Annotated in this window: 197 protein-coding genes, 1 tRNA gene, 7 pseudogenes and 2 riboswitches (2 of these 207 only partly in view); of the genes and pseudogenes, 101 read left to right on the top strand and 104 right to left on the bottom strand. The window is 69.5% G+C overall.

From position 1 onward, the window contains the following. Window positions 1-94, top strand: partial view of an HAD family hydrolase gene (locus IE075_RS09160; protein WP_189455658.1) — the end only. It extends 500 nt beyond the left edge of the window; the window shows 94 of its 594 coding nt (coding positions 501-594); the start codon falls outside the window, past its left edge; the stop codon is at window positions 92-94. A gap of 50 nt (window positions 95-144) precedes the next feature. Here the strand turns inward: IE075_RS09160 and IE075_RS09155 are convergent, their stop codons facing one another. From IE075_RS09155 to IE075_RS09135, 5 genes are all read right to left on the bottom strand, one after another. Then, the gene (locus tag IE075_RS09155) at window positions 145-681 is read right to left on the bottom strand and encodes a GNAT family N-acetyltransferase (protein WP_189455657.1); all 537 of its coding nucleotides are present in this window, start codon (window positions 679-681) and stop codon (window positions 145-147) included. 1 nt (window position 682) lies between these two features. After that, on the bottom strand, window positions 683-2,458 hold the full coding sequence (aspS, locus tag IE075_RS09150) for an aspartate--tRNA ligase (RefSeq protein WP_189455655.1): 1,776 nt from the start codon (window positions 2,456-2,458) through the stop codon (window positions 683-685). Between the two features lie 172 nt (window positions 2,459-2,630). After that, entirely contained in the window at window positions 2,631-2,951 is a 321-nt protein-coding gene (locus tag IE075_RS09145) for an FmdB family zinc ribbon protein (protein ID WP_189455653.1), read from the bottom strand. A 52-nt stretch (window positions 2,952-3,003) separates the two neighbouring features. Beyond that, on the bottom strand, window positions 3,004-4,260 hold the full coding sequence (locus IE075_RS09140) for a cation:proton antiporter (protein ID WP_189455651.1): 1,257 nt from the start codon (window positions 4,258-4,260) through the stop codon (window positions 3,004-3,006). A gap of 126 nt (window positions 4,261-4,386) precedes the next feature. Further along, complete coding sequence (locus tag IE075_RS09135; protein WP_189455649.1) at window positions 4,387-6,255, bottom strand: ABC-F family ATP-binding cassette domain-containing protein; 1,869 nt, start codon at window positions 6,253-6,255, stop codon at window positions 4,387-4,389. Window positions 6,256-6,601: 346 nt separating this feature from the next. On the opposite strand from IE075_RS09135, the gene IE075_RS09130 reads away from it, so the two are divergent. Together IE075_RS09130 and IE075_RS09125 are read left to right on the top strand one after the other, a co-directional pair. After that, on the top strand, window positions 6,602-8,290 hold the full coding sequence (locus IE075_RS09130) for a monovalent cation:proton antiporter-2 (CPA2) family protein (protein WP_189455647.1): 1,689 nt from the start codon (window positions 6,602-6,604) through the stop codon (window positions 8,288-8,290). A gap of 93 nt (window positions 8,291-8,383) precedes the next feature. Beyond that, window positions 8,384-9,076: a YceH family protein gene (locus tag IE075_RS09125; protein WP_189455645.1), complete on the top strand. Its 693-nt coding sequence runs from the start codon at window positions 8,384-8,386 to the stop codon at window positions 9,074-9,076. Between the two features lie 185 nt (window positions 9,077-9,261). Here the strand turns inward: IE075_RS09125 and arsS are convergent, their stop codons facing one another. The 5 genes from arsS to IE075_RS09100 are packed head-to-tail and all read right to left on the bottom strand — an operon-like array spanning window position 9,262 to window position 14,644. Continuing rightward, entirely contained in the window at window positions 9,262-10,236 is a 975-nt protein-coding gene (arsS, locus tag IE075_RS09120) for an arsenosugar biosynthesis radical SAM (seleno)protein ArsS (protein ID WP_189455642.1), read from the bottom strand. Next, a complete protein-coding gene (locus IE075_RS09115; RefSeq protein WP_229792428.1) occupies window positions 10,229-11,113 on the bottom strand; it encodes a sterol desaturase family protein in 885 nt (294 codons plus the stop codon). The genes arsS and IE075_RS09115 overlap by 8 nt, the downstream gene beginning before the upstream one ends. Further along, a complete protein-coding gene (locus IE075_RS09110; protein WP_189455640.1) occupies window positions 11,110-11,793 on the bottom strand; it encodes a TIGR04282 family arsenosugar biosynthesis glycosyltransferase in 684 nt (227 codons plus the stop codon). Before IE075_RS09110 ends, IE075_RS09115 begins: the two co-directional genes overlap by 4 nt. Further along, window positions 11,790-12,497, bottom strand: a complete 708-nt coding sequence (locus IE075_RS09105; protein WP_189455638.1) for a glycosyltransferase — start codon at window positions 12,495-12,497, stop codon at window positions 11,790-11,792. The genes IE075_RS09110 and IE075_RS09105 overlap by 4 nt, the downstream gene beginning before the upstream one ends. Further along, window positions 12,494-14,644: an FAD-dependent oxidoreductase gene (locus IE075_RS09100; protein WP_189455635.1), complete on the bottom strand. Its 2,151-nt coding sequence runs from the start codon at window positions 14,642-14,644 to the stop codon at window positions 12,494-12,496. Before IE075_RS09100 ends, IE075_RS09105 begins: the two co-directional genes overlap by 4 nt. Window positions 14,645-14,930: 286 nt before the next feature. On the opposite strand from IE075_RS09100, the gene msrB reads away from it, so the two are divergent. Next, on the top strand, window positions 14,931-15,461 hold the full coding sequence (gene msrB / locus IE075_RS09095; RefSeq protein ID WP_189455632.1) for a peptide-methionine (R)-S-oxide reductase MsrB: 531 nt from the start codon (window positions 14,931-14,933) through the stop codon (window positions 15,459-15,461). 2 nt (window positions 15,462-15,463) lie between these two features. After that, complete coding sequence (msrA, locus tag IE075_RS09090) at window positions 15,464-16,147, top strand: peptide-methionine (S)-S-oxide reductase MsrA (RefSeq protein WP_229792427.1); 684 nt, start codon at window positions 15,464-15,466, stop codon at window positions 16,145-16,147. A 420-nt stretch (window positions 16,148-16,567) separates the two neighbouring features. Here the strand turns inward: msrA and IE075_RS09085 are convergent, their stop codons facing one another. From IE075_RS09085 to btuB, 11 genes and pseudogenes are all read right to left on the bottom strand, one after another. Next, a complete protein-coding gene (locus tag IE075_RS09085; protein ID WP_229792426.1) occupies window positions 16,568-17,170 on the bottom strand; it encodes a histidine phosphatase family protein in 603 nt (200 codons plus the stop codon). Beyond that, window positions 17,167-18,252: a nicotinate-nucleotide--dimethylbenzimidazole phosphoribosyltransferase gene (cobT, locus tag IE075_RS09080; RefSeq protein WP_189455630.1), complete on the bottom strand. Its 1,086-nt coding sequence runs from the start codon at window positions 18,250-18,252 to the stop codon at window positions 17,167-17,169. The genes IE075_RS09085 and cobT overlap by 4 nt, the downstream gene beginning before the upstream one ends. Continuing rightward, window positions 18,249-18,767, bottom strand: a complete 519-nt coding sequence (gene cobU, locus IE075_RS09075; RefSeq protein ID WP_189455627.1) for a bifunctional adenosylcobinamide kinase/adenosylcobinamide-phosphate guanylyltransferase — start codon at window positions 18,765-18,767, stop codon at window positions 18,249-18,251. Before cobU ends, cobT begins: the two co-directional genes overlap by 4 nt. Continuing rightward, on the bottom strand, window positions 18,755-20,290 hold the full coding sequence (locus IE075_RS15655; RefSeq protein ID WP_343224902.1) for a cobyric acid synthase: 1,536 nt from the start codon (window positions 20,288-20,290) through the stop codon (window positions 18,755-18,757). Before IE075_RS15655 ends, cobU begins: the two co-directional genes overlap by 13 nt. Window positions 20,291-20,518: 228 nt before the next feature. Beyond that, window positions 20,519-21,496: pseudogene (gene cobD, locus IE075_RS15650) on the bottom strand (threonine-phosphate decarboxylase CobD); the annotation flags it as partial. Continuing rightward, window positions 21,496-22,413, bottom strand: a complete 918-nt coding sequence (gene cbiB, locus IE075_RS09065; protein ID WP_189455623.1) for an adenosylcobinamide-phosphate synthase CbiB — start codon at window positions 22,411-22,413, stop codon at window positions 21,496-21,498. The pseudogene cobD and the gene cbiB, both read right to left, overlap by 1 nt. Next, the gene (locus IE075_RS09060) at window positions 22,413-23,708 is read right to left on the bottom strand and encodes a cobyrinic acid a,c-diamide synthase CobB (RefSeq protein ID WP_189455621.1); all 1,296 of its coding nucleotides are present in this window, start codon (window positions 23,706-23,708) and stop codon (window positions 22,413-22,415) included. Before IE075_RS09060 ends, cbiB begins: the two co-directional genes overlap by 1 nt. Window positions 23,709-23,710: 2 nt before the next feature. Beyond that, window positions 23,711-24,337, bottom strand: a complete 627-nt coding sequence (gene cobO, locus IE075_RS09055) for a cob(I)yrinic acid a,c-diamide adenosyltransferase (RefSeq protein ID WP_189455619.1) — start codon at window positions 24,335-24,337, stop codon at window positions 23,711-23,713. After that, entirely contained in the window at window positions 24,334-24,945 is a 612-nt protein-coding gene (locus IE075_RS09050; RefSeq protein ID WP_189455617.1) for a hypothetical protein, read from the bottom strand. The genes cobO and IE075_RS09050 overlap by 4 nt, the downstream gene beginning before the upstream one ends. Window positions 24,946-24,993: 48 nt before the next feature. Beyond that, a pseudogene (locus tag IE075_RS09045) lies at window positions 24,994-25,492 on the bottom strand (hypothetical protein); the annotation flags it as partial. A 96-nt stretch (window positions 25,493-25,588) separates the two neighbouring features. Then, window positions 25,589-27,448, bottom strand: coding sequence for a TonB-dependent vitamin B12 receptor (gene btuB, locus IE075_RS09040; protein ID WP_189455613.1), 1,860 nt, complete (start codon window positions 27,446-27,448; stop codon window positions 25,589-25,591). 115 nt (window positions 27,449-27,563) lie between these two features. Then, window positions 27,564-27,789, bottom strand: a riboswitch (cobalamin riboswitch). A gap of 172 nt (window positions 27,790-27,961) precedes the next feature. Between btuB and IE075_RS09035 the strand changes: the two genes are divergently transcribed. Continuing rightward, the gene (locus IE075_RS09035; protein WP_189455611.1) at window positions 27,962-28,687 is read left to right on the top strand and encodes an SIR2 family NAD-dependent protein deacylase; all 726 of its coding nucleotides are present in this window, start codon (window positions 27,962-27,964) and stop codon (window positions 28,685-28,687) included. A 199-nt stretch (window positions 28,688-28,886) separates the two neighbouring features. On the opposite strand, the gene clpB is transcribed toward IE075_RS09035, so the two are convergent. Continuing rightward, entirely contained in the window at window positions 28,887-31,472 is a 2,586-nt protein-coding gene (gene clpB, locus IE075_RS09030; protein WP_189455609.1) for an ATP-dependent chaperone ClpB, read from the bottom strand. Between the two features lie 185 nt (window positions 31,473-31,657). On the opposite strand from clpB, the gene otsB reads away from it, so the two are divergent. The 3 genes and pseudogenes from otsB to otsA all read left to right on the top strand — a co-directional run. Continuing rightward, window positions 31,658-32,449 carry a trehalose-phosphatase gene (gene otsB, locus IE075_RS09025; RefSeq protein ID WP_189455608.1) on the top strand — a complete coding sequence of 264 codons (792 nt, stop codon included), beginning with the start codon at window positions 31,658-31,660 and terminating at the stop codon, window positions 32,447-32,449. Continuing rightward, window positions 32,446-34,227, top strand: coding sequence for a glycoside hydrolase family 15 protein (locus IE075_RS09020; RefSeq protein ID WP_189455600.1), 1,782 nt, complete (start codon window positions 32,446-32,448; stop codon window positions 34,225-34,227). The genes otsB and IE075_RS09020 overlap by 4 nt, the downstream gene beginning before the upstream one ends. Before the next feature lie 132 nt (window positions 34,228-34,359). After that, window positions 34,360-35,721, top strand: a pseudogene (otsA, locus tag IE075_RS09015) (alpha,alpha-trehalose-phosphate synthase (UDP-forming)); the annotation flags it as partial. Window positions 35,722-35,859: 138 nt separating this feature from the next. Here otsA and pgeF read toward each other — a convergent pair. Together pgeF and rluD are read right to left on the bottom strand one after the other, a co-directional pair. Continuing rightward, window positions 35,860-36,639, bottom strand: a complete 780-nt coding sequence (gene pgeF, locus IE075_RS09010) for a peptidoglycan editing factor PgeF (RefSeq protein WP_189455596.1) — start codon at window positions 36,637-36,639, stop codon at window positions 35,860-35,862. Next, complete coding sequence (rluD, locus tag IE075_RS09005; protein WP_189455594.1) at window positions 36,636-37,607, bottom strand: 23S rRNA pseudouridine(1911/1915/1917) synthase RluD; 972 nt, start codon at window positions 37,605-37,607, stop codon at window positions 36,636-36,638. Before rluD ends, pgeF begins: the two co-directional genes overlap by 4 nt. Window positions 37,608-37,684: 77 nt before the next feature. On the opposite strand from rluD, the gene IE075_RS09000 reads away from it, so the two are divergent. Further along, window positions 37,685-38,563, top strand: coding sequence for an outer membrane protein assembly factor BamD (locus tag IE075_RS09000; RefSeq protein ID WP_189455592.1), 879 nt, complete (start codon window positions 37,685-37,687; stop codon window positions 38,561-38,563). A gap of 196 nt (window positions 38,564-38,759) precedes the next feature. Then, the gene (locus IE075_RS08995; RefSeq protein WP_189455590.1) at window positions 38,760-39,599 is read left to right on the top strand and encodes a PhzF family phenazine biosynthesis protein; all 840 of its coding nucleotides are present in this window, start codon (window positions 38,760-38,762) and stop codon (window positions 39,597-39,599) included. Window positions 39,600-39,639: 40 nt separating this feature from the next. On the opposite strand, the gene IE075_RS08990 is transcribed toward IE075_RS08995, so the two are convergent. From IE075_RS08990 to sucC, 3 genes are all read right to left on the bottom strand, one after another. Next, the gene (locus IE075_RS08990) at window positions 39,640-41,274 is read right to left on the bottom strand and encodes an NAD+ synthase (RefSeq protein ID WP_189455588.1); all 1,635 of its coding nucleotides are present in this window, start codon (window positions 41,272-41,274) and stop codon (window positions 39,640-39,642) included. A 202-nt stretch (window positions 41,275-41,476) separates the two neighbouring features. Continuing rightward, on the bottom strand, window positions 41,477-42,352 hold the full coding sequence (sucD, locus tag IE075_RS08985) for a succinate--CoA ligase subunit alpha (protein ID WP_189455586.1): 876 nt from the start codon (window positions 42,350-42,352) through the stop codon (window positions 41,477-41,479). Between the two features lie 12 nt (window positions 42,353-42,364). After that, entirely contained in the window at window positions 42,365-43,531 is a 1,167-nt protein-coding gene (gene sucC, locus IE075_RS08980) for an ADP-forming succinate--CoA ligase subunit beta (RefSeq protein WP_189455584.1), read from the bottom strand. 157 nt (window positions 43,532-43,688) lie between these two features. On the opposite strand from sucC, the gene IE075_RS08975 reads away from it, so the two are divergent. From IE075_RS08975 to IE075_RS08940, 8 genes are all read left to right on the top strand, one after another. Next, entirely contained in the window at window positions 43,689-45,317 is a 1,629-nt protein-coding gene (locus IE075_RS08975; protein ID WP_229792424.1) for a sensor histidine kinase, read from the top strand. 105 nt (window positions 45,318-45,422) lie between these two features. Further along, complete coding sequence (locus tag IE075_RS08970; protein WP_189455579.1) at window positions 45,423-46,829, top strand: sigma-54-dependent transcriptional regulator; 1,407 nt, start codon at window positions 45,423-45,425, stop codon at window positions 46,827-46,829. A gap of 169 nt (window positions 46,830-46,998) precedes the next feature. Continuing rightward, window positions 46,999-47,916 (top strand): 50S ribosomal protein L11 methyltransferase, encoded by a 918-nt coding sequence (gene prmA, locus IE075_RS08965; RefSeq protein ID WP_189455577.1) that lies wholly within the window; start codon window positions 46,999-47,001, stop codon window positions 47,914-47,916. A gap of 18 nt (window positions 47,917-47,934) precedes the next feature. Further along, window positions 47,935-48,870 (top strand): DUF3426 domain-containing protein, encoded by a 936-nt coding sequence (locus tag IE075_RS08960; protein ID WP_189455575.1) that lies wholly within the window; start codon window positions 47,935-47,937, stop codon window positions 48,868-48,870. 138 nt (window positions 48,871-49,008) lie between these two features. Next, the gene (fis, locus tag IE075_RS08955) at window positions 49,009-49,278 is read left to right on the top strand and encodes a DNA-binding transcriptional regulator Fis (RefSeq protein ID WP_189455573.1); all 270 of its coding nucleotides are present in this window, start codon (window positions 49,009-49,011) and stop codon (window positions 49,276-49,278) included. Window positions 49,279-49,461: 183 nt separating this feature from the next. Next, window positions 49,462-51,063 (top strand): bifunctional phosphoribosylaminoimidazolecarboxamide formyltransferase/IMP cyclohydrolase, encoded by a 1,602-nt coding sequence (gene purH / locus IE075_RS08950; protein ID WP_189455571.1) that lies wholly within the window; start codon window positions 49,462-49,464, stop codon window positions 51,061-51,063. 1 nt (window position 51,064) lies between these two features. Next, window positions 51,065-52,150 (top strand): calcium/sodium antiporter, encoded by a 1,086-nt coding sequence (locus tag IE075_RS08945; RefSeq protein ID WP_189455570.1) that lies wholly within the window; start codon window positions 51,065-51,067, stop codon window positions 52,148-52,150. Window positions 52,151-52,447: 297 nt separating this feature from the next. Continuing rightward, window positions 52,448-54,214 carry an SLC13 family permease gene (locus tag IE075_RS08940; protein ID WP_189455561.1) on the top strand — a complete coding sequence of 589 codons (1,767 nt, stop codon included), beginning with the start codon at window positions 52,448-52,450 and terminating at the stop codon, window positions 54,212-54,214. 24 nt (window positions 54,215-54,238) lie between these two features. Here the strand turns inward: IE075_RS08940 and IE075_RS08935 are convergent, their stop codons facing one another. Continuing rightward, the gene (locus tag IE075_RS08935; RefSeq protein WP_189455559.1) at window positions 54,239-55,690 is read right to left on the bottom strand and encodes an alanine/glycine:cation symporter family protein; all 1,452 of its coding nucleotides are present in this window, start codon (window positions 55,688-55,690) and stop codon (window positions 54,239-54,241) included. A gap of 99 nt (window positions 55,691-55,789) precedes the next feature. On the opposite strand from IE075_RS08935, the gene purD reads away from it, so the two are divergent. Together purD and IE075_RS08925 are read left to right on the top strand one after the other, a co-directional pair. Then, a complete protein-coding gene (purD, locus tag IE075_RS08930) occupies window positions 55,790-57,091 on the top strand; it encodes a phosphoribosylamine--glycine ligase (protein ID WP_189455557.1) in 1,302 nt (433 codons plus the stop codon). 216 nt (window positions 57,092-57,307) lie between these two features. Beyond that, window positions 57,308-57,601, top strand: coding sequence for a hypothetical protein (locus IE075_RS08925; protein ID WP_189455555.1), 294 nt, complete (start codon window positions 57,308-57,310; stop codon window positions 57,599-57,601). Window positions 57,602-57,798: 197 nt separating this feature from the next. Here IE075_RS08925 and IE075_RS08920 read toward each other — a convergent pair whose 3' ends face one another. The 5 genes from IE075_RS08920 to IE075_RS08900 all read right to left on the bottom strand — a co-directional run bounded on the left by IE075_RS08920 (window position 57,799) and on the right by IE075_RS08900 (window position 60,724). Beyond that, window positions 57,799-58,806 carry an HDOD domain-containing protein gene (locus IE075_RS08920; RefSeq protein WP_189455553.1) on the bottom strand — a complete coding sequence of 336 codons (1,008 nt, stop codon included), beginning with the start codon at window positions 58,804-58,806 and terminating at the stop codon, window positions 57,799-57,801. A gap of 273 nt (window positions 58,807-59,079) precedes the next feature. Then, on the bottom strand, window positions 59,080-59,553 hold the full coding sequence (locus IE075_RS08915; protein WP_189455551.1) for a GNAT family N-acetyltransferase: 474 nt from the start codon (window positions 59,551-59,553) through the stop codon (window positions 59,080-59,082). A gap of 8 nt (window positions 59,554-59,561) precedes the next feature. Further along, window positions 59,562-59,945 carry a YkvA family protein gene (locus tag IE075_RS08910; RefSeq protein ID WP_189455549.1) on the bottom strand — a complete coding sequence of 128 codons (384 nt, stop codon included), beginning with the start codon at window positions 59,943-59,945 and terminating at the stop codon, window positions 59,562-59,564. 51 nt (window positions 59,946-59,996) lie between these two features. Next, window positions 59,997-60,230: a hypothetical protein gene (locus IE075_RS08905; protein ID WP_189455546.1), complete on the bottom strand. Its 234-nt coding sequence runs from the start codon at window positions 60,228-60,230 to the stop codon at window positions 59,997-59,999. 74 nt (window positions 60,231-60,304) lie between these two features. Further along, a complete protein-coding gene (locus tag IE075_RS08900) occupies window positions 60,305-60,724 on the bottom strand; it encodes an Lrp/AsnC family transcriptional regulator (RefSeq protein ID WP_189455544.1) in 420 nt (139 codons plus the stop codon). Window positions 60,725-60,771: 47 nt separating this feature from the next. On the opposite strand from IE075_RS08900, the gene IE075_RS08895 reads away from it, so the two are divergent. Beyond that, window positions 60,772-61,899, top strand: a complete 1,128-nt coding sequence (locus tag IE075_RS08895; RefSeq protein ID WP_229792423.1) for an ornithine cyclodeaminase — start codon at window positions 60,772-60,774, stop codon at window positions 61,897-61,899. 63 nt (window positions 61,900-61,962) lie between these two features. On the opposite strand, the gene IE075_RS08890 is transcribed toward IE075_RS08895, so the two are convergent. From IE075_RS08890 to IE075_RS08880, 3 genes are read right to left on the bottom strand one after another with little or no spacing between them, the layout of a single operon-like run. After that, on the bottom strand, window positions 61,963-62,322 hold the full coding sequence (locus IE075_RS08890; protein ID WP_189455542.1) for a four-helix bundle copper-binding protein: 360 nt from the start codon (window positions 62,320-62,322) through the stop codon (window positions 61,963-61,965). Window positions 62,323-62,381: 59 nt separating this feature from the next. Then, the gene (locus IE075_RS15645; protein ID WP_229792422.1) at window positions 62,382-63,092 is read right to left on the bottom strand and encodes a DUF411 domain-containing protein; all 711 of its coding nucleotides are present in this window, start codon (window positions 63,090-63,092) and stop codon (window positions 62,382-62,384) included. 21 nt (window positions 63,093-63,113) lie between these two features. Continuing rightward, a complete protein-coding gene (locus tag IE075_RS08880) occupies window positions 63,114-63,491 on the bottom strand; it encodes a PH domain-containing protein (protein WP_189455540.1) in 378 nt (125 codons plus the stop codon). A 201-nt stretch (window positions 63,492-63,692) separates the two neighbouring features. Here IE075_RS08880 and IE075_RS08875 point away from each other — a divergent pair, with 201 nt between their 5' ends. The 3 genes from IE075_RS08875 to IE075_RS08865 all read left to right on the top strand — a co-directional run bounded on the left by IE075_RS08875 (window position 63,693) and on the right by IE075_RS08865 (window position 68,196). After that, window positions 63,693-64,037, top strand: a complete 345-nt coding sequence (locus IE075_RS08875) for a hypothetical protein (protein ID WP_189455539.1) — start codon at window positions 63,693-63,695, stop codon at window positions 64,035-64,037. 666 nt (window positions 64,038-64,703) lie between these two features. Continuing rightward, window positions 64,704-67,316, top strand: coding sequence for a choice-of-anchor Q domain-containing protein (locus tag IE075_RS08870; protein WP_189455537.1), 2,613 nt, complete (start codon window positions 64,704-64,706; stop codon window positions 67,314-67,316). A 262-nt stretch (window positions 67,317-67,578) separates the two neighbouring features. Further along, complete coding sequence (locus IE075_RS08865; protein ID WP_189455535.1) at window positions 67,579-68,196, top strand: DsbA family oxidoreductase; 618 nt, start codon at window positions 67,579-67,581, stop codon at window positions 68,194-68,196. 51 nt (window positions 68,197-68,247) lie between these two features. Here IE075_RS08865 and IE075_RS08860 read toward each other — a convergent pair whose 3' ends face one another. Further along, window positions 68,248-68,649 carry a hypothetical protein gene (locus IE075_RS08860; protein ID WP_189455533.1) on the bottom strand — a complete coding sequence of 134 codons (402 nt, stop codon included), beginning with the start codon at window positions 68,647-68,649 and terminating at the stop codon, window positions 68,248-68,250. Window positions 68,650-68,923: 274 nt separating this feature from the next. Next, a complete protein-coding gene (locus IE075_RS08855) occupies window positions 68,924-69,328 on the bottom strand; it encodes an HU family DNA-binding protein (RefSeq protein WP_189455531.1) in 405 nt (134 codons plus the stop codon). 424 nt (window positions 69,329-69,752) lie between these two features. Between IE075_RS08855 and IE075_RS08850 the strand changes: the two genes are divergently transcribed. Together IE075_RS08850 and IE075_RS08845 are read left to right on the top strand one after the other, a co-directional pair. Beyond that, window positions 69,753-69,986, top strand: a complete 234-nt coding sequence (locus tag IE075_RS08850; RefSeq protein ID WP_189455529.1) for a WGxxGxxG family protein — start codon at window positions 69,753-69,755, stop codon at window positions 69,984-69,986. A gap of 240 nt (window positions 69,987-70,226) precedes the next feature. Further along, complete coding sequence (locus IE075_RS08845) at window positions 70,227-70,751, top strand: thermonuclease family protein (protein WP_189455527.1); 525 nt, start codon at window positions 70,227-70,229, stop codon at window positions 70,749-70,751. A gap of 58 nt (window positions 70,752-70,809) precedes the next feature. On the opposite strand, the gene IE075_RS08840 is transcribed toward IE075_RS08845, so the two are convergent. After that, window positions 70,810-71,667 (bottom strand): NYN domain-containing protein, encoded by an 858-nt coding sequence (locus IE075_RS08840; protein ID WP_189455525.1) that lies wholly within the window; start codon window positions 71,665-71,667, stop codon window positions 70,810-70,812. 215 nt (window positions 71,668-71,882) lie between these two features. Here IE075_RS08840 and IE075_RS08835 point away from each other — a divergent pair, with 215 nt between their 5' ends. The 3 genes from IE075_RS08835 (at window position 71,883) to IE075_RS08825 (ending at window position 76,954) form a co-directional block, all read left to right on the top strand. Further along, window positions 71,883-72,647, top strand: coding sequence for a histidine phosphatase family protein (locus tag IE075_RS08835; protein WP_189455523.1), 765 nt, complete (start codon window positions 71,883-71,885; stop codon window positions 72,645-72,647). Beyond that, window positions 72,644-73,573 (top strand): NAD(P)H-hydrate dehydratase, encoded by a 930-nt coding sequence (locus tag IE075_RS08830; RefSeq protein ID WP_189455521.1) that lies wholly within the window; start codon window positions 72,644-72,646, stop codon window positions 73,571-73,573. Before IE075_RS08835 ends, IE075_RS08830 begins: the two co-directional genes overlap by 4 nt. A gap of 198 nt (window positions 73,574-73,771) precedes the next feature. Next, a complete protein-coding gene (locus IE075_RS08825) occupies window positions 73,772-76,954 on the top strand; it encodes a PAS domain S-box protein (RefSeq protein WP_189455519.1) in 3,183 nt (1,060 codons plus the stop codon). A gap of 65 nt (window positions 76,955-77,019) precedes the next feature. On the opposite strand, the gene IE075_RS08820 is transcribed toward IE075_RS08825, so the two are convergent. Beyond that, complete coding sequence (locus IE075_RS08820) at window positions 77,020-78,465, bottom strand: Hsp70 family protein (protein ID WP_189455517.1); 1,446 nt, start codon at window positions 78,463-78,465, stop codon at window positions 77,020-77,022. Between the two features lie 497 nt (window positions 78,466-78,962). On the opposite strand from IE075_RS08820, the gene IE075_RS08815 reads away from it, so the two are divergent. Both IE075_RS08815 and IE075_RS08810 read left to right on the top strand, forming a co-directional pair. Continuing rightward, window positions 78,963-79,154 (top strand): hypothetical protein, encoded by a 192-nt coding sequence (locus tag IE075_RS08815; RefSeq protein ID WP_189455515.1) that lies wholly within the window; start codon window positions 78,963-78,965, stop codon window positions 79,152-79,154. Between the two features lie 60 nt (window positions 79,155-79,214). Further along, window positions 79,215-80,057, top strand: coding sequence for an alpha/beta fold hydrolase (locus tag IE075_RS08810; protein WP_189455513.1), 843 nt, complete (start codon window positions 79,215-79,217; stop codon window positions 80,055-80,057). 201 nt (window positions 80,058-80,258) lie between these two features. Here IE075_RS08810 and IE075_RS08805 read toward each other — a convergent pair whose 3' ends face one another. Continuing rightward, entirely contained in the window at window positions 80,259-81,554 is a 1,296-nt protein-coding gene (locus IE075_RS08805) for a diguanylate cyclase domain-containing protein (protein ID WP_189455511.1), read from the bottom strand. A gap of 295 nt (window positions 81,555-81,849) precedes the next feature. Here IE075_RS08805 and IE075_RS08800 point away from each other — a divergent pair, with 295 nt between their 5' ends. Both IE075_RS08800 and IE075_RS08795 read left to right on the top strand, forming a co-directional pair. Next, window positions 81,850-83,964: a protein-disulfide reductase DsbD family protein gene (locus tag IE075_RS08800; protein WP_189455504.1), complete on the top strand. Its 2,115-nt coding sequence runs from the start codon at window positions 81,850-81,852 to the stop codon at window positions 83,962-83,964. Window positions 83,965-83,990: 26 nt separating this feature from the next. Further along, entirely contained in the window at window positions 83,991-84,638 is a 648-nt protein-coding gene (locus IE075_RS08795) for a thioredoxin family protein (protein ID WP_189455501.1), read from the top strand. A gap of 273 nt (window positions 84,639-84,911) precedes the next feature. Here IE075_RS08795 and IE075_RS08790 read toward each other — a convergent pair whose 3' ends face one another. Next, on the bottom strand, window positions 84,912-85,658 hold the full coding sequence (locus IE075_RS08790; RefSeq protein WP_229792421.1) for an EF-hand domain-containing protein: 747 nt from the start codon (window positions 85,656-85,658) through the stop codon (window positions 84,912-84,914). 253 nt (window positions 85,659-85,911) lie between these two features. Here IE075_RS08790 and IE075_RS08785 point away from each other — a divergent pair, with 253 nt between their 5' ends. The 8 genes and pseudogenes from IE075_RS08785 to IE075_RS15980 form a co-directional block, all read left to right on the top strand. After that, window positions 85,912-86,142 carry a hypothetical protein gene (locus IE075_RS08785; RefSeq protein WP_189455498.1) on the top strand — a complete coding sequence of 77 codons (231 nt, stop codon included), beginning with the start codon at window positions 85,912-85,914 and terminating at the stop codon, window positions 86,140-86,142. Between the two features lie 95 nt (window positions 86,143-86,237). After that, a complete protein-coding gene (locus IE075_RS08780) occupies window positions 86,238-86,702 on the top strand; it encodes an EF-hand domain-containing protein (protein WP_189455496.1) in 465 nt (154 codons plus the stop codon). A 609-nt stretch (window positions 86,703-87,311) separates the two neighbouring features. Continuing rightward, on the top strand, window positions 87,312-89,387 hold the full coding sequence (locus IE075_RS08775; RefSeq protein WP_189455493.1) for a TonB-dependent siderophore receptor: 2,076 nt from the start codon (window positions 87,312-87,314) through the stop codon (window positions 89,385-89,387). Between the two features lie 16 nt (window positions 89,388-89,403). After that, a complete protein-coding gene (locus tag IE075_RS08770) occupies window positions 89,404-89,715 on the top strand; it encodes a DUF3649 domain-containing protein (RefSeq protein WP_189455492.1) in 312 nt (103 codons plus the stop codon). Between the two features lie 10 nt (window positions 89,716-89,725). Further along, on the top strand, window positions 89,726-91,267 hold the full coding sequence (locus IE075_RS08765) for a PepSY-associated TM helix domain-containing protein (RefSeq protein WP_189455490.1): 1,542 nt from the start codon (window positions 89,726-89,728) through the stop codon (window positions 91,265-91,267). Between the two features lies 1 nt (window position 91,268). Beyond that, on the top strand, window positions 91,269-91,547 hold the full coding sequence (locus tag IE075_RS08760) for a DUF3325 family protein (RefSeq protein ID WP_189455488.1): 279 nt from the start codon (window positions 91,269-91,271) through the stop codon (window positions 91,545-91,547). Between the two features lie 396 nt (window positions 91,548-91,943). Beyond that, window positions 91,944-92,150 (top strand): annotated as a pseudogene (locus IE075_RS15985) (KGG domain-containing protein); the annotation flags it as partial. 48 nt (window positions 92,151-92,198) lie between these two features. Next, a pseudogene (locus IE075_RS15980) lies at window positions 92,199-92,282 on the top strand (KGG domain-containing protein); the annotation flags it as partial. Window positions 92,283-92,375: 93 nt separating this feature from the next. Here IE075_RS15980 and arsJ read toward each other — a convergent pair. The 3 genes from arsJ to IE075_RS08740 are packed head-to-tail and all read right to left on the bottom strand — an operon-like array spanning window position 92,376 to window position 94,997. Then, window positions 92,376-93,605: an organoarsenical effux MFS transporter ArsJ gene (gene arsJ / locus IE075_RS08750; protein WP_189455484.1), complete on the bottom strand. Its 1,230-nt coding sequence runs from the start codon at window positions 93,603-93,605 to the stop codon at window positions 92,376-92,378. Window positions 93,606-93,607: 2 nt separating this feature from the next. Next, on the bottom strand, window positions 93,608-94,615 hold the full coding sequence (locus IE075_RS08745) for an ArsJ-associated glyceraldehyde-3-phosphate dehydrogenase (RefSeq protein WP_189455482.1): 1,008 nt from the start codon (window positions 94,613-94,615) through the stop codon (window positions 93,608-93,610). Between the two features lie 37 nt (window positions 94,616-94,652). Then, entirely contained in the window at window positions 94,653-94,997 is a 345-nt protein-coding gene (locus tag IE075_RS08740) for an ArsR/SmtB family transcription factor (protein WP_189455480.1), read from the bottom strand. A gap of 299 nt (window positions 94,998-95,296) precedes the next feature. Between IE075_RS08740 and IE075_RS08735 the strand changes: the two genes are divergently transcribed. Continuing rightward, entirely contained in the window at window positions 95,297-96,082 is a 786-nt protein-coding gene (locus IE075_RS08735) for a hypothetical protein (protein ID WP_189455478.1), read from the top strand. A gap of 87 nt (window positions 96,083-96,169) precedes the next feature. Here the strand turns inward: IE075_RS08735 and IE075_RS08730 are convergent, their stop codons facing one another. The 6 genes from IE075_RS08730 to IE075_RS08705 are packed head-to-tail and all read right to left on the bottom strand — an operon-like array spanning window position 96,170 to window position 101,572. Continuing rightward, a complete protein-coding gene (locus IE075_RS08730) occupies window positions 96,170-98,071 on the bottom strand; it encodes a hybrid sensor histidine kinase/response regulator (RefSeq protein ID WP_229792420.1) in 1,902 nt (633 codons plus the stop codon). Continuing rightward, window positions 98,068-98,949: a sensor histidine kinase gene (locus tag IE075_RS08725; RefSeq protein ID WP_189455476.1), complete on the bottom strand. Its 882-nt coding sequence runs from the start codon at window positions 98,947-98,949 to the stop codon at window positions 98,068-98,070. The genes IE075_RS08730 and IE075_RS08725 overlap by 4 nt, the downstream gene beginning before the upstream one ends. Window positions 98,950-98,957: 8 nt before the next feature. Continuing rightward, window positions 98,958-99,938, bottom strand: coding sequence for an ATP-binding protein (locus IE075_RS08720; RefSeq protein ID WP_229792419.1), 981 nt, complete (start codon window positions 99,936-99,938; stop codon window positions 98,958-98,960). Continuing rightward, window positions 99,938-100,342, bottom strand: a complete 405-nt coding sequence (locus IE075_RS08715; protein ID WP_189455471.1) for an anti-sigma regulatory factor — start codon at window positions 100,340-100,342, stop codon at window positions 99,938-99,940. The genes IE075_RS08720 and IE075_RS08715 overlap by 1 nt, the downstream gene beginning before the upstream one ends. Further along, window positions 100,339-100,710: an STAS domain-containing protein gene (locus IE075_RS08710; RefSeq protein ID WP_229792418.1), complete on the bottom strand. Its 372-nt coding sequence runs from the start codon at window positions 100,708-100,710 to the stop codon at window positions 100,339-100,341. The genes IE075_RS08715 and IE075_RS08710 overlap by 4 nt, the downstream gene beginning before the upstream one ends. 1 nt (window position 100,711) lies before the next feature. Beyond that, window positions 100,712-101,572 (bottom strand): STAS domain-containing protein, encoded by an 861-nt coding sequence (locus tag IE075_RS08705; RefSeq protein ID WP_189455468.1) that lies wholly within the window; start codon window positions 101,570-101,572, stop codon window positions 100,712-100,714. 108 nt (window positions 101,573-101,680) lie between these two features. Here IE075_RS08705 and creB point away from each other — a divergent pair, with 108 nt between their 5' ends. The 12 genes from creB to IE075_RS08645 all read left to right on the top strand — a co-directional run bounded on the left by creB (window position 101,681) and on the right by IE075_RS08645 (window position 124,379). Next, window positions 101,681-102,346, top strand: coding sequence for a two-component system response regulator CreB (gene creB / locus IE075_RS08700; protein WP_189455466.1), 666 nt, complete (start codon window positions 101,681-101,683; stop codon window positions 102,344-102,346). Window positions 102,347-102,349: 3 nt separating this feature from the next. Continuing rightward, window positions 102,350-103,783, top strand: coding sequence for a two-component system sensor histidine kinase CreC (gene creC, locus IE075_RS08695; RefSeq protein WP_189455464.1), 1,434 nt, complete (start codon window positions 102,350-102,352; stop codon window positions 103,781-103,783). Window positions 103,784-103,868: 85 nt separating this feature from the next. Continuing rightward, the gene (creD, locus tag IE075_RS08690) at window positions 103,869-105,203 is read left to right on the top strand and encodes a cell envelope integrity protein CreD (protein WP_189455462.1); all 1,335 of its coding nucleotides are present in this window, start codon (window positions 103,869-103,871) and stop codon (window positions 105,201-105,203) included. A 434-nt stretch (window positions 105,204-105,637) separates the two neighbouring features. Next, window positions 105,638-106,360, top strand: a complete 723-nt coding sequence (locus tag IE075_RS08685) for a hypothetical protein (RefSeq protein WP_189455460.1) — start codon at window positions 105,638-105,640, stop codon at window positions 106,358-106,360. Then, a complete protein-coding gene (locus IE075_RS08680) occupies window positions 106,335-106,853 on the top strand; it encodes an RNA polymerase sigma factor (protein ID WP_189455458.1) in 519 nt (172 codons plus the stop codon). Before IE075_RS08685 ends, IE075_RS08680 begins: the two co-directional genes overlap by 26 nt. After that, complete coding sequence (locus IE075_RS08675; protein ID WP_189455456.1) at window positions 106,850-107,443, top strand: hypothetical protein; 594 nt, start codon at window positions 106,850-106,852, stop codon at window positions 107,441-107,443. Before IE075_RS08680 ends, IE075_RS08675 begins: the two co-directional genes overlap by 4 nt. 326 nt (window positions 107,444-107,769) lie before the next feature. Beyond that, on the top strand, window positions 107,770-110,316 hold the full coding sequence (locus tag IE075_RS08670; RefSeq protein ID WP_229792417.1) for a PAS domain-containing protein: 2,547 nt from the start codon (window positions 107,770-107,772) through the stop codon (window positions 110,314-110,316). A 4-nt stretch (window positions 110,317-110,320) separates the two neighbouring features. Continuing rightward, window positions 110,321-113,437: a poly-gamma-glutamate biosynthesis protein PgsC/CapC gene (locus IE075_RS08665; RefSeq protein WP_189455451.1), complete on the top strand. Its 3,117-nt coding sequence runs from the start codon at window positions 110,321-110,323 to the stop codon at window positions 113,435-113,437. Continuing rightward, complete coding sequence (locus IE075_RS08660) at window positions 113,434-115,062, top strand: hypothetical protein (RefSeq protein WP_189455450.1); 1,629 nt, start codon at window positions 113,434-113,436, stop codon at window positions 115,060-115,062. The genes IE075_RS08665 and IE075_RS08660 overlap by 4 nt, the downstream gene beginning before the upstream one ends. Next, entirely contained in the window at window positions 115,052-115,882 is an 831-nt protein-coding gene (locus IE075_RS08655) for a hypothetical protein (protein ID WP_189455448.1), read from the top strand. The genes IE075_RS08660 and IE075_RS08655 overlap by 11 nt, the downstream gene beginning before the upstream one ends. Beyond that, window positions 115,873-120,309 (top strand): hypothetical protein, encoded by a 4,437-nt coding sequence (locus tag IE075_RS08650; protein ID WP_189455446.1) that lies wholly within the window; start codon window positions 115,873-115,875, stop codon window positions 120,307-120,309. Before IE075_RS08655 ends, IE075_RS08650 begins: the two co-directional genes overlap by 10 nt. Then, entirely contained in the window at window positions 120,306-124,379 is a 4,074-nt protein-coding gene (locus IE075_RS08645; RefSeq protein WP_189455444.1) for a hypothetical protein, read from the top strand. The genes IE075_RS08650 and IE075_RS08645 overlap by 4 nt, the downstream gene beginning before the upstream one ends. A 10-nt stretch (window positions 124,380-124,389) precedes the next feature. Here the strand turns inward: IE075_RS08645 and IE075_RS08640 are convergent, their stop codons facing one another. The 4 genes from IE075_RS08640 to IE075_RS08625 all read right to left on the bottom strand — a co-directional run bounded on the left by IE075_RS08640 (window position 124,390) and on the right by IE075_RS08625 (window position 128,403). Beyond that, on the bottom strand, window positions 124,390-124,941 hold the full coding sequence (locus tag IE075_RS08640) for a GAF domain-containing protein (RefSeq protein WP_189455442.1): 552 nt from the start codon (window positions 124,939-124,941) through the stop codon (window positions 124,390-124,392). A gap of 57 nt (window positions 124,942-124,998) precedes the next feature. Next, entirely contained in the window at window positions 124,999-126,027 is a 1,029-nt protein-coding gene (locus IE075_RS08635) for a copper resistance protein B (RefSeq protein WP_189455440.1), read from the bottom strand. Next, the gene (locus tag IE075_RS08630) at window positions 126,024-127,865 is read right to left on the bottom strand and encodes a copper resistance system multicopper oxidase (RefSeq protein ID WP_189455438.1); all 1,842 of its coding nucleotides are present in this window, start codon (window positions 127,863-127,865) and stop codon (window positions 126,024-126,026) included. Before IE075_RS08630 ends, IE075_RS08635 begins: the two co-directional genes overlap by 4 nt. Before the next feature lie 112 nt (window positions 127,866-127,977). Then, complete coding sequence (locus tag IE075_RS08625) at window positions 127,978-128,403, bottom strand: CopL family metal-binding regulatory protein (protein ID WP_189455435.1); 426 nt, start codon at window positions 128,401-128,403, stop codon at window positions 127,978-127,980. Between the two features lie 116 nt (window positions 128,404-128,519). On the opposite strand from IE075_RS08625, the gene IE075_RS08620 reads away from it, so the two are divergent. Beyond that, a complete protein-coding gene (locus IE075_RS08620; protein ID WP_189455433.1) occupies window positions 128,520-130,466 on the top strand; it encodes an MFS transporter in 1,947 nt (648 codons plus the stop codon). A gap of 335 nt (window positions 130,467-130,801) precedes the next feature. Here the strand turns inward: IE075_RS08620 and ampE are convergent, their stop codons facing one another. The 4 genes from ampE to IE075_RS08600 form a co-directional block, all read right to left on the bottom strand. Continuing rightward, on the bottom strand, window positions 130,802-131,713 hold the full coding sequence (ampE, locus tag IE075_RS08615) for a regulatory signaling modulator protein AmpE (RefSeq protein WP_189455431.1): 912 nt from the start codon (window positions 131,711-131,713) through the stop codon (window positions 130,802-130,804). Window positions 131,714-131,764: 51 nt separating this feature from the next. Beyond that, complete coding sequence (gene nudC, locus IE075_RS08610) at window positions 131,765-132,757, bottom strand: NAD(+) diphosphatase (protein WP_189455429.1); 993 nt, start codon at window positions 132,755-132,757, stop codon at window positions 131,765-131,767. Then, the gene (gene erpA, locus IE075_RS08605; protein WP_189455427.1) at window positions 132,757-133,131 is read right to left on the bottom strand and encodes an iron-sulfur cluster insertion protein ErpA; all 375 of its coding nucleotides are present in this window, start codon (window positions 133,129-133,131) and stop codon (window positions 132,757-132,759) included. The genes nudC and erpA overlap by 1 nt, the downstream gene beginning before the upstream one ends. A 74-nt stretch (window positions 133,132-133,205) precedes the next feature. Continuing rightward, the gene (locus IE075_RS08600; protein WP_229792416.1) at window positions 133,206-133,931 is read right to left on the bottom strand and encodes a DUF6776 family protein; all 726 of its coding nucleotides are present in this window, start codon (window positions 133,929-133,931) and stop codon (window positions 133,206-133,208) included. A 144-nt stretch (window positions 133,932-134,075) separates the two neighbouring features. On the opposite strand from IE075_RS08600, the gene IE075_RS08595 reads away from it, so the two are divergent. After that, on the top strand, window positions 134,076-134,657 hold the full coding sequence (locus IE075_RS08595; RefSeq protein WP_189455425.1) for a DUF4126 domain-containing protein: 582 nt from the start codon (window positions 134,076-134,078) through the stop codon (window positions 134,655-134,657). Here IE075_RS08595 and bfr read toward each other — a convergent pair whose 3' ends face one another. The 3 genes and pseudogenes from bfr to IE075_RS08580 all read right to left on the bottom strand — a co-directional run. Further along, on the bottom strand, window positions 134,658-135,128 hold the full coding sequence (gene bfr, locus IE075_RS08590) for a bacterioferritin (protein ID WP_189455423.1): 471 nt from the start codon (window positions 135,126-135,128) through the stop codon (window positions 134,658-134,660). A 134-nt stretch (window positions 135,129-135,262) separates the two neighbouring features. After that, the gene (locus tag IE075_RS08585) at window positions 135,263-135,460 is read right to left on the bottom strand and encodes a (2Fe-2S)-binding protein (protein ID WP_189455421.1); all 198 of its coding nucleotides are present in this window, start codon (window positions 135,458-135,460) and stop codon (window positions 135,263-135,265) included. Between the two features lie 207 nt (window positions 135,461-135,667). Next, window positions 135,668-136,136 (bottom strand): annotated as a pseudogene (locus IE075_RS08580) (RNA pyrophosphohydrolase); the annotation flags it as partial. 131 nt (window positions 136,137-136,267) lie between these two features. Here IE075_RS08580 and IE075_RS08575 point away from each other — a divergent pair. Beyond that, window positions 136,268-136,344 (top strand) — tRNA-Met (locus IE075_RS08575). A 171-nt stretch (window positions 136,345-136,515) separates the two neighbouring features. Here the strand turns inward: IE075_RS08575 and IE075_RS08570 are convergent. Continuing rightward, window positions 136,516-136,899 carry a hypothetical protein gene (locus IE075_RS08570; protein ID WP_189455418.1) on the bottom strand — a complete coding sequence of 128 codons (384 nt, stop codon included), beginning with the start codon at window positions 136,897-136,899 and terminating at the stop codon, window positions 136,516-136,518. 1,351 nt (window positions 136,900-138,250) lie between these two features. Between IE075_RS08570 and IE075_RS08565 the strand changes: the two genes are divergently transcribed. The 5 genes from IE075_RS08565 to IE075_RS08545 all read left to right on the top strand — a co-directional run bounded on the left by IE075_RS08565 (window position 138,251) and on the right by IE075_RS08545 (window position 144,151). Next, window positions 138,251-138,619: a hypothetical protein gene (locus IE075_RS08565; protein ID WP_189455415.1), complete on the top strand. Its 369-nt coding sequence runs from the start codon at window positions 138,251-138,253 to the stop codon at window positions 138,617-138,619. A gap of 746 nt (window positions 138,620-139,365) precedes the next feature. Further along, a complete protein-coding gene (gene acnD / locus IE075_RS08560) occupies window positions 139,366-141,984 on the top strand; it encodes a Fe/S-dependent 2-methylisocitrate dehydratase AcnD (protein WP_189455413.1) in 2,619 nt (872 codons plus the stop codon). Further along, window positions 141,981-143,177 carry a 2-methylaconitate cis-trans isomerase PrpF gene (gene prpF / locus IE075_RS08555; protein WP_189455411.1) on the top strand — a complete coding sequence of 399 codons (1,197 nt, stop codon included), beginning with the start codon at window positions 141,981-141,983 and terminating at the stop codon, window positions 143,175-143,177. The genes acnD and prpF overlap by 4 nt, the downstream gene beginning before the upstream one ends. Window position 143,178: 1 nt before the next feature. After that, on the top strand, window positions 143,179-143,550 hold the full coding sequence (queD, locus tag IE075_RS08550; RefSeq protein WP_189455409.1) for a 6-carboxytetrahydropterin synthase QueD: 372 nt from the start codon (window positions 143,179-143,181) through the stop codon (window positions 143,548-143,550). Between the two features lie 163 nt (window positions 143,551-143,713). Continuing rightward, the gene (locus tag IE075_RS08545) at window positions 143,714-144,151 is read left to right on the top strand and encodes a phasin family protein (RefSeq protein ID WP_189455407.1); all 438 of its coding nucleotides are present in this window, start codon (window positions 143,714-143,716) and stop codon (window positions 144,149-144,151) included. Window positions 144,152-144,267: 116 nt separating this feature from the next. On the opposite strand, the gene IE075_RS08540 is transcribed toward IE075_RS08545, so the two are convergent. The 3 genes from IE075_RS08540 to bioD all read right to left on the bottom strand — a co-directional run bounded on the left by IE075_RS08540 (window position 144,268) and on the right by bioD (window position 149,392). Beyond that, a complete protein-coding gene (locus IE075_RS08540) occupies window positions 144,268-147,318 on the bottom strand; it encodes an efflux RND transporter permease subunit (protein ID WP_189455405.1) in 3,051 nt (1,016 codons plus the stop codon). Window positions 147,319-147,438: 120 nt separating this feature from the next. Continuing rightward, on the bottom strand, window positions 147,439-148,614 hold the full coding sequence (locus tag IE075_RS08535) for an efflux RND transporter periplasmic adaptor subunit (RefSeq protein ID WP_189455403.1): 1,176 nt from the start codon (window positions 148,612-148,614) through the stop codon (window positions 147,439-147,441). A gap of 109 nt (window positions 148,615-148,723) precedes the next feature. Beyond that, window positions 148,724-149,392 (bottom strand): dethiobiotin synthase, encoded by a 669-nt coding sequence (gene bioD, locus IE075_RS08530; protein ID WP_189455400.1) that lies wholly within the window; start codon window positions 149,390-149,392, stop codon window positions 148,724-148,726. A 97-nt stretch (window positions 149,393-149,489) separates the two neighbouring features. On the opposite strand from bioD, the gene IE075_RS08525 reads away from it, so the two are divergent. The 5 genes from IE075_RS08525 (at window position 149,490) to IE075_RS08505 (ending at window position 152,789) form a co-directional block, all read left to right on the top strand. After that, window positions 149,490-149,975 (top strand): GAF domain-containing protein, encoded by a 486-nt coding sequence (locus IE075_RS08525; protein ID WP_189455398.1) that lies wholly within the window; start codon window positions 149,490-149,492, stop codon window positions 149,973-149,975. Beyond that, on the top strand, window positions 149,972-150,334 hold the full coding sequence (locus IE075_RS08520) for a TfoX/Sxy family protein (protein WP_189455396.1): 363 nt from the start codon (window positions 149,972-149,974) through the stop codon (window positions 150,332-150,334). The genes IE075_RS08525 and IE075_RS08520 overlap by 4 nt, the downstream gene beginning before the upstream one ends. A 69-nt stretch (window positions 150,335-150,403) precedes the next feature. Beyond that, window positions 150,404-150,634: riboswitch (cobalamin riboswitch) on the top strand. 189 nt (window positions 150,635-150,823) lie between these two features. After that, on the top strand, window positions 150,824-151,471 hold the full coding sequence (locus IE075_RS08515; protein WP_189455395.1) for a nicotinate-nucleotide--dimethylbenzimidazole phosphoribosyltransferase: 648 nt from the start codon (window positions 150,824-150,826) through the stop codon (window positions 151,469-151,471). Then, window positions 151,471-152,262: an adenosylcobinamide-GDP ribazoletransferase gene (locus IE075_RS08510; protein ID WP_189455393.1), complete on the top strand. Its 792-nt coding sequence runs from the start codon at window positions 151,471-151,473 to the stop codon at window positions 152,260-152,262. Before IE075_RS08515 ends, IE075_RS08510 begins: the two co-directional genes overlap by 1 nt. A gap of 2 nt (window positions 152,263-152,264) precedes the next feature. Next, on the top strand, window positions 152,265-152,789 hold the full coding sequence (locus IE075_RS08505) for a histidine phosphatase family protein (RefSeq protein WP_189455391.1): 525 nt from the start codon (window positions 152,265-152,267) through the stop codon (window positions 152,787-152,789). Window positions 152,790-152,927: 138 nt separating this feature from the next. Here the strand turns inward: IE075_RS08505 and IE075_RS08500 are convergent, their stop codons facing one another. Further along, window positions 152,928-156,770, bottom strand: a complete 3,843-nt coding sequence (locus tag IE075_RS08500; RefSeq protein WP_189455389.1) for a PAS domain S-box protein — start codon at window positions 156,768-156,770, stop codon at window positions 152,928-152,930. 208 nt (window positions 156,771-156,978) lie between these two features. Continuing rightward, window positions 156,979-158,808: a glutamine--fructose-6-phosphate transaminase (isomerizing) gene (glmS, locus tag IE075_RS08495; protein ID WP_189455387.1), complete on the bottom strand. Its 1,830-nt coding sequence runs from the start codon at window positions 158,806-158,808 to the stop codon at window positions 156,979-156,981. A 182-nt stretch (window positions 158,809-158,990) separates the two neighbouring features. Here glmS and IE075_RS08490 point away from each other — a divergent pair, with 182 nt between their 5' ends. The 6 genes from IE075_RS08490 (at window position 158,991) to IE075_RS08465 (ending at window position 166,420) form a co-directional block, all read left to right on the top strand. Further along, window positions 158,991-160,262: an efflux RND transporter periplasmic adaptor subunit gene (locus tag IE075_RS08490; protein ID WP_189455386.1), complete on the top strand. Its 1,272-nt coding sequence runs from the start codon at window positions 158,991-158,993 to the stop codon at window positions 160,260-160,262. A 56-nt stretch (window positions 160,263-160,318) separates the two neighbouring features. Next, entirely contained in the window at window positions 160,319-161,035 is a 717-nt protein-coding gene (locus IE075_RS08485; RefSeq protein ID WP_189455384.1) for an ABC transporter ATP-binding protein, read from the top strand. 10 nt (window positions 161,036-161,045) lie between these two features. Then, window positions 161,046-162,356, top strand: coding sequence for an ABC transporter permease (locus tag IE075_RS08480; RefSeq protein WP_189455383.1), 1,311 nt, complete (start codon window positions 161,046-161,048; stop codon window positions 162,354-162,356). A 12-nt stretch (window positions 162,357-162,368) separates the two neighbouring features. Beyond that, window positions 162,369-163,592: an ABC transporter permease gene (locus tag IE075_RS08475; protein WP_189455381.1), complete on the top strand. Its 1,224-nt coding sequence runs from the start codon at window positions 162,369-162,371 to the stop codon at window positions 163,590-163,592. A 124-nt stretch (window positions 163,593-163,716) separates the two neighbouring features. Beyond that, window positions 163,717-165,051, top strand: a complete 1,335-nt coding sequence (locus tag IE075_RS08470; RefSeq protein WP_189455379.1) for a sigma-54-dependent transcriptional regulator — start codon at window positions 163,717-163,719, stop codon at window positions 165,049-165,051. 52 nt (window positions 165,052-165,103) lie between these two features. After that, window positions 165,104-166,420, top strand: coding sequence for a sensor histidine kinase (locus IE075_RS08465; RefSeq protein WP_189455377.1), 1,317 nt, complete (start codon window positions 165,104-165,106; stop codon window positions 166,418-166,420). A 36-nt stretch (window positions 166,421-166,456) separates the two neighbouring features. Here IE075_RS08465 and IE075_RS08460 read toward each other — a convergent pair whose 3' ends face one another. The 3 genes from IE075_RS08460 to glmU all read right to left on the bottom strand — a co-directional run bounded on the left by IE075_RS08460 (window position 166,457) and on the right by glmU (window position 170,077). Further along, on the bottom strand, window positions 166,457-167,119 hold the full coding sequence (locus IE075_RS08460) for an SAM-dependent methyltransferase (protein ID WP_189455375.1): 663 nt from the start codon (window positions 167,117-167,119) through the stop codon (window positions 166,457-166,459). A 13-nt stretch (window positions 167,120-167,132) separates the two neighbouring features. After that, window positions 167,133-168,467: an APC family permease gene (locus IE075_RS08455; RefSeq protein WP_229792415.1), complete on the bottom strand. Its 1,335-nt coding sequence runs from the start codon at window positions 168,465-168,467 to the stop codon at window positions 167,133-167,135. Between the two features lie 245 nt (window positions 168,468-168,712). Further along, the gene (gene glmU, locus IE075_RS08450) at window positions 168,713-170,077 is read right to left on the bottom strand and encodes a bifunctional UDP-N-acetylglucosamine diphosphorylase/glucosamine-1-phosphate N-acetyltransferase GlmU (RefSeq protein ID WP_189455371.1); all 1,365 of its coding nucleotides are present in this window, start codon (window positions 170,075-170,077) and stop codon (window positions 168,713-168,715) included. Between the two features lie 284 nt (window positions 170,078-170,361). On the opposite strand from glmU, the gene IE075_RS08445 reads away from it, so the two are divergent. Beyond that, complete coding sequence (locus IE075_RS08445) at window positions 170,362-170,745, top strand: GtrA family protein (protein WP_189455369.1); 384 nt, start codon at window positions 170,362-170,364, stop codon at window positions 170,743-170,745. A gap of 226 nt (window positions 170,746-170,971) precedes the next feature. Here IE075_RS08445 and IE075_RS08440 read toward each other — a convergent pair whose 3' ends face one another. The 9 genes from IE075_RS08440 to IE075_RS08400 all read right to left on the bottom strand — a co-directional run bounded on the left by IE075_RS08440 (window position 170,972) and on the right by IE075_RS08400 (window position 178,370). Further along, window positions 170,972-171,397, bottom strand: a complete 426-nt coding sequence (locus IE075_RS08440; RefSeq protein WP_189455367.1) for a F0F1 ATP synthase subunit epsilon — start codon at window positions 171,395-171,397, stop codon at window positions 170,972-170,974. Window positions 171,398-171,531: 134 nt separating this feature from the next. Continuing rightward, window positions 171,532-172,962, bottom strand: coding sequence for a F0F1 ATP synthase subunit beta (gene atpD / locus IE075_RS08435; RefSeq protein WP_189455365.1), 1,431 nt, complete (start codon window positions 172,960-172,962; stop codon window positions 171,532-171,534). A gap of 102 nt (window positions 172,963-173,064) precedes the next feature. Continuing rightward, window positions 173,065-173,928 (bottom strand): F0F1 ATP synthase subunit gamma, encoded by an 864-nt coding sequence (gene atpG, locus IE075_RS08430; RefSeq protein WP_189455363.1) that lies wholly within the window; start codon window positions 173,926-173,928, stop codon window positions 173,065-173,067. Window positions 173,929-174,038: 110 nt separating this feature from the next. Next, entirely contained in the window at window positions 174,039-175,589 is a 1,551-nt protein-coding gene (gene atpA / locus IE075_RS08425) for a F0F1 ATP synthase subunit alpha (protein ID WP_189455361.1), read from the bottom strand. A gap of 107 nt (window positions 175,590-175,696) precedes the next feature. Further along, window positions 175,697-176,224: a F0F1 ATP synthase subunit delta gene (locus IE075_RS08420; protein WP_189455359.1), complete on the bottom strand. Its 528-nt coding sequence runs from the start codon at window positions 176,222-176,224 to the stop codon at window positions 175,697-175,699. 3 nt (window positions 176,225-176,227) lie between these two features. Next, a complete protein-coding gene (locus IE075_RS08415; protein WP_189455357.1) occupies window positions 176,228-176,698 on the bottom strand; it encodes a F0F1 ATP synthase subunit B in 471 nt (156 codons plus the stop codon). Between the two features lie 103 nt (window positions 176,699-176,801). Then, window positions 176,802-177,092: a F0F1 ATP synthase subunit C gene (gene atpE, locus IE075_RS08410; protein WP_189455355.1), complete on the bottom strand. Its 291-nt coding sequence runs from the start codon at window positions 177,090-177,092 to the stop codon at window positions 176,802-176,804. A 94-nt stretch (window positions 177,093-177,186) separates the two neighbouring features. After that, window positions 177,187-177,984, bottom strand: coding sequence for a F0F1 ATP synthase subunit A (gene atpB / locus IE075_RS08405; protein ID WP_189455352.1), 798 nt, complete (start codon window positions 177,982-177,984; stop codon window positions 177,187-177,189). A 32-nt stretch (window positions 177,985-178,016) separates the two neighbouring features. After that, complete coding sequence (locus tag IE075_RS08400; protein WP_189455350.1) at window positions 178,017-178,370, bottom strand: ATP synthase subunit I; 354 nt, start codon at window positions 178,368-178,370, stop codon at window positions 178,017-178,019. Window positions 178,371-178,600: 230 nt separating this feature from the next. Here IE075_RS08400 and IE075_RS08395 point away from each other — a divergent pair, with 230 nt between their 5' ends. Next, window positions 178,601-178,825 carry a DUF2061 domain-containing protein gene (locus IE075_RS08395; RefSeq protein WP_189455348.1) on the top strand — a complete coding sequence of 75 codons (225 nt, stop codon included), beginning with the start codon at window positions 178,601-178,603 and terminating at the stop codon, window positions 178,823-178,825. A 192-nt stretch (window positions 178,826-179,017) separates the two neighbouring features. Here the strand turns inward: IE075_RS08395 and lpdA are convergent, their stop codons facing one another. From lpdA to IE075_RS08380, 3 genes are all read right to left on the bottom strand, one after another. Further along, window positions 179,018-180,916, bottom strand: a complete 1,899-nt coding sequence (gene lpdA, locus IE075_RS08390) for a dihydrolipoyl dehydrogenase (protein ID WP_189455346.1) — start codon at window positions 180,914-180,916, stop codon at window positions 179,018-179,020. Window positions 180,917-180,944: 28 nt separating this feature from the next. Beyond that, window positions 180,945-182,093, bottom strand: coding sequence for a mechanosensitive ion channel family protein (locus IE075_RS08385; RefSeq protein ID WP_229792414.1), 1,149 nt, complete (start codon window positions 182,091-182,093; stop codon window positions 180,945-180,947). 99 nt (window positions 182,094-182,192) lie between these two features. Continuing rightward, window positions 182,193-183,662 (bottom strand): dihydrolipoyllysine-residue acetyltransferase, encoded by a 1,470-nt coding sequence (locus tag IE075_RS08380; RefSeq protein ID WP_189455344.1) that lies wholly within the window; start codon window positions 183,660-183,662, stop codon window positions 182,193-182,195. 429 nt (window positions 183,663-184,091) lie between these two features. On the opposite strand from IE075_RS08380, the gene IE075_RS08375 reads away from it, so the two are divergent. The 3 genes from IE075_RS08375 (at window position 184,092) to IE075_RS08365 (ending at window position 185,801) form a co-directional block, all read left to right on the top strand. After that, window positions 184,092-184,724, top strand: a complete 633-nt coding sequence (locus IE075_RS08375; protein ID WP_189455342.1) for an OmpW/AlkL family protein — start codon at window positions 184,092-184,094, stop codon at window positions 184,722-184,724. Window positions 184,725-184,846: 122 nt separating this feature from the next. After that, window positions 184,847-185,056 carry a hypothetical protein gene (locus tag IE075_RS08370; RefSeq protein ID WP_189455340.1) on the top strand — a complete coding sequence of 70 codons (210 nt, stop codon included), beginning with the start codon at window positions 184,847-184,849 and terminating at the stop codon, window positions 185,054-185,056. 4 nt (window positions 185,057-185,060) lie between these two features. Continuing rightward, on the top strand, window positions 185,061-185,801 hold the full coding sequence (locus IE075_RS08365; protein WP_189455338.1) for a DNA-formamidopyrimidine glycosylase family protein: 741 nt from the start codon (window positions 185,061-185,063) through the stop codon (window positions 185,799-185,801). 10 nt (window positions 185,802-185,811) lie between these two features. Here IE075_RS08365 and IE075_RS08360 read toward each other — a convergent pair whose 3' ends face one another. The 3 genes from IE075_RS08360 to IE075_RS08350 form a co-directional block, all read right to left on the bottom strand. Beyond that, window positions 185,812-186,654: a DMT family transporter gene (locus IE075_RS08360; protein ID WP_189455851.1), complete on the bottom strand. Its 843-nt coding sequence runs from the start codon at window positions 186,652-186,654 to the stop codon at window positions 185,812-185,814. Window positions 186,655-186,775: 121 nt separating this feature from the next. Continuing rightward, window positions 186,776-187,300 (bottom strand): DUF1453 domain-containing protein, encoded by a 525-nt coding sequence (locus tag IE075_RS08355; protein WP_189455337.1) that lies wholly within the window; start codon window positions 187,298-187,300, stop codon window positions 186,776-186,778. A 22-nt stretch (window positions 187,301-187,322) separates the two neighbouring features. Continuing rightward, window positions 187,323-188,378, bottom strand: coding sequence for an NAD(P)-dependent alcohol dehydrogenase (locus IE075_RS08350; RefSeq protein WP_189455334.1), 1,056 nt, complete (start codon window positions 188,376-188,378; stop codon window positions 187,323-187,325). 115 nt (window positions 188,379-188,493) lie between these two features. On the opposite strand from IE075_RS08350, the gene IE075_RS08345 reads away from it, so the two are divergent. Both IE075_RS08345 and IE075_RS08340 read left to right on the top strand, forming a co-directional pair. After that, window positions 188,494-188,976, top strand: a complete 483-nt coding sequence (locus IE075_RS08345; RefSeq protein ID WP_189455332.1) for a YajQ family cyclic di-GMP-binding protein — start codon at window positions 188,494-188,496, stop codon at window positions 188,974-188,976. Window positions 188,977-189,019: 43 nt separating this feature from the next. Next, complete coding sequence (locus tag IE075_RS08340; RefSeq protein WP_189455330.1) at window positions 189,020-189,580, top strand: DUF1415 domain-containing protein; 561 nt, start codon at window positions 189,020-189,022, stop codon at window positions 189,578-189,580. A gap of 841 nt (window positions 189,581-190,421) precedes the next feature. On the opposite strand, the gene IE075_RS08335 is transcribed toward IE075_RS08340, so the two are convergent. The 3 genes from IE075_RS08335 to IE075_RS08325 are packed head-to-tail and all read right to left on the bottom strand — an operon-like array spanning window position 190,422 to window position 192,786. Then, window positions 190,422-191,093, bottom strand: a complete 672-nt coding sequence (locus tag IE075_RS08335) for an HAD family hydrolase (protein WP_425489366.1) — start codon at window positions 191,091-191,093, stop codon at window positions 190,422-190,424. Beyond that, window positions 191,093-191,797, bottom strand: a complete 705-nt coding sequence (locus IE075_RS08330) for a pseudouridine synthase (protein WP_189455325.1) — start codon at window positions 191,795-191,797, stop codon at window positions 191,093-191,095. Before IE075_RS08330 ends, IE075_RS08335 begins: the two co-directional genes overlap by 1 nt. After that, the gene (locus IE075_RS08325) at window positions 191,794-192,786 is read right to left on the bottom strand and encodes a class I SAM-dependent methyltransferase (protein WP_189455849.1); all 993 of its coding nucleotides are present in this window, start codon (window positions 192,784-192,786) and stop codon (window positions 191,794-191,796) included. Before IE075_RS08325 ends, IE075_RS08330 begins: the two co-directional genes overlap by 4 nt. A 207-nt stretch (window positions 192,787-192,993) precedes the next feature. Between IE075_RS08325 and IE075_RS08320 the strand changes: the two genes are divergently transcribed. After that, window positions 192,994-193,278, top strand: coding sequence for a hypothetical protein (locus IE075_RS08320; RefSeq protein WP_189455323.1), 285 nt, complete (start codon window positions 192,994-192,996; stop codon window positions 193,276-193,278). A 13-nt stretch (window positions 193,279-193,291) separates the two neighbouring features. Here the strand turns inward: IE075_RS08320 and IE075_RS08315 are convergent, their stop codons facing one another. Both IE075_RS08315 and IE075_RS08310 read right to left on the bottom strand, forming a co-directional pair. Continuing rightward, complete coding sequence (locus IE075_RS08315; protein ID WP_189455321.1) at window positions 193,292-194,650, bottom strand: PQQ-dependent sugar dehydrogenase; 1,359 nt, start codon at window positions 194,648-194,650, stop codon at window positions 193,292-193,294. Window positions 194,651-194,715: 65 nt separating this feature from the next. Further along, on the bottom strand, window positions 194,716-196,866 hold the full coding sequence (locus IE075_RS08310) for a TonB-dependent receptor family protein (protein WP_189455319.1): 2,151 nt from the start codon (window positions 196,864-196,866) through the stop codon (window positions 194,716-194,718). Window positions 196,867-196,996: 130 nt separating this feature from the next. Here IE075_RS08310 and IE075_RS08305 point away from each other — a divergent pair, with 130 nt between their 5' ends. Further along, a complete protein-coding gene (locus IE075_RS08305; protein ID WP_189455317.1) occupies window positions 196,997-197,329 on the top strand; it encodes a DUF3247 family protein in 333 nt (110 codons plus the stop codon). Here IE075_RS08305 and IE075_RS08300 read toward each other — a convergent pair. Continuing rightward, window positions 197,326-198,237 carry an SDR family oxidoreductase gene (locus tag IE075_RS08300; protein ID WP_189455315.1) on the bottom strand — a complete coding sequence of 304 codons (912 nt, stop codon included), beginning with the start codon at window positions 198,235-198,237 and terminating at the stop codon, window positions 197,326-197,328. The two genes, IE075_RS08305 and IE075_RS08300, sit on opposite strands and share 4 nt — an antisense overlap. 218 nt (window positions 198,238-198,455) lie before the next feature. On the opposite strand from IE075_RS08300, the gene IE075_RS08295 reads away from it, so the two are divergent. Beyond that, window positions 198,456-199,103, top strand: a complete 648-nt coding sequence (locus IE075_RS08295) for a DUF4142 domain-containing protein (protein WP_189455313.1) — start codon at window positions 198,456-198,458, stop codon at window positions 199,101-199,103. Window positions 199,104-199,365: 262 nt separating this feature from the next. Here IE075_RS08295 and IE075_RS08290 read toward each other — a convergent pair whose 3' ends face one another. Beyond that, the gene (locus tag IE075_RS08290) at window positions 199,366-199,575 is read right to left on the bottom strand and encodes a cold-shock protein (protein ID WP_189455311.1); all 210 of its coding nucleotides are present in this window, start codon (window positions 199,573-199,575) and stop codon (window positions 199,366-199,368) included. Between the two features lie 312 nt (window positions 199,576-199,887). On the opposite strand from IE075_RS08290, the pseudogene IE075_RS08285 reads away from it, so the two are divergent. The 4 genes and pseudogenes from IE075_RS08285 to IE075_RS08270 form a co-directional block, all read left to right on the top strand. Beyond that, window positions 199,888-201,060 (top strand): annotated as a pseudogene (locus tag IE075_RS08285) (PilT/PilU family type 4a pilus ATPase); the annotation flags it as partial. 222 nt (window positions 201,061-201,282) lie between these two features. Beyond that, complete coding sequence (locus tag IE075_RS08280; protein ID WP_189455307.1) at window positions 201,283-201,561, top strand: DUF4031 domain-containing protein; 279 nt, start codon at window positions 201,283-201,285, stop codon at window positions 201,559-201,561. Window positions 201,562-201,626: 65 nt separating this feature from the next. Then, complete coding sequence (locus IE075_RS08275; protein ID WP_189455305.1) at window positions 201,627-201,896, top strand: DUF3297 family protein; 270 nt, start codon at window positions 201,627-201,629, stop codon at window positions 201,894-201,896. A gap of 100 nt (window positions 201,897-201,996) precedes the next feature. Beyond that, complete coding sequence (locus IE075_RS08270; protein ID WP_189455303.1) at window positions 201,997-202,209, top strand: hypothetical protein; 213 nt, start codon at window positions 201,997-201,999, stop codon at window positions 202,207-202,209. Between the two features lie 87 nt (window positions 202,210-202,296). On the opposite strand, the gene IE075_RS08265 is transcribed toward IE075_RS08270, so the two are convergent. From IE075_RS08265 to IE075_RS08255, 3 genes are all read right to left on the bottom strand, one after another. Further along, window positions 202,297-202,560, bottom strand: a complete 264-nt coding sequence (locus IE075_RS08265) for a hypothetical protein (RefSeq protein ID WP_189455301.1) — start codon at window positions 202,558-202,560, stop codon at window positions 202,297-202,299. A gap of 110 nt (window positions 202,561-202,670) precedes the next feature. After that, a complete protein-coding gene (locus IE075_RS08260; RefSeq protein ID WP_189455299.1) occupies window positions 202,671-203,432 on the bottom strand; it encodes an ABC transporter permease in 762 nt (253 codons plus the stop codon). A 19-nt stretch (window positions 203,433-203,451) separates the two neighbouring features. After that, a complete protein-coding gene (locus tag IE075_RS08255; protein ID WP_189455297.1) occupies window positions 203,452-204,378 on the bottom strand; it encodes an ABC transporter ATP-binding protein in 927 nt (308 codons plus the stop codon). A gap of 112 nt (window positions 204,379-204,490) precedes the next feature. Here IE075_RS08255 and IE075_RS08250 point away from each other — a divergent pair, with 112 nt between their 5' ends. From IE075_RS08250 to IE075_RS08240, 3 genes are all read left to right on the top strand, one after another. Further along, on the top strand, window positions 204,491-205,696 hold the full coding sequence (locus IE075_RS08250) for a mechanosensitive ion channel family protein (protein ID WP_425489365.1): 1,206 nt from the start codon (window positions 204,491-204,493) through the stop codon (window positions 205,694-205,696). A 3-nt stretch (window positions 205,697-205,699) separates the two neighbouring features. Further along, window positions 205,700-206,527 carry a glycosyltransferase gene (locus IE075_RS08245; protein ID WP_189455295.1) on the top strand — a complete coding sequence of 276 codons (828 nt, stop codon included), beginning with the start codon at window positions 205,700-205,702 and terminating at the stop codon, window positions 206,525-206,527. Between the two features lie 328 nt (window positions 206,528-206,855). After that, complete coding sequence (locus IE075_RS08240) at window positions 206,856-207,107, top strand: KGG domain-containing protein (RefSeq protein WP_189455293.1); 252 nt, start codon at window positions 206,856-206,858, stop codon at window positions 207,105-207,107. Between the two features lie 464 nt (window positions 207,108-207,571). On the opposite strand, the gene IE075_RS08235 is transcribed toward IE075_RS08240, so the two are convergent. Next, window positions 207,572-207,769 (bottom strand): hypothetical protein, encoded by a 198-nt coding sequence (locus IE075_RS08235; RefSeq protein ID WP_189455292.1) that lies wholly within the window; start codon window positions 207,767-207,769, stop codon window positions 207,572-207,574. A gap of 121 nt (window positions 207,770-207,890) precedes the next feature. On the opposite strand from IE075_RS08235, the gene IE075_RS08230 reads away from it, so the two are divergent. Both IE075_RS08230 and IE075_RS08225 read left to right on the top strand, forming a co-directional pair. Beyond that, window positions 207,891-208,247, top strand: a complete 357-nt coding sequence (locus tag IE075_RS08230; protein WP_189455290.1) for a hypothetical protein — start codon at window positions 207,891-207,893, stop codon at window positions 208,245-208,247. Between the two features lie 154 nt (window positions 208,248-208,401). Beyond that, on the top strand, window positions 208,402-209,400 hold the full coding sequence (locus IE075_RS08225; RefSeq protein ID WP_229792413.1) for an SDR family oxidoreductase: 999 nt from the start codon (window positions 208,402-208,404) through the stop codon (window positions 209,398-209,400). 184 nt (window positions 209,401-209,584) lie between these two features. Here IE075_RS08225 and IE075_RS08220 read toward each other — a convergent pair whose 3' ends face one another. After that, window positions 209,585-210,256, bottom strand: a complete 672-nt coding sequence (locus tag IE075_RS08220; protein WP_189455286.1) for an SDR family oxidoreductase — start codon at window positions 210,254-210,256, stop codon at window positions 209,585-209,587. A gap of 219 nt (window positions 210,257-210,475) precedes the next feature. On the opposite strand from IE075_RS08220, the gene IE075_RS08215 reads away from it, so the two are divergent. Then, window positions 210,476-211,366, top strand: coding sequence for a manganese catalase family protein (locus tag IE075_RS08215; protein WP_189455284.1), 891 nt, complete (start codon window positions 210,476-210,478; stop codon window positions 211,364-211,366). A gap of 63 nt (window positions 211,367-211,429) precedes the next feature. On the opposite strand, the gene IE075_RS08210 is transcribed toward IE075_RS08215, so the two are convergent. Beyond that, entirely contained in the window at window positions 211,430-212,221 is a 792-nt protein-coding gene (locus tag IE075_RS08210; protein WP_189455282.1) for a ZIP family metal transporter, read from the bottom strand. Window positions 212,222-212,423: 202 nt separating this feature from the next. Between IE075_RS08210 and IE075_RS08205 the strand changes: the two genes are divergently transcribed. Beyond that, window positions 212,424-213,494 carry an alkane 1-monooxygenase gene (locus IE075_RS08205; protein ID WP_189455280.1) on the top strand — a complete coding sequence of 357 codons (1,071 nt, stop codon included), beginning with the start codon at window positions 212,424-212,426 and terminating at the stop codon, window positions 213,492-213,494. A 287-nt stretch (window positions 213,495-213,781) separates the two neighbouring features. Next, complete coding sequence (locus IE075_RS08200) at window positions 213,782-214,306, top strand: fasciclin domain-containing protein (RefSeq protein ID WP_229792441.1); 525 nt, start codon at window positions 213,782-213,784, stop codon at window positions 214,304-214,306. A gap of 151 nt (window positions 214,307-214,457) precedes the next feature. On the opposite strand, the gene IE075_RS08195 is transcribed toward IE075_RS08200, so the two are convergent. Beyond that, the gene (locus IE075_RS08195) at window positions 214,458-216,320 is read right to left on the bottom strand and encodes a diguanylate cyclase domain-containing protein (protein ID WP_189455276.1); all 1,863 of its coding nucleotides are present in this window, start codon (window positions 216,318-216,320) and stop codon (window positions 214,458-214,460) included. Window positions 216,321-216,602: 282 nt separating this feature from the next. Here IE075_RS08195 and IE075_RS08190 point away from each other — a divergent pair, with 282 nt between their 5' ends. Beyond that, a complete protein-coding gene (locus IE075_RS08190) occupies window positions 216,603-217,370 on the top strand; it encodes a hypothetical protein (protein ID WP_189455267.1) in 768 nt (255 codons plus the stop codon). A 68-nt stretch (window positions 217,371-217,438) separates the two neighbouring features. Here IE075_RS08190 and IE075_RS08185 read toward each other — a convergent pair whose 3' ends face one another. Then, complete coding sequence (locus tag IE075_RS08185) at window positions 217,439-218,134, bottom strand: SOS response-associated peptidase (RefSeq protein ID WP_229792412.1); 696 nt, start codon at window positions 218,132-218,134, stop codon at window positions 217,439-217,441. 108 nt (window positions 218,135-218,242) lie between these two features. On the opposite strand from IE075_RS08185, the gene IE075_RS08180 reads away from it, so the two are divergent. After that, window positions 218,243-219,304, top strand: a complete 1,062-nt coding sequence (locus IE075_RS08180) for an SDR family NAD(P)-dependent oxidoreductase (protein WP_189455263.1) — start codon at window positions 218,243-218,245, stop codon at window positions 219,302-219,304. A 174-nt stretch (window positions 219,305-219,478) separates the two neighbouring features. On the opposite strand, the gene IE075_RS08175 is transcribed toward IE075_RS08180, so the two are convergent. After that, on the bottom strand, window positions 219,479-220,396 hold the full coding sequence (locus IE075_RS08175; RefSeq protein ID WP_189455261.1) for a 5'-nucleotidase, lipoprotein e(P4) family: 918 nt from the start codon (window positions 220,394-220,396) through the stop codon (window positions 219,479-219,481). A 164-nt stretch (window positions 220,397-220,560) separates the two neighbouring features. Between IE075_RS08175 and IE075_RS08170 the strand changes: the two genes are divergently transcribed. Further along, on the top strand, window positions 220,561-221,994 hold the full coding sequence (locus IE075_RS08170) for a cryptochrome/photolyase family protein (RefSeq protein WP_189455259.1): 1,434 nt from the start codon (window positions 220,561-220,563) through the stop codon (window positions 221,992-221,994). A gap of 27 nt (window positions 221,995-222,021) precedes the next feature. On the opposite strand, the gene IE075_RS08165 is transcribed toward IE075_RS08170, so the two are convergent. Then, entirely contained in the window at window positions 222,022-222,885 is an 864-nt protein-coding gene (locus IE075_RS08165) for a formate/nitrite transporter family protein (protein WP_189455257.1), read from the bottom strand. Between the two features lie 226 nt (window positions 222,886-223,111). Between IE075_RS08165 and IE075_RS08160 the strand changes: the two genes are divergently transcribed. Together IE075_RS08160 and IE075_RS08155 are read left to right on the top strand one after the other, a co-directional pair. Next, window positions 223,112-224,191, top strand: coding sequence for an alpha/beta fold hydrolase (locus tag IE075_RS08160; RefSeq protein WP_189455255.1), 1,080 nt, complete (start codon window positions 223,112-223,114; stop codon window positions 224,189-224,191). A 135-nt stretch (window positions 224,192-224,326) separates the two neighbouring features. Then, on the top strand, window positions 224,327-224,755 hold the full coding sequence (locus IE075_RS08155; RefSeq protein WP_189455252.1) for a VOC family protein: 429 nt from the start codon (window positions 224,327-224,329) through the stop codon (window positions 224,753-224,755). 19 nt (window positions 224,756-224,774) lie between these two features. Here IE075_RS08155 and IE075_RS08150 read toward each other — a convergent pair whose 3' ends face one another. After that, window positions 224,775-225,418, bottom strand: partial view of a TolB family protein gene (locus IE075_RS08150; RefSeq protein WP_189455250.1) — the 3' portion only. Its footprint extends 202 nt past the window's final position; 644 of the gene's 846 nt are visible here — the last part of the coding sequence; its start codon lies off the right edge, out of view — the gene reads right to left on this strand; its stop codon occupies window positions 224,775-224,777.

The following is a 225,418-nucleotide window of genomic DNA, read 5'->3' as shown; positions in this document are numbered from 1 at the left end:
CAAGCGCATCCACGCCTACGGCGACTCGCCCGGCGACCGCGCGATGCTCGCGCTCGCGCATCGGCGGGTGTTCCAGGGGCAAGAAATCACCTAACGCGTTCGGCACGACGCGAAGCTGGCTGCTTCGCGGTGTCCCGACGTCGCCTAGCGTTCGCGGGCGCCTGCGCTCGCGTCGCGCCGTAGGATGAATTCGATGTCGAGCACGCGACCGACCGGGAACTCATACGTGCCGACCTTCTCGAACCCTTGCCGCGCGTAGAAGCGCTGCGCGCCCGGGTTCTCGCTCCACACGCCGATCCACAGCCTGCGCGGGCCATTGCGCAGCAGCCAGTCCTCGGCGGTCTTGAACAGCTTTCCGCCCCAGCCGCCGTTCTGGTGCGCCGCGAGCACGTACAGGCGCTTGAGCTCGCCGTCCCCCGGCTGCACGTCCGCGTGCGGAAGTCCGCACGGGCCGGCCGCGCAGTGGCCGACCGCCTCGTCGTCATGCTCGAGGAACCACACCGCGTATTCGGAGTGCGCCAGGATCGTCGCCTGCTTTTCGACCGCGTAGCTGTCGGCGATGAATGTCTCGAGGTCCTCGGGCTCGTACAGATGCCCGAACGCCTCGGTGAACGTGCGCGCCGCGAGGCGCGAGAGCGTCAGCGCGTCGTCGACGCCCGCGCGGCGGATCGCGTAGCCCATCTCAGGCCTTCGGCGTTTCGCGCACGGCGACGTGCACTTCGGCGAGCTGCGCGTCCGGGATCGGCGACGGTGCGCCGGTCATGGTGCACTGCGCCGTCGTCGTCTTCGGGAACGCGATGACGTCGCGGATCGATTCGGTGCCCGCCATCAGCGCGGCGATGCGGTCGATGCCGAACGCGATGCCGCCGTGCGGCGGCGCGCCGTACTTCAGCGCGTCGAGCAGGAAGCCGAACTTCGCCTCGGCCTCTTCCGCGCCGATGCCGAGCAGGTCGAATACGGCCGACTGCATCTTCGAGTTGTGGATGCGGATCGAACCGCCGCCAATCTCATTGCCGTTGAGCACCATGTCGTAGCCGCGGCTCACCGCGGTCTTCGCGTTCGCGCGCAGATCGTCGATCGAATCGACCGCCGGTGCGGTGAACGGGTGGTGCAGCGCGACGTAGCGGCCTTCGTCCTCATCCCATTCGAACATCGGGAAGTCGGTGACCCACAGCGGACGCCAGCCGGCTTCGACGAGGTTCAGATCCTTGCCGAGCTTCAGTCGCAGCGCGCCCATGAAATCGCTCGCGGTCTTGTATGTCGCGGCGCCGAAGAAGATTGCGTCGCCGCTCTGCGCACCGGTCGACTCAAGAATCGCGGCCAGCGTCTCGTCGTCGATGAACTTCGCGATCGGCGAGCTGATGCCCTCGCGGCCCTTCGCCGTGTCCTCGACCTTCATCCACGCCAGGCCCTTCGCGCCGAACTTGCCGGCATACGCGGCGTAGTCGTCGATCTGCTTGCGACTGAGCGACGCGGCGCCCGGCGCCCGCAGCGCGATCACACGACCGTCCTCGTGGTTTGCCCAGTCGGTGAACACCTTGAACTCGCACTGCTTCACGAGCTCGGCGATGTCGGTGAATTCCATCGCGATGCGCAGGTCTGGCTTGTCGGAGCCGTAGCGGCGCATCGCCTCTTCGAACGTCATGCGCGGGAACTGCGCATCGAGTTCGACGCCGATCACCTCGCGGAACACGACGCGGATCATGTCCTCGACCGTGTCCTGCACGTCGCGCTCGGACACCCACGCGAACTCCATGTCGAGCTGCGTGAATTCGAGCTGGCGGTCGGCGCGCAACGCCTCGTCACGGAAACAGCGCGCGATCTGGTAGTAGCGATCGAAGCCCGCCATCATCAGGATCTGCTTGAACAGCTGCGGGCTCTGCGGCAGCGCGTAGAACTCGCCCGGGTGCATGCGTGCTGGCACGAGGAAGTCGCGCGCACCCTCGGGCGTGGCCTTGGTCAGGATCGGCGTTTCGATGTCCTGGAAGCCGCGCTCATCCAGGTAGCGGCGCAACGCCGCGACCAGCTTGGTGCGCGTGCGCATCTTGCGCTGCATCGCAGGCGTGCGCAGGTCGAGGTATCGGTACTGCAGGCGGATGTCCTCGCCCGGGTTCTCGTGCGCATGGAACGGCAGCGGCTCGGCCTTGTTGAGCACCTCGATCTTCGTCGCGACGACTTCGACGCGGCCGGTCTTGATCTTGTCGTTGACCGAATGGCGCGCACGCACGGTGCCGGTGATGCGCAGACAGTCCTCGTAACCGACCTGCGCGGCGGCGGCCATGACCTCGGCATTGCCCTCGTCGGTCGGCTCGGCGACGACCTGGACGATGCCTTCGTGGTCGCGCAGGTCGATGAAGCACAGGCCGCCGAGGTCGCGGGCGACGTCCGCCCAGCCGCACAGGGTCACGCTTTGGCCGATCAGGCTCTCGTCGACGAGGCCGCAGAAATGGGTACGCATGGAAGCTCCGGAGTCGCGCCGGCGCGGGGCGCCGGAAAGCCGGCTAGTTTAGCGGCCCGGGCGGCAGGCGCGGCTCGGGCGCTGCCGTGAACAACGGGCGGCGGCGTCCGTGGCCGCAGCCGCCGTCGCCCGGCGACGGGGCCACGCCGGGACGTGACCTGCCCTGGGAGCCTCAGCCGTCGGACTTTGCCGGCGCGGCGGGCTTGGCCTCGCTTTTCGTCTCTGCCGGCTTGGACTCGGCCGGCTTCGTGTCGCTGGACTTGCCCTCGCCTCCCGAGCCGCCGTCGGCAAGGTTGCGCTTCTTGTCGCCGTCCTTCTTGAAATCGGTCTCGTACCAGCCGCCGCCGGCCAGACGGAACTGCGGCGCAGTCAGCTGACGGCGCACCTGCGGCTGCGCGCACTGCGGGCAGTCGGTCGGGTCGGCGTCGGACATCTTCTGCAGGCGGTCAAAACGGTGGCCGCAGGCGGCGCATTCGAAGGCGTAGATCGGCATGGTGGCGGGGATGGCGGGAACCGCGAGCAGTGTGGGGCCGGATTGCCGTGGGTCAAGGTCGCGCCGCGGGCGACGAAGCCGCAACGGGCGGCCCGGCCGGCGAATCGAGGACCGGCTCGGGCACTTCGGCTGGCGAGTCGCGCGGCGCCTCGTCCTCGGGGTGCTCGGCGCCCGGCGCGTTCGGGCTGACGTCGATCGGCGCGCGCAGCAGCAGCGACGGCAGCATCGTGTTGAGCACCGTGTAGATCACGAGCGCGCCGAGCCAGGTGTCGCTGAGTCCGAAGCGCTGGTGCAGGATCCCTGCGAGCACGAGCGTGAACACGAGCGTCGGAGTGAGCGCGAGCGCGACGCGCAAGCTGCTCCCGGCGCTCTCGCCGAACATCACGCGCCGCTGCAGCCACACGATGCCGATGCGCAGCGGCAGCAGCGCCGCAGTGAGCCCGAGCCCGATCAGCAGCGCGTCGGAGCCGAGCGCCGATGGCGGGACGTGGGTGCCGGCGCTGAAGAAGTACATCGGCACGAAGAACGTGGCGAACAGCCGCAGCGCGTGCAGGTTTTCCTCGGACGCAAGGCTCGGCATGCGCTCGTGTAGCAGGCGCGCGACGACGCCGACGATGAACGCACCGACGAGGTAGTACACGCCGAGCTTGTAGGTGATATACGCGCCGACGAGGCCGACCATCACGAGCAGCGAGAACTCCGAGCCGGGTGCATGCGGCACGACCCATCGACCGAGCGCGATGAACAGCAGCGGCACGCCGATCACGAGCGCGAGCAGCGCGCCGCTCGAGATCGCGAGGTCGAGCGGATCACCGGCCTGCAGCACAATGAACAGCGCGCCGAGCGCGACGATTTCGCCCGCGATCGCCTTGTTCGTGACCCAGAACGTCTCGTCGTCGTCGAGCCCGAGGCGCTCTAGCGTGTCCAGAATGAAACCGGTCGACGGCGTCAGCACGGCAAGCGCGAGCAGGCCGGCGGCCTGCCAGCCGAGGTCGAGATAGCGCCATGCGAGCCAGCCGAGCGCGAACAGCGACGCGCTGCGCACGAGCAGATGCGCGAGCAGCGGTTTCCACCGCCGCCGCAGCGCCGCCGGGTTGACCTCCAGGCCGGCGAACAGGAACAGCGAGGAGATGCCGATCGACGACAGCAGCGCGAGCATCGGGTCATGCGTGGCGTCGCCGAACGCGAACACGGCGGCGATGCCGGCAATGAGGCTCGTGACCGGCGCGGGAATGCGAAAGCGCTGCAGCGCCCGGGGGACGACGAGCAGTCCGAAGATGAGCAGCAGGATGGCGAGTTCGGGGGTCATGGCGTGCGGTGGAAAAAGACCCCACCGCGTTTATCGACCGCCGCCGCTACATCGCGTGACGGCGCCAGGCCACGGCGCCTTCACGTGAACCCCGAAAACGCACTGCGCCGGGGCTATTTGCGTCGCTCAGGCGCCGTCGTACAGCGCGAGCAGCTCGCCCTCCGCACGCTCGAGTTCAGCCGCGACCGCATCACGCTGCCGCGCGAGCTCGGCAGCGTTCGTGGTGCCGCCGGCGTAAACGTCCGGGTCAGCCAGGTCGAGGTCGAGCGTGTGCAGCTTCGACTCGAGCTCGGCCACGCGCGCCTCGGCCTTTGCGAGCTTGTGCGGGTTGATCTTCGGCGCGGCTTTCGCGGGCGTCGCGGGGACGACGGGCGCCGGTTCGACCGGTGCGGACTTGCCGGGCCGGACCTTGCCGTCAGCGCTGTTGTCGCGCGTGCGCAGCCAGCTCGCGTATTCGTCGAGATCGCCGTCGAACGGAACCGCGACGCCGTCGGCGACGCGCCAGAACGTGTCGCAGACGAGGCCGATGAGATGCCGGTCGTGCGAGACGAGCACGATCGCGCCGTCGAAGCCGCCGAGCGCCTCGGCGAGCGCTTCGCGCATGTCGAGATCCAGATGGTTCGTCGGCTCGTCGAGCAGCAGCACGTTCGGCTTGCGCCACGCGATCATCGCGAGTGCGAGGCGTGCGCGCTCGCCGCCCGAGAAGCTGTCGACCGACTCGAACGCGCGATCGCCCGGGAAGTTCCACTTGCCGAGGAAGTCGCGCAGCTGCTGCGTGGCAACGCCGGGCGCGATGTCCATGAGGTGATCGATCGGCGTCGCGCCCTTTCGCAGGGATTCGACCGTGTGCTGCGCGAAGTAGCCGATGCGCAGGTCCGGATGGCCGCCGCGCTCGCCGGTGAGCAGGTCGAGCTCGCCGACCAGCGACTTGACCAGCGTCGACTTGCCCGCGCCGTTCGGCCCGAGCAGCGCCACGCGGTCGCCGGCTTCGAGGATCAGGCTGACCTGGTCGAGCACGACGTGCTCGCCGTAGCCGCAGTCGGCATCGACGAGGCGCAGCAACGCATGCGGCAGCTTGGCCGGCGCAGGGAATTCGATGCGCAGTGTGCGCTCGGCGCGCACCGCTTCGGTGTCCTGCATCTTGGCAAGACGTTTGACGCGTGACTGCGCCTGCTTCGCCTTCGCCGCGCTCGCGCTGAAGCGGTCGATGAAGCTTTGCAGGTGCGCGCGCTCGGCCTGCGCCTTCTCGTGCGTGATCTGCTGCAGGCGCAGGTGCTCGGCGCGCTGGCGCTCGAACGCGGTGAAGTTGCCGACGTAGAGCTTCGCCTTGCCGTCGTTGAGGTGCAGCGTGTGCGTGGTGACCTCGTCGAGGAACTCGCGGTCGTGCGAGATCAGCAGCAGCGTGCCCGGGTACTTGAGCAGCCACTGCTCGAGCCAGAGCACGGCGTCGAGGTCGAGGTGGTTCGTCGGCTCGTCGAGCAGCAGCAGGTCGGACGGCGTCATCAGTGCGCGCGCGAGGTTCAGGCGCACGCGCCAGCCGCCGGAGAACTCCTTGACCGCGCGCTCGTGCGTGTCGGGCGAGAAGCCCAGGCCGTGCAGCAGCTTGCCGGCGCGCGCGGAGGCGTCGTAGCCGTTGAGCTCTTCGAGCCGGTGGTGGCATTCGGCCACCGTCTCCCAGTCCTCGGCCTCGACCGCGGCGCGCTCGGCCATGATCGCCGCGTGCACCTGCGCATCGCCGGAGAGCACGAAGTCGAGTGCGGGATCGTCCAGCGCGGGCGTTTCCTGCGCCACGCTCGCCATGCGCACGCGATTGGGGATGTCGAGGTTGCCGAGGTCGGACTCGAGCTCGCCCTGGATCGCGGCAAACAGCGAGGACTTGCCGGTGCCGTTGCGGCCGATGACGCCCACGCGCCAGCCCGCCTGCATGGTGAGGTCGACTTTGGACAATAGGAGGCGTTCGCCCCGGCGCAGGGCGAAATCACGGAAAGCAATCATGGGCGCAATTGTACGGGGCGCACCGGACATTCGGCCTGCGGAGGCGAGAGTGGCCCGGGCGTTCCGGAACCGGATGCCCATCCGCGCTGCCGATGACGCCCCCTCGGCGGGTCATCGGCGGCCGAAGCATCAGTAGCGCGACGCGTGCTGGCTCGAATGGCGGCTCTTTCGGACGCAATTGACCGCGTCAGCGACACAGCACTGTCGTCTGGCTGGCTATCCTGTCCTGCCGCGCGCTGTCGGGTGCCTGCGGCGGCGGGCCGATGCATCCGCTGCGTGCCTCTTCACGGGCCGCCCGCCCCGTCGCTCCAGCGATTCCACGTCCACTTCGACTACCGGCCATCCGTTGACCCACCACACCCCACTCATCTCACTGCTCGTCGCCGGCTTCGTGCTCGCATTCGTATTCGGTGGCATCGCGCACCGGCTGCGGCTGTCGCCGCTGGTGGGCTACCTGCTGGCGGGCGTGGCGATCGGGCCGTTCACGCCGGGCTTCATCGCCGACGCGACGATGGCGCCGCAGCTCGCCGAAGTTGGCGTGATCCTGCTGATGTTCGGCGTGGGCGTGCACTTCTCGATGCGCGACCTGATGGCGGTCAAGGCGGTCGTTGTCCCGGGCGCGCTCCTGCAGATCACGGTCGCTGCGCTCCTGGGCTGGGGCTTGGGGCGCCTGTTCGGGTGGGACAACGGCGCGGCGCTCGTGTTCGGCCTGTCGCTGTCGGTCGCCAGCACGGTGGTCGTGCTGCGTGGACTCGAAGAGCGCGGCCAGGTCGAGAGTGAGCGCGGTCGCATCGCGGTCGGCTGGCTCATCGTCGAAGACGTCGTGATGGTGCTCGTGCTCGTGCTGATGCCCCCGCTCGCCGGGCTGCTGCGCGGCGACGCGACGCCCGACGAAGGGATCGCCGGCACGCTGCTGCTGACGGTCGCAAAGGTCGGCGGCTTCGCCGCATTCATGATGATCGTCGGCCGCCGGGTGATCCCGTGGGTGCTCGAACGCGTCGCAGGCACGGGCTCACGCGAGCTGTTCACGCTCTGCGTGCTCGGCATCGCGCTGGGCGTCGCCTACGGCTCGGCGGCGATGTTCGGCGTGTCGTTCGCGCTCGGCGCGTTCTTCGCCGGCGTCATCCTGAGCGAATCCGAGTTCAGCCATCGCGCCGCAAGCGAGACGCTGCCGCTGCGCGATGCGTTCGCGGTGCTGTTTTTCGTCTCGGTGGGCATGCTGTTCAACCCGATGATCCTCATCGAGCGGCCGCTCGAGGTGCTCGCGACGTTCGCGGTCATCGTGCTCGGCAATGGCGTGGCCGCCGGGCTGCTCGCGCGCCTGCTAGGCAAGCCGCGGTCGACGTCGATGCTGCTCGGCGCGACGCTCGCGCAGATCGGCGAGTTTTCGTTCATCGTCACCGGCCTCGGCGTCGCGCTCGGCCTGCTGCCGACGACCGGACAGGATCTCGTGCTCGCCGGCGCGCTGCTGTCGATCGTGCTGAACCCGATGCTGATCGCGTGGATCGAGCGCCGCGCCGCGCGGTCCGACGAGCCGGCCGCGGTCACCGAGGAGGCTATCGCCGCGGTGCCTCCGGACACCGCAAACCACGTGATCGTGATCGGTTATGGCCGCGTCGGCCGCGATCTCGCGCGGTTGCTGCGGTCGCAGCACGTGCCCGTCGTGGTGATCGACAGCGAGGTGCCGCTCGTGGAGCGTGCGCGCGCGGACGACTACCCGACCGTGCGAGGCAACGCGGTCAACGAGCGTGTGCTTGCGGAAGCTCGCCCCTCGGCGGCCACCGCCGCGCTGGTTGCGATTCCGAACGCACTCGAAGCCGGCGAGATCATCGCCACCTTGCGCGGGCTCAACCCGGCGCTGAGCGTCGTGGCTCGCGGGCATTCGGACACCGAGCTCAAGCACCTGCTCGACCACGGCGCCGATGCCGCAGTGATGGCCGAGCGCGAACTCGCGCACAGCCTCGCGGAAATGGTGCTGGCCATGCCTGTCTACCGCGGTGCACGCAGCCTGCCGCCGACCACCGCCACCTTCTGAACGACGGCGTCGCGCCCCGTTATCGGCGGCCTGCGGGTGCGCATCACGCGTCGCCCCTTTGAACACAAGCTGCGAAAGCAGCGGAGCACTGCGATGAACGACGAGTCCCCGCCCAACACCGACGCTGCTGCAGCCCAAAGCGCGTCTGCCCCACGACTCAGCGACGTCGAGGCCCGCATCCTCGGCAGCCTGATCGAGAAGGAGGCCACGACGCCGGACACATATCCGCTGACCAGCAACGCGATCGTGCTCGCCTGTAACCAGAAGACCGCGCGCGAACCGACGATGCAGCTCGGCGCCGACGACGTCGCGCGGGCGCTGCGACAACTCGAGGTGCGCGGCTGGGTGCGGTCCCAGCACAGCGGACGCGCCGAGCGTTACGAGCACCGGTTCGAGAAGGTCATGGGCGTGACCCGCGCGCAGACGGCGCTGCTCGCGCTGCTGATGCTGCGCGGCCCGCAGACGCTGCATGAGCTGGCGTCGCGCAGCGAGCGCCTCGCGGACTTCGCGTCGATTGACGACGTCCAGTACGCGCTTGAACGTCTGATCCAGCGCGATCCGCCGCTGGTGCGGCAACTGCCGCGGCAGGGCGGCCAGCGCGAGGACCGCTACGTGCACCTGCTCAGCGGCGAACCCACGATTGCGCTCGACGAGGGCTCGGCAGCGCCTCGGTCTGCGTCCGCCCCGGGGCTGGCCGAGCGCGTCGCCGTGCTCGAGGCCCGGGTGGTCGAGCTGGAGGCACGGCTTGCCCGGTTGCAGCCGGAGAGCGAGCCGGACGGGGATTGACCGGGACTCCACCTCTGCGGCTGCCGCGGCGCCGTGCAGGCGCGGTTCTGTGCCTCGTCACGCGGCCTGCCGCACGCCGCACGCCGCACGCCGCACGCCGCACGCCGCACGAGCATCGATCGCTGCGGGTGCGCAGACCATCCAAACGGCGTATCCCATGGCGGGGTTTTACCGCGCCACGCGCCTCAGGCGAGCGCGCCGCCGCAGCTCGAGCCCTGCCCGGCCGTGCAGCCGTAGCAATGCCCGGCGGTCGCGATATCGCGTGGCACCGGCGCATGGAGCAGGTCGCGCAGGTGCGGCCGGTCGGGGCCCGAGAGCACCGGCTCGGCATGGCCGAGTGGCAGGTGCAACATCTGGTTGAAATCGCAGTCGTAGAGGTGGCCGAGGTAATCGACGCTGATCAGCGAGCGGCACATCACGCCTGCGAGGTTCGCGTCCTCGTGTGACTCGCGCAGCGTGTCCATATACGGCTGGAACTTGCCCTTCGACAGCAGCCAGGAGCCGTAGCGCTGGATCGGCATGTTCGCCAGCGCGAACAGCCGGTTGAACACGATGCCGAAGTTCTCCGCGAGCAGGCGCCGGTAGTCGGCTTCGAGCGCGACCTGGTCCGGCGGGAGGAACGCACCGTTCGGGTTGTAGACCAGGTTCAACACCAGCCCCGATCCCTCAACGCCGTAGCCGAGTTCGTTGAGCGTGCGCAGTGCGCGGATCGACGCCTCGAACACGCCCTGCCCTCGCTGCTCGTCGACGTTCGCCTGGCTGTAGCACGGCAGCGATGCGACCGCCTCGATCCGATGCTCAGCGAGGAATTGCGCGACCCACTCGTACCCCGGCTCCTCGAGGATCGTCGGGTTCAAGCGGTCCATCACGTGCAGGTCTGCGGAACGCGCCGTTTCGACCAGCCAACGGAAGTCCGGGTTCATTTCGGGCGAGCCGCCGGTCAGGTCCAGCGTGCCGATGCGGTGCCGCGCGGCGACCTCCAGGGCCAGCGCCATCGTGTCCCGCTCCATGCGTTCGGTCCGGCGAGGCCCGGCCGCGACGTGGCAGTGGATGCAACTGAGGTTGCAGCGATAACCCAGGTTGAGCTGCAGGGTGTCGATGCGGTCGCGCTCGATGCGCGGGAAATCGCTGACGCGCAGCATGGGCCAGGTGTCATGCATCGGGAGCGTTCCTATCCGGTGGTTCTATGTGTGGCGGCGCGCGCAGTGGCTGCATCAGCAGTGCGATGAGGCCCAGCGCCGACGCATCGCGCCAGACCGGCAGCCCGATCGGCATGCGCTCGGCCGGCTCCCGCGCGGCCGCGCGGTAGGTGCCGAAGATCCGGTCCCACAGCGAGAGGTTGAAGCCGAAGTTGCTGTCGGTCTCGGCGCGCACGATCGAATGATGGATGCGGTGCATGGACGGCGTCACGACAATCGAGCGCACGCGGCGTTCGACGCGAGGCGGCAGCGCAAAGTCGGCATGCGTGAACAGGCTGCCGGCCGACAGCCAGATCTCAAACAGCACGACGGCCACCGGGGCCGGCCCCAGCACCGCGACGAGGCCGAGCTTGATCGCCATCGACAGTGCGATTTCCCCTGGATGAAAACGCAGGCCCGTGCTCACGTCGAAGCCGGTGTCGCTGTGGTGCACGCGGTGCAGCGGCCACAACCAGCGCACTCGGTGCATGAGCCGGTGCTGCCAGTAAATTGCCAGGTCGAACACGAGCACCGCCAGCGGCACCTCGATCCACACGGGCCAGTCGAGCGCTCCGAACACCCCGGCGTTGCGCTGCTCGAGTTCGATCGCGAGCGCGACGGCCAGCAGCGGAAACGCCAGGCGCAGCAGCGCCGCGTCGATCACCGCGAGGCCCAGGTTCGCGCGCTGCCGGCGCGTGAGCGGGCCTTCTCCGGCTTGGCGTGCATCGCCGCGGAACGGGAGGCGTCGCTCGATGACGGCAAGCGCCAGCAGCACGCCGGCGAAGACGCCCAGGCGCACCGCGGCTTCGTGACGGATGAGGAAGTCGACCATGGCTGCGTTCGAGGTCGGCGCGATCATGCAAGCGCGTCCCGGTGTTCAAGCATCCATTCGGCGAGTGCGCGCTGCTCGGGCAGCGGGCGCGGCAGTGACCGCAGTGCATCCAGCACCGCGCGCAGATCGCCGCGGTGATCCGCATCGGTCAGCGTGGGCAGCGTGCACCAACGGCCGTAACCGCCCAATGACGCGCGGAACTCGTCCGCGGTCTGCGGCGTGCTGTAGCGCGTTGCAGTCCAGGCTGGCAGAGGGAGCACGACGTTCCCGCCGAACAGCCAGAACCCGCCGTCGCTCGCCGGCCCCAGCGCGAGGCGCGGCTCCGGCGCGCGCAACCAATCCGCTGCCTGCGCGATGAGCTCGACCGTGACCTGCGGCGCGTCGGCGCCGATCAGCATCCCGCTGCGGTGCTCGGACACCAGCCGCGCATGCACATGCGACATGCGCTCACCGAGACCGCCTGCGCCCTGTGAGATCACCGGCAATCCGCGCCAGCAGTCGGACTCCAGCGCGTCGTCTTCCGCAACGGCCCAGTACGCCCGCAGGCCGAGTTCAATCTGCGCGCCGCGCACCACCGCGCCAACGGCGATGCACGCACGTTCGTACCAGGCTTGAGCGTACGCGGCGCCGCACTCGGCCGCGAGCCGGGTCTTGAGCGGCGAATGGCCCGGCGTCTTCACGAACACTGCGATCGCGCCGTCCGTCATGCCCGGCTCCGGGCGCGTGCGAAACGCCAGACCTGTCGTGCGGTTTCGGTGAGCGTCCACGCCGTCGTGCGCACCCAGCCGTGCTGGGCGTATTTGCGTGCGCTCGTGTACAGCGATGCCCGCACGGCGCGCGGCGGTCGGCCGGCGCGCCGTGCGCGCCAGACGAGGTCGTGGTCCTCGCCGCATCGCAGCGCGGGGTCGAACCCTCCCAGCCCCTCGAACATGACGCGCGGCATCACCAGCCCCTGATCGCCGAACGGCAGCCCGAGCCAGCGGCTGCGCACCCAGGTGCCGAGCGTGTTGAGCCACATCAAGCGCGGGCCGTCGTTGAGAAACCGCAGGTCGAAATAGCCCAGCACCGGCTCATCGGCATGAATGAACGCCGCGAGCGCGGTCAACGTGTCGTCGGCCAAACGCGAGTCCGCGTGCAGAAACCATAACCAGGGCCGTGTCGCCGCGGCCGCACCGGCGTTCTGCTGGAGCGACCGGCCCGGGGGCGATACATGCACATGCCACGCCGGCCCACCACTCAACGCCGTGTGCGCGCAAAAGCCGCGGGCATCGGCCTCGCTGGCGAACACGACGCGCACCTCCGCCGCGGCAGGCAGCTGCGCGAGCTGCGTGCGAAGCGTCGGCTCGAGCGCGTCGCCCGGCCCGACCGGGATCACCACCGTCAGCCGGCCGAGCAGCAACTCCGCACTCATCCGCGCCGCCACGCGAAGTACCGCGCGGCCCAGCGCAGCGCGCCCTGCGGCGCATGCGCGCGCTTCCAGTTGCCGGCGACGTATTTGTTCGCCTCGCTCATCGTCGGGTAGATGTGGATCGTGCCGAGCAGTTTGTTCAGGCCGATGCCGTGCTTCATCGCCAGCACGAACTCCGCAAGTAGGTCGCTCGCATGCGCGCCGACGATGAGTGCGCCGAGGATGCGGTCCTTGCCGGGCGCGGTGAGCACCTTGACGAAGCCGCGATCGGCGCCGTCTGCGATCGCGCGATCCAGGTCGTCGAGCCCATACCGCGTGACTTCGACCTCGATGCCGCGTTGCTTCGCTTCGTCTTCCGACAGTCCGACCCGCGCCACCTCGGGCTCGGTGAACGTCGCCCACGGAATGACGCGGTAGTCGACATCGAACGACCAGAACGGTGCAAGCAGCGCGTTCACCACGGCGTACCACGCCTGGTGCGCGGCCACATGGGTGAACTGGAACGGCCCGGTGACGTCGCCGCAGACGTGGATGTTCGGGAAGTTCGTGCGCAGCAACGCGTCGGCCTCGATCCGCTTGCCCGCGTCCAGCGCGATGCCGAGTTCGGCAAGCCCGAATCCTTCGACATTCGGCGTGCGCCCCAGCGCGAGCAGCAGGGCGTCGAATTCGACCGTGACGTCGCCCTCTCCGTGCGTGCAGATGAGTCGTCCGCCCGCGCCTCGCGACTCGACGCGGACTGCATCGTGCGCGGTCAGGATGCGGACGCCGTCGGCCTGCAGCTGCGACTCGACCGCAGCCGACGCGTCCGCGTCCTCACGCGCAAGCAGTCGCGCGCCGCGCTCGACGAGGACGACCTCGCTGCCGAATCGTGCGAACGCCTGCGCGAGTTCGCAGCCGATCGGCCCGCCGCCGAGCACGACCATCCGCCGCGGAAGCGCCCGCAGGCTCCACACCGAATCACTGGTGAAGTACGCCACCGTGTCGAGGCCGTCGATCGGCGGCACCTGCGGCCGCGCGCCGGTGGCGAGGATGAGGCTGCGCGCGCTGAGCCGGCGGCCGTCGACCTCGACCTCCCACGGCGAAATGAGTCGGGCCTCGCCGTGGATCACGTCGACACCAAGCCCGGTGTAACGCTCGGGCGAATCGTGCGGTTCGATCCGGCGGATGACGTCCTGCACGCGATCCATCGCAGCGGCGAAATCGAACTCCACGGCCATCCGGCCCACGCCGTAGCGCTTGCTGTCGCGCGCTTCGGCGAGCAGCCTCGCCGTTCGCAGCAGCGCCTTGGACGGCACGCAGCCGGTGTTGAGGCAGTCACCGCCCATGCGGTGCTTCTCGATCAACGCGACCTTCGCATTGACTGCAGCACCGATGTACGCCGACACCAGCCCGGCCGAGCCCGCGCCGATAACGATCACGTTGTAGTCGAAGCGCTTGGGCTTCGTGTAACCGCGATACACGCGGCGCGCGGCCAGCCAGCGCGTGAGCCAGCGCATCGACAGCGGCATAAGCCCGAGCAGCACGAACGCCGCCAGCAGCCCGGGCGACAGCACGTCGCCCGGCGAGTCGATCTGCGCGAGTTGCGTGCCGGCGTACACGTACGCGAGCGTGCCGGGCAGCATGCCGAGCTGGCTGACCCAGTAGAACGTGCGCAGGCGGAGCGGCGTCAGTCCGGCCAGCAGGTTGACGAGGAAGAACGGAAACAGCGGCACCAGCCGCAGCGTGAACAGGTAGAACGCGCCGTCGCGCTCGATGCCGGCGTCGAGCTTGCGCAGCCGCTCGCCGTAGCGCTCGCGCAGGCTGTCGCGCAGCACGAAGCGCGCGAACAGAAACGCGAGCGACGCGCCAATCGTGCTCGCGAACGAGACCAGCAGCAGGCCCTGTGCAACGCCGAACAACGCGCCCGCCGCGAGCGTCATCACCGCCGCACCGGGCAGTGACGCGGCCGCCACCGCGACGTACACGCCGAAGAACAGGGCCGCCGCGAGCGCGGCGTGGCCGTCGACCCACGCCATGAGTCCGACCTGGCGGGCTTTCAGGTTCGCCAGGGTCAAGGCTTCGGCTGCGCCGCCGAGCACCGCCCATGCGACGAGACCGCCGACCGCCAGCAGCAGGGCCCAGCGCCAACGCGATGTGGTGGGACCTGCCATGCGCGCTCCTCGTGGCGTCGTGTGGGCGGCGGTGTCGGCACCGCAATCTGCCTGCCGCGTGCGCGATCACGCCGAGCGAATCGATGCATGCAGTGCCGAAGCTACTGAAGCTTACGTGGCTCGCCGTTGCACGGTTGCGTTGGACGTGCGGCGTATGCAGCTCTCGGGCTCGCGAATCTGAATCGCGCCCGGCGCTGGGGGCCCTTGAAACGCACACGGTCGAATCCGCCGGAACGAATTGTCCGTAAAAGGGGTCTGTGTAGACCTATTGGCCGGGAATGATTCGATGAACCGTCGCACCTTGCTACAAGGCATCGCAGGCGCGGCCGCCGTGTCGCTTTTCAGCGGCTGCTCGCGCGCTGCTGCTCCGATCGCCACGGCCGCCGCCGCAGGCGCTGCCGTCGTCCCGCTCAAGCATCCGGACCGCTACTGGCGTGAGCGGCTCAGCGCCGCGGAGTTCGAGGTCCTGTTCGAAGAGGGCACCGAGCGCGCCGGCAGCAGCCCGCTGGATCGGGAACAGCGCGCCGGCACCTTCGTCTGCGCCGCCTGCTATCTGCCGCTGTTCCTCAGCGAGTACAAGTTCGACAGCGGCACGGGCTGGCCGAGCTTCACGCGGTCGATCGCCGGCCACACCGGCGTGAGCACCGATTACAAGCTGATCCTGCCGCGCACCGAGTACCACTGCGCACGCTGCGGCGGGCACCAGGGGCATATCTTCGACGATGGCCCGCGGCCACGAGGCGAGCGCTGGTGCAACAACGGCGTCGCGCTGAACTTCGTGCCGCGCGGCCAACCGCTTCCAGCACTGCGAGGTTGACCATGTCCGACACCACTCGATCCACGGCCCCGCGCTGGCCGCAACGCGTGCTCCGGTTCTCGCCTGCGCTCGGCGCGGCCCTCATGTTCGTCACGCTCGGCGCCTGCGCCCAGAGCGACAGCGCCCAGCGGGCGGCACCGGCAAAGCCCGCCGCACCGAGCACCGCAGTGGCGGTCTTCGCAGGCGGCTGTTTCTGGTGCATGGAGCCGCCGTACGACAAGCTGCCAGGCGTTATCTCGACCACGTCCGGCTACATCGGCGGCAAGGCCGGGGACGCGACCTACGAGCGGGTCTCCTCCGGCACCACCGATCACATCGAAGCGGTGCAGGTGCGTTACGACCCGAGCAAGGTCGACTACCAGACCCTGCTCAATGTGTTCTGGCGCAACATCGACCCCGTCGCCGTGAACCGCCAGTTCTGCGATGCGGGACCGCAGTACCGCAGCGCGATCTTCTACGGCAATGCCGAGCAGAAGCGCCTGGCTGAAGCGACCAAAGGCGGACTGCAGGCGTCCGGCCGGTTCGACCGGCCGATCGCGACCGAGATCCTCGCGTCGACGCGGTTCTACCCGGCCGAGGATTACCACCAGGACTACTACGTCAAGAACCCGAAGCGCTACAAGTTCTACCGCTGGAACTGCGGCCGCGACCAGCGCCTGGAGCAGGTCTGGGGCGCCGCGAAGTAGTCGCTGCAGGCCACGCGCCAGCGGGCGCTCATCCCGCAGGCGCCTGCCGCGGACCGCGGTGAGCGGCCGTGGCGAATGGGTGACCCGGGCCGTTTGCCGACTCTGACCGCACACCGGGTGCATCCGCCCTGGGCGCCGACGGCGCTGCAGGCAAGAGTGATGCGCCGGGCGAGCTCGGCCGGTCGGCCAGCGCGTCGCGGTTTCACCCGTCGCGGTTTCACCCGTTGCGCCGAGTCGTCGCGGCATCCGCGTCGTCGCAATGCGGACGGCAGCGCCACGAGCCCCGGAATGGCGATAGCCCGGCGCCAGGCACCGGCCGCGTTGCCAGGCAGCCGGGAGCACGGCGCGAATGCCGATCGACGGCCGCCGAAGGCATCGGACTGCTGCTCCGCAAGGCGGGCGCGGCCCGCAAGCCGCGCTTCAGCCGCAGGCCATATCCACGCAGTCGCTCGTCCGCACCTGCGGCACGGGCCACGCGACCGGATGCAGCAATGCGTGCGGCACGTCGATGCCGGCCATGTCGCCGAAGTCGCGCCTCTCGGCCACGCAGCGCAGCCACCGGATTGCACCGCCGTGGGTGACCACCAGGACACGCCGATTCCCGCAGGTGCGTGCGATGTCGTCCAGCGCTGCCGCGAGACGCGTGCCGAACGCGGCGAAGGTTTCGGCGCCCGGTGGAGGGTTCGCGACCGGATCGGCCCAGAAGCGAGCGAGCGCTTCGGCCTGCTGGTCCGCCAGATCCTCGATCGGCACACCCTGCCAGTCGCCGAAGTGGTACTCCATGAGCCGCGCGTCGAGCGTGAGCGGCAGGCCGCGGGCCTGTGCGAGTTCGCGTGCGAACTCCGCGCAGCGGCGCATCGGCGAGGCGACAATGCGGTCCCAATGCCGGCCGATAACGGCCTCGCGCAGCTGGCTCCAGCCGAGTTCGGTGAGCGCGTCGTCGAGCTGCCCGCGGTAACTGCGCTGGCCGGTGTCGCCGTGGCGCAGCAGGTCGATGCGCATCGTCGGCTCGCCTGCGCTCATGCGGTCGACACGCCGGCCTGGGCGAACGTCGCCATGCCGTTGTGCAGGGCGCATGCACTGCGCAGCAGCGGCACGGCCACCGCCGCACCGCTGCCCTCGCCCAGCCGCAGCCCCAGATCCAGCAGCGGACGCGCCGACAGCGCCTGCAGCAGCGCGCCGTGGCCCTGCTCGTGAGAGCGATGCGCGAACAGCATCCAGTCACGACAGCCGGGATTGAGGCGCACGGCCGCGAGTGCGGCGGCGGTCGCGATGAAGCCATCGACGAGCACCGGCAGGCGTGACTGCGCCGCGGCGATGTACGCGCCGGTCAGCGCGGCGATTTCGAATCCGCCCAGGCACGCCAGCAACCGCAGCGCCGAGGCGTTGCCCGCGTGGCGTGCGAGCGCGCGCTCGATGACCTGCGCCTTGTGCGAGATGCCGGCGCCGTCGAGGCCGGTGCCTGCGCCCGCGAGCGCCGATGCGGGCGCGTCGAGCAGCGCGCAGGCCAGCGCCGCGGCCGAGGTGGTGTTGCCGATGCCCATCTCGCCGCCGATGAACAGCTGCGCGCGTGCGGCGACCGCGTTCTGCACGCTGCGCGCACCGGCCGCGAGCGCGGCCTGCAGTTGCGCGTCGGTCATCGCCGGCTGCTCACAGAAGTTCGCGGTGGACGGCGCGATCACCGCGCGGCGTACGCCCGCGATCTCGCCCGGGTCGTTCACCGTGCCGAGGTTGACGACTTCGAGCGTGGCGCCGAGCGCGCGCGCGAGCACGCTGACCGCCGCGCCGCCGCTCGCGAAGTTGCGCACCATCTCGCCGGTCACCGCCTGCGGGAACGCGCTGACGCCCTCGGCGGCCACGCCGTGGTCGGCCGCGAACACGCTGATCCAGACGCGGTCCGCACCCGGTGTTGCCGTCGCCTGCAGCGAGGCCAGCCGCACGGCAAGCGTCTCGAGTTCACCCAACGAGCCCGGCGGCTTGGTCAGCTGCGCCTGCCGTCGAAGTGCCGCATCGGCCCAGCCGGCGTCCGGCGCCGGGCATTCGGCCGACCACCATCTCGCGTCGGTGGCGGGCGCGTCGGGCGGTGCGGCGACGGAGGTGTTCATGCAGTTCCCTTCAGAAAAAGCGGCAGTCCCGCGGCGGTGAAGACGACGCGCTCGCAACGGTCCCCGAGCGCCTGGTGCAGCCGCCCGGCTTCGTCGACGAAGCGCCGTGTGAGCTCGCCCATCGGCACGATGCCGAGGCCGACCTCGTTGCTGACCAGCAGCAACTCGCCGCGCGCGGTGGCGACCGCGTCGAGCAGGGCATCGCGCTCGTAGGCATAACGCTGTGCGTCATCGAGCGCGAGCAGGTTCGACAGCCACAGCGTGAGGCAATCGACGAGCACGCAGCGGTGTGCGCGATCGTGCGTGCGCAGCGCGTCGGCGAGCGCGAGCGGCGTTTCGATGCAGCCCCAGTGCGCCGGACGGCGCGCGCGATGCGTGTCGATGCGCGCGTCCATCTCACCATCGCGGCGCTCGGCGGTCGCGATGTAAACGACGTCGAGCCCGCTGGCGGTGGCCCAGCGTTCGGCGAGCGCGCTTTTGCCCGACCGCGCGCCGCCGAGGATCAGGCTGCGCATGCGGCCTCCGGCGTGAACAGGCGCAGCAGTGCGCCGGTGTCGAGGTGCGCATCGACGGTGTCGGCAAGGCGCTCGAGGCTGTCTTCGCGCAGTGCGCGCATGTCGAGGCGCGTTGCATTCTCGAAACCGGCCCAGTGCAGCAACGCCTGCAACGCGTCGGGATCGTCGAACGGGCCGTGCAGGTAGGTGCCCAGCACGCGCCCATCGGCGGAGCACGCACCGTCGGGGCGACCGTCGTCGAGCTGCGCGAACGGCCGCCCGAGCGCAGCGCCCTCGCTCACGCCGCAATGGATCTCGTAGCCGCGCACCGGTGCGTCGATGCCCGACATCGCGAGGCGGCCGGTCACGTTACGCAGCTGCTTGGTCGGCGCGAGCGTGGTTTCCAGATCCAGCCAGCCAAGCCCGTCGCTCGAGCCGGCCGCGCCTTCGATGCCAAGCGGGTCGTGCACGGCGCGCCCGAGCATCTGCAGCCCGCCGCAGATGCCGAGCACGCGGCCGCCGTAGCGCAGGTGGCGTGCGATCGCGTCGTCCCAGCCGTGCGCGCGCAGGCAAGCCAGGTCGCTGCGGGTCGACTTGGAGCCCGGCAGGATCACGAGCTCGCAGGGCGGCAGCGGTTCGCCGGGCGGCACGAACACCGCGTCAACCTGCGGATGCGCGCGCAGGGCATCGAAATCGGTGTGGTTGCTGATGCGCGGCAGCACGGGCACCACGACGCGCAGGCGGTGCCCTGCGGTCGCGACGCCTTCGTGCGCGACGGCGTCCTCGGCCTCGAGATGCAACCCGTGCAGGTACGGCAGCACGCCGAGCACGGGCTTGCCGGTCTCGCGTTCGAGCCAGTCCAGCCCCGGCTGCAGCAGCGCGATGTCGCCACGGAACCGGTTGATGACGAAGCCAGCGACCCGCGCGCGCTCGCTGGCCGACAGCAGCGCGAGGGTGCCGACGAGGTGCGCGAACACGCCGCCGCGGTCGATATCGGCCACAAGGATCACCGGGCAGTCCACTGCTTCGGCGTAGCCCATGTTTGCGATGTCGCGATCGCGCAGGTTGATCTCGGCAGGGCTGCCGGCGCCTTCGACGATGACCGTGTCGTAGCTCGCCACCAGCCGTTCATGCGAGGCCAGCACCGCGTCGAACGCGATGCGCTTGTAGTCGTGGTAACCGCGCGCATCCATGTTGCCGATGGGATGGCCGTGGATGATCACCTGCGCGCCGGTGTCGGTGTTCGGCTTGAGCAGCACCGGGTTGAAGTCGGTGTGCGGCGCCAGGCCGGCCGCCTGCGCCTGTACTGCCTGCGCGCGGCCGATCTCGCCGCCGTCGACGGTCACGGCGGAGTTGAGCGCCATGTTCTGCGGCTTGAACGGCGCAATGCGCAGCCCCCGCCGCCGCGCCCAGCGGCACAGCGCGGCGACGAGCGTGCTCTTGCCGGCGTCCGACGTGCAGCCTTGGACCATGAGCACGCGGGCGGATGCCGGGCGGTGGCCGCTCGCGGACGCACCAAAATTAGGCGCGCGCCCGGTCGACATGTGACGCCCCGGCTCGTCGGGCATCGCGGTCGAATCTTCCCCGCGAACGATGACGCACGCTGCGGGATCGATCGCCGCTCGGGCCCGAGGTGAGTCTGCTGCGCTGTGATCGCTCGACGGGGCCACGTCGTCCTGCGCTGCAGGCTCTGCATTGCCGTGTGCGGGAATGACGATGTCAGCCGCGTCATCGGCTTGGCTCTGCGTTCGCGGTAGACGCGCCACGTCGCCCACGATCTGCACCAGCGCGTCGTCCAGCCGCGCCAGCTCGGCATCGCTCGCGGGCAGGCCAAATCGCAGACTCGCCGGGGTCTCGAACAGGCGCGTCAGGATGCCCCGCTGTGCGAGCGCCTCGTGCAGCGCCCGGGCACGACTGTCCAGCCGCCACTGGAAGAACGCCGAGCCCGCGGTCGGCTCAAGGCCGTGGGACGTAAGCACGTCGGTCAGGCGCGCGCTCACCTCGTGCAGCCGTTTGCGCATGGCGGCGTGCCAATCACGATCGGCGAACGCCTGCCGCAGCGCGTAGCGCGTCGGCCCGGGCAGCGTCCACGGCCCCAGGCGCTGCCGCAGGGGCTCCAGCACCGATGGCTGCGCGCAGACGAAGCCCGCGCGTGCGCCGGCCATGCCGAAGAACTTGCCGACCGAGCGCAGCACGATCAGGCCATCGCGGTCGCTCATCGCGGCCAGGCTGCGCTCGGGGGTGGCGTCGATGAACGCCTCATCGACGACCAGCCAGCCGCCACGCGATGCCAGGTGCGCAGACAGGCGCAGCAGCGCATCGGGATCGAACGTATCGCCGGCGGGATTGTTCGGGTGGATCAGCACGATGACATCAAAGCCCGCGCTATCGGCGAGCAACGCATCGGCTGATGCGAGCGTGACTTCGTGGCCGGTGCGGCGCCAGGCGTGCGCGTGCTCGGCGTAGCCGGGCGAGAGCACGCCGACGCGACATTTCGCGCGCAACTCGGGCAGCGCCTGGATCGCCGCCTGCGAGCCGGCGACCGGGAGCAGGTGCGGGGCGCCGTAGTACGTGCGCGCCGCCTCGACCAGCCCGTCCTCGTCCTCCGGCAGGCGGTGCCAGGCTGTGGCAGGCACCTCGGGCACCGGCCATGGGAATGGGCTCACGCCCGTGGACAGGTCCAGCCAATCCCCTACAGGGATGCCGTAGCGTTGCGCCGCGCGCAGCAGGCGGCCGCCGTGTTCGAGCATCACGCGAGCTCCCGAAATGCGGCGATCACCAACCCAACCGAGATCCACAGGGCAACGCTGCGCCTCACCAACGACAGCGCACGCCTCACGCTGGCGGCGCTCGCAGCGTCGCCCTCGCCCAGGACCGGCCGGTCCTCCCAGACCCCGTGATACGGCGCCGCGCCGCCGAGCCGCGTGCCGAGCGCACCCGCGCCGGCCGCCATCACCGGCCCTGCATTCGGGCTGTCCCACAGCGGCGCTTGCGAACGCCAGCACCGCCACGCGCGCGCGGTCTGACCGAGCAGGGCGTAGCTCGCCGCCGTCAGGCGCGCCGGCACCCAGTTGAGGACGTCGTCGATGCGCGCGGCCGCCCAGCCGAAGCGCTTATAGCGGGGCGTGCGATAACCCCACATCGCATCCAGTGTGTTTGCGAGCCGGTACAGCACCGCGCCCGGCGCGCCGAGCAGCGCGAACCAGAACAGCGCGGCGAACACCGCGTCGTTGCCGTTTTCGAGCACCGATTCGGTCGCAGCCGCGGCCACCTGCGACGCGTCGAGCGCAGCGGTGTCGCGGCTGACCATGCGGCCGACGGCCGCGCGCGCGTCGTCGAGCCGGCCGGCATCCAGTGCATCGGCCACCGGGCGCGCGTGTTCGTGCAGGCTTTGATGGCCGATCGCGAGGTACAGCACCCCCGCCGACAGCGCGGCGGCCAGCAGCGGCGATGCATCGCGCGCGGCCCACATCGCCCCGGCGGCAAGCAGCGTGATCGGCAGCACCGCCAGCGCCCACGCGAGCACGCCGCGGCCGCGCCGATCCGCGTACAGACGCGCCTCGATCGCCTTGACCAGCCGGCCGAAGGCCACCAGCGGATGCCCGCGCCGCGGCTCGCCGAGCCAGGCATCGAGCAACACGGCGGCGAGCGCAGCGAGCGCCGCCATCACGGGCGGAACAGCGCCAGCGCCGCGTCGGGGCCGGACGGGAAATACAGGTGCACGAAGCTCGCGGTCAGGCGGCGGTCGCGGTAAACGGCCTCCGTGCCGCCGCCGTTCGGGTTGCGTGCGACGGTGAGCGGCGCGACGGCGATATCGGCGCGACCGTAGTGGAAGGTGTGGCCACGCAACACGCCTTCAGGCAGATCGACCTCCTGCATGCCCAGCGCGACGAAGCGCGCCTGCATTGCCGCATCACCCGCCACGAGCCCGGCCATCGCAAAGCGCTCGCCGTCGCGGTCGGCGAGGCTGTCGAGCGCGTAGAGCAGGCCGCCGCATTCGGCGAGCAAGGGCTTGCCGGCATCGCGGTGCGCGCGCAGCGTGGCGTGCAGATCTTTGTGTTGGCTCAGCAGCGACAGGTGCAGTTCTGGGTAGCCGCCCGGCAGCCAGATTGCCTCGCATTCGGGCAGCGAATCGCCGGCCAGCGGCGAGAAGAAGCGCAGCTCAGCGCCGGCCTCGCGCAGCAGGTCGAGGTTGGCGGGGTACAGGAAGCAGAACGCGGCATCGCGCGCGATCGCAATGCGCACGCCGCGCAGGTCGGTATTGGGCGTGGGGCGGATGGCGGGCTCGAACACCGAGGGCGGGGGCAGCGCGGTCGACGCATGCTGCGCCCAGGCGTCGGCCAGCGCGTCCAGGCGTGTATCGATGTCGCCGAGCTCGTCCGCGACGACCAGCCCCAGGTGGCGCTCGGGCAGCACCAGCGCCGGATCACGCGGCAGTGCGCCGAACCAACTCAGCTCGGCCGGCAGGCTCTCGCGCAGCATGCCGGCATGACGTGCACTGCCGATACGGTTCGCGGCGACGCCGAACATCGACAGGTCCTCACGGTAGCGCGCCAGGCCGAGCGCGAGCGCGCCGAACGTCTGCGCCATCGCCGAGCCGTCGATCACCGCGAGCACCGGTAGCCCCAGCCGCGTTGCAAGATCGGCGCTCGAAGGATCACCATCGAACAGGCCCATTACGCCTTCGACGAGGATCAGGTCGGCATCGCCGGCCGCATCAAACAGGCGCGAACGCACGTCGGCCTCGCCGGTCATCCACAGGTCGAGCTGGTAGGCGGGTTCGCCGCCGTTCGCACGGGCCAGCAACAGCGGATCCAGAAAATCCGGCCCGGTCTTGAACACCCGCACGCGGCGACCCTGATTGCGGTGCCACCGCGCAAGGGCAGCGGTCACGCTGGTCTTGCCCTGTCCCGATGCCGGGGCGGACACGAGCAGTGCCGGGCAGTGGCGAACCGCGTCCACGCTTACAGCTCGATGCCTTTCTGCGCCTTGATGCCGGCTTTGAACGCGTGCTTGACCACACGCATCTCGGTCACCGTGTCGGCCGCCTCGACCAGCGCATCGGGCGCACCGCGCCCGGTGATGACCACGTGCTGGCGCTCCGGCCGCGCGGCGAGCGCCGCGAGCACGTCGTCGAGCACGACGTAGCCCTTGGTCAGGGCGATGTTGAGCTCGTCGAGCAGGACGAAATCGAGGTCGGGGTTTTCGAGCATTCCGCGGGCCACCGCCCACGCCGCGGATGCCGCCGCGATGTCGCGCTCACGGTCCTGCGTCTCCCAGGTGTAGCCCTCGCCCATCACGTGGTAATCGACGAGGTCATCGAAACGGCGGAAGAACGCTTCCTCGCCGGTCGAAAAACTGCCCTTGATGAACTGCACGACGCCGCAGTGCAGCCCGTGGCCCAGCGAGCGCGCGAGCATCCCGAAGCCCGACGAGCTCTTGCCTTTGCCGTTCCCGGTGTTGACCACGACCACGCCGCGCTCGATCGTGGCGCGCGCGATGCGGCGGTCGATCAGCTCTTTCTTGCGCTGCGCGCGCTCGCGGTAGTGCTCGTCCTCGGTGATCCCGAGGCGTTCGCTGCCGCGGCTCATGCGCGCGAGCCGCGCGTCCGCATCGTGCGCACCAGAGCATCCAACCCCAGGCCCACTGCAGCGTAGCCCGCTAGCGTGCCGAGCGACGCCGGGAAGTACTGCGGCACGCGCGCAAGGAAGCCCGCGAGCGTGCCATCGGGGTACTGACCGGACAGGAAGTAGAAGCCGCCCTTCGAGATCGCATACGTGACCGCGGCAGTCGCCACGAGCACGAGGGCCAGGCGCGGCACCGTGTTCCACGCGTCGCGGTGCATGCGTGCGTACCTGCGTCCGCCAAACCACAGCGCGGCGTAGGCCGGCAGCATCACCCAGTACGCCGGCGACATGCACCAGTCGGCCACCGTGCCAGCCGCAAGGCCGGAGATGTCGAGCACGGTCGCCAGCGCGAAGAACGCGGCGAATCCCCAGCGCGACGGCAGCAGCGCGCCGGCGAGGAAAAATACCGCCCACGATGCGCTCGGCAGCGCGTCGATGCTCGCGAAGTGCTGGCCGCGCGTCGCCGCCATCAACAGCGCGAGCGATGCACCGATGACCAGCGTGCGCGCATGGGAGGCCGCGCCGGCGTGGGCGGTATGAAGGGGGCGCAGTGCAGCGTCGATCGTCGTCATTTCAGGCGCCTGCTGCGCGGCCGAACAACCGCGTCCGCGTGAGTGCGAGCGCCAGTGCATGCAGCACCAGCGCCACGAGTACATAAGCCATCGTCGTCTTCACGAACAGCGGCCCCCATTGCCACAGCCGCTCCAGGTACTGGGCCAGATGCGGATCGGGGTAGCGCCCGCCGAACCAGTAGAAAGCGCCGTTGGAAATCAGGAACGAGCCGGCAGCGCTCGCGAGCGCAACGCCCGCCCGCGCCGCCATGCCGGTCGCGTCCGTCCCGAAGCGCCGGGCCGCCCACCGGCCGCCGTACCAGAGCACGGCGTAAGCCGGCAGCAGGAACGAATAGGTCACGGTGACGCAGAAATCGCTCACCCCGGCATAGGTGATCGAGGCCCAGTCCACCACGCCGGCGAGCGTGACCAGCCCGAAAAACGGCAGGTGCGAGCGCATGCCGCCGGCCTGGCCCTGCAGGGACAGGCCGGCGAGGAAGAACACCGCCATCGACGCATCCGGCAGGTGCAGCGCGTTGCCGAAGTGGTGCACGCGCGTGGCGATCATCAGCGCGGCCAGCGCAGCGAAAACGACGGCCTGCCTGCGCGACGAAGCAGAAAACGCCTGGGCGGACGATGGCGGCATTTGAGTCATCCCTTCGGGTTACCGGGCCGGACGATAGCGCACGGTGAACAGGTAGTGGCGGCCGGGTTGGTTGTAGAACCGGGCGGTTTCGTACGCGCGGTCGAACACGTTACCGGCCGTGACCTGCACGCTCCAGGCCGGATTGATGACGTAGCCCAGGCGCAGATCGACCAGGCCGTACCCGCCAAGGCGATTGCGATTCGCGACGTCGTCGTAGCGCTCGCCCGCGCCGCTCACGCTCAGGCCCGCCGTGAAATCACCGAACGCGCGATCGAGGTCGAGACGCCCGGTCACGCGCGCGCGGCGCGGCAGCAGCCTGCCGGCGTTGCGCCCGACTTCGTTGCGCGGGTCAACCCACGTCGCATTGGCGCGCACGAGCCAGCCGGAGACGTCGACGTCGAATGTCGCCTCGGCACCACGGATGCGTGCTTCTTCGATGTTGTTGGGCTGGCCAAAGGGATGATCGTCATCGGTCAGGGTCGCGTCGTAGGCGATCAAATCGTCAACGCGGGTTTCAAACGCACTCAGCCCCCAGTTCATGCTGTCGTGGTGGCCACGCAGGCCCAGCTCCACGCTGCGCGATGCTTCAGGCGCCAACCGAGGATTGCCGTAGTTCGGGAAGTACAGTTCGTTGAACGTAGGCGCCTTGAACGCGGTGCCTGCGCTCGCAGTCAAACGCAGGCTGTCGGTAAGCTCCCAGCCCCACAACGCGCTGCCGGTGGTGTGTCCGCCGAACTGCGTATCGTCGTCATGACGGGCATTGAGCTGCAGCGCATGCGCCCCGAACTCCTGCTGCCACTGCGCAAATGCGCCGCGCGTAATGCGCTGGGTCACATCGTAGGGCTCCTGCTCCGGTCCCGTGGCCACCTCGTCGCTGCGCCAGTCAGCGCCCAGCGTCAGCAGACCCGGCTCGATGCCGATATCGGCCTGCACCGAACCCAGCTCACGCACGGTATCGAACGTGGTCGAGAAATCGCCGAAGTTGTCGCTGAGATCGGCGGTGCGACCGAGCTGGAATGTGAGCGCGAAGGCGGCAGAAGGCGAGAAGCGCGCGCGGCCGCCGACGACCCGCTGTTCGCCCTTCGTGAGGTTGTTGAACGACCCGTCGTACTCGTTGCGCGTGTTGGCCTGCAGCGCATGGGCCTCGAGCGTCCAGGCCTCCGCGACGCGGGTGCCGACGCGCAGCGACAGCGAATCGTTGTAGTAGCCGTCGAGGTCAGCGGAGAGATCCGTGCGCATCGCATTGATGCCCTCGGTGCCGACGTGTGCGGCCTGCAGCGAGTACCAGCCCGCATCGCTGCGCCCGGCAATGCCGGCGCTCGCGTGCAGGGTGTCGAAACTGCCCACGCTGACGCTCGCGTTCGGCGCGAAGCCGGTTTGCGGGCGCCGCGTAAAGATCTGGATCACACCGCCAATCGCATCCGCCCCGTACAGGCTCGAGAACGGCCCGCGCACGATCTCGATGCGCTCGATCTGATCGACAGGGATGTCCTGCAGCGAGGCGCCGCCGGTCGTCGCCGAGCCCAGCCGCAGGCCGTCGATGAGCACCAGCGTGTGGTCGGACTCGGTGCCCCGCAGGAACAGCGAAGTCGCCTTGCCCGGGCCGCCATTGTTCGCGATCGAAATGCCCGGCAGGCCGCGCAGCAGGTCGGGCAGCGACAGCGGCTGCAGGCGCTCGATCTGCTCGCGGTCGATCACGGTGACCGACGCGAGGGTCTGGTCCTGAGTCCGCGCCGTGCGCGTGGCGGTGACGACGACTTCGTCGAGGTCGGTCGCATCCGGGGCCGCATGGGCCGGAGCGATCAATGCGGAAAGCGCGACGGCGAGCGCCGACGGCACGGCGGCGGCCCGGAACGGGACCGGGAGACGGGACTGCATTGCGATGCTCCTTGGCCGTGCCCTTCCGCACGGCGTCGTTGAAGGTCGACGACGGCACGGCCGGGCGTGGCGGCATGCAATGACTGCACGAACCCCCACGACCTCGCCCTCCGCGAGTCGATGCGAACCTGTGGCCGGTCTCCGGGCTCGCGAGCGAAGGCACATGACCTTCAACACCGGCGCCTTCCCGTGCGGATGCACAGTGGCTTCGTGCAGGTGCTTTGCTCGCCTACCGTTGCGGGGGCAGCTCCGGAATGGCCGCCTGCAGGCAGGCGACGCACCGGATTCCCGTTTCAACCGCCGGCCTCAGCCGGCAGTCACCTCAGGCGGCGCGCATGTTAGCAGCACGGCCCGGGCCCCGGCCGCCCGGCGTCATGAGCATGCGTCATCTGGATGAGGCCGCGGATGCGGTTGCGGCGGCGTAACGCGGCCTCGGCAACCGGGCCGCCATGCTTACCTCTTGCACCGCGGTCCGCGAGGGCCCGCGACGGGCAGCAGGCACGGGAGCGCGCAATGGCCACACATTTCGTTTTTCTCACGGGTGCGGGCATGTCCGCCGAGAGCGGCGTGCCCACGTTCCGCGACGGCCTGACCGGCCTGTGGGGGCGCTTCGACGCCGAGACCCTCGCCACCCCGCAGGCCTTCCGCCGTGATCCCGCGCTGGTCTGGGGCTGGTACCGGTGGCGCGCCTGGCAGCTGCTGCAGGTGCAACCGAACGCGGGCCATCGGGGCATCGCCGAACTCGCGCGGCGCGGCCATCGCGTCGATGTGGTCACCCAGAACGTGGACGACCTGCACGAGCGCGCGGGCAGCACGGAGGTGAGGCACCTGCACGGCGAGTTGCTGCGCTCGCGCTGCATCGATTGCAGCGCACGCGCCGAGCCGGATCCGATCACCCTGGCGCTCGATCCGCCCGAAGGCGGCGCTCATGAGACCCCGCCGGCCTGCACGGTCTGCGGCGGCGCGTTCCGGCCGGATGTGGTGTGGTTTGGCGAAGCGCTGCCGGAAGCCGAATGGGAGGCCGGCCTGGGCGCAATCGCCGCCTGCGACCGCGTCGTGGTCGTCGGCACGTCGGGCATGGTGCAGCCGGCTGCTTCGCTGCCGCTGGTCGCCCGCGAGATGGGCAAGCCCGTGCTCGAGATCAACCCACAGCGCAGCGGCGTCACGCCGCTCGTCGATGAGCACTGGGCGATGCCCGCGAGCACGGGGCTGCAGCGTCTGCTGGACTCGATTGACTGAGTCCACGCGGGCGCCCCGGTTCCGGCCCCATCCCGCCGCCGACGGCCGGTGTAAGCCGGCCCGCTCCGCCTGGATCAAGGCGCTGCCACACGCGCCCAACCCACCGCAAACAACGAGGGGCGCGACGCGCATGAAATGACGCGTTCGCCCTGCGGGTTCAACGCCGCACGCCAGCTTCCACCGGTGTGCATCAAGGCCGTCAGCCCGCGTGGAACGCGAGCTGGCCGTCCTCAGCCTCGACCCGCACGGTTTCGCCACTCGTGAACGCGCCGGCGAGGATGCGCTGCGCGAGCGGGTTCTCCAGCTGCTGCTGGATGGCTCGCTTGAGCGGGCGCGCGCCGTACACGGGACCAAAGCCGACGTTGGCGAGCAGCGTAAGCGCCTCGTCCGTCAACTCGAGCTTGAGCCCACGCTCGGCAAGGCGCTTATCGAGCCCACGCAGCTGGATCTTCGCAATTTCGCGAATCTCCGCCTTGTCCAGCGGATGGAAGACAACGATGTCGTCGAGCCGGTTGATGAACTCCGGCCGGAAGTGCGCCTGCACCACGCCCATCACCGCGGCCTTCATCTGCGTATAGGCCTGTGGAGAGTCATCGCCGCCCATCTCTTGGATCATCTGGCTGCCGAGGTTGCTCGTCATCACGATGACTGTGTTGCGGAAATCCACCGTACGGCCCTGGCCGTCGGTGAGGCGGCCGTCGTCGAGCACCTGCAGCAGGATGTTGAACACGTCGGGATGCGCTTTTTCGACCTCGTCGAGCAGGATCACGCTGTACGGGCGGCGACGCACGGCCTCGGTGAGATACCCGCCTTCCTCGTAGCCCACATAGCCCGGAGGCGCGCCGACGAGGCGGCTCACGGCATGCTTTTCCATGAACTCGCTCATGTCGATGCGCACCATCGCATCGCTCGAGTCGAACAGGAACTCCGCAAGCGCCTTGCACAGCTCGGTCTTGCCGACGCCGGTCGGGCCGAGAAACAGGAACGAGCCGCTCGGACGGTTCGGATCACTCAGACCTGCGCGCGAGCGACGCACCGCATCAGACACGACGTTGATCGCCTCATCCTGACCGACGACGCGCGCGTGCAGCTGATCTTCCATCTTGAGCAACTTCTCGCGCTCGCCTTCGAGCATCTTGTTGACCGGAATGCCGGTCCAGCGCGAGACGACCTCTGCGATCTCTTCGGCGGTCACCTTGTCCTGCAGCAGCGTGAAGCCCTTCGTCTCGGCTTCCTGCGCCGCAGCGAGCTGCTTTTCGAGCTCGGGGATGCGGCCGTACTGGATCTCGCTCATGCGCGCGTAATCCTGCTGGCGCTGCGCGGCTTCCAATTCGATGCGCGCGGCCTCGAGCTGCTCCTTGAGCTTGGTCGTGCCCTGCACGCTCGCCTTCTCGGCCTTCCAGACTTCGTCGAGATCGTTGAACTCGCGCTCGAGCGTGCCGATCTCGTTCTGCAGGTCGGCCAGCCGCTGCTTCGATGCCTCGTCCTTCTCCTTCTTGAGCGCCTCGCGCTGGATCTTGAGCTGGATGAGGCGACGCTCCTTGCGGTCTAGCTCTTCGGGCTTGGAGTCGATCTCCATGCGGATGCGGCTCGCCGCCTCGTCCATGAGGTCGATCGCCTTGTCGGGCAACTGGCGGTCGGCGATGTAGCGGTTGCTGAGTGTGGCCGCCGCGACGATCGCGGGGTCGGTGATCTCGACGCCGTGGTGCACTGCGTAGCGTTCTTTCAGGCCGCGCAGGATCGCGATCGTGTCTTCCACGCTCGGCTCGCCGACGAACACCTTCTGGAAGCGGCGCTCGAGCGCGGCGTCCTTCTCGACGTACTTGCGGTACTCGTCGAGCGTGGTCGCGCCGATGCAATGCAGCTCGCCGCGCGCGAGCGCAGGCTTGAGCATGTTGCCGGCATCCATCGCACCCTCGGCTTTGCCGGCGCCGACCATCGTGTGCAGCTCGTCGATGAACAGGATCACCTGGCCTTCGTTCTTCGCGAGGTCGTTGAGCACGCCCTTGAGGCGCTCCTCGAACTCGCCACGGAACTTCGCGCCCGCGATCAGCGCGCCCATGTCGAGCGAGAGCACGCGCTTGCCGCGGATGCCTTCGGGCACCTCGCCGTTGACGATGCGCTGCGCAAGGCCTTCGGCGATCGCGGTCTTGCCAACACCGGGCTCGCCGATCAGCACCGGGTTGTTCTTCGTGCGGCGCTGGAGCACCTGAATCGTGCGGCGGATTTCCTCGTCGCGGCCGACGACGGGATCGAGCTTGCCGCTCTCGGCACGTGCGGTCAGATCGATCGTGTATTTCTCGAGCGCCTGACGCTGGTCCTCGGCGTTCTCGTCCTGCACTTTTTCGCCGCCGCGCACCTTGTCGATCGCGGCTTCGAGCTTCGGCTTGGACGCGCCTGCGGCCTTGAGCGCGCGGCCGGTGTCGCCGTCGTCGTCGAGCGCAGCGAGCACGAACAGCTCGCTGGCAATGAACGCATCGCCACGCTGCTGCGCGAGCTTGTCGGCCACGTTGAGCAAGCGCACGAAGCCGTTGCCGGCCGACACGTTGCCGGCCTGGCCCGAGACCTTCGGCAGCTTTTCCAGCGCCTCGCCAAGCCGCTCGCGCAGCAGCGGCACGTTGACGCCCGCCTGTGCAAGCAGCGGCCGCGTGCTGCCGCCTTGCTGGTCGATCAGCGCGACGAGCACGTGCACAGGCTCGATGAGGTTGTGATCGCGGCCGACCGCAAGCGACTGCGCATCGCTGAGCGCTTGCTGGAATCGCGAGGTGAGCTTGTCCATTCGCATGTGGGTCTCTCGGAAGCGAGGCGGGCCGCTGCCCGCGATGGCGCCGACATGCGGTTGACACGCGTCGATTTAAAGGCTGCGACGTGCACGCGGATGTCATTGCCGCGGTTCGACAGTCGTCGCGATGCTGGGCGACCGCGACGCGTCCACCTCGTCCTTACATTCTCGCGTTCAGAATTGTGTGCATGATGCAAACCGACTTACCGCTACCGCCCGCGCCGGCTCGCGATTGGGCGTTGTTCCTCGACGTCGACGGCAGCCTGCTCGACTTCGCGCCGCGCCCCGATGACGTGCACGTGCCCGACGACCTCGTCGATGCGCTTGCCCGTCTGCGCGATGCGCTCGACGGCGCGCTCGCGCTCGTGAGCGGACGTCCGCTGGCGCAGCTCGACGCGCTGTTCTCACCGTTGCACCTGCCCGGTGCGGGCCTGCACGGTCTCGAGTTGCGCGATCGCCCGGGCGCCACGCCCGACCTCCACGACGCGCCGGAGGCGCTCGACGGCATCGCCGAGCGCGCGCAGGAGATTGCCTCGCGGCACCCGGGCGCACTCGTCGAGAACAAGGGTTCAACGCTCGCGTTCCACTGGCGCGCCTCGGGCGCTGCGGCGGCGGCACCCGAGTTCGAAGCGCTGGCGCACGAGGCCCTCGACTCGCTGCCGCACTACCACCTGCAGCCGGGCAATCATGTGCTCGAGCTGCGGCCGGACGGCTACGACAAGGGCGGCGCGATCCGCCATCTGCTCGAGACCGACACGTTCCGCGGCCGCACGCCGGTGTTCATCGGCGACGACCTCACCGACGAGCATGGCTTCGAGGCGGTGAACGAACTCGGCGGTGTCTCGGTGCTGGTCGGCACGCGCACCCCCACTGCTGCACGCACCCGCATCGACAGCCCCACGCGCCTGCGTGCCTGGCTGCTCGAGGCGGCCGAGCGCTTCAACCACAACTCATCATCGTCTTCGGAGGCCGCCGCATGAGACCTTCCAGCCTCGACCTTGGCGTCATCGGCAACGGCACCGTCGCCGCACTCGTCGATCCGGAAGGCCGCTTCGTGTTCGGCTGCGTGCCGGCGTTCGACGGCGACCCGACGTTCTGCTCACTGCTCTCGCCGCGCCACCACCAGGGCGGCGACTGGGCGATCGAGCTCATCGACGGCGTCGACTGCGAGCAGCACTACCTCGCGAACACCGCGGTATTGCGCACGGTGCTGCGCGACGCGCACGGCGGTGCGATCGAGATCGTCGACTTCGCGCCGCGCTGGTACCAGTTCGACCGGTTCTTCCGTCCGGTGATGTTCGTGCGCCGCGTGCGCGTGCTCGCCGGCCAGCCGCGCATCCGCGTGGTGCTGCGCCCGCTCGGCGATTACGGCGCGTCCGAGCCGGACGTGACCTGGGGCAGCAACCACGTGCGCTACGTGCTGCCCGACATTACGCTGCGGCTCACCACAGATGCCCCGGTTCGCATGATCCGCGAGGGCGTGCCGTTCGTCGTGCGCGAGGACGTGCACCTGGTGCTTGGGCCGGACGAGTCGATGACCGAATCGGTGGGCGCCTTCGCGCGCCGCGCCGAGGAATTGACGATCACGTACTGGCGCAACTGGGTGCGCACGCTGTCGATCCCGCTGGAGTGGCAGGACGCGGTGATCCGCAGTGCGATCACGCTCAAGCTCTGCCAGTACGACGAGACCGGCGCAATCATCGCCGCAATGACGACCTCGATCCCCGAAGCGCCGCACACGGTGCGCAATTGGGATTACCGCTACTGCTGGCTGCGCGACGCCGCGTTCGTCGTGCGCGCGCTCAACCGCCTCGGCGCGACGCGCACGATGGAGGAGTACCTGCGCTACGTGTCCAATCTCACCACGCCGGACGGGCTGCTGCAGCCGCTGTACGGCATCGGCTTCGAACGCGAGCTCGCCGAGGACGAGGTCGAATCGCTGGCTGGCTACCGCGGCATGGGCCCGGTGCGCCGCGGCAACCTCGCGTGGCTGCAGCACCAGCACGACGTGTACGGCAGCGTGGTGCTCGCATCGACGCAGCTGTTCTTCGACCTGCGCCTCAACCAGCCGGACCTGCTGTCGCTGTTCGCGCGGCTCGAGCCCGTCGGTGAGCGTGCGTTCGAGCTGTACGACCGCCCCGACGCGGGCCTCTGGGAGTTCCGCGGCCGCGCCGAGACGCACACCTACTCGGCCGTCATGTGCTGGGCCGCGTGCGACCGCCTCGCGAAGATCGCCGTGCACCTGGGGCTGGGCGACCGCGCGCAGTACTGGCGCGAGCGCGCGGACGCGATGCACGAGCGAATCTGTGCGGAGGGCTTCGACACCGAGCGCGGGCACTTCGTCGATGCGTTCGGCGGCCATCGCCTCGACGCGTCGTTGCTGCTGCTCGCCGACACGGGCTTCGTCGAACCGCACGACCCGCGCTACGTCGCGACCGTCGACGCGATCGGCCGCGACCTGCGCCGCGGCGACGCGCTGTTCCGCTACGTGGCGCCCGACGACTTCGGCGTGCCGGAGACGAGCTTCACGATCTGCACGTTCTGGTACATCGATGCGCTCGCCTCGATCGGCCGCTGCGACGAAGCCCGCGAGTTGTTCGAACGCGTGCTCGCCAAGCGCAATCCGCTCGGGCTGCTCAGCGAGGACCTCGCGTTCGAGGACAACGAGCACTGGGGCAATTTCCCGCAGACGTACTCGCACGTGGGCCTCATCACTGCAGCGATGCGGCTGAGCCGCCCCTGGCAGGACGCCACCTGAGGTGGAGGCCTGCATGCGGCGCTCCGACCGACCTGCGCCCACGCATGCGGCGTTGCGGCGCACGCGATGCGCGACACGCCTCGCCATGCGGGTTGATGCGCTTTCCGTTCCACGACTCGGGGTGACCGCGCCATGAGCCGACTCGTCATTGTGTCCAACCGTGTTGCCGTCCCGGACGAGTCCCGCCCGGGCGGCTTGGCCGTCGCCCTGCAGGCTGCGCTCGAAGAGACGGGCGGGCTGTGGTTCGGCTGGAGCGGCCGCATCGATCCGGAAGAGTCTGGACGGGTGCGCACGCAGACCGCGCGCGGCATCGAGTACGTGACGCTCGACCTGTCCGAACAGGACCACGCGCATTACTACAACGGCTTTGCGAACCGCACGCTGTGGCCGCTGCTGCACTTCCGCGTCGATCTCGTCGATTACAGCCGCGAGACGTACGCAGGCTACCTGCGCGTGAACCAGCTGTTCGCCGACACGCTCGCGCCGCTGCTGCGCGAAGACGACATCGTCTGGATCCACGACTACCACCTGATCCCGCTCGGCCTGCTGCTGCGCGAGCGCGGCATCAAGTGCAAGCTCGGCTTCTTCCTGCACGTGCCGATGCCCTCGTCGGACCTGCTCGCCGCGCTGCCCAACCACGCGCGCCTGTTCGAAGGCCTCTCGTCATACGACCTGGTCGGCTTCCAGACCGAGCGCGACCTCGAGCGTTTCCAAGACTACGTGCGCCTGTACGGCCGCGGGCGCGTGCTCGCGTACGGCGTGCTGGAGACCGAGCACAGCCGTCGCCTGCGCGCCGGCGCGTTCCCGATCAGCATCGACACCGCGCGCATCGCAAAACTCGCGGCCGATGCGGTCGGCAAGGCGAGCGTGCGACGGCTCAGCGACAGTCTCTCGGGGCGGCAGCTTGCGATCGGCGTCGACCGGCTCGACTATTCCAAGGGCATCCCCGAGCGCTTCCGGGCGTACGGCGACTATCTGGAACGGCACCGCGATCAACGCGGGCGCCTCACCTACCTGCAGATCGCGCCGGTATCGCGCGGCGAGGTCGTCGAGTACCAGACGCTGCGCCACGAGCTCGAGCGGCTCACCGGCCACATCAACGGGACGTACGCGGACGCGGACTGGACGCCGATGCGTTACGTGAATCGCAATTACCCACACGCATCGCTGTCGGGCTTTTTCCGGCTCGCGCGCGTCGGCTTAGTGACGCCGTTGCGCGACGGCATGAACCTGGTCGCGAAGGAGTTCGTTGCGGCGCAGGACCCTCACAATCCGGGCGTGCTGCTGCTGTCGGCGTTCGCGGGCGCAGCGCGCGAGCTCGACGGTGCGCTCATCGTGAACCCCTACGACACGCAGGGCGTGTCGGACGCGCTCGCGACCGCGGTCGACATGCCGCTCGCCGAACGACAGGCGCGCTGGAATTCGATGATGCAGCGGCTGCAGTCGCACGACATCACCGCATGGCGCCGCACGTTCCTGAACGCGCTGCGCGACTCGGACCTGGACTCGGTCGATAGCGACGGCAGCGGTGGCGAGCGGCGGCGCCAGTCCGCCGGGGAAGTGGGCGTCAGCGCCCTGCCGAAGCGGCCCTTGCAGCGCGCGGACGATCCGCGCCCCGCGGCTCATTGAGCCTCAGGCCGGGTCGATCCAGACCAGCGATGCGATGCGGCCGCTCCGGCGGTCGCGCCGGTGTGAGAAAAACGCGTCCGGCTCGCCGATCGTGCAGCGGTCGCCGCCGCTGATCGCGTCGGCAGGCAATCCCACGGACATCAAACGACGCCGCGCGAGCGCGTAGAGGTCGACGCGCCAGTGTCCGGGCCGCGTGCTCGTAAACGCACTGGCCGCGCCCCAGTCGGGTGCAACGAATGCGTCGAACACGTCCACGCCAACCTCGTACTGCGCCGGCCCCGCCGCCGGGCCGAGCCACGCGAGCAGCTCATGCGCCGGTGTCGACATCGCCGCGACCGTGGCCTCGATCACCCCGTCGGCGAGCCCACGCCAGCCCGCGTGCGCGGCGCCGACTTCCCGCCCGTCCCGCGCGCACAACAGCACCGGCAGGCAGTCGGCGGTGAGGATCGCAAGCACGGCGCCGGGCACGGCGGTAACGGCTGCATCGGCCTGCGGCTCGTCCGCCGCCGCACACGGGGCGGTCAACGTTGCACCGACGCGGTGCACGCCGCATCCGTGCACCTGCCTCAGCCAGTGCGGGACCGAGGGCAGCCGCGCCCGCTCGACGAGCTCGCACCGGTTCGCTTCGACCGCCGCCGGGACGTCGCCGTCAGCGGCATAACGGTTGCCGAGGTTGAACGTGTCGAACGGCGGCTGCGAGCGGCCCGCGCCGTGGCGCAGTGTCGTAAACGCCTGCACCGATCGCGGCGCGGACCACTGCGCACGCAGCCAGGGCTCGGTCATGCGCGACCGTCCGCCACTGCCGCGCGGTGATCCGCGCGCAACGCGCCCACCAGCGACTGCATGTCGGCCGGCACGGGCGCGGTGCAGCGCACCGGTTCGCCGCTGACCGGGTGCACGAACTCGAGCGTCTCCGCGTGCAGCGCCTGGCGACGGAAGCCCCGCAACGCATCGACGAGTTCGGCGGTCGCCCCGCGCGGCAGCTTCAGCGGTCCGCCGTAGAGCGGATCGCCAACGATCGGATGCTTGAGGTGCTGCATGTGCACGCGGATCTGGTGCGTCCGCCCGGTTTCGAGCCGGCATTCGAGCAGCGTATGGGCGCGGAAGCGCTCGCGCAGGCGGTAGTGCGTCACCGCGTCGCGGCCGTCGTCGCGCACGGCCATGCGGATGCGATCGCGCGGGTGGCGGTCGATCGGCGCATTCGCGGTGCCGCCGGACACCAGCGCGCCGACGACGACCGCCAGGTACTGGCGATGCACCTGTCGCGCCGAGAGCTGCTCCACGAGCGCGGTGTGCGCCGTCAGCGTGCGGGCGACGACCATGACGCCCGACGTCTCCTTGTCGAGCCGATGCACGATGCCGGCGCGCGGCAGCATTTCCAGCGACGGATCGCGGTGCAGCAGCGCATTGACCAGCGTGCCGACGGGGTTGCCCGCGCCCGGATGCACGACGAGGCCTGCCGGCTTGTCGATCACGATGACGTGCTCGTCCTCGTAGAGCACGTCGAGCGCGATGTCCTCGGGCGCCGAATGCGTCTGCACCTCGAGCACCACGTTGACGGTCACGAGCTCGCCGCCGCGCACGGGGTCGCGAGGGCGCACCTCGCGCCCGTCGATGCGCACGTGGCCGGACTTGATCCACGCTGTCAGGCGCGAACGCGAATAATCGGGAAACAGTTCGGCCACGACCGCATCCAGGCGTCGGCCTGCGCTGGAATCGGGAACCACGGCTTGCAGCGGCGCATCGGTCATCGGGACAAGGGCGATTCAGGGCGCTGCCCCGGGGACTGCTATTATCGACGGTCATTGCCTCCGGTGTCCGTCGAGCCATGTCCGATCGTTCCAATACGCGTCCGGCCCGCGCCGGCGCCGTCCTCCGCGCGGGCGCCGCGCTGTCGCTGCTGGTCGCCCTCGGCGGCTGCGCGCAGTTCGGCAAGATGTTCAAGGACGAGGACGCCGACGAAGGCCAGCCGGTCGAGGCGATCTACGAGCGGGCGCATCGTTCGCTCGAAAACGGCAACTGGTCCGGCGCCGAGCAGAGCTACAAGCGGCTCGTCGCGCAGTACCCGTACGGGTCGTACACCGAGCAGGCGCTCATCGAGACCGCCTACGCGCAGTACAAGGCCGGCAAGCACGACGAGGCGATCAGCAGCATCGACCGCTTCATCCGCACCTATCCGACCCACAAGAACATCGCGTACCTGTACTACCTGCGCGGGCTGACGAATTCCAGCCGCGACGCGGTGTTCCTGCAGAAGGTGTGGCGCCTCGACGCCAGCCGCCGCGACCTCGCCACGCCGATGCAGGCGCACAACGATTTCCAGATCGTCGTCGACCGCTATCCGAACAGCCGCTACGCCGCCGATGCGCGCGAGCGCATGGGCCAGTTGCGCGACATGTTCGCGCGGCACGAACTCGAGACGGCGCTGTACTACCTGCGCCGGGACGCCTACGTGGCGGCCGCCGAGCGCGCGCGCTACCTGCTCGACACCTACCCGCAGAGCAGCCACCAGGCCGATGCGATCGCCACGCTTGCCGCGGCGTACACCGGGCTCGGCAACGAGGCGCTCGCGACGAGCGCCCGCAACCAGCTGCAGCAGGCCGCGCCGAACCACCCGTACCTCGCGGGCAACTGGCCGGACTACCCGAACAACCTGCGCAAGCTCAACCCGTTCGCGGGCGAGAAGTCGGCGCTCGACAACGACTGAGCAACGCACTGACGTGATCCGACGACGCCGCCTCCGGGCGGCGTTTTCGTTTGCGCGCCGGCAAACGCGGCCCGGAACGCCGAGCGCGGAGCCATCTGCACGCACGCCTGCATCGACCGCATCACAGCATTCCATCACCGGTCGATCCGCACCGGCACGCCGGATCTACGCTGTCGATCCCGACAAGGAGTCCGCGATGACACTCGAAGTGCTGCGCTATTCCGCATTCACCGACACGCCCGACGGCGGCAACCCTGCCGGTGTCGTGCCCGATGCGGGCGACCTCGACGAGGCGGGAATGCTCGCGATCGCCGCCCGTCTCGGTTATTCGGAAACGGTCTTCCTGCGCGCGCGCGGCGGCGGCGGCGAATACGACGCTCGCTACTTCAGTCCGCAGGCCGAGGTGCCGTTCTGCGGCCATGCGACGATCGCCGCGGCCGTCGCGCTGGCTGATCGCGGCGTCGCCGGGACGCTGCGCTTCCACACGCGCGCCGGTGAGGTGCAGGTCGAAACGAGCGCCGTCAACAGCCGCGCCACCGCGACGCTGACGAGCGTGCAACCGCATCTCGAGCCTGCAACCGACGCCCTGGTCGACGCCGCACTGGCCGCGCTGCACTGGTCGCGCGAGGATCTCGACCCGGCGCTGCCGCCGCGCATCGGCTACGGCGGTGCGCGCCATCTAGTGCTCGCGGTGCGGACGCGCGAGCGTCTGGCCCGGCTCGACTACGACTTCGAGGCCGCGCGCCGGCTATCCGCCGAACACGACCTCACGACGTTCGCCCTGCTGTGGCGCGAGTCGTCGCACGTGTTCCATGCACGCAATCCATTTCCGATCGGTGGCGTCATCGAGGATCCGGCGACCGGCGCAGCGGCCGCCGCGCTCGGCGCCTACCTGCGCGAGATCGGCGCCGTGTCGCCGCCCGCGCGCGTCACCGCGCACCAGGGCGTCGACATGGGCCGACCCAGCCTGCTGCACGTCGACATCGGCGAGAGCGGCGGCATCCGGGTCAGCGGAAGCGCAGTGCCGATCGCGTAGCGCTGGGGATCAGCACTGCCCGGCGCCTGGACCGACGGGCTCAGACGCGATAGCCGCTCGTGATCGGATAACGCCGCTCGCGGCCGAACGCGCGTCGCGACACCTTTGGCCCCGGCGCCGCCTGGTGGCGCTTCCACTCGCTGATGCGCACGAGCCGCGCCACGCGCTCGACCGTCGCGCGGTCGAAGCCGGCCGCGATGATGTCCTCGGCCGACTGCTCCTGGTCGATGTGGCGATGCAGGATCGCGTCGAGCACGTCGTACGGCGGCAGCGAGTCCTGGTCCTTCTGGTTCTCGCGCAGCTCGGCCGACGGCGCCCGGTCGATCACGCCGGCCGGCACCACCGGGTCGCCGACCGTGTTGCGCCAGCGCGCGAGCGCGTACACCTCGGTCTTGTACAGATCCTTGAGCGGCGCGTAGCCGCCGCACATGTCGCCGTAGATCGTCGCGTAGCCGACCGCGTACTCGCTCTTGTTGCCCGTCGTGAGCAGCAGGCCGCCGAACTTGTTGGTCAGCGCCATCATCAGCGCGCCGCGCGTGCGCGACTGCAGGTTCTCTTCGGCGACGTCGGGTTCGCGGCCTTCGAAGGTGTCGGCGAGCGTGTCGAGAAAGCCTTCGAACGCGCGCTCGATCGGCAGCGTCAGCAGCCGCACGCCCTGCCGCTCGCACTGCTCGGCGGCCAGGTCGTTCGACAGGTCGGCCGTGTAGCGCGAAGGCATGCGCACGGCGGTGACGTTCTCTGCGCCGAGCGCATCGACCGCAATCGCGAGCACGAGCGCCGAGTCGATGCCGCCCGACAGGCCGAGCCAGACCTTGTCGAAGCCGTTCTTGCGGCAGTAATCGCGCGTGCCGCGCACGACGGCGCGCCAGGCGAGCCCGTCGCGGCTTTCGTCGCCATCCTCGACCCACTGCAGCGGCGCGAAGCGGCGTGAGGCCGGGTCGAACTCGACGATCAGCCACTGCTCGGTGAACGCGGCCGCGGCCGGATGCACCGTGCCGTCGCCGTCGGCAACGAGCGAGGCGCCGTCGAACACGACCGCGTCCTGCCCGCCGACGGTGTTGACGTACGCGATCGCCGCGCCGGTGCTGCGCGTGGCGTTCGCGAGCACGGCATCGCGCCGCGCGTGCTTGTCGTGCTCGAACGGCGAGGCGTTGATGACCGCGACGAGTTCCGCGCCCGCGCGCACCGTCGACGCCATCGGCTCGGGAAACCACAGGTCCTCGCAGACCAGCACGCCGACGCGCACGCCGCCGACATCGATGACGCAGTCCTCGCGGTCCGGGTCGACCTCGAAGTAGCGACGCTCGTCGAACACCGCGTAGTTCGGCAGCTCGCGCTTGCGGTACGTGTGCGCGATCGCGCCGTTGCGCAGCACGCTTGCGGCGTTGTAGACAATGCTGCCCGCGCTCTCGGGCCAGCCGACGATCGCCACGATGCCGGTCGCCTCGGCCGCGATGCGCCGCATCGCCGCGTCGCAGTCGGCGAGGAACGACGGGCGCAGCAGCAGGTCTTCGGGCGGGTAGCCGCTGAGGGCCAGTTCGGGGAACAGCACGAGGTCGGCCGCGTACTCGTCGCGCGCCTCGCGGATCAGCGCGGCGATGCGTTCGGCATTGTCGGCCACGGCGCCGACCGGGAAATCGAACTGCGCGAGGGCGATGCGGAGCGGTTGCGTCATGCCGGAATCCTGCGCCGGCCGACGGGCCGGCGAATGCAGGTGATTCTAGCGGCGCGCGGTGAGCAGTCCGGTAATTCGCGACGCAATGCGACTCGAGCGCAGCCGCGGCGCGGGCACTGCAGACCGACACGCGTCGGCGTCAGGCGCCAAACGAAGAAGGCCGCCTTGCGGCGGCCTTCAACGAATCAGTGCGGCGTGTTGATCAGCCCGCGAGGCGCTTCGCGATCGCGGCGCCGAGGTCGCCCGGCGACTTCACCGTGGTGACGCCGGCCGCTTCCATCGCCGCGAACTTGCCTTCGGCCGTGCCCGAGCCGCCCGAGGCGATCGCGCCCGCGTGGCCCATGCGCTTGCCCTTCGGCGCCGACGCACCTGCGATGAAGCCGACGACCGGCTTGGTCACGTATTCGCGGATGAACTCGGCCGCTTCTTCCTCGGCGCTGCCGCCGATCTCGCCGACCATGATGATGCCTTCGGTCTGCGGATCGTCCTGGAACCAGCGCAGCGCGTCGATGAAGTTCGTGCCGTTGATCGGATCGCCGCCGATGCCGATGCAGGTCGACTGGCCGAGGCCGACGTCGGTGGTCTGCTTGACCGCTTCATACGTCAGCGTGCCCGAACGCGACACGATGCCGATCTTGCCAGGCTGGTGGATGTGCCCCGGCATGATGCCGATCTTGCACTCGCCCGGCGTGATCACGCCCGGGCAGTTCGGACCGACGAGCACGACGCCCGGGTAGCCGGCCAGCACGTTCTTGACGCGCAGCATGTCGAGCACCGGGATGCCTTCGGTGATGCAGACGATGACCTTGATGCCGGCATCGGCCGCTTCGAGGATCGCGTCGGCCGCGAACGGCGGCGGCACGTAGATGACGGACGCGTTGGCGCCGGTTTTGCTCACCGCGTCGACTACGGTGTTGAACACCGGCAGGCCGAGGTGCTGCGTGCCGCCCTTGCCGGGCGTGACGCCGCCGACGACCTGGGTGCCGTACTCGAGCATCTGCTCGGCGTGGAAGGTGCCCTGCGAGCCGGTGAAGCCCTGCACGATCACCTTCGTGTCTTTGTTAATCAGAACGGACATGGATGGTGCTCCTTACTGGCCGGCGACGGCCGCGACGGCCTTCTTCGCGCCGTCGTTGATGTCGTCGGCCGGCGTGATCGCCAGGCCGGAGTTCTTGAGCAGTTCCTTGCCGGCTTCGACGTTCGTGCCCTCGAGGCGCACGATCACCGGCACCTTGACGTCGACTTCCTTGACCGCCGCGATGATGCCCTCGGCGATCATGTCGCAGCGGACGATGCCGCCGAAGATGTTCACGAAGATCGCCTTCACCTTGTCCGACGACAGGATCAGCTTGAACGCCTCGGTCACGCGCTCCTTGGTGGCGCCGCCGCCGACGTCGAGGAAGTTCGCAGGCTCACCGCCCTCGAGCTTGATGACGTCCATCGTTGCCATCGCGAGGCCGGCGCCATTGACCATGCAGCCGATGTTGCCGTCCATCGTGACGTAGTTGAGGTCGTGCTGGCTGGCCAACACCTCGGTCTCGTCTTCCTGGCGCACATCGCGCATCGCGGTCAGTTCCGGATGACGGAACGAGGCGTTGTCGTCGGAATCGATCTTGCCGTCGAGCACGGCGAGCTCGCCGTTGGTGAGGATCGCGAGCGGGTTGAGCTCGACGAGCGCAAGGTCCTTCTCGACGAACAGCCGGTACAGGCCGGTCATGATCTTGGTCAGCTGGCCGACCTGCTTCGCGGTCAGGCCAAGCGCGAAGCCGAGGTTGCGGCACTCGTACGGCTGCAGGCCCTGCACGTAGTTCACGTGCAGCGTCTGGATCGCCTCGGGCTTCTCGGCGGCGACCTGCTCGATGTCCATGCCGCCTTCGGCCGACGCGATGAACGTGATCGACTTGGTCGAGCGGTCCACGAGCACCGACAGGTACAGCTCCTTCGCGATGTCCGTGCCTTCCGAGATCAGCACAGTGTCGATTGGAAGCTCGACGCCGGCGGTCTGGTAGGTCGCCATCTTCGAGCCGAGCATCGCCTGCGCGTACTGCTTCACCTCGTCGAAGTTCTTCGCCAGCTTGACGCCGCCGGCCTTGCCGCGGCCGCCGGCGTGGATCTGCGCCTTGACCACCCACAGGTCGCCCGGGATCGCCTTCGCGGCAGCGACGGCCTCTTCGGGGGTGCGGGCAACGATGCCCTTGGGCACCGCGATGCCGTAATCGGCAAAAAGCTGCTTTGCCTGGTATTCGTGAAAGTTCATGCGTCCACCGAAGGAGAGGAGGGGGCCCGCGCGGATGCGGCGGCACGTCGGCCGCGCCATTCGGCCCTGCGCGAGGGCCGGCATTGTCGCCGATCGGGCCGAGCCGGGCAAAAGCCGTGCCTATACTTCGCTGCAGCCCGCCGCGCAGGACGCCCGCTTGCCCCTCCAGATCGCCCCCGTCGAGGTCTCCGAGGCCGACCGCGTGCTGCGCCGCGAGTTGCGGCTGTTCAACCTGTACCGCGTGCTCGAGGCGTTGCTGCTCCTGCTCGCCGTCTACGGCCCGGTCGCCGCGCTGGTCGCCGAGCCGCGGCATGCGTTGTTCGCGCGCGCGGTCGCGATCGCCTATGCCTTTATTGCGGCCGTGGTGTTCGCGCTGGGGCGCCGCGGCGATCCGCGCACGATCACGCTCATCGGCATCGCGAGCGACCTGTTCTTCGGCGTGCTCGCGATCCACGCCACGCCCGGCATCGGCACCGGCATCGCGATCATGTTGATGTTCAACGTCGGCGCGGCGGCGCTGCTGCTGCCGACGCGGTTCGGACTCGGCATGGCGGCCGTCGCGATCGCAGCGGTCGTCGGCGAGCACGTGTGGACCGTCGGCGTCGAGGAAGTGACCACGCGCCCGATGGTCGAGCCGGTGATGTTCGCGATCGGCTATGGCGCGATCGGCGCGCTCATGAGCCTGCTGGGCCGCCAGATGCGCGCCAGCTACGAACTCGCCGAGCAGCGCGGCGCCGAGGCCTCGCACCTGTCGGAAATCAACGAGCTCATCATCCGGCGCCTGCGCACCGGCGTGCTGCTCGTCGACGGTGGCGGCCGGTTGCGGATGGCGAACGAGGCCGCGAGCGTGCTGCTCGGCGAAGTCGACGAGGCGTTCGGCGAGCGCAACCTCGCCGTGGCGATGCCCGTGCTCGCGCGCCGGCTCGAGCAATGGCGCATCGACGGCCAGCCGGACGACACGCCGCTGCCGCTCGGACCGGACCAGACCGACGTGGTCCCACGTTTCGCCCGCCTGCTGGCCGGCAGCGACCAGACATTGATCTTCCTCGACGACACATCGCTCGCCAGCCGGCGCGCCGAGTCGATGACGCTCGCCACGCTCGGTCGCTTCTCGGCCAGCCTCGCGCACGAGATCCGCAACCCGCTTGCGGCGATCCGCTACGCGGTGCAGCTGCTCGAGGAGTCCGAGGACATCCGCCCGGCGGACCGCCGGTTGCTCGAGATCGTCCACCAGCAGTGCCAGCGCATGAACGGCATCGTCGAGAACGTGCTGGGCCTGGCCCGGCGCGAGCCTGCCAAGCCCGAACACGTCGAACTCGTGAGCTTTGCGAAGCGCTTCGTCGACGACTACCTGATCAGCCACCCGATCGAGCACGACATGCTGCGCGCGGCCGGCCCCAACGGCGCGCTGCCCGCATTGATCGACCCACGCCAGCTGCACCAGGTGCTCACGGTGCTGGTCAGCAATGCGCTCAATTACGGCCGCATGCCCGGCGAGCCGGCGCAGGTGAGCGTGCACGTGCAGCTCGACGGGTCGATGCCGACGATCGAAGTGCGCGACCGCGGCCCGGGCATTCCCGACGCCGTCGCCTCGCGCCTGTTCCGGCCGTTCTTTACGACGTCCCCGCACGGCACGGGCCTCGGGCTCTACATCGCGCGCGAGCTGTGCCGCGCGAACCAGGCCAGCCTCGACTACGTCCCCCTGCCCGCCGGAGGCGGCTGTTTCCGCATCCGGCTGCATGCGCTCGGCTCGGCGCCCGTCCGCGACCGGATCGCAGCCACGTAAAGCGTGCGGGCCGCCACGGATTGCAGGCGGACGGCGCATCCCTCGTTGGCCGGGTCCGAGCGGTTCGGCTATCGTGCGCGATGAACAGCCGTGTCGGGGACACCGATGACCGAACAACGCAGTGCATTGGTGGTCGACGACGAGCGCGACATCCGCGAACTGTTGGTGATGACGCTCGGCCGGATGGGCCTGCGCTGCGACACCGCATCGAGCGTCGCCGACGCGCGTAACCAGCTCGCGCGCAACCGCTACGACCTGTGCCTGACCGACATGCGCCTGCCGGACGGCACCGGGCTTGAGGTCATCGCCGAAATCACTGCGAGCTGCCCGAACACGCCGGTCGCGATGATCACGGCGTTCGGCAACGTCGAGGCCGCCGTCGAGGCGCTCAAGGCCGGCGCGTTCGATTTCGTCGCCAAGCCCGTCGACCTCGCCGTGCTGCGCGACCTCGTGCGCCATGCGCTGGAACTGCATGAAAAGCGTCGTCTCGCCCCGGTCGCGAACGACAGCGGCGCATCGCGCCTGCACGGCCAGTCACCGGCGATGGCGCAGCTGCGGCAGACCGTCACCAAGGTCGCCCGCTCGCAGGCGCCGGTGTACATCGCCGGCGAATCGGGCGTGGGCAAGGAACTCGTCGCGCGCACGATCCACGCCGAAAGCGGCCGCGCGGGCGGTCCGTTCGTGCCGGTCAACTGCGGTGCGATCCCGGCCGAACTCATGGAAAGCGAGTTCTTCGGCCACAAGAAAGGCAGCTTCACCGGCGCGCACACCGACAAGCCGGGCCTGTTCCAGGCGGCGGACGGCGGCACGCTGTTCCTCGACGAAGTCGCCGAGCTGCCGCTGCCGATGCAGGTCAAGCTGCTGCGCGCGATCCAGGAAAAGTCGATCCGCCCGGTCGGCGCGAACGCCGAAGTCACGGTCGACGTGCGGATCCTGTCGGCGACGCACAAGGACCTGTCTGCGCTGATCGCCGACGGCCGCTTCCGTCACGACCTCTACTACCGCATCAACGTCATCGAGCTGCGCGTGCCGCCGCTGCGCGAGCGCCTCGAAGACCTGCCCGGCCTCGCCGCGAACGTGCTCACGCGCCTGTCCGAGACGCAGGGCCGCACGCCGCCGACGCTCAGCGACGGCGCGCTCGATGCCCTGCGCGGCTACCCGTTCCCCGGCAACGTGCGCGAGCTCGAGAACATCCTCGAACGCGCGCTCGCGCTGGCGGACGGCACTGTCATCGGCGTCGACGACCTCAGCCTGCCGCGCGCGATGATGCCGGCCACGCCCGCGCCGATGCCGGCCGCGTCCGCCAATTCGGCTGCCGGCCTGGACCCGCGCACGCTCGATCCGCGCGACACCGCGACCAGCGCGCTGCCGTCGTACATCGAAGAGATCGAACGCGCCGCGATCCAGCACGCGCTGCAGGAAAACCGCTACAACAAGACGCGCACTGCAGCGGCACTGGGCATCACGTTCCGCGCGCTGCGCTACAAGCTCAAGAAGCTCGGCATCGACTGACGCCTGCAAGGCGCGATGCCCGAAACGCCCGCGCACGCCGCGGGCGTTTTCGTTTCACGCATCGGACGCAGTGGGATCGAGCGCCGGCGGGCGGAGCCGCGCCGACACGCACCGTGCGGGGGATGCGATGCAGGCCGATAATGGCCGGCCCTCCGCGTCGGTGCCGCCCATGCCGTTCCTCGAACTCAGCCTGTCCTGCACCGAGCGCGAGCAGCCGCGCTACGAGCGCGCACTCGAGGATGTCGGGGCGCTGGCCGTCACGCTTGCCGACGCGCACGCCGACGCGCCGGACGAGCAGGCGATTTTCGAGCCCGGCGTCGGCGAGCAGCCGCTGTGGGGCGAACTCGTGCTCACCGCGCTGTTCCCGGCCGGCACGCCGGAGGCACTGCTGCTGCACGCCCTCGGCGCGGCCGACGACGGGCTGGACTGGACGCGCGCGCAGTTCCGCGAGGTCGACGACCAGGACTGGGAGCGGGCGTGGATGGACCAGTACGAACCGCTGCGCTTCGGCGAGCGCACCTGGATCGTGCCGTGGAACCACGAGCTGCCCGACGGCGCCGACGCCGAGCGCGACGCGATCGTACGGCTCGACCCGGGCCTGGCGTTCGGCTCGGGCACGCACCCGACCACCGCGCTGTGCCTGCAGTGGCTCGATGCACTCGCACGCGAGGGCGCGCTCGACGGCGCGCACGTGCTCGACTTCGGCTGCGGCTCGGGCATCCTCGCGCTCGCCGCGCTCAAGCTCGGCGCCGCGCAGGCCACCGGCATCGACAACGACCCGCAGGCGCTGATTGCGACGCACGACAACGCCGCGCGCAACGGGGTCGACGACCGGCTCGTGGTCCACGCGCCCGAGTCCGCGCCGCAGCAGGCGTATCCGGTCGTTGTCGCCAACATCCTCGCCTCGGCGTTGATCGCGCTCGCCGACACGCTCGCCGCGCGCGTCGCACCGGGCGGGCGCATCGCGCTGTCGGGCATCCTGGCCGGCCAGGAGGACGAGGTGATCGCGCGCTACACGGCGGCGTTCGACGAGCTGCACGTCGAGCGACTCGAGGACTGGGTGCGCATCGACGGCCGTCGCCGCTGAGCCGCTTACACTCGCCCCATGTTCCTGCCCTGCCCCAATTGCGGATTTCTCGTCGCGCGCGTCACGCCGCGCCGCGGCGGCACCGAGCAGCGCTGCCCGCGCTGCGGGCAGGTGCTCGGGAACGATGAGAACGCATCCGTCGACGAAGCATCGCCGCGTGATGCGTCCGGGCTGCGTCGCCCCGATGCGGATCGGCTGACGCCGCAGCTGCCCCGCGCCGCGGGCGGGACCGGCACCGAACGGGGCGCTCGGTCACCGGGGGAGGCCACGCCGCACGACAGCCGCCCCCCTTCTCCTGCGCGTGATCGACGCGACAGCGCGCGCGCATCGGAGACCCGTCCGACCGAGTCGGCGGCATCGCCGAGCGCAGCGCCCGGCCCAATGGTGGTGCAGGCCCAACGAACCCCGCCGCCGGCCGCCCACGTGCACCCTGCCGCGCCTGCAACGCGCGCCGCGCCCAGCTTTGCCCGCGCGCGGGTTCGCGACCGCCCGACGGCGCGACGCTGGCCGCTCTACGGCGGCATCGCCCTGCTCGCGCTCACGCTCGCGCTGCAACTCGTGCTGGCCCAGCGCGACGCGCTCGCTGCGCAGGCGAGCTGGCGGCCGACCGTGGAAGCGCTCTGTGGCGCGTTGGGCTGCAGCGTGCCCGCGTGGCGCGAGCCGTCGGCGTTCACGATGCTCGATCGCAGCGTGCTGCCCAAGCCCGGCGCGCCCGGCGTGCTCACCGCGCGCGCGAGTTTCCGCAACGATGCGCGCTGGCCGCAGCCGTGGCCGGCGCTCGTGCTGACGCTGTCGGACGTCGACGGTGCCCCGATGGGCCGCCGCGCGTTCCTGCCGGCCGAGTACGCGGGCGATGCGGGAAGAGTGCTGATGCCGGGCGAATCGGCGAGCGTGCAGCTCGACGTGCTCGAACCCGCGCCCGGCGTCGTGGCGTTTGCATTCGATTTCCGCTGAGCCCGCGCCGCGCAGACGCATGATCTGCGACGCAGGCCGCATCGTCGCGTTGGTCGGGGCGACGGCCCCGGGCTAGACTCCCGCACCCCGTCGCCCTGCGGCGGACCTCCTCGTGCCGCGATTTCCGGGACTGCCCGCTTGAGCACCGTCGCCGACCGCCCCGACAGCCGCCCTGCTTCGCGCGTTCCGCTGCGTGACCACGTGGCGACGTCGATCCGCCGTTACCTGCGCGACCTCAACGGCTGCGACACCGAGAACCTCTACGAAGTCGCGCTGCGCGAACTCGAGATCCCGCTGTTCGCCGAAGTGCTGCAGCACTGCGACGGCAACCAGAGCCGCGCGGCCACGATGCTCGGCATCCACCGCGCGACGCTGCGCAAGAAGCTGCGCGAGTACGGCCTGGCCTGAAGTTCCGTGAGGCCACGCGGCTTCGCGCTTGCTTCAACCCGACGATTCGACCTTGCTGCATTCGCGGCACCGTCCACACGCGCATGTCGCATGCGCATCGACGCAGCCGCGCAACGGCGCCCGGCCCGGCCCGAAGAACCCCGCGCCGTATAATCCGCGCCCTCTCCGCCGCCGACTGCCCGCATGACCCTCGACGCCCTGCCCGCCTCGCCGGTGACGCTTCGCCGCGCGCTGCTGTCCGTGTCCGACAAGACCGGCCTGCTCGATCTCGCACGCGCGCTGCATCGCCACGGCGTCGACCTCGTCTCGACCGGCGGCACGGCGAAGGCGCTGCGTGAAGCGGGCCTGCCCGTGCGTGACGTCAGCGACGTCACCGGCTTCCCGGAAATGATGGACGGCCGCGTCAAAACGCTGCACCCGCTCGTGCACGGCGGACTGCTGGGCCGCGCGGGCGTCGACGATGCGGTGATGGCCGAGCACGGCATCGGCGCGATCGACCTGCTCGTGCTCAATCTCTATCCGTTCGAGCAGGTGTCGGTGAACCCGAACGCGCCGATGGACGAGATCATCGAGAACATCGACATCGGCGGCCCGGCGATGCTGCGCTCGGCCGCAAAGAACTTCGCGCGCGTCGCGGTCGCGACCGACCCGTCGCAGTACGACGCACTCGTCGCCGAACTCGATGGCAACGATGGCGCGCTGTCGGCGAACACGCGCTTTTCGCTCGCGGTCGCCGCGTTCAACCGCGTGTCGCAGTACGACGCGTGCATCAGCGATTACCTGTCCTCGATCGTCGAGGTCGGCAGCAACGGCGTCGCTTGCCGCTCGATGTTCCCGCAGCAGGCGAACGGCAGCTTCATCAAGGTCATGGACCTGCGCTACGGCGAGAACCCGCATCAGCAGGGTGCGTTCTACCGTGACCTCTGGCCGGTGCCGGGCACGCTTGCGACGTTCACGCAGTTGCAGGGCAAGGAGCTTTCGTACAACAACCTCGCCGATGCAGACGCCGCGTGGGAATGCGTGCGCCAGTTCGAGCGGCCGGCGTGCGTGATCGTCAAGCATGCGAACCCCTGCGGCGTTGCCGAAGCCGACGACAACGCACAGGCCTATGAGCACGCGTACGCTACCGATCCGACGAGCGCGTTCGGCGGCATCATCGCGTTCAATCGCACGCTCGACGGCGCAACCGCGAAGTCGATCCTCGACCGCCAGTTCGTCGAGGTGCTGATCGCGCCTGATTACGACGACGCTGCGCTCGCGTACGCAAAGAAGAAAGCGAACGTGCGCGTGCTGCGCATCCCGCATGGCGACGGCCGCAACATGATCGACGTCAAGCGCGTCGGGTCGGGCCTGCTCATGCAGAGCGCCGACAACCGCGAGGTGACGCGCGACGAGCTCAAGGTCGTCACGAAGGTCGCGCCGACCGAGGCGCAGATGGCCGACCTGCTGTTCGCCTGGCGCGTGGCGAAGTACGTGAAGTCGAACGCGATCGTCTACGTGAGTGGCAGCCGCACCGTCGGCGTCGGCGCGGGCCAGATGAGCCGCGTGGTCAGCGCGAAGATCGCCGCGCTCAAGGCCGACGAAGCCGGGCTCGCGGTGCCGGGCGCGGTGATGGCCAGCGATGCGTTCTTCCCGTTCCGCGACGGCATCGACGCCGCCGCCGCGGCCGGCATCAAGGCGGTGATCCAGCCGGGTGGCTCGATGCGCGATGCCGAAGTGATCGCCGCGGCCGACGAGCACGGCCTCGCGATGGTCTTTACCGGCGTGCGCCACTTCCGCCACTGACATGACTTGGCTGATCCTCCTGCTGGGCCTGGGCGCGCTGCTCGTCGGCGCGGAAGCCCTGGTCCGCGGAGCGTCGCGGCTCGCGCTCGCGACCGGCCTGTCGCCGCTGGTGATCGGCCTGACGGTTGTCGCGTTCGGCACGAGTGCGCCGGAGCTTGCGGTCGGCATCGGCTCGGTGCGTTCGGGCGCGAGTGACGTCGCACTCGGGAACGTCGTCGGCAGCAACATCACTAATGTGCTGCTGATCCTCGGCATCAGCGGGCTGATCGCGCCGCTCGTCGTGCAGCGCCAGCTCGTGTGGCTCGACGTGCCGGTGATGATCGCCGCCTCGCTCGTGGTGTTCGCGCTGGCGCTGGACGGACGCATCAGCCGGCCCGAAGGCCTGTTGCTCGTGGCGGGCGGGATCGCGTACCTGATCACGCAGGTGCACCTCGGCCGCCGCGAGGGCGCGGCAGGGAGCCCCGCCACGGCCGCGGAGGCCGACGTGCCGGCGCCTGCCACGCGCCGGCCGCTGCTCGATATCGCATTCGTTCTCGGCGGGCTCGCGCTGCTCGTGCTCGGCGCGCACTGGCTCGTGGATTCGGCAGTGAAGATCGCCGAGGCATTCGGCCTCAGCGAGCTCGTGATCGGGCTCACCGTGGTCGCGGTGGGCACGTCGATGCCGGAGATCGCGACGTCGATCATCGCCACCGCGCGCGGCGAGCGTGACCTTGCGGTCGGCAACGTCGTCGGCAGCAACATCCTCAACCTGCTGCTGATCCTCGGCATCACCGTGCTATTTGCGCCGGACGGCCTGCCGGTCGGCCCGGCCGCGCTCAATTTCGACCTGCCGGTCATGACCGCGGTCGCCGTGGCCTGCCTGCCCATCTTCTTCACCGGGCACTGCATCCAGCGCTGGGAAGCCGCGGTGTTCTTGGGCTACTACGTTGCCTACACCGCGTACCTGCTGCTCGATGCCGCCGGGCACGATGCGCTGCCGGCCTACAGCCGCGTGATGCTGTACTTCGTGGTCCCGCTCACGGCGGTCACGCTTGCGGTGGTCGTCGCCCGCGCGCTGAATGAGCGGCGACACCGCCGCCGCTCGTGAGCTCATGACGGTGCCGATCGCGCGCGTCGCACGTGACTGATGCGTTCGCAGCAAGCACCCGCCATCGCGATGAATGTTGCAGGCGCGCGTCATCCGCGCCTTGAGCTTCGAACGCGGTCGACGACGAGGCATGCGACGCCTCCGTTGCAGCCCTTTTTCGACGTGATCCGCGGGCCGGCCAGCGCGGCCATTGCACGCGATGAGACGAACGCCGCCGTGCATCGAACACGACACTCGACCGGATCATGAGCATCGCCGCGGCATACTCGGCGGTCGGAACGTTTCCACAGGGCATGCATGGGCATTGAACTGGCGTTGACGTTGGTGGTGTTGGCCGGCGCGATCTACCTGTTCGTCACCGAGAAGTTGCCGGTCGACGTGGTCGCGCTGCTCGTGCTGTGCTGCCTGTTGATGCTGCGCATCGTCTCGGTGCCGGACGCGCTGTCGGGCTTCAGCAGCCCGGCCACCGTCACGGTCGCCGCGATGTTCGTGCTCAGCGCGGCGATCGAGCGCAGCGGCGCGCTGCTGGGCATTGCCGAATTGCTCGCGCGCGTGAAATGGCGCTGGCTGTTCGCGCTGCTGATGATGTTGCTCGTCGCGACGATCTCGGCGTTCGTCAACAACACGGCCGCGGTCGCGGTGTTCCTGCCGCTCGTGATCCGGGCCACCTCCGCGCGCGGCTGGGGGCCGTCGCGCTTTTTGATCCCGCTCTCGTACGCGGCGCAGTTCGGCGGCGTGTGCACGCTGGTCGGCACCTCGACGAACCTGCTCGTCGACTCGCTTGCGCGCCAGAGCGGCTGGGGCGGCTTTACGATCTTCGAATTCGCGCCGCTGGGCCTGATCTTCGCGTCGGTCGGCGTGCTCTACATGATGATCGCGCGGCCCTTGCTGCTGCCCGATCTCGGTGTGCCCGGGCAAGCCACGCACGACCCGGTGGGCCGCTGCGTCGCGGAGTTGCTGGTAACGCCCGAATCGCGGCTTGCAGGGCGGCGCTGGTCGCAGTTGTCGGTCGAAGGCACCGACCCGCGCGCCGTGTTGCTCGAGGTGTTCCGCACCGGCGAGGCGCTGCCGGGCCCCGCGAACGTCTCGCTCGAGCCCGGCGACCGGCTGCTCCTGGCCGGCAACTGGGCCGACATCGAAGCGCTGCGCCAGCGCCAGCGGCTGCGCTACGACCCGGTGTCCTCCGACCTCGACGGGCACCCATCGACCGAGCGGCTGCGCGCCCAGGTGATGGTCACGCCGGGCTCGTTCCTGGTCGACAAGACCCTGCGCGACGTGCGCTTCGGCCACCTCTACCGCTGCCGCGTGCACGGCCTGCACCGGCGGCATCCGGCAATGCGCGCTCCGCTCGACCGCATCCCGCTCGCGGTTGGCGACGTGCTCGTCGTCGATGCGACGGCCGACGCGATCGACACGCTCGGCCGGGACCGCGGCCTCATGGTGCTCGGCGCGCATCCGCAGCCGCGCGTGGACTGGCCGCGCGCGATCGGCGCGATCGGCGTGCTGGTGGCGGTGATGATTGCCGCGTCCTTGGGCCTGCTGCCGATCGTCGGTGCGGCGCTCATCGGCTGCGCGGCGGTGGTCGCACTGCGCTGCATCACGCCGGCCGAGGCCTATGCGGCGATCGACTGGCGCGTCGTCGTGCTGCTCGCCGGCCTGCTGCCGCTTGGGCTTGCGATCGACAACACCGGCGGCGCGGACTGGGTCGCCGCGCGCACGATCGAATGGGTGGGCCCGTACGGTCCGCTGTTCACGCTCGCCGCGGTGTACGGGCTCACCGCGATTCTCACCGAGATCATGAGCAACAATGCCGCGGCCGTGCTCGTGGTGCCGATCGCGATCGCGGCGGCAGAGGGGCTTGGCATCGATGCACGCCCGCTGCTCGTGGCGGTGGCGTTCGCGGCGTCGACGAGCTTCGCAACGCCCGTCGGCTACCAAACCAATACGATGGTCTACAGCGCCGGCGGCTACCGGTTCACCGACTTCGCGAAAATCGGCGTGCCGCTCAACCTGCTGTTCTGGGGCATGGCGGTGGTGCTGATCCCGCGCTTCTTCCCGTTCTGAGCGAAGCGCGTCCCGGCCGGCGCCTCAGCGCTTCGGCTCGCGCCAGATTTCGGCGTCCACGCCGTCGGCCAGCTCGGGGTGGTCGGCGATCAGGAACGTCGGTTCGCGCCCCGCGTCGAGCTGCGCGTCGTAATCGCGCGTGAGCTTCGCGACCACGCCCGCCAGCAGCACGACCCCGACGAGGTTGATCGTGGACATGATCGCCATCGATGCATCGGCCGCGTCCCAGACGATCTGCACCTTCGAGTACACGCCCCAGGCCACGACGGCGAGCGTGATCAGGCGCAGCACGAGCAGGCCGACGCGGCCGCCGCCGCCGAGGTAGATGAGGTTGTTCTCGGCATAGGAATAGTTGCCGATGATCGTGGTGAACGCGAAGAAGAACATCGCGATCGCGACGAACACCGTGCCGGCGTCGCCGAAGAACACGCTCATCGCGCGCTGCGTGAGCACGATGCCGTCGCCGGCCCCGTCGCCGAGCACGCCCGAGAGCAGGATGACAAAGCCCGTCGCGCTGCAGATCAGCAGCGTGTCGATGAACACGCCGAGCGACTGCACGAGGCCCTGGCTCGCCGGGTGGTGCGGCACGGGCGTGGCGGCGGCCGCGATGTTCGGCGCGCTGCCCATGCCGGCCTCGTTCGAATACAGGCCGCGCTTGACGCCCTGCAGCAGCGCCGCGGCGATGCCGCCGAGAATGCCGCCAGCCGCGGCATCGAGGCCAAATGCGTTGCGCAGCACGCGCATGAGCACGTCGGGAATGTCGGCGATGTTCGTGACCACCACCCAGCCCGCAAGCAGCAGGTAGGCCACGGCCATCAGCGGTACGACCCATTCGGAGAAGCGCGCGACACCGCGCAGGCCGCCGAAGATCACCGCGCCCGTGAGCACGACGAGCACGATCGCGATGAGGTTCTGATCGAAGCCGAACGCCTCGCCGACCGACTGCGCCACCGCATTCGCGTGCACGGAGTTGAAGATCGCCCCGTAGCTCACGAGCAGCGCGACCGCGAACGCCATGCCCATCCAGCGCTGCTTGAGGCCGCGCTCCATGTAATACGCCGGGCCGCCGCGGTACTGGCCCTTTTCGTCGCGCACCTTGTAGAGCTGCGCGAGCGAGCTTTCAGCGTACGCGGTGGCCATGCCGACCACGGCCGTGCACCACATCCAGAACAGCGCGCCGGGCCCGCCGACGCCGAGCGCGATCGCGACGCCCGCGAGGTTGCCGGTGCCCACGCGCGAGGCGAGGCTCGTGGCGAGCGCCTGGAACGGCGAGATGCCGCTCGCGTCGCCGCCCTTGCCGGGGCTCACGATGCGCAGCATGTGGCCGAAGCGTCGCACCTGCAGTCCGCGCAGCCGCACCGTGAAATACACGCCCACGGCGAGCAGGCCGTAGATCAGCACGTAGTTCCACAGCACGTTGTTGACCAGGCCCACCGCGGGTGCGAGGGCGGTTTCGATCAGCGTCGGGGCGGTCATGCAATGGTCCTGCCTGCAGCGGCCCGCGAGGATAACGCGGTCGCCGGCGCCCGATCGCTCTCGTAAGATGCACGCCCTGTCGGCTTCGCGGGTGCGTGCATGAAGGTCCTCGTCATCGGGTCGGGCGGTCGCGAGCACGCGCTCGCGTGGAAGCTCGCGCAGTCCCTGCGCGTCACCGAGGTGCTCGTCGCGCCGGGCAACGCGGGCACCGCGCGCGAGCCGCGCTGCCGCAACGTCGACGTCAAGGCGACCGACATCGACGGCCTGCTCACGCTCGTGCGCCGCGAGGACGTCGCGCTGACTGTCGTGGGCCCCGAAGCGCCGCTCGTCGCGGGCGTGGTCGACCGCTTCCGCGCCGAGGGCCTGCGGATCTTCGGACCGACCGCCGCCGCGGCGCAGCTCGAAGGCAGCAAGGCGTTCGCGAAGGACTTCCTCGCGCGCCACGGCATCCCGACCGCGTACTACGCGGTGCACACCGACGTCGACGCCGCGCTCGCCTACGTGCGCGAGAAAGGCGCGCCGATCGTCATCAAGGCCGATGGCCTGGCCGCCGGCAAGGGCGTGATCGTCGCGATGACGCTCGACGAGGCCGAATCCGCGATCACCGACATGCTCGCCGGCAACGCGTTCGGCGCGGCCGGCGCGCGCGTGGTGATCGAGGAATTCCTCGAAGGCGAGGAAGCGAGCTTCATCTCGATCGTCGACGGCACGACCGCGCTGCCGATGGCGACGAGCCAGGACCACAAGCGCGTCGGCGACGGCGACACCGGCCCGAACACCGGCGGCATGGGCGCCTACTCGCCCGCCCCGGTCGTCACGCCCGAGGTGCATGCACGCGTCATGCGCGAGGTGGTCGAGCCGACCGTGCGCGGCATGGCGGCCGACGGCGTGCCATTCACGGGCTTCCTTTACGCGGGGCTGATGATCGACGCGTCCGGCGCGCCGAAGGTCATCGAGTTCAACGTGCGCTTCGGCGACCCGGAAACGCAGCCGGTGATGATGCGGCTGCAGTCCGACCTGCTCGATCCCATCGAAGCCGCGGTCGACGGCCGCCTCGACGGCGTGCAGGCGCAGTGGGATCCGCGCTGCTCGCTCGGGGTCGTCATGGCGGCCGAAGGCTACCCGGGCACGCCGCGCACCGGCGACGTCATCGGCAGCTGGGACGTGCCCGCAGTCGAGGGCACCAAGGTCTTCCACGCCGGCACGACGCTCGATGCCGAAGGCCACGCGATCACCGCGGGCGGCCGCGTGCTGTGCGTCTGCGCGCTCGATGAGAGCGTGGCCCAGGCGCAGCAGCGGGCCTATGCGGCCGTGGCCGGCATCAGCTGGCATGGCGAGTTCCACCGCCACGACATCGGCTGGCGCGCGATCGAGCGCGAGCGCGGCGGAGTCGGCGCCTAACGCGGCAACCGCCGAGACCCTGCGCGGCGCTCAACCCTCGCGCGTGGGGTCGTTCGCCGCCTCGGTGGCTTAGTTGCCCGCCTTTACATCTTGAGCATGCATGGCGGCCGCTCGTTCGCGCGAAGACGCGGCCGCCGGTGTTGCGCCCAGTCGCGCTTGCCCGTCGGCGGAGGCAGTGGTGTGATGCCGCCCTGCCTGTTCCCAGGGTTACATCCGATGTCGATCGACGACGACATGCTCGGAGCGCTTGCGCACGATCCCGACGCCCGCGCGAAGTGGGTGCATGACCTGCGCAATGCGCTCAACGTCATGGGTGTCGGGGCGCGGCTCGCGCAGCGCATGATCGAAAAAGGCCAGCCCGACGATGCGGCCGCCGTGCTCGCCGACAGCATGCGCGCGTGGACGCAGTGCAATGCGCTGCTCGCTCACGCAAACGAGGCGACGAGCCTCGTCGCGCTGCCTCCCGAGGCGCGTGCCTCGGTCTCGGAGTGGGCGCGCGCCCAGGAGTGAAGCAGGCCCGGGCGTCGGCCTCGGGGTTGCTGCGTCGAGCTGCCCTGCTCGCCTGAGGCCGGGCACGCGATGCGCCCACGCGAGAGCGGCCTGCGAGGGCGCAGGGCATGGTCTCGCTGGTCTGCGTCCGCACGTGGTTCGCCCCCAGCCGCGTTGGGTGCCCGAGGTTTTAGCCCGTGTCGTGTCGCGGCGGGGCCTCAGGCGGATTCGCCGCCGTCATCCAGCAGGCGCTGCAGGACCGCGCCCGCGCGCGCGCGTCCATCGTCGAGCCGGGCGAGCGTGGCCACCGCCGATGCGACGTCGAGCCGATCCGCGCGCACGAGCACGGCTGCCGCGCCGACGAGTCGCCCGATCCACAACGCGCGCACCAGCGGTGAAGCGCCTGGCTCGGGCACGACCGTCAATGCCTGCAGCACTGATCCCGGCAACTCCCACGCGGCGGCGATGCGCGCGCCCGTGGCCCCGGCCTCGTCGAGCAGGGCTGCAGCCACGCCGGGGTCCGGCATAAGCAGGGGGCGGCGTGCGTACTCATCGCGCACGCACTGCACCACGACGATGCCGCCGAGGCCGTGCACGAGCGCGGCGAGGTGCGCGGTCGAGGCGAGCTCGGGGTCCTCGTGCGCGACGTACTCGGCCGCGGCGGTCGCGGCCGCGAGGCTGTGCGTCCAGGCAACCGGGGCGAAGCCGGCGAATGCGCCGCGTCGTGTGTCGGTCACCGGTTGCAGCAGCGTCGCCGCCACGATGCGTCGCATGCCCTCGCTGCCGAGCCGCGCGATCGCACGCTCGACCGATTCGATCGGCTTGCCGGCCACGCGGTAGGCCGCGCTGTTCGCCACGCGCAGCACGTTGCCGGTCAGCGTGGGGTCCTGCTGCACGAGCGCGGCAATCGCCTTGACGGGTGCGTCGCCGCTGCCGGTCGCCCGCATCAGCGCGGGCAGCAGCTGCGGGCGGCGCGGAATGCGCTCGGGCTGCGCGTCGAGCCGCGCAAGCGCGGCGGCGGTCCGCGCTCGCACGTCCCGATGTTCGGAGCCGTCGCCAGCTATGTCCGGCAGCGCGTCGCCAAGCGCGTGCGCACGCAAGCGCGCGAGGAGCGTGGCAGCCGAAAGCACCTCGACGTCGACCTCGACTGCCGCCTGATCCGCAGGCAGGCCTGCCGACGAATCCTCGAAGCGCTGCGCATCGGCGGCCGCGGCCGATGCCGGCATGACGGCGCACGGTGTGTGTAGCGCGGTGACTGCACCCGCCGTCGTTACCGGCACACAACCGGCCTGCGCCGTGGACCGGCGCCTGAAGCTGCTGAACCACCCCATGGCTTTCCCCCCGATTGCCCCGAGCGCCGCAGGCGCCGGCCGGATGAGCGCGCGGTGCTGCGCCGACGATATCGGCCGGCGTCGGCGGGACTGAAGTGCGCGGTAGCTGCACGTGCAGTGCGGTGCACCGCGGCTTGCGGCGGCGGCCACACGCGCACGATGCACGCCTCAGCCCACGCGCGTGCGAAGCAGCTCCCAATGCGTCGGCGTCTCGTCGATCAGGACGAAGCCGAGCCGCTCGTACAGCGCGCGCGCCGGGTTGACCTTCAGCACCTGCAGCCACACCGGCCACCCGGCGGCCTCGCGAACGACCTGCCCGATGACCGCGGTGCCAAGACCGCTGCGCTGGTAGCAGGGCGCAATCGCGATCGACAGCAGGCGCACCGGCACGCCGCTCGCATCGACCTTGAGCCAACCAGCGGCGCGGCCGTTGACCTCGACGATGCGCACCACAGCCGGATCGAACGCGGCCTCGAACCGCATGCGCTGGTCGGGCCCGTCCCAGCCCCAGGTCGCCTCGACATACGCGCGCATCGTCTCCTCATGCAGGCGCCAGCAGAACGCGCGGTCGTCCTCGGTGGCGGCGCGCAGCGACCACGGCAGCGTGCAGCGGTGTTCGCTGATTGCGTTGCTTTCGGGCATCCCGCGCGTCATGCGTTCCACGCGCGCCAGGCCCATGCAGTGACCAGTGCCGCCGCCAGCAGCCACACGAGCACGACCACCGCGGCCGTGCCGCGACTGACAGGCCGCTCGGCCGCCACCTGCGCGCGTTCGCGCGCGTCGCGCGCCACATCGAGCGGCATCCACCGCAGCACCAGCCAGACGCCGAGTGGCACGAGCACGAGATCGTCGAGCAGGCCGAGCACGGGGATGAAGTCCGGGATCAGGTCGATCGGGCTCAGCGCATAGGCGGCCACCGTGAGCGCGAGCAGGCGCACCGGCCACGGTGTGCGTGGATCGCGCGCGGCGAAGTACACGACGAGCGCCTGCTGCTTGAGCCCACGCGCCCAGCGCCGAAGCGTGCTCAGCGCCATGCGCGCGCCGCGTCGCCACTCCGGCCGAGCCGGTGCGCATGCACGGCCACGTCAGCGTGGATCCTGCAGCTCCGGCGTGTCGCGGCACACCGCGCAATGCTGGCCCCGGCGCGACTGCACGATGCGCGGGGCGGTGAACACCGCGGCCGTCACTGCGGCCCAAAGCGCCGCCTCGCCAAGGGCATGTTCGATGTCGCGACCGCGCACGAGGTGCGATGCCGCAATCAGCGTGAACGCGCCGGCGAACACGAGGGCGAAACGGCGGATCCAGAATGCAGTGCCCATGCGTTCCCTCGAGCGTGGCCGGATGCCGAGTCTAGCCGGCGCATCGCTGGGCTGAAGCGCGCCGGCTGCCTGCCTCAGCCGCGGAACGTGCGCAGATGCACGCTGGTCTCGCTCGCGCTGATGCCGGGGATTGCGCGGATCCGTTCGAGCGTGCGCGAGAGCGCATCGAGATCCGTCACGCGCAACTCGGCGAGCAGGTCCCAGCGGCCGTTCGTGTCGTGCAGTGCCGCCACGCCGGGTTCGCCGAGCAGCGCGCGCACGACCGCGTGCTGGTTGCCCTCGACCGCGAGCCCCGTCCACGCGCGGATCTCATCGGGCGCCGTGTCGGGCCGCAGCCGCACCGTGTAGCCGGTGATCACGCCGTCGGTTTCGAGCCGCGCCATGCGGTTCGTGATGGTCCCGCGCGACACGCCGAGCTGCTGCGCGAGTGCGGCGATCGGAGCGCGGGCGTCGTGGCGCAACGCGGCCACGAGGCGGTGGTCAAGATCGTCCATTGTGCAAACCGCCAGTTGCTGTTGCCGAATTGCCGACATTCTGGCGAATGTTGCGCAAGCTTGGCGTTTCGCGCTCCCGCCTGCAGCCGGACAATGGACGCATCGCACCGCGCATCGAGACGAACCCCGCCATGACCACGCTGCTGACCACCCACGACGTCGCCCACATTGTCGCTGCACACGGCCTGCCCGAGCTGCACCGCCGGCTTGTCGACTACCTCGAAGCCGACTTCCGCCGCTGGCCGGAGTTCGACAAGACCGCGCGCACCGCGGCGCATTCGCCGGTGGGCGTGATCGAGCTCATGCCGGTCGCTGACGACACCGAGTACAGCTTCAAGTTCGTCAATGGTCACCCGGGCAATACCAAGCACGGCCTGTCGACGGTGATGGCGTTCGGCGCACTCGCCGATGTCGACACCGGCCTGCCGACGGTGCTCAGCGAACTCACGATCACCACCGCGATCCGCACCGCCGCGACGTCTGTCATGGCCGCCAAGCAGCTCGCACGCAAGAACAGCAAGACCATGGCGCTGATCGGCAACGGTGCGCAGAGCGAATTCCAGGCGATCGCGTTCCACCACCTGCTCGGCATCGAGGAAGTGCGTCTGTTCGACGTCGATGCGGCCGCGAGCGACAAGCTCGCCGCGAACCTCACGCGCACCGTGCCGAAGCTGCGCGTGGTGCGTGCCGGCAGCACCGGCGAGGCCGTGCGTGGCGCAGACATCGTCACCACCGCGACCGCCGACAAGGCGAACGCGATCATCGTCGACGCGGACATGCTCGAGCCCGGCATGCACTTCAATGCGATCGGCGGGGACTGCCCCGGCAAGACCGAACTCGCCGCCGGCGTGCTCGAGCGCGCGACGGTCTATGTCGAGTTCGAACCGCAGAGCCGCATTGAAGGCGAGCTGCAGCAGATGCCGGCCGAGTTCACGGTGACCGAGCTGTGGCGCGTGCTCACCGGCGATGCGCAGGGCCGCACGTCCGATGACGAGATCACCGTGTTCGACTCGGTGGGCTTTGCGCTTGAGGATTACTCCGCGCTGCGCCTGCTGCGCGATTGCGCGAAAGAACTCGGCCTGGGCCGCGACATCGACCTCGTGCCGCGCATGAGCGATCCGAAGGATCTGTTCGGCCACCTGATGGGTCTCAACGCGCTGCGCCGCGCGGCCTAAGCGCCAGCGCGACACGACCCGATACATCGACGGCCCCGCCAAGGCGGGGCCGTTTCTTTGCGCTTACGCGGCCTGCGACATCGAGCTGCAGCTGTCCGCGCAGCGGCGGCAGGCCTCGGCGCAGCGGCGCATGTCGGCGTCGTCGCCCATCGATTCGCAGTGCTCGGCGCAGCGACGGCAGATCTCCGCGCATGCGCCGCAGATCACCGAGTGGGCCTCGATGCCGCGCAGCATCGTGTGCGCGGACACGGTGCAGATGTCCGCGCAGGTCTGCAGCAGGCCGATGTGTTCGGGCGAGGCGTGTTCGCCGCCCTTTTCGAGGCAGTAAAGCAGCGTTTCCAGGCAGACAGACGCGCAGTCCTGGCAGGTCTGGATGCAGCGGTTCATCTCGTCGCTGCGGTGCTCGGCGGTGTGGTGGGACATGGAGTTCTCCTTGGTTATATGGGCGGTTTGCGGCGCGCCCCTTTCACCGTCCCCTGGTGTCACTCCCCATGCGTTGCAAACGGCTCGCGCGTGCCGTCAGCCTTGATGCGTTCGACCGTATACGGCAGCGCGTTAACCCCCGGTACTTCCATGCCCGGTGAGTTCAGCGGCATGCCGGGCAGCAGCAGCGCGCGCGTCGTGTCACGTTGAGCAAGTGCGCGCTTGATGTCCTCCGCGGGCACGTGGCCCTCGACAACGAGCCCGCCGACCTCGGCCGTGTGGCACGACTGCGCATCGGCCGGCACCCCGAGACGCGACTTCACCGCGGCCAGGTCGTGCGTGTCGTGCACCTCGACCGCGAAGCCGGCCTCTCGCACGTGGTCGACCCACAGCGAGCAGCAGCCGCAGGTCGGGCTCTTGTGCACTTTCATGCGCGGCAACGAGGCGTCGACGACCGCCGCGCCCACTTTCGTCGACGTCGGCCCATTCGCGCTTGCAGCGGCAGCAGGCGCTGCCGAATGGCCGGCATGCGCATCGGCCGTGGCCGGCGCGGCCGGCGCAGCGACGGGCGCCGGAGCCGCGTAGGGTGACGGCGCCTGACGGCCCGCGGCTGCCGCCGCCGGGTCGGCGTCGCGGGCGCCTGACGCCGGGGGCGCGGGCTCTGCGCACGCACCGAGCGCGATGGAGGCGCCGAGCAGCCACGCCGCCGAGCGGCACAGCGTGCGGCTGCCTGCAAACGAGCGCAGCGGGTGGCGGTCTTGAGTCTTCATGATCGTCTCCAATGGTGGGGGTCATCGCCCCAGGTACGAGGCAAGCACGGCCTGCACTTCGTAAATGCTGAGGTTGCGGCTGAACGTGCGCTTGAGCGGCTCAGGCGTACCCGCGAGCCACAGGCTCAGTTCCGCGTCGAGATCGAGATGCCCTGCGGCCTCGACACTGAAGCGCACGATGCTGCGGTACGGGATCGACATCAGCTCCACCTTGGAGCCGGTCATGCCCTGCTTGTCGATCAGGATCAGGCGGCGGTCGGTGAAGACGAACAGGTCGCGGATCAACCGGTACGCGTGCTCCACGCGCTCGTCAGCCGCCAGCGCGGGCGCGAACTCGGTGGCGACTTCGTCTGTCGAAATCTTCGACGCGTGGCCCATCAGGCCGTCGAGCAGTCCCATGCGCGTATTCCTCGGTAGGCGCGGCAGCGCGCCGCGCCGGCGCAGGATACGCGCGCGGCCTGGCTGCCCGCCCTGAGGTCCGCCCTGCCCGCCGGCATCGCGGCCGCGTGCCGTTCAGCTGAGGTACGGGCCGTAACGCCCGGTCTCACACGCTTGCCACGTTTAGAACTCTAGCGTCGCCGTCCATTTCTGAGCACCGCCATGCACGCCCTCCAGTCCCCTGCCGCAGATCCGATCCGCTCACGCGGCCAGCTCGAACTCGAACTGGCGCGCCTCGCCATGCGCCTCAAGATCGCCTGTGGCGAGCTGACCTCCGGGCGGCTGCGCGGCACCGGCCACGAGGGGCGCGAGGAGATCGAAGTCTGGTACGGCGAGCTCGCCGCCGACATCCTCGCGCGCAGCGACGCCCGCATCGCGGTCTACGCACGGGAGCGGCTGAAGGCGCTCGCTGCACGCGCGAAACTCGCGCCGCAGCGTCCCAGCGCCGCCGCGCCGGCCTGGGCCCGCGCGCCCCGCCTGTCCGTCGTACGCGCCGTCAGCCCGTAATCGCATCGGCGTCTGTACGGCCGCAGTTCCGCGGCCGCCGCAATGCAGCGGCGCGAGCCGCGGTGACGCGCTTTCGCACGATCGGACCGACGCGGCGACCGGCAGCACTGGTCCGCTGAACAACGTGCGGGCTGGTGCACCGCGCGCGCCGGCTCCGCATTGCGGGGTTTAACGGTGTCCGGCGCCGTGCGGGTCGAACCTATAGCCGCCCTGGTACGTCACAGCGGCGACCGTCACCCTGCGCCTCGCGGTGCCCTTGGCACATTGCCGCACGTTCGCGTCATCGTCGACTGATGTCGCTCTGGCCCCAGCGTCAGGGCGCGCCGAGCGCCGCATCGACGGCCGGATCGTGCCTCCCCTCGGTACGAACGCGGCCGACGAAAAACGTCAGTGAGTGACGCTGTTAAGCGCAGTGAACACGCGCGCACGGTTTCTATCTCGACCGCGTCGCATTTTCCGTGTGACGGGAGTCACATCAGTCTGGTTCATGCGCGTCCGGCTTTGCGACCGATGTCACCTTTTTGCCCCTTTTAACCGCGGCCGTACCCCGCGAGTGAGAACCGGTTCACAAAAACGCCGCCGTTCAGCTTCCTAGAGTCCGCCGCTCTTCGGGGGCGGCCATTTCCGCCCCTGCGAAAAACGACTCTTTCGTGGGAGCTGCACTTGATGACCTTGCACCGCCGTTCGCTTGTCACCGCCTTTCTCGTCGCCGCCGGCCTCGCGGCCTCAGCCCATGCCGATGCCGCGACCACCTATTACGTGCGCACCGACGGCGGGGATGCGAGGCAGTGCAACGGCCGCAGCGACGCGGCATACCCCGGCAGCGGCAGCGCGCGGCACTGCGCATGGCGGCATCCGTTCTTCGCACTGCCACCGGGCGGTGCACCGCGCATCGCCGGCGGCGACACGCTGATCATCGGCGGCGGCAGTTACGAGATGGGCCAGGGCGCGCCGGGCGCGGGCCGGTGCGGCGGTGCGAGCTGTTACATGGCCGCCCCGCCGTCGGGCCCGTCGGCCACGCGCAGGACCCGCATCCTCGGCAAGGCCGGCACGACCCCGCAACTCTGGGGCAGCGGCAACACGAGCCGCGTGCTCAATCTCGATCGGCGCTCGAACATCGAGATCGGCAACCTGGAAGTGACGGACCGCAGCGACTGCGTGTATGCACACACGCGCAGGAACGCCCGGTGCGCAACGGGCGGCGACTGGGCGCGCGTGGGCCTGTATGCGCGCCATGCCGGGAACGTCTGGCTGCACGATCTGAACATCCACGGGCTCGCCCACATGGGCATGAACACCGGCGCGCTCAGCAACTGGCGCATCGAGCGTGTGCGCATCAACAAGAACGGCCGTGCAGGCTGGGATGCGGGCCTGGGCGGCACGGCCGGCTCGAACTCCGGCCCGATGGTGCTGCGCAACGTCGAGGTGGCCTGGAACGGCTGCGGTGAGCGCTGGAGGACCGGTGAGGTGTGGGCCTGCTGGGCGCAGCAGACCGGCGGCTACGGCGACGGCATCGGCACCTATTACACCGGCGGGCAGTGGTTGATCGAAGACAGCTTCATCCACCACAACACGTCGGACGGGCTGGATCTTCGATACATGGACGGCGCGGAAGCGACGAAGGTCGTGGTGCGTCGCCTGCACGCCGAGGCCAATGCGGGCAACCAGGCCAAGATCCGCGGCAATCTCGTGATCGAGAACTCCGTGCTCGTCGGCAATTGCGCCTACTGGAAGGGCCGCTACTACATGACCAAGCGCGACGCGTGCCGAGCGTCGGGCAATGCACTGCAGCTCGTGCTGACCTCGAGCGACGTCATCGCGATCCGCCACAACACGATCACCGGCGAGGGCGGCGTGCTGATCGGCGCGAACGAGGGCCAGCGCACGAGCACGATCCGCATCGAGAACAACCTGCTGATCGGCCAACCGCGCTGGGACAAGCCATCGGTGCGGAGCTCGGTCTACCACGCGAACAAAGCGCCGGCCCGGGTCACCTGGGCGGGCAACCTGGTCTGGCGGGTCAAGAACGGCACCTGCCCGACCGGCAGCGTCTGCAACCGCGACCCGCAGCTCAAGAGCCTCAACGTCGACCGCTTCGATGCCACGCCGCACGTCGGCAGCCCCGCGATCGACCGCGTCTCCGCGCTCGCCGGGCTGGGCACCGATTTCCTCGCGCAGCCGCGCCCGTACGGCGCAAGAAGCGACATCGGCGCGTACGAGCTGCAGCCCGGCGGCGCCCCTCCGGCCGCTCGCCCGGCGCCCAACCGGACCTGCACCCGCGCTGCACCGTCGCTGAGGCTTGCAGGCCCGACCGGGTCCGCCGCGGCCGGCACCGCGCGCACATACACGGTCACGTTGCGCAACAACGACAGCGCGGCCTGCGCGAACACCGGTTTCAACCTCGCGCGCACCGTGCCGTCGGGCTGGGCCGGCACGCTCAGCAGGACGCGCGTCACCCTGGCTCCCGGCGCGAGCACGTCGGCCACGCTGTCGATCAGGTCGTCGACCGGCGCCGTCGCGAAGGGGTACGGCATCGGCGTTGGTGCGGGCAGCGGGGTCGGCGCCGCGCACCGGGCCAAGACCTCGATGACGTACGCGGTGCGTGCACCGGGGTCGGCTGCCAACGCCGGCTTTTCAACCACGGCATCGACGACGAAGTCGACCTACGCCGTCGGCGACACGGTGGTGATGACCGCACGCGTGCTCAGAAGCGGCAAGCCGGTCGCCGGCGCCCACGTGAGGTTCGTTGCGCTCAAGCCGAACCGGGCCAACCGCGTTGTGTTCAAGGCGACCACCGACCGCTGGGGCATCGCCCGGGCCTCGTTCAAGTCCGGCAGCGGCTCGAGCTCGATCGGCACGTACACGCTGACGACGACGGCCACGAGCGGCGGCCGCAACGACTCGGCCCGGCATGCGTTCGCCGTGGGTCGATCGAGCCGAGCGTCGACCGAGCGTCCGCGGTCCGCGCCTGCCGGCTTCACGAGCACGGTCGCCACCCACAAGGCCCGCTACCGGGCCGGCTCGACGGTGCACTTGAGCTCGCGCGTGCTCAAGGACGGCAAGCCGGTGGCGAATGCGCGCGTGCAGTTCACCGCGCTCAAGCCGAACGGCAGGAACAAGACGATCACCACCGCCTACACCGACCGCGACGGCTACGCGCGCAAGTCGATCCCCACCGGTGCCGGCCCGAGCTCCGTCGGCACCTACAAGCTCAGCGTCGTGGCCACGAGCCGCGCGATGATCGCGAAGGCCGCAGCGACGTTCTCGACCTACCGTTAAGCGCCCCGCCGCGACCTAAAAGCGCTGCGGCGTCACAGCCCCGGGTCCCCGCCCGGGGCTCTACTTGATGAGAGCTCTCTGTGCGCGGGCTCGGGGATCGGTGCCGGCATTTGTTTCCGGCAATGCGCGGCCGCAAACCCCGGGTTCCGTCGCTCGCCAATCGCCAACGTCGGACCGGCGATCCGTGCTCGCTCGCAACGCGACCGCGCCGCGTTCATCGCCGACGCGCGATCGTCTCGGCTCCGCCGCACGAGCACCGCCCATGTCCGCACGCCCCGAGATCCGGATCGACGTATGGAGCGACTTCGTCTGTCCGTTCTGCCTGCTCGAAGAGCCCGTGCTCGATGCCCTCAAGGCCGAGTACGGCGATCGGCTCGAAATCGCCTGGCGCGCGTACGAGCTGCGCCCGGATCCCGTGCCCACGCTCGATCCCGACGGCGAATACCTGCATGACATCTGGGCGCGGGCGGTCTACCCGATGGCCGCCGACCGTGGCATGCCGATCAAGCTGCCGCCGGTGCAGCCGCGCAGCCGGCTTGCACACGAGGCGACGCATCACGCGCGCGAGCACGGCCTCGACGATGCAGTGCGGCGGGCGATTTTCAATGCGTTCTTCGAAGACGGCCGCGACATCGGACAGATCGACACGCTGGTCGACATCGGCGCTGCACATGGGCTCGATGCCGTCGCGCTGCGCAATGCGCTTGAGCGCGGCACGCACACGGCGGCCGTACTCGCCGATCAGCGCGAGGCGCAGGCGCTCGGCCTGCGCGGCGTGCCCGCGCTGCGGCTGCAGCGGATGGACGGCGATGGGCGCGCGATGCTCGTCAGCGGCGCGCAGCCGCTCGACATGGTGCGCCGCGCCATTGCGCAGCTGTAGCGCCTGCGATTCGCGATTCGGCGAGCCACGGCGCGAATCGCGCCACCGCGCTTACACAGCAGCGACGACGACCGTGTGCTGCGTGCGGCGCCAGCGCAACTCGAACACTGCGATCGCCACCGCATAGGCCGCGATGATCACCGCCGACACGGCGACGTCACGCCGCTCGGGAAACGAGTGCCTGACGGCCACGATGAGCGCCATGCGCACGATCGCGTGGAGGCAGCCGATCCCATGCCGGATGATCCACGGCCGCCACATGATCCCCGCGAGCACGCTGATCGACAGCGGCAACAAGGTCGACTCCACGAGCGCGAACAGAATCGCGATCGCGTACACGACCACTCTGATCGCGAAGGTGCGCATGAAGAAGCTGTCGAACCCGTTCTTCGGCTGCGTCTTTTCAATGAAGTGCTCGCGGGTCAGGCGCGAGAGGCCGATCCCGAGATACACGGTCGAACCGGCGGCGATGCGGTGACCCGCAGCATCCGGTGCGCGGGCACGAGCTGGGAGGCGAGGCCAAGCCCACGAGGGCCCATGCGACGGTGCCAGGCAGCGGCATGGTCAGAAAACGACGGCGCGCCAACTCATCGCGCTGCAGGTCGAGCGACCGTGCCATGTCATCCGCTGAAAACGAAAACGGGCGCCTGCGCGACCCGTGTGCCCGGTCCCCACCGGGGTGCTGAAACCGCCGGCCTGCATCGCAGGCCGGCAGCGAACACGCGACTTAGGTCGCAGCGTCCTTGAGGCGCTTCATCGGACGCGCCTTGAGCTTGACCGACGCCGGCTTGGCGGCGAACCACTGCTCTTCCTTCGTGAACGGGTTGATGCCCTTGCGCTTCGGCTTGGCCGGGACGTCGACCTTCGTGATCTTGATCAGGCCCGGGATCTGGAACGTGCCCGCGCCCTTCTTGTGCAGCGAAGCCTGCGCGGCGTCCTCGAGCGCCGACAGCACGGCCTTTACCTGCTTCGGGGCCAGCTCGGTGCGCTCGGCGAGGTGCGTGACCAGCGCGGTCTTGCCCATCGGCTCGGTGATCGGCTTGACGGTTGCGGTCTTCTTCGCAGCGGCCTTCTTGGCCGGCGCAGCCTGCTTGCTAGCGGTCTTCTTCGTTGCGGCTTTCTTGGTTGCCATTGTGCGGTCCTGTGGGTGTGTGGTGGGTCCACCCGCTAGTTATAACGGGAAAACATGCCGTTTTTAACGCATCTGCGATCTTTTCCGCATGATTGGCTGATATCGGCACGGTCTGACGCGTTGCGCGACGCCGGCAACGCGGTGTCGATGGTCGCCGCAGTGTCCGCGTGCACTGCGGCCGACGAGCCGTTTGTCCGGTCTGGACATGTCGCTTCGCGTCGGTCGACGGGGCATCCGTCTCTCACGGAAAAGGCACCTGGCTGCATTGCACAACACCGTCGATCGGGCAGCCGCGCGACACGTGACGCAGCGGCACGACCTCAAGCGCGTGATGAACGAATGCTCGCGTCTGCTGACGCTTCCGCGACACGCAGGCCCCTAGGTTCAGCCCCGCGAGTCCCTCGCAGACAAACAGGAGCATCGTATGAAGGTATCCAAACCACTGACTGCGGCCGTTGCGGCCGCACTGTTGGCCGGCGCGTTCTCGATGCCGGTCGCCGCCCAGGTCGCCGAGACCGCGGAAGCCGAGCGCGTTGAAGTCGAGCGCGATGACGACGACGGTTTCGACTGGGGCCTGCTGGGCCTGCTCGGCCTGCTCGGCCTGATCCCGCGCAAGCGCCATGACACGGTCGTGCGCCACGACGCGCCGCGTCACTAAGCAAGTTCTGCACCCGTATTCGAAAGCCCGGCTTGTCCGGGCTTTTTTTATGGGCGCGCCGCTCGGGCCGGCCGCAGCCTCGTCTATCGCAGGGCGATTCGCGCGCGTCGATGTTCATGCTCATTCGGTATCGGCACCTTGACGCCGGCGCCACGTCGCGCGCACCGACGACGAATCCGCCGCCATCGCAGGCCGTGCGGCATGCTGTAATCGAACGACAGCGAACAGCCGGAGCAGACGATGGCAGCGCAGGCGACGCAGGTGCAGTCAGGTGCGGTCACGCTCGTGGCGTGCCTGATGCTGGCGGCCTGCACGGACCGCCCGACCGCCGCACCGCCGAGCCCGAAACCGCCGGCCGCCCAACGGCTCGTCGGCGTTCCGACAGTGGTCGATGCCGACACGCTCGTGATCAACGGACGCGCGGTGAAGCTCTGGGGCATCGACGCGCCTGCACGCGATGCCCGGTGTGCGGACGCGAACGGGGTTGCGTGGCCTTGCGGCGAACATGCCGCGGCCGCACTGACGCACCGGCTCGACGGCCGCTCGGTCAATTGCGACCCCCGCGGCGCCGTCGAAGCGAATCCTGTCGTGGCACTGTGCCGTCTCAACGGCAACGATGTCGGCAAATGGCTCGTGATGCACGGCTGGGCTTTGGATGCCGCGCAGAGCCGCGGCGCTTATGGCCCGCTCGGTCGCGCGGCGGCGGGTGAGCGACGCGGCATCCACGGCGGGCCGCCTGTGGCACCTGCAACCGAAGCGCAGTGAGCCAAAGGCACGCCGCGCGGTCACCGTATTCGCCCACCGGATTGCGCCCCGTGCGCCCCTACCCCGCCGCGCGCACGAACGGCTGTTGGCCCGACCCGCTCGACGAAGGGCGGTTTTCGACCGTGAAGTGCTGAGGATGCGCGCGCAGCAGGTCGCTGAGCTTCTTGCAGCCGTACAGGCGTGAATCGAAGTTCGGACGGATCTTCGTGAGGTAGCTGCCAACCGCGCCGAGGTGCGCCCACTCCTCGTCGTCGTTCGCCTCGTCGATCGCACGCAGGATCAGCTGCACGGTCGCCGCGTCGAGCGCGCCCTTCCTACCACTTGGCTTGCCGGCTTCGGGCTTGGCCGCGCCCGGTTTTGCCGCGGCCGTGGACGCGGTGTCGGGCGAGGCCGGCGTCGTGTCTTTGGCCTCCTTGCGCGCGGCCTTCTTCGCGGGTGCCACCGCCGGCTCGGGCGCAGCGCGCAGCACTTCGGTGTAGACGAATTTGTCGCAGGCCTGCACGAACGGGTCCGGCGTCTTCTGCTCGCCGAAGCCGTACACGGTGATGCCCGACTCGCGCAGGCGCTGCGCGAGGCGCGTGAAGTCGCTGTCGCTCGACACGAGGCAGAAGCCGTCGAACTGCTTCGTGTACAGCAGATCCATCGCGTCGATGATCAGCGCGCTGTCGGTCGCGTTCTTGCCGGAGGTGTACGCGAACTGCTGCACAGGCTGGATCGAATGCTTCAACAGCGCCGCCTTCCATCCGTTCGCACGGTTGTTCGTGAAGTCGCCGTAGATGCGCTTCACGCTCGCGACCCCGTACTTCGCCACTTCGTCGAGCAATCCCTCGATCACCGCGGGCGACGCGTTGTCGGCGTCGATCAGCACCGCGAGTCGGCGTTGGGTGTCGTCGGCGGGTGGTGCAGTCCTTTTCATCGATGGATATCCGGTGGGCGTTCAAGCGTCATTACGAGGGCTCGACCGTGCATGAGGCAAGTGCGCGCCCGGCCGGATGCCCGCGCGCGACGACGGCTCGGTCGCCGCGCCGACGAATGCGTGCGTCGAACGGGGCGAGAGGCGACCGGGCACGCCTCGGCCCGATCCGCCGCGCATTGACGCGGCCTCCTCCGCGGCGCGTGCACTCTCCGGCCATGGATCAGACACAGAAATGGCCGGCGCGCCTGTGGATCGTTCGTCACGGCGAGTCGGCGGGCAACGTCGCCCGCGATCGGGCGCAACAGGCGCAGGCACACTCGATCGATTACCAGACGCGCGATGCGGACGTGCCGCTGTCGTGCCTCGGCGAGCGCCAGTCCGACGCGCTGGGCCGCTGGTTTGCGGACTTGCCCGAAGACCAGCGCCCCGATGTCTTCCTGTGCTCGCCCTACGTGCGTGCGCGGCAGACGATGAATCGCGTGCTGCAGCAGTGCGGCGTCGAATGCGATCGCGTCATTTACGACGAGCGCTTGCGCGAGCGCGAGTTCGGAATTTTCGACGGCCTCACGCGGCTCGGCGTCGAGCATCGCTTTCCCGACCAGGCGCGCGCGCTGACGCTGATCGGCAAGTTCTACCACCGCCCACCGGGCGGAGAGAGTTGGTGCGACGTGATCCTGCGACTGCGCAGCGTCATCGACACGATCACCCGCGAATACCGCGGCGACCGGGTCCTGATCGTGGCGCACCAGGTCACGGTGCTGTGCTTCCGCTACCTCTTCGAGCAGATGAGCGAAGCGCAGATCCTCGAGATCGATCGCCAGAAAGACGTGGCGAACTGCGCGATCACCGGATACACGTTCGACCCCTCGTGCGGGCACACCGGGAAACTCGCGCTGGAGCGCTACAACTTCGTCGCGCCGCTGATCGCCGCCGGCGAGCCGGTCACGACCGAGCCTGACGTGCCGGTCGGCCCGCGATGACCGCGAACGACGCGGTGCCGCTGACGCGGGACTGGCTGCTCGGGCACCCGCTGCCACAGCCGTCGGCCGATGGGGACAAGGACGAACGCGGCCGGGTGCTGATCGTGGCCGGAGCCGGCGAGATGCCGGGCGCCGCCGTGCTCAGCGCGGTCGCGGCCCTGCGCGCCGGTGCAGGCAAGCTGCAGATCGCAACGCCGGCAAGCGCAGCGCCGATGGTTGCGGGCACGGTCCCCGAGGCGCGCGTGGTGTCGCTGCCGGAAAACCGCTCGGGCGCGTTGTCGTCGTCCGCGCTTGATCGCCTCGGTTCATTGGGCGAACGCGCGGATGCGATCGTCGTCGGGCCGGGCCTGCTCGAAGGCACGTCGACGGCGCGCATGCTCGCGCAGTGGCTGGTCGCGCTGCCTGCGGTGCCCGTCGTCATCGACGCGGCCGCGTTGTCGGCGCTCGAGCATCAATCCGATGCGATCGCCGCGGCGCCCGTGCTGCGGATCCTGACGCCGCACGCAGGTGAGGCCGCGAAGATGCTCGCGTGCGAACGCAGCGACGTGATCGCGCGCCCGGTCGAACTCGGCATCGAACTCGCTCGGCGCTTCAACGCGGTGTGCGTGATGAAGGGCGGCACCGGCTACGTGATCGACGGCCCGTCCCTCGATGCGGACGCGGCGGGCTCACTGCTCGTAAACCGTTACGGCAACGTCGGGCTCGCCACCTCGGGCTCGGGCGACCTGCTGTCGGGCATTGTCGGCGGACTGGCGGCCCGCGGCGCGAGCCCGTTCCTCGCCACTGCCTGGGGGGTGTACCTGCATGCGGCCGCGGGCGATGCGCTCGCCGAGCGGTTCGGCGGTCCACTCGGTTTTCTCGCGCGCGAGCTGCTCGACGAGGTGCCGGCTCTGATGAATGCGCTGACGCCGCCCCGGGCGGAATAAACGCCGTTCTGAGGACGACGTCGCGGTCGGGCCAGGCCTGCGGGTAACGCGCTGTGGCATTAAGCGCGCGGTCGCTTTCCGGCTCGGCTGATGCGCGCCGGTCGAGCACTGCACGCCCCGCCACCGGCCGCCGTGAACGCCGCGCGCCCGCGGCATTGGCACAATGCGCTCCGCGTCCGGTCATGTGCGAGTCACCTGTTGAGCACCCAGACTCCCCCCAACGATGCCCCCGCCGAGACGGCGGACGGGCCGGACTCGAAGTACCGGGCGCTCGCGGATTTTCTCGAAGACGGCTTTTTCATCGTGCAGCCGATCTTCGACGAGCACGGCGATGCGGCCGATTTCCGCTACGTCGAAGTCAATCGCGCGTTCGAGCAGCAGTCCGGCATGAGCAACGTCGTCGGCCGCACGGTGCGCGAGGTGATGCCGACGATCGAGCCGTTCTGGATCGAGCTCTACGCGCGGGTCGCACGCAGCGGGGAGTCGGCGATGTTCGAGCGCCAGGCGCGCTCAACCGGCAAGTGGTTCAGCGTCAAGGCCGCTCGCTTTGTGAGTTCGCCCGAGCCGCAGGTGGGCGTGCTGTTCCGCGACATCACTGCCCGCAAGCGCGAAGAGGCGTTGCGCCACGAAAGCGAGGAGCGCCTGCTCATTGCGCTTGAGGCCGCGGACCTCGGCGTGTGGGAGTTCGACCCGCGCACCGAAACCGCGTCGACCCGGTCGCTGCGCCACGACCAGATGTTCGGCTACTCCGAAGCCCAGCCTGAGTGGAACCTCGAGATCGCGCTCAGGCACATCCTCCAAGAGGACCACCAGACGCTGAAGGAGGCCATGGTCGAGGCCGTCGACACCGGCAAGTTGTCGGTCGAGGTGCGCGTGCGCTGGTCGGACGGCTCGATCCACTGGATCGGCTGCACCGGCAGCACGTATTACGACGAGCACGGCAGCCCGATCCGCATGGCCGGCGTCATTGCCGACATCACCGCGCGCAAGGCCGCCGAACATTCGCTGCGCGACAGCGAGATGCTGTTCCGCACGATGGCCGATACGGTGCCGATCATCGTGTGGACCACCGATGCCGAGGGCCGCGCCGAATTCCTCAACCGGCAATGGACGCTCTACACCGGCCAGCCCCACGTTGCCACGACGGCCGCGCAGATCGCGGCGGATCACGTCCACCCCGACGATGTCGCGATCACGATGCAGCGGTTCAACGAGGCCTGCCGCACCGGCCGCCAGTTCGCCGTCGAGCACCGCATCCGCTCGGTATCGGGCGATTACCAGTGGTTCCAGGTGCAGGCCGAGCCGTACCGCGACCCGCAGACCGGGCAGATCCTGCGCTGGTTCGGCACCTCGGTCGATATCCACGAGCGTAAGGAGGCCGACCGCCAGTTGCGCGAGACGGCGCAGAGCCAGGCGTTCCAGCTGGAGCTGTCCGAGGCGATCCGCACTCTGGACACCCCGGACGAGATCATCGACGTCACCAGCGAGATGCTGGGGCGCCGGCTGCAGGCTGCGCGGGTGATCTACTGCGAAGTCACCGGCCCCGACAGCCTGCTCGTGATTCGCGACTGGACCGCCGACACGTGCGGCGGGCTCGCGGGCGAGACGCTGAAGATGTCGGACTTCGGTGGACCGCACATCGCGGACCTGCGCGAGGGCCGCACGGTGGTCAATCACGACGTGACCGAGGACCCGCGCACCGCGGCCCAGGCCGGATCGTTCATCGCCCGGGGCGTGCGCGCGGAGCTTGCGGTGCCGATCATGAGGGCGGGCCGCCTGAAGCTGGTGGTCGCGATCCACAAGTCGCAGCCCCACCGCTGGCAGGACGGAGAAACCCAGTTGTCCAGCGCTGTCGCGCAGCAGATTCTGCTGGCCGCGGAAGCCGCCGCGGCCAAGGGCGCGTTACGCGCCGAACGAGACCTCAGCCGCGCGATCTTTGACAGCATGGAAGAGGGGTTCGCGCTGTTAAGCCCCGACTGGGTCATCCAGGACATCAACGAAATCGGCGCGCGACTCGTCAGTCAAAGCCGACCGGAAATGATCGGCCGTAACCACTGGGAGGCGATACCGGAGGCCGTCGGCAGCCCGCTGGAGCCGCTGTACCAGCGTGTGCTCGCTACGGGCGTGCATGAAACCTTCGAGTACCTGCACGCGCCGCGCACGGGCGAGCCCCACTGGCTGGAGATCCGGCCGTACCGGCTTGCCACCGGGGGGCTCGTCGTGTTCTTCCGCGACATCTCCGAGCGCAAGCGCATCGAGCAGGAACTCAACGATGCGGTGCGGCGTCGAGACGAGTTCCTCGCGATGCTCGCGCACGAGTTGCGCAATCCGCTCGCGCCGATTCGCGCGGCGGCGGACGTGCTGTCGATGCCGTCGATCGACGAGACCCGCATCCGCGAGACCAGCGGCGTCATCTCTCGGCAGGTCAAGCACATGACCGGGCTCGTCGACGACCTGCTCGATGTCTCACGCGTCACGCGAGGCCTGACCGTTCTCGACAAGGAACGCGTCAACCTCAAGTCCGCGGCATCCAGCGCGATCGAGCAGGTCCGGCCGCTGATCGAAGCGCGCCGGCATCACCTGACCGTGCAGTCGCCGCCGGGCGACGCCGAGGTGTTCGGCGATCCGAAGCGACTCGTGCAGGTGCTCACGAACCTGCTCAACAACGCGGCGAAATACACCCCCGAGGGCGGCCGCATTGCCTTGACGATCGACATCGACGACACGCACGTGTCGGTGACCGTCGCCGATGACGGCATCGGCATGTCCAGCGACATGCTCGATCGCGCGTTCACCCTGTTCTCCCAGGCCGAACAGACCTCCGACCGCAGCCAGGGCGGTTTGGGCATCGGGCTTGCGCTGGTCAAGAGCCTCGTCGAGTTGCACGGCGGCACGGTGGCGGCCGCAAGCGTCGGGCCCGGTGCGGGCAGCGAGTTCACGGTGCGCCTGCCGAGGCCGCCGGGCGCACCGGCGCCGACGCGCACGCGCGACAATGCGGCCCTGCCCTCGCCTGGGCAGCCGCTGCGCGTGCTGATCGTCGACGACAACGAGGACGCGGCGAGCATGCTGCAGCTGTTCCTCGAGGCGTCCGGGCATACGGTCACGATCGAACACGGTTCGCGCACGGGCCTGGAACGTGCGCTGGCCGAGCGGCCCGACGTGTGCCTGCTCGACATCGGCCTGCCCGACATGGACGGCAACGAACTCGCGCGCCGGCTCCGCGCAAGCGAGCAGACGCGCGACGCGGTGCTGATCGCGATCACCGGGTACGGCCAGGAGTCGGATCGGAAAAGCACGGCCGCGGCCGGCTTCGACCATCACCTGGTCAAGCCGATCGATCCATTCGTGCTCGCGGGGCTGCTCGCGGCGGTGCGTCGCTAGGGCGCGCCGCACCTTCCGAGCCCACAGCGTGGCTGCAGGCCGCGCGTCATGCCGATCGCAAGGACTCAGTCCGACGCCGCGTACGCGAGGCCGGTCACGACGCCGAGCGACGCATTGCCCTGCACGATGTCGGTGCCCGGCAGTTCGACGGCGACTGCATCGCGGATGTACGGCGAACGCGACATGCCGCCGGTGAGGTAGACGGCCTCGGGCGGCGCCTGCATCTCCCGCAGCGCCCCGCGCATCAGCGTCCTAAGCAGCGACAGGAAGCGGCTCGCCGCCTGGTCCACCTGGGGCCGCTGCACCTCGGTGCGCAAGCCGTCTTCGATGTAGTCGAGCTCGACGTTCACCACCGTGTCCGCGCTGAGCCGGATCTTCGCGCCTTCGACCGCGCGGTTGAGGCGGACCGTGTGCCCCGTGGCCTGCAGGCGCTCGAGGCGGCGGTCGAACGGCGCGTCGACGTCGCGGAACACCGTGCGCCTGAAGTTCGCCTGGCGCTCGAAGTCCTGCGCGGCGGACGCCTCGTAGAAATGGTGCACCGGCGTACGCGTGACGCCCTTGCCGAACAGCGGCATCAGCGCGCGCATGCTGAGCTCGATGTCGACGTCGGTGCCGCCGACCGGCTCGCCCCAGGCGCCGAGGATCGTCGGCGCCGGCGTCGGGCCGCCGACGTTGGCAAGCGCGAGGTCGGTCGTGCCGCCGCCGATGTCGACGACCATGACGCGCCGCGGCGACTGCGTCTGCCGGTGGAAGCCAATCGCGGCGGCGGCCGGCTCCTGCAGGAACTCGATCGCCTCGAACCCCGCCGCATGCGCCGCGTCCATGAGGATCTGCTGCGCCTGGACGCCGCCGGCCTCTTGCATGCTGCTGCGGAACCGCACCGGGCGGCCCAGCACCGCCGAGCGCACCTCGGTGCCGAACTGCGCCGAGGCTGTCGTCCGGATGTGGCGCAGGATGTGCGTGGTGATGCCGAGCAGCGTGTCGCGCGCCGAGCCGCTGAGGCGATAGCCCAGCATCGACTTCGGCGACACAACGAGGTGGCCCGTGCCGCTGTCCACATACGCATCGGTGGCCTCGTCGCCGTACAGCGCGTTCTGCAGATCGAGCCCCGTCTCTTCCCGCGCAAGGCGCGCCTGCTCGGCCATCCACTGCCGGCGCACGGCCTGGATCGAAGACGCGCGGATCTGCTCAGGGGTCTGCTCGACCGGCGTCGGGATCATCGCGAGCGCGTGCTCGCGGCGGCCTTCGGGCTCGCGCATCGCGGCGGCCCGCGCCTGCCGCGCGCGGTCGAGTTGTTCGCGCTGGTAGGCCGTCGCGCGCGCCGCGATCAGCGAGGCCTCGCGCTCGAGCTCGGGCGTGAGCTCGAAGTGCCGGATGTCGGGCAGCCGCAGCGGGAAGTAGACCGTCGTGCGGAACTGGTGCTCGTCTCCGAAGCGGACGAGTTGCAGCTGCCCGTCGACGACGGCGCCCGCCGCGGAGTAGCTCGTTCCGAAGTCGATTCCGATGCGCATGGTGTTCCGGTTCTGATGTGGTCGAAGGCTCGCCACGCGCCGCGTGGCCGCGCATTTGATCGGCCCCGGCTGCCCCGTGCAAGCCGCCGCCTTGGCGGTTGCTGCAACCGGGCCGCCGGGGATCGGTCTCGTGCATCGAAGCGCCGGCGCCGGTCGAGACGCAGCGGCACGGAACGTGCGTAGCGGGGGCCTTCAGCTCGTCGTTGACGCTGGGGTCGCGATTAGGCAGCCCGTGGCAGGGCCGGCGCGAATCGCATACCCGCGACCACCATGCCGCCCCGACTTCGCGGCTGTCGACCACGCGCTCGAACGGTCGAGGCGGGCTGCCCAGCGGCTATCGCAGGCCATGCACAGCCCGGGACATGCGACCGGACCATCGCAGGCCCGGGAAGCGGAGGAATGGCGCTGGGCGACGACGTGACTTCCGGCCTATTGCGGAAGAATGTTGGTGTTGTACTCTACCAACACACCAAATCACTCCCGCTCTGGACCCGCTCATGAACCTGCTCATCACCCTGTTTTCCACCCACCTTCCGCGCCCGCAGAACCGCAGCGCCGTCGCTCCTCTGGTCGCCCGCCCCGCGCAGCGCGAACGCGGTCTCGGCGTCGGTTATGGCTCGAGCAGCGGCTACGCGCCGAGTGCGCGCTACGCCCCGTATCGGGCGGCGCCGCGCCTGCGCTTCGGCTGAGCATGCTGACCCGCTGACGCAGCGCCGCAAGACCCGGAATCCACTCGCATCGGGATCGACATGAGCAAGCAACTGACGAGACGAACCGCCGTGCTGGTGGTGGCCCTGCTTGCCGCAGCGGTGACCCATGCAGGCGAGACCCAGGTGCAGCGCCCGGCGTATGCGTTGCAGGCGGAGCAGCACGGAGACGGGGCCACGGCGGTCGTCTTCGAGTCCGGCTTCGGACAGGGCGCCGGCGTGTGGAAGGATGTCATCGCCCAGTTGGGTCCCGACTGCCGCTGCATCGCCTACGGGCGCGCCGGGCTCGGTGGGTCGACAACGGACGGAGCGCCGAAGCGGATCGACGAGCATCTGCAGGACCTGGGCGCCGTCATCGACTCGCTGGCGCCGGACCGCAAGGTGGTTCTGGTCGGCCACTCGTACGGCGGACTGCTGGCCACGGAGTTTGCGCGCAAGTATCCCAATCGTCTGAGCGGGCTGGTGCTCGTCGACCCCTCCACGATGCAGCAGCGGCATGCGTTTCTCGCGGCGGATCGCGACCGGGTGCTCGCCGACGACCGGGCGTTGCTGGAAATGCTTCCGCCCTCGATGGGCGCCGACTATACGAACCTGATCGCGCAGCTCGACAGCGCGGACGCGGCCCTGCCGCGCGCCATGCCGGACCTGCCGGTGGCACTGTTAACCTCGACCGCGGTCGCAGACGAGCCCTTCGTTTTCGAGGAGACCGCGCGGGGCAAGTCGCTCTGGAAAGCGCAGCACGCCACGTTGTTCGCGGGTTTCTCGCAGGGCACGCACCGCTATCTCGCCACCGGCCACAACATCCACCGCGAAAACCCGGCAGCCGTCGCTGATGCGATCCGTGCAGTCGCGGATCAAGCGAGCGGCAAGGCCGGAGCGCGGTAGAGCGCCAAGCGCGACGGCGCTCTTGGGTCAGTAAACCCGAGTGCACACCGCCGGCTCGCCTGGCAAAAGAGGCGGCGATCCGTGGCTGCAACCGAGACCACCGGGACGGCGCACGTCAACAAGGCCCTGCCACGCGCACGGGCAGGCGGACGCCCACCGCAACGCCCGATCCCTCCTTCGACATTCAGGCGCTGCCAAGCGTCAGTTCAACCGGGGAAAATGCACCCGGTTACCGCCGCTCGACTTCGCCGCGTAGGACGCCTGGTCGGCGCGCTGGAGCACGTCGAGCGCCGTGTCCTCCAGGTCGATCATCGTGATGCCGATGCTCGCAGCGACGTTGAAGCTGCGCCCGTTGTAGCTCAGCGTGAACTCGTCGATCGCGCTGCGCGCTTTCTCCGCAACGACCTGCGCGATGCTCCGCGTGCAGCCATCGAGCAGCAGCGCGAACTCATCGCCGCCGAGCCGCGCCAGCGTGTCGCGCTCGCGGATCTGCGCCGACAGCACTTCGCCGAGGCGGCGCAACAGCTCATCGCCCGCCTGGTGCCCGGCCGAGTCGTTGACCGCCTTGAAGCCGTCGAGGTCGATGTAGATCAACGCGCTCGATGTCGAACTCGCCTCCACGCGATCGATCGACCGCTGCAGCCGCTCGTCGAACCCCGCACGGTTCACCAGCCCCGTCAGTGCATCGTGCGTGGCCTGGTGCCTGAGCGCCGCCATGTGCTCGCGCGTTTGCGTCACGTCACGGAACACGATGACGCAGCCCGCGTTGCCGCCCGATGCGTCCCGGATCGGCGCGGCCACGCCGTCGATCACGCAGCGCGCGCCATTGCGCGTCTTCAGCACCGCGGGACATTCCTCCGAAAACATCTGCCCCTGGCACAACTGCGCGATCAGGGCCTGACCGGACTCGTCGGGCGTCTGGTCGAGGATCAGCAGCTCGGTGAAGTCGTGGCCTTGAAGTGCCTCGGTGGTCCAGCCGGACAGCTGCTCGGCCTTCGGGTTGAGAAACTCGATCCTGCCGTCCGGACCGACCGAAAGCACCGCATCGCCGATTGCGTTGAGCATGACCTGCGCCCGCTCTTTTTCGCGGCGCAGCTCGTCCTGAAGCAGCTTTCGTTGCGTGAGGTCCTTCGTGATCTTGCAGTAGCCGCTGTGGACGCCGTCGGCATCGGTGATCTTGATGATCTCGATGAGCGCCCAGAACATCGAGCCGTCTTTCTTCCGACGCCAGCCTTCGTCCGCGTACGTGCCGTCGCGGCAGGCCTCGGCGAGGTTCTGCTCCGGAATACCCGCCTTGCGACTTTCTTCGGGGTACAGGACGCCAAACGGCCGGCCGATGATCTCGGCGGGCTGATACCCCTTCATCTGCGCAGCCCCCGGGTTCCACGAGGAGATGCGACCGTCCAGGTCGATCAGGAAGATGGCGTAATCGCGCACCCGTTCGACCATGAGGGCAAACGGGTGCTGCGGATCGAAGGGCTTGGGCGAGTGATTCACAACCGGCTCCGTGCAACGCCACCGCGGTGATGGGCCATCGTGCGCACCGACATGGCTGGACAGCGCGAAGGCGGACCGCCCTGCCGCCACGCTCGCGCTGCGCGGCCATGCTCACCCAGGGCGCCCGCCTACGATGAACAGGCGGCGCGGAACGGGGCCTCCCCCCTGACCTTTGGCAGGTGGTGAAGGCGGATGGGCCGATTAGCCTCCATGTTGATACCCGCTCTGCAGCCGTCTCCTGTTGTGGGCACACCGCCCGACAGCCGCTCGCAGACGCACCTGGAGCGCCGCCCGGATGACCCGCTCGCTGGCCCTGCTGATCCAGCTCACCGCGTTGCTGGCGCCGGCTCTCGCCTGGGCCGCATCGCCGCCGGTGCAGACCGATCACCTGCAATCACGGCTGGTGGCCGAATCGACCGCGGCGGTGCCGGGCGAAACCCTGACCCTCGGGCTGCTGCTCGAACACGACCCGCACTGGCACACCTACTGGCGCAACCCGGGCGATTCCGGGCTGCCGACTGAAATCAAACTCTCGTTGCCCGACGGCGTCGTCGCCGCGCCGATCGCGTGGCCGCATCCGCAGCGCTTCACGCTCTCGGACATCGTCAACTTCGGTTATGGCGACCGCCGGCTGCTGCCGATCTCGATCAAGGTGCCGGCCGACTACGCGGCCTCGACGCTGCCGGTGCGCGCGTCGGCGAACTGGCTCATCTGCGAGGTTGAATGCATTCCGGGCAAAGCCGAGCACGCATTCGAGTTGCCGGTCGCGTCTAACGCAGCTGCCGATTCGCGCTGGGCGAGCGATTTCGCCGCGGCGCGCGCGGACCAGCCGCGAGCGACACCCGCGACGCTCGAGGTGGTCGAAGACGCCGGCGCGATCACGCTGACACTCGCTGGCCTCGACGGCGCAACCGAGCCTGCCCAGTGGCAGTGGTTTCCCGAAACGCCTGAAATCGTCGCCAATGGCGCGCAGCCGCAGTGGCAGCGCACAGCCGAGGGTTGGCAGGGGCGCTGGCCGAAAAGCGAGTACTTCACGGCGCTGCCTGCGCAGATTGCCCTGGTCGGCGTGGACGGCGACGGGGTGGCGTGGCGGGTCGCCGGGGGCAATTCCGGCGCCGGCACGGCGACGGCGGCGACCGCGGCCGCCGCGCCGGTCGGCGCGGCGCCTGAAGGCGGCGACGCAGTCGAACCGCTCAGCCTGCTGCCGGCGCTGCTGCTCGCGTTTATCGGCGGACTGATCCTCAACCTCATGCCCTGCGTGTTCCCGGTGCTGTCGATCAAGGCCATGGGTGCACTGGGCTCGGCCGACGACCGCGCCGAGTTGCGCCGCCACGGCCTGTGGTACGCGCTCGGCATCGTCGCGACGTTCGTGTTGCTGGCCGGCGTGCTGATCGCACTGCGTGCCGGCGGCCAGCAACTCGGCTGGGGCTTCCAGCTCCAGGAGCCGCGCTTCGTCGCGGCGGTCGCCCTGCTGCTGTTCGCGATGGCGCTGTCCTTCTCCGGAGTCTGGGAGTTCGGCGGCCGGCTCATGGGCGCCGGGCAGACACTGACCGAAGGCCAGGGCGCACGCGCCTCGTTCTTCACCGGCGCGCTCGCCGTCGTCGTGGCAAGCCCGTGCACCGCACCGTTCATGGGCACGGCGCTCGGTTGGGCACTCGCGCAGCCGGCCGCCGCCGCGCTGTCGGTGTTCGTCGCGCTCGGCCTGGGCCTCGCGGCGCCCATGCTGCTGCTCGGGTTCGTGCCGGCGCTGGCGCGCGCACTGCCGCGTTCAGGCCCCTGGCTGGAGGGCTTCCGCCAGTTCCTCGCGTTCCCGCTGTATCTGACGGTGGTGTGGCTGCTCTGGGTCTACGGCGAGCAGACGTCACCGCTGGGCATGGCGTGGTTGCTGGCGGCCCTCACCGCCCTCGCGTTCGCGCTTTGGCTGCTCGGACGCCGGCCTGCGATGCGCTCGCCCACGCTGCGAGTGGGCGCGGCGGTCGTATCGGCGGCGGCGCTCGTGGTCGCGATCGGCCTGCCGTTGGCCGCGGCGCCGGCCGCCGTCGAGCCACAACAGGCACGCAGCGCCGACGGCCTCGGCGAGCCGTGGAGCGAGCAGCGCCTGGCCGAACTGCGCGCCGCCGGCAAGCCGGTGCTCGTCAACATGACCGCCGCGTGGTGCATCACCTGCCTCGCGAACGAACGCACGGCGCTGTCCACCGACGCCGTGCGCGAGGCGCTCGCCGCGCGCGACGTCGCCTACCTCAAGGGCGACTGGACCCGGAACGACGAGGCGATCACGCGCTATCTCCAGCGCTACGGCCGCAACGGCGTGCCGCTATACGTGCTCTATCCCGCCGATGGTGGCGCGCCCCGCGTGCTGCCGCAGCTGCTGACCGCGGACGGCGTGGCCGACGCGATCCGCTCCATGTGACGTTCCCGACCCCAGGAGACCGACCGATGAAAGCTTCACTGCTCGCCACTGCCGTCATGTTCGCTGCCGTTTCCATGACGGCCTGCGCCGCCCCCGACGCCACCGCTGCAGCCAACGCGACGGCCGCGGCCTCGGCCGCAACGGTCGGCCAGCCTGCCCCGGCCTTCCAGCTCGTCGATTCGACCGGCAAGAAGCATGCGCTCGCCGACTACGCCGGCAGGACCGTCGTGCTCGAATGGACGAACCACGAGTGCCCGTTCGTCAAGAAGCATTACGGCTCCGGCAACATGCAGGCGCAACAGCGCAAGGCGACGGCCGATGGCGTCGTCTGGCTGAGCATCAACTCGTCCGCGCCTGGCAAGCAGGGCAACGTCGACGGCGCTGCGGCCGAGAAGGTCCGCAAAGACGCCCGCGCCGTGCAGACCGCCTACCTGCTCGACCCGACCGGCGCCACCGGCCGCGCGTACGGCGCGAAGACCACGCCGCACATGTACGTCATCGATCCCAAGGGCGTGCTGCGTTATGCAGGCGGCATCGACAGCATCCAGAGCGCCAATGCCGACGACATCGCGAAGGCCACGCAGTACGTGCCGCAGGCACTCGCGGAACTGTCGGCCGGCAAGCCGGTCAGCGTGTCGGTGACGCGCCCGTACGGCTGCTCGGTCAAGTACTGACAAGGCGCACGGTGCTCCGGGGCGGCAGCGCCGTCCCGGAGCAAGCTCATCTTGCGGCGCGGTCCAGCAGACAGGTTGCATCACTGCCGTTGTAAACCGGCACGTTGACGCAGATGCGGGCTACGTCCGCCACGTTCGACGCATATGTTTAGGCAACAAAGGCCCGCCCTGGCGCGTGTCGACCGCGCCCGCCCACAGATAATCGACCCTAGGCACGCACGCGGTCGCTGACCGCAAGGCATACCCTGCGGCCAGCGCGATCATGACAACGCGTCAGCGCCCGAACCAGTTGATCCCGGCGTTGAACTCGTTGGTGTCGACCATGTTGTTCCGGTCCCTGTCCCACGCCGAGAACGCGCCAGTGGCTGCCTCGTCATTGGCAAGCATTCCGTCCTTGTCCGCGTCCCAGGTGCCGAACAAGCTGTTCGTCTCCACGCCTTCCGGCGCTTGACCCCAGGTGGTGTTGACGGTGCCGAACTCCTCGTTCGTGAGCTGACCGTTGCGGTCGCCGTCCCAATCGCCGTACCAGCCGCCGTCGTTGAAGCGGGAACGGAACTCATTGTTGTCGAGCATGCCGTCGGCATTCGTATCCCATGCGCCGAAGTTCGCGCGCTCGGCCCGGGCCTCGCCGCCAACTCCCGCTCCTGCCAGTGCCGGATCGGCACCTACCACAGGCTCGACAACGGCGTCGGTCCCGACTCCGGCAGCCGGCGCAGCATCGGCGACAACAGCTTCCTCCGCGACACCCTCTTCCTGGGCGCAGCCCGCAGCGAGCGCGATGAGCAAGGAGGCGGTGAGTGCTTTTAAGGCAGATGTAGTTTTCATGAATATCTCCCTGTTGATTGACTGATGCGGACTCGGCAAAGCGATAAACCGCTTTTCCATAGTCAACACATGACCGTGCGTCGCGCATGAAATCTGCGAAAAATAAGCAAACTCATGCAATGAATAACGTTTCAGATATGGCTCATCAGCTAGCTTCGTGGTCACGCCTTTACGCAACTGAATGCGATACGACACAGCCGCTTGCACGTGCTGTGTACTCGGACATTTTTAGTATCAGAAGAGCTGTACGGTATTTTTTAACGAGTGCTCGATTTTTAGTTCAAGTAGAGAATAAGATCGCAATGAATATAAATATCAGGGCGAGCGCCCCGCTGCCGGATTCATTACCGGATGCGCTAGTAGGTCCTTCGGCTAGGGATGAAGGCGCAGTCAGCTTTGCCAATTGGGATATGGATGAAACCGCAAGCTCGGCAATGACGAGTTGCAAGTGGTCCTTGAAAAGCAGGATTGGATTGGCGGTGATCTCGACGACAACGGCCTGCTGTCGAGCGTCGAATTCAACTCAGGCGGAGACGCATGGAAACAAAATGGCGATGCATTCTTTGAATGGAATTCGAACCGTGACGGCATGCTGAGCGACACGGAGCTCGGCGAAGGCGCGTTCGTCATGCTGCTCGATGAGAAGGAGTTCGACAGCGGCGCTAATTGGTTCGGCTAAAACAGAATCTGGCCATACCAGATGCTCGATGAGATCGTCGCAACGCCTGGAAATCATGCAGCGACCCTACCAATCAACCAAACCAGGAGATCTCCATGAAAAACAAATTTTTGCTCGGCCTCAGCGCCGCAATGACCCTTTGCTTCGCCGCCGGCACGGCCGGTGCGCAGGCGCAGGCGCAGCAGGAGGCCACCAAGCAGATCAAGCCGCTCGTATCGACAGGCACGACCGTGTCGATGGGGCCGAACGGGCCCGCCGTCCGGCAGGTGATTCCGGTGGAGATGCTCGAGGGCGTTGAAACGGTCACGCTCGACACGCCGCGTGGCCCGGTGGTCGTGATCTCCTGGCCCACCGCAGGCTCTGCGCTGAAGGCGGAAAACAACATCGATTTTGGCTTGGTCGACCTCAACGATGACGGTTACCTGACGAGCGCCGAGATCGACACGACTGCGAAGGAAGGCACCGCTGTCGGACGCCTGTCCAAGCGCTTTAAGGAACTCGACGTGTCCGGTGATGCCAAGCTGAGCTTCGACGAGGTGGTGGGCTGGGTCTACCGCTGAGTTTGAACATGCCCCGCGTGACGCAGTGCTTGCAGCAGGCAGACGCGGTACCGATGGCTGCAGCGCAGCACGCGTGTCGACGGGCGCACCGTTCGCAATCGCGCGCCTAGGCAACCGCTGACTTGCGACGCTCGATGCCCCGGCTTTTGGCCGGGGCATTTTCGTTTATGCACAAGGTGCGGTGTTCAAAGCACGACGTCACAAGGGACGCGTGCGGCGCGATGAAGGGGCGCGAGATGCGTCGAGCCCTATTGAGCCTCACCGCGGCAGAAGGTGCCTCTGCCGCGGCCGTGGGCGCCCCGGATGACGGACCCACGACGATGCAGCTCAGGCACGAGGCGTGGAGCCTCCCGCCATGCGCGGGGCCGGCGGGGCAGCCACCTGACTGGCCCGCACGAGGCCGCACCGCAGACCACGCCACTCCGCCCTCCAAATGCGGATGCGAATGACTTTCATTTGCCGTAAGCTGCGCCGCCTCGGCCACCGCGCCTTCCCTTGGACCCTGCGTTGAACGCCTCCGCTGCTTCGCCCCGCCTTGCCCTGCCCCGGCCTTCGTCGATCCGCACGACCCCTGTGCGTCGCCCCCTCGTGGTCGGGCTGCTGACTGCAATGACAGCGCTGCCTGCGTACGCAGAGCCCGCGGCCGCCGCCGCGACTGATCTCGACCGCGTCGTGGTCTCGGGCACCCGGGTTACGCCGTACACGGCGGGCGAGTCGTCGGCATCGACCGGCCTGGTGCTCACACCGCGCGAGACGCCGCAGTCGATCAGCGTCGTCACGCGCGAGCAGATCGAGGACTTCGAGCTCGACAACATCAATGAGGTGCTGGCGCTCACCACGGGCGTCAACGTCGAGCGCGTGGAGACCGGGCGCACCTATTACACGGCGCGCGGCTTCGACATCACGAACTTCCAGCGCGACGGCCTCGGCATGCCGCTGCCCTACGGCATCCAGAACGGCGACGTGGATACGGCGACGTTCGACCGCATCGAGGTGCTGCGCGGCGCGAACGGGCTGATGTCGGCTACGGGCAATCCGTCGGCCACGGTGAACTTCGTGCGCAAGCGGCCGACCGCCTCTGCGCAGGGCCGCGCATCGCTCACGCTCGGCAGCTGGGACCGCGTACGCGCGGAAGTCGATGCCTCCGGCCCGCTCACGCAGGACGGCGCGGCGCGCGGGCGTGCGGTGCTGGCCGGCGAGTCGAGCGCGAGCTATCTCGATCGCTTCGAGCACACCAAGGCGATCGGCTACGGCGTGATCGAGGCCGACCTCGGCGAGCGCACGCTGTTCACGGCAGGCGTCTCGCACCAGCGCAACGACGCCGACAGCCCGCTGTGGGGCGCGCTGCCGCTGTACTACACCGACGGCACGCCGACCGACTACGACGTGAGCACGAGCACCGCGTCGGACTGGTCGTACTGGGACACCGAGGACACGCGCGCGTTCGTGGAAATTGCGCACGGCATCGGCGCGGACTGGGAGCTGCGTGCGGCGTACAACTTCGAACACGCGACCGAAGAGACGCAGATCTTCTACGTGTATGGCACGCCGGATCGCGAAACGGGCGCAGGCCTGTTCGCGTATCCGTCCGATTACGAGGGCGACTGGCGCGCGCATCATCTGGACGTGCGCGCAGCGGGTGGCTTCACGCTGGGTGGCCACGAGCATGACCTGGTGATCGGTGCGAGCTGGAGCCAGGGCGACATGGTCGAGACCTCGTGGTACGGCAACGACATCGGCACGCCGCTGCCCGCGCCACTCGAGCAGTGGAACGGCGCGTACCCGAAGCCGACGTTCAATGCGTCCTCCGACGGCTCGGACTTCACGTTCAAGCGCGAGAGCGTCTATGCCACCGCGCGCTGGAACCTTAACGACACGTTCAAGCTGATCACCGGTGCGAACTACGCGCGCGTGCGCAGCTCGGGCATCGGCTACGGCGAGCCGAAGGACACCAAGGAAGACGCGACGAACCCGTTCGTCGGCGCCGTGTGGGACCTGAGCGACAGCGTGTCGCTGTACGCGAGCTACGGCGAGATCTTCGCGCAGCAGACCGAGCTCGATATCGACGGCCGCACGCTGCCGTCGATCGAGGGCGACAACGCCGAGATCGGCGCGAAGGGTGAGTGGTTCGGCGGCCGCCTCAACGCATCGGCCGCGGTGTTCCGCGTGCACCAGGACAACCTCGCCGAATACGCGGGCTACGACCTCGTGAACTTCCGCTCGTACTACGCGGGTGAGGATGCGGTGTCAGAAGGCTATGAACTCGAAGTCAGCGGCAGCCCCGCCGAGGGAGTAGCCCTGTCGGCCGGCTTTGCGCATGTCGATATCGAAGACCGCGACGGCAACACCGCGCGCACCTACGTGCCGCGCAACACGTTACACGCCGCGGCGGTGTGGAACGTGTCGCAGCTGCAGGGTCTTCGCCTCGGTGCGATTGCCCGTTGGCAGGACGATATCTACCGTGAGCAGTCGCTCGTGCTCCCCAATGGCGCACCGGTGATCACGCGCCAGGACACGTACGCGACGCTCGGCCTCATGGCCGGCTACCGCTTCCAGAGCGGCTGGGACGCGACGCTCAACGTCGACAACGTGACCGACGAAAAGCACCTCGCGAGCTTGTACTGGGAGCAGGGCTTCTACGCTCCGCCGCGCAGCGTGTCGCTGACGCTTGGCTACCGGTTCTGACTCGAGGACGCCGACCATGGCCACTGCCGCGTCACGTACGTCCCGGCTGCACCACGCGCTCGACGTGGCCGTTCGCACGGCCGCGGCGGCCGTGGCCGGCTACGCGGTCGCGCATGCGTTCGCCGCATGCATGGCCGTGGTGCTGCCGTTCGCAAGACCGGACCGCGTTGCGGCCGGCACGCTGCTGTCGTTCATCCCGTGGGTGCTCGTCGCGCTGCACGCGTTTGCTGCGCGCTCCGCATGGCGTGCGTGGTGGCGGCCGGGCGTTGCATTCGTCGTGATGATGGCCGTCGCCCTCGCATTCCCCGATGCAGGGCTGCGGCCGTAAGGAGAACGCCATGAAGAACTCCCTGCGCCAGTCGATGGCCTGGCTGCACACCTGGTCCGGCCTGCTCGTGGGCTGGCTGCTGTTCGTGATCTTTGTCGGCGGCACGATCGCGTGCTTCGACCGCGAACTCGACGACTGGATGCGGCCCTCGCTGCACGGCATCGAAGGCACGCCCGCGCCGAAGTTCGATGCGGCGATGGCGCAGATCGCCACGCGCGCGCCCGAGGCGCATGCGTGGTGGGCGCACGTACCCCATGAGCGAGAGCGTGCGATCGAGGCGGCGTGGATGCTCGACGACGGCTCGATGGACAAGCTCACGCTCGACCCGCGCACCGGCGAGCCGATCCCCGAAACCGCAGGCGGCGACTTCTTCTTCGAGCTGCACTGGAACCTGCACGCCGGCAACACCGGGATGTGGATCGTCGCGATCGCGGGGTTGCTCATGCTCGTCGCGCTAGTGGCGGGCGTGATTACGCACAAGCGCATCTTCAAGGACTTCTTCACTTTCCGCCCGAAGGCCGGCGGGCAGCGCGCGTGGCTGGACGGGCACAACGTGACCGGCGTGCTCGGCCTGCCGTTCCACCTGCTCATGGCCTATACGGGTGTGATCATCTTTGCGACGAGCTACATCAGCGGCGGGCTCGACACGGCGTACAAGGGCGACCTCGAGCGATACTTCCAGGAGGCCGGTGGCTTCAACGAGCGCGAGGACGCAGGCCGCCCGCTCGAGCGGCTGCATTCGATCGACGCGCTCGTCGCCGATGCGCAGCAGCGCATGGGCCAGCCCGTGGACTGGGCGTCGGTGGAGCATCCCGACGATGCGAGCGCGCTGATCATCTTCGGCACCGACCACGCGCGCCGCGTGGCCTGGGACATGCAGCAGGTGCAGTACGACGCGGCGACAGGCGCGTTCGTGCACCACAGCAGCCCGCCGACCGCGGGTTATCTCACCTACTCGTTCCTCGGCGGGCTGCACATGGTGCAGTTCGGCGGCAGCGGCCTGCGCGCGCTGTACTTCCTGCTCGGGCTGACCGGCTGCGTAATGATCGCGACCGGCATGCAGGTGTGGGTGCGAAAGCGCGAACGCCGCGTGGCCGAGGCCGGCGTGCTGAGCGGCTACGCGCTTGTTGTCGGTCTGAACATTGGCGTCGTGGCGGGCATGCCGATCGGCGTGGCCGCGATGCTGCTCGGCAACCGCTTGCTGCCGGCGTCGATGCCCGATCGCGCCGCGGCCGAGATCACGGTGTTCTGCGCGGCCTGGGCCGCGGCGGCACTGTGGGGCGCGTGGCGCGCGCGCTGCGGCCGCGGATGGGCCGAGTTGTTCGCGGCATCGACCGTGCTGTTCGGCGCGGTGCCGCTCGTGAACCTGCTCACCACCGAGCGCAGCCACCTGCTGGCAACACTGCCGCGTGGTGAGTGGGCGCTGGCGGCGGTGGACCTCACGGCGCTCGCGTTTGCGGTCGCGTTCGCGCTGATGGCGCGCCGTGCGATGCCGGCGGCTGCGCGCGAGGATGTGCCGGCGCGCGGCGCCGTGGCATTGGGAGAGGTGTGAGATGGCTTGGTGTGCAGCATTGCTGATCGTGGTCGGCTGGGGCGCGCTCATGGCGTCGATGGAACGCCATGCGGATCTGTTCACCGCGGTGCCGGCATCGATGCGGGCTGGACTGCGCATTGCCGCGTGGGCGCTGTTTGCGATCAGCTTCGCATTGTTCGTCGGCACGCTCGGCATCGAGCAGGGACCGGTGTACTGGACCGTGTGCCTGATGCTGGGGGCGATCGCGGTCGTGCTGTCGGCGACGTTTGGGTCGAGCCGAACGGTGCGCGGTCGGTAACGCCGGTCACGTCGGCGATGAGCGCTCACGCGTGAGCGCTTCAGGCTAAGGGTTCGCAACCTTGTACATGCGCGCATGATGCAAAGCGCGACCGTCCACTGCCGCTGCTGCGGCGCTTGCGCCATTGCATTCGTGCAGCGCGATAGTGCGTGCAGGCGCAGCGCTTGTTTCGATCAGCTGCTTCCGACCTGCCCCTTTCAACCTGTTGCATACAAGCGCGACCGGCGATGTCGCGCTGTCGCGCTGTCGCGGATGAAGCCTGGGCAACACATGCGGTGTTAACGGCCTTGCCCCACTGCGTTAATGCCCCTCCCGATAGCCTGTTCGCACGGTTCGACAACAGCGTCACGTGCGTCGGGCCGTTCATCCCAACAGGAAGAATGAGGAGAACACATCATGGCGAACAACAACCAGAGCGGTAAGAACCAGGGCGGTAACAACGGCGGTTTTGATTCGATGGATCAGAACAAGCAGCGCGAGATCGCAGCACAGGGCGGTCGCGCATCGCATCAGGGCGGCAATGACGGGCACGAGTTCAGCTCGCAGGAAGCCCGCGAGGCAGGTCGCAAGGGCGGCCAGGCCAGCCAGGGCGGTAACACCGCCACCAATCAGGGCGGGAACTCGAGCGGTGGCAACAACGGCGGTGGCTTCCAGAACATGAGCGCCTCGGAGCAGCGGGAGATTTCGAGTAAGGGTGGCCAGGCCAGCCATAGCGGCGGCGGCAACAACCGCTAAGCTCGACTGATCCGAAGCTGATGGAAAAACCCCGCATTCGCGGGGTTTTTTCTTGGCTGGTTGCTTGAGGCGAATGGCATCCGGCGAAGCGCTTCAGCCCGATGCTGCGCCCGCATCCGTCCCATGCCGCGGCAACGCGATCGAGATCGCCGCGCACAGTGCGACGAAGACGCCCGAGCCCAACAGGCAGGCCGCAAGCCCCCAGGTCTGGTACACCCAGCCCGACAGCACGGTGCCGATGAGACGGCCCATCGCGTTGGCCATGTAATAAAAGCCGACGTCGAGCGAGACGCCGTCCTCGGCGGCGTACGAGACGATGAGGTAGCTGTGCAGCGATGAGTTGATCGCGAACAGCATGCCGAAGAGCGAGAGCCCGCCAATCACCACGACCGCGGGTGAAAGGTCCAACGCAAGGAGCGCGGCCATCGCGAACGGCACCACCGCGAGCGCGGCCGCCCAAGCGAACGCGGCGCGACCGTCGGGCACGGTGCCGCGGCGCTTGCCGGTGAGATGCGGCGCAAGCGATTGCACCGCGCCGTAGCCGATCACCCACAGCGCGAGAAAGCCGCCGACGCGCCAGAAATCCCAGCGGAGCGTGTCGGCGAGGAAGACGGGCAGCGCGATCACGAACCAGATATCGCGCGCACCGAACAGGAACAGCCGCGCCGCCGAGAGTGCGTTGATCGCGCGGCTCTTGGACAGCAGCTCGCGGAACTTCGGCTTGGCTTTCGCACGGCCGAGATCGCGCTTGAGCAGCACGAGGCTGGCGATCCATACGAGCGCGAGCGCGGCGGCCATTGCACCGACCGCACCGCGGAAGCCCACCGTGGTGAGCAGCACGCCGCCAACGAAGAACCCCACGCCCTTGAGCGCGTTCTTCGAGCCGGTGAGCGCCGCGACCCAGCGGAACAGCCTGGCCTGTTGGTCGCCAGGGACGAGCAGCTTGATGCTGCTCTTCGCACTCATCTTGTTGAGGTCTTTCGCGATGCCCGACATTGCCTGCGCGGCCATCACCCACGGCACGACAAGCGCGGCCGCAGGCACGAGCAGCATCGACAGGGCGACGACCTGCAGCGCGAGACCGATGTTCATCGTGCGATTGAGCCCGATGCGCGCACCGAGCCAGCCGCCGAGCAGGTTCGTGACGACGCCGAAGATCTCGTAGAACACAAACAGCCCCGCCACCTGCAGCGGCGTGTAGCCGAGCTGGTGGAAGTGCAGCACCACGAGCATGCGCAGCGCGCCGTCGGTGAGGGTGAACGCCCAGTAGTTGCCGGTGATCAGCAGGTACTGGCGGACCTCGACGGGCAGGCGCGCGAGCACGCTTAGGCGTCCGCGTTGCCGACGAGGCGCACGAGTTCGGCCGTGCGGTTCACGTAGCCCCACTCGTTGTCGTACCACGCGTAGATCTTCACCTGCGTGCCGTTGACGACGAGCGTCGAGGGCGCATCGACGATGCTCGAACGGGGATCGGTGCGGTAATCGACCGATACCAACGGGCGCGTTTCGAACCCGAGGATGCCCTTGAGCGGCCCTTCCGCGGCGGCGCGCAGCAGTCCATTCACCTCCTCGACGGTGGTCGCGCGTTCGACCTCGAACACGCAGTCAGTCAGCGAGGCGACGACGAGCGGCACGCGCACGGCGTGGCCGTTGAGCCGGCCTTTGAGCTCAGGAAAGATCTCCGCGATCGCGGTGGCCGAGCCGGTGGAAGTCGGGATCAGGCTCTCCCCGCAGGCACGCGCGCGGCGCAGGTCCTTGTGCGGCGCGTCGACGATCACCTGCGTGTTGGTCAGGCAGTGGATCGTGGTCAGGCTGCCGTGGCGGATGCCGAGCCCTTCGTGGATCACCTTGACCACCGGCGCAAGGCAGTTCGTCGTGCACGAGGCGGCCGAGACGATGCGGTGTTTTTGCGGGTCAAAGCGGTCTTGGTTCACGCCCATGACGACGTCGAGCGCGCCCTCGGCCTTGACCGGTGCGGTGACGACGACGCGCTTCACGCCCTGGTCGAGGTAGGGCTGCAGCACGTCGGGCTTGCGGAACTTGCCCGAGGCTTCGATGACCACGTCGCAGCCGGACCAGTCGGTGGCCGCGAGTTCCTTGTTGCGCGTGAGCGGGATGCGCAGGCCGTCGATGACGATCGCATCGCCGTCGGCCGTTGCTTCGTGCGCCCAGCGGCCGTGCACGGAATCGAAGTTGAGCAGGTGCGCGAACGTGGCGGCGTCGCCGGCCGGGTCGTTGATCTGCACGAACCGCAGGTCGGGCCGGCCCCACGCGGCGCGCAGGGTCAGGCGGCCCATGCGGCCGAAGCCGTTGATGCCGACGCGGATAGCCATGGAGTGGTCCTATTGATTAAGAAGTCAGGAATGCGGCTCAGCGCGCACCGGCGGTCGCGTTCGGCGCACAGCCGCTCACGGGCGCGCACTGCGACAAATCGCCGCCGCAGCAATTTTTCGTGAGGAAATCGACGAGCCCCTGCACACGCGCGAAGTTCGCCCGGTAGCGGATGCGGCGGCCGCTCGGCTCGGCCGTGACGAGCTCGGCGTGCAGCAGCGTCTTCAGGTGGAACGAGAGCGTGTTGGCGGGGATGTCGAGCGTCTGCGCGATTTCCGACGGCAGCGCGCCGTCGGTCCCCGCGGCGACGAGCGCCTGGAACACGGCCAGGCGTGAGGTCTGGGCCAAGGCGGAAAGGGCAGCGACGGCGCGGTTCGTATCCATATTTCCAGAGTAATGGAAACATCGTGACAAATTCGCGGCAGCCGGCGGTTTAATCGGGTCTCGCAACTGCGCTCGACCCGCCCTGCGTATCGTCGATGATCCATCGTCGGCGCCCGGGCCTGCTGCCTCGCGTGCAAAACGCGTGGGACTTCAACGCTTTACATCGCTTGGCAGATGGCTGTTTCGGGGCAGCTCAAACCGGTCCGGATGTGCGCCGGGTGGCCGGATCGCGCCCGCGGCCTCGTCTTTGAAGACGTAGCAGGCCTCAGGTCTCGCCCGACTCACATCAAGAGGACCCAATGACTGCCCCCGTACACCTGCTTTGGACCGGAGGCTGGGACTCCACGTTCCAGCTGTTGCGGCTGTTGCTCGTGCACCGGCTGCCCGTGCAGCCGATCTACCTGATCGACGACAAGCGCAACTCGCTCGACGTCGAACTGCGCACGATGGCCCGCATCCGGGACGAGCTGGCCACGCGTTACCCGCAGACGCGCTCACTGATGCTGCCGACGTGGAGCGCGAAAGTGTCCGAGATCCGCCCCGATCCCGAGGTCGATGCCGCCTGGGCGCGCCTCAATGCGATCGAGCCGCTCGGCACGCAGTACGCGTGGCTCGGACGGTTCTGCCGCGAGCACGGGCTGAGCGAGGTCGAGACCGGCTTCGAGAAGACCCGCAACGGTGCCGGCGCGCTGCTGACCGACCTCGGTGAGCCGGGCGTGTCCGCGCACGGCTACCCGGTCGACCGCATCGCCAAGCAACACGCCGATGCGCAGATCGTGTTCGGTTACTACGCGTTCCCGCTGTTCCACATCACCAAGCAGGACATGGCGCGCGAGGTCGACGAGCGCGGCTGGCGGCCGATCATGCTCGCCACGTGGTTCTGCCATCGCCCGAACGAGATGCAGCCGTGCGGCGTGTGCAACCCGTGCGTGGGCGTGGTCAAGGCCGGGCTCGGCTGGCGCATTCCCGCCAAGCGCCGCCTCTACGGCGCGGTGCACCGCGCGACGATCGGGTTCGCAAAGGGGCTGTTGCGGCGCCTGCGCGACGCACTGCGCGGCTCCCAGCAGGCCGGCGCGAACGCCTGAGGTCCGTAAGTGACCGCCTGAGTTCCGGCCAGGCCGCCGAGGCGGCCTTGTGCGCCCAGGCCCACGTGTCCGCGCACCACCGCGGGCTCAGGCGGCCGGGCGCGTGACTGCGTCGAGCGTGGCGAGAAGCTCGGATTCCCGCACCGGCTTGACGAGATGGCGGTCGAACCCTGCCGCGCGAGACGTCTCCCGGTCCCCCGGCTGGCCGTAACCGGTCAGCGCGATATACGCGGCGGCGCGCCAGCGCGGCATCGCCTTGAGCGTCTCGGCTAGCTCGTGGCCGGTCATGCCGGGCAGGCCGATGTCGAGCACGAACACGTCGAACGTGGCGTCCGGCGCCTGCGACGCGTCCAACGCCGACGCGGCGTCGTGCGCCAGCTGCACCCGGTGCCCGGCCAGGCGCAGCACGTCGGCGAGCGTGGCCGCCCCGTCGATGTTGTCGTCCACGAGCAACACGGACAGCGGTCTGCGGTCTGCGCGCGGCGGCGTGTCGACGACGGCCGCGCCGGTCGCGTGCGCGCTCAGCGGCAGCGACACCGTGAAGGTGCTGCCGAGGCCTTCGCCGGGGCTGGCCGCCGTGACGCGGCCGCCGTGCAGCAACACCAGGCTGCGGACCAGAGCGAGCCCGACGCCGAGCCCGCCCTGGGCGCGATCGGACGTGCGCTCGGCCTGGGTGAACAGGTCGAAGACCTGCGGCAGCAGCGCAATCGGCATGCCGACGCCGCTGTCGGCGACCACGACCTCCGCTCCGCCTGCCTTCTCGGCCAGCGTGAGCCTGAGCTGGCCGCCGGGCGGGGTGTATTTCGCGGCGTTGTTGAGCAGGTTTGCGATCACCTGGACCAGCCGCGTGCGGTCGCCGTCGACGACCACGGGCGCATCGGGCACCTCGACCTGCAGCGCATGGCCGCGCGTGTCGATGAGCGGACGGACCTGCTCGACCGCCGCCTCGAGCACGGACTGCAGCGCGACCGGCCCGCGTTCGAGTTCGACCAGGCCGCGGGTCACGCGCGAGACGTCCATCAGGTCGTCGACGAGCTCCTTCATGTGCCCAACCTGACGCGTGATCACCGCGCCGGCACGGCCGACCATGGCCGCGTCGTTCGGCGCCATCTGCAGCAGCCGCGCCGCCGAGCTGATCGGCGCGAGCGGATTGCGCAGCTCGTGCGAGAGCAGCGCGAGAAACGAGTCCTTCGTGCGGCTCGCCTCTTCGGCCTGGCGGCGCGCCTCGCGCTCGCTGGCCAGCAGGCGCTCCTGTGCTTCCTCGAGCTGACGCCGGTGCGTCACGTCGACCACGAGCAGCAGCCGCGCGCCTTCATCGAGCGCGGCCACCCGGCAGTCCAGGTGCAGCGGGCGCGCGGACCCGGCGGGCATCGTCAGCACCGGCGCATACGTGCCCAGCGCGGCGCCCTGCCCGCATTGGGCCAGCAGTTCCCCGATGAGCCCGGCGACCTCGGGCGCGCCCACGTCGGTGCCGAGCATGCGGTGGAGTTCGGCATTGCTTTCGACGATCGCGCCGTCCGCTGCGACCATCGCGATGCCGACCGGCGCGGTGCGGAACATCGCCTCGAAGCGCGCGCGCGAAATCTGCTCGGAGTACTCGGCGGTGCGCGCGCGGCGCAGTGCATTGATCGTCGCGACCAGCACGCCCGGATCGACCGGGTGGGTCAGGTAGGCGTCCGCGCCCGACTCGAGCCCCCGGATCTTGTCCTCGTCGCGCATGCGTTGCGCGGTGAGGTGGATCACCGGCACGCGCGTGTTGACGGTGCCCTCGCGCAGCCGGCGGCAGACCTCGAACCCGTCGAGGTCGGGCAGGTTCACGTCCAGGACGACCGCGTCGCAGCCGGCCGCGAGCGCGATGCCTTCTTGGCCGGTCACTGCCTCGAGCACCTGGACGCCGGCCGCACGCAGGATGCGAACGGTCGAATAGCGCGTGGAATTGTTGTCGTCGACGACCAGGATGGGCCGATCGACCTGGATCTCACCGATCAAAGCCCGTCTCCGGCTGCCTCCGCCGACGCCCCGGCAGGCGTAGGCGCATGAGCCGGAAGGATCGCATGGAATGTCGAGCCGACGCCGGGCGTGCTTTCGAGCTCGACCCGACCGCCGAGCAATTCCGCGAAGCGCCGGCACAGCGACAGGCCCAGGCCGGTGCCGCGGCGCGCGGCCCGTGCGGATGGCAGTTGCACGAAATCCTGGAACAGCTGGCCGATGTCCTCGGCCGCGATGCCGATGCCGGTGTCGGCAACCGAAAACCGCACGAAGCCGTCGCCTTCCGCCCGCGCACTGACCGTGATCGAGCCGCGCTCGGTGAACTTGTAGGCGTTGGAAATGAAATTGCGCAAGATCTGCGCGACCTTCTGGTTGTCCGAGAACATGCGCGGCATGTCGACCGGCTCTTCAAACACCAGCACGACATCGCCCGGCATCGCAATTGGCCGGAACATGCCGCGGAGTGCGGAGAACAGGTCGATGAGATCGAACCAGTCGGGCGAGACGGTGATTCGACCGGCCTCGACCTTCGCGAGGTCGAGCAGGTCGTCCACCATCTCGCTCAGCTCGGCGGCCGCGCTCTGGATGAACATGACCTGCCGCTCCTGCTCGTCGCTGAGCGGCCCATCGAGCCGCGCCATGAGCAGGCCGCCCATGCTCTGGATCGAGACCAGCGGAGTGCGGAACTCGTGGCTCATGTACGAGAGGAACCGGCTCTTGAGCTCGGAGACCTGGCGCAGTTGCTCGGCCTGCTCGTCGAGTTCGGAATACAGCGCGAGCACGCCGTTGTTGGTCTCGGCGAGTTCGCTGTTGAGCGCGTCGATGCGAGCGAGCGCATCGTCGAGCTGGCGGCGGAGGCGATCGGATTCGGAATCCATGCGCGGCCTCAGGTTTCGATGACGAGCACGGTGGCGTCGTCGCGTGGGCGTTGCGCGTCGCGGAACAACACGCCGGCGATGACCTGCGGATGGCGCGTGCGCAGGCCCGGGTAGTCCGACAGGCGCCAGCGTGCGCTGAGCCCGTCGCTGTGGAGGACGACGAGCGACCGCGCGGACACGTCGATGCGCTGCTCGCGCACCGCGGGGCACGTCGCGCCCAGCGTGCCGCTCTGCCCGGCGAACCCGCGGCTGTCGTCGAGGCCGATCACCGACGCCGCGACGTTGCCGATGCCGGCGTGGGTAAGTGCATTCGCCTCGTGGTCGTGGACCACGATCGAGCAGGCCGCGCCACGCGTCGCCCGTGCGCGTTCATGCGCGAGCTGCAGGCAACGTGCGGGCGCCTCGGGGTGTTCGCCGTGGGTGCGCAGCACCACCTCCGTTGCAGCCGCGGCGCCGGGGCCGTGGCCGAGCCCGTCGGAGAGCGCAGCGGACCAGCCCTGCGCGGTGGGGATGAACTGCCAGCCGTCGCCGCTGTCGAGTTCGCCCGCGAGCGCGAGCGCGATCGAGCCGCGACGCGGGCCGGGTGTGTCCCCGATGCGTGCGAACAGCACGCTGCCGCGTGCGTCGGAGTGCGCGTCGAACAGCGTCGCCGCCCGACGCACGGCGCCGAGGCCGGTGCCGGGCGTGCCGCTGGTCGAGTAGCCGTCGTCGAAGCAGCGCCCCAGGTCCATGCCCGGGCCGTGATCGATCGCGACGACATCGACCGCCGCGTCCTCGCCCTGCCCGTCCGCGCGCAGCAGCAGGCGGCCGCGCGTGGCGTGCTTGAGCAGGTTGGTCGCAAGCTCGACGACGACGAGGCCGAGCCGGCCGGCCATGACGTCGGTCAGCCCGGCGAACTCGGCCGCGCGCGCCGCAAGCCGTCGCGCTGCACCGACCTGCGTCGTATCGTCGAGCGCGGCGAGCTGCCACTGCCCGGTGTCGTAGACCATCACTGCCACCGCGTGATCGTGACGCGCGTGCCGCGGCCGGGCGCGCTGTCGATCTCGAAATCGTTGACGAGCCGGCGCGTGCCGGTGAGGCCGAGCCCGAGCCCGCCGCCGGAGGTCCAGCCGTCGGTCAGCGCGAGCGACAGGTCGGCAATGCCGGGGCCTGCGTCGACAAAGGCCAGGCGCAGGCCGGTGCGGGCGCCATTTCGGACCACGTCCCAGTGCATGTCGCCGCCGCCGCCGTAGACGAGCGCGTTGCGCGCGAGCTCGCTCGACGCGGTGACCATCTTGGTCTGGTCGACGAGCGAGAACCGCAGCCGCTGCGCGATCTGCCGCACGGCCTGGCGCGCGAACACGATGTCCTGCTCGCTGCGCAGCGGCAGCGAGCCCGTATCGGCGGCGCTCACTCGTCTGCGTCCGCGCCGCGCCCGGCCGACAGCATCGCGAGTCCGCGCTCCACGTCGAGCGCGGTCTTGACGCCGGGCATCGCGATGCCGAGCTCGACCAGCGTGATCGCCACCGCGGGCCGCATGCCGACGAGCACCGTCTCTGCATCGAGCACCTTCGACATCGCCGAGGTGTCGGCGATGATGCGGCCGATGAACGAGTCGACCATCTCGAGCGCGGAGATGTCGATGACCACGCCGCGCGCGCCGGTCTTTTCGATCATGCGCGTGAGGTCGTCCTGCAACTGCAGCGCAATGCGGTCGTGCATGTCGACCTGGATGGTGACGAGCAACACGTCACCCATCCGCAGGATGGGAATGCGCTCCACGTCAGCCGCCGCGCGCGGTCTTGACGACGGTGACGCCGGTGCGGACCAGCGCGAGCGAGAGCGCGTCGGCGAGGTTCGCCTTCGTGGTCACGTTGCCGAGGTCGACGCCGAGGTGGACGATCGTCTGCGCGATCTGCGGGCGCACGCCGCTGATGATGCATTCGGCGCCCATGAGGCGGATCGCGGTGACGGTCTTGATGAGGTGCTGGGCGACGAGCGTGTCGACGGTCGGCACGCCGGTGATGTCGATGATCGCGATCGCCGAGCCGGTGTCGGCGATGCGCGTGAGCAGCGTTTCCATCATCGTCGCGGTGCGGTTCGAGTCGAGCGTGCCGATGATCGGCAGCGCGAGCACGCCGTCCCACAGCTTGACGACCGGGGTCGACAGCTCGAGCAGCTCCTGCTGCTGGCGCTCGATGATCGACTCGCGCATGCGCTGGAACGCGCCGATGCAGCGCAGCGCGAGCTTGTCGATGAGCTGGGTGGCATCCCAGGTCGCGGCAGCGAACGCCGTCGGATCGCTGGCAAGGCGCGACTGCAGCTGCACGAACACGGCGCGCTTGAGCGAGAGCACGAACGTCGCGGTCTCCTCGGCGGTGAAGCCCTGCAACACGCGGTCGCGCGCGAAGTCGTCGAAATAGCGGTCGAGCGCGGTGAAATCCGCCGTGGTGCCGCCGTCGGCGGTCACGCGGATCGCCTGCACGAGCTGCTGCAGCATCTCCGACGCATTGCCGCCGAGCTCCTCCTTCGACACCCGGCCGCGCAGGCTGGACGCCGACTCTTCGATCGCGCGTACCCACGCATCGAGAATCGTGGACTGGTCGGTCTCGAGGATGGACTTCAGCGATACGGCGTCGGACATCGGATTTCCCCCGGCAAATGGTGGCGGAAGGTATCACGGCGCCGTGAACGGACCGTGCGCCCGCATGCCGCACTGGGCCGCTTATGCTTGCGTGTCGGAGGGGATTTCATGGCACGCGTTCTACTGGTCGAAGACGAGGCGGCGATCGCGCAGACCGTCGAGTTCGCGCTGCGCGCGGAGGGGCACGAGACCGTGCACGCGCTGACCGGGCGCGCGGCGCTGCATGCCGCCTCCGGCGACGCGTTCGACCTCGCGATCCTCGACGTGGGCCTGCCCGACATCGGCGGGTTCGCGCTGTGCCGCGAGCTGCGGCGCGCGCGCGACCTTCCGGTCATCTTCCTGACCGCGCGCGACGCCGAGGCCGACCGCGTGCTCGGCTTCGAGATCGGCGCGGACGATTACGTCGCCAAGCCGTTCTCGCCGCGCGAACTCGTGGCCCGGGTGCGCGTGGTGCTGCGGCGCAGCCAGGGCGCGACCGCGCCACGCGGGGCGTTCGAGCACGACGCGGCCGGCCACCGCATCGCCTTCCGCGGTCGCTGGCTCGATCTCACGCGCTATGAATACGGCCTGCTCGCCGCGCTGCTGCAGCGGCCCGGCGCGATCCTGACCCGCGCGCAGTTGCTCGACCGCGTCTGGGGCAGCGACACCGAGAGCACGGACCGCACCGTCGACACGCACGTCAAAACGCTGCGCGCGAAGCTGCGCGAGGTGGATGCGAATGCGGACCCGATCCGCACGCAGCGCGGGCTTGGTTACTGCGTCCAGGTCGACTGACGCGTGCGCATCGGGCTGCGCATCTTCCTCGGCTATTTCGCGATCGTCGCGCTAGCGGGGTTGCTGCTGTCGCAGGTGTTCCTCGCGCAGGTCAAGCCCGGCGTGCGCCAGGCGATGGAGGACACGCTCGTCGACATGGCGAACGTGCTTGCGGAACTTGCGGCCGACGATCTTCAGGCCGGCCGCATTGCCGACGGCCACTTCGCGCAGGCCGTGCGCTCGCTCCGCGGGCGCGATCCCGGCGCGGCGATCTGGGGCTTCGAGAAACGCACGGCGACCTACCGCATCTACGTGGCCGATGCGCGCGGCATCGTCGTCTACGACAGCACCGGCCGCGACGTCGGGGCGGACTACTCGCGCTGGAACGACGTCTACCTCACCCTGCGCGGGCGCTACGGCGCGCGCTCGACCGCGGCCGATCCACGCGATCCCGACTCGTCGGTCATGCACGTCGCGGCGCCGATCCGCGATGCGGCCGGGCGCATCGTCGGTGTGCTCACCGTCGCCAAGCCGAACCGGGTGATCGCACCGTTCATCGAGCGCAGCCAGACGATCGTGCTGCGCTGGGGCGCGGTGCTGCTCGGTGTGGCGCTGCTCGTCGGCCTGCTCGCCGCGTGGTGGCTGTCGCGCCAGCTCGGCCTGCTGCGGCGCTACGCGCAGGCGGTGAGCGCCGGCGAGCGCGCGAGCCTGCCGCGCACAGCGGGCGAGTTCGATGAGCTCGGACGCGCGCTCGAAACGATGCGCACGCAGCTCGAAGGCAAGCAGTACGTCGAGCAGTACGTGCACGCGCTCACCCATGAGATGAAAAGCCCCCTTGCCGCGATCCGCGCGAGCGCGGAGCTGCTCGAACAGCCGCTGCCGGCGGACGATCGCGAACCCTTCGCCGAGGCAATCCGCACGCAGAGCGAGCGGCTGACGCTGATGATCGACAAGATGCTCGCGCTCGCGGCCGTCGAGCATCGCCAGCGGCTCGACGACGTGCATGCCGTGCGCGTCGCCGAACTGCTCGACGAGGTCACGCGCGATGCGCAGGCGCGGCTGCAGGGGCGCGGACAGCGACTCGAGGTGCACTTCGACGATGCGGAACTCCAAGTCGCAGGCGACGGGTTCCTGCTGCGACAGGCGCTCGTGAACCTCGTGGAGAACGCGTCGGACTTCGCGCCGGCGAGCAGCGCGATCGAACTACATGCGGAGCGCGACGGCGAGGTTGCGCAGTTGTGCGTGCTCGATCGCGGCCCAGGCGTGCCCGATTACGCGACACCGCGCGTGTTCGAACGCTTCTACTCGCTGCCGCGGCCGGACGGCGGCAGCCGCAGCAGCGGGCTCGGGCTGTGCTTCGTCGCCGAGGTGGCGACGCTGCATGGCGGCAGCACCGCGCTCGACAACCGCAATGGCGGCGGCGCGGCCGCGACGCTGCGGGTGCCGCTCGCGCGCTGACGCTTCACCCTCGCCTCACCCAAAGGACATCCGCAGTCCATCGAGGTGCACGACGCTGGCCGCCTTCTTCCTGACGGACAGCCCCATGCGCACGTGGATCAAACTCGCGGCGGTGCTCGCGCTCACGCTCGCGATCCTCATTCCCCTTTCGCTCGTGCGCGACGTGATCCACGAGCGCCAACGCTATCGCGCCGAGGCGGTGGCCGACGTGGTGCGCGCGTACGCGGGGCCGCAGGCGTTGGCGGGGCCGGTGCTGACCGTGCCGTACACTGAGTGGGCGAACGTGCTCGAACCCGACGCCGCAGGCGCGATGCGCAGCGTGCGCAAGCGCGTGACCCGGCAATGGACGTTCTTCCCCGCGCAGCTGCGGGTCAGCGGCCCGCTCGTGCCGACCGTGCGCCGCCGCGGCATCTACGAGGTGCCGCTGTACGCATGGAACGGCGACGTGCGCGCGGAGTTCGACGTGACGCTGCCGTCCGACGCCACGGCCGATGCGCAACGTGAGATCGGCACGCCGGTGATGAGCTACGGGATCGCCGACGTGCGCGGCATCCGCGGCACGCCGCGGCTGCAGATCGACGGACGCGTGACGGCGCTTCGCGAGGGGCACGGCGTGCGCGATACCGGCGGCCTGCACGCGCGCCTCGAGGCGCCCGACGGCGCGCGGCTGCGGTATTCGACGCAGCTCGCACTTGATCTTGCAGGCGCGGAATCGCTGGCCATCTTCCCGCTCGGCACGCGCAACGACGTGCGGCTCACCTCGACGTGGCCGCATCCAAGCTTCCAGGGCCGATCGCCGGCCGACAGCCGCGTCGGCGCCGAGGGTTTCGCGGCGCAGTGGCAGCTGGCCTCCGTCGCAACCGACGTGCAGCGCGAGTACCTCGCGGGCCATGCGATGCAGCCGCTGCCGGCGGTCGACGAGCGCACGCTCGATGCGCTCGGCGTGGTGCTGACCGACCCGGTGGACGCGTATTCGCAGGCCGATCGCGCAACGAAGTACGGGCTGCTGTTCGTGCTGCTGACGTTCGTGGGCTTCTTCATGTTCGAGCTGATCCGCGCGCTGCCGATCCACCCGATCCAGTACGGGCTGGTCGGCCTCGCGATCGCGATCTTCTTCCTGCTGCTCGTGAGCCTCAGCGAGCACGTGGCGTTCGGCTTGGCCTATGCGATTGCCGCGTTCGCCTGCATCGGCCTGATCGCGTTCTACCTCACGGCGGTGCTGCGAAGCGCCATGCGCGGCCTGGGCTTCGGCGCGATGCTCGCCCTGCTTTACGCAGCACTGTACGGGCTGCTGATCTCGGAAGACAACGCGTTGGTGCTCGGTGCGGGCCTGCTGTTCGTGATTCTGGCCGCGATCATGATTGTCACGCGCCACGTGGATTGGTATCGCGTGGCGGCTGTGCCGACGCGGACCATGTAGCGCCGACGCGTGCCGAACGCAGCGCGACGGATCAGGCCGTCGCGCTGCATTTTCTCGTGCAGGCTCGGCGCGGCGCGGCGCGGCGTCGCGTCGCGTCGCGTGGCGTGGCGTGGCGTGGCGTGGCGGGACGCGACCGACCCAGCAGCGCGACGTCAGGATCGTCGCGCACCCGCTTTCCGGCGACCGACCGCGCCGGCCGCCCGTAGGACACGTCACAACCGACAGCCGACGCCCTGCTGAGGCGCAGCCCACCGGGGCGATCCCTGCATCGCACTGACCCACGCCGAAGCCGGCACGGGCCGCTGGTTGATCGGGTCGCTTGATCAAGCACGCCGATCAAAGCACGTCGACCAAACGCGTTGATTGGGCCAGCGCCCTGTCAGGTTTTTCGCCCAATGGTCGACTGCCACCTCAAACCCGATGAGGATGCCCGCATGGACCGCCTGGCCGACACCCGCTTTATCCCCGTTTCTCCTGCCCCGGCACGTGCGAGCGCCTACGGCTGGCTGCGCGACGCCGTGCGCCTGTGGCGCGCGCATCCGTTCGGCGTGACTGGTGTCGCCGTGGTGCCGATCGTCTTCGAGCTGCTGTTCCAGCTCGTGCCGGGCGTGGGCATCGTCGCGTCCAAGTTACTGACGCCGTTGGCGACCGCGTGGTCGTTCGCGGCACTCGATGCGCGCGTGCGGCGCGGCGCCTATGCACCGGGCGCATCAGCGGGGCTCGTACTCAGCCGCTGGAAGCCGCTGCTCGGGCTCATCGCGCTTTCGTTCGGCCTGTTCTGCGTGCAGTGCGCGGTCGCCGCGTGGCTCGGCGGTCCCGCCCAGGCGGTCGCCCTCGTCACCGGTGACCTCGCGGCATTCACGCTGGGCCGCGCCGAGATCGCCGTCGTCTTCGCATCCGGTGCGCTGCTTGGAACCCCGCTGATGTTCGCGCTCCCGCGCGTGTTGCTCGACGGCCTGGGCCTGCGCGCCGCGCTGCTGGACAACCTGCGGCTCGTGCGGCGTCACGTGCATGCGGTCATTGCGATCGGCCTGGTGACCGCCGGCGCCGTCGCCAGCGTCGTGTACGCCCCGTGGGTGATGCTCATCATCCTCCCGCTCGGCCTGTGCACCGGCTACGCCGCGTACCGCGATGTCGACCGCCGCGACGCACGCTGAGCCGGTGGCGGCGACGCTCGAATCCGTGCTCGCCGAGCACGGCCCGATGCTCTCGCGCATCGCGTCGAGCCACGAGGCTGACCCGACGCGCCGTCAGGACCTGGTGCAGGAAATGGGCGTCGCACTGTGGCGCGCACTGCCGCAGTGGCGCGCGCAGGCCTCACTGCGCACGTACGTGGCACGCGTCGCGCAGAACTGCGCAGTCGACCATGTGATGCGCCACGCCGGCCGCGGCTTCGTCGAGCTCGAGGACGTGCACGTGGACGCGACGGCCGATCCCGTCGCGCAGGCCGAGGGCGACCAGCGCCGCGCGCGCCTGCTCGATGCGGTGCGCCGGCTGCCGATTGGCCAGCGACAGGTCGTCGTGCTCTCGCTCGAAGGTTTTTCGCAACGGGAGGCCGCCGACGCGCTCGGCCTCGAGGAAAACACCGTGAACCAGCGACTGAGCCGCGCGCGCAAACAACTGCGCGCCTGGCTGGAGGAAACCGCATGAACGCTCCGCACGAAGAAAGCTGGGACGCGCTCGACACGCTGTGGCGCAGCCAGACCGTGGCGCCGCCGGATCTCGATCGGCTGCAGCGCGAGGCGCGCGTGCGCGGCTGGCGCTTGCAGGCGATTGTCGCGATCGAGTGGCTCAGCCTGCTTGTCGTTACGGCGATGGTTTGGCGCTTTGTTGCGCTGAAACCCGGCTGGCAGACGATCGACACCGTCGTGCTGGCGCTCTATGCGTGCGCCGTCGCATTCACGCTGTGGACTGCGCGCAACCGACGCGGCTTGTGGCAGGAGCGCGCACTGGCGCCGCGTGCACTCGTGGAGCGCGAGATCGAGCGTGCGCGGTCGTCGCTGCGGTTCTGGAGCATGAACTCGCGCGTGACCGGACTGATGTTCGTCGTACTCGCCGCCGCGACCCTCGCGGAGACGGCGGGCGTGCTCGCGCCGCCCGGACGCGGCTCCTGGTCGACCGTTGCCCTGATCAACCTGCCGCTCGTGATCGTCTCGCGGATCCTGCACCGCCGGCGCAGCCGCACCCTGGGCGCGCGTCTGGAGCGGCTGCGGGGGCTCGCGGAGCAGCTCGACGCCTGAGGGCAAGACCACAAGGCTGCATGCCGACGTGCGGCGGCGACCTACCCACGCGGTAACGACGGCGCGCCGCGCTGACGCGGCCCACGCCAATGCAGGCCGCGGCGACACCCCGCCGCTTTAGCGCGGCCCTGCAGCCGGCCTGCCGCCTCGGGACGCGCAACATGACGCTCAAGCCCGAGCGTCAGTGGCCGATGGTGTGTGGACCCGGGCCGCCTGCCCGGTGGCTCGGCCGCGCCTGTCGTCCGGCCGCGTGGCGCAGGCGGTCGAAGCACGGTGCGCACCCCGCCGCTTGGCGGCGCGCGGCCGTGCACCGGCCTCGCACGCCCATGCTCTACCCTTACGGGCGTCTGTCGCCGATGCTTGGAATGAGCGCCGCACCGTCGTCTGCCCTCCGCCATTGGCGAACCCTGAAACGCCGCCTGCCGGCGCCCCGCGAACTCATCACGCCGGTGGTGTTCTGGGCGTTGCTTGCGCTCGCGTCGGTGACGGGCATGCTCGCGCCGCTGGAAGGTCGGCTGTTCGACCTGCTCGTGCGGCTGGCCGCCGGGCCGTCGCCGTCGGCGGTCGCGCTCGTGTATCAGGGCTCCGGAACGGCGAGCGAGGCATTGTCGACACGCCTGCGCGCGGAAGGCGCACGCGCCGTGGTCCCGTTGTCACCGCCGCTATCGGGCGACTGCGCGCCAGACGTATCCGCCGGCGTCGTGCGCAGCCTCACCGTCCATGACGCGGAAGGCGCACCCTGTCCGTTCGTGGAGGCCGCGGCCGCCGCCGGTGCAACGGTGCCGCAGGCGGCCCGGATCGCGCCCGATTTTTCGGCGGCGACTGCGACGTCGATCCCACGCGTGAGCGATGCCGCGGCGCTGTCGCCGGGCGCATTGCGCGCGGCCATCGACGGTCGCGTGGCCCTGCTCGCGCCGGGGCCGGAGGCGCGCGTCTATGTGACGCCGCTGCACGGGGCCGACGGCCCGCTCGAGCCTGCGGCGCTGCAGGCATTCGCGGTGGACTCGCTGCTGCGCAGCCGCGCGATCGTGTGGGCGCCTGCGTGGACGGGGCTGCTCGTCGCCGTGCTGACAGTCCTCGTGCTGCAACTGGCGCTGCAGCGCGCGCGTTATCGCACCGCGCTCGTCGCGACCGCGGTCGCGGCGCTGCCGGTGCTCGGCGGCGCGGCGGCAGCGCTGCATCTCGCGCAGCGGTTCGTGCCGGTCGGCGCGGCGCTCGTCGCGATCGCCGCGTTCGCGCTCCACCTCGTGCTGCGCCGCAGCCGCGCGCTCGCGGCGACGCTCGTCGATCTCGATCACCGGCTCACCGGCCTCGTGCAGCAGCCGCTGAGCCAGGGCTTTGATCAGCAGACCGACCTTGCCTGGGAACAGGTCAACCGCTTCGTGACCCAGTTCTTCGAGCTGCGGCGCAGCATGATGCTCGAGCTGCCGCCCGGCGCGACGCACATGCGCCCGGTCGTCTCGGCGGGCTGCACGCCGGCCGACATCATTGAAAAGCGGCGTGATTACCGCCGCGCGCCGTATTCGGATGCCCTCGTGCGGGAACTGCCGACCGCGCCGTCGCGCCCGTTCTTGCCCGCGCTCGACGGCGGCGTGGACTTCATCGCGCCGCTGATCGCGGCCGACCAGCTCGTGGGGTTCTGGGCGTTCACGGTGCCCGACACAACGCCGGCGCGGCTCGACGGGCTCGCGCTCGAAGCCGGCCGGTATGCGAACGAGGTCGCGAAGATGGTGCTACGCGCGGGCAGTGTGCAGGCCCCGACCGGCGGCACCGGGCGCTGGCCGACGTTCGCCCGGCTGCGCACGCGCCTGCTCGACGGTGCGATGCAGGCGCGAGAGCAGCTTGCCGCGTACCGCGATGTGTTCGCGGCGGTCGGGCATCCGATTGCAGTGACCGACCTGCTCGGCCGCGTGCAGTTCGCGAACCCGGCGTTCGAGGAACTCGCGGCGCGGACGGGGCAGCCGCTGCTCGCGATGTCGGTGCCGAACATGCTCGAGCAGCTGTGCGGCCTGTCACCGGCCGAGTCCAAAGAAGTGCTGCGGCGCACCGTGCTCAGCGCCCGCCAGGCCACGTTGCCGTTGCAGGGCGAGGACGTGCCGGCCGGCCACGCGTTTGCGCTGAGGCCGATCCTGCGTCGCACACCGAAGACCGGCGACAGCGCGATCACGCCGTTCGACCTGCTCGGCATGGCCGTGGAGATCACGCCTGACGTACGCAGCGCCGAGGCCGCGCTGCGGCTCGGCGACGCGGCTACGCAATATGCGCAGCGCTCGTGGGCGGTGCTCGACGGCGTGTCGCGTTTGCTCGACGACACCTCGTGTCCGGACGCGCCGCGCGAGCGCATCACCGACCTGCTCGAACGCGGGCTCAGCGACGCGCGGCGCATGCTGCAGCAGGCCGAATCCACCGGCAACGGCGACGGCACCCTGGCCCCGCTCGAGCTGCACGAGCTGCTGCAGCGGCTGCGGCATGCCGCGGCGCTGGCCGCCAACGACAAGCGCATCGAGATCCGCCTGCCCGAGCACGCGGCGCCACCGGTCACCGCCGTCGAGGCGCCGCTCACGCGCGCGCTCGGCGAAGCGATGGCGCTGCTCGTGGACGACGCCGCGCCGGGCTCGATCCTCTCGATCGATTGCGAGGTCGACGGAGAGCGCGTCCGCGTGCGCCTCACGAACGACGGCTACGGCATGCCCGAGTGGCACATCGACGAGATGATGCGCGCCGCGCGCAGCGGCGCGGCCGCCGTCGACGACTCGCCGCTCGAGCGACTGGCCCACGCGGCGACCGCGCTGGACCCGGAGATCGGCTTCGAGCTCGCGCCGGAACTCGGCAAGGGCTACACCGTGCAGCTCACGCTGCCGCGGGCGCGCTGATCCGATGGTCCTGCCGCTGTTTCCCGCGCAGGCGCTCGACAGCTCCGTCATCACGACGGTGTGGGTCGGCCTGTGCGTGATCACGGTGCTCAACCTGCGCTTCGGCACCACGATGGCCGGGCTCGTGGTGCCGGGCTACCTCGTGCCGCTGTTGCTGATCAAGCCGGCGAGCGCGTTCGTGATCTGGGGCGAGGCGATCGTCACTTACCTGCTCGCGCGGCTGGTGGCCGACGTGCTCATGCGGCGCACCGGCAGCAGTGCGATGTTCGGTCGCGACCGGTTCTTCGCGCTGCTGCTCGTCAGCGTGTTCGTGCGCACCGTCAGTGACGGCTGGCTGCTGCCCGCGCTCGGCCAGTGGCTGACCGCGCAGGGCTACGTGCTCGACTACCACAACAACCTCTACAGCTTCGGCCTGGTCATCATCGCGCTGACCGCGAACCAGATGTGGAACGCGGGCATGGCGCGCGGCGCGGGCACGTTCGTGCTCTACGTCGGACTCACCTACGTGATCGTGCGCGGCGTGCTGATCCCGTTCACGAACTTCGATGTCGCAAGCCTGGGCTTTCTGTATGAGGGCATCGCGTCGGACATCCTGGCGAGTCCGAAGGCCTACCTGATCCTGCTCACGACGGCGTTCATCGCCTCGCGCATGAACCTGCACTACGGCTGGGAGTTCAGCGGGATCCTGATTCCGGCACTGCTCGCGCTGCAGTGGTTCCAGCCGACCAAGCTGCTGATCTCGCTGTTCGAGGCCGCGCTGATCTTCGGCCTCGGCCGCGTCGCGCTGCAACTGCCGATGTTCCGGCGCATGAACATGGAAGGCTCGCGGCTGCTGCTGCTGTTCTTCACCGTCGGCTATCTCTACAAGCTCGCGCTCGGCTACGTGCTCACGTGGACCGCGCCGTCGGTGAAGGCGTCGGACTACTTCGCGTTCGGCTACCTGCTGTCGACGCTGCTCGCGGTGAAGATGCACCAAAAGCAGATCAGCTGGCAGATCACGCGCACGACGGTGCAGACCTCGCTGATGGGCTTGGTCGCGGCCAGCGCGGTGGGCTATCTGCTCGCGATCGCATGGCCCGGCGGCGGCCGCGCGGTCGATGCGGCGCCTGCAGCGGCGCTCGAAGCACCGTCCAATGCGCCGCTGCCGACGCTGCTCGCGCAGTACAAGCGCGCGCTGTACCGCGCCGAAGGTGCGGGCGCGCCGCTCGTGTACACGCAGGCCGAGCTGCGCGGGTTCGGCGACGGCATCCGCGCACTGCTCGCCTATGTCCGCAATCCGCTGCCGCAGCGCCTCGATGCGGCGCGCAGCGCGCTCGCCGCAGCCGGCTTCAGCGTTGTCCGCAGCGGCGACTGGATCGTCGTGCGCGACCGCGACACCGCGCGCGGCTCGGGCCTGTACGCGATCAACCTGCGCCCGCGCACCTCGTTGACCGTGGCCGCGCCGATGCCGCTCGACGAGCCCGGCACGTTCGAAGCGGCGGTGCACCTGGCACACGTGCGAGGGCACGCCGCGTTCCTCGCGGCGGGCACACGCCGGGAGCGACTGCCCGAGGGGCGCAGCCATTCGCTGCGCAATCCCGATCTGCCGTTCGCGAGGGCGCATGCACTCGCGTCCGAGGCCGGCGTGCTGCATGTGCGCGGCCTCGCCACGCCGTCGGGGGTCGAGCGGCCCTCCCAGTTGTGGGTCCAACGTGCGGTGCCTCCGGGCCTCGACCTCGACGGATTGACCGGTCTGATCGGCCCGCTCGACACGCAGTTCGGCCGCCGGCCGGCGCTGAATCCGCTGCGCGATTCGACCGCTGCGCCCTTCGCGGAGTTGCTGCTCGACCGCACGGCGCGGCTGCGCCTGATCGCACGTACGCTCGGCCCCGCCGACGTGCGCGTCATTGCCGAGCAGCAGCAGGTCGACGGGTATCTCTACGCCTGGCTCATCGAGCGTCGCGAGGCGATCGCGGGCGCGGGGAGCCAGCGCTATGTCCCGCCGTCGCTCGGCGACCTGCTCTACCTGCAGTCGGAAGTGCTCGACCCGCTGTATGCGCTCGCTCGCGACTGGACGCAGCGGCGCGACCTCGACGCGCTGCGCGCGGTGAACTCCGCGGCCGGCACGGTCGGTTACCGCATCGTGCTGCACCGGCACGTCGGCAGCGGCGAGGAGCACCTGATTCTCAGCGAGGTCGAAGGCGGCCGGCGCCAGTGGGGCACCTACGTGCTGCGGCTCGGCGAGGCAGCGCCGTACGCGGTCGAAATCCCGCGCCCGCTCGCGGAGCGGCAGACGTTCGAGTACGGCACCCGCCTGTTCACGCGGCTCGACGCGCGGGCGCTGCTGATCTCCGGCGCGCATTTCGCGGTGCGCCCCGACGGGCGTGGCGACGTGCTCGACCCGGCCAATCCGCGCACGGTGTTCAACCTCGCGCACCAGGCGCTGATCGCCGCGATGGGGCCCGACGCCTGGGCGCTGCAGGTGCGCGGCCGCCAGGAACGCGATGTACGCACCGCGCCCGACGTCGTCGCCTCGTTCGTCGGCAAGCCTGCCGGCACCGAGCAGTCCGTGCGCGTGGCGCAGTTGGTCGAGGCGCTGCGCGGCGACTCCGACACCGTCGCGCTCGCGGGCAGCGGCGAGCTCGCGCGCCGCCGCGACACCGGCGCCGACGCGCAGGCCACGTTCACGCGCCAGCTCGGGGGGCCGCGCTTCGTCATCGTCGGCGTGTCCGCGCAGGCCCGCCGCGCGTACCGCGATCCTTTGCTTGATGACCCGGACGTCGCGCGCTTCGACGCAGTGGGCATTCCGACCGAGCGCGTCGACATCGCGACGCTGATCGACGACGCCGCGTTCGGTCCGCCGCCGGCGCCCGCGGTGCGCGCGCTCGTCGACGCCTACGTGCAGACCCAGAACATCGCGGCACTGGCCTCCGCGCGTGCGCAGGGGATCGCGATGCGCCGCCTGCTCGATCCCTCGACCGGCCGCGCCTATCTGCGCATCGACGCCGACGGCGGACGCATGACCGCGCTGCGCGCGCTCGAAGCGGGCGCAAGCGGCGTGCGCGATGCACGCCAGCCGGACGAGCGCGCGGCGTTCGTCGCCGTCGGCGGCGCGTGGCTGCAGGCCGGGGCCGCGCAGTGAGACGCCTCGGCTACGGGCTGCTCGCACTGATCGGCCTCGTCGCGCTGCTCGCAGTGGCCACCGCGGTGTGGCGGCAGTGGGAGGGCTGGCGCAATCTCGCGCCCGCGCGCAATGCCGGGCTCGACGAGCGCGTGCTGTTCGAGGCCGCGCCCGATCGACCGCTCGCATTCAACACGTCCACGCACCAGGGGTGGTTCGCGCTGCAGGGCTTCGTCGTCGCCACGCGCGATGCCCGCCTGCGCGGACTGCCGCTCACCGTGGAGATCACGCTGCACCGCGCGGACGGCAGTGCGGTCGACCGCTGGTCACGCTACCTGCTGTTGCCGGCGGTGCAGCACGTGCGCGCGTACGGCCTGCTCGACGGGCGCAGCGAGCAGGCGGTGTGGATCCTGCCGAGCGAGTGGATCGACCTCACGCGCCGACCCGACGTGCGCTCGGTGTCGGTGCGCACGGTCGATGCGGGTGAAGGCGTGCAGTCGGTGCTGTGGCGCGGCGCGATCGACCAGCGCCTGTCGGATGCGCAGGCGCGCCTGCGCTGGCGGCGGCTCGGTGACGACGCGCGCGAGCGGCTGCTCTCGGACTGGATCACGCCGCCCGGCCTCGTCGACCCCAGCACCAAGTACGACCTCGTGCGTCATCGACGCCAGCGCATCGGCCCGCTCGGGCAGCCGGGCGAGGACTTCGTCGCGCGGCGGGTGCTGCGTCGCGTCGAGCAGACGGCGCCGCGCCGCTATGCGCCGCGCTACAACGCGCTTGCGATCGCACCGGCGATGCCGGTCGGCGTCGAGCTCGAACAGCCGCTCGAGGTCGTGATCGACGCGCGCGCGCCAACCGGCGCCCCGCTGCCGGTGGCGGTGTGGCGGCGCGGTGCGGCCACGCCGCTCGCCGTGCCGGATGGGCACTGGCAAGGCACCTGGCCCGCAGGCGTCTACGAACTGCGCACCGCAGCGGCCGGCAGCGTCGAAGTGCGCGAAGCCGCGAGCGGCGATTCGTTGATTCCGATGGGACTGCGCCCGCGCACGCACCGCGCCTCGTCGACGCGCACGCTGCGCTACCGCCTGTTCCCGCTCGGCGATGCACCGCCGCCCGTGCGGCTGCGCGTGCGTGCCGAGCAGCCCGGCGACACGGCGCAGGCGCAGCTGCGCTTTGTCGACTCCGCGGGGCGGCCGCTTGCAGTGCGCGACATCGCAGTGCCGTGGCGTGCGTCGCGGCACGACCGCGAGGGCGCAAACCCCGACCGCGCCGCCGCGGTGCCGGTGCAGGTGGACCTGCAGCCGCCGGCGGCCGCGCGCGGCATCGAACTCGCGTCCGACCGCCCGGTGCTCGCATCGATGTTCACAACCGTGGCGCGCGCCGATCGCACCGCCCGGCCGGGTCCGGCGCGTCGGTGGTATTCCTTCCTGCCCGAGCTCGACGCGCGCAGCCGGCTGTACCAGGGCGTGGTGCTCATCGAGCAACCACGCCTTGGGCAGACGAAGGCCGTCACTGCACGCGGCGGTCGTGGGATCACGCGACGCGCGACGATCGAAGGCTCGCGCGACCGGGACGTGACTCCGCAACGTCCGCGCCTGCGGCTGCGACCCGAGCGCAGTGACGACACGGAGCGCAGTGACGATGCGGATTGACCTCAGACTCACGCTGCTGCTGATGACGATCTGCCTGATGGCCGCCTGCACCCACACGCGCGACCCGCTTGCCGACTGGCTCGGCGAACGCCGCAGCGAGAGCTACCGCCCGCCCGCCGCGGCCGACACGACCGCGCTCGCGGCGGCGTTCGACGCGGCGTTGCGCGACGACGCACGCGCGCATTGGGCCGCGCTCGGCTACGAGTCACGCAGCTTCGACGAGGGCACGGCGGTGCGCGAGGCTGCGCCCGTGGCGCGCGGCTGGGGCGCCTATGTGTTCCGCACCGGCCCCGCCGCGGCCCTGGTCATCCAGGCCCCGCATGTCGACAGCGATCTGCTGACCGGGGAGATCGCGCTGTCCGTCTACCGCGCCCGCCGCGCACGCGTGCTCGCGCTCAGCACCGCGCATCGGCGACTGCCGGGTGCCGACCAGGCGAACGCGGCCGGCGCGCCGTTCTCGTTGCTCGCGATCGAAGCGGTCGCGCGCGAACCGGGCACCGCGATCGTGCAGCTGCACGGCTACGGCGAAGCAACGGCACGCAAGCATGCGCTCTCGCCCGATTCCGTCGTGATCAGCAACGGCACCGAGCGCCCCGATCCTGCGCTGCGCGCGCTCGCTGGCTGTCTGCGCACGGCCGGTTTCAATGCGCGCGTGTTCCCCGAGCAGGCGCCCTACCCGGGCGGTACGCGCAACGCCGTGCGCCGCGCGATCGCCGAGCGCAGTGCCGGTCGATTCGTGCATCTCGAACTCGGCCGCCGCCTGCGCGACGAACTCGTCCGCGATCCGCAGCGCGTGGAGGCCTTCGCGGCATGCCTGTAACGCGGCGCCGGCTATGCGCGATCGTCGGCGCGCTGCTCGTCGGCGCGCAGCTCGCGCACGCGCAGACCCTGCCGCGCCGCGAGAACGTCGAGACTGCGATCGTCGGCGACGTCGACCGGGCGCTCGAGCGCAAGCGCCATGTGCTGGAAGTCGCACCGCATCCGGCCGCGCTGGTGCCGGTCGATGGCAGCCGCTTCGTCGACCTGCGCCTGCATGCCGGCCCTGCGCCGCAGGTGTGGTCGAGCGCAGGCGGCGCCCTGTTCGTGCAGCGGCCGTTGCAGCCGGCCGGGCCGGACCGCTTCACCATCGACACGGCCGAGCCCGGCCCGCGCTGGCTCGTGCTCGACGCCGCTGACGAGGCGCGCGTGGAACTGCACACGCGCATCGACGGTGCGCGCGGCGGTGCCGATCCCTGGCTCGTACCGATTGCGCCGACGGCGCGGCGAGCGGTGCGTACGCGCGCCGACCGCCGCGACCGCGTGCTCGAGCTGACCGGCACGGAGCCGGCGGTCTACCGCATTAACGGCCGCCGCGACCTGCGCGTCGACCTGTGGCGCGCGCAGGTCCCGCGCCTGCTGCCGCCGGACGCGAGCTGGCTGCGCATCGAGGCCGACGGCCGCACGATTTTTGAAGGCCGCGCGCCGGCTCCCGCGCAGCGCGAGCGCCTGCACGTGACCGACGGCTGCGCGCAGGTGCTCGACCTCGCCGGCCGGCTGCGCATCGCGGTGCCCGCGCAGACGCGCGAGCTGCGCGTGTTCGGCGAGCCCGGCACCTGGCTCAAACTGCTCGCGCCGCTGCCGGGCGCGCCGGTCGAGGCGCTCGGCGTCGATGCCGACCCGCATCTCGACCGCCTCATCCAGCGTCCGGGCGAACCGCTGCAGGCCGCGTTCGAGCGCGCGGTCGCCGCCTATCCGGACCCGCGTGCGCAGACGTTCCTCGGCCGCTATTCGTACTACCGCGCGGTCGCCGTGCAGCCGGCCGACGGCGCCGCATTGCACACGCGCCTGCTGCGCCCGCGTTTTCCCGATCGAAGCCGTCGCGAAACGTTCGAGAGCAACCGGCCGACGGCCTCGACGCCGGGCCCAGGGCCGCTCGCATTCCACTGGCTTGCACCGGGCGCGCGCTGGCGCCTCGATGCCGGCCGGGCCGGTGCCGGGCTGCTGCGCCTGAGCGTTGCGCATCCGGCTTCGCCGGCCGATGCGCGCCTGCAGCTCTCGCAGCCGGGCGGCGCCGTGCAGACACTGCGGCTCGACGCAGCAGCGATCGCAGCGCTCGAGCACGCGCCCGCCAGCGCCGATGCCCTGCTTGCGCTCGCACCGGCTGGCGCCGCAATCGACGCCAATGCCGGGGATGAAGACGCGTCGCCTGCATCTGCGCCGATCGTCGACGCGTCGCAGTCGGTGCTGCCGCATGCCCCGCTCGCCGCGCCGCTGACGCTGGAAAACACCGGCGATGTCGGCGTCTGGGTCGCGGTCGACCAGCGCGTGCCGGCCACGCGGGCTCTGGCCGACGCCACGCTCGACAGCGCCGCGATCACGCCCGCGCAAGTCCGCGATGCGCTGCTCGATGCACCGTTGCTGCAGGCCGCCGACCAGCACGATGCCCTAGGCGCCACGCGTTCACTCGAGGCCGCGCGCCGCCTGCTCGATGCACGCCGACGCCGCTTTGCCGACGAACCGTGTGTGCAGGCCGCCTATGGCTCCGACCCGACCCGCGCGCTCGATGTGTTCGCACACGCGCAGTCGGTCGACCCCGTGCTCGCACGCTGTGCCGTGTTGCAGGTCGCCGCGACCGCGCCCGATGACGCGCGGGTCGTGGCCGCACTCAAGCAGTGGGCGGAGCGGACCGGACAGGGCGAGATGCTCACCGGCTTCCACGCATGGGCGGTGCAGCGCGCTGCACCGGGTGCGGAGGCTGTGCACTGGCAGTCGCTGGCATCCGCGCTTGAGGCCGAAGGCGAGTTCGAAGCAGCCGCGTTCGCGCGGCGCGCGGCGGGCACGTCTGAGCTCGCCGCCGATGCGGCGGGACCGAATGCGTCCGGCGCGATCCCAGCGACGAGTTCGGCCGGCATCGCCCGGCTGCGCAGCGAGCGCGACACCGAGCTCGCCTACGCGCGCGCCGACGGCCGCCCCGCACGCTGGGTCTTGGAGCGCCCCGGCCCCCACACGCTCGAACTGCGCTCGCTCGCGCCGGCGCCGCAGTGGGCGCAGCTGCGAAGCGGCGGACGCACGTGGTCCGTGCGCCTGCCCGCGGCCGACGCCGAGGCCACGGCGCTGCGGGATCTGGCCGGCGACGCCGCGCCGAGCCTCGGCGTGCGCATCGCGTTCGACGTTGCGGCAGCGGGACAGGCGCTCGAAGTGTCGAGCGAGGTCGGCGGCGTGATCGCACGTGTCGAAGCGCTGGTCGCTGCAGGCGCCGGCGTGTTCGTCGCCGCCCCGGTCGACGCCGGCGTGCGCCCCGTGCGCGTCGACGTCGCCGATCGCTGCACCGTCGACCGCACCGCGGCGCCACTGCCGATCGCGCGGATCGGCGCGCCTGCTCAGACAAATGCGGCATCGAACCCCACCCCCGTCGCGCCCGCGCCCGATGCGCCCGTGCTCGATCCAACCGCACCCGACGCCCCGCGCACGGCCACGCAGGCCGCGTTGCAGGCGCTGCAGACAATCGAATCGGGCCGGCTCGACGCGGCGCAGGCCACAGCAGCGCGCGCGATCGCGCTGCGCGGCGACGCGGCCGATGCGCCGGCCGCGCCGGGCGTGTTCGCCGAGCTCGATCGCCACCTCACATGGCGGCGGCTCACGCCGGTCGCGCACGGCGGCGCGGTCTCGCGCGAGGTCGCCGACGGCCGCTCGTCGAACCCGCTGATCGCGCGCCGCGAGCAGTGGGCCGGCGCCACCGACGACGCGCGCTTCGTGCTGCGCCCCGGCCAGGGTTGGGTGCTCGACGGTCTGCAGCCTCACCAGCCGGTGCAGCTCACCCTGCAGTTGCGCGCCGCGCTCGACGACGCCGTCGAAGTGCGCGCGGCCGACGCCGCCCCGCGCCGGTTGCAGGCAGGCGAGGCCGCAGCGCTCGCCGTCCGCGCCGACCAGAACGGCGCGCTGCGCGTGCGCGTCGGGGATGCGCTGCCAGGCACGTTCGTCGACCTCACGGTCGCCGACGCGGCCGGCCGCGTGATCGACCCGCGGCGCCCCCTGCGCTATCACCGCGGGCCCGTCGAGGTCGCCCTCACGGAGCCCACCGTGCTGCGAATCGTCGAATGGAACGGCCGCAGCTCCGCCGTGCGCACGCAGTGGGTGGCGCAGGCCGGCACGGTGCGCCTGCAGCCGCAACAGCTGCCCGGCGCTGCGCTGCGCGTAACCGCACTCCACGTCGATCCCGCGCCGCCGCGCACGCCGGCGCCTGCAGAGACGGCAACCGCCTCGGCCGCGCCCGCGCTGCGCACCGCCCCGCTCGTGCCCGCGCCTGCACCGCCGTGGCCCGACGCTTGGCCGGCCTCGGGCGGTGAGGACGGCACCTGGGGCGTGCTTGCCTCGGTCGTTCAGCGCACCGACGCGGACAACCCCGACGCGCGCCGCGAGCGCTTTGGCGAATTGCGCTGGCGGTACCGCTACCGCATCGCCGACCAAAACCTCTGGGGCCGACTCGATGCGGTCGGACGCCGTCACGATCTCGACTTCGGCGTCATCGGCCTCGAGCACGACCTGCAATGGCGGCAGGACGATGGCCCCTGGGGCGCGTCGCTCGATGCCTCGGTCTGGCAGCAGCGCGCGCCGGTCGGCCTCGATTCGCCGGCGCGCTCGATCAACCTGCGCGCTGCAATCGAGTGGAGCCGCCGCCGCGACGAGCGCTGGCGCGACGAGTGGTCGCTCGGGGTTCGCGCGCGCGACCTGTCACTGCGCAACGTGCCGCGCAGCCAGACGGCGCGCCTCGACAACGACGTCTACTCGCGCTATCGCGATCGCCACCGCAGCGCGCTCGACCTCGGCGTGCGTGTCGCTTGGCGCGCGCGTTACGACAGCGAGCTCGTGTTCGACGCGCAGGCCATCAGCAACCCGCTGTCGGACTTCGGCCTCGACCAGGCCGGCGCGGGCGTCGCATGGCGCTGGACGCGCCGCGGCTGGACCGCTTCGGCCGGTCTCGACGTACGCCACTACCTGCGCGACGCGCGGCGTGCGCAGGCCGACACCCGCAACCGCGTCGAACTCGCGCTCGGCCGGCTGTTCCTCGGCCACGATACCGGCTGGCGCCTGCGCCTCGCGGGCGGCTACGACACCGCCACGCGTGACACGCAGGTGGGTCTCACGGTCGAATGGTTCGACCACGACGGCCGTGGCCTGTCGGACTGGTGGCCGAGCGAACTGTTCCTGCGCAACATCGTCGAAACCGATCTCGTCGCCCCGCTCGTTCCACCGGACCCGCTGCCGTGACCCGCGCCGCCCGCATCGCCGCCCTGCTCGATCGCAACATTCTCGCGATGTGGCGCAAGCTCGACATGCGCGAACGTAATGCGGTCGTGCGCGAGTTCATCGCCTGGCCCGGCGCGCGCCTGCCGTCGCGCGAGGACGACGCGGCCGTCTGGGAGCAACTCGAACTCGCGCGCTACCTGCGCGAGCAGCTCGAAACGCTCGCCGCGCGGCACGGCCGGCTGACACACGCGTTTCGCGTGTTCCAGGAGCGCCTGCTGCTCGCCGAGACCGAGCGCGTGCGCCACGAGCTCATGCTCGAATTCCTCGCGAGCCTCGGCGCGTCGGAGCGGCAGCTGCGCGGCGACCGGCGGGCGCTGCAGCGCTGGCTCGATGCCGACGCGGTCGCCGAGCGCCACGACCGCGAGCGCGCGCGCATCGAACGGCGCATCCGCTTCTGCCTCGAACGCCTCGGCCCGCTCGCGCAGCACCTGTGCACCGTCCAGCCCGACATCGCAGGCACACCGATCTGGGACGTGCTCGACCTGGAACGCAGCCTGCGCGTGCTGCTCGGGTTCCCCGGCGACCCGCGCATCCGCGAGTCCGCACTCGCGTGCCTGCGCACTGCGCTCGCCGGCCTCGGCACGCGCGCGCGGACGCAGCTCGCGCGGTCGACCGTGCAGTACCTGTATCGCGCCGTGCTCGATTCGAGCCAGGCGATCTGGCTGCAGTGCGAAGCGCTCGAAACGCTCGCACGCTTCGCGCCCGATGAACTGCAACGCATCGCCGAGCAGCGCCTCGCCCGCCGCGAGGACAGCGATGCGATGTTCTTCCGGCGACGCATGGTGGAAGCGCTGACCGCCGCGTTGCCGTCGCATCCGCACTACGCGAGTGCACTTGAGCAGCTGCTCGACGACCCGGCGCCGTTTGTGCGCAAGGCCGTCGCCGAGGCCCTGCCGCGCCTGCCAGCCCCGCTCGCGCTCGCGTTCTGGCAGCGCCTCGTCGACGACCCCGTGCCCGCCGTTGCAGGCCAGGCGCTGCTGCAATCGATCTCGCTCGTGCTCGAACCGGCGTTGCACGCACCGATCGCGTCACGCTTCATCGAAGGGCTCGACGAATCGCGCCCCGAGTTCCCGCTGCGCGTGGCAATCCACCTTGCGCCGAGCATGCTCGAGCGCGTCCGCATCGAGTTCCCCGAACACGCCGAAGCGTTGCATGCGCAGCTCGAAGCGCGCCTCACGGCGCTGCACACGGGACACCCCTCGACCGCGATGCGCCGCCGCGCCGCGGCAGCACGCGAGCGTCTGCGGCCGCACGACGCCCCCGCCGGGCTCGAGCGACTCCCCCTGCATGCGCGCACGGTGACTTCATGGCGCGCCGACCCGCTCGACGCCGCACGCGCGCTGCTGCCGCGCGCCGAGCGCGGGTTCGGCTTCAACCTCGAAGCCGGCCGCCGTGGCCTCATCGTGCTGCGCGACTGGCGCTGGCGCCCGCGCCTGTGGCGGATGCTCCAGGAAGCGCGCCGCCCGGCCACCGACAAGCGCCAGAACTACCCGCACACGCGCGGCCGCGTGTACCCGGGCCTCGTGCACGTGCCGTCGGGCTGCGTCGCCGAAGTCTCGCCGACGAAGGTGCCCGGCGAGCCCCTGCACATCGCCGAAGAAGACGGCTGGCGGCCGTGGCTGCCGCTGCTCGACCAAGTGCTATCCGCGCTCGACCAGGACTGGCCCACGCAGCCGCTGCGCATCGTCACCGCCGAGGGCGTCACCCACGTCACCGTGCCCGACCGCCTCGTCGATCGCCTGCGCGCGAAGTGGCGGCTGACCGTGGGCTTTGCCGACATCGCCGCGCTGCGCAACTGGACGCGCGAAAGCGCATTCACGCCGCACGCGTTCGTCGATGCGCTGCGCGAGTGCGGCGTGCAGTGCGCATTCGAGCCGCATGCCGCGCGCGACGGCGCCCCGTATCCGGTCGACCCTCGCGTGCGCCGCTTCTTCGCCGCGGCGGCTCTGCCGGCCTGGGCCGCACCGCTTGGCGACGTGCGCGATTACTTCTACTCGATCCACCAGAACAACCTCTCGCACCTGCTCGTGTTCGTCGGTGCGATCGCCGCGTGGTTCTTCGGCCAGCACATGTGGCTCAACCGCATGTTCCGCTCCGCGCGTGCGCGCCTGCCGCTCGTGATGGGCGGCTGGGGCACGCGCGGCAAGTCCGGCACCGAGCGGCTCAAGGCCGGCGTCATGAGCGCGCTCGGCCTGCGCGTGCTCAGCAAGACCACCGGCTGCGAAGCGATGTTCCTGTTCGGCCATCCGAACCGGCCGCTCAGCGAGATGTTCCTGTTCCGTCCTTACGACAAGGCCACGATCTGGGAGCAGGCGCGGCTCACGCGCATCGCCGCGGCGCTCGATACCGACGTGATGATGTGGGAGTGCATGGGCCTCAATCCCGGCTACGTGCGCGTGCTCCAGCACGACTGGATGCGCGACGACGTCTCCACGATCACGAACTGCTTTCCCGACCACGAGGACATCCAGGGCCCGGCCGGCGTCGACCTGCCGCTCGTGATCGGCGAGTTCATCCCACGCGGCGGCGAGCTCTACACGAGCGAAGAAAACATGCTGCCCTACCTCGCCGAGCGCGCACGCGGGCTCGACACGCGCTTCGTGAGCACGAACTGGCTCGACGTCGGCCTGCTCACGCCGGACATCCTCGCGCGCTTCCCGTACCAGGAGCATCCCGCGAACGTTGCGCTCGTCGCGCGCATGTTCGAAGGGCTCGGCCTGCGTCGCGACTTCGCGCTCAAGGAGATGGCCGACCGCGTCGTGCCCGATCTCGGCGTGCTCAAGATCTATCCGGAAGCCACGTTCGAGGGCCGCCGCATCGAATTCATCAACGGCATGTCCGCGAACGAGCGCCACGGCTGCCTCAGCAACTGGGCACGCACCGGCATGGCCGAGCATCGGCTCGACATCGACGCGGGCACGTGGACCGTTACCGTCGTCAACAACCGCGCCGACCGCGTCGCGCGCTCGCAGGTGTTCGCGGCAATCCTCGTCAACGACATCGGCGCCGATCGCCATTACCTCATCGGCGGCAACCTCGACGGCCTGCAGCAGTTCATCCGCGAGGCCTTCGACGAATTCGTCGCCTCGTTCGACTGGACCGAGACCGAGCAAGGCATCGACGAGCACACGCAGATGCTCGATGCGCTGCTGCGGCGCTGGCGCGTCGCGCTCGATGACGCGCAAGCCGACGCACGCCTGCGCGCGGCCGCGCACGGGCTCGGCGTCGCAATCGAGCAACTCACAACGCCCGAGGCGTTGCTCGACGCGCTCGACACGCAGCAGCCCGCGCATGCCGCAACCCTGCGCACCCGGTGGGAACACGACCGCGCCGATGCGGCCCGTGTGCGCGATCTGCACGCCCGCGTGGCCGCACCCGATGCGCAGACCGCGGCGGCCGTGCACGACCTGCTGTGGTCGCTGTTTTCCGTGCGCATCGTGCCCGTCACCGACTACTACACGCCGGGCAACGTGCTCGTGCATCGCGTGCTCAGCGATGCGCCGCCGGGCTTGCGCATCCGCGCGATGGGCATCCAGAACATCAAGGGCACGGGCCTGGACTTCATCTACCGCTGGCAGGCCTGGGACCTGCATGCGGCGCAATGCGCTGCGCTGCGCGGTGAGGACAGCGAGGCCGCGCTCGCCGCGGCGCAGGCGCTTGCGGGTTCAACCGAGCTCGGCGTGCTCGAAGCCGAGACGCTGCGCAATGCGATCGCGGCCGCGCGCGAAAGCCGCCTTGGCCAGACGGACGTGATGCAGGGCCTGCTCGCGCGCATCGAGCGCAACCTCGAAGCGAGCCTGCAGGCCGTTGCGGCATACGGAGACGCGCGGCCCGAGCAGTCCAACCGTGCATGGGCCTGGCTCGTGCAGACCGCCGAACGCCTGCTCGATGCGGGCGATGCGGTGCGCCGGCGCCGCCAGGCAAACCGCATCTACGCGGATCTCGTGGACGGGCGCATCGCATCGGCCCGCGCGGCCTACGAGCTCAAGCGGCTCACGCAGCGGCAGAAAGGCGGCTGGCTCGGCGCCTGAGGCGACCGCGTCAGTGCAGAGGGGCCAGCGCCTGCATCGCCCGGCTGCGCCGCAGGCTGCCGACCTCGCGCAGCAAGGCCTGCACCGCAAGCTCGCGCTGCAGGCAATCGGCAAGGTCGCGCAGGCGCGCGAGCTGCCCGGCGTTGAACTCACGCGGGCGATGATCGATCACGCACAGCGCGCCGATCGGCAGGCCATCACCGAGATACAGCGGAAAGCCCGCGTAGAAGCGCACATGCGGCGCACCGGTCACGATCGGATTATCGCGAAAACGCTCGTCGGCCGACGCATCGGGGACATAGAGCATCTCGCGTTCGTGCAGCGCGTGTGCACAGAACGACACCGAGCGCGGCGATTCGCGCAGCCACTGCCCCGCGCAACCTCGAAACCACTGCCGGTTGGCGTCGACCAGCGAGATTGCCGCGACCGGCGTATCGGCAAACGCGCGTGCAATGCGCGCAAACCGCGAGAACGGCTCCTCGTCGCCCGCGCCGATCGCGCCCGAGGCATGCAGCGCGGCGAGGCGTTCGGCCTCGCGATCGTGGAGGGGGGCGATTTTCACGGCGCGATCTTGCCCGAGCCCGGGCGCTGCAGCCAGAGCCGCAGCGCCCGGGCTCGTTCAGAACCAGAAACGGACGCCCATGACGAGCCGCGCATCCTCGATCGGCTCGCCTTCGTCGCGGCGCAGGTCCGCGGTTTCGCCATAGGCGCGCTCCCAGGCGATGCCGACATACGGTGCGAACCGGCGGGTGATCTCGTACCGCAGGCGCACGCCTGCCTCGAGCGTCGACAGCCCCGCGCCGATGCCCCGACGCGGATCGTCGCGGCCGTACGCCGTGGCTTCGACGAGCGACTGCGCGATGAGCCGGTTCGTCAGCAGCGTCTCGTACTCGGCCTCGACGCGCGCGGCGGTCTGGCCCGACTCGCCGAGGTAGGCGGTCGCCTCGACTTCGAACTTGTACGGCGCCAACCCGGCGACGCCAAGCGCCGCGAACGTCTGCGCGCCGCCGGGCTGGAAGTCGTGGCGCACACCGGCCACCACGTCCCACCAAGGCGCGACGGCGCGGCCGTACAGCACTTCGAGGTCGGCCGACTCGGTGCGGCCGTGTTCGCGCTCGCCTTCGCTGCGCAGCCGAAGCTTGTGCAGGTCGTTGCCGATCCACGCATGGCCCTCCCACGCCTGCCCGGGCTCACCGTCGTCGCTCCAGGCCTCGAGCCGGTTGAACTGCACCATGTGCACGACGCGGTTGTCGTGCGCGGTATGCACTTCGATATCCGGAAACGCGGCGGCACGGTCCGCATCGGTGATCACTGGCAGCCCCGTCGGTGGCGGGTGATCGCTATGCGTCGAGTGGTCCATCTTCGAGTGGTCCATCTTCGAGTGGTCCATCTTCGAGTGGTCCATCTTCGAGTGGTCCATCTTCGAGTGGTCCATCTTCGAGTGGTCCATCTTCGAGTGGTCCATCTTCGAGTGGTCCATCTTCGAGTGGTCCATCTTCGAGTGGTCCATCTTCGAGTGGTCCGCGGACTGCGGCGTGGGCGCCTTGTCCGCGCCATGCGCATGCTGCGCATGGGCCGGCGTCGACACGCCGGCGCAGGCAAGGGCGACTGCGATAGACGATGCGAGTGTCACGGTGCGCACGCTCATTCCTCGACCCTCACTTCGCGCATCATCCCCGCCTCCATGTGGAACAGCAGGTGGCAGTGGTAGGCCCAGCGGCCGAGCGCGTCGGCGGTGACGCGGTAGCTGCGCTTCGTGCCGGGCGGCATGTCGATCGTGTGCTTGCGCACGAGGAAGTTGCCATCGCCATCCTCGAGGTCGCTCCACATGCCATGCAGGTGGATCGGGTGGGTCATCATCGTGTCGTTGACGAGCACGATGCGCACGCGCTCGCCGTACTTCAGGCGCAGCGGCTCGGCGCTCGAGAATTTGATGCCGTCGAACGACCACACGAAGCGCTCCATGTGCCCGGTCAAGTGCAGCTCGATCGTGCGCCCGGGCTCGCGGCCGTCGGGGTCGCCGTGCAGGCTGTGCAGGTCCGCATACGTGAGCACGCGGCGACCGTTGTCGCGCAGGCCAATGCCGGGGTCGTCGAGCTTCGGCGCCGGCGCCATCGTCTGCATGTCGACGAACGGGTTGCCCTGTTCGCTCGCCGGGTGCGCCTGCATGCCGCCGACGCCGTGGCCCATCGCGGCATGGTCGGTCGCCGTGGGCACATGGCCCATCGCCGAATGATCCATGCCGACGTGCTGCGTACCGGTGCCCGCGCCGTGTGCGGCGCCGGCCGCCGCAGCGGCAACGTGCCCCGCATGACCGCCGTGCCCGCCGTGGCCCATGTCGTCCATGGTGAGCCGCGGCCGCGGATCGACGCGCGGCACCGTCGCCTGCAGGCCCGGGCTCGTGGCGAGCGTGCCGCGCACGAAGCCGGTGCGGCCGAGGTCCTGCGCAAAGATCGTGAACGCGTCCTGCCCGGTCGGCTCGACGATGACGTCATAGGTCTCGGCTGCGGCGATGCGCAGCTCGTCGACGGTGACCGGGTGCACGTACAGGCCGTCGGCGGCGACGACGGTGAGCTTGAGGCCCGGGATGCGCACGTCGAAGTGCGTCATCGAGGAGCCGTTGATCAGCCGAAGCAGCACGCGCTCGCCGCTGCGGAACAGCCCGGTCCAGTTGGTGCCGGACGTCGCGCCGTTCATGAGGTAGGTGTAGGTGTTCGCGTTGACGTCCGACAGGTCGGTCGGCGTCATGCGCATCTCGCCCCAGGCCTTGCGATCGCGCAGCGTCGCGGCAAGCCCATCCTCGCGGGCATCGCGCAGGAAGTCGCCGACCGTCGGCAGGTAATAGTTGTCGTGCTCGGGCATCTTCTTGAGACGCTCGTACAGCGCGACCGGGTCGAGGTCGGTCCAGTCCGAGAGCAGCAAGACATGCTCGCGGTCGACGCGGTACGGCGGCGGCGCGATCGGGTCGATCACGATCGCCCCGTACACGCCTGCCTGCTCCTGGAAGCCCGAATGCGCGTGGTACCAGTACGTGCCCGACTGTTTCACGTCGAAGCGGTAGTCGTAATGCTCGCCGCGCTGGATGCCGTTGAAGCTGATGCCCGGCACGCCGTCCATGTTCGCGGGCAGGATCAGGCCGTGCCAGTGGATCGAGGTGTGGTGGCCGTGCACGGTCTGCGCGGGCAGTGCGTTGCGCACGCGCAGGTGGACCGTGGTGCCCTCGCGCCAGCGCAGCGTCGGTGCCGGCAGCGTGCCGTCGACGGTGACCGCGGTGGCACGGCGGCCGGTGAGGTTGACGGGCGTTTCGACGATCGACAGGTCGAATTGCGTGCCGGTGAGCACCGGCGCATCGCCGGTGGCGGCGCGGCCGCGACCGGGCCAGCCGAGCGAGGCGACCGCGCCGCCGGCGACGAGGCCCCGCACGAAGCGGCGGCGCGCCGGAAGCGCGAGGCCGCCCGCACGCGGGCCGGGAAGGAAGAACGTCATGGACTGCTCCAGCGCGTCGCGACGGCCGGCTCGGCCGGCGTCGCAGGATCGGATGAATTCGGACGGACGTGCCGCCACGGCACTGCATGCCGGACGGCGCACAGGCGCTGGTTCAGACGATCGGCGGGCGGATCGGCGGCGGCACACGCGGCGGTGCGCGGGCGTGCAATGCAAGCGTCGGTACATCACTGCGCAGGCGATCGTCTGCAGGCATTGCCCGATCGGACGCGAGCGCAGCCGAAGCCGCCATGCAAGCCTGATCGCACACGGCCGCGCTGTCGTCGCAGCAGGGGGCACCGGAAACGTCGGACACGACGGCGAGCGCAGTCGGAATCACGTCCGCTGCAGCGTCGGAGCCGTCGTGGCACGGGGGAGCATCGTCGCTGTGCATCGCGTCCGAGACCTCCGGCTCCATCGCGACGCCGGCATGCGCGCCGTGACCCGCCCCTGACGCCGCACCCGCGTGCGCGACCGCCGCGCCGTTGAGCGCGAGCAGCAGGCACAGCAGCAGGTTCAGCAGGCGGCGGACGGGGTTCACGACCGCACTTTAAACGACCTTGCCCGGTGTGCCGTAGCGCGCGGCTGAACGCCCGCCGCCGGCGCGGGCGCGTCGTGCGGCTCTGCTAGGCTCGCCGCCAGCCGGGGAGGGCCGCCATGAACGACGCATCGGGACCGCACGCGAACGCACCGGCATTGCCGCCGCCCCCGCGCAGCCAGTTCGCCCTGCTCGCGCAGCGCCGCTTCGCTCCGTTCTTTGCGACGCAGGCGATCGGCGCGTTCAACGATAACGTCTACCGGCAGGCGATCATCGGCCTGCTGTTCTTCCTCGGTGTGAGCGCGGACGACAAGGCGCTGTACGCGAACCTCGCGCCGGCGCTGTTCATCGCGCCCTACTTCCTGTTCTCGGCGATCGCCGGGCAGATCGCGGAGAAGCTCGACAAGGACCGACTGATTCGCATCACGACCGCGATGGAGATCGCGATCATGTCGCTCGCGGCGGTCGGCTTTTTCATGCAGAACCTCGTGGTGCTGCTCGTCGCGCTGTTCTGCACGGGCGTGCAATCGACGCTGTTCGGGCCGGTGAAATATTCGATCCTGCCGGCGGTGCTGCATTCGCGCGAGCTCACCGGCGGCAATGGGCTTGTCGAGATGGGCACGTCGATCGCGATCCTGCTCGGCATGATCGCGGGCGGGCTCATCTTCGAGGCCGGCGGTTCGAACGGGCCGTGGATCGCAGCCGCGGCCGTCGTCGCGCTCGCGGTCACTGGCCACCTCGTGAGCCGTGCGATCCCGCCGGTGGCCGCGGGTGCGCCGGAGCTGCGCGTGCAGTGGAACCCGTTGCCCGAATCGATCGCGATTTTGCGCCTGGCCAAGCGCCAGCTCGCGGTGCGCAACGCGATCCTCGGCGTGTCGTGGTTCTGGTTCGTCGGCACGGTGCTTACCGCGCAGCTGCCGGCCTACGCCGAGCTGCACCTCGGCGGCGACGCGAGCCTCTACATCGCCGCGCTCGCACTGTTCTCGGTCGGCACCGGCCTCGGCTCGCTCGTGTGCGAGAAGCTTTCCGCACGCACGGTCGAGATCGGCCTCGTGCCGCTCGGCGCCATCGGCATCAGCGCGTTCCTGCTCGATCTGTATGTCCAGCGTCAGGGCCTTGCACCGCTGCGTGTCGAGTCGTTCGCCGCGTTTCTGCAGGCCCCCGACGGTTGGCACATCGCGTTCGACCTCGTCGGCATCGGTTTTTCGGCCGGCGTGTTCGTTGTGCCGCTGTTCGCTTTGATCCAGAGCCGCACGCCGAACGCCGAGATGGCGCGCGTGATCGCGGGCATGAACATCCAGAACGCCGCGTTCATCGTGCTTGCCGCGGTGCTCGGCCTCGGGCTGCAACGCGTGCTCGGCTGGTCGATTCCGCAGTTGCTGCTCGCGCTCGCGATCGCAAATGCGCTCGTCACGGTCTGGATCTTCACGATCGTCCCCGAGTTCCTGATGCGGTTCCTGAGCTGGGTGTTCGTTCGCACGCTGTACCGGCTGCGCGCGCGCGGCATCGACCACATTCCCGACGAAGGGCCTGCGCTCGTCGTGTGCAACCACGTGAGCTACATGGACGCGCTGATCCTCGCCGCGAGCATTCCGCGGCCGGTGCGCTTCGTCATGTACTACCGGATCTTCAACATCCCGGTCATGCGCTGGATCTTCCGCACCGCTAAGGCGATCCCGATCGCGGGTGTGCGCGAGGACCGTGCGCTCATGGAGCGCGCGTTCGACGAGATCGACGCCGCGCTCGCCGACGGCGAGGTCGTCGGCATCTTCCCGGAAGGCGCGCTCACGAAGGACGGACAGATTGCTCCGTTCAAGTCCGGCGTCGAGCGCATCCTCGCGCGCCGGCCTGTGCCCGTGATCCCGATGGCGCTGCGCGGCATGTGGGCGAGCATGTGGAGCCGGCGCAGCAACGCCGCCAAGGGCGGCCGTCTCGATCGCATGCGTGTGCCGCGCCGGTTCCGGGCGCATGTCGAAGTGGTCGCCGATGCGCCGATGGATGGCGCGAGCACAGATGCGGCGATGCTCGAGGCGCAGGTGCGCGCACTGCGCGGGGACGCGGCGTAGCGCGTTAACGCGTGTCGGGCGCTCGGCAGTGCCGCCGCTTGTACCTGGTGCATCCGCCGCCCGTGCCGTCTGCGCACGTCCGGCCCGCTGCAGCGCAGTGGGCGTTCGCTGAGGGCGCGCGGCAGTGCCGCCGCTTGCACCTCGCGCCTCTGCTGCCCGTGTCGTCTTGCGCACGTCCGGCCCGCTGCAGCGCAGCGGGCGTTCGCTGAGGGCGCGCGGCAGTGCCGCCGCTGGCACCTCGTGCATCTGCTGCCCGTGTCGTCTTGCGCACGTCCGGCCCGCTGCAGCGCAGCGGGCGTTCGCTGAGGGCGCGCGGCAGTGCCGCGCAAGCGCCCTCAGCTCACCCAACCTCCGATCACGAACAGTGCGAGAGCGGCGAGCCAGGCGAGCAGGCATCGCCACACGAGCCCAAGGGCGTCGCGCAGTTCGGGGGCCTCGCGCGCGGCGAGCGTGGCCGGCGGCGGTGAATCAGGGCTCTCGTCGTCGAGCGCGTCGGCGCGATCCTCGTCGAGTTCGCACCGCACGCTCGCGCGGGCTGCGGCTGTCAGAAAGCCATGGTCCGGCCGCAACGAGGCCCCGCCCGCGCGGCGCCACGCCCCCAGCACGGCGTCGAAATGGCCGACGAGCGCGAGTGCGAAGACGATCAGCTGCGCGGCCGGCCAGTCGAGCCACGCGAGCACGCGACGGGCGACACGACGCGTCGCGTCGGCCAGCCGCGAGCCCGGCTCTCCGTCAACACTCCGCTCGATGAGGCGATACCCCAGCGCCCCGGCGGGGCCGAGCAGGACAAACCACAACAGCACCGCGAACTGCCGACGCAGAGCGCAGCGGAACACCGCCTCGACCAGCGCACCGCCCGCCAGCACCGGCGTGTGTCCGGGCGGCCATAGGTGCGCGGCCGCCTCGCGGCGCTGGCGCGTGTCGGAGGCATCGGCAACGGCCTCGACGTCATGTTCGAGGTCCCGCGGGCCCCACGCATAGAACAGCACGCCGATGCCCAGCAGCAGCGCGGGCAATCCGAATACGTCGTTCTCGAGTGCGTTGTGCACCGCCGCGATGAGGACAACGGGCACCACCACCGCGACCGCGAGCGCGGCATGTCCGGCGGCATGCGAACCCTCGCCCAGGCGCGCACCGAGCGCGCTTAAGGCCTGCGAGAACCACGCAAAGCGCCGGATCTTCACCAGCGACGGGGCCGCGCGCATGAGCAACAGGACGACGACGACAGCGATCAGGGCAGCGGACATCGGCATCTCCGGCGTCGCAAGGGACGCACCGATCATATCGCCGCGCTTGCGTCAGACCGCGCGGGCGGGCTGCAGAGCGCGTGCGGGCGTCCGATCGGCCTCGTCGAGCCAGCGCTCGATGAGCCAGCGCGCAATCGAGATGCGTGCCGACAGCAGCGGGCCGCCGTCATCGTCCGCCGAGTCGATGATCGCCTCGCGCGCCTGCGCGGCGCGGACTTCGTCGGCCGTGAACCACCGCGCCTCTTCAAGCTCACCGGTCACCCGCGGCTCGTCCGCCTCGGCCTGCGCAATGAAACCGAGCATGAGCGCGCCGGGGAACGGCCAGGGTTGCGAGGCGAGATAGCGGCAATCGCGCACGCGCACGCCCGTCTCCTCGAGGACCTCGCGCACGACGGTCTGCTCGAGCGACTCTCCGGGCTCGACGAAACCCGCGAGCACCGACCACCGGCGCGCGGCCCACGTGGACTGGCGCCCGAGCAGAAGGCGGTCGCCGTCGGTCACCGCGGCGATCACCGCCGGGTCGGTGCGCGGGTAGTGCTCGGTGCGGCAGCCGCCGCAGTGCGCGAGCCAGCCGCCGCGCAGCAGATCGAGCTGCGTGCCGCATGCGCCGCAGAACCGATGACGCGCTCGCCAGGCCTGCATCGCCCTCGCCTGCGCGAACACGCCGGCCTCGAGGGCCGGCCAAGCGGCGGCGGCGCTGCGAAGATCGATCCGCCCGGGGGCCTCGAACGCCACGCCCGACGCATCGAGCGCGAACCACGCGCCGCCGGCGCGGTCGAGCCCGAGGAAGGTTGCGGCGCCCGAGCCGCCCCGGCCACGGCTGAGCTCCGCGCCACGCGGCGTCTGCGGCGCAAGCTCGCCGTCGGCAAGGGCGCGCCCGTCGCTGTCGAGCAGCAACACGCGGGCGTCGTGCCACAGCGTATCGAGCGCAGCGCCGTCGTCGCGCAGATGCTCGGCGCGGTCAAGCACGGGCGCGCAGCCGCCTTCACCGACAAACGCGAACGGCGCCGCAGGCGCCGTCGATGCGTCGTCGCCGGCGCGCATCAGGCCGAGAACGAGGACCCGCAGCCGCAGGTCGTCTTCGCGTTCGGATTGCGGATCACGAACTGCGCGCCGTGCAGGCTCTCGGTGTAGTCGACTTCCGCGCCCATCAGGTACTGCAGGCTCAGCGGGTCGACAAGCAAGGTGACACCGTCGGTGCTGACCGCGAGGTCCTCTTCAGCCTGCTGCTCATCGAACTCGAAGCCGTACTGGAACCCCGAGCAGCCGCCACCGTGGATGTACACGCGCAGCTTCAACGCGTCGTTGCCCTCCTCGGTGATGAGCTCGCGCACTTTCGTGGCGGCAGCCGAGGTGAATTGAAGCGGCGCCTCGAGGGACTGGTAGTCCGGGGCAGCGGTGAGCGTGTCGTCGTGCATGCAGGCAGGATGGGGGGCGCGGCGCGGGCATTCAAGCTCGCCCGCGGATCATCGCGTTGCGCAGTGGGCCCGGGTTACGACGCCGGACGCGGCTCGGCGCCTTCGCCGGTCGCTTCCCGCCACGTGAACGACTCCTCGATCGCCGCTCCGCTGCGCGGGACGAGCCGCACCGTAACGCGGACCGGCTCGAAGCCGTCGGGCAGCACGACATCGCCCTCAACCTGCTGGAAATAGCGGAACGAATAATCGACGGCGGGCGCCGAGGGCTGCTGGCGCAGGTCGGCCCACGACAGCGTCTCCAGGCGCCCGCCGCGCGTGCCTTCGATCGCGAGCGTGAGCCGCCCGTGGCTGACCGCGCCGCGGTTGAGGTTCTGGGTGAGCGTCGACGTGAAATGCCACGCATGGCCGTTCTGCGGCTGCATGCGCAGCGCATGCACGCTCAAGCCGCGGCGCTGGGAGGTCGCGCCGACGAGCCGCTCGTAGAACGCCACGTCGGCGCGCAGTCCGGCGAGTTCTTCATCGCGCTCCGCAAGGGCCGTCTGCAGGTCGCGGTTCGCGTCGCGGCTGATCTGGTCGGAGCGGCGCAGCGTGGCGACCTGCTGGCGCAGCGTTTCCAGCTCGGCGCCCTGCGTGCGCAGTGCAGCGCGCGCGTCGTCGCGGTCGCGGCGCGCGCCGGCGGCATCGGTGCCAAAGGTCTGCCACAGCCCCCACAGGCCGAACGCGAAGGCGAGTGCAATGAGCGCGGCTTGCAGGGACGGGCGCGCGCGGCGCGGGGCGGAGTCGTCGGAAGTGTGGGTCATGACGCAGGAATGGCTGGAGCGCCGTCACAGCCTACACGGCGCACGGCCGCGTCTGAGGGAAAGTCCCGATGACGCGGCCGTCACGCTGCGTATCGTGCGTTTGCGGGGGAAATGCCCTCGTGCCGCATGCTGGAGGAGGTCGCGATGTCGGAAGCGCAGCTGTTCGCAACGGGCGTCGTGCTGGCCTGGCTGGCCGGGGTCCGCGTGTATCTCACGGTGTTCGGCATCGGTGTCGCCGGCGCGATGGGCTGGCTCGATCTGCCTTCCACCCTCGAGGTCACGCGCTCACCGTGGGTAATCGGCGTGTCCGGCCTGCTTGCGGCGACGGAATTCTTTGCCGACAAGATCCCCGGCGTGGATTCGGGCTGGGACCTGCTGCACACACTGCTGCGGATCCCGGCGGGCGCGTTTCTCGCCGCGGCGACGCTGTCGTCGGACGGCGAACTCGGCGCCGGCGGCCTCGTGGCCGGCGCGGCCGCGGCGTTCGCGAGTCACGCGTTGAAATCAGGCACGCGCGCGTTGATCAACACATCGCCTGAGCCGATCACGAACTGGACGGCGTCGACGACCGAGGACGCCGCCGTGCTCGGCGGCCTTGCGCTCGTCATTGCGCACCCGTGGGCCGCCCTCGCCCTCGCCGTGCTCTCGACCGCCCTGCTGGGGGCCGCGGTGCTCTGGGCATGGCGCCGCCTGCTGCGGCGCCCGTCCCGCGGCCTCGCGCGCTGATCAGCGCTCGATCTTGGTGCCGAGGTAGACCTGGTCGCCGAGGCGATCCATCAGCGCGAGCTGCGTCTCGATCCAGTCGATGTGCTCTTCCTCGGACTCGAGGATGTCCGCGAACAGCTTGCGGCTCACGAAATCGCTGACCGACTCGCAGTGCGCGATCGCCTCGCGAAGCACCGGCAGGCCTTCGTACTCGAGGGCGAGATCGCAGCCGAGCAGCTCACGCACGTTCTCGCCGATGCGCAGCTTGCCAAGGGCCTGGAAGTTCGGCAGGCCGTCGAGGAAGAGGATGCGCTCGGACAACTTGTCCGCGTGCTTCATCTCGTCGATCGACTCGTGATACTCGTGATCGGCCAGCTCTTTCAGGCCCCAAGTCTTCAGCATCTTGGCGTGCAGGAAGTACTGGTTGATCGCCGTGAGCTCGTTGTAGAGCGCGCGGTTGAGGTATTCGATGACCTTCGGGTCGCCTTTCATGTCCGGAACTCCTGGGGGGAACGCGGGCACTCTAACGACGATCCGCGATCGATGACGGAACGCGAATCGAGTGCATCCCCGCAGGGCCGCGCATGGGCGCGGCAACGGAAGAGGCTGGCAGCAGTGACCGCGCGTCAGGCGGCGTTCTGCAGCATCGGCAGGTCGCGACGCGCGTGCACGTCAGCGATGAGTTCCGCGGCCATCTCGAGGCAACTGCCGCAGTTCGCGCCGGCGCCGGTGCGCATCGTCAGTTCGGACACCGTGCGACAGCCGGCTTCGGCGGCCTGGAGGATGTCGCGGTCGGTGACACCGTTGCAGAGGCAGACGTACATACGGGGCGGTCCGATAAGGGACGGGCGCGGCGGTTCGACCGCAGCCCCATTCCGCCACGAATGCGAATCAGTGTCAATCGCGAACAGCCGGCTAGGCTGAATCGGCCGCCGGCCTGCCCGGCGGACGGCCCGGGCCGAATCGGCGGTCCGGGCGCACGGGCGCAAGCTCCGGTCGCGGGGGCGGCACCGCCTGGGCGCCAACGGCGAGGCGCGCGAACTGCGCGAGGTGGCGCAGCGCGCTCCAGTAGACCTCGCGCTTGAACGTCACCACGTGCTCGACCGGGTACCAGAACTCGACCCAGCGCCAATGGTCGAACTCGGGCTTGTCGGTGAGGTCGAGCCGCAGCGCGGATTCGTCGCCGGTGAGCTTGAGCAGGAACCAGACCTGTTTCTGGCCGATGCAGACGAGGCGGTCGTGCCGGCGGATCGCGCGCGACGGCAGCCGGTAGCGCAGCCAGCCGGGGGTCGCGCCCAGCACTTCGACGTGTTCCGGCAGCAGGCCGGTTTCTTCGCGCAGCTCGCGGTACATCGCCTCGAGCGGCGTCTCATCGCTGTTCATCCCGCCCTGTGGGAACTGCCAGCCGTCGCGATTGACCCGGCGCGCCCAGAACAGGCGCCCGTCGGGCTTCATCAACACGATGCCGACATTGGGGCGGTAACCGTCCGGATCGATCACGATGCGGACCCCCGAAAGGACTGACTTGCGTCGCTGGCTTCGACTCTGCCACGCGGCCCCGACCCCGACAAGCCACACGCCGGCGATTGACAGCCCGCGCTCGCGCATGAAGAATTGGCGGTTCTCCGCGAGGCTATGTAGCTCAGCCGGTTAGAGCACAGCACTCATAATGCTGGGGTCGGTGGTTCGAGTCCACCCATAGCCACCATGCGAGAGACCATTTAAGCCCGCGAATTTGCGGGCTTTTTTGTGCCTGGACTGCGCGCTCGGTCGCTTTGGGCACCAAGGCAGCCGGCGCGGCAGCTCCCGCCGTTGCTCTCCGGGCAGCGCTGACAATGCGGCTGGACCGAGTCGCAGGGCGGGACTCGGTGGACTCAGCTCAGTCGCGATCGGCAATCCGCGCAAACGTGCCCGCACGCAGGATATAGCTCCAGCGATTTCCGCTCCCATCGTTGACCGATATGGCGTCGCGCTCGAAAACGCCGCTCATATCCTTGATGAGGTCGTTGTGCCGGGAGCCCTTCGCTTTCATCGCGATGCCCGTCAACCCGTGCTCACTGGGGATCAGCAGCGGCCTGGGTTCGCCGGAAAGGCAAACGCCGATGGCAGCCTTCGCGGGCGGTGCCTTGCGATCCATGAGGCTGGCCCAGTCGCCATGACCGTCCCTGTTGAAGTCGCCCCGTATCGAGGACGCCGGCCGAATCTGGAAGAGGCTGTAGGCCTGCCCAACTGATTGCAGGCATTCCACCTCGCTCTGCTCCACGCATAGGGCGGCAAATGGAGCAGCCAGAATGAAAAAGGCTACAGAACAGGCGCATTTACAGGTCAACTCCTCGGGAGGCGGCAGAGTGGGCCACAGGGATACGTCGGACCAATGATAGGCCGACCTCATTTCTTATTACCGCCGGTTAGTTGGACCGACCCAGCTGAATTGCGCGCACGCGAAGTGCAAGGCTCGGACACAGTCTCGCTGCTCCTCAGCTGCGCCGCCCTTAGCGCAGCACTCGCCATGCGGGGTTCGCTCACGCGCCGGCCATCTAAGCGAGGCACTATAGAACTGACGCTGACCCAGTTTTCTAACCCGTTTTTTTACGTCCCAGGATAGACAGCTGTAGCCACGCTCGGGATCGCGCAACCGCACCCAGCAGTGGCAGATACTCAGACTACGACGACGCGGAGTCGACCGGGACCACCTCGGCGTTGCCGATAGGCAAACATTCGCCGGACCGCCGCGTGCTTGGTTTCTGCAGCATCTGCACCTTGGTGCCCACTGCAGAGCCGAGGTAAGGAAGCGATCCGCCGAAAGTTGTCTTTCTTAGTTCCGCGCTCAACCGCGTAAATTCCGCTGGCAGAACCACCACGCGGCCGACCATCCGAGTCCGCAAGCTCTGCGAATTTTTGTGCGCGGACGAAAGGTTGGACAGGCTCCTTAAATGCCGCGGATGAACAGGGTTTATGCGTGTTGGGCTCTGCGAGACGGCTGACTACCCACGGAACCGCACGCACAAGCCCCTCACTCATTCGCATCGCGTGCCGGAGGACTTGAGCACGGGCGAGTTCGGCTCGCCCGATCTATCGAGCCACCTCGCAGTTTCTGTCCGAACGGCGACTCGCCAGCGAGACGCAAATGCGGCAGGCTGCGCACGGGCAAAGGCACGTTTGAAGAGCGTCCGAGCAAGCGGAATTTGGCGAGAGCTTTTCGCTCGGACGCGCGCGAATCCACAAGGAAGGGAGCTGAGAAGTTGAATATTCGAAATCTAGTAGGGGCCGGAGCTGCGTTTGTGCTTGGCGCTGGGCTCATGCACGCATACTCGACCTATTCAGCGACTGACGGAAATGCTCCGGCGCCGTCCGGCGCAGCCGCCCCCGCGGCGGCAACTCCGTTCGGATCAGCGGCGCCGGCGAGGTCCCGCCATGTGTCTGGAGGCGAGGCGCCGGCGCAATTCACCCGGGCTCCTCTACCGGCCGCAGCACGTGAAGTCCTGGCGGCCACGCCCGTAACCGCTCCGTCTGCCACAGACCAGAGCTCGGGAGCGCCGGCGCCACATGACTACGGCCCGTCAGAGGCACGATTCTTTACTGACGGGCTACTCAACGACGGGGTGGCCGAGTTAATGGACTCGAAGGATTTCGACCGCGAAGTTGCAAGCCTGCGCGTCGAGGGCGGCGCACAAGGGGTCGAGCTCGAAGAGGCTTACCGCATGGAGATCGAAGACGCACTCCGCGCCGTTAATGCGCCAGCCCGGCTAGACCGCTTCGGGTGCGCGACGAACGTGTGCGTAGGCTCGATTCGCGCGCCAGATGCGGACTGGGTCAGCCGTTGGTCCGGCGAGCTGCATTCGCCCAATCGCTTGCCGATGCCTTCGATGTCGACTCGAGTGATGAAACTGGATGAGGACAACTACGAAGTCCGCATGATGTTCACCACCCGCGGCACGGCCGGGTTCCACGTCAGATTCGGGCAGCCGGGCACGAGAGGCTAGTCCGCTGGCGCGTGGGAGCACCGATCCTTTTCCCTGAGCACCCCAGCAGCTCGCTGCAAGCCCCCCCTGGGCGCCTCATAGACGCCAGTGCATTGAGGCGCTGCCCGAGGGGACATGGCCGCCGCGGGAAGGCAGACGTCTACAAATGCTGCGCCTCTACCCCGCAGTGACGAACGCTCGCACGCGGCGCATCTGCTCGCTGAGCTTTTCCTGCGGCGTTTCGTCGGAAAAGTCGCGGAACTCACCGGCATCGAAATAGACCCATGGCACAGGCCGCAGGACTCGTATCCGATGTGCGGCTGACCTGCGGCGACCATACGGAACAGTGGAATGCTGCAGCGTGGACAGCACGGGCGCGCCGCAGGATTCGGCGCGCCGGAACCCGGCCTAGCCGCGTCGATACCGTCGGCGCCGCGCATGTCGCGACGCTGAAAGCTCGACCACAAGAAAAGTTCTGGCGCGACCGTAGAGGCCCCGGGCCACCCTGAACCGGCTAGACACCCGCTCGGCGCGACGGCCGACCCGGAGCGCGGCGAGGCCGGATTCGCGCGCGCCAGGTTGCCAGCGCGCCCGATTGGGCAGCCCGGCGCCGGCTCAGGCCGCGGTGGGGACCCAGCAGGTAAAATCGCCGGTCACCCGCCGCTCCGTCGCCTGCCCGGCCCGGTCGCGGCCGACGCCCCTGCAACTTGCACCGATGCCGCCGGCGACCCGCCCGGTTGCGGCCCTTCTTCCTGACCCGAGCTGCCATGAACTCCAACCACCGCAAGCCCCTGCCGGGTACCTCGCTCGACTACTTCGACGCGCGCGCCGCCGTGGACGCAATTCGGCCGGGCGCCTGGGACACGCTGCCCTACACCGCGCGCGTGCACGCCGAAAATCTCGTTCGCCGCGCCGAGCCCGTGAAGCTGCGCGATTACCTGATCCAGCTCATCGAGCGCCGCCGCGACCTCGACTTCCCATGGTTCCCTGCGCGCGTGGTCTGCCACGACATCCTCGGCCAGACCGCGCTCGTGGATCTGGCCGGCCTGCGCGATGCGATCGCCGAGCAGGGCGGTGACCCGGCGGCCGTGAATCCGGTCGTGCCGGTGCAGCTCATCGTCGACCACTCGCTCGCCGTCGAGTGCGGCGGCTTCGATCCGGACGCGTTCACCAAGAACCGCGCAATCGAGGACCGGCGCAACGAGGACCGGTTCCACTTCATCGAGTGGACGAAGCACGCGTTCGAGAACGTCGACGTAATCCCGCCGGGCAACGGGATCATGCATCAGATCAACCTGGAGAAAATGAGCCCGGTGATCTACGTGCAGGACGGCGTCGCGTTCCCCGACACCTGCGTCGGCACCGACAGCCACACGCCGCACGTCGATGCGCTCGGCGTGATCGCGATCGGCGTCGGCGGGCTCGAGGCGGAGAGCGTCATGCTCGGCCGCGCGTCGTGGATGCGGCTGCCCGATATCGTCGCGGTCGAACTCACGGGCAAGCCACAGCCGGGCATCACCGCGACCGACATCGTGCTGTCGCTGACCGAATTCCTGCGCCAGCAGAGGGTCGTCGGCGCGTATCTCGAGTTCCGCGGCGAAGGCGCGGCCGCGCTCACGCTCGGCGACCGCGCGACGATCTCGAACATGGCGCCCGAGTACGGCGCGACGGCGGCGATGTTCTTCATCGACGACAACACGCTCGACTACCTGCGCCTGACCGGCCGCACCGACGAGCAGATCGCGCTCGTCGAGACATATGCGAAGACCGCCGGGCTGTGGGCCGATGCGCTCGTCACCGCGCAGTACGAGCGCACGCTCACGTTCGACCTGTCGAGCGTGGTGCGCACGATGGCCGGGCCGTCGAACCCGCATGCGCGCGTGGCCACGAGCGAGCTCCTCGCCCGCGGCATCGCCGGCGACCTCACGCTCGCGCGTGAACAGGAAGCGCAGGGCCTGCTGCCCGACGGTGCGGTGATCATCGCCGCGATCACGAGCTGCACGAACACGAGCAATCCGCGCAACGTGATTGCCGCCGCCCTGCTCGCCCGCAACGCGAACCGCGCCGGCCTCGTGCGCAAGCCGTGGGTCAAGACCTCGCTCGCGCCGGGCTCGAAGGCGGTGCAGCTGTACCTCGACGAGGCCGGGCTCACGACTGAGCTCGAACAACTCGGCTTCGGCATCGTCGGGTTCGCATGCACGACCTGCAACGGCATGAGCGGTGCGCTCGACCCGGTCATCCAGCAGGCAATCGTCGAGCGCGATCTGTACGCCGTGGCCGTGCTCAGCGGCAACCGCAACTTCGACGGCCGCATCCACCCGTATGCGAAGCAGGCGTTCCTCGCCTCGCCGCCGCTCGTGGTCGCGTATGCGATTGCGGGCACGATCCGCTTCGACATCGAGAAGGATGCGCTGGGCCTCGACGCGCAGGGCGACGCGATCACGCTCAAGGACCTGTGGCCCTCCGATGAGGAAATCGACGCGGTGCTCAAGGCCTCGGTGAAGCCCGAGCAGTTCCGCAAGATCTACACGCCGATGTTCAACGTGCGCGTCGAGCACGGCGAAAAGGCGAGCCCGCTTTACGACTGGCGCCCGATGAGCACGTATATCCGCCGGCCACCGTACTGGGAAGGGGCGCTCGCGGGCGAGCGCGCGCTGCGTGGGCTGCGTCCGCTCGCGGTGCTCGGCGACAACATCACGACCGACCACCTCTCGCCGTCGAACGCGATCATGCTCGACTCCGCCGCAGGCGCGTACCTCGCGAAGATGGGCGTACCGGAAGAGGACTTCAATTCATACGCAACGCACCGCGGCGATCACCTCACCGCGCAGCGGGCGACGTTTGCGAACCCCAAGCTCTTCAACGAGATGGTGCGAGACGAGACCGGCAAGGTGCGCCAGGGTTCGCTGGCGCGCCTCGAGCCCGAGGGCCAGGTCATGCGCATGTGGGAGGCGATCGAGACCTACATGGAACGCAAGCAGCCGCTGATCATCATCGCAGGCGCCGACTACGGCCAAGGCAGTTCGCGCGACTGGGCCGCCAAGGGCGTGCGGCTTGCGGGCGTCGAGGTCATCGTCGCCGAGGGCTTCGAGCGCATCCACCGCACGAACCTCATCGGCATGGGCGTGCTGCCGCTCGAGTTCCAGCCGGGCACGAACCGCCACACGCTCGCGATCAACGGCACGGAAACCTACGACGTGCTCGGTGAGCGCGCGCCGGGCGCGATGCTCACACTCGTGATCCACCGCCGCAGCGGCGAGCGCATCGAGGTCCCGGTGACCTGCCGCCTCGACACCGGCGAGGAGGTCTCGATCTACGAGGCAGGGGGCGTGCTGCAGCGCTTCGCGCAGGACTTCCTCGAGTCGAACAAGAAGGCGGCGGCATGAACCACGCACCGCAACTGCGCATTCCCGCCGTTTACATGCGCGGCGGCACGAGCAAGGGCGTGTTCTTTCAGCTGGACGACCTGCCCGAAGCAGCGCGCGTGCCGGGCCCGGCGCGCGATGCGCTGCTGATGCGCGTGATCGGCTCGCCCGACCCGTACGGCAAGCACACGGACGGCATGGGCGGCGCGACGTCGAGCACGAGCAAGTGCGTGATCATCTCGAAGTCCAGCAAGCCCGATCACGACGTCGACTACCTCTACGGGCAGGTGTCAATCGACACCGCGTTCGTCGACTGGAGCGGCAACTGCGGCAACCTGTCGTCGGCAGTGGGCCCGTTCGCGATCGCGCACGACCTCATCGATGCGGGCCGGGTGCCGGACAGCGGCAGCTGCACCGTGCGCATCTGGCAGGCGAACATCGGCAAGACGATCGTTTCGCACGTGCCGGTGACGAACGGCGAGGTGCAGGAAACCGGCGACTTCGAACTCGACGGCGTGACGTTCCCGGCCGCTGAAATCCAGCTCGAATTCATCGACCCGTCCGACGACGGCGAAGGCGGCGGTTCGATGTTCCCGACCGGCAACCTTGTGGACACGCTCGACGTGCCGGGTGTCGGGACGTTCGATGCCACGATGATCAACGCCGGCATCCCGACGATCTTCCTGCGCGCGGCCGACCTCGGCTACACCGGCGCCGAGCTGCAGGGCGCGATCAACGAAGACAAGGCGGCGCTCGCGAAATTCGAAGCAATCCGCGCGGCGGGCGCCGTGCGCATGGGCCTGATCGGCGATGTGACAGAAGCTGCGAAGCGCCAGCACACGCCGAAGGTCGCGTTGGTGGCGCCGCCGGTCGAGCACGTCACCTCCAGCGGCAAGGCGCTCGGCGCAGGCGATGTCGACCTGCTCGTGCGCGCGCTGTCGATGGGCAAGCTGCACCACGCGATGATGGGCACGGCCTCGGTCGCGATCGCGACGGCCGCGGCGATCCCCGGCACGCTCGTCAGCGAAGCGGCCGGCGGCGGCGAGCGCACGGAAGTGGTGTTCGGCCATCCGTCGGGCACGTTGCGCGTCGGTGCAGAGGCCCGGCAGGTCGGTGGGCAGTGGACGGTGACGAAGGCGATCATGAGCCGCAGTGCCCGCGTGCTCATGGAAGGCCAGGTGCGCGTGCCGGCCGATGCGATGCAGGGGCACTGAGATGAGCGCCGTCGACATCTTCAAGGTGTTCACGATCGAGTCTGCGCATCGGCTGCCGAACGTGCCCGAGGGCCACAAGTGCGCGCGCCTGCACGGGCATTCGTTCCGGATCGAGTTGCACCTGCGCGGCGAGCTCGGCGAGCACACCGGCTGGGTCATGGATTTCGCAGACGTGAAGCGCGCTTTCCAGCCGATCTACGACCGTCTCGACCACCACTACCTCAACGACATCGAGGGCTTGGAGAACCCGACCAGCGAACGTTTGTCGGTCTGGATCTGGGAGCAACTCAAGCCGACGCTTCCGCTGCTCAATGAGGTGGTCGTGCACGAGACCTGCACCGCCGGGTCCCGGTACCGGGGTCCTGCCGCCTGAAAAAGAGGCCGCAGTCTTCACGCAACCTTGACGCAAGCGACTGATCTGAATCGCTTTTGTGGGTCAATCCGCAGAATCGGCACATTTTGTTGCAATGCACCAAAAGGCGGCTTATGCTGCAACGCACAACCTGGCATTCCGCCGGGTCGACGGAGGAGCCGCCATGTACCAGCAGTTCAACGAACAGTTCGTCGCCGCTACGCGCCAGTTCGCGGACACGGCAGCCCAGATCAACCGCATCGCGATCCAGAATGCAGAGGCCGTGTTCGGCCTGCAGCTGAACGCGATCGGCAACCGCGTCAACGCCACGTTCGAGTTCTTCAACGAAGCGTCCGGCGCGCGTGATTTCGACGCAGTGAAGTCGCTGTTCCCGAAGGGCATGCAGGTTGCCCGCGAGAACCTCGAGACCGCCGTGACCACCGGTCAGGAAGTCCTCGGCCGCCAGATCAAGGCGAACGAGCAGATCGGCGAAATCACGAAGGGCCAGCTGGAAGCCGCCACGCGCAACGCCGGTGACGTCGCCCAGCGCGCCGAAGCCGAGTTCAAGGCGAACGTCGCGAAGGCGACCGAGCAGGCGCAGGCCGCTACGAAGGCTAAGTAAGCTTCCCGCGCATCTGCGCGGATGCTTCGAAACCCGGTTGCTTCGGCAACCGGGTTTTTTATTGCCTGCGATTCGTGGGATACGCCGGTGCAAGGCCGCCGCGGCGGCCCGCGGCGTCAGTGCGCGGTCGTGCCCTGATGCGCCGGCGACTGCCGGTTGCGCGCGATCAGCAGGTAGACCACCGGCACGACGAACAGCGTAAAGAACGTGCCGATCGCCATGCCGCCGACGATGACCCAGCCGATCTGGTTGCGCGCTTCGGCGCCCGCACCGGTCGCAATCGCGAGCGGCACGGCGCCGAGCACCATCGCACCGGTCGTCATGAGGATCGGGCGCAGGCGCATCGCGGCCGCGTCGACCACCGCCTGCAGCTTCGTGCGGCCCTGTTCCTGCAGCTGGTTCGCGAACTCGACGATGAGGATGCCGTGCTTCGCGATCAGGCCGATCAGGGTGACGATGCCGATCTGCGAGTAGATGTTCCAGCTGCCGCCGGTGAGCTTGAGCAGCAGGAACGCACCGAACGCGGCGAGCGGCACCGACAGCAGAATCACGATCGGGTCGATCCAGCTTTCGAACTGGGCGGCGAGCACGAGGAAGATGAACACCAGCGCGAGCGCGAGGATCATCCCGAAGTCGCTCGACGACTCGCGGAATTCACGGCTCTGGCCCGACAGGTCGTACTGTGCGTCGGGCGCAACCTCGTCGAGCGTGCTTTCCATCCACGTCAGCGCCTGCCCCATCGAGTAGCCCGGCGCGAGACCGGCGCTGATCGTCGCCGAACGCAGCTTGTTGAAGTGGTTGAGCTCCTTCGCCGCGACGGTCTCCCGCACGTTGACGAGGTTGGAGAGCTGCACCATCTGCCCGTCGCCGCCGCGCACGTAGATGTTCGACAGATCGCCCGGCGTGCGGCGGTCGGCGTCCTCGACCTGCACGATCACGTCGTACTGCTCGCTGCCCATCTTGAAACGCGTGACGTTTCGCCCGCCGAGCATCGTCTCGAGCGTGCGGCCCACGGTGGCCACGTTGCTGCCGACCGACGCCACCTTGTCGCGGTTCACGTCGATCTTGAGCTGCGGCTTGTCGAGCTTGAGGTCGGTGTCGGGGTTGGTGAGGTTCGGGTTTTCCTGCATCTTCGCCATCATCTTCTGCACGATGGCGCCGAGCTCTTCCCACGAGCCCGTGGTCTGCACGACGAAGCTCACTGGCTGGCCAAAGCCTTCCTGACCGAGCGCGGGTGGCAGCGTCGGGAACGCCATGATCCCCGGGATGCCCATGAACTGCGGGAACAGCATCCCCTGCACGTCGGACGACTTCATGTCGCGCTGCTCCCAATCCTGCAGGCCGACAAAACCAATCGTCGACGTGATCGACGGAAAACCGACGATCTGGAAGTAGCGGTCGACGTGCGGCGTCTTCGAGAAGATGTTCTCCATCTGCCGCGCGTACCGGTCGGTGTACTCGACGGTCGAGCCCTCGGGCGCGATGCCGAAGCCGATCACAAGGCCCTGGTCCTCTTGCGGCGCGAGTTCCTTCGGCAGCATCGTCCACAGCACGCCTGCGCCGATGAACACCGCGATGCCGGCCGCGACCACGGCCCAGCGCCAGCGCAGCGCGCGCTCGAGCACGCCACGATAGCCGCGATCCAGCGAGCGCAGCACGCGCTCGCCGGCCAGGTAGAAGCGCCCGTGCTTCTCGTTGGTCTTGAGCAGGCGCGAGGACATCATCGGCGACAGCGTCAGCGCGGTGAAACCCGACACGAGCACCGCACCCGCGAGTGTCAGCGCGAACTCGATGAACAGCCGGCCGGTGCGACCGGTCGAGAATGCGAGGGGCAGATAGACGGCCACGAGCGTCAGTGTCATCGCGATGATCGCAAAGCCAATCTCCTTACTGCCCTTGAGTGCGGCTTCGTACGGCGGCATGCCCTCTTCGACGTGGCGGTAGATGTTCTCGAGCATCACGATCGCGTCGTCGACGACGAGGCCGATCGCGAGCACCATCGCCAGGAGCGTCAGCGTGTTGATCGTGAATCCGAACGCGTACATCAGCGCGAACGCGCCGATCAGCGACACGGGGATCGTGATCAGCGGGATCAGCACGGCGCGCCAGCTGCGCAGGAACAGGAAGATCACGAGCACAACGAGCGCGACGGCTTCGGCGATCGTGCGGTAGACCTCCTCGATCGACTTTTCGATGAACACCGTCGAGTCGTACGCGATCTGCACCTGCACGCCCTCCGGCAGCGTGCGCTGGATCTCGGGGATCATCGCGTGCAGCGACTCGCTGATTTCGAGCGGATTCGCGACGGCCTGCTTCACGACACCGAGCGGCACCGCATCGCGACCGTTGAAGCGCGCGCGGAAGCGGTCCTCCTGCGCGCCAAGCTCGACATTCGCGACGTCACGCAGGCGAACGAGATAGCCGTTCGACTGGCCGATGATCACGTCGCTGAACTGCTCGGGCGTGCGCAGGTCGGTTTCGCTGAGCACGGTGAACTCGCGCGCGCTGCTCTCCACGCGGCCGGCCGGGATCTCGACGTTCTGCGCGCGCAGCGCGTTCTCGACGTCGAGCGGCGTGAGGCCGAAGCCGGCTAGGCGCTGCGGCTGCAACCACACGCGCATCGCGAAGCGCGTGCCCATGACCTGCGCCTGCGCGACGCCGGGGATCGTCTGCACGCGGTCCTTGACGAGGCGGTCGGCAAGGTCGGCGAGCTCGGGCTTGCTGTGGCGGTCGGAGGTAAACGCCATCCAGATGATCGGCTGCGCATCGGCCTCCTGCTTCTGCACGATGGGCTCGTTCGCTTCTTCGGGCAGGAAGTCGCGCGCCTGGCCGACGCGGTCGCGCACGTCGGACGCGGCGGCATCGGGATCACGATCGAGGCGGAAGCGGATCGAGACCTGGCTGGACTGCTCGCGGCTCACCGACGAGATGTACTCGATGCCCTCGACGCCGGAGAGCGCTTCCTCGATCGGCTGCGTGATCTGCGACTCGATGACCTGCGCGCTCGCGCCCGGGTAGCTCGTGTTGACGGTCACCACCGGCGTGTCGACGTTCGGGATCAACCGGACCGCGAGGCGGTCGTAGGCCACGATGCCGACGAGCACGACGATGATGTTGAGCACCCAGGCGAAGACCGGGCGGCGGATCGAGATGTCGGACAGGACCATGGAGGCCTCGCTGCTTCGGGTGCGTCCTGCGCGGACGCGGCGCATTGCGCCGGAAAGGTGTGCGCGTGATGACGGGCTCGCCCGTCACCGCGCGGCCCGGGCCGCAGCCCGGGGCGGGCATCAGGACGAGGTGGGCTTCGCGTTCGAGGCCGGCGTCGCGTCGGCGGCCGGAGCCGGCTGCGCCGGCGCGGGATTGCCGGCCGGTGCCGGCCCAGCGCCTGCCGGCGGCAGCGGCATCACCGGCATACCCTCGCGCATCATCGGCTTGGCCTGCCCGGCGGTGATCACGACATCACCGGGCTTGAGCCCTTCCGTGATCTCGACGAAGCCCGGCGTGCGCGTGCCGGTCTTGACCGTCATGCGCTTGGCCTTGCCGTCGACGACCGTGTAGAGAAAGCGTGTATCGCCGTCCTGCATGAGCGCCTGCTCGGGCACGAGCAGCGCGGTCGCGTTGCCACTGCCGGTGTCGAGCTTGAGCTTGGCGAATTGCCCCGGGCGCAGCCGGTGGTCCGGGTTCGGGATCTGCGCGCGCAGGCGGGCGCTGCGGCTGTTCGGGTCGATCACCGGATCGATCGCGACGACCTTGCCGGTGAACGTGTCGCCCGGGAACGCGTCGACGACGATGCGCACGGCCTGCCCGTTCTGCAGCTTTGGCAGCGCCGCCTCGGGCACCGCGAAATCGACTTCGATCGGATCGAGCCGCACGAGCGTGACGAGGTCCTGTCCCGCATTGACGACCTCGCCGACGCTGACCTCGCGCAGGCCGACCTGCCCGGAGAACGGCGCGCGCAGCGTCATTTTCTCAAGCGCGGTGCGCGCTGATGCAGCACGCGCCTGATCGACGCCGAGCGCGGCGCGGGCGCGGTCGAGGTCGGACCGTGCGATGAGCTGCGAGCTGGAAAGCTCGGTCGCCCTCGCGGCGGCGCGGCGGCTGTTCTCGAGGTTCGCCTGCGCCTCGTTGAGGCTGGCGCGCGCCAGGCTGCCGTCGAGCGTAAACAGCGGCTGGCCCGCGGTGACGCGGCCGCCTTCGGTGAAGTGGATGCGATCGATACGCCCCGCGACCTCGGGCCGCACGACCACCGACTCGTCGGCGCGGAGGCTGCCGACCGTCTGGAGGCCACCTTCGAGCGGACGCGGCGTGATCGTCGCGGTCTCGACCGGCAACTTCATCTCACCGGGCGGGCCGCCCGGCCCGCCGCCGGGCCCACCGGCCGCAGCGTCTTCGCCTCCGCCGCAGGCCGCGAGCGCGACGACGGCGGCGATCAACAGCCCGGAGTAAAGCGCGGAACGGCGCATGGGCAAGCCTCGCTAATTCTGTACTGACCAGTTTAGCGACTAACCGGGGGCCCACCGCCCGTGCCGGAAGTCGTGTTCGGCACCGCAGCGTTCCATGTGCGTCGATGGGTCAGTCCGGCACCCGCAGCCCGGCGGCGAGCGCCGCCGCATCGGGCGGCACGCGATGCGGCAGACGCCCCCAACACGGCGCGGCCAGGCGAGCCTGCAGGATGCGGAAGTTGTCGTCCACGCGGGCCATGTCCGGGTCGACCTCGCTTGCGATCCAGCCAATGAGCCGGGCGCCATCGGCCTCGATCGCCCGCGCAGTGAGCCTCGCATGGTTGATGCAGCCCAGCCGCAGGCCAACGACGAGCACGACCGGCAGGTCGAGCGCGCGCACGAGATCGACCTGGTCGAGCGTGGCCGTCAGCGGCGCGGCCCAACCGCCGACGCCTTCGACGACGACCGCGTCGGCCTGCGCCGCGAGCCGCGCGTATGCGGCGAGGATCGGATCCAGCCCGATCTCGACGCCCGCATCCGCCGCGGCGAGCTCGGGCGCGAGCGGTTCGGGCAGCGCGAACGGGTTGATGTCGTCGTAGGCCGGCACCGGATCGCTGGCGTCGCGCAGCGAAAGCGCATCGTCATTGCGCCAGCCGTCGGGCGTGGGAATGCAGCCGCTCGCGACCGGCTTCATGCCGACCGCACGCAGGCCCTTCGCACGCAGCGCGTGCAGCAGCGCAGCGCTCGCGATCGACTTGCCGGCGCCGGTGTCGGTGCCTGTGACGAAGATGCGGTTCATGGCGAAATCCCTGCGGTGGAGGCCGGGCGATGTGCGCTGTGCCGCGGCTCGGGCTGCGCATCGTAAGCGCCCTGCGGGCCGCTGCTACACTCGAACGATGTTCACCGCCTCGACCCTTGCCGGCGACAAGCCGGAACAGTACGCGCAGCTTCTCGAACAGGCGCGCGCGCTGCTCACCGGCGAACGCGACCGCGTCGCGAACGCCGCCAACCTGTCCGCCCTCGTCTACCACGCGCTGCCCGCGCTGAACTGGGTCGGCTTTTACTTCTTCGACGGCACCGAGCTGGTCGTGGGCCCGTTCCAGGGCCTGCCCGCCTGCGTGCGCATCCCGCTCGACAAGGGCGTGTGCGGCGCCGCGGCGAGCACGCGCGAGACGCAGCGCATCGCGGACGTGCATGCGTTCCCGGGCCATATTGCGTGTGACTCGGCGTCGAACTCCGAAGTCGTGGTGCCGCTGGTTGCGGACGACGGCAGCCTGATCGGCGTGTTCGACCTCGACAGCCCCGAGCTCGATCGCTTCGATGCCGACGATCAACGCGGGCTGGAAGCGATCGCTCGCGCGTTCGTGGAGTCGCTGCGATGAGCGTGCAGAAGATGCGCAACATCGGCCCGAAGTCGGCCGCGTGGCTGCGCCAGGTCGGCCTGCACACCGCCGAAGACATCGCCGAGGTCGGCACGGTGGAAGCGTTCATGCGCATCAAGCGCGCGGGCTTCAAGCCGACGTTGAACCTGCTGTATTCGCTCGAAGGCGCGCTGCTGGGTTGCCACTGGCAGGAAGTGCCCGAATCCCGCCGCGAACAGCTCGTCGCCGAAGCCGAGGCCGCGATCGCGCAGCTGCCGCCGCCGCGCCACAAGCCGGCCGCGGGCCCGGTGACGACGACGATGCATGAGGACGAGGGCGCGTCCGACCTGCCGTCGGACCTGGATCGGTTGTTCGACTGACGGCCGTCCGTCTCACGGCGCGCCATGCCCTCGTGCCGATTGCGCAATTGCGCCCCGCAGGCGCTCGCGTAGACTGCGCGCGCTTGAGGTGACCCCGGCGCGTCGCGAACGGGTCTGAAACGGAAGCCGGTGACGTCGCACGCGCGACCAGACCGGCGCTGCCCCCGCAACGGTAAGCGAGCCAAGCCGCGACAACCGCCACTGTGGCCCCGGCGCACGCAGGCCATGGGAAGGCGTCGCGGCCGGCGTGTCGACGCACCGCTCGCGAGCCCGGAGACCGGCCTCGATGCATGAGGGGGTGCGATGCGGAGGGCATTGCGGCGGCGGATCGGTGCCTTCGTGCGCCGGTGCTGCAGCCTGTGTCCTCCTGCGCGACCTCCTGCACCGCCGCATCCGCGCTGGAGAAGTACCGGTGTCGTTCCGACTGCCCACCCTCGCCGCCGCCTGTGCGGCCGCGCTGCCCGCGTCCGCCCCGACCGCGTACGCCGGATGGCGCCTGCAGGCACGAGCCGTGAACGTGTTCGGCACCAGCCACGAGACCGTCACGTTCTACAACCGCTCGACGCCGATGCGTTCTCGTTTGCCGAGATGGGCATCGGCAACAGCACCTGCGCGGCCGCACTGATGCACGCACTCACCGGCGCCGACGCAGCCGAGTGCAGCCGCGGCACGGGCGCGGATGCCGCTACGGTGGAGCGCAAGCGCGACGTCATCGCCGCTGCGGTTGCGCGTCATGGCCTGCACGCGATTGGAGATGCGGCCTCGCGCGCCCGTGCCGCATTGCGCGACGTGGGCGGCGTTGAAGTCTCGATGATGGCCGGGGCGATGCTCGGCGCCGCTGCGACACGCCGCGTGTTCATCGTCGACGGTTTCATCGCCACCGCAGCGTATGCAGCCACGGTCGCGATCGAGCCGGCGCTGCAAGGCTACGGCGTGTTCGCGCGTGTGTCGGCCGAGGCGCCGCACGCGCGCTGGCTGCAGACGCTTGGTGCGCAGCCGCTGTTCAACCTCGGCCTGCGCCTGGGCGAAGGCAGCGCCGCGGCGCCCGCGGTGCCATTGCTGCGCGCCGCCTGTGCAATGCTCAACGGCATGGCGACCTTCGACAGTGCGGGCGTGAGCGGACGGAGCGCGAGCTGATGCGCGCGCTCACGCACGAGGCGCGCCTTGTAATTGTGGCGCTGCAGTACTTCACGCGGCTGCCGGTGCCCGCGCTGCGGCACTTCGAGACACGCTGGCTGTCGCAGGCAGTGCGTTATTTCCCGGTGGTCGGGCTCGTCGTCGGAGCACTGACCGCGCTCGTGCTGTTCGCGGCTGCGATCGCGCTGCCGTGGCCGCTCGCCACGGCGCTCGCGCTGGCGGCGTCACTCGCGATCACGGGCGCGTTCCACGAGGACGGGCTGGCCGATACGTTCGATGCGCTCGGCGGGCACGTCCCGCGCGAGCGCGCGCTCGAGATCATGCGCGATTCGCGCATCGGCACCTACGGCGCGGCCGCGCTCGTGCTTGCGCTGCTCGTGCGCTGGCAGGCGCTCGTGGCACTGCGCCTGCCTGAGGCGATGGTGCTGCTGGTCGTCGGACATGCGGTGTCGCGCGCCGCAGCGGCGCTGCTCATGGCCGGCCTGCCGTACGTGCGGCTCGACGTCGATGCAAAGGCCAAGCCCGTCGCACAGCCGATGGGCACTGGCCAGGCGATCGTGACCGGCCTCATTGGCCTGCTGCCGCTGGTCGGCGTGATCGCATGGCAGCCGCGGCTTGCGCCGTCACTTGCGGTGGCGCTGGGCGCGGTCGCGCTCGTGCATGCGCTGTGTCGACGCTGGCTGCACCGACGTCTGGGCGGTTACACCGGCGATGGGCTCGGCGCGACGCAGCAGCTCGCGGAGATCGCGTTCGCGCTCGCGTGGATCGCCGCGTTGCGCGCCGGTTTCTGACGATGCGCCACGTGTTCGTCCGCCACCCGCCGATGCCCGAGCTGCGCGGCCGCTGCTACGGCCGACTCGATGCGGCGCTGCCTGACGTGGTGTTCGACCGCGCCGCGCGCCTCGTCGCGCCGCATCTGCCGCCGTGGCCGATCACGAGCAGCCCTCGCCTGCGCTGCATCGGCCTGGCAAACGCCCTGCATGCGCTCCAAGGCTCGGACGACGCGGTGCGCGTCGATGCACGCTGGCAGGAACTCGACTTCGGCGACTGGGAAGGCCGGCCGTGGTCGACGCTGCCGCGCGACGAGCTCGACGCCTGGAGCCGCGACGTGGCGGGCTACACGATGCCGGGCGGCGAGTCGTTTCTGGACCTCCTCGCCCGGGTGCGCGAGGCGCTGGCCACGCTCGACAGGCCCCACGTCGTGGTCGCGCATGCCGGAACCGCTCGCGCCGCGCTGCATATCGCCGGCATGCCGCTCGACCGGGCGGCCGCAGCGACGATCGCGCACGCGCAGCCGGTCTGGATCGACTTCGATTAAGAAGCGTGCGCGCGGCGAAGGCCGACGTCGCGTCATCCGCTTCTACGGCGCCTTTCCGGTCGATCAGGACCGCTTCAACACGCTGCATGCCGTGCGATCGAACAGGCGAGTCTGGCTTGACGGCCGCGCGCCGAGCGCTCAGTGGCGCGTCTGCGACGGGGGCGGCGTCGCAAGGGATGCCACGGTGTTGATCAGCGCGACGGGATCGACGGGTTTGGCCAGATGCTTCTGGAACCCTGCCTGCAAGGCACGCGCGCGCTCCTGGGCGCGGGCATAGGCGGTCAGCGCGACGGCCGGAATGTCGTGTCCGGGGTGCGCCGCATCGGCCCGCAGCTGCTCGAGAAACGCGTAGCCGTCCTGCTCGGGCATGCCGATGTCGCTGACCAGCACGTCGAACGGCTCCGCAGCCAGCACGTTGCTCGCGTCAGCGGCGGATGCCGCCATGGCGGTCTGCGCGCCGGCGCTTTCGAGCAGGCGTGCGGTCATGAGCCGCGCATCGGGATCGTCGTCCACGACGAGCACGCGGCGCCCGGCAAGCTGGCCGATCGCGTCGAAGACCTCGACCTCGGCCATGGGCGGCAGCGCGTCGGCAACCACGAGCGGCAAGCCGACCGTGAACTGGGCGCCCTGCCCCGCTCCGGCGCTGTGTGCGCGCACGTCGCCGCCGTGCAGCTCCACGAGGCGGCGCACGATCGCCAGGCCGAGGCCGAGGCCGCCGTGCCGACGGCTCATCGACGCGTCGGCCTGGCGGAACCGGTCGAACACGAACGGCAGGAACGCGGCGTCGATGCCCTCGCCCGTGTCCGACACGACGAGCTCCAGCCGCCCGCTGACGCGCCGCGCGCGCAGCTCGACGCGGCCGCCGCGCGAGGTGAATTTCAGTGCGTTGCTCAGCAGGTTCCACAGCACCTGCTGCAACCGGTGCGCGTCGACGTCGACTTCGAGCCGTGCATCGGCCTCGACGGCGGCCTCGAGGTGCACCTGCCGCGCCTCCGCTGCCGGCCGCGCCGACTCGAGCGCGTTCTCGACGAGCTCGACGACGGGCACGCGCGTACGCTCGAGGCGCACCTTGCCCGACACGATCGAGCTCATGTCGAGCAGGTCGCCGATGATCTGCGACTGCGCGCGTGCGTTGCGCTCGATCACGTCGACGGCCTGTGCGAACTCGGCTGGCAGGTCCTTGCGCAGCCGCAGGATCGCAACCCAGCCGAGGATCGCGTTGAGCGGCGTGCGCAGCTCGTGGCTCAGCGTGGCCAGGAACTCGTCCTTCATGCGGCTCGCGCGCTCGGCCACGCCGCGCGCTTCCTGCTCGGCTTCGAGCGAGAACCGCAGGCGTTCGTCGAGCCCGTGCTTCTCGAGCACGATGCTCGCCAGGTGCGCGCCGACGACCGACAGCTCGAGATCGCGTTCGCTCGGCTCACGCGCGGACCGGTAATACAACGCGAGCGTGCCGAGCAGGCGCCCCTGGCTCGAGAAGATCGGCGTCGACGTGCAGGCCGCGAGGCCGTGCTCGCGCGCGAGGTCCCGCCACTCCGCCCACAGCGGATCGGTCCCGATGTCGCCGACCGACACCACGCCGTGGCGGTGCGCCGCCGTACCGCACGAGCCCCTGCCCTCGCCGATCTCGATGCCGCTTACCGCCCCGCTGTACGCCTCGGGCAAGCTGGGAGCGGCGCCGTGCAGCAGGCGCCGGCCGTCATCGGACACGAGCAGCACCGAGCACAGCATGCCGTCGACCGATTGCGCCTCCATGCGTCGCACCAGGGTGTCGAGCACCTCCGGCACCGGCGAGCCGGTCGCCACGAGTTCGAGCACGCGCTTTTCGGACGCCAGCACGTCCTCCATGCGCTTGCGCTCGGTGATGTCGACGACGGTGCCGATATAGCCGAGGTACTCGCCGTTCGCGCCGAAGCGCGGCGACGCCGTATCGACGCACCAGCGGTACACGCCGTCGTGGCGGCGCAGCCAGTACTCGTCCGAGAACGGCGCCTGCCGCGCGTTCGCGTCGAGGAACACGCGGCCGGTGCGCGCCACATCGTCCGGGTGCACCGCGTCAAGCCAGCCCAGTCCGAGCGCGGACTCGGGGTCCTGGCCGGTGAAATCCAGCCACTGGCGGTTGATGTACTCGCACTGCCCGTTCGCGCGCGCCATCCAGATCATGACCGGCGCGTTGTCGGCGAGGCTGCGGAAGCGCGCCTCGCTTTCCTGCAGCGATTGCTCGAACTCCACGCGCTCCTGGATATCGGTGTGCACGCCGACCCATTCACGCGGCTCGCCGTCGGCACCGATCAGCGGAACCGCGCGGACCGCGCAGGTGCGGTAGACGCCGTCGGCGCGGCGCAGGCGATGGCGGTGTTCGAACACGCCCTCGCGCCCGGCCGCGGCATACCAGGCCTCCATCGTCCCGGCGGTGTCCTCGGGATGCACCGCCTGTTGCCAGCCGTAGCCGAGGTACTCCTCGGGCCGTTGCCCGGTGTAGGCCTGCCACGCCGGCTGCGCGTCCTCGAAGCGGCCCTGCGGGTCGCAGGTCCAGACGATGTCGCTCATCGCAGTCGCCGCGGTGCGGAAGCGCTGCTCGCTCCAGGCCAGCGCGCGCTGCACGCGGGCGCGCTCGATCGACTCCCAGCAGCGGTTCGCCACGCGCACCACGAGTTCGATCTCGGTCGCATCCCAGGTCCGCGGCGTGGCCTGATGCACGGCCATCAAGGCCGACAGGCGCCCGGCCTTGATGACCGGGGCGCACACCGCGGCGCGCGTTTCCAGTGCACGCCACACCGACAGCGCCGGCTCGCTCTCGTTCGTGCTGTCGTTCACCACGAGCGGTTGGCCCTGGCGCAGGCGTGCACGCGCATCCTCGCCGAACACGTCGAGCGAATACCGTCCCAGCGCCAGCGGCAGTGCGCCGGCATGTCCGCCGAGGCTGTCGAAGCGGTTCTCGTCTGGCAGCACGTGTGCGTACAGGCAACGATCGGTGCCGAGGTAGTCGTTGAGCAGCCGCGCGCAGGTCGTGATGATCGAGTGCGGATCGAGCATCGCGCGCACTGCGTCGTCGATGCCGACGAGCAGGCGGTCGCGCGCTTCGGCGTGACGCCGCTCGGTCACGTCCATGCCGTGCGCGAGCACGCCGATGATGGCCCCGTCGGCCGAGCGCATGGCCTGGTAGCTGAAGTCGACGTAGCGCGTTTCGAGCGGGCCCGCGATATCGCGCCGGAGCTGGATGGGCGTATCGCGCCCGACGAACGGCTCGCCGGTCGTATAGACGCGGTCGAGCAGCTTGATGAAGCCTTGCAGCTCGACCTCGGGCATCGCCTGGTAGACCGGCAAGCCGATGAGCTCGCGCTGACCGACGAGTTCGCGGTATCGCTGATTCGCGAACTCGAACACATGGTCGGGTCCGCGGACGACGGCCACGAATGCCGGCGACTGTGCGAACGCGTCGGCCAGCCGCGTACGTTCGTAAGCGAGCGCGTCGACGAGCTCGGCGCGCTCGCGCTCGGCGATCACCGCGGCCGTGTCTTCCTTGCATGCGCAAAACAGCCCGGCGACACCACCGCGGCCGTCCGGAATCGGGCTGTACGACCACGTAAACCACGTCTCTTCGACGTAGCCGTGCCGCTCCAGCATCAGCAGGACGCGTTCGTTCCACGTCGCCTCGCCGTGCGTCATGACGGCGTTCGCCTGACGCCCGACGATGTCCCAGATCTCGTGCCAGACCTCACTCGCCGGTTGCCCGAACGCCGCCGGGTGCCGCGCGCCAAGAATCGGAATGTACGCGTCGTTGTAGAGATTGATGAGGCGCTCGCCCCACCACACGAACATCGGGAACCGCGAGTTCAGGCAGATGCCGAGTGCGATGTGCAGGCTTTCCGGCCACTGCTCGGGCGGTCCAAGCGGCGAATCCGCCCAGTCGTACGCGTGCAGCAGCGCGGCAGTCTTCGACTGGTCGGGCGGGACACGGAACGGTGAGGACGATGGGGGCATAGAGGCTCGGCGGTCTCGATGCCGGCCGGGTGATCCGACGGCAACGGTCGCAACGAGCTTACCCCCGCAACACGGCACGGACCGTCGCGGTCCGTGCACGCATGCGCACCACTGCAGCTCGAGCGGACGCGCGAAACGCCCGCTCGAACCCGATCGACGATGCCGCTTTGGCGGCCGAAAGACCGGCCGCCGAGCGCAATGCGGCCGATTACTCGACCGTGACCGACTTCGCGAGGTTGCGCGGCTTGTCGACGTCGGTGCCGCGCGCGAGCGCGACGTGGTACGCGAGCAACTGCACCGGGATCGTGTGCATGATCGGCGAGAGCACGCCGACGTGGCGCGGCGCGCGGATCACATGCACGCCTTCGGATTCGCCGAACTGGCTGTCCTCGTCGGTGAACACGAACAGCTGGCCGCCACGCGCGCGGACTTCCTGCATGTTCGACTTCACCTTCTCGAGCAGCGCGTCGTTCGGCGCGATCACGACGACCGGCATCTGCTCGTCCACGAGCGCGAGCGGACCGTGCTTGAGCTCGCCGGCCGGGTACGCCTCGGCATGGATGTACGAGATTTCCTTGAGCTTGAGCGCGCCTTCCAAAGCGATCGGGTAATGCACGCCGCGACCGAGGAACAGCGCATGGTTCTTCGGCGCGAACTTGTCCGACCACGCCTTGATCTGCGGCTCGAGGTTCAGCGCGTGCTGGATGCTGCCCGGCAGCTGGCGCAGGCAGTCGAGGTACGACGCCTCGCCCTCGGCATCGAGCCGGCCGCGCAGCTTCGCGATCGTGCACGTCAGCGTGAACAGCGCAACGAGCTGCGTGGTGAACGCCTTCGTCGATGCCACGCCGATTTCGGCGCCGGCGCGCGTGTAGTACACGAGCTTGCTGGCACGCGGGATCGCGCTCTCGGGCACGTTGCAGATCGACAGCGTCTTGTCGTGGCCAAGCGACTTGGCGTATTTGAGCGCCTCCATCGTGTCGAGCGTTTCGCCCGACTGCGAGATGGTGACGATGAGCTGCTTCGGGTTCGCAACGGCCGCGCGGTAGCGGTATTCGCTCGCGATCTCGACGGTGCACGGAATGCCCGCGATCTGCTCGACCCAGTACCGCGCGGTCATGCCGGCGTAGTAGCTCGTGCCGCAGGCGAGGATCTGCACGCCTTCGATATCACGCAGCACCTCTTCGGCGTTCTTGCCGAACAGCTCGGCACCGAACGCGCCGTTGTCGATGACGGCCTCGATCGTGTCGCCGATCGCGCGCGGCTGCTCGTGGATCTCCTTCTGCATGAAGTGCCGGTACGGACCGAGCTCGAGCGAGGCGAGCGACACGTCGGACAGGTGGGTCTCGCGCTCGATCGTCTGGCCGTCGCCGTCGAACACGCGCACCGACTCGCGCGTGATGTCAGCGGTGTCGCCCTCTTCGAGGAAGATCACCTTGCGCGTGGCCTGGATGATCGCGGACACGTCGCTGGCGATGAAGTTCTCACCCTCGCCGAGGCCGATCAGCAGCGGACAGCCCATGCGCGCGGCGATCAGGCGGCCCGGTTCCTTGCGGCTGACCACGGCCAGCGCGTAGGCGCCGTGCAGCTCCTTGACCGACTTCTGCACCGCGCCGAGCAGGTCCGCGCCGGCCTTGAGGTGGCTGTGGATCAGGTGCGCGATGACCTCGGTGTCGGTCTGCGACTCGAACTCGTAGCCCATCGCGCGCAGCTTCTCGCGCTGCTGCTCGTGGTTTTCGATGATGCCGTTGTGCACCAGTGCCACGCCGTGGCTGCAGTGCGGGTGGGCGTTCGCCTCGGTGACGCCGCCGTGCGTGGCCCAGCGCGTGTGGCCGATGCCGACCTGGGCGTTGAAGCCCTCGGCCTGCGCCGCGGCCTCCATCTCCGACACGCGGCCGGTGCGGCGCACGCGGCGGATGTCGTCCTGGTCGAGCACGGCGATGCCGGCGGAGTCGTAACCGCGGTATTCAAGCCGCTTGAGGCCGTCGATGAGGACGGGTACCACGTCGCGATCGGCGATCGCGCCCACAATGCCGCACATGGAATGGGTTCCTGCTGATGAGCTGACAGTCTAGCCGTCCGCATTGTCCGCGCGGACGGCCTCGTGTCCGAATGGACGGTTTTTCCGGCGGCCGACGGCCATGGAATCAATTACTTAACGGTTGGCACGGGCTGTGCTTAGGAAGACCTCGCAGGCAGGTGCCTGCGTCCGCCTTCCGCCCGATGAGCATCCGCGACACCTCCGCCCAAGACGTACGAGTCACCACCCCGCCGCCGGCCAACCGGCGCCGCTTTCTCGTGATCGCGGCGATCGCCGCCGTGGCGCTGATCCTCGCGTTTGGCGTCGCTGCACGCTTCTCCGGGTCGCGCTCGGTCGCAGCCGAGCGGCTGCGCATCGCCGAGGTCACGCGCGGCACCCTGGTGCGTGACGCGTCAGTCAACGGCCGCGTCGTTGCCGCAGTGAGCCCCACGCTGTACGCGCCCGTCGCGTCGACCGTTCAGTTCGAGCGTCAGGCCGGCGATACCGTCAAGAAGGGCGACGTGCTCGCGCGCCTGGTGTCGCCGGAACTGCAGAGCGAACTCGCCCGTGAGCGCTCGACGCTCGAGCAGCTCGAAGCCGAGTCCGGCAGCTCCCGCATCGCCGCCTCGCGCAGCCGGCTCGACGCGCAGCGCGAAGCCGACGAAGCCGCGATCGCGCTGCAGGCCGCGCAGCGTGATCTCGATCGCACCGAGCGCGGCCACAAGGGCGGCGCGCTTGCCGAGATCGATTTCCTGCGCGCGCAGGACGCGCTCAAGAGCGCGCAGATCCGCCACAAGAACGCGGTCGCGGCCGCGCGGCTCGCGGGCACGAGCGCAGGCTTTTCCGTGCAGACGAGCGCGCAGCAGGCGCAGCGCCAGCGGCTGGTCGTCGGCGAACTCGAACGCCGCGTCGACGAGCTCGACGTGCGCGCGCCGATCGACGGCGTGATCGGCACCACGCTCGTGGCCGATCGCGCGGTCGTGCCCGCGAACACCCCGCTGCTCACCGTCGTCGACCTGTCCAAGCTCGAAGTCGAACTCGAAGTGCCGGAGACGTACGCCGAGGAACTCGGCCTGGGCATGAACGCCGAGGTGCGCATCGGCAGCGACACCGCCATGGCCGCGATCGCGTCGATCTCGCCCGAGGTCGTCAACCGCCAGGTGCTCGCCCGCGTGCGCTTTGCCGACGGCAAGCAGCCGGCCGGCCTGCGCCAGAACCAGCGCGTGTCCGCACGCGTGCTCATCGAAGAAAAGCCGAACGTGCTCATGGTCGCGCGGGGCCCGTTCGTCGATGCGCACGGCGGCCGCTACGCCTACTTCGTCGACGGCGACACCGCCGAGCGGCGCCCGGTGCGCATCGGCGCGACGAGCGTCGGCGCGGTCGAGATTCTCGACGGCGCCAAGCCCGGCGAACGCATCGTCATCGCCGGCAGCGACGGCTTCGGCGACGCCGAGGCCGTGACGATCGCCCGCTGACCCATGTCCCTTCTTTCGATCCCGATTCCCGAATCCCAGCCGCCAAGGACCCCGCCATGCTCCGGATGAACCAGCTCAGCAAGGTGTACCGCACCCACATGATCGAGACGCACGCACTGCGTGGCTTCGACATCCACGTCCGTGACGGTGAGTTCGTCGCGGTTACCGGCCCCTCGGGTTCGGGCAAGACCACCTTCCTCAACATCGCCGGCCTGCTCGAGGATTTCAGCGGCGGCGAGTACTGGCTCGACGGCGTCGACACGCGCGGGCTCGATGACAACAAGCGCTCGCGGCTTCGCAACGAAAAGATCGGCTTCATTTTCCAGGGCTTCAATCTGATCCCCGATCTCAACCTGTTCGACAACGTGGACGTGCCGCTGCGCTACCGCGGCTTCAACGCGGCCGAGCGCAAAAAGCGCATCGAGGACGCACTCGCGCGCGTGGGCCTGTCCTCACGCATGAAGCACTACCCGGCCGAGCTCTCCGGCGGCCAGCAGCAGCGCGTCGCGATCGCGCGTGCGCTCGCCGGCAGCCCGCGGCTGCTGCTCGCCGACGAGCCGACCGGCAACCTCGACTCGCAGATGGCGCGCGGCGTGATGGAGCTGCTCGAGGAGATCAACGCGCAGGGCACGACGATCATCATGGTCACGCACGATCCGGAACTCGCCGCGCGTTCGCAGCGCAACGTGCACATCATCGACGGCCAGGTCACCGACATCAGCCAGGGTGCGACGTTGCACGCGGTCTCGTCGAACCCGGCGGCCGTGGCCTGAGGACACCGCCATGCTCGCCTACTACTTCACGCTCGGCGTCCGCAGCCTGCGCCGCAACCCCGTGCTCACGGCACTCATGGTGCTCACGCTCGCCGTCGGCGTCGCGGCGAGCATGTCCTCGCTCACGCTGCTGTACGTGATGAGCGGCGACCCGATCCCCCAGAAGTCCGACCGCCTGTTCGTGCCGCAGCTCGACAACGCGCCGCTGCAGCAGCCCAACCCCAGCGACGAGCCGCCGGCCCAGCTCACCTACCGCGACGCGATGGCGTTCAAGGCCAGTGCGCCGAGCGTGCGCGAAACCGCGCTGATCGGGATCTCGGGCGCGCTCGACAGCGGCCGCACCGACCAGGCGCCCACGCCCGAGCAGGGCGTTGCGGTGCATGCGGACTTCTTCGAGATGTTCGACGTGCCGTTCCGCAGCGGCGGTGCGTGGAGCGAGTCGGACGACGCACGCGGCGGCAACGTCGCGGTGATCTCGGCCTCGCTCGCGGACCGCGTGTTCGGTGAAGCCGATGCGGTCGGCAAGAGCCTGCGCTTCGAAGGCCGCGATTACACGGTGACCGGCGTCATTGAGAAGTGGGAGCCGCTGCCGAAGTTCTACCGTCTCATCGGCGGCAACGTGTTCGATTTCGAGGACGTGTTCCTGCCGTTCAACAATGCGATGGCGAACCAGATGTCGTCGCAGGGCAGCGTGGACTGCAACGTCGACGGCGAAGTCGAGCCGGGCTATCAGGGCCTCATGCGCTCGGAGTGCACGTGGATCCAGTACTGGGTCGAGCTCGCCGATGCCGGCGACCGCGAGCAGTTCGCCGCGTACCTCGACGATTACGTCACCGAGCAGAAGAAACTCGGCCGCTTCCAACGCCCGCTCAACAACCGCCTGTACGACGTGATGGGCTGGCTCGAGGAGCGCGAGATCGTCGGCGACGACAGCCGCCTGCAGACCTGGCTCGCGTTCGGCTTCCTGCTCGTGTGCCTCGTCAACGTGATCGGCCTGCTGCTCGCGAAGTTCACGGCGCGCAGCGGTGAGATTGGCGTGCGCCGCGCGCTCGGTGCCCCGCGCCGCGAAGTGTTCAAGCAGTACCTGATCGAAGCCGGCGTGGTCGGCATCGTGGGCGGCGTGCTCGGCATCGCGCTCACGTTCGGCGTGCTCGAGCTCATGTCCCGCCAGTCCGAGGCGATCGGCACGATGGCGCGCGTGGACTGGGTGATGCTCGCCACCGCGTTCGGGCTCTCGCTCGCCGCGAGCCTGCTCGCCGGGCTGCTGCCGACCTGGCGCGCCTGCCAGGTGCGTCCGGCCGTCCAACTCAAGTCGCAGTAAGCGGAGAACGCCATGGAAATCCGTCCCATCCTCTCGGCGCTGCTGCGCAGCAAGACCGGCGCGATCCTCATCGCCGCGCAGATCGCGCTCACGCTCGCGATCATCGTCAACGCGCTGTACATCGTGCACGACCGCACCGAGCGGGCCTCGCGCCCGAGCGGCCTCGATGAAGCCAATACGTTCTACCTGCTCTACGCGGGCACCGGCCCGGCCAAGGATGCCGAGGCAACGCAACGCCGGGACGTCGAGACGCTCAAGGCCATCCCGGGCGTCGAAGGCGCGGCGTGGGTCAACCAGTTCCCGATGGCGCAGAGCGGCTGGGGCCTGAGCGTGACCACACGGCCGGAGGATCCCTCCTCGGGCCTCGCGGCCGCGGCGTACTTCACCCCGCAGCCGGTTGGCGAAGGCTTCGGGGTGAAGATCGCGGAAGGCCGCGACTTCACGGCCGACGACGTGCGCGTCATCGACCCGGAGAGCGGGCAGCTCGCGGCCGACAGCGTGCTGCTCACGCGCCAGTTCGCGCAGCGCCTGTTTCCCGACGCGGCGAGCGTGGTCGGCAAGACCGTGCACCTCGGCAGCGGCCCGGAGGCCGTGCCGATGCAGGTGGTCGGCGTCATCGAGCAGTTGATCTCGCCGTTCGCGCAGAGCAGCGAGAACGCCTACAGCGGCTTCGTCCTCCCGGTGCGCTACCTCGACAACAGCGGCAGCTACGTCGTGCGCACCGCGCCCGGCCAGCGCGACCGCGTGATGCGCGAAGCGGAGGACGCGCTCAACAAGCTTTCGAACGAGCGCATGCTGATCTTCAACGACACCGTGGAAGACGCGCGCGCGCAGCGCTACCAGGGTGAGCGCTCGGTCGCCGGCATGCTGATCGCGGTGACGATCGGGCTGCTCGTCGTGACCGGCAGCGGCATCGTCGGCCTTGCAAGCCTGTGGGTCACGCAGCGCCGCAAGCAGATCGGCGTGCGGCGTGCGCTGGGCGCCCGCAAGGTCGACATCCTGCGTTACTTCCTCGTCGAGAACGCGATGATCACGACGGTCGGAATCGTGCTCGGCGTCGCGCTCGCACTCGCGCTCAACCAGCTGCTCGTGAGCACGCTGGAGCTGCCGCGCCTGCCGCTGGCCTACATCGGCTACGGCATGCTCACGCTGTGGGCCTTGGGCATACTGGCCGTGTACGGGCCTGCGTGGCGCGCCGCGGCCGTGCCGCCGGCGACGGCCACGCGCAGCGCCTGAGGCACGAGCGCCGGCGTCGATCGCGACGCCGGCGCCGCATTGCGAATCAACCGGGGACTCGCTCGATGCCTGCCTGTTTCTATCGCGCGCCCTGTGAGCGCGCACGCGCTTCGGAGCCGCGTTGATGGCCTGCGTGCTCGTCATCGACGACAACCCCGCGGTCGCGACCGCGCTCGACGTGCTGTTCTCGCTGCACGACATCGCAACGTTGAGTGCGGACTCGCCCGAGGCCGGCCTCGCGCTGCTCGAACGCGAGTCCGTGGACCTCGTCGTGCAGGACATGAACTTCCAGACCGACACCACGTCGGGCGAGGAAGGCGTCGCGCTGTTCTCGGCGATCCGCGCGCGGCATCCGGACCTGCCGGTGATCCTGCTCACCGCCTGGACGCACCTCGAAAGCGCAGTCGACCTCGTCAAGGCCGGCGCCGCGGATTACCTCGCCAAGCCGTGGGATGACCGCAAGCTGCTCGCCACCGTCAACAACCTGCTCGAGCTGTCGCAGGCGCGCCAGCAGCTGTCGCGGCAGCACTCCGGTGCCCGCCGGCGCCGCACCGCGCTCGAGCGCGAGTACGACCTGCGCGGCTTCATCTACGCCGATGCCGCAAGCGAAGCCGCGCTGACGCTCGCGTGCCAAGTGGCGCGCTCGGACCTGCCCGTGCTCATCACCGGTCCGAACGGCGCGGGCAAGGAGAAGTTCGCCGAGATCCTGCATGCGAACTCGCCGATGAAGGGCGGACCGTTCGTCGCGCTCAACTGCGGCGCGCTGCCGGGCGAGCTCATCGAAGCCGAGCTGTTCGGTGCGGAAGCAGGCGCCTACACGGGCGCAACGCGTGCGCGCGAAGGCAAGTTCGAAGCGGCCCACGGCGGAACGCTGTTCCTCGACGAGGTCGGCACGCTCTCGCCCGCCGGACAGGTCAAGCTGCTGCGCGTGCTCGAGACCGGGCGCTTCGAGCGCCTCGGCGGCAACCGAGAACGCACGGTCAAGGTGCGCATCGTGAGCGCGACGAACGCCGACCTGCCCGCATGCATCACCGCCGGGCAGTTCCGCGAGGATCTCTATTACCGGCTCAACGCGATCGAGGTGAAGGTGCCCGCGCTCGCGCAACGGCCCGACGACATCCTGCCGCTCGCGCGTCATTTCCTGCCGCCCGGAAAACACCTCGGCGACGATGCCGAACGCGCGCTGCTCGCGCATGCGTGGCCCGGCAACGTGCGCGAGCTGCGCCATGCGATCCAGCGCGGCGCACTGCTCGCACGCGGCGATGCGCTCGGCGCCCCCGACCTCGGGCTGCCCGCCCCGTCACCGGGGGCCACCGCGGTCGACGAGCCCGACCGCACCGCGATCGAGGCCGCGCTCGCCCGCCACGGCGGCACCGTCGCGCAGGCCGCGGCGGAGCTCGGCTTGAGCCGGCAGGCGCTGTACCGCCGCATGGAGCGGCTCGGGATCGAACGGCCGTGAAGCGCCGCCCGCTCGCGTGGTGCTCGAACGCGCGGCAACGCGGTGCGGCGCGATGAAGCCCTGGCTGCACCGCGTGCCGCTCACCGTTGCGTTCACCGCCCTCGCGCTGGTCTACGTCGTGCTCGCGGCCCTGCTCGCTGCATGGCTCACCTCGCAGGGTTTTTCCCCTTGGGGGGCAGCGGCCATTGGCGCCGCCGCCGTGGTGCTGCCGCTTGCGCTGCACGTGCAGCGCGCGTTCGCGCCGATGCACTCGCTGTTCCGCGCGCTCGCCGGCACCGTCGCGAGCTACCGCGACGGCGACTACGCGTTCAGCCTGGCCTGGGAAGCGAAGGGCGAGCTCGGCGAACTCGTCGACAGCCACAACCGGCTCGGCGCTGCACTGCGCGAGCAACGGCTCGCGCTCGTGCAGCGCGAGCTGCTGCTCGACACGATGGTGCAGAACACGCCGGTCGCGATGCTCCTTGTGGATCCGTCGCGCCGCATCGTGCACGGCAACCTGGCCGCGCGCAGGATGCTCGGCGACGGTCGCCGCCTCGAAGGCCGCGCGTTCGATGCGTTGCTCGACGAGGCCGCGGCGCCGCTGCGCGAGGCATTCGAGCGCGGCGGCGACGGCATGTTCAGCGTGGGCGATGCGGACGACGAGGAGATCTACCACCTCTCCCGCCGGCAGTTCCGTCTCAACGGCCGCCCGCATGAACTTGTGTTGCTGCGACAACTCACCACCGAGCTGCGCCGGCAGGAGGTGCAGACGTGGAAGAAGGTGATCCGCGTGATCAGCCACGAGCTCAACAACTCGCTCGCGCCGATCGCATCACTCGCGCATTCGGGCGCCGAGCTGCTGCGCCGCGGCCAGCACGAAAAACTGCCGATGGCGCTCGCGACGATCGAAGAGCGCGCACGCCACCTCGAAGGTTTCATCCGCGATTACGCGCGCTTCGCAAAGTTACCCTCGCCTCGACTGCAGCCGGTCGCGTGGGCGCAGTTCCTTGCGCAGCTGCGCTCGCAGGTCGAGTTCCGGTGCGAGCTCGCGCCCGACGACGGCATCGTGCGCGTCGACGCGGCGCAGTTCGAGCAGGGCCTGCTCAACCTCGTCAAGAACGCGCATGAGTCCGGCTCGCCCGCGAGCGGTGTGGCCGTGCATGTGCGTCGCGTCGTCGCCGGCTGGCGCATCGACGTGCTCGACCGCGGCCCCGGCATGAACGAGGCCGTGCTCGCGCAGGCGCTGCTGCCGTTCTATTCGACCAAGCGCCACGGCACGGGCCTCGGCCTCGCACTCGCGCGCGAGATTGCCGAGGCCCACGGCGGCCGCATCGCGCTGCTCAACCGCGCGGACGGCGGGCTGTGCGTGTCGATCACGCTGCCCGACTGACGCACGCCGCACAGGGCCCATGCAGGGCGCTTGGGCTTACTTCTTGCGTTCGGGCACCGTCCAGCGATAGATCGTGCTGTTAGCGACGGTGCGCGTCTCCTCAGGCTCCCAGTCGCCCATGCGGAACGCGTGGCTCACGATGCGCGTGCCGGGCTTGAGCTCGGCGAGCAGGCGCGGGCGCAGCTTTTCGTTGAGGCTGTCGAGCAGGTAGAGCGTCACCACGTTCGCGTCGCTGAAGTCCTCCTTGAACAGATCGGCCTCCTTGAACGTCACGAGCTCGGTCACGCCTTCGCGCTGCGCGTTCTCATTCGCCTCGGCGATGCGCTGCGGATTGATGTCAATGCCGGTGCCGCGCACGCCGTACTTCTTCGCGGCGGTGATCGGGATGCGCCCGTCGCCCGAGCCGAGGTCGTAGAGCACGTCACCCTTCTTCACCTCCGCCATCTCGAGCATCGCGTCGACGACCGGCTGCGGCGTCGGCACGTAGATCACGTCGGGCTCGCGCGCGGGCTTCTGCGCCGCGGTTGGCGTCGCCGCGGCGGACTGCGCCGATGCGCTCGTGGTGCTTGCGGGCGTGGCAGTGGCGCCGGCGGCGGCGGCCGGCGCATCCGCCACCGCCGCATCGGGTTCGGCGCATCCGGACGCGAACGAAAGCAGCAGCAGGGCCGGCAGCAGGCGGATCGGGGTCGATGCGGTCATCTCAGGCGCTCCTTCAAGGCGATGCGGGACGCAGGCGCACGAGCAGCAGTCCGCCCACTGCGAGCACCGCCACGCCCACGAGTGCGCCGAGCCCGGTGTACGCGAGGCTCGAATACAGCAGGTACGCACTCGTGGCGCAGAACAGCAGCGGCAGCAGCGGGTACAGCGGGACGCGGAACACGCGCGGGGCCTGCGGATCACGCGCGCGCAGCACGAACAACGAGATTCCGACGAGCAGGAAGAACAGCCAGAACACCGGCGCGGTGTATTCGACAGCAGTGCGGAAGCCATCGCGGGCGAACGCGCCGAGCCCGACCAGCAGCAGCGCGAGCGCGCCCTGCACGAGCACGGCGTTGCGCGGCGATCCGCTCTCGGCGTCCCAGCGACCGAGCATCGACAGCGCGGGGAAATCGCGACCGACCGCGTACGCGCTGCGTGCCCCGGTGATCAGCGTCGCGTTCGCCGAGGTCAGTGCCGCAGCGACGACGAGCGCGCTGATCGCGGTTGCACCGGGCGCGCCGAACACGGCCTGCATCGCGTCGGCGGCGACCGTCTCCGACGCCGCGATACCACCCAGCCCGAGTACGCGCAGGTAGGCGAGGTTCACGAGCAGGTAGAGCACGGCGATCGCGGTCAGGCTCAGCACGAGGATGCGCGGCATCACGCGCGGCGCGTCCCGCACTTCGGCGCTCACGTACACCGCCTCGCTCCAGCCGCCGTAGGTGAGCAGCACGAACACGAGAATGAGCCCGTACGCATCACCGCTGCTGGCGGGCGTCGCCGCGACGGGCGCGTCGGGCGCGAACAGCAGGCCGGCGAGCACGATCGCAACGAGGCCGCCAACTTCGATCGCGGTCAGCCAGTTCTGCGTCGACGTGCCCTGCTTCACGCCGAGCCAGTTGATCGCGGTGAGCACGACCACGGCCGCGGCCGCATACACCGGCGCCGACATCGGCCCGATGCTCACGAGCTGCGCGAGGTAATCGCCGGCCACGTACGCGAGCAGTGCGATCGAGCCGGTCTGGATCACCGCAAGTCGCGCCCATGCGTAGAGAAACGCGGTGCGCGGCCCGAACGCGCGCTGCAGGTAGGTGTAGTCGCCCCCCGCCTGCGGGTACGTGCTCGCAAGTTCGGCGTAACAGAGTGCGCCGACGATCGAGAGCAGGCCGCCGACGAGCCAGGCGCCGAGGAACACCGCTTCAGTCGCGGCGGCGCCGGCCACGAGCGACGGCGTTCGGAAGATCCCGGCGCCGACGACGATGCCGATCGCGATCGCAAATGCCGCGCGCGCATGCAACACCGGCCGGGGCGCCTCGACCGTGCGCTGCACTGCTGGGGTGACCGGCATGTCCATGCAGTCGCGCCGCACGCCGCGTGAAAGTGCGGCGATTGGAGCAGCAGGGAAGTTGCCGGCCCGTGAAGTGCCCAGGCCGGGCTTGGGCGGTCGCGGTCGCCGCCGCCGCCGACGCCGCTCCGGCTCAGCGCGACGTTGGCGCGCTCGAAAACGGCGACGGCGATCTGTCGCGCTTCATCGCCGAGCGCCGTGCCGACCGCATGCGTGCCGCTGCGGCTTGGAGTCGATGACAGGGTCGCTCAACGCTTCTTCGGGCGCTCCCAGCCTTCGATCGTCGTCTGCCGCGCGCGGCCCAGGCTGAGTTTGTCCGCCGGCGCATCACGGGTGATCACCGAGCCTGCGGCGATCGTCGCGTTCGTCCCCACGGTCACCGGCGCGACCAGCGACGTGTTCGAGCCGATGAACGCACCGTCCTCGATCGTCGTGCGGAACTTGTTGGCGCCGTCGTAGTTGCAGGTGATCGTGCCGGCGCCGACGTTGACCTTGCTGCCGATGACCGAGTCACCGAGGTAGGTCAGGTGATTCGCCTTGCTGCTGACGCCGAGCACCGTGTTCTTCGTCTCGACGAAGTTACCGATGTGCACGCCGTCGGCGAGCACCGTGCCCGGACGCAGGCGCGCGAAGGGCCCGACCGTGGCCGCACCTTCGGTGACGACCCCTTCGAGATCGCAATGCGCACGCACTTCCGTGCCGGGCCCGAGACGCACGTCCTTGAGCCGGCAGAACGGTCCAATGCGCACGCCGTCGCCGAGCTCCACGCGCCCTTCGAGCACCACGTCGACGTCGATCTCGACGTCCTGCCCGACGAGCACGGTGCCGCGCTGGTCGAAACGGGCCGGATCGATGAGCCGAGTGCCCGCCGTGCACAGTGCACGCGCGCAGCGCAGCTGGAACGCGCGCTCGAGTTGCGCGAGCTGCCAGGGATCGTTCGCGCCTTCGACCTCGCACGGCTCGTCGACGTGCACGAGTTCGGCGCCGCTGTACTCGGCGGCCGCCTGCGCGAACACATCGGTGAGGTAGTACTCGCCCTGCGCATTGTCGTTGCGCAGGTTCTGCAGCCAGCGCCGCAGCGGTTCGCCGTCGCCGACGAGAATGCCGGTGTTGACGGTGTGGATCGCGCGTTGCGTGTCGTTCGCGTCCTTGTGCTCGACGATGCGCGCAACGCGGCCCTCGGCGTCGCGGACGACGCGTCCGTAGCCCGTGGGGTCGTCGAGGTCGGCGACGAGCACCGCGAGACGACCGGGCGCGTCGAGCAGCCGGTGGAGCGTCTCGGCGCGGATCAGCGGCACGTCGCCGTACAGCACGAGCATCCGCGCGTCCGCCGGCACCTCGGGCATGACCTGCTGCACGGCATGGCCGGTGCCCAGGCGCTGCGCCTGCTCGGTCCAGCGCAGGTCCGGCTGGTCGGCGAACGCGGCGCGGACCTGCTCGCCCGCGTGACCGTACACGACGTGGATGCCTTCGGGCGACAGCGCGCGCGCGGTGCCGATTACATGCGCGAGCATCGGTCGGCCGGCGACCGGCTGCAGCACCTTGGGCCGCGTGGACTTCATGCGCTTGCCTTCGCCTGCGGCGAGGATGATGACGTGCAGCGGTGCGCTCATGCAGGCTCCGGAAACAGGGGAAATACGGGCGGGGCGTGATTCTAGCCGCGGCGCGCTGCTACATTGCCGGCGCGGCCGGGTCCCTTTTTATCCGCTGCCGCGTGATGCGGTTGCGTGCTCGGCGCGCGAGGAGGCGCAATGATCACGTTCCATGCGAGGGTTCCGGCGTCGCGACACGGTTCGCGCGGAAGCTCATCGACCGCGTGTGCGCAGGCAACGCGCGAACACCTCGACCACACCTGCGCCCGGGCACATTGCCCGGCCGCTTTCGCCTCCCGTACTCGATGAGCCTGACCCGACAAGGCCGACACTACCTCGCGATCGGCATCGTCCAGTGGCTGCTCGACTGGGGTGTCATGGTGGCCCTGAGCCATCTGGGGCTTGCGGTCGAAATCGCGAACGTCGCCGGGCGGATCAGCGGCGCGACGCTCGGATTCTGGCTGAACGGCCGGATCACGTTTGCCGGCGACGACACGGTCGTCGGCCGCCGGCAGTTCATGCGCTTTGCAATGATGTGGCTGACGACGACGCTCGTGAGCACCTGGGCAATCGGCTCGATCAATCGCGCGGTGGGACTCAAGTGGACGTGGCTTGCGAAGCCCGGCGTCGAACTCGTGCTCGGCGCAGTGGGCTTCCTGGCGTCGCGATACTGGGTCTACCGCCGCTGAGAGGCTGCGCCGCCGACGCGCGGTGCGGAGGTGCGGAACGCGCCCATGACCGCCGCATCGCCTGACGGGCCGGAACCGCCGCCTGCCCAGACATCTGAGCAAGGATCACCGATACGGACCGTTGCCCGAGTAGCCAGACGCTCCATCGGCTCGCGGCCGGTCTGTCGTCTTGAACGCAAAAAAAACGCCGGCTCGAAGGCCGGCGTTTCTGCGTGAGCGACGCGGCTCAGTGCTTCATGCTGCGGCGCAGGCGCTCGAGCGCCTGCAGCTGCGCCATTGCCTCGGCGAGCTTCATCTGCGCCTCGGCGATTTCCATCTGTTCACCGCGCCCGGCGAGGATGCGTTCGGCTTCGTCCTTCGCCGCGCGCACAGCGGCTTCGTCGATGTCCTGCGCGCGGATCGCGGTGTCCGCGAGCACGGTCACCACCGTCGGCTGCACTTCGAGAATGCCGCCGGAAACGGCGAAGTCGTGCGTTTCGCCGTTCGGGGTCGTCACGACGACCTTGCCCGGCTTGAGGCGCGTAATGAGCGGCGCGTGCTTCGGCGCGATGCCGAGCTCGCCCATTTCGCCGGTCGCGACCAGCAGGGTCGCCTCGCCGTGGAAGATCTCATCCTCGGCGCTGACGATGTCGCAACGGAACGTGGCAGCCATGTAGGGTCTCGCTGTGCTTGCCGGGTCCGGGCTCCGGGCCGCAAACGTCGCGAAAGACGAAGTCTTCGCGCCGATGCAGCCCGGCCGTTACGGATCCCGAATCTCGAATGTCGGAGGGCGGAAAGACGACGGGCTCAGCCCGTGATCTTCTTCGCCTTCTCGACCGCCTCTTCGATGCCGCCGACCATGTAGAACGCCTGCTCCGGCAGGTGGTCGTACTCGCCTTCCACGATGCCCTTGAAGCCGCGGATCGTTTCCTTCAGCGAGACGTACTTGCCCGGCGAACCGGTGAACACTTCAGCGACGTGGAACGGCTGGCTGAAGAAGCGCTCGATCTTGCGGGCGCGCGACACGGCCTGCTTGTCTTCTTCGCTGAGCTCGTCCATGCCGAGGATCGCGATGATGTCCTTGAGCTCCTTGTACTTCTGGAGCGTCGCCTGGACCTTGCGCGCGACGTCGTAGTGCTCGGTGCCGACCACGTTCGGGTCGAGCTGGCGCGACGTGGAGTCGAGCGGATCGACCGCCGGGTAGATGCCGAGCGAGGCGATGTTACGGCTCAACACGACGGTGGCGTCGAGGTGGGCGAACGTCGTCGCCGGCGACGGGTCGGTCAGGTCGTCCGCGGGAACGTACACGGCCTGGATCGAGGTGATCGAGCCGGTCTTCGTCGAGGTGATGCGCTCCTGCAGCACGCCCATTTCCTCGGCCAGCGTGGGCTGGTAACCCACGGCCGACGGCATGCGGCCGAGCAGTGCCGACACTTCCGTGCCCGCCAGCGTATATCGGTAGATGTTGTCGACGAAGAACAGGATGTCGCGGCCCTTGCCAGTCGCCGGGTCGATGTCGTCGCGGAAGTACTCCGCCATCGTCAGGCCGGTCAGCGCGACGCGCAGGCGGTTGCCCGGCGGCTCGTTCATCTGGCCGTACACCATCGCGACCTTGTCGAGGACGTTGGAGTCCTTCATCTCGTGGTAGAAGTCGTTGCCCTCGCGGGTACGCTCGCCCACGCCGGCGAACACGGACAGACCCGCGTGCGCCTTTGCGATGTTGTTGATGAGTTCCATCATGTTGACGGTCTTGCCGACGCCGGCGCCGCCGAACAGACCGACCTTGCCGCCCTTCGCGAACGGGCACATCAGGTCGATGACCTTGATGCCCGTCTCGAGCAGGTCGTTCGCCGAGGACTGGTCCTCATAGGTCGGCGCCGTGCGGTGGATTTCCCACGCGTCCGTCGCCTGCACCGGGCCGGCCTCGTCGATCGGGTTGCCGAGCACGTCCATGATGCGGCCCAGCGTGCCGGCGCCAACCGGCACCGAGATCGCGCGGCCGGTGTTGACCGCCACGAGGTTGCGCTTGAGGCCGTCCGTCGAGCCGAGCGCGATCGTGCGCACGACGCCGTCGCCGAGCTGCTGCTGGACTTCGAGCGTGATCTGCGTGCCGTCGACCTTGAGCGCGTCGTACACGCGCGGCACGGATTCGCGCGGGAATTCGACGTCGACGACCGCGCCGATGATCTGGACGATCTTGCCGCTGGTGGCGACCGGGGTGTTGACCTGGGCGTTCATGACGTTTCCTGACTCTCGAAAAAGGGATGGGATTGGGTGTGTGGAATCCGGCCGGTCGCGATGCGCGTGTCCCGTCCGGAGGCCCGTCGCCCGATTCCCGGGTTAAACCGCAGCGGCGCCGCCGACGATCTCGGAAATTTCCTGCGTGATCGCGGCCTGGCGGGCCTTGTTGTAGACGAGGTTGAGCGTGCCGATCAGCTTTGTCGCGTTGTCGCTCGCGGCCTTCATCGCCACCATGCGCGCCGCGTGCTCCGACGCCACGTTCTCGAGCACCGCCTGGTAGACGAGCGACTCGACGTAGCGCGTCAGCACCTGCTCGAGCACGGTTTCGGCGTCGGGCTCGTAGAGGTAATCCCAGTCGTGCGGAGCGACCTGCGATTCCGACTTCGGCAGCGGCAGCAGCTGGTCGAACGAGGCGCGCTGCACCATCGTGTTGACGAAGCTGTTGTACGCGAGGAACACGCGGTCGACGTTGCCGGTGCCGTAACCGTCGAGCATGACCTTGATGACGCCGATCAGCTGTTCGAGCTTCGGGGCATCGCCGAGGTGCGTCACCGAGCCGACCATGTCGACCTTGATGCGGCGGAAGAACACCGACGCCTTCTGGCCGATCGTGACGACCTGCACTTCGACGCCCTGTTCCTGCCAGCGGCGGAATTCGACCAGCAGCTTGCGGAACAGGTTGTTGTTGAGGCCGCCCGCAAGGCCGCGGTCGGAGGACACGATCACGTAGCCGACGCGCTTGGGGTTCTGGCGCTCGACCAGGTACGGGTGCTGGTAGTCGGTGTTCGCCTGGGCGAGATGGCCGATCACCTGCTTCATGACCCGCGCGTACGGACGCGAGACCTTCATGCGGTCCTGCGCCTTGCGGATCTTCGAGGCCGAGACCATTTCGAGCGCGCGCGTCACCTTGCGGGTGTTCTGCACGCTCTTGATCTTGGTTTTGATTTCTCTGCCGCCGGCCATGTCTGCTCGCTGCGCTCGCTGGGATTGGGGAATGGAACTGGAGACTCGCGACCCTTGAGGTCCGGGGCCCGGGCCTGATCAGCCCGAACCCCTGTGTCGAATCCCGGCGCTTACCAGGTTCCCGTCTTCTTGAACTCTTCGATGCCGGACTTGAACTTGCCTTCGATCTCGCCGTCCCAGTTGCCGGTCCCGTTGATCGTGCGCATCAGGTCGCCCTGCGTGTTCGCGAAGTGCGCGTGCAGGCCTTCTTCGAACGCGAGGATCTTGCCGACCGGCACGTCGTCGAGGTAACCCTCGTTGACGGCGTAGATCGACAGTGCCTCGTCGGCGATCGACATCGGCACGTACTGCTTCTGCTTCATGAGCTCGGTGACGCGCTGGCCGCGCTCGAGCTGCTTGCGGGTTGCTTCGTCGAGGTCCGACGCGAACTGCGCGAACGCCGCGAGCTCACGGTACTGCGCGAGCGCGATGCGGATGCCGCCCGAGAGCTTCTTGATGATCTTCGTCTGCGCAGCGCCACCGACGCGCGAGACCGAGATACCGGCGTTCACGGCCGGGCGGACGCCCGCGTTGAACAGGTCGGTCTCGAGGAAGATCTGGCCGTCGGTGATCGAGATGACGTTCGTCGGGACGAACGCCGACACGTCGCCGGCCTGCGTCTCGATGATCGGCAGCGCGGTCAGCGAGCCGGTCTGGCCCTTGACCTCGCCGTTCGTGAACTTCTCGACGTACTCCTCGGACACGCGCGCGGCACGCTCGAGCAGGCGGCTGTGCAGGTAGAACACGTCGCCCGGATAGGCTTCGCGACCCGGCGGGCGCTTGAGCAGCAGCGAGATCTGGCGGTACGCGACGGCCTGCTTGGACAGGTCGTCGTACACGATCAGTGCGTCCTGGCCGCGGTCCATGAAGTACTCGCCCATGGTGCAGCCGGCGTACGGCGCGATGTACTGCATCGCAGCCGATTCGGACGCGGTCGCGGCGACGACGATGGTGTGGTCCATCGCGCCGTTCTGCTCGAGCTTGCGCACGATGTTCGCGACGGTCGAGGCCTTCTGGCCGATCGCCACGTACACGCACTTGATGCCCGTGCCCTTCTGGTTGATGACGGCGTCGATCGCCATCGCGGTCTTGCCGGTCTGGCGGTCGCCGATGATCAGCTCGCGCTGGCCGCGGCCGATCGGGATCATCGCGTCGACCGACTTGTAACCGGTCTGCACCGGCTGGTCGACCGACTTGCGCCAGATCACGCCCGGCGCCACGCGCTCGACCGGCGCGGTAAGCGTCGTGTCGATCGGGCCCTTGCCGTCGATCGGCTCGCCGAGTGCATTGACGACGCGGCCGAGCAACTGCGGGCCGACCGGCACTTCGAGGATGCGGCCGGTGGTCTTCGCGATCGCGCCTTCGCGCAGGTGCTCGTAGTCACCGAGCACCACGGCACCGACGGAGTCGCGCTCGAGGTTCAGCGCGAGCGCGAAGGTGTTGCCGGGCAGCTCGATCATTTCGCCCTGCATCACGTCCGCGATGCCGTGGATGCGCACGATGCCGTCCGACACGGACGTCACGGTGCCTTCGTTGCGGGCCTCGGCGGCCAGCTGGACCTTTTCGAGCCGGGTCTTGATCAGTTCGCTGATTTCGGACGGATTGAGCTGGGTGGTGGCCATCGCTAGTTCCTCTGTCGTGCGTCGCGACCTGCGGCGCCCGGTTGTTCTGTTGGGGTTCCGGCACCCGGCAATCGGGCGCCGCGCCGCACGATGCGCGGCCCCGGCGGTTACGTCGTCAGCGCGGTCTGCAGACGCTCGAGCTTGCCGCGCAACGACCCGTCGATGACGACGTCACCGGTGTCGATCACCGCGCCGCCGATCAATGCAGGATCGACCGCCGTCTCGACCTCGACCTCGCGGCCGAAGCGGCGGCGGATCGCAGTCTTGAGGCGCTCGATCTCGTCGGCCTGGAGCACCTGCGCGGACGTGATGCGTGCCCGCACGATTCCTTCGGCCTCGGCGCGCTGATGCTCGAACAGGTTCGCGATCTCGGGCAGCAGCTCGAGGCGCTGGTTGTCGGCGAGCAGCGAGAAGAAGCGCACCAGCGCCTCGTCCGCGCCGTTCGGCGCAAGCAGTGCCACCGCATCCGCCGGGGCGAGCTGCGGGTGCGAGAGCACCGGCTGCACCTGCGGATCGGATGCGATGCGCGCGGCGAGGCCGAGCGCATTCGACCACTGGGCCGTTTGGCCGGCTTCGCGGGCATGCGCGAAGGCGGCACGGGCGTACGGACGGGCGAGGGTCAGAGCCTGGCTCATCGCTTAGATCTCGGCCGCCAGTTCGTCGAGCAGCGTGCGGTGCGCGTTCGGGTCGATCTCACGGCGCAGCAGCTTCTCGGCGCCTGCAACCGCGAGCATCGAAACCTGGCGACGCAGGTCCTCACGGGCGCGGTTCGTGGCCGCGGCGATCTCGGCTTCGGCCAGTTCCTTCGCGCGGTTCGCTTCGCCAAGCGCGTCGTTGCGCGCCTGCTCGATGATCTGGTTCGCGCGCTGGTGCGCCTGATCGATGATTTCGTTGGCCTTGCCACGCGCCTCGCGCAGCGCCGCGTCGGCGTTCTGCTGGGCGTCGGCAAGGGCCTTCTGGCTGTTGTCCGCCGCGGCCAGGCCTTCGGCGATCTTCCGCTGGCGCTCTTCGATCGCGCTGAGCAGCGGCGGCCAGATCTTGGTCGCGATGATCCAGATGAGGCCGGCAAAGGCCAACGCCTGGGCAATGAGAGTAAGGCCGATGTTCATGGGTAACGCTCTGCCGTGTGGAGTGGTCCGGGGCGCCGCCGTGGCGGACGCCCTTCCGGAAGTCGCGGACCGGCGAACGCCGGCCCGCGTCGACCACGCGCGATCAGCCGACCAGGCGGCTCGTGAACTCGCCAATCAGCGGGTTCGCGAACGCGAGCAGCAGCGCGACGGCGACCGTGATGATGAACGCCGCGTCGATCAGGCCGGCCGTGATGAACATGCGGACCTGCAGGACCGGGATCAGCTCCGGCTGACGGGCGGCGGACTCGAGGAACTTGCCAGCCATGATCGCCAGACCGATACCGGCGCCCAGTGCGGCCAGACCGACCATGATGCCGACGGCCAGAACGGTGTAAGCCTGGACTTGCGCGAGGTTGGCGAGGATGGTTTCCATGGTTTTCTCCGAAACGTGCTTTTGGTGGTTTAACGAGGAGGGTGGAACTGGGAACTGGCACCCGGACTCCGGCACTGCCGGCGCCCGCGAACGATCAGTGCGCGTCTTCCGAGAGGCTCAGGTAGACGATCGAGAGCATCATGAAGATGAAAGCCTGCAGCGGGATCACCAGCAGGTGGAACAGCATCCAGCCGAGGCCGAACAGGCCGCCGGCCAGCGCGCCGAGCAGGCTCGCGCCGCCGAGCACCCAGATCAGCAGGAAGACGATTTCGCCGCCGAACATGTTGCCGAACAGTCGCATCGCGAGCGAAATCGGCTTGCTGAGCCACTCGACGATGTTGAGGATCAGGTTGAACGGCAGCATCCACTTGCCGAACGGCGCCGTCAGGAACTCCTTCGTGAAACCGCCGAGCCCCTTCGAGCGCAGCGCGAAGAACAGCATCAGGAAGAACACGCTGATCGACATGCCGAGCGTCGCGTTGACGTCGGCGGTCGGGACCGGCTTCCAGTAGTGCACGCCGAGCGCTTCGAGCGGCATCGCGATGAAGTCCGCCGGGATCATCTTCAGCAGGTTCATCAGCAGGATCCAGAAGAACAGCGTGATCGCGATCGGCGTCACGAGCTTGCTGGAACCGTGGTAGGTGTCCTTCGCCTGCTGGTCGACGAACTCGAGGCAGATTTCGACGAACGCCTGCCACTTACCGGGCACGCCGGCGGTCGCCCGGCGCGTCGCCATCCAGAACGCGAACACCATGATCAGACCCATGAGCACCGCGGTCACCAGCGTGTCCACGTGCAGCGTCCAGAAACCGCCTTCCTGCACCTGGAACGTGAGGTTCTTCAGGTGGTGCTGGATATAGCCGGTCGGGGTCAGTTCTGCTTCGGCCGCCATAGGTCAGAGATCCGCAATTAGATGAGTTCAAATCAGCGGCGCAATGCCACTGCGCCCTGGCCCAACAGCGCGGCGACCGCGCCCACGAGCACCGGGAGCGGCGCCAGGCGCCAGACCCCGAAACACAGCACCAACGCCAGCAACACCACCGCCCACCGCACCAGCACGCCCATGAACCAGCGCGAAAGCACCACACCCGCAGGCTGGACACCGCCGCGGTAGCTGAGCCACGCTGCCGCGGCATGTGCCACCACGATGGCCATCCCGCCTGCCGCCGCCGCGAGCGCGTAGGCTGCGTCGAGCACGAGCAGGGCCACCGCAACCAGCGCCGTCGCGCCGGCTTGCCAGACGATCGCGCGCGACGCCAGCCGGCGGCCTGCGGTCATCGGATCGTGCACGCAGGTCTCGTCGGTCTGGGGGAGTGGGCGAAGCGCCCGGTCAAGCCGCAAAAGTATAGAGCGCGGGCCTCACAGCGGCAACCGTGCGGGTTGCCTCCGGCGCACGCGGGCCCGGGGCGCCATCGCCGGCGGCTATGGGAACGGACGGGAGAATCGATTGGACGGCCGCCGCCGGTGGCTGGTTAATGCGAGACGTTCGCATTTTCGAGGCTGCCCCGATGCGCAAGACCCTGTCCTTCGCCGCCGTGCATTTCTGCGTGGCCTTTCTGGTTGGCTACCTCATGACGGGCAGCGTGCTCGTTGGCGGTGCGCTCGCGCTGATCGAGCCCGCGTTCAACACGGTCGCGTTCCATTTCCATGAGAAGGCGTGGCAGCGCTTCGCGCGCGGCACGGTGCCTGCGGTCGACACGGAGAGCGTGCGCCCGACCTGGGTTGCGGCCTGACGCACGATGGGCCGCGGAGACAGCGGCACAGCACGCGCGCCCGCGAGCAATGCGTGCACGCAGGCCGCAGCACATCCTGCGCGCTCGCCCATGCAGCAACTAAGCAATGCAGCATGATGACCACAGCGCCGGCGACTTGAATTGGTCCGCATGAGGCAGCGCGCCCAACGGGGGCGCGCAACGTACGGCGGCTTACTTCTTCTTCGGCAGATACAAGTCGGTGATCGTGCCGTCGAACACCTCGGCGGCCATTGCGATCGACTCACTCAGCGTCGGATGCGGATGGATGGTATGGCCGATGTCCGCGACCTCGCAGCCCATCTCGATCGCAAGTCCCACCTCGGCAATGAGATCGCCGGCATGCACGCCGACGATGCCGCCGCCGATCACGCGGTGCGTGGCTTCGTCGAATACGAGCTTCGTGAAGCCTTCGGTGCGACCGATGCCGATGGCTCGCCCGCTCGCAGCCCACGGGAACTTGCCGACGCCGACCTTGAGGCCTTTCGCCTTCGCCTCGGTTTCGGTGACGCCAACCCACGCGATTTCCGGGTCGGTGTAGGCGACTGACGGGATCACGCGCGCGACCCATTCCTTCTTCTCGCCGGCCGCGACCTCGGCCGCGAGCTTGCCTTCGTGCGTGGCCTTGTGCGCGAGCATCGGCTGGCCGACGAGATCGCCGATCGCGAAGATGTGCGGCACGTTCGTGCGCATCTGGCGATCAACCGGAATGAAGCCGCGGTCGGAGACCTGCACGCCCGCCTTGTCCGCGTCGATCTTCGCGCCGTTCGGCGCGCGACCCACCGCGACGAGCACGCGATCGAACAGTTGCGCCTCGATCGCGGCCGGCTTGCCCTCTTCGGCGTTCTCGAAGGAGACCATGAGGCCCTTCTTCTGCGCGTCGACCTTCGCGGCCTTCGTGCGCAGGTACACGGCAACGCCCTGCTTCTTGAGGCGATCGGCGAGCGGCTTGATGAGGTCGGGATCGGCGCCGGGCATGAGCTGGTCCATGAACTCGACGACAGTCACCTCGCTGCCGAGCGCGCGGTACACGGTGGCCATCTCGAGGCCGATGATGCCGCCGCCGACGACGAGCAGCTTCTTCGGCACCTCGGCGAGCTCGAGCGCGTCGGTCGAGTCCATCACGCGCGGGTCGTCCCACGGGAACGCGGGCAGCTTCACTGGCTGCGAGCCGGCGGCGATGATGCAGTGCTCGAAGCGGATGAGCGTGGTGCCGCCGGCGCCCTGCACTTCAAGCTCGTTCGGCGACAGGAAGCGGCCTTCGCCTTCGACGACGCGCACCTTGCGCTGCTTCGCCATGCCCGCCAAGCCCTTGGTGAGCTGGCCGACGACTTTTTCCTTGTAGCTGCGCAGCGCGTCAAGCGCGATCTTCGGCGCGCCGAAGTCGATGCCGTAGTCCTTCGCGTGCGCGGCCTCGTCGATCACCGCTGCCGCGTGCAGCAGCGCCTTCGACGGGATGCAGCCGACGTTGAGGCACACGCCGCCGAGCGCGGCGTAGCGCTCGACGAGCACGGTGTCGAGGCCGAGATCGGCAGCACGGAACGCGGCGGTGTAACCGCCCGGACCCGCGCCGAGCACGAGCATGCGGCATTCGACATCAGGCGTGCGGCCGCTCGCCGGTGCGGCGTTCGGCGCGGGCGCTTTATCCGATGCCGGGGACTGCGGCGTGGCCGCCTGCGACGCCGGCGCGTCGCTCGCGGGCGCTGCGCCGTACGACGGGCCCGGATGCTGCGATGCCGGCGGGGCCGGCGTTGCTGCGGGCTTCGCCGATGCCGATGCCGATGCCGACGGCGCGCTCGCGCCTGCCCCGCCCGCAGGCGCGGCTTCCGCACCCTCGGCTTCGATTACGGCGATCACGCTGCCTTCGGACACCTCGTCGCCGACCTTAATGCGCAGCTCGGTGACGACGCCCGCGGCCGATGCGGGCACTTCCATCGTCGCCTTGTCCGATTCGAGCGTCGCCAGCCCCTGGTCGACCGCCACCGTGTCGCCGACTGCGACCAGCAGCTCGATCACGGGCACGTTGTCGTAGCCGCCGATATCGGGGACTTTCAGTTCGATCCGCTGCGTCATTGCCTGCCTCTCCTCGGTCGGCGCCGCGTCATCGCGCGTCGCCCGGTTGCGTGTCTTGATGCGTGTCTTGATTGAGGTCTTCGGTCGGCGGGTTCTCGAGCTGCAGGCGCACATCGTCCTGCGCATCGTTGGACGCGAGCTCTGCGCGCTCGCGGTGCCCGAGCTGGGCATCGGGCGCCGGCTCGGCGACGTGCGGCACCGGCTTGACCTGCTCGGTCTTCTCGCCACGCCACGCGGCCAGCGCCGCCTCGCCCTCGTGACCGAACAGGCTGCGGATGTGCAGGTCCTGCTGCGGGAACGGGATTTCGATGCCGTACTTGTTCAGCGCCGTATCGAGCGCCCACAGGTAAGCAGCATTCACGGCCGACGGGCGCTTGGTCGCCTCGGCATTGAGCCAGACCACGAGTTCGAAGTTCAGGCTGCTGTCGCCGAACTCGACCAGCCAGACCTGCGGCCGCCGCGGGCCATCGAGCGCGAGCGTAAACGGCACCTCGGCGGCCGCTTCCAGCGCCGCTTTCTTCACCACTTCTTTGTCGCTGCCGTAGGCGACGCCGAACTTGACGCGCAGTCGCCGCGACACTTCACGGTGCGTCCAGTTCACGACGCGCCCGCTTACGAACTCGGAGTTCGGCACGAGGATGTCGATGTTGTCGTTCGTGACGATCGTGGTCGCGCGGATCTTGATGTCGCGCACTTCGCCGTACACGCCCGACTCGAGTTCGACGAAATCGCCGACTTTCAGCGAGCGGTCGAACAGCAGGATCAGGCCGGAGATGAAGTTGCTGAAGATCGCCTGCAGGCCGAAGCCGAGACCGACGCCGAGCGCGCCCGCGAACACGCTGAACTTGCCGATCGGCACGCCCGCGACGTCGAGCGCGACAAAGACCGCGATCGCGATGACGAGGTAGTGCAGCACACGCGAGAGCAGGTACAGCGATGCGCGGTTGACGTGCTGGTGGCTGTCGCCGTAGCGCGTGAGCATGCGCTGCAGCACGCGCGAGGCGAACCAGGCGATCGCAATGACGACGAGCGCGGCAATGATGCCGCCGACCGTGATGTTGAGCCCGGCGACGTTGACGATCCGGAAATCGAGCAGCGCGCCGACTGAGTCGAGCCCGCGGTCGGCCGCGGCGCCGGCGGCGTCGCGCATGCCCCGGCCGGTCTGCGCCACGCTCATGCGCGCGCCTCCGTGTCGGAAGAGCACGGGCCGCACCACACGGCCCGACCGCCGCAGCGGCCGGGTGAGACTGGAATCAGAACGCGGCGCGCCATCCGGTTACAGCAGGCTGCGACGCAGGTCGGCGAGCAGCTGCGCGAGGTACGCGGTGAAACGCGCGGCCGCGGCGCCGTCGATGACGCGGTGGTCGTAGCTCAGCGACAGCGGCAGGACCAGGCGCGGCGCGAACTGCGTGCCGTCCCACACCGGCTTCATCGCCGACTTCGACACGCCGAGGATCGCGACTTCCGGCGCGTTGACGATCGGCGTGAAGCTCGTGCCGCCAATGCCGCCGAGCGAGCTGATCGAGAAGCACCCGCCCTGCATGTCGGCCGGGCCGAGCTTGCCGTCGCGCGCCTTCTTCGCAAGCTCGGACGTCTCCTGCGCTATCTGCATCACGCCCTTCTTGTCGACGTCGCGGATCACCGGGACGACGAGGCCGTTTGGCGTGTCGGCCGCGAAGCCGATGTGGAAGTACTTCTTGAGCACCAGCGTCTCGCCGGTGGCGTCGAGCGAGGCGTTGAACGTCGGGAACTTCTTCAGCGCCGCGACGCTCGCCTTCATGAGGAACGCGAGCATCGTGAGCTTGACCGCGTCCTTGTTCTTCGCGTTTTCATCGTTGAGCGCGACGCGCAGCGCTTCGAGCTCGGTGATGTCCGCGTCGTCGTGCTGGGTGACGTGCGGGATCATGGCCCAGTTGCGCGCGAGGTTTGCGCCGGAGATCTTCTGGATGCGGGTCAGCTCGCGCGTTTCGATCTCGCCGAACTTCGAAAAATCCACCTTCGGCCACGGCAACAGGTTGAGCCCGTTGCCGCCGCCTGCGGGCGCCGCGCCGGCCGATGCTGCCGCACCGCCGCCGGTCTTCATCACGCCCTTGACGAACTTCTGCACGTCCTCGCGCGAAATGCGGCCGCCGCGCTCGCTGCCCGTCACTTTCGACAGGTCGACGCCGAGCTCGCGTGCGAACAGGCGCACGGCCGGGCTCGCGTACGGCACCTTGTCGGGCAGCAGCTCGTCGGCGGTGAACGCGACCGGCGGCGTGCGCGGCTCGGCCGTGCCCTCGCCCGCTGCGGCGCCGCTTGCGGCGCCGGCAACCGTGTTGCGCTGGATGGACTGCTCGGTCAGTGCGTTCGGTTGCGCGGACACGACGACCGCATCGGTGCGCACGTCGGGCTCGTTCGCGGGGACCGGGCCGGCCACTGCGTCCGGCACGGGCTGCGCCGCTGGGGTTTTCGATGCGTTCGGCGCGGGCTGCGCGCGCTCGGGCTCGCCCTGTGACGCACCGGCTTCGGCCGGCTCGATCAGTGCGACAACGCTGCCTTCGGCGAGCTCATCGCCGATCTTGACCTTGATCTCGCGAACCACGCCGGCGAACGGCGCAGGCACTTCCATCGTGGCCTTGTCAGATTCGAGCGTGACCAGGCCCTGGTCCGCCGCAACGGTGTCGCCGACTGCGACGAGCAACTCGATCACCGGCACGCCGTCGTAATTCCCGATGTCGGGAACGCGTGCTTCCTTCCACTCCGCCATGTCCGGCCCCGCGCTGCACGAAAGAACCTATTGTGGCCCCCGCGCGTGAACGCGCCAACCTCGCGCGGCGTGCCGGATGCGGGCTTTGGAGTATCGAAGGCGTGCCGGACGCCTGCTCGAACGCTGAATACGAATGCAGCACGGTGTGCGATGCGGGCCGTGCGCGGGCGTACGTCATGCCGCTGCCGCGGTCGACGCGGCCCAACTGAAATCCGGAACGGCGACGCGCACTTGCAGCACGCGCCCCGCGTGCCATCCGCGGACACGCCTGTTTAGCGCGGTGAGCGCATCGTGTAGGACGCGTGTTTTCAGTGTCGACGTCGCTGAATTTCGATCGACCACCCCAAGAACGGTTCATCCGCGCGCCGCCAGCATCCGCCCTGCCTTCGCAACGAAGGCGCACGGACCACAATACGAGGAGGGCCATTCATGACCCCAGTCCATCATTCGCTGCTTGCCCTTGCAGGTGCGCTCGCCCTGATCCCCGCCACCGTCGCGGCTCAGGACACCAATACCCCGAAGCGCGTGTCGATCACGGGCGGTTATGCGCTCGCCGAGCCGACGCGCAACCCGCAGATCGACGGCGCGCGTGTCGACGTCGACGGCGAAGGCACGCCGACGCTCGGCGTGACGTTCCATGCCACCGACAACATCGGCATTGAAGCCTGGGGCGCCGACAAGATCGGCCATCGCGTCCGCACGGGCTCCGGCAAGGCGGCCAGCGTGTCGGCGCAGCCGGTCGCACTGAGCGGCCAGTACCGCTTCGGCGAAGCCGGCCAGAAGGTGCGGCCGTTCGTCGGCCTGGGCGTGCATCAGACGAACTTCAATGAAGAGACCGCCACCGCAGGCGGCCCGTACGCGGGCCAGCGCATCGGCGTCGAAACCGTGACCGGGCCGATGGCGACCGCAGGCGTCGACGTCGACCTCGCCGAGAACTGGTTCGCGCGCGCCGACGTGCGCTACCTGCACGGCGACTCCGAGGTGAGCCTTGACGGCGCACCGGCCGGGGAAGTGAACCTCGAGCCGGTGGTCGTCGGTGTGGGCGTCGGCGTGCGGTTCTGACGCATCGCCTGCAACGCATGACAGGACGGGCCCCTCAGCGGGCCCGTTTTTTTGCGTCGGCATATTCACGGCGCAGCTGCCGCGACCGGGCGAGCATCGGGCGTCCGCCGTGGAGTGCATCCGTGACAACAAAGCTCGACAAACCGCTGCGCCGCGAGTTGGAGATCGACGATCGGGCTTACACGCTGACGATCGACGCGGACGGGCTGCGGCTCGTCGAAAAGGGCCGGCGCATCGGGCAAGCGCTGAAGTGGCGCGATCTCGTCAGCGGCGACGCGGCGCTCGCGGCGGGCCTTGCGGCGAGCCTGCAGGCCGCGGGCGAAGGGCGCTGAGCCGATGCCCGAAGGCCCCTCCCTCGTCCTGCTGCGCGAAGACACCGAGCGCTTCGTCGGCAGGCGCGTCATGCGCGTGGAAGGCAACAGCACCCAGGACATCCAGCGCCTGCGCGGCCGGACCGTGCGTGCGATCCGGACCTGGGGCAAGCACTACCTGATCCAGTTCGACGGCTTTGCGCTGCGCATCCACCTGCTGATGTTCGGCAGCTACCGCATCAACGAGCGCAAACCCAACAAGGCCGCACGGCTGAGCCTGGGCTTCAGCAAGGGCGAGGAGCTCAACCTCTACGCGTGCTCCGTGCGCTTCCTCGAAGGCGACCTCGACGAGCACTACGACTGGAGCGTCGACGTGATGGCCGATGCGTGGGATGCGAAGCAGGCGCGCCGCACGCTGCGCGCGCAGCCTGACACGCTCGTCGCCGATGTGTTGCTCGATCAAGACGTGTTCGCAGGCGTCGGCAACATCATCAAGAACGAAGTGCTGCACCGCATCCGCGTGCAGCCCGAGAGCACACTCGGGGCGCTGCCGCCGCGCAAGCTCGGCGAGCTCGTGACCCAGGCGCGCGAGTACAGCTTCGACTTCCTGGCGTGGAAGCGTGAGTACGTGCTCAAGAAGAACTGGCAGGTGCACGCGAAGCGCATCTGCCCGCGCGACGGAACCCCGCTGAGCTTCCGCAAGAGCCTCGGCGTCGCCGAGCGACGCGCGTTCTATTGCGAGACATGCCAACGGCTTTATCGCTGACGCCGGTCCATCAGGGGTGCTCGGCCTCGGCGAGCACGCGCTCGCGCCGCAGCAGGTACAGGCCGCTGGCGACGATGATCGCCGCCCCGAGCCAGGTCACCGCATCGGGCAGCACGCCCCACAGCGCGAGATCGAGCAGCACGCCCCAGACGAGCGCGGTGTATTCGAGCGGCGCGATCAGTGATGCCTCACCGCGCCGGAACGCCTCGGTGATCGCGTACTGCCCGAGCGCCCCGGCCACGCCAATGCCCGTGATCAGCCATGCGTGCTCGCCCTTCAGCGGCACCCATTGCGGCCACGCAAGCGCGCCGGCGCCGAGCGCAAGCAGCGTCATGAGCCAGACCACCATCGCCTGCGTGCTGTCGGTGCGAGCGAGCACGCGCACGGTGATCGCGCTGAGCGCATACATCGCGGCCGCGAGCAGCACCGCGACCGACGCGAGCGTGCCGAGGCCCTCGCCGCTCGGGCGCAGCAGCACGATCACGCCGAGCAGGCCGACCGCGATCGCCGTCCAGCGCCGCGGACCGACGCGCTCGCCGAGCATCGGCACCGACAGCGCCGTGATCAGCAGCGGCGCGACGAAGAAGATCGAGTACGCCGTCGACAGCGGCAGCGTGCGCAGCGCGTAGACGAACGTGGCCATCATCACCACGCCGAACGCACCGCGCAGCAGGTGCAACGGCCAACGCACGCGCAACAGCGGCCGCAGGCCCGTGGTCGCCGCGGCCCAGACGAGCACGAACGGCAGCGACGCCGCGCCGCGCAGCGCGGCGACCTGGAACGGCGGGTACTCGGTGCTCAGCACCTTGAGGCCGGCGTCCATGACCGAGAACAGCGCCACCGCCATGAGCATCGCGATGGCCGCCATGACCGCCGGCGTGCTGCGCGCGTGTGCCGTGGCCGCCCGGGCGGATCTGCGCATGGAAAGCTCCGGCATCGAAAGCGCGCAAGGCTGACGGCGCGGCGCGCAGGCATCAAGTGCGGCGTCGGGCGAGTGCGCGATTGAGCGACCACGCGTAGCCGGCCTGGTGCCCGAGCAGCAGGCCGCCGACCGCGAGCAGGCCCGCCTGCCGCGCGAGCCAGTCGACGGCGCCGGTATCGCCGGCATGCGCGAGCTGCCACAGGCCCATGGCGATGCGTGCGGCGAGCAGCACGGTCAGCCCGAGCACGAGCGGGCCGTTCGGCGTGTGGCGAAGGCCGGCCGGGTCGGGCTCCACGCGCGCGAGCCGCCAACCGAACAAACCGAGAACGACGCCGGCCAGCACGCCGCCGGACGCATACGCGAACGCGTGCGCGATCCACAGCCCGGCAAACGCCGCGCCGGCGAGGAACAGCGCCAGCGAGAGGCCCCACGACCAGAGATTGAGCCGTGCGCTCCACGGCCGCGAAAGGCGTTGCGCCCGGCCGCGCCGGTAGCGCTGCCACAGCCCGAGCGGAAGCAGCACGAGCCACAGGGCGACGAGCAGCGCAAAGCCTGCCGGAATCAGCAGCAGCGGCACCGTCGGCCCCCCGGGCCCGGGGTCAGGCCGCCTTCGACAGGCTCGCGGTGTCAATCACGAAGCGGTAGCGCACGTCGTTGCGCACCATGCGGTCGTAGGCCTCGTTGATCTGCTCGATATCGATGAGCTCGATGTCCGACGTGATGCCGTGCACCCCGCAGAAATCGAGCATCTCCTGCGTCTCGGCGATGCCGCCGATCAGCGAGCCCGCGAGCTTGCGGCGCTGCATGATCAGCGCGCCAGCCGCGACCGGCAGCGGCTGGTCCGGAATGCCGAGCAGCACCATCGTGCCGTTGAACTTGAGCAGCGTGAGATACGCGTTGTAGTCGTGCGGCGCCGATGCGGTGTCGAGGATGAGGTCGAAGCGACCGGCGTGCGACTTGAATACGCTGCCGTCGCGCGTGGCGAGGAAGTCGTGCGCGCCGAGGGCGAGCGCATCCTGCCGCTTGGATTCGGACGTGCTGAGCACCGTGACGCGCGCACCCATCGCGACCGCGAGCTTCACGCCCATGTGGCCGAGCCCGCCAAGGCCGACGACCGCTACTTCGCTGCCCTTGCCCACGCCGTACTGGCGCAGCGGCGAGTACGTGGTGATGCCTGCGCACAGCAGCGGCGCGGCGCCGTCAAGCGCGAGGCCTTCGGGGATCCGCAGTACGTAATCCTCGTGCACGGTGATCCGCGTCGAATAGCCGCCGTAGGTCGGCGCGCCACCGTCGCGCTCGCGCGAGTTGTAGGTGGCCGTCATGCCGAACGCGCAGTGCTGCTCGACGCCGGCACGGCACTGCGGGCATTCGCGACATGAATCTACGAAGCAGCCCACGCCAACGGTGTCGCCGACCTTGAACTTGCTGGCGCCCTCGCCGACCTGCGCGACGCGGCCGACGATCTCGTGGCCGGGCACCATCGGGAAGATCGCCCCGCCCCACTCGTCGCGCGCCTGGTGGACGTCGGAGTGGCACACGCCGCAGAACAGGATGTCGATCAGCACCTCGTTGGCGCGCGGCGCGCGGCGCTCGACCGAGAACGGCGCAAGGGGGGTGTCCGCACTGGTGGCGGCGTAGGCGGGGGTGGTGGGCATGGGCGACTCCGGGCGTCGGGGGACCGGACGAGTCTAGCCAGCGCGCGGGGCGCAGGCGTGAGCGCAGTGCAACGCTGCGTTACCCTTGCGGCCCGTTTTCAGACTGGAGTGCGCGATGCCTTCGTTCGACATCGTGTCCGAAGTGGACACGCACGAGCTCACCAACGCCGTCGACCAGGCCAACCGCGAGCTCGGCACGCGCTTCGACTTCAAGGGCGTCGACGCGACGTTCGAGCTCGACGAGAGCACGATCAAGCAGTCCGCGCCGAGCGACTTCCAGCTCAAGCAGATGACCGACATCCTGCGCGCGCGCCTGATCGCGCGTGGTATCGACGCGCGCTGCCTCGAGTTCGGCGACGTCGAGACGAACCTTGCCGGCGCGCGCCAGACGGTGACCGTGCAGCAGGGCATCGAACGCGAGCTTGCGAAGAAGATCCAGGCCGCGATGAAGGACGCCAAGCTCAAGGTCGACAGCCAGATCAACGGCGACAAGCTGCGCGTGAACGGCAAGAAGCGCGACGACCTGCAGGCCGCGATCGCGCTGCTGCGCGTCATGGAGTTCGAGCGCCCGCTGCAGTTCGAAAACTTCCGCGATTGATGCATCTGCGCCGCCAAATTGCGATGCCGGCAGGCGCGACGCGGTGAGCGCAGGGCTCGACCACGGCGCGCCTGACGCGCCCGAGATTGCGGCGACGCGCACGTGGCTCGAGCGCGCGGTGATCGGGCTCAACCTGTGCCCGTTTGCAAAGTCGGTGTACGTGAAGCGCCAGGTGCGCTTCGTGCTCACCGACGCCGTAACCACCGACGCGTTGCATGACGTGCTTGAGGCCGAGCTGCGGCTGCTGCACGCGACGCCGGCCGAGCAGATCGACACGACGCTGATTGTGCACCCGCACGTGCTGCAGGACTTCCTCGACTACAACGATTTCCTCGACGAGGCCGATGCGCTCATCGAGTCACTCGAGCTCGACGGCGAGATCCAGGTCGCGAGCTTCCACCCGGATTACCAGTTTGCCGGCACGGATTACGACGACGCCGGCAACTGCACGAACCGCACGCCGCACCCCACGCTGCACCTGCTGCGCGAGGCGAGCATCGACCGCGCGGTGGCGGTCTACCCCGATCCGGACGTGATCGTCGAGCGCAACCTCGAGACGATGGAAAAACTGGGGTTTACGGGGTACGCGAAGTTGCTCGAGTAGGTGCGGGACGGCGTGTAATCGGCGACCGGTAGCCCAGGAGCCTGGGTAAGGGAAGCGCACCGTGCCGCCGGGCGCAGGCGCGGGGGGAATGCCAACGCGCCGCCGCGCGCATCGTCATTCGATGGCCGCATTTGTTGGGCCCCGTAGCCCGGGTAAGCGAAGCTTACCCGGGCTACGCAAATCGGCCTTCGCCTGTGCTTTTGCTTTCCCTTGCTTTGGCTTTTCGCGGCAACCGTAGACCCAAAGGGCGGCGGCCATGGATGGCCGCCGTTTTCCGACCGAGCCACGATGGCGAGTCGGAAAATCGCGTCGTACGCACCCGTCTGCCATTGAGCCTTGTCGGGGAAGGCCGTTTCTTTTGGTTACTTTTCTTTGGGCCAGCAAAGAAAAGTGACCCGCCGCAAGGCGGAAGCTTGTGCTTTCCTGCGCACGGCTTCGAAGCCAGAGCTTTCGCGCTGGCGCGAGTTACTTTCTCTTGCTGGCCCAAGAGAAAGTAACCAAAGAGAAGGGCCGTTCCCCGACAAATCTCCCGCTGCGGCGTGGAGCGCGTGGCAGATTTTCCGACTCACCATCCTGGCTCGGTCGGAAAACGGCGGCCATCCATGGCCGCCGCCCTCCGGGTCTTCGATGGACCCGGCTAAAAGCACAAGCCAGCGGCAGGCCCGGTAGCCCGTGTAAGCGAAGCTCACCCGGGTGGCGACGCGCGTGGATCCCGGTTGCGCTTCGCTTACCCAGGCAACGCTGCAAGGCGGTCGCGCGGTGCAGGCCAGAGCGGGCCAGCTGCGGGCAGGCTTGATGTCGAAGGTCTGTATCGCCCCGGCCTCGCTGCCGCGCGGGCCTGCTACAGACGCGGCGTGATCAGCTCACCGGCCTGCTCGAGCGATTCCACAATCCGATGCCCCATCTCGCGCAGCGCCTCGTCCGGCTGGACGAGGTCGGGCACCTGGATCGGATGCATGCCGGCCGCCAGTGCGGCCCGCACGCCGGGCTCGGAGTCTTCGAGCACGATGCAGCGCGCCGGGTCGACGCCGAGGCGCTCGGCAGCGAGGCGATAGATGTCGGGCGCGGGCTTGGGCGAATCGATGTCACTGCCGCTAATGACAGTGTCGAAGTAGCGGCGCAGGCCCGCGGTCTCGAGCTTCTGCCACGCGTGCTCGCAGACCGAGGACGTCACCACCGCTCGCGTCACTTGGGCGCCGGCCAAGCGCTCGAGCAGCGGCACCAGGCCGGGCTTGTGCGGCAACCCAGCCTCGATGCGCTTGGTGAACAATGCGTCGCAACGCTCGATCAGCGGATCGGCCTTTTCAGGGCCCAGCTGCTCACACAGCCGCTCATGCTGATCGTCCTCGTGCAGGCCGACCAGCGACATGAACAGCTCGTCATCGACGTCGAGATCGAGCTGCTTCGCGGCTTCGCGCCAGCACTCCTGATGCACGCGCTCGCTGTCGAGCATGAGCCCGTCCATGTCGAGCAGCACTGCCGCGGGCTCGAACCCGATTGCTTCCACCGCCATCAAGCGCCTCCGAAAAGCCTGTCCAGATCGTCCGGCCCCAGTGCCCGCCACTGGCCCGCCGGCAGATCACCGAGATCGAGTCCGCCGATGCGCGGGCGGTGCAGTGCGTCGACATGGTTGCCGACCGCCGCGAACATGCGGCGGACCTGGTGGTAGCGTCCTTCGGTGAGCGTGAGGCGCGCGTGGCGTGGCCCGAGCACCTCGAGCGCGGCCGGATGCAGCGGCGTGGTTTCGGATTCGAGCTGCAGCGTGCCGCTTGCGAAGATCCCGGCCTCATCACCGCGCAGATCCTGCGCGAGCGTGGCCTCGTAGACCTTCGCGAGCTGCGCCTTCGGCGAGACGATGCGGTGCAGCAGCGCGCCGTCGTCGGTCATGAGCAGCAGGCCGGAGGTGTCGCGATCGAGCCGGCCGACGGTCGACAGCAGCGGCGAGCGCCGCCGGAAGCGCGGCGGCAGCAGGTCGTAGACGACGCGCCCGGGGTCCTTCGTCGAGCAGGTCACGCCCAGCGGCTTGTGCAGCATGAGCACGAGGCCGGCCGGCGGGTCCAGCGGCTCGCCTTCAATGCGGATCGCGGCGTGCTCGACCTTGTCGTCGGCGTACAGCACCTCGCCGTCGGCGTCGGTAATCAGGCCCTCGCGGAACATCGCGGTGACCTGCTTGCGGCTGCCGTAGCCGAGGTTCGCGATGAGCTTGACGAGCTTCATGCGCGCACGCCTTCGATGACCTTGAAGCCGCCGCCGAACGCGACCGTGCGCACCTGCGCGAAGGCGGCCGCGAACGTGTCCTCATAGGGCAGGTGCCGGTTTGCGACGAGCCAGAGCCGCCCGCGCGGCCGCAGCGCCGCCGCGGCGACGTCGATGAAGCGGCGCCCGAGGCCGGGGCGATCGAGGCGGTCGCCCGCGTGGAACGGCGGGTTGGTCACGATCACGTCGTAGCGTCCCGGCAGCCCGCGCGTGGCGTCGAGCCAGTGGAAGTGCAGTTCGGCCCGGTCCTGGTACCGCTCGAGGTTCGTGCGCGCGAGCTCGAGCGCGCGCGCCTCGGCTTCGATCACGTCGAGCGTGCGGATGGCCGGGCAGCGCTCGAGCAGCTCGGCCGACAGGAACCCAAAGCCCGCGCCGAGATCGGCCGCGTCGCCGGCGAGGTCCGCCGGCAGGTGCTGGGCGAGCAGTGCGGATGCCGGGTCGATGCGGTCCCAGGCGAACAGGCCGGGCCGGCTCAGGAACCGACCGCCCGCGATCGGCCGCGGGGTGTCGGCCGCCGTCCATTGCGCCGCAAGCGCCGGGTCGGCCGGACCCTGCAGCGGCGCGGTCCAGAACACGCGGCATTTGTACTTGCTCTCGACGGACACGCCGCCCGCCACCGCGGCCAAATCGCCTTCGGCGGTCTTCGCGCCCGCGTTGTTCGCCACGCTGGCGACGACGCGCCCGCCCGGCGCGCAGCGCGCGATGGCCTCGGCGAACAGCGCGCGCGCCTCGTCGCGCTGGCGCGGCGGCAGCACGAGCACGACCTCGTAGCGTCGCGCGGGGTCGGCGTCAAGCTCGAACCCGGCCGCCTCGAGCGCGTCGGCGTCGGGCTTGAAGCCCTGCGAGCAGACAAGTCCGCGGCGACCGGTCATCGCAACGCCGGGGCGCGCGCGCAGGCACAGCACCCCGCTTGCGGGCCAGTCGAGCATGCCGCGGTCGAACGGGAGCATCAGGGAATCCAGCACGCGGCCGGCATCGGCGTCGGATGCGCTCACGCGGTGCACCTGGGCAGCGAAGGGGTCGCGATTCTAGTCGACGGGAGCGACCCGGCACGGTGAGCGGTCAGGCGGTGTTCGCGCAAAGCGAACGCGAGCTTCATGCGCGGGCAACAACGCCGACCCCATTCTCGATTCGTCCCGGACTCTGGAGCAGATGCGATGACGCGAGCCCTATTCGTCGGCGGAACGGTCGACAACGCGGAGCTGGACCTCGACGTCCACGGCCGCCAACCGCCGATGCACTACCCGGAAAACAGCGGCGGAGGCCGGCCGCGCTACCGTTTGCACCACGTCGGCCTGCGCGACGGCGAAGTGGCCTACGCCGTGTACGGCGCGCCCGAGATGGCCGACGCCGACATCGTGCGCATTTCCGACGAGCGCGATTACCCTCGCCGCTTCAGCGCCGAGCCGCAGTCGGTCGAATTGGGCACGCGGCTGCACTGAGCCGGCTCGGCTGTCAGCGTGATGCCGCCGGAGCCGGGGCCTCCGACGGCGTCGCGGCGGGCGTGACCCGCCACACCGCATTGCCAACGTCGTCGGCGACGAGGATCGCGCCGTCGCGGGCGACCTCCACCCCCACCGGCCGGCCGTAGGCGTCGTCCTGGCCCTCGCCGAGAAACCCGGTGAGCACGTCGCGCGGCAGGCCCACGGGCTGGCCGTTCTCAAACGGCACGAACACCACCTTGTAGCCGCTCGGCGGCGTTCGGTTCCATGAGCCGTGCTGCCCAATCAGCGCGCCGTGCGCGAACTGCGGCATCAGCGCGCCGTCGTAGAACACCAGCCCCAGCGAGGCCGTGTGCGGACCTAGCGCGTAATCGGGCACGATGGCTTGTGCGACGAGCTCGGGCCGCGGCGGTTTCACGCGCGGGTCGAGATGCGCACCGAAATAGCTGTACGGCCAGCCGTAGAAGCCGCCGTCGCGCACGCTCGTCATGTAGTCGGGAACGAGGTCGCTGCCGAGCATGTCGCGCTCGTTGACCGCGGCCCACAACTGCCCGCTCTGCGGCTGCCAGTCCATGCCAACCGGGTTGCGCAGTCCCGACGCGAACACGCGCGTGCGACCGGTCGCGATGTCGATCTCGTGGATGGCGGCCCGCCCCGCCTCCGCCGCCATGCCGCTCTCGGCGATGTTGCTGTTCGAGCCGACGCCCGCGTACAGCCGGGTGCCGTCCGGGCTTGCGATGAGGCTTTTCGTCCAGTGGTGGTTGATCGGCCCGCCCGGCAGCGGCGCGAGGCGCTGCGGCGCCTCGGTGATGCGCGTGTCGCCGGTTTGGTACGGCACGTGGACGACGCCGTCGGCATTCGCGATGTAGAGCCGGTCGCCGACCAGCGCCATGCCGAAGGGGTGGAACAGGCCGGTAAGCAGCGGCGTGCGCAGCTCGGCCACGCCGTCGCCGTCGGCATCGCGCAGCAGGGTGATGCGGTTCGCGCTCGGCACGGCGGCGCCGGCCTTCTTCATCACCAGCTTCATCGCGAGCTTCTTGACCGACGGCGGCGTCTGCTTCGGCGGCGCGTTCGTCTCGGCCACGAGCACGTCGCCGTTCGGCAACACGTGCAGCCAGCGCGGGTGATCGAGGCCGGTCGCGAATGCGTTGACCTTCAATCCCGGCGCCGCGACCGGCATGCGGCGGTCCGGCCAGCCGACCGCGTTCGGCGGGTTGACGACGGGAATCAGCGCGTTTTCCGGTGGCGGCAGCACCGGGTCGAGGCCGCTGCCTTGCGCGACCGTCAGCTCGGCCCGCCCGGCGCACGCGCTGAGCAGAGCGGCGGCGAGAAAAGCGACGGGACGGAACCACGTCAAATGCGGCGCGAACATGGCGAATGCTTCCGGGGTTGCCAACCGGCAGCGTCGCCCCGCCCGCGTGAACGCATCGCGCAGCGTCAGTCGCCCCAGCGCCACTGCGCACCGATGAACCACTGCCGCCCAGGCGCGGGCTCGTAGTGGCGACCGTTGCTCTCGTTGACGATTACCGAGCCCGCGTAGCGCCGGTCGGCAAGGTTGTGCACGGCAACGAACACACGCCCATGGCCATGGGCGCCGCGCAGGCCGTAGCCGAGGCTCGCGTTGAACACGGTGTACGCCGGCGCACGCTCATCACTCGTCTGCGCGACCGGCACGTCACTCACGTGCTGCGCGTCGAAACGCCACTGCCAGCCGATGTCGCCGCCCAGATCGACGCCGGCCGCCGCGGTGGTGCGCGCCACGCCCGGGATGCGCCGCCCCGCGGGCACAAGCACGTCGGGCACTGTGCACGGCGGCCCCGCACAGGTCAGGAACCCATCGGCGAAGCGCGCATCGAGCCACGTGGCCGCAAGCCAGCCCTGAACGCGGTCGCGCGCATAGCGCAGCGACAACTCCGCGCCCTCGCGGCGCGCACGGCCCGCGTTCTGGAACGTGCTGCGCCCGCCCGCGCTCGTCGCGGCGGTGATCTCATCGCGCGTGTCGGCGCGGAACAGGACGAACTCGCCGCGCAGCGCGCCGCCGTCGTCGAGCTTGAGGCCGGTCTCGACGCTGCGCGTACGCGCAGGCTGCAGTGTGAAATTGAGCCCGCTGCCGCCGTCGGCGCGGTAGCCGATCTCGTTGAACGTCGGCGTCTCGAAGCCTTCGCCGTACGCGGCGAACGCATGCAGCCCGCTGCGCAGCCGCACGCTCGCGCCGAGCACGGGCGAGACCGCGTCGTGACTGACGCGGCCGCTGTCGTCGGGATTGCGGTCGGTGATGTAGCGATCCTGCGAGCGGAAGCGCACCTCGCTCGCGCGCACGCCGGCCAGCAGCGTCCACGCGTCATTCGGCCGCCATAGCGCCTGCGCGTACGGGTCGAGCGATTGCACGGTGTCGTCCTGGCGCAGCCGCAACGCGCCGCGCACGCCGAGCACGTCGCCGACAAAGTTTTCAAAGCCGGCGCGACGCTGTGTCTGCCGGTCGTGCGCCACGCCGAGCGTCCATTCCAGCGGCGCGCCCGCGAGCGTGCCCTGCCCCGTCCAGCGAAGGTCAACACCGCGGTACGGCGCCTCGAAAGAGATCACGCCGCCGCCGCTGAGCGGACTGCGCTGCGTCCCAACCGGAATCGACAGCACCTGCGAGATCTCGCGCTCGCCTGCATACGCGAGCAGGCGCAGTTCGCCTGCATCGAACGCGTGCGTGTAGACCGCGCCGAGTTGCCGCTGCTCGACGCTCTTGCGCGTGTTGAACAGCAACGCGCCGGCGCTGGCCTGGGTCGGATCGGCCTCGAACTGCTCGCGCGTGAGGCCCTGCGGGTCCTGCGCATCGGGGGCATCGAGCGCATTCGCGACGATCGTGAGCCGGCCCGCCTCGCCGATCGCCGCGTTGAGCTTGCCGTTGAACGAGGTGCGCTCGGCCGCCGCGTGGTCCCGGAAGCCGTCGGTTTCGAACCGATTGAGCCCGGCGCGGTAATCCACGCCCCCGGACGCGCCGCTCGCCGTGGCGCTGACCCGCCGCTGCCCGTCCGTGCCCACCACCGCCTCGGCCTCGATCGCGCCCGGCGCCTCGCCGTCGGCCGTGAACAGCTGCAGCACGCCGCCGGAGGCATTGCCGTAGAGCGCCGAGAAGGGTCCGCGCAGCACTTCGATGCGCTCGGCCTGGGCAAGCGGGAAATGCGACAGCTGGCCCTGGCCGTCGGGCATCGTCGCCGGCACGCCGTCCAGATACAGGCGCACGCCGCGGATGCCGAACGCCGAGCGCGTGCCGAAGCCGCGGATCGAGACCTGCTCGTCCTGCGCGTAGTTGTGGCGGTTGCGTGCAATCACGCCGGGCACCGGCGCGAGCACGTCCGAGAGCGCGACGCCGAGGCGGTCGCGGTCGATCAGCGCGCCGTCGACGACGCTGACCGCGGCCGGCACGGAGGCCGTGGCCTGCGGCGTGCGCGTCGCGATGACCTGCACGCGGTCCAGCGTGCGCGCAGCCGTCTGTCCGTCGGGGCTCGACTGGGCAAGCGCAGCCACAGGCAGGCCGAGCAGCACGGCGCAGGACAACAGCGACAGGCGCGGAGCACGCGCAACGGAAAGCGGCATGGCGAGACCGGGGGCGAAAACGGCGGACAGCCTAAACGGCGGGGCGTGCAGTCGCTGCATGGCGCGCGTTTCACCCGCGTTTGCACCGGCCCCGCCTAGGCTGCACGACACGCCTTGTGGAGCCCGACCCATGCGCAACGCAAACCGCGTGTTCACCACGGCCGACGACCTCGAGCGCCTGCGCGCGAAAGTCGCCGCGCTGCCGAACGGTGCACACGTCGAACTCGAACTCGAGGACGGCGAACACCTCGTCGGCATCGTCGCCGGCCGTCCGATGCTGCAGCAGTTCTTCGACTTTGAAGGCAACGAGGGCACGAACGGCACCGTCCGCCTCGAGCGTCCTGCGCTCGAGCAGCCGATGCAATCGCCGGCGCCGCTGGACGTGTGGCTCGATCGCATCCGCGTCGTGCGCCGGCTCGACCCGCTCGACACCCTCGGGCAGGGCCGCGTCAGCCCGCACTAATCGGCAGCTTCGGGCGGCACGAACGGCACGCGGCCGTAAATGCGGCCGGTGTCGTGCGGCCCGTGCAACGCACCCTGCGGAAACCGCGGCTCGGTTTCGTCCTGCTGCTGGTCGACAAGCCGCGCCGCAAACCGGTCGCCGATACGCGGCATCCAGCGCGACACGGTGGCATGCATCAGCGCCATCGTGCCGACGTGCACCTCGCGCCCGCCCTCGACGGCGGCCTTGAGGATCGCCTCGGCGACGCGGTGCGGGTCCATCGGCTCGCCGACGACCTTTGGCTCGCGGTCCATGTAATTGCGCGCGTGCTGCGGATACGGCGTGTTCACCGCCGCCGGCTGCACGAGCGTGATCGACACCGGTGCCCGTTCGATCTGCTCGACTTCAAGCCGCAGCGCGTCGGTGAATCCCTTCATCGCGTGCTTCGACGCGCAGTACGCGCCCTGCAGCGGCAGCACCGCGTCGCAGGTCTCGCTGCCGACGTTGATCAGCGCGCCGCCCGAACGACGCAGCAGCGGCAACGCTTCGAGTGAGCCATTGACCACGCCCCAGTAGTTGGTTTCAAACAGGCGGCGATGGTCGTGCTCGGCGGTTTCGTCGAGCCGGGCGTACACCGTCACGCCTGCATTGTTGACCCAAGTGTCGACGCGGCCGAAGCGCTCCACGGCCGCGTGTGCGACCTGCGCCACTTCGTACCGGTCGGCTACGTCGACCGACGCCGCGATCGCATCCCCACCGTCGAAGCGGATCTGCTCGACGATCGCGTCGAGCGTGCCCGCGCTGCGTGCCGCGAGCACCACCTTTGCCCCGCGCTCAGCGGCGAGCAGCGCCGTGCACAGACCGATGCCGCTCGTCGCGCCCGTGATCACGATCACCTGCTCATCAATCGGCCGGTGGCGGGCGTGCATGAGGGCTCCTGCAGAAACGAATGCTCACCCCACCACCGAGCGCATGATCGAGCGGTGAAGCCGGAGCGACACTGCGCGCAGCAAAGCTTGCGGCCTTGCGAAGAGTTTTCGCGGGAATTCGCGCCTGCGCTGCCGCTGCAGGCGCCTCAACCGTTGGCACGGCGATTGCGACAAACCACGACGCCGCGGTGCCCGACCGCCCGTCCTTTGGAGTCGTCATGAAAAAACTGTTGCTGACCCTTGCCGCCGCCGGCGTCGCCTCTGCCGTCGTCGCGTCGCGCCGCCGCCAACGCGCGTACGTCGCCCCGCTCGTGCCGGATGAATGGCGCACCGACCCCGACGCCTATTTCGACGGCGATGCGATCAACACGCGCAACGCCGGCTCGGACCTCGACGTGGATGACGATCTGGACGAGGTCGATTCGGCACGTCAGGCCCTCGGGCTGCTGCGCACCGTCGACGAGCAGGAGATCGAGGCGGCTGAAGAAGCGCTCGAGCGCACCGACCTCGAGACCCCGGTCGCCGAGTACGCCGAGATGCTGCTGTCGCACCACTCGGAAAACCTGGCGGCCGCGCAGGCGCTGCGGCTCGAGTCGTTCACCGCGCCTGAGGTCTCGGACTTCGCGGAGCGTCGCGCCGAGCGGCTGCACGCGCTTGCGGACATCGGGGACGACGACGAGTTTGCCGGTGCCTACCTGCAGGCGATGGTCGAAGGCCACGAACAGGCGCTCGCCATGCTCGACCGGCTGATTCCGGATGCGGTCGACGAGGACGCGCGCGATTTCCTCGCCAGCTCACGGCGCTCGATGTCGCAGCACCTGCAGCGCGGCCGCGAATTGCTCGAACAGCGCCGCAGCCTGCAGTAAGGGCGTGGACGTGGCCGCTCCGATCGCGGGGCGGCTGCACCGATGTCGCCTCGCGGGAGGACACCGGCCGCCTTGGGCGGCGGTCGCGGCTGGGCATGGAGGTGCTTCCGCCTCCTCTGCATGACGTCGCAACGGCCGCAGGCGTCCTCGCGAGAGCCGACGCGCCATGGCGACCACGCGCCGGCGAACGCGCCGCAACAAAAAAGCCCCGCCGAAGCGGGGCTTTTCCTGTCGGACGCCGCCCGAAGGCGGCGGCGCGGCATTAGACGGCCTGAACGGCCTCGGCCTGCAGGCCCTTCTGGCCCTGCGTCACCGTGAACGTGACCTTCTGGCCTTCCTGCAGGCTCTTGAAGCCCTGCGACTGGATGGCACGGAAGTGCACGAACACGTCTTCGCCGTTCTCACGGCTGATGAAGCCGAAGCCCTTGGCATCGTTGAACCACTTGACGGTACCGGTTTCACGGTTCGACATGACTAACTCCTTGGAACATTAAGTGTGATGTGCCGCTTTCACGGCGATGGCGCTGGTTGCAAGGAGGAAGCGAGGTGCAACGATGGAGTGGATCAGTGATCTACCGCATCGGGCCACGAATCACGGTGACCCTGGCGAACACAGCATGTGCACCGTAGACAACTCAACGGCGAAATGCAAACGCGACCTCGGTCGCGCTCTGCAGGCCATTCACCCAGCGGGCCGGCGCGGGCCGGCGCGGGCCGCGACAAGCGTGAAGGACCGCGCAGTTCGGGCCCACCAGCCAGGCGCGGCGCGGCCGTTAACGCGGCCATGACGACCCTCACCGAAGAGCAGGCCCGCGGCTACATGCACAAGCTGCTGGCGGCGATGAGCAAAGCCGGCGGCTCCGACCTGTTCATCGCGCACGATTTCCCGCCGAGCATGAAGGCGCATGGCGCGATGACGCCGCTGAGCCCGCAGAAGCTTGGCGGCGACGTCACGGCGCAGCTTGCGCATGCGCTCATGAACGAGTCCCAGCGCGCCGAGTTCGCGCGTGAGCTGGAATGCAATTTCGCGATCCACGTGCCCGGCGTGTCGCGCTTTCGCGTCAACGTGTTCGTGCAGCAGACGCACGTGGGCATGGTGCTGCGCACGATCGCCGCCGAGATCCCGAACTTCGAGCAGCTGCGCCTGCCGCCCGTGCTCAAGGACGTGGTGATGCAAAAACGCGGGCTCGTGCTGCTCGTCGGCGGCACCGGCTCGGGCAAGTCGACCTCGCTCGCGGCGATGGTAGACCACCGCAACGCGACCTCGCCGGGCCACATCATCACGATCGAAGACCCGGTCGAGTACGCGCACCAGTCGAAGATGTCGCTGGTGACCCATCGTGAGGTGGGGGTCGACACGCACAGCTGGCATCACGCGCTCAAGAACACGCTGCGCCAGGCGCCGGACGTGATCCTCGTCGGCGAGATCCGCGACGCCGAGACGATGGAACATGCGATTTCGTTCGCCGAAACCGGCCACCTGTGCCTGTCCACGCTGCACGCGAACAGCGCGTCGCAGACGATGGAACGCATCATCAACTTCTTTCCCGAAGAGCGCCGGACGCAGCTGCTCATGGACCTGTCGGCAAACCTGCGCGCGGTCGTCTCGCAGCGTTTGATCCGCACGGTCGACGGCAAGGGCCGCGTCGCGGCGATCGAGATCCTGCTCAATACGCCGACGATCGCCGAGAAGATCTTCAAGGGCGAGTTCCACGAGCTCAAGGGCGTGATGAACAAGTCGCGCGAACTCGGCATGCGCACGTTCGACTGGGCGCTGTTCGAGCTCTACAACGAAGGCCGCATCAGCTACGAGGAGGCGATCCGCAATGCCGATTCGGCGAACGAATTGCGCCTGAACATCAAGCTCAAGAGTCAGCGTGGCGAGCCGACCGCATCGCCCGCGTCGACGCTGACGCTCGACGTCGGGCCCACCGGCGAGGAACTCGAAGCAATGCGCCAGGAGGAGCTGCGCAAGCAGGCCGAACGTCGGCGCGAAATGGAGGAGCAGGAGCTGACGCGGCTGCGCGCCGAGAAGGCCGGAACGCAGAACGTACCCTGATTGGCGCGGTGCAGGCAGCCGGGTCAAGCGAGGCGGCCCTCCTGACGGCACGGCCCTGATCGGCCGCTGCAGCCCGATCGGGGCTACGGCCCCGCCACGCTCATCCGGCATGCTGCGCGGATGACCGTTTACGTCGATGACGCAGTGATGCCGTGGCGCGGCCAGCGCTGGGCGCACCTGATGGCCGACTCGCTCGACGAGCTCCACGCGTTCGCGGCGCGGCTCGGGCTGCCGCGCCATGCATTCCAGGACAAGCGCAGCGGCGCACATTACGACGTGTCCGCGGCGATGCGGCTGCAGGCGGTCGCGCTCGGCGCGCAGCCGATTTCCCGCCACCGCGACCGCGCGCTCGTGCGTGCGGTGATCGCGAATGCCCGCGCGCAGGCCACGCCGCGCTGAACGCATGCCGGGCGCGCAGCGGTTGCGTATCCTGTGCGGCCGTTTCGCCCTGCGTCTTGACTGCCATGACCGACACGCCGACCGCCCCGCCCGACCGCCTCTCCACCGATCCGCGCAGCCCGTTCCACGACGCGGCCATGATCGAACGCGGCGTCGGCATCCGCTTCAAAGGCCTCGAGCGGCACGACGTCGAGGAGTACTCCGTGAGCGAAGGCTGGATCCGTGTGCAGGCCGGTCGTGCGCGCGACCGCCGCGGCAACCCGATGACGATCAAGCTCACCGGCCCGGTCGAGGCGTATTTCTACGACCGCGCCGAAACCGACGCGGCCGACTGAGCCGCTGCGACCTGAACGCGGGCGGACATGGAGCCGGCGGTTACACGCACGCTTAATCCCGTGCGGCCCACGTTGATGGCATTCCCACCGGAGTGCCGTCATGACCGACCCCACGATCCCTCGCAACCCCAGCCCGAAGCAGGATCCGCTCCCGCCCGAGATGCAGGACGGCTACAAGCAGCGCGAGTACGGCCATAGCTCGGAAGACCGCAACACGCGCTCCGAAGAGAATGACTGGCCGAGCTTCAAGGGCGGCATCCAGCCGAACATGACGCCGGGTGCCCCGGGCGAGCTGAGCCACCACGAAGACTGATCCGGCCTTCGAATGCGACGACGCGGCCCGAGCGGCCGCGTCGTCGTTTGCGCAGGTTGGAACCGCGCGGCTTGGAATCGCGCTGCCTCAGAGCGGCCCGCGGCCGCTCGCCTGCATCGTTTCATCGCTGCGCACATCGTTCATCGGCGGCGTGCTGCGCGCCTGACGCCGTTGCATCTCGTCCTCGGTGCCGGCACTGAGGTCGTCTTCGTCGGTGCCGGCGATTGCCTGGATGCTGTCGAGGTTGCTGTCGGGCGAGATACCGGCCGAGCTGCCGCCAGGACGCGGGTCATTGCTCTGGCGGCCGACGCCGCTACGGGTGTCGCCGTTCGGACTGGATCGAGTGCTCATGGAAGGCTCCGGTTCGTGTGGACGCCCACCGTCCCACCGCGCGCATGAGCGGCGCGCCAAGCCGATGACACGCGCGCGTTAACCGGAAGCGCGCGTTCAGCCCGGCGGCCTCAAGCCTTGAGCTTGTAGCCCGTGCGGAAAATCCAGGCGACGCCGGCCAGACACACCGCCAGGAACACGCCGATCGCGAGCACGCTGAGCATCGGGTCCACGTCGGCCACGCCGTAGAACGCCCAGCGCACGCCGCTGACGAGGTACACGACCGGGTTGAACAGGGCGATCGTTTCCCACGGTGCGGGCAGCATGTCGATCGAGTAGAACGCGCCGCCGAGGAACGTGAGCGGCGTGACGACCATCAGCGGGATGACCTGCAGCTTCTGGAAGCTGTCGGCCCACACGCCGATGATGAAACCGAACAGGCTGAAGGTCACCGCGGTCAACAGCAGGAACGTCACGGCCCAGACCGGATGCTCGATCTCGTAGGGCACGAACGCGCGCGCCGTCGCGAGGATCAGCACGCCGAGGATCACCGACTTCGTCGCCGCCGCGCCAACGTAGCCGAGCACGATCTCGAACGTGGACACCGGCGCCGACAGCAGCTCATAGATCGTACCCGACCACTTGGGCAGGTAAATCCCGAAACTCGCGTTGCTCACGCTCTCGGTCAGCAGCGACAGCATGACCAGTCCCGGCACGATGAACGCGCCATAGCTCACTCCCTCGACGGCGCCCATGCGGCCGCCGATCGCCGCGCCGAACACGACGAAATACAGCGACGTCGTCAGCACGGGCGCAATGATGCTTTCGGCGAGCGTGCGGAACGTGCGCGCCATTTCGAAACGGTAGATCGCGGCCACGCCGTGCAAGTTCATCGGGGTCTCTCCGGGCGGGTCAGCGGTGGCCCTGCACGAGCTCGACGAAGATCTCCTCGAGCGAGCTTTCGCGAGAGTGCAGGTCCTTGAAATCGATGCCGTGTTCGGCGAGGCGGCGCAGCAAGCCTGCAATGCCGGTCCGCTCGGCCTGCGCATCGAAGGTGTACACAAGCGCCTGCCCGCCGTCGGCGAGCTCCAGCGGCCACTCGGCGAACGCATCGGGCACCGCGTCGAGCGGCTCCTGCAAGGTGAGCGTGAGCTGCTTCTTGCCGAGCTTGCGCATCAGCGCATCCTTCTGCTCGACCAGCAGCAACTCGCCGCGCGCGATCACGCCGATGCGATCGGCCATCTGCTCGGCCTCCTCGATGTAGTGCGTGGTCAGGATCACCGTGACTCCGCTCTCGCGCAGCCGGCGCACCATCGCCCACATGTCGCGACGCAGCTCGACGTCGACGCCCGCGGTGGGCTCGTCGAGAAACAGGATGCTCGGCTCATGCGCAAGCGCCTTTGCAATGAGCACGCGCCGCTTCATGCCCCCCGAGAGGGTCATGATCTTCGCGTCGCGCTTGTCCCACAGCGACAGCTCGCGCAGCACGCGCTCGAGGTGCGCATCGTCGCGCGGCTTGCCGTACAGGCCACGCGAGAAGCGCACCGTCGACCACACCGTCTCGAACGAGTCGGTCGACAGCTCCTGCGGCACGAGGCCGATCTTCGACCGCGCCGCGCGGTAATCGCGCACGATGTCGTGGCCGTCGGCGGTCACCGTGCCGCCGCTCGCATTCACGATGCCGCAGACAATGCCGATCAACGTGGTCTTGCCGGCGCCGTTCGGGCCGAGCAGCGCGAACAGCTCACCGCGCGCAATGTCGAGGTCGACATGCTTGAGCGCGACGTGGCCCGACGCATAGGTCTTGCTCAGGTTGCGGATCGAGAGGATCGGCGTCACGCAGGCATCCGCGGGCAGGCGAGCCGCCATGCTAGCGGCGGTCGGGTTTCGGACGCCATCACCTGAACGACTGCCTACGCTGCGTCCACGCGTCAAGGTCTAGCATGGCGTCGTGATATTGCAACGCGCGACTGATCTGGGCGGTTGGGGGGCCTTCGCAGCGACGGCATGGCCGCTGCTGATCGCACTCGTGCTGGCCTACGGAGTGCGGCTGCTGCTGCGAACGCTCTCGCGACGCGCCGTGCGACACGACCCCGACGGCATGCGCGCGCGGTTGGTCAAGGTCATCGCGCTGCCGGCGAGCGTCGCCCTTCCCCTTCTGTTTCTCAGCGTGGCCGTGGCCTCGTCCGCGCTGCCCGCGCCGTGGATCGCGCGCGCGCAGCACGGCCTCGCCCTGCTCGGCATGCTGTGCGTGGTCTGGCTGATCGTGCGTGCGGTCGGCGCGATCGAGCACGTCATCGTGCGGCGCCATCCGCTCGACGTCGTCGACAACCTGCAGGCACGGCGCATTCAGACTCAGGCGCGCGTGCTGAGCCGCATGGGTCAGGTCACCGTCGTGCTGATCGGCGTGTCGCTCGCGCTGATGACGTTCCCGGCGATCCGCGAAATCGGGACCACGCTGCTTGCCTCGGCCGGCATCGCCGGTGTGGTCGCAGGCCTGGCGGCGAAACCGGTGTTCGGCAACCTGATCGCCGGTCTGCAGATCGCGCTGACCCAGCCGATCCGGCTCGACGACGTCGTCATCGTCGAGAACGAATGGGGCCGCGTCGAGGAAATCACGAGCGCGTTCGTGGTGGTGCGCATCTGGGACGAGCGCCGCATGGTCGTGCCGCTGCAATGGTTCATCGAGCACCCCTTCCAGAACTGGACGCGCACGTCCTCGCAGCTGCTGGGCCACGCGATGCTCTGGCTCGACTACCGCACGCCGATGCCGGAGGTGCGCGCCGAGCTCGAGCGCATCTGCCAGTCGGACCCCCGCTGGGACGGCCGCGTGTGCGTGGCCCAGGTCACCGAAACCGACCGCACGACCATCGCGGTGCGCCTGCTCGTCAGCGCGCGCAACTCGGGCGACCTGTTCGACCTACGCTGCGCGGTGCGCGAGCGCATGATCGACTTCCTCAACGCACACCATCCCGAAGCGCTGCCCCGGATGCGCGCGAACGTCGTGCGCGGCGCGACACAACCGGCGCACACGCTCGATCGCTCCCGCGCGGCGGAGCGCCGCGAGCAGGCCAGCGCGTGCACACTGGCATCGCCGGGCGCAGAGGCGGATGCTGACACCGACGGGCCGGGCGCCTCGCCCGCAAGGACTCACTGAGCCATGGCTGCGCACGCGTTCGAGGTCAACTGCTCCGCCCTGCCCGACACAGCGCCGCCTGCACTGTCGTTCATCGTGCCCGCACACAACGAAGCGCGCCTATTGGGCTCGACGCTGAGCGCGCTGCATGCGGCGGCCGCCGCGGTAGGCCGGTCGTACGAGATCCTGGTGGTCGACGACGCGTCGACCGACCGGACCTCGGCAATCGCACTCGGCGCGGGCGCGCGCGTGGTGCCGGTCTCGCATCGTCATATCGCGGCGAGTCGCAACGCAGGAGCGCGCGCGGCGCGCGGCGACGTGCTCGTGTTCGTGGACGCCGACACCCTGGTCCCCTACCCCGCATTGCGGGCGGCACTGGCAGCGCTCGCGCGCGGCGCCGTCGGTGGTGGCGCGCGGCTGCAGCTGCGCGGTGCGCTGGCGGTGCACGAGCGGATTACGGTGGCCATCAGCACCTGGCTGCTGCGCAATGCGCGCATCGCGCCGGGCTGCTTCATCTTCTGCACGCGGGCGGCCTATGAGGCGGCCGGCGGTTTCGACGAGCGCTACTACGCGGGCGAGGACGTCCTGTTCAGCCGCGCGCTCACGCGAGTCGGGTCTTTCGTCATCGTCCCCACGCCGGTGCTGAGCTCGGCGCGGAAGCTGCGCACTCATGCGGCAACCGAGCACCTGCGCTTGATGCTGCGCTTCGCGTGGCGGCGCGGTGCATTGCTTCGCTCGAAGCAAGACCTGGAGTTCTGGTACGGCGAGCGGCGCGATGGGCCAGACGCGCCGACGCCGACGGCCACACCGCGCGAGCCCGAGCCCCGGACGCCGACAGGCCCGCCGCCTTGATCTCGGCCGCCGCTGAGGGCCGCGGTGGGTCGATGCCGCTGGCGCAGTGGTTCGGGCCCGCGGCTGCTCCGTTTATTTCCTGAATTCGCTGTCGCGCCGTCTCCCTCGGAGGCACGCTTCTCGGCCTTTGAAGCCGCCGCACGGCACCGTTCGATCGAAGCGCCAGCGCACGCGATCTGAATCGATGAACGCCGTTAATTGCGGCCCAACGTTTCCTCCTGCCGCGGCTAACGCGGGCGTCGGCAAGGTGTCTCGCAGGTCCCACAGAGGACCGCAGCGGGCTCCGCGACACGCGCCCGCTTTCATCCCCCGTAGCAGGAGAGACACGATGGCGAACCAGAACCGAGGCGGTAACCAGGGCGGGAACCAGGGCGGCAATGGCAACCAGGGTTCCAGCAACCGCGGCTTTGCATCGATGGATGAGAACAAGCAGCGCGAGATCGCGTCGAAGGGCGGCCGCGCCGCGCACGAAAGTGGAAACGCGCACGAGTTCACCTCGGAAGAAGCGCGCGAGGCGGGCCGCAAGGGCGGCCAGGCGAGCAACGGTGGTGGCAATCGCGGCGGCGGCGGCAACCGCTAAGTCACCGTTGGATCGAAATTGCACGGGCGCACTGCGCCCGTGCTTTTTTGTGCGCCTGTCAACTGCGTCCAGCGGGCTCGACGTTTATAAGTCGCGCCTGAAAGTGCGCGGCTGACGTCCATGGCCGCCATGCGGGATGCGGGTCGGTAATGGTCAGATTCGGCCCACGGCGACGCGAGCCCACCCCGCACTGTCGATCACCAGCCGCCGCCGTTGCGCCGCTACCTGGTCAGGCAAGCCGACACCGTCCCGCTTCGCGTCCGCGCTTTGCGCGTGCTCGGCACATCGCGATGGGCCGAACGCAGCCAGCACCCTTCAACGCCTGAGCGCGCAGGCCTGCCTGTGAACGCGGGCGGCGCGTGTTGTTTTGCCGCGCCTCGCGACACGTTGCGCGGCGACTTAGAACCCATACGTGATCGAACGACGCCTGCGGCGCGCAAGCGTCAGTCACAAACACGCAATGCCTAACGGCGCTCGTTGCGCCTGTCAGTGTCAGAGCGGTCGGCGCCATCCGGCGCGCCGCTTTCGCCAGCGAGCCGCCGGTCGTGTTCGTTGCGGGCGTCCCGCTCGGCGGCGCGGCGCGCATCGTCGCGCTCGATGTCCGTGCGTGCATCGCTGCGGACGTGCAGGTCGTCGGTTCCACGGACGCGCTTGCTGATCATGGTCAGGCCTCCTCCGGTGGTGCACCTGCGACGAGCCGCAGCGCGTCGGTGCCGTGCAAGCAGCTTCACTTGTCACGCGTTAGTGCCCTGCGATAACGCACACCAGTTCATGGGGCCTCCGATGCGTCATCCCGTTACGCCCGATAGACGGTACTTCGTCGTGCGCGGCCGCCTGTGGCGCTGCAGCAACCCTGCCCTGCCGGACGCCGAGCGCGACCGCCTCACGCGCGAACTCATGCAGGCGCGGTCCGCAGTCGGACGCGCGTTGCGCGCCGGCGACACCGCGGCCGAACGCGACGCGCGCGGCCAGGTGCACGCGGCGAAATGCGCGCTTGGCGAGCGCGGGGAGCCGTGGTGGACCGACGGCGCACCGGACTACAACCGACGCCTTGCACGCAACACGCCGTACGCCGACTGGTATGCAGCGATTTCAAGCGCCGAGATCGACGAGGCGAAGGGCGCTTCATCGATGCGGTGATCAACGCGGTCCCGCGCTTGAATCGTCGCGCGCAAACGCCGTCCGACTCAGTCGCACGCTCGCGCCTGCTCACGGCATGTTTCTGCAGCGCTGCGCATCCTCGCGACGTCCGCGGCGGCACCGGGCCGCCGCCTTGCCTCCAGGAGAACGCAGCATGGCGAGCAGCAAGAAGCCCGAACAAAACTCAAGCGGCGACAGCGCCGCGCAGAAGCAGCGCAAGATCCAGTCGAAGATCGCCGCGAAGGACGCGCAGAGCGACGGCGGCGATGACGAGGACACAGGCGCGGTGCAGGCCGGCACGCGCAAGCAGCCCGAGTCGCTGCCGGCGCAGCATCTCGACAAGCCCGGCAACGAGCACGAGCTCGAACTTCAGCCGCGCTTCGAGGCGCCCGACTACCGCGGCAGCGGCAAGCTCGAGGACATGGTCGCGATCGTGACCGGCGGCGACTCCGGCATCGGCCGCGCGGTGGCGGTGCTGTTCGCCCGCGAAGGCGCCGACGTGGCGGTGCTGTATCTCGACGAGCACAAGGACGCCGAAATCACGCAGGCCTACGTGGAGCGAGAAGGCCGCCGCTGCCTGACGATCGCCGGCGACGTGAAAGACACGAAGTTCTGCGAAAGCGCCGTGCAGCAGGTCGTCAAGAAGTTCGGCCGGCTCGACATCCTCGTCAACAACGCGGCATTCCAGGAACACGCGGAGTCGATCGAGGACATCACCGACGCGCACCTGATGGAGACTTTGGAGACGAACATCGGCGGCTACTTCCACATGGCGCGCGCCGCACTGCCGCACATGAAGGAAGGCGCTTGCATCATCAACTCGGGCTCGGAAACCGGCATCTTCGGCAACCCGCAGCTCCTCGATTACTCGGCAACGAAGGGCGCCATCCACGCGTTCACGAAGTCGCTTGCGACCAATCTGCTCGATCGCGGCATCCGCGTGAACTGCGTCGCCCCCGGCCCCGTCTGGACGCCGCTGAACCCGGCCGACAAGCCCGCCGACAAAGTGGCCGAGTTCGGCAAGAGCAGCGACATGAAGCGCCCGGCGCAGCCTGAAGAACTGTCGCCCGCCTACGTGTTCCTGGCCTCGCCGGTGACGGCGAGCTACGTCAACGGCGCGATCCTGCCCGTCATGGGCGGCCCACGGGGCTGAGCACGCCGCGACACCCATCAGCAACACCCCCGCGGCGGCCTGATCACGGCCGCCGCGGGGCGTGGGTGGTCGCGACCGGCGCGCCGATCCCGCGCACCGTGATGATCAAGATCCGCGGCTTAAAACGCCGCCTGCGATTGCCGGCGCGGAGGCAAGCACCGCCGGCGCCGTAGGCCCTCTGCTTTTACCAAGGCAATTCGCTGCCGTTCGCGTGCCAGAACGTGCCGCTTTGCTCCAGCGTCAGCGTGTCGAGCCGCTCGACGAGCTGCGCCGCCGCCTGCTCGGGCTGCACGTCGCCGGTGCCGCCGACCATCTCGGTCGCGACGTAACCCGGATGCAACAGGAACACCGCGATGCCGCGCGGCTTGAGGTCGACCGCGAGCGATTTGCCGATCGCGTTCACCGCCGCCTTCGACGCACGGTAACCGTACCGGCCGCCCGAACCGTTGTCGGCCACCGAACCCATGCGGCTCGTCACGATGCCGATCTTCGCCCCGACCGCGAGCTGGTCGAGCAGGGCCTGCGCCACGCGCAGCGGACCAAGCGCATTGACCTCGAACTGTTGCCGCATGGCCTCGAAGCCGGTCTCGTCGATCTCTCCGAGCGCTTCACGCGAGAGCACACCAGCGTTAAGCACGAGCGTATCGATGCGCGTGGTGCCGAGCCGTTCGGGCAGCGTTGCAATCGCCTTTGCGTCGGTCACGTCAATGCCGGCCTCGACCTGCGCACCGGTGGCTTCCAGCGCTTCACTTGAGTGGCGGCAGACGCCGATGACGCGATCGCCGCGGGCCGTGAAGTGCTGCGCAAGCGCGAGGCCGATACCGCGGTTCGCGCCGGTGATGAGGACGGTGGACATGCCGATTCTCCAAAGGATGTCGACCTGTCATGGCGTCGATGACCGCGTGCTTCAAGCCGCGTGCATCGCGCAGGTGTTGGCCTACGGTCGCGCTGGTCTGCACATGACGGATGCCGATCGTTAACCGTGCTTGCGGATAGTGAAAAACGGTCGCCCCGTGCGACCCACCGCAAGGCGGCGCGTATCGCCGCCATCCGATGCAAACAAGGAGCCAGTCACGTGTTTTCACACAACCAGCGATTGCAGTACTCCGTGCATGTGCACGAACCCAATCCCGCGCTAGCGAACCTGATGCTCGAGCAGTTCGGCGGCCCACAGGGCGAGCTCGCCGCAGCCATGCGTTACTTCACCCAGGCGCTGGCCGAAGACGATCCGGGCCGTCGCGACATGCTGTTCGACATCGCAACCGAGGAGCTGAGCCACCTGGAAGTCATCGGCACGATGGTCGCGATGCTGAACAAGGGTGCGAAGGGCGAGCTTGCCGAAGCCGTCGACTCCGAGGCCGAGATGTTCCGCAAGCTGCAGGGCGCGGGCAACTCCTCGCACGTCACGCAGGTGCTCTACGGCGGCGGTCCTGCGCTGATCAACTCCGGCGGCCAGTTGTGGACCGGCGGTTACATCGACAGCATCGGCGAGCCGACTGCGGATCTGCGCTCGAACATCGCCGCTGAAGCGCGAGCGAAGATCGTCTACGAGCGCCTGATCAACGTGACCGACGATGTCGGCGTCAAGGATGCGTTGCGCTTTTTGATGACGCGTGAGATCGCGCACCAGCAGTCGTTCGAGAAGGCGCTCTATTCGATCGACTCGAACTTCCCGCCGGGCAAGCTGGCCGGAATGCCGGAGTTCGCCGACGCGTATGTCAACACCTCGCAGGGTGAGGCCGACATGCGCGGGCCGTGGAACAACGACGAGGACTTCCGCTACGTCTCCAGCCGCGAAGAGCACTTGGCGATGGACGGCGGCGACGGGCTGGGCTCGGTGAAGCTGAAGTCCGAGCAGAAGAAGGCGGTCGAGCAGATGGCTACGCGCCTGAAGTCGAACCGCGACGTCAACCCGGTGACCGGGGCGATGCTGGGGCGCGGCGAGAACCTGCAACCGCGTCACTGAGGCAGTCAAGCGACATGGGGTCGCACCCACATGCCGAGAGAGGCGGCATGCGGGTGCACGGCCTCACCCCAGCGCCGTGTCCAACAGCGTCATGAGGACGAAGCCGACCATCAGGCCCGAGGTCGCCCAGTGCTCGTGCCCCTGACGGTGCGACTCGGGGATGATCTCGTGACTGACGACGTAGAGCATCGCGCCTGCCGCGATGCCGAGCCCGACGGGCAGCAGCAACGGCAGTGCCGTGACGACCGCGGCGCCGATCAGCGCGCCGATCGGCTCGACGACGCCTGACATCGCCGCGACGAGGACCGCCGTGCCGCGCGTGTAACCGGCCGTGATCAGCGCCACAGCGACCACGAGCCCTTCTGGAATGTCCTGCACCGCGATGCCCGTTGCGAGCGCCGCGCCCTGCCCGAAGTTGTTTGCAAAGGCGACGCCGATCGCGAGGCCCTCGGGCACGTTGTGCAGCGCAATCGCGAACACGAACAGCCAGGTGCGCTTGAGGTTCTGACCGGAGCGGCCTTCGGCGCCCTTGATGAAATGCTCGTGCGGGATCGACCGCTCCATCCACAGCAGCAGCGCCGCACCGGCGAGCAGCGCCACGCCCACGAGCCCGCCGGCCGGGAACGGCGCCCAGCCCTGGGCCTCGGCGGCCTCGATGCCGGGCAACACCAAGGAAAACGCGCTCGCCGCCAGCATGACGCCGGCGCCGAAGCCGAGCAGTGCATCGTTCGTGCGTGCGCCTAGCTTCGCGATGAACAGCGCCGGCAGCGCACCGAGCGTCGTCATCAGTGCTGCCAGGGTGCCGCCCAGCAGCGCGGCCTGGGTGGGCGGCAGGCCGGCCGCCGCGCTCAGCATCGGGCTGTCCCGACGTGGCGGGTGAAGCGCAGGCAGGCGGCGATCAGGACGGGTGACGATGACGAAGCGGGCACGGCGGTCTCCATGAGGCGGGTCGACCGTGGCAGTGCGTGCGTCGGCCGCGCGTCAACGCGACAGGCGGCCGCCTTCGATACCGCCCGCGAGAGTACAGTCGGCGGTGGCCATGACCCGGGGGCGTGCCATGAACCTGTTCCAACGCTGCGGATTTGCGCTCGTCTACACCGTGCCTGCGCTGCTGCCGCTGTCGGCCGCGCTCGGGAGCTGGACGGGCTACGTCGACCTGTTCGCGTGGCTGCCGCTCGCGGTGCTGTTCGGGCTGGTGCCGATTGCCGATTACGCGCTCGGCCGCGATTCGACGAACCCCACGCCCGCACAGGCGGAGCAGCTCGAAGCCGATGCCTGGTTCCGGGGCCTTACGTTGCTCGCGTTGCCGGTGCACCTGCTGGTGCTGGCGTGGTCGGCCCATCACTTCGCCCATGCGCCGTTCGATTCCGCCGGCCAGCTGGGCTGGCTGATCGCACAGGGCGTGGTCGGCGGCGTGCTCGCGATCAACACCGCGCACGAGCTGATCCACAAGGACTCGCGGCTCGAACGCGCGGCCGGTGGCGCCCTGCTGGCGAGCGTTGGTTACCACGGCTTCAAGGTCGAGCACCTGCGCGGGCACCACGTGCACGTCGCCACGCCGGCCGACGCATCGAGCGCGCGCATGGGCCAGTCGGTCTGGGCATTCGTGCCGCGCGCACTGTGGCGCAACACGCAGCGCGCGTGGCAGCTCGAGGCGCAGCGCGTCGCGCGGCTCGGCCTGCCGGCTTGGCATCCCCGCAACGAGCTCGTCGGCTGGACCGCGCTGTGGCTTGGGCTCGCGGCCGCGTTCACCGTCTGGCTCGGTGCGCCAGGGTTCGTGTTCTTTATCGCGCAGGGGTTCTTCGCCGCGGTGTCGCTCGAGATCATCAATTACATCGAGCATTACGGGCTGGAGCGCGCGCAGCTGCCCGACGGCCGCTACGAACGCACGACGCATCTGCACTCGTGGAACTCCGATTACCGGCTCTCGAACTGGCTGTTGTTCCATCTGCAGCGCCACTCGGATCACCACGCCTCGCCGCGCCGGCGCTACCCGGCGCTGCGCCACCACGCCGACAGCCCGCAGCTGCCGGGCGGCTACGGGGCGATGTTCGTGCTCGCGCTGGTGCCGCCGCTGTGGTTCCGCGCGGTGCATCCGGTGCTCGCGCGCTGGCGCGCCGGGCACTGAGCAGCGGGACCGGATCGCACGGACCACGGGGCACCGTCGCGGTGAGTGATCGGCGCGACGCATCGCCGTCGCACCGGCGCCACGCACCTGCATCCAAACGCCCGGTCGCCCCGTAACTGGATCAGACCGCCGCACTCGCGGCGTCCTTCCCAGACCGGAGCTTCCCGATGAAACGTGCCCTGCTTGTGCTCACCATCGCTTCGACGTTTGCCCTCGGCGCGTGCAGCGAACCCGCCGAAACCGCCGCCGTGCCCGCCCCGGCCGCTGACACCGCGCCTGCCGCGCCGATGCCGATGGAACCCGCGACGACGGCCGACTCCGCGCCGCAGAACCCGATGGTCGGTGGCGCGCCGATGTACGCGGACAAGGACATCGTCGACAACGCCGTCAACTCGGCCGACCACACCACGCTCGTTGCCGCGGTCAAGGCCGCCGAGCTCGTCGACACGCTCAAGGGCCCGGGCCCGTTCACGGTGTTCGCGCCGACGAACGCCGCGTTCGAGAAGCTGCCGGCCGGGACGGTCGACAAGCTGGTCACGCCGGAAATGAAGCCTGACCTCACCAAGGTGCTGACGTACCACGTGGTGCCGGGCAAGGTCGATGCGGCCACGCTGACCTCGCAGATCCAGGCCGGCAATGGCAGCGCGACGCTGACCACCGTGCAGGGCGGCACGCTCACCGCGAACGTGGTCGACGGCAACGTGATCGTGACCGATGCGAAGGGCAACAAAGCCACGGTGACCACGGCCGACGTCATGCAGAGCAACGGCGTGATCCACGTGATCGACACCGTGCTGATGCCCGGCGCCTGACCGACCCGAACCGCCGGATCCGGTCAGACGGATTCGATCCAGATACAACCTGATGCTTGGGGCGATTGGGACGGCTTCGGCCGTCCCTTTTTTATGGGCGCGCCGGCTGCACGGCTCGGCCGTACGCGTGACGCGTGCCGCCGAGGTGCTGTCAGCCCGCCGTGGGGCCCCGGCCTGCCACCACCGCCCAGCGGCGACCGCCGGCGCGCTTCGCCTCGCGCAGCGCCTCGTGCGCGCGGTGCATCAGCGAGTCGACATCGTCGTGCGGGTACTCGTGCAGCGCGACGCCGAGGCTCACTTCCAGCGGCAGCGCGGTCTGCCGCACGGCGGCCGGCGCATCGAACGCGGCGAGCAGCTTCTGCGCGACCGTCGGCGCGTCCTCGCGCGCATCGCGCAGCCGCTCGAGCACGAGCGCGAACTCGTCGCCCCCGAGGCGCGCGACCGTGTCCTGTTCGCGCACCGCGTCGACGAGCCGCTCGGCGAACACCTGCAGCAACGCATCGCCCGTCGCGTGGCCGTAGAGCTCGTTGATCGCGCGGAAACCGTCGAGGTCGAGCAGGACAATGCCGACGTGCTGCGGACGGTCGCGGTGCCGGTCGAGCAGCGCGCGCAGCCGCTTCCGGAAATGCTCGCGATCGGGCAGGCCGGTCAACGTGTCGCGGCCGATGCGCTCGCGCAGCGCGTCGAGCTGCGCATGGCGCTCGCTGATGTCGGTCACGAACGCATCGAACGCCGGGCGCCCGTCGAGCGTGGTCGCGTTGACCGACAACTCGAGCGGCACCGCGGTGCCGTCGCGGCGCTGGCCGATGATTTCGATGCGGCGGCCGACGATTTCACTCTGGCCGGACTCCAGAATCCGGCGCAGCTCGGCGAAGTGCACATCATGCAGCTCAGGTGCGGCCACGAGCTCGTGCATCGGCCGCAGCAGCGCCTCGCTGCGCGACCAGCCAAACAGGGCATCGGCGGCGCGGTTCCACTCGAGCACGCGGCCGTCCTCGTCCAGGCTCACGAATGCATCGTGTGAATGCTCGAGGATGCGGTGCAGCCGATCGGCCGCGGTCTTCAGCGCCTCGGCGTGCACCGTCAGCGCGCTCACGTCCTCGATCGTGCGCACTACGCCCACCACGTCGCCGCTTTCGTCGTACAGCGCGGCGCCGCTCACGCGCACGTGCACGTGGGTGCCGTCCTTGCGCGGCCGGCGCAGGATCGCCTGCGGGTGCAGGTCGCCGCGCACGATGCGCGCGGTGAGATCGGCAAAACGCGCGGCATTCTCCTCGCCCACCGGCACCGGTTCCCCGATCACTTCGTCCTGCGACCAGCCGAGCAGCGCCTCGGCGGCCGGGTTCCACAGCTGCACGCGGCCGTCGAGGTCGTGCACGATCGTGGCCGTCGGCGTCGCGGTCAGCAGCGTCATCGCCTGTTGCTGCAGGCTCGCGCGCTCGGTTTCCATTCGCGCACTGTGCGCGAGCACGTGCTGACGGCCGAGCGCGAGGCCGGCCAGCCCCGCGACCAGGCGCATCGCGTCGAGCGACACGGCATCGAGCGCAGGCGCGCCGGGCGCGGCTTGCACGTCTCCGTTCCCCGACGCTGCAGCAGATCGCGCGACGGCTTCGAGCACACCGAGCGTTTCGCCCAGGTGGCACACCGGCATCGCCAGACGCGCGCCACTGCCGTCGCGGTCCTGGCGCAACGCGCGGTCGCTCGCGGCGCGGCCGCGTACGCCGGCCGCCCGCGGCGCGCGCTGGCCCGGTTGGGTGTCGATGTCGCCCGCCACGGCCACGGTTTCGATCTCGTCGCCGTCGATCACGCCAAGCGATGCGCCGTTGGCACCGGTGAGCGCGATGACGGAGTCGAGCAGCCGCGCGAATGCAGCGTCGCCGACCAGCGTGGTCGCGAACAGAGACTGAAGCCGATCGACGAGCGCACGCAGCCGGTCGCGCTCGACACGCGACGCCGCGTCCGCACGCGCATCAACGGGCGCGGAATCTGGCGATGGGGCGCGATGCTCGACCATGGTGACCGGCGAGGAATGCAGCGCATGAGCATCGACGATCGCGGGTGCGAGCAGCGTGATTCACGAGTGAAACAACGCCAGCTGCGTCTATCGGTTCAGGCACGTCACGGGGGGCCCGCCGTCGAAACCCCGGGCACGCGGCTGCGGCTCCAATGCATGGCCTGTAGCGGTACGACATGCCCCAACTCGTGCGCGTCGTTGATGCTTCCGCGCGCCTGCGTCGATCACTGGCCTCGCACGCGTCAAGCCTCAGGCTGCGCGCACCGCCCACCGGAGTGCTCCATGCGCCTGCTTGTCGTGCTGATGTCGATTGCGATGCCGCTGGTCGCGTGGCTCTCGCAGCGCGGCGCGTTCGGGCCGACGCAGGACGTGGTGTCGGATGCGTTCCCCACGCTGCTCGTCGCCGCCGGCTATGCGTTCTCGATCTGGGGCCTGATCTTCGCGCTCGATGTGGCCTATGCGATCTGGCAGGCGACAGGCGAGCGTCGCCGCGACCCGACGCTCGCGCGCGTGGCGCCGCTCGCAGCCGCGGGGTTCGCGCTGACCGCCGTGTGGATGCCGCTGTTCTCGATGGGCCTGTTCGGCCTGTGCGTGCTCGTGATCTTTGCCGCGCTGGCCTGCACGGCGCGCGCGGCAGTCGTGCTCTCGCGCGATGCGGCACCGGTCGCGCGCCAGCGCCTGTGGGCCTGGTTGCCGTTGTCGCTGCACGCGGGCTGGCTCTCGCTCGCGGCGTTTCTCAACGTCGCGCAGACGATCGTCGCGTACCGCATGCTGCCGGTCGACGACATGCTGGGCTGGAGCGCCGTGCTGTTCGTGCTCGCGGCGGTCGTGCTGCTCGTGCTCAATGCGCGCATGCGCGGCAACGTCGCGTACGTCGCGGCCGCGGTGTGGGGGTTGGCGGCGGTCGTGGTGCGACAGTCGCAGGGCACGCTCGACGGCTCGCAGGTCGCGGCCGGCATCGCGCTGGTGATTGCGGTCGTGCTCATCGGGCAAACGCTGTGGCTGCGCTTCGCTCGACCGCGCGTGGTCGAGGCGGCCCACACCCCCTGAGGCAGGCTCTGTCCCACACGTCCCGAGCGAGCAACGCGCGTGAAAGCCGCGGCGCACGCGGCCGGGCGCTACTGCACGAGCGGCTCGATCAGCTCCGGACCGTGGTTGCGGACATTGCCGACCGCACGGTCGACCTTGTGGAACACGAGCGGCGCGGACGGCACCGACTGCGCGATCTCCATCGCCTCGTCAGCCGTGCCGTGCAGCCAGTCGGCGAATACGGTCGGCGGCAGGATCAGCGGCATGCGGTCGTGCACCGTCTCGACGGTCTGGTCGGCCGCGCGCGTGATCACGCTGTAGGTGAGCAGCTCGTTGTCCGCGTCGTCGCTGCGGCGCTCCCATAGGCCGGCGTAGAACATCACCGGCGCGCCGTCGAGGTGGATGAAGTGCGGCTGCTTGGTCTTCGCGTCCAGCTGCATCCACTCGTAATAGCCGGTGCTCGGAATCAATGCACGGCGCTGCTTCCACGCGCTGCGGAACGCGGGCTTCTCGGCGACCGACTCGAGCCGCGCGTTGATCGTCGAGTACGCGAGCTTGGTGTCCTTCGCCCACGGCGGCAGCAGGCCCCAGCGCATCTCGTGCGCCTCGCCGCCGTCCTCGTGCGCGACGATCGCCCAGCCGCGCTGGGTGGGCGCGCGGTTCCACGTCGGTTCCGGTTCGGCTTCAGGGGTTAGCACGGGCAGCGGCTGCGAGAACGCCCGCACCTGCGCCCACGTGGCAAAGAGGGTGTCTCGTCCGCACATGCGCCGACTATAGGCAGCCACGGCGACGGCGATGTCGACGCCACGCCGCGCCTACGGCCGCGCCTGATCACCGTCGGGCGACGTCGCGATGGCGATGCTGCGGGTCCTCGGGTAATACGGGAGCGGGCAATGACGACCGCACGGACATCGAACTGGGCCGCGTGGGCTGCGCCGCTGCTCGCCAGCGCGGCAGTGGTGGGCGGCGTGGCCTTATGGCGCGCACGGCAGCGCTCGCAACGCCGGCTGGACGGTGTGACCTGCGTGATCACGGGCGCGTCGAGCGGACTCGGGCGCGGTGTCGCGCTGAGGTTAGGCGCGATGGGCGCGAACGTCGTCGTCGCGGCGCGGCGCACGCCGCTGCTCGAGCAACTCGTCGACGAGATCCATGCGTGCGGCGGCATCGCGCTCGCAGTGACGACCGACGTGAGCCGCGCCGACGACGTGCAGCGGCTGCGCGACGCCACGGTCGAGCGCTTCGGCCGCATCGACATCTGGGTCAACAACGCCGGGCTCGGCGCGATCGGCCCGTTCTGGGACATTCCGCTGGAGGACCACGCGCGGCTGGTCGACATCAACCTCGGCGGCGTGATCCACGGCAGCCACATCGCGCTGCATCAGTTCCGCGCCCAGGGCCGCGGCACGCTGGTGAACGTGGGCTCAATCGAAAGCGAAGTGCCCCTGGCCTACCACGCAAGCTACGCAGCCACGAAGGCCGCGGTGCTGAGCCTGGGCCGCTCGCTGGTGCAGGAGCTGCGACTTGCGCAGCTGCGCGACGTCCACGTGGCCACCGTGATGCCGTGGGCGACCGACACGCCGTTCGACCGCCATGCCGCTAACCACAGCGGCCACTCCGTGCAGCTGCCGCTTCCCGACGGCGCCGCAAAGGCGGTCGACCGCATCGTGCACGCCTGCCTGCACCCGCAGCGCCGGCATCTCGTGGGCTGGAAGGCGAAGGCCGCCTATGCCGGGCACCGGCTGCTGCCAGGCCTTGGTGATCGCACGGCCGCGCGGATCGAGCATGCGCTGCAGATCGAACGTGCGCCCGCGGCAGCGCCTACGTCAGGCGCGTTGCATGCGCCCGTCGTCGACGGCCGCGCCGTGGAAGGCCACGTGCGCGAGCGCATGCGGCTCGAAGCAAATGCGCGCGATCACGACCGCGCCTGGGACGACGCGGGCGCCTGGGGCGTGTGAGTGGGGCAACTGGCGGCGATTGCCGGCGCAGCGCCGACGCAGTCAATGCGCGCGCGATGACGCGCACCGGCACTGAGCGCACGGCGCGGAGTGCAGAAACGACAACGCCGCGGTTGCGCCGCGGCGTCGGTTGAACGGGGGACATGCGACGCCCCGCCCCGGGTCCGCGACTGATCAGCGCGCGACGTCGAGCGACGCACGCTTGGCGGCGCGACGCGCTTCCCGCGGCTGCGCGAAGTCGTTGTTGAACATCGCCGGCTCCCACGAGCCGTAGGTCGGGTTCGGAAGCATCCACCAGCGCTCGCCGAACCAATCGCGGTGTTCCTCGTACAGCGCCGTGCGGCCCTCGGGCGTGTTTGCGAGGATCTGCGCGAAGTCGCCGAGCTGGTCGCCGAACTGCATCAGCACCCGGTACTGCTGCCCTGCGAGCTGGCGCCGGCAGGCCTTCTCGCTGCCGACCTGCTCGCAGCCTTCGACAAACGTGCCCAGGCCCAGGAACACGCTCTCGTCCTTGACCGGCAGGCCGGCGGCGCGGAGGTTCTCGAGCGTGGCGTCCTGCAGGTGCTCGGAGCGGTTCGACAGGTACAGCACGGTGATGCCCTTTGCGGCTGCGGCCTTGGTGAAGTCGACCACGCCCGGCAGCGGCTTGGCCTTCTTTTCCGAAACCCATCGGTCCCAGCTGGTTTCGTCGTACTCGCTGCCGTCGGCGATCAGGCGCGCCTGGTAGGGCGAGTTGTCGAGCACGGTCTCGTCGACGTCGAGGATTACGGCCGGCGGCTTGCCGGTCGCGGCGTCGGCGCGCTCGCCGGGCACGAGCGCGTCCCAGTTCGGCTCGGCCAGCGCACGGTCGAGCAGCTGCGCGGCGGCGTGGTAGGTCTGCGCGCTGAGGGCCTTGTACTCGACCGAGTTCTGCATCCACGCCACCGCGTTGAGGTTGTCGTCGGCCATCGAGGGGGCCACGCCCGTCGCCGGGGTGGCCGCTGCGGCCGGCGTCGGGGCATCGACGGCGACATCGCCGCTCCGGGCAGCCGGCTTGCAACCGGCGATGAGGACAAGGCCGCACACCGCGGCGGACAGCATCGAAGCGCGCATCGGAATCTCCACAACGGCCGGCCAGTCTCGACCGGAGATGTTGCGCCCGTGCGTCAGCGCCCGGCAAGCGGCCGGCGCGTGCGTGCAACGCGGCGTCGCGCGGGTGCGGTTCCGTCCGGCGCTCCGACACGCTCCAATGGGCGCCCGCTTCGCCCGTGACTCCCATGCCGACCGCGCTGCTGTGGTTCCGCAACGACCTGCGCCTCGATGACCATCCGGCGCTGCGACTCGCGCTCGAGCGCGGCTTCGACGTGCTCTGCGTGTACGTGCATGCGCCCCACGAGGAGGGCGCATGGGCGCCGGGCGCGGCATCGAATGCGTGGCGCGCACGATCGCTGGACGCGCTCGACGCCGCGTTGCAGGCCCGGGGCGCGCGCCTGCACTGCGTGCACGGCGACAGCGTCGACGCACTGCAGCGCATCGCACACGAGGCCGACGCACGCGCGGTGTTCTGGACGCGCCGCTACGAACCGGCGATCGAAGCTCGCGATGCGCATGTCAAACGCCAGCTGCGCGACGCGGGCCTGCTCGCGCAGAGCGTCAATGGCGCGCTTCTGCACGAGCCGTGGGACGTCGCGACGAAATCCGGCGATCCGTACCGCGTGTTCGGCGCGTACTGGAAAACCGCGCAGGCGCAGCGACGGCCGTGGCGCGCGTGGTCGGCGCCCGCGCGGATTCCCGCCGCAGCGCCGGGTGCGCAGGCGTGCCGCGATCTCGGCATCGGTGCGCCCGCCTCGCTCGGGCTGGCGCCGCGCGTGCGCTGGGACGCCGGGTTCTGGGACACGTCCGAACCGGGCGAGGCCGGTGCACTGCGCGCGCTGCGGCGCTTCATCGACACCGCGCTCGCCGGCTATGCCGAAGGCCGCGATGCGCCTGCATGCAACGGCACGTCGGGGCTGTCCGCGCACCTGCATTTCGGTGAGATCGCGGTCGGCCGCGTGGTGTCCGAAGTCGAGGCAAGCGCAGCGCCGCGCGAGCAGGTCGATGCATTCGTGCGCCAGCTCGGCTGGCGCGAGTTCGCGCATCACCTGCTGCACCACTACCCGCACACGGCCGAACACAACCTCGATGGGCGATTCGATGCGTTCGAGTGGCGCACCTCGGACGAGGCCGAACTCGACGCCTGGCGCCGCGGCCGCACCGGCATCCCGATCATCGACGCGGGCATGCGCGAGCTCTGGCACAGCGGACGCATGCACAACCGCGTGCGGATGCTCGTTGCGAGCCTGCTGACCAAGCACATGCGCGTGCATTGGTCAGTCGGCGCGCGCTGGTTCTGGGACACGCTCGTCGATGCCGATCTCGCGAACAACGCGCTCGGTTGGCAATGGGTCGCCGGCACGGGCGCGGATGCCGCGCCGTACTTCCGCGTCTTCAACCCGGTCCTGCAGGCGCGCCGCTTCGACCCCGATGGTGCCTACGTGCGGCGCTGGTTGCCCGAGCTCGCGCCGCTGCCCGACAAGGCGGTGTTCGAACCGTGGACCGCGCCCGACCTCGTGCGTCGCATCGCGCCGGATTACCCGCGGCGCCCGATCGTCGACCTCGCGCGCGGCCGCGACGAGGCGCTCGCGGCGTACCAAGCGTTGCACCGCACCTGAGCCGCACGCCGCCGCGTCGAGCCGGCCTCAGTGCGATCGGTCTCCGCGCACCTGCGCATGGCTGATCAACGCGAAGATCAGGCTGCCGCCGACGACGTTGCCGGCCAGCGTGGGCAGCGCGAAACGCATCGCAAATTCCGTAAACGACGCGCCGCCGCTGAACACGACGTACAGCACTTCGGCCGAGCCCGAGACGATGTGCGCGAAGCCGCCGAGCCCGATCAACGACGTGATCACCACGATCATCGTCACGCGCGCGGTCTCCGCGCCCGGTATCAGCCACACCAGCGTGGCGATGAGCCAGCCGGCGATCATCGCGCGACTGAAGACCTGCCACGACGTGAGGTCGATCAGGTGCCGGCCGATCGACAGCAGCGCTTCGTGGGTGGCCGTTTCCAGCCCGTCCAGATGACGCAGGCCCCAGGCAAACAGCGCGGCGCCGACGAGGTTGCCGAGGAGCACGAGCCCCCACAGCCGCAGCAGCCGGCCGAGCGTTTTCAAACGCGGATGCGTCATCAGCGGCAGCACGGCGGTGAGCGTGTTCTCGGTGAACAGCTGCTGGCGCGCGAGGATCACGATCAGAAAGCCGACGGAGTAGCCGATGCCGGCGAGCAGCCAGCCCGCGGGCGTGTGGCCGAAGTGCGCGAACATCAACGCGCGCGCGAGCATCGAAAAGCCCATCGTCAGGCCCGCCGCGAGCGCCGACCACAGCAGCGCGGACGCCGGGCGCGCGAGCTCGGACTCGCCCTCGAGGCGCACGGTCTCGTGCAGCACCTGCACCGACGTCGGGCGCTTCTCGTCGACCTCCGATGCCTCCTGCGCGGTGAGTGACACGCCGTCCTCGTCCGTCCCGGGCCGATCGTCGTCGATGCCATTGCGTTGCGTCGCCATCGTCCGTCCTGATGAAACCGGCGGCCAGCGTAGACAGCGCACGGTGAGAGATGGGCGAGGGCTGCGTGCGCATCGCATCGTCAGCGCGCTCCGGTCGAGGCTTGCAGTCGAGAAGGAGCGAGCCGCGCGATCGGACCGAGTCGCTATCGCCCGCCGCGCCGCCACTTCACGACGTCGCCGCGATTCGCGCGCTAGCGTCGCGGGCCTGCCCCGCCCGGTGCTCGCGATGTCGATCCGTCTTCGTCTTCCAGTTCGCTGCCTGGCCGGCGCCGCACTTCCGGCGTTTGCGCTCGCTGCATTCGCAGCTCCGGACACACCCGCCGCGCCCGCGGACGGCGTGCCGCGCTACGGCGCACGGCTCGAGCGCTTCGACTACCCGCACCCCGTGCAGCTGCACGCGTTCGAGTCGCAGGGCCAGCGGCTCGAGATGGCCTACCTCGACGTCGCGCCGGCCGGTCCCGCGAACGGCCGCACTGCGGTGCTGTTGCACGGCAAGAACTTCTGCGCGGCGACGTGGGAAGACACGATCGCGGCGCTGGCGGATGCAGGTTGGCGCGTGATCGCGCCGGACCAGGTGGGCTTTTGCAAGTCGAGCAAGCCCGAGGGCTACCAGTTCAGCCTCGACCAGCTTGCGTGGAACACGCACGCATTGCTCGATGCGCTCGACGTCGAGCGCGCCACGCTGATCGGCCATTCGATGGGCAGCATGCTCGCGGCGCGCTTCGCGCTCAACCACGCCGATCGCGTCGAGCAACTCGTGCTCGTCAACCCGATCGGCCTCGAGGACTGGCGCGCAAAGGGCGTGCCGTATGCACCGATCGACGCGCTGTATGCAAACGAGCTCAAGACCGACTACGCCCGCATCAAGGCCTACCAGCAGAAGCACTACTACCGCGGCCCGTGGCAGCCGGGCTACGACCGCTGGGTGCGCATGCTGGCCGGCATGTACGCCGGCCCGGGCGCGCGGCGCGTTGCCTACAACCAGGCGCAGACCTCGGAGATGATCCACACGCAGCCGGTCGTGCACGAGTTCGACCGGCTCACCGTGCCGACCGTGCTGCTGATCGGCCAGCACGACACCACCGCGCCCGGTGCGAATCGCGCGCCGCCCGAGGTCGCGAAGACGCTCGGCGATTACCCCGCGCTCGGCCGCGCCACGGCCGCACGCATCCCGGGCGCGAAGCTCGTTGAGTTCGACGACCTCGGCCATGCGCCGCACATCGAGGCGCCTGCGCGGTTCCACGCCGCGCTGCTCCATGCGCTGGGCAGCGACGTGCGGCCGCCGGCCGCGCCCGATCGCAAATGAGATTCGCAGCGCTTTAGCGCCGCCGCTCGTCCGACCCGCCAATTCGAGCCTTCAAGTCGCCCGTGGCGGCATGCGAGCATCGACCGCGGCGATCGCAGACGCGGCCGCCGCACCCTTCAGCCAGTGCCCGCCCCCATGCCCAAGCTCACGCCGTTCCACCTTGCCATCCCCGTGCACGACCTCGCCGCCGCACGTGCGTTCTACGGCGGGCTGTTCGGTTGCCGCGAAGGCCGCAGCTCGGAGCGCTGGGTCGATTACGACCTGTTCGGCCACCAACTCGTCTGCCACCAGGTCGACGGCATGGCGCCGCCGGTCGCGGGCGACAACGCGGTCGACGGCCACGACGTGCCGGTGCCGCACTTCGGCGTCGTGCTCGAGATGGACGACTGGCAGGCGCTCGCTGACCGGCTGCGCGCGGCCGGCGTGACGTTCGGCATCGAGCCGCACGTGCGTTTCAAGGGCCAGCCCGGTGAGCAGGCCACGCTGTTCCTGCTCGATCCGTCCGGCAATGCGCTCGAGTTCAAGGCGTTCGCCGACATCGAAGGCCAGCTGTTCGCGACCTGACCGGGGCGGCGCGAACGGTTCACTCGAGCGGCCAGCGCACCTCGTAGACATCGAACAGGCCGGCGCCCTGTCCGGCGCGCGGCGCGTCGCTTGCGAACGTGAGCGAGCGGCCATCCGCGGCGAACGCGGGCGTGATCTGCATCGGCCCGGGGTTTGCGGCGGCGCCGAGCGGCGCAGGCGTCGACCAGCCCTCGCCGTCGCGCTGCGCGGTGTGCAACAGCAGGCGACGATCGACCACGCGCCAGAACACGGCGGTGCGCCCGTCCGCAGTGAACGTCAGATCGCTCTCGCTGGTCGCGCTGTTGAGCGGCGCGGGCAGCGGCTGCGCGGCTTCGATGCGCCCGCCTTCGACGCGCGCGGCGTAGATGTCGAGACCGCCGAGGCCGCCTGCGCGCGATGAGGCGAAGTACAGCGTGTCGCCGTGCAGTTCGGGGCCGAGCTCCTCGCCCACGCTGTTCACCGCATCGCCGAGATGCTCGGGCGCGCTCCAGCCGTCATCGGTGCGGTGCGCGCGCCACAGGTCGAGGTCGTGCCGCTCGCCGCGCGACGGCGTGGGCCGGTCCGAGATGAAGTACAGCGTCCGGCCGTCGGGCGTGAGCCACGGGTCGGAATCGCGCCAGCGGGTGTCGGTGAACGCGATCGGCTGCGGCGCGCTCCAGCCTG

Origin of the sequence: Cognatilysobacter bugurensis (assembly GCF_014652095.1) — a bacterium.
In the GTDB taxonomy this organism is placed as follows: domain Bacteria; phylum Pseudomonadota; class Gammaproteobacteria; order Xanthomonadales; family Xanthomonadaceae; genus Cognatilysobacter; species Cognatilysobacter bugurensis.
The sequence above is the reverse complement of the archived record's forward strand: the minus strand, read 5'-3'. Positions and strand labels throughout refer to the sequence as shown.

What these genes read in the sequence shown, in the direction of transcription:
- acnD (WP_189455413.1), top strand. Translation starts at nt 139,366, where the DNA reads ATGAACTCCAACCACCGCAAGCCCCTGCCGGGTACCTCGCTCGACTAC.
- IE075_RS08310 (WP_189455319.1), bottom strand. Translation starts at nt 196,866, where the DNA reads ATGCCGCTTTCCGTTGCGCGTGCTCCGCGCCTGTCGCTGTTGTCCTGC.
- IE075_RS08915 (WP_189455551.1), bottom strand. Translation starts at nt 59,553, where the DNA reads ATGCCCGAAAGCAACGCAATCAGCGAACACCGCTGCACGCTGCCGTGG.
- IE075_RS08360 (WP_189455851.1), bottom strand. Translation starts at nt 186,654, where the DNA reads ATGCTCATGGCGGTGGCGCTGTTCTCGGTCATGGACGCCGGCCTCAAG.
- aspS (WP_189455655.1), bottom strand. Translation starts at nt 2,458, where the DNA reads ATGCGTACCCATTTCTGCGGCCTCGTCGACGAGAGCCTGATCGGCCAA.
- IE075_RS08685 (WP_189455460.1), top strand. Translation starts at nt 105,638, where the DNA reads ATGGACCGCCTGGCCGACACCCGCTTTATCCCCGTTTCTCCTGCCCCG.
- atpE (WP_189455355.1), bottom strand. Translation starts at nt 177,092, where the DNA reads ATGGAAACCATCCTCGCCAACCTCGCGCAAGTCCAGGCTTACACCGTT.
- IE075_RS08940 (WP_189455561.1), top strand. Translation starts at nt 52,448, where the DNA reads ATGGGCATTGAACTGGCGTTGACGTTGGTGGTGTTGGCCGGCGCGATC.
- pgeF (WP_189455596.1), bottom strand. Translation starts at nt 36,639, where the DNA reads ATGACCGAGCCCTGGCTGCGTGCGCAGTGGTCCGCGCCGCGATCGGTG.
- IE075_RS08210 (WP_189455282.1), bottom strand. Translation starts at nt 212,221, where the DNA reads ATGCTGAGCGCGGCGGCCGGCCTGCCGCCCACCCAGGCCGCGCTGCTG.
- IE075_RS08315 (WP_189455321.1), bottom strand. Translation starts at nt 194,650, where the DNA reads ATGTTCGCGCCGCATTTGACGTGGTTCCGTCCCGTCGCTTTTCTCGCC.
- IE075_RS08935 (WP_189455559.1), bottom strand. Translation starts at nt 55,690, where the DNA reads ATGACCGCCCCGACGCTGATCGAAACCGCCCTCGCACCCGCGGTGGGC.
- cbiB (WP_189455623.1), bottom strand. Translation starts at nt 22,413, where the DNA reads ATGGCGGCGCTCGCTGCGCTCGCCGCCGTGTTGCTCGATGCCTGGCTC.
- IE075_RS08225 (WP_229792413.1), top strand. Translation starts at nt 208,402, where the DNA reads ATGGCGAGCAGCAAGAAGCCCGAACAAAACTCAAGCGGCGACAGCGCC.
- IE075_RS08635 (WP_189455440.1), bottom strand. Translation starts at nt 126,027, where the DNA reads ATGAGCGTGCGCACCGTGACACTCGCATCGTCTATCGCAGTCGCCCTT.
- IE075_RS08155 (WP_189455252.1), top strand. Translation starts at nt 224,327, where the DNA reads ATGCCCAAGCTCACGCCGTTCCACCTTGCCATCCCCGTGCACGACCTC.
- IE075_RS08895 (WP_229792423.1), top strand. Translation starts at nt 60,772, where the DNA reads ATGTTGCGCAAGCTTGGCGTTTCGCGCTCCCGCCTGCAGCCGGACAAT.
- bioD (WP_189455400.1), bottom strand. Translation starts at nt 149,392, where the DNA reads ATGAACCGCATCTTCGTCACAGGCACCGACACCGGCGCCGGCAAGTCG.
- IE075_RS08385 (WP_229792414.1), bottom strand. Translation starts at nt 182,093, where the DNA reads ATGAGCGTGGCGCAGACCGGCCGGGGCATGCGCGACGCCGCCGGCGCC.
- IE075_RS08460 (WP_189455375.1), bottom strand. Translation starts at nt 167,119, where the DNA reads ATGACCGCATCGACCCCGATCCGCCTGCTGCCGGCCCTGCTGCTGCTT.
- IE075_RS08680 (WP_189455458.1), top strand. Translation starts at nt 106,335, where the DNA reads ATGTCGACCGCCGCGACGCACGCTGAGCCGGTGGCGGCGACGCTCGAA.
- clpB (WP_189455609.1), bottom strand. Translation starts at nt 31,472, where the DNA reads ATGCGAATGGACAAGCTCACCTCGCGATTCCAGCAAGCGCTCAGCGAT.
- IE075_RS08395 (WP_189455348.1), top strand. Translation starts at nt 178,601, where the DNA reads ATGCGCAAGACCCTGTCCTTCGCCGCCGTGCATTTCTGCGTGGCCTTT.
- IE075_RS08375 (WP_189455342.1), top strand. Translation starts at nt 184,092, where the DNA reads ATGACCCCAGTCCATCATTCGCTGCTTGCCCTTGCAGGTGCGCTCGCC.
- prmA (WP_189455577.1), top strand. Translation starts at nt 46,999, where the DNA reads ATGCCGTTCCTCGAACTCAGCCTGTCCTGCACCGAGCGCGAGCAGCCG.
- IE075_RS08595 (WP_189455425.1), top strand. Translation starts at nt 134,076, where the DNA reads ATGTCGGAAGCGCAGCTGTTCGCAACGGGCGTCGTGCTGGCCTGGCTG.
- IE075_RS08505 (WP_189455391.1), top strand. Translation starts at nt 152,265, where the DNA reads ATGCGCCACGTGTTCGTCCGCCACCCGCCGATGCCCGAGCTGCGCGGC.
- IE075_RS08400 (WP_189455350.1), bottom strand. Translation starts at nt 178,370, where the DNA reads ATGACCGCAGGCCGCCGGCTGGCGTCGCGCGCGATCGTCTGGCAAGCC.
- IE075_RS08795 (WP_189455501.1), top strand. Translation starts at nt 83,991, where the DNA reads ATGAAAGCTTCACTGCTCGCCACTGCCGTCATGTTCGCTGCCGTTTCC.
- IE075_RS08820 (WP_189455517.1), bottom strand. Translation starts at nt 78,465, where the DNA reads ATGCGCATCGGAATCGACTTCGGAACGAGCTACTCCGCGGCGGGCGCC.
- ampE (WP_189455431.1), bottom strand. Translation starts at nt 131,713, where the DNA reads ATGTCCGCTGCCCTGATCGCTGTCGTCGTCGTCCTGTTGCTCATGCGC.
- IE075_RS08760 (WP_189455488.1), top strand. Translation starts at nt 91,269, where the DNA reads ATGGCTTGGTGTGCAGCATTGCTGATCGTGGTCGGCTGGGGCGCGCTC.
- IE075_RS08910 (WP_189455549.1), bottom strand. Translation starts at nt 59,945, where the DNA reads ATGGCGCTGAGCACGCTTCGGCGCTGGGCGCGTGGGCTCAAGCAGCAG.
- IE075_RS08180 (WP_189455263.1), top strand. Translation starts at nt 218,243, where the DNA reads ATGACGACCGCACGGACATCGAACTGGGCCGCGTGGGCTGCGCCGCTG.
- IE075_RS08585 (WP_189455421.1), bottom strand. Translation starts at nt 135,460, where the DNA reads ATGTACGTCTGCCTCTGCAACGGTGTCACCGACCGCGACATCCTCCAG.
- IE075_RS08300 (WP_189455315.1), bottom strand. Translation starts at nt 198,237, where the DNA reads ATGCACGCCCGCCACCGGCCGATTGATGAGCAGGTGATCGTGATCACG.
- IE075_RS08830 (WP_189455521.1), top strand. Translation starts at nt 72,644, where the DNA reads ATGACCGCGAACGACGCGGTGCCGCTGACGCGGGACTGGCTGCTCGGG.
- IE075_RS08870 (WP_189455537.1), top strand. Translation starts at nt 64,704, where the DNA reads ATGACCTTGCACCGCCGTTCGCTTGTCACCGCCTTTCTCGTCGCCGCC.
- IE075_RS08260 (WP_189455299.1), bottom strand. Translation starts at nt 203,432, where the DNA reads ATGAACTTGCACGGCGTGGCCGCGATCTACCGTTTCGAAATGGCGCGC.
- IE075_RS08230 (WP_189455290.1), top strand. Translation starts at nt 207,891, where the DNA reads ATGCGTCATCCCGTTACGCCCGATAGACGGTACTTCGTCGTGCGCGGC.
- IE075_RS08600 (WP_229792416.1), bottom strand. Translation starts at nt 133,931, where the DNA reads ATGACCCACACTTCCGACGACTCCGCCCCGCGCCGCGCGCGCCCGTCC.
- IE075_RS08875 (WP_189455539.1), top strand. Translation starts at nt 63,693, where the DNA reads ATGCACGCCCTCCAGTCCCCTGCCGCAGATCCGATCCGCTCACGCGGC.
- IE075_RS08500 (WP_189455389.1), bottom strand. Translation starts at nt 156,770, where the DNA reads ATGCCCCCATCGTCCTCACCGTTCCGTGTCCCGCCCGACCAGTCGAAG.
- IE075_RS08775 (WP_189455493.1), top strand. Translation starts at nt 87,312, where the DNA reads ATGACAGCGCTGCCTGCGTACGCAGAGCCCGCGGCCGCCGCCGCGACT.
- IE075_RS08705 (WP_189455468.1), bottom strand. Translation starts at nt 101,572, where the DNA reads ATGTCCGACGCCGTATCGCTGAAGTCCATCCTCGAGACCGACCAGTCC.
- IE075_RS08265 (WP_189455301.1), bottom strand. Translation starts at nt 202,560, where the DNA reads ATGAGCACTCGATCCAGTCCGAACGGCGACACCCGTAGCGGCGTCGGC.
- purD (WP_189455557.1), top strand. Translation starts at nt 55,790, where the DNA reads ATGAAGGTCCTCGTCATCGGGTCGGGCGGTCGCGAGCACGCGCTCGCG.
- atpG (WP_189455363.1), bottom strand. Translation starts at nt 173,928, where the DNA reads ATGGCCGGCGGCAGAGAAATCAAAACCAAGATCAAGAGCGTGCAGAAC.
- IE075_RS08840 (WP_189455525.1), bottom strand. Translation starts at nt 71,667, where the DNA reads ATGAAAAGGACTGCACCACCCGCCGACGACACCCAACGCCGACTCGCG.
- IE075_RS09145 (WP_189455653.1), bottom strand. Translation starts at nt 2,951, where the DNA reads ATGCCGATCTACGCCTTCGAATGCGCCGCCTGCGGCCACCGTTTTGAC.
- IE075_RS08190 (WP_189455267.1), top strand. Translation starts at nt 216,603, where the DNA reads ATGCGCCTGCTTGTCGTGCTGATGTCGATTGCGATGCCGCTGGTCGCG.
- IE075_RS08525 (WP_189455398.1), top strand. Translation starts at nt 149,490, where the DNA reads ATGTTCACCGCCTCGACCCTTGCCGGCGACAAGCCGGAACAGTACGCG.
- bfr (WP_189455423.1), bottom strand. Translation starts at nt 135,128, where the DNA reads ATGAAAGGCGACCCGAAGGTCATCGAATACCTCAACCGCGCGCTCTAC.
- IE075_RS08655 (WP_189455448.1), top strand. Translation starts at nt 115,052, where the DNA reads ATGCGGATTGACCTCAGACTCACGCTGCTGCTGATGACGATCTGCCTG.
- IE075_RS08445 (WP_189455369.1), top strand. Translation starts at nt 170,362, where the DNA reads ATGAGCCTGACCCGACAAGGCCGACACTACCTCGCGATCGGCATCGTC.
- IE075_RS08970 (WP_189455579.1), top strand. Translation starts at nt 45,423, where the DNA reads ATGACCGAACAACGCAGTGCATTGGTGGTCGACGACGAGCGCGACATC.
- IE075_RS08195 (WP_189455276.1), bottom strand. Translation starts at nt 216,320, where the DNA reads ATGGTCGAGCATCGCGCCCCATCGCCAGATTCCGCGCCCGTTGATGCG.
- IE075_RS08845 (WP_189455527.1), top strand. Translation starts at nt 70,227, where the DNA reads ATGGCAGCGCAGGCGACGCAGGTGCAGTCAGGTGCGGTCACGCTCGTG.
- sucD (WP_189455586.1), bottom strand. Translation starts at nt 42,352, where the DNA reads ATGTCCGTTCTGATTAACAAAGACACGAAGGTGATCGTGCAGGGCTTC.
- IE075_RS08565 (WP_189455415.1), top strand. Translation starts at nt 138,251, where the DNA reads ATGGACTCGAAGGATTTCGACCGCGAAGTTGCAAGCCTGCGCGTCGAG.
- IE075_RS09125 (WP_189455645.1), top strand. Translation starts at nt 8,384, where the DNA reads ATGAACGACGAGTCCCCGCCCAACACCGACGCTGCTGCAGCCCAAAGC.
- IE075_RS08320 (WP_189455323.1), top strand. Translation starts at nt 192,994, where the DNA reads ATGACGCGAGCCCTATTCGTCGGCGGAACGGTCGACAACGCGGAGCTG.
- IE075_RS08810 (WP_189455513.1), top strand. Translation starts at nt 79,215, where the DNA reads ATGAGCAAGCAACTGACGAGACGAACCGCCGTGCTGGTGGTGGCCCTG.
- IE075_RS08515 (WP_189455395.1), top strand. Translation starts at nt 150,824, where the DNA reads ATGGCGCCTGCAGGCACGAGCCGTGAACGTGTTCGGCACCAGCCACGA.
- glmS (WP_189455387.1), bottom strand. Translation starts at nt 158,808, where the DNA reads ATGTGCGGCATTGTGGGCGCGATCGCCGATCGCGACGTGGTACCCGTC.
- IE075_RS08490 (WP_189455386.1), top strand. Translation starts at nt 158,991, where the DNA reads ATGAGCATCCGCGACACCTCCGCCCAAGACGTACGAGTCACCACCCCG.
- IE075_RS08780 (WP_189455496.1), top strand. Translation starts at nt 86,238, where the DNA reads ATGAAAAACAAATTTTTGCTCGGCCTCAGCGCCGCAATGACCCTTTGC.
- IE075_RS09135 (WP_189455649.1), bottom strand. Translation starts at nt 6,255, where the DNA reads ATGATTGCTTTCCGTGATTTCGCCCTGCGCCGGGGCGAACGCCTCCTA.
- IE075_RS08740 (WP_189455480.1), bottom strand. Translation starts at nt 94,997, where the DNA reads ATGGATACGAACCGCGCCGTCGCTGCCCTTTCCGCCTTGGCCCAGACC.
- IE075_RS08945 (WP_189455570.1), top strand. Translation starts at nt 51,065, where the DNA reads ATGACTTGGCTGATCCTCCTGCTGGGCCTGGGCGCGCTGCTCGTCGGC.
- IE075_RS08545 (WP_189455407.1), top strand. Translation starts at nt 143,714, where the DNA reads ATGTACCAGCAGTTCAACGAACAGTTCGTCGCCGCTACGCGCCAGTTC.
- IE075_RS08960 (WP_189455575.1), top strand. Translation starts at nt 47,935, where the DNA reads ATGTTCCTGCCCTGCCCCAATTGCGGATTTCTCGTCGCGCGCGTCACG.
- IE075_RS08415 (WP_189455357.1), bottom strand. Translation starts at nt 176,698, where the DNA reads ATGAACATCGGCCTTACTCTCATTGCCCAGGCGTTGGCCTTTGCCGGC.
- IE075_RS08345 (WP_189455332.1), top strand. Translation starts at nt 188,494, where the DNA reads ATGCCTTCGTTCGACATCGTGTCCGAAGTGGACACGCACGAGCTCACC.
- IE075_RS08240 (WP_189455293.1), top strand. Translation starts at nt 206,856, where the DNA reads ATGGCGAACCAGAACCGAGGCGGTAACCAGGGCGGGAACCAGGGCGGC.
- IE075_RS08665 (WP_189455451.1), top strand. Translation starts at nt 110,321, where the DNA reads ATGGTCCTGCCGCTGTTTCCCGCGCAGGCGCTCGACAGCTCCGTCATC.
- IE075_RS09020 (WP_189455600.1), top strand. Translation starts at nt 32,446, where the DNA reads ATGAGACCTTCCAGCCTCGACCTTGGCGTCATCGGCAACGGCACCGTC.
- IE075_RS08800 (WP_189455504.1), top strand. Translation starts at nt 81,850, where the DNA reads ATGACCCGCTCGCTGGCCCTGCTGATCCAGCTCACCGCGTTGCTGGCG.
- IE075_RS08205 (WP_189455280.1), top strand. Translation starts at nt 212,424, where the DNA reads ATGAACCTGTTCCAACGCTGCGGATTTGCGCTCGTCTACACCGTGCCT.
- IE075_RS08520 (WP_189455396.1), top strand. Translation starts at nt 149,972, where the DNA reads ATGAGCGTGCAGAAGATGCGCAACATCGGCCCGAAGTCGGCCGCGTGG.
- IE075_RS08510 (WP_189455393.1), top strand. Translation starts at nt 151,471, where the DNA reads ATGCGCGCGCTCACGCACGAGGCGCGCCTTGTAATTGTGGCGCTGCAG.
- IE075_RS08350 (WP_189455334.1), bottom strand. Translation starts at nt 188,378, where the DNA reads ATGCCCACCACCCCCGCCTACGCCGCCACCAGTGCGGACACCCCCCTT.
- btuB (WP_189455613.1), bottom strand. Translation starts at nt 27,448, where the DNA reads ATGCAGTCCCGTCTCCCGGTCCCGTTCCGGGCCGCCGCCGTGCCGTCG.
- IE075_RS08470 (WP_189455379.1), top strand. Translation starts at nt 163,717, where the DNA reads ATGGCCTGCGTGCTCGTCATCGACGACAACCCCGCGGTCGCGACCGCG.
- IE075_RS15655 (WP_343224902.1), bottom strand. Translation starts at nt 20,290, where the DNA reads ATGTCGACCGGGCGCGCGCCTAATTTTGGTGCGTCCGCGAGCGGCCAC.
- IE075_RS09115 (WP_229792428.1), bottom strand. Translation starts at nt 11,113, where the DNA reads ATGATCGCGCCGACCTCGAACGCAGCCATGGTCGACTTCCTCATCCGT.
- creB (WP_189455466.1), top strand. Translation starts at nt 101,681, where the DNA reads ATGGCACGCGTTCTACTGGTCGAAGACGAGGCGGCGATCGCGCAGACC.
- IE075_RS08905 (WP_189455546.1), bottom strand. Translation starts at nt 60,230, where the DNA reads ATGGGCACTGCATTCTGGATCCGCCGTTTCGCCCTCGTGTTCGCCGGC.
- erpA (WP_189455427.1), bottom strand. Translation starts at nt 133,131, where the DNA reads ATGCACGACGACACGCTCACCGCTGCCCCGGACTACCAGTCCCTCGAG.
- queD (WP_189455409.1), top strand. Translation starts at nt 143,179, where the DNA reads ATGAGCGCCGTCGACATCTTCAAGGTGTTCACGATCGAGTCTGCGCAT.
- prpF (WP_189455411.1), top strand. Translation starts at nt 141,981, where the DNA reads ATGAACCACGCACCGCAACTGCGCATTCCCGCCGTTTACATGCGCGGC.
- IE075_RS08720 (WP_229792419.1), bottom strand. Translation starts at nt 99,938, where the DNA reads ATGGTCTACGACACCGGGCAGTGGCAGCTCGCCGCGCTCGACGATACG.
- IE075_RS08170 (WP_189455259.1), top strand. Translation starts at nt 220,561, where the DNA reads ATGCCGACCGCGCTGCTGTGGTTCCGCAACGACCTGCGCCTCGATGAC.
- lpdA (WP_189455346.1), bottom strand. Translation starts at nt 180,916, where the DNA reads ATGACGCAGCGGATCGAACTGAAAGTCCCCGATATCGGCGGCTACGAC.
- msrA (WP_229792427.1), top strand. Translation starts at nt 15,464, where the DNA reads ATGTCCGACACCACTCGATCCACGGCCCCGCGCTGGCCGCAACGCGTG.
- IE075_RS08650 (WP_189455446.1), top strand. Translation starts at nt 115,873, where the DNA reads ATGCCTGTAACGCGGCGCCGGCTATGCGCGATCGTCGGCGCGCTGCTC.
- IE075_RS08380 (WP_189455344.1), bottom strand. Translation starts at nt 183,662, where the DNA reads ATGGCGGAGTGGAAGGAAGCACGCGTTCCCGACATCGGGAATTACGAC.
- IE075_RS09100 (WP_189455635.1), bottom strand. Translation starts at nt 14,644, where the DNA reads ATGGCAGGTCCCACCACATCGCGTTGGCGCTGGGCCCTGCTGCTGGCG.
- IE075_RS08630 (WP_189455438.1), bottom strand. Translation starts at nt 127,865, where the DNA reads ATGACGTTCTTCCTTCCCGGCCCGCGTGCGGGCGGCCTCGCGCTTCCG.
- IE075_RS09035 (WP_189455611.1), top strand. Translation starts at nt 27,962, where the DNA reads ATGGCCACACATTTCGTTTTTCTCACGGGTGCGGGCATGTCCGCCGAG.
- arsS (WP_189455642.1), bottom strand. Translation starts at nt 10,236, where the DNA reads ATGCATGACACCTGGCCCATGCTGCGCGTCAGCGATTTCCCGCGCATC.
- IE075_RS08995 (WP_189455590.1), top strand. Translation starts at nt 38,760, where the DNA reads ATGACACTCGAAGTGCTGCGCTATTCCGCATTCACCGACACGCCCGAC.
- atpD (WP_189455365.1), bottom strand. Translation starts at nt 172,962, where the DNA reads ATGAACGCCCAGGTCAACACCCCGGTCGCCACCAGCGGCAAGATCGTC.
- rluD (WP_189455594.1), bottom strand. Translation starts at nt 37,607, where the DNA reads ATGACCGATGCGCCGCTGCAAGCCGTGGTTCCCGATTCCAGCGCAGGC.
- cobU (WP_189455627.1), bottom strand. Translation starts at nt 18,767, where the DNA reads ATGCGCAGCCTGATCCTCGGCGGCGCGCGGTCGGGCAAAAGCGCGCTC.
- IE075_RS08745 (WP_189455482.1), bottom strand. Translation starts at nt 94,615, where the DNA reads ATGGCTATCCGCGTCGGCATCAACGGCTTCGGCCGCATGGGCCGCCTG.
- IE075_RS09105 (WP_189455638.1), bottom strand. Translation starts at nt 12,497, where the DNA reads ATGAGTGCGGAGTTGCTGCTCGGCCGGCTGACGGTGGTGATCCCGGTC.
- IE075_RS08900 (WP_189455544.1), bottom strand. Translation starts at nt 60,724, where the DNA reads ATGGACGATCTTGACCACCGCCTCGTGGCCGCGTTGCGCCACGACGCC.
- IE075_RS08890 (WP_189455542.1), bottom strand. Translation starts at nt 62,322, where the DNA reads ATGTCCCACCACACCGCCGAGCACCGCAGCGACGAGATGAACCGCTGC.
- IE075_RS08420 (WP_189455359.1), bottom strand. Translation starts at nt 176,224, where the DNA reads ATGAGCCAGGCTCTGACCCTCGCCCGTCCGTACGCCCGTGCCGCCTTC.
- IE075_RS08275 (WP_189455305.1), top strand. Translation starts at nt 201,627, where the DNA reads ATGACCGACACGCCGACCGCCCCGCCCGACCGCCTCTCCACCGATCCG.
- IE075_RS08850 (WP_189455529.1), top strand. Translation starts at nt 69,753, where the DNA reads ATGAAGGTATCCAAACCACTGACTGCGGCCGTTGCGGCCGCACTGTTG.
- IE075_RS09000 (WP_189455592.1), top strand. Translation starts at nt 37,685, where the DNA reads ATGTCCGATCGTTCCAATACGCGTCCGGCCCGCGCCGGCGCCGTCCTC.
- IE075_RS08670 (WP_229792417.1), top strand. Translation starts at nt 107,770, where the DNA reads ATGCTCTACCCTTACGGGCGTCTGTCGCCGATGCTTGGAATGAGCGCC.
- IE075_RS08280 (WP_189455307.1), top strand. Translation starts at nt 201,283, where the DNA reads ATGACCGTTTACGTCGATGACGCAGTGATGCCGTGGCGCGGCCAGCGC.
- IE075_RS08485 (WP_189455384.1), top strand. Translation starts at nt 160,319, where the DNA reads ATGCTCCGGATGAACCAGCTCAGCAAGGTGTACCGCACCCACATGATC.
- cobO (WP_189455619.1), bottom strand. Translation starts at nt 24,337, where the DNA reads ATGAGCCGCGGCAGCGAACGCCTCGGGATCACCGAGGACGAGCACTAC.
- IE075_RS09085 (WP_229792426.1), bottom strand. Translation starts at nt 17,170, where the DNA reads ATGAGCGCAGGCGAGCCGACGATGCGCATCGACCTGCTGCGCCACGGC.
- IE075_RS08335 (WP_425489366.1), bottom strand. Translation starts at nt 191,093, where the DNA reads ATGGCGGTGGAAGCAATCGGGTTCGAGCCCGCGGCAGTGCTGCTCGAC.
- IE075_RS08270 (WP_189455303.1), top strand. Translation starts at nt 201,997, where the DNA reads ATGACCGACCCCACGATCCCTCGCAACCCCAGCCCGAAGCAGGATCCG.
- IE075_RS08925 (WP_189455555.1), top strand. Translation starts at nt 57,308, where the DNA reads ATGTCGATCGACGACGACATGCTCGGAGCGCTTGCGCACGATCCCGAC.
- IE075_RS08330 (WP_189455325.1), bottom strand. Translation starts at nt 191,797, where the DNA reads ATGAAGCTCGTCAAGCTCATCGCGAACCTCGGCTACGGCAGCCGCAAG.
- IE075_RS08765 (WP_189455490.1), top strand. Translation starts at nt 89,726, where the DNA reads ATGAAGAACTCCCTGCGCCAGTCGATGGCCTGGCTGCACACCTGGTCC.
- otsB (WP_189455608.1), top strand. Translation starts at nt 31,658, where the DNA reads ATGATGCAAACCGACTTACCGCTACCGCCCGCGCCGGCTCGCGATTGG.
- creD (WP_189455462.1), top strand. Translation starts at nt 103,869, where the DNA reads ATGCGCACGTGGATCAAACTCGCGGCGGTGCTCGCGCTCACGCTCGCG.
- IE075_RS08175 (WP_189455261.1), bottom strand. Translation starts at nt 220,396, where the DNA reads ATGCGCGCTTCGATGCTGTCCGCCGCGGTGTGCGGCCTTGTCCTCATC.
- IE075_RS08880 (WP_189455540.1), bottom strand. Translation starts at nt 63,491, where the DNA reads ATGGGACTGCTCGACGGCCTGATGGGCCACGCGTCGAAGATTTCGACA.
- IE075_RS08235 (WP_189455292.1), bottom strand. Translation starts at nt 207,769, where the DNA reads ATGATCAGCAAGCGCGTCCGTGGAACCGACGACCTGCACGTCCGCAGC.
- IE075_RS08290 (WP_189455311.1), bottom strand. Translation starts at nt 199,575, where the DNA reads ATGTCGAACCGTGAAACCGGTACCGTCAAGTGGTTCAACGATGCCAAG.
- IE075_RS08770 (WP_189455492.1), top strand. Translation starts at nt 89,404, where the DNA reads ATGGCCACTGCCGCGTCACGTACGTCCCGGCTGCACCACGCGCTCGAC.
- IE075_RS08165 (WP_189455257.1), bottom strand. Translation starts at nt 222,885, where the DNA reads ATGGCGACGCAACGCAATGGCATCGACGACGATCGGCCCGGGACGGAC.
- IE075_RS08815 (WP_189455515.1), top strand. Translation starts at nt 78,963, where the DNA reads ATGAACCTGCTCATCACCCTGTTTTCCACCCACCTTCCGCGCCCGCAG.
- nudC (WP_189455429.1), bottom strand. Translation starts at nt 132,757, where the DNA reads ATGCGCGCCGGCGACGACGCATCGACGGCGCCTGCGGCGCCGTTCGCG.
- IE075_RS08440 (WP_189455367.1), bottom strand. Translation starts at nt 171,397, where the DNA reads ATGGCTGCCACGTTCCGTTGCGACATCGTCAGCGCCGAGGATGAGATC.
- IE075_RS08725 (WP_189455476.1), bottom strand. Translation starts at nt 98,949, where the DNA reads ATGGATTCCGAATCCGATCGCCTCCGCCGCCAGCTCGACGATGCGCTC.
- cobT (WP_189455630.1), bottom strand. Translation starts at nt 18,252, where the DNA reads ATGAACACCTCCGTCGCCGCACCGCCCGACGCGCCCGCCACCGACGCG.
- IE075_RS08480 (WP_189455383.1), top strand. Translation starts at nt 161,046, where the DNA reads ATGCTCGCCTACTACTTCACGCTCGGCGTCCGCAGCCTGCGCCGCAAC.
- IE075_RS09140 (WP_189455651.1), bottom strand. Translation starts at nt 4,260, where the DNA reads ATGACCCCCGAACTCGCCATCCTGCTGCTCATCTTCGGACTGCTCGTC.
- IE075_RS08465 (WP_189455377.1), top strand. Translation starts at nt 165,104, where the DNA reads ATGAAGCCCTGGCTGCACCGCGTGCCGCTCACCGTTGCGTTCACCGCC.
- IE075_RS08365 (WP_189455338.1), top strand. Translation starts at nt 185,061, where the DNA reads ATGCCCGAAGGCCCCTCCCTCGTCCTGCTGCGCGAAGACACCGAGCGC.
- glmU (WP_189455371.1), bottom strand. Translation starts at nt 170,077, where the DNA reads ATGAGCGCACCGCTGCACGTCATCATCCTCGCCGCAGGCGAAGGCAAG.
- IE075_RS08990 (WP_189455588.1), bottom strand. Translation starts at nt 41,274, where the DNA reads ATGACGCAACCGCTCCGCATCGCCCTCGCGCAGTTCGATTTCCCGGTC.
- IE075_RS08855 (WP_189455531.1), bottom strand. Translation starts at nt 69,328, where the DNA reads ATGGCAACCAAGAAAGCCGCAACGAAGAAGACCGCTAGCAAGCAGGCT.
- IE075_RS08160 (WP_189455255.1), top strand. Translation starts at nt 223,112, where the DNA reads ATGTCGATCCGTCTTCGTCTTCCAGTTCGCTGCCTGGCCGGCGCCGCA.
- msrB (WP_189455632.1), top strand. Translation starts at nt 14,931, where the DNA reads ATGAACCGTCGCACCTTGCTACAAGGCATCGCAGGCGCGGCCGCCGTG.
- IE075_RS08295 (WP_189455313.1), top strand. Translation starts at nt 198,456, where the DNA reads ATGAAAAAACTGTTGCTGACCCTTGCCGCCGCCGGCGTCGCCTCTGCC.
- IE075_RS09110 (WP_189455640.1), bottom strand. Translation starts at nt 11,793, where the DNA reads ATGACGGACGGCGCGATCGCAGTGTTCGTGAAGACGCCGGGCCATTCG.
- IE075_RS15645 (WP_229792422.1), bottom strand. Translation starts at nt 63,092, where the DNA reads ATGAAGACTCAAGACCGCCACCCGCTGCGCTCGTTTGCAGGCAGCCGC.
- IE075_RS08675 (WP_189455456.1), top strand. Translation starts at nt 106,850, where the DNA reads ATGAACGCTCCGCACGAAGAAAGCTGGGACGCGCTCGACACGCTGTGG.
- IE075_RS08865 (WP_189455535.1), top strand. Translation starts at nt 67,579, where the DNA reads ATGTCCGCACGCCCCGAGATCCGGATCGACGTATGGAGCGACTTCGTC.
- IE075_RS08245 (WP_189455295.1), top strand. Translation starts at nt 205,700, where the DNA reads ATGGCTGCGCACGCGTTCGAGGTCAACTGCTCCGCCCTGCCCGACACA.
- IE075_RS09155 (WP_189455657.1), bottom strand. Translation starts at nt 681, where the DNA reads ATGGGCTACGCGATCCGCCGCGCGGGCGTCGACGACGCGCTGACGCTC.
- atpA (WP_189455361.1), bottom strand. Translation starts at nt 175,589, where the DNA reads ATGGCCACCACCCAGCTCAATCCGTCCGAAATCAGCGAACTGATCAAG.
- IE075_RS08220 (WP_189455286.1), bottom strand. Translation starts at nt 210,256, where the DNA reads ATGTCCACCGTCCTCATCACCGGCGCGAACCGCGGTATCGGCCTCGCG.
- sucC (WP_189455584.1), bottom strand. Translation starts at nt 43,531, where the DNA reads ATGAACTTTCACGAATACCAGGCAAAGCAGCTTTTTGCCGATTACGGC.
- IE075_RS08475 (WP_189455381.1), top strand. Translation starts at nt 162,369, where the DNA reads ATGGAAATCCGTCCCATCCTCTCGGCGCTGCTGCGCAGCAAGACCGGC.
- IE075_RS09050 (WP_189455617.1), bottom strand. Translation starts at nt 24,945, where the DNA reads ATGACGACGATCGACGCTGCACTGCGCCCCCTTCATACCGCCCACGCC.
- IE075_RS08620 (WP_189455433.1), top strand. Translation starts at nt 128,520, where the DNA reads ATGAACGACGCATCGGGACCGCACGCGAACGCACCGGCATTGCCGCCG.
- IE075_RS08920 (WP_189455553.1), bottom strand. Translation starts at nt 58,806, where the DNA reads ATGCCGGCATCGGCCGCGGCCGCCGATGCGCAGCGCTTCGAGGATTCG.
- IE075_RS08325 (WP_189455849.1), bottom strand. Translation starts at nt 192,786, where the DNA reads ATGCTCCCGTTCGACCGCGGCATGCTCGACTGGCCCGCAAGCGGGGTG.
- IE075_RS08455 (WP_229792415.1), bottom strand. Translation starts at nt 168,467, where the DNA reads ATGCCGGTCACCCCAGCAGTGCAGCGCACGGTCGAGGCGCCCCGGCCG.
- IE075_RS08835 (WP_189455523.1), top strand. Translation starts at nt 71,883, where the DNA reads ATGGATCAGACACAGAAATGGCCGGCGCGCCTGTGGATCGTTCGTCAC.
- IE075_RS08535 (WP_189455403.1), bottom strand. Translation starts at nt 148,614, where the DNA reads ATGCGCCGTTCCGCGCTTTACTCCGGGCTGTTGATCGCCGCCGTCGTC.
- IE075_RS08735 (WP_189455478.1), top strand. Translation starts at nt 95,297, where the DNA reads ATGACTGCCCCCGTACACCTGCTTTGGACCGGAGGCTGGGACTCCACG.
- purH (WP_189455571.1), top strand. Translation starts at nt 49,462, where the DNA reads ATGACCCTCGACGCCCTGCCCGCCTCGCCGGTGACGCTTCGCCGCGCG.
- atpB (WP_189455352.1), bottom strand. Translation starts at nt 177,984, where the DNA reads ATGGCGGCCGAAGCAGAACTGACCCCGACCGGCTATATCCAGCACCAC.
- IE075_RS08305 (WP_189455317.1), top strand. Translation starts at nt 196,997, where the DNA reads ATGCGCAACGCAAACCGCGTGTTCACCACGGCCGACGACCTCGAGCGC.
- IE075_RS08200 (WP_229792441.1), top strand. Translation starts at nt 213,782, where the DNA reads ATGCCGATGGAACCCGCGACGACGGCCGACTCCGCGCCGCAGAACCCG.
- IE075_RS08540 (WP_189455405.1), bottom strand. Translation starts at nt 147,318, where the DNA reads ATGGTCCTGTCCGACATCTCGATCCGCCGCCCGGTCTTCGCCTGGGTG.